The sequence below is a fragment of the Kitasatospora sp. NPDC088346 genome, assembly GCF_044740765.1.
Taxonomy (GTDB): Bacteria; Actinomycetota; Actinomycetes; order Streptomycetales; family Streptomycetaceae; genus Kitasatospora.
The window spans coordinates 1-184,167 of the sequence record NZ_JBIURH010000013.1 but is presented as its reverse complement, the minus strand read 5'-3'; the positions used below and the strand labels follow the sequence as shown (position 1 = coordinate 184,167).

Here is a 184,167-nt window from a genome sequence, read left to right as displayed (position 1 = left end):
GACGGGCAGATCGACTATCTGGGGCGTTCGGACAGTCAGGTGAAGGTGCGGGGGTTCCGGATCGAGCTCGGTGAGATCGAGGCCGTGCTGACCGGCCATCCGGGTGTGGTCCAGGCGGCGGTGCTGGTGCGTGAGGACCGGCCCGGCGACCAACGGATCACGGCGTACGCGGTCTGCGGGGAAACCGTCGACCCGGCCGAGTTGCGGGCGCACGTGGCCGCTGCTGTGCCGGAGTACATGGTGCCGTCGGCGTTCGTGCTGTTGGACGCGTTGCCGTTGAATCCGAACGGGAAGCTGGACCGGCGGGCTCTGCCCGCCCCGGAGTTCACGGCGTTGCCGCAGGGGCGTGCGCCGCGCACCGCCCGGGAGCGCACGCTCACCGCGCTGTTCGCCGAGATCCTGGGCCTGGACGGTGGCGTCGGTGTCGACGACAACTTCTTCTCCCTGGGCGGGCATTCGCTGCTGGTGACGCGGCTGGTCAGCCGGATCCGCGCCGAGCTCGGCGTGGAGGTTCCGATCCGGGCGCTGTTCGACGCCCCGACCGTCGCCGCCCTGGCCGAACGCCTCGGCGACGCCGGTGCGGAACGGGCGCTCGCCCCGCTGCTGCCGTTGCGTGCGGCCGGTACGGCGCTGCCGCTGTTCTGTGTCCACCCCGGCCTCGCCGTCGGCTGGAGCTACGCGAACCTGCTGCCGTACCTTCCGGCGCAGGTTCCGGTGTACGCTCTGCAGGCCCGGGGGCTCGACGGTACCGGCCAACTCCCTTCCAGCATCAGGGAGATGGCCTCGGACTACCTGGCCCTGATCCGCTCCGTGCAGCCTGCGGGCCCGTACCGGCTGCTGGGCTGGTCGTTCGGCGGTATGGTCGCCGCGGCGGTCGCTGCCGAGCTGCGGGCGCAGGGCGACGAGGTCGAGCTGCTGGCCGTGCTGGACGCCCACCCCGACTGGAGCGGCGCTCCGGCGGCGCCGGCCGATCGCACCGAGCGCGAGGCCCTGATCGAGGTGCTGGCAGGCCTGGGCATCCTCCCCGAGCCGGAGCCCGACACCGACAACGGCACCGAAGCCCAGCCCCGCACCCAGGCCCTGGCGGTCCTGCGCGCGGCCTACCCCGAGCTCGCCGACCTCGACGAGGCGTCCTCGGCGGCCCTGGTCGACGTCCTGCTCAACAACCAGCGGATCGGGGAGAGTCACCGCGCCGCTCCGCTGGGCCGCGAGGACGTGCTGCTGTTCGTCGCGGAACGTTCCGAGACGGCCCGGGCGCCGATGCCGCCCGCCTGGGAGCGGCTCACCTCCGGTGAGGTGCTGGTCCATCCGGTGGACTGCACGCACGCGGACATGACGACACGTCGGGCATCCGCCGAGATCGGGCACGTGCTGGCCGGGCGGCTCGGCGGCTGAGCCCGTCACCCCCACCGCGCCCCGCCGGGCCGCCCACCGCGCCCGGATCCCCCAACACCCATGGAACGGAAAGACGATGACGGCTCCCGTACGACACCTGATCTCGATAGCGGACCTGGAGGACGCCGACCTGCGGCACATCGTGGCCCGGGGGACGCAGTTCGCCGCCGGCGGCCGACCGTACCCGCAGACCCTGGACGGCGACGTCGTCGGCATCTACTTCAAGAAGTCCTCGACCCGCACCCGGACGGCGTTCTCCAGCGGGTCCCTGCGCCTGGGCGCCCGGATCCTCACCTACCAGAACGGTGACCTCCAGCTGGCAACCGGCGAGAGCCTGGAGGACACCGGCGACATCCTCTCCCGGATGCTGGACGTCCTGGTGGCCCGCACCGCCGAGCCCACCGCGGACCTGCGGGCGCTCGCCGCCCGCGGTCGGATGGCGGTGGTCAACGCGATGAGCGCCGAGGAGCACCCGACCCAGGCCCTGACCGATCTCACCGCGCTGGCCCGGCACTTCGGCCGGATCGAGCGGCTGCGGGTGCTGTACGTCGGTGAGGGCAACAACACCGCGTCCGCGCTGGCCCTGGCGCTGACCCGCTTCCCCGGCGCCGAGCTGCACCTGCGGACCCCGCCCGGGTACGGGCTGGACGCGGGCTACCTCGCCGAGGCGGCCAAGCAGGCCGAGGCGTACGGGTCCGTGATCACCGAGCGCCACGACATGGCCGACCTGCCGGCCAACGTCGACGTCATCTACACCACCCGCTGGCAGACCACCGGCACCACCAAGCCGGACCCGAACTGGCGCGAGGTGTTCGCGCCCTTCCAGGCGCGGGCCGAGCTGTGGGAGACCAGCCCGGGCGCGGTCTTCATGCACGACCTGCCCGCCCACCGCGGCGAGGAGGTGACGGCCGAGGTGCTGGACGGTCCGGCGAGCATCGCGTTCTGGCAGGCCGAGCACAAGCTGTACAGCGCGATGGCCGTCCTGGAGTGGTGCGCCCGCGGCCGGGTGCCGGCGGCCGAGGTGTCCGGTGGGCTGTCCGACGCGTCCGCGGAGCTGCCGGCATGAGCGCCACCGACAACCTGACCGCCGCGCCGGTGGGCGCCGCGGCCGAGCCGCTCCCGCTGCGGCGCAACCGGGACTTCCGGCTGCTGTGGACCGGGACGGCGTTCTCCTCGCTGGGCTCCCAGGTCAGTACCTTCGCCTATCCGCTGATCGTGCTCTGGTCCGGCGGCTCGGTCTCCGAGGCCGGTCTGACCGGCGCCGCCGCGAGCCTGCCGCAGCTGCTGCTGTCGCTGTTCGCGGGGGTGATGGTCGACCGGTTCGACCGTCGCCGGCTGATGATCGGCTGCAACCTCGGCCGGGCCGCCGCACTCGCCGTGCTGGTGGCGACCATGTTGTCCGGCCGGGTGATCCTCCCGCTGCTGCTGGCGGTGGCGTTCGTCGAGGCGAGCCTGACGGTGCTCTACAAGCTGGCCGAGCACTCGGCGGTCCGCAACGTCGTGGACCCGGAGCACCTCTCGCAGGCCATCTCGCAGAACGAGGCACGGGTCCAGGGGGCCGGGCTGCTCGGCCAGCCGCTGGCCGGCGCGCTGTCCTCGCTGGTCGCCTGGCTGCCGCTGCTGTTCACCGTGGTCTCGCACCTGGTGTCGCTGATCACCCTGTCGGGCATCAAGCGCAGGTTCCAGGCCGAGCGGACGCCGGCGGCGGAGCGCCCGAAGGTGCTCGCCGACATCTCCGCCGGCATCAAGTGGCTGTGGAACCACCGGCAGTTGAGGGCGGCAGCGGTACTGGTCGCGGTCAGCAACATGCTCTTCGAGGTGCTGGTCCTCGGGATGCTGACCACCCTGCGGGACGACGGCGCCCAGCAGGCCGTGGTCGGTCTGGTGATGGGTGCGGCCGGGATCGGCGGCGTGGCCGGCGCGCTCAGCACCAACTGGTGGATGGAGCGGCTGCGGCTGCCGGTGATCGTGATCGGCGCCAACGCGCTCTGGACGGTGCTCTTCCCGCTGGCCGTGTTCCTGAAGAACCCACTGCTGTTCGGCCTGGTGATCACGCCGATGTCGTTCATCGGTGCGATGTGGACCATCGCGGTGGTCTCCTTCCAGGTCGAGGTGACCCCGGACGAGATGCAGGGCCGGATCGCCAGTGTGATCGGCATCGTGGCCTTCGGCACCCTCCCGCTGGGCGCCCTGATCGGCGGCTACACCCTCCAGGCCTTCGGCTTCCGCGCCTCCGTGCTGGCCTGCAGCGCCGTGATGCTGCTGCTCACGCTGGCCGCCGTGGCCAGCCCCTCGCTCCGCCGGATCGGCTCCGAGCTGCGCGAACGCGCCGCGGCCACCACCGAAGCCGCGGCCGCCGAACCCGCGGCCGCCGAACCCGCGGCCGCCGAACCCGCGGCCGCGGCCGCCACCCCGCCGCAGACCCCCACCCCGACCGCCGCAGGGAAGTGATGGCGACCATGTCCGACCTGATCCAGTCGACGGCGCGGCACGCCCGCGAGATCCCCGGCAACGAGGCCGTCGTCTTCGTCACCGGTTACGGCAAGGACGCCGTCACCCGCACCCTCAGCTACGCCGAACTCGTCCAGGACGCCCAGTCGGTGGCCGCCGAACTGCGTGTGCACTGCGAGCCGGGGGACAGGGTGCTGCTGCTCTTCCCCACCGGCCTGGAGTTCGTCAAGGGCTTCCTCGGCTGCCTCTACGCCGGCCTCGTCCCGGTGCCGGTCCCGCTGCCGGGCCGCGGCTCCAGCCAGCGCCGCCGCACCACCGGCGTCCTTCAGGACTGCGGGGCGACGGCCGTCCTGACCGACGGCGCCACCCGGCCCGAGGTCGCCGAGTGGCTGGAGCAGGAGGAGCAGTCCCACGTCCGCTGCGTGGTCACCGAGACCGTGCCGCAGGTGGAGCCGGACCGCCACGTCTGGCCCGAGACCGCCCCCGAGCAGCTCGCCTTCCTCCAGTACACCTCCGGTTCGACCAGCGACCCCAAGGGCGTGATGGTCGGACACGGCAACCTCGCGCACAACTTCGGCGAGCTGCGCGCACTGCTCGGCATCCGCCACGGCGACACCGTCTGCAGCTGGCTGCCGCTCTTCCACGACATGGGGCTGATCGCCGCGCTGCTGCTGCCGCTGCACTTCGGGCTGCGCACCGTGCTGATGCCGCCGACCGACTTCGTGCGCCGCCCGTACGCCTGGCTGGAGCTGATCCACACCTACCGGGCGACCCACAGCTACGCGCCGAACTTCGGCTACAACCTGGCCGCCCGGTCCGTCACCGAGGACCACCTCGCCCGCCTCGACCTGTCCTCCTGGCGCTGCGCGGCGAACGGCGCCGAGCCGGTCCACGCCCTGACCATGGACCTGTTCGCCAAGCGGCTGGCCCCGGCCGGCTTCCGGGCGACCGCGATGCGGCCCTCGTACGGCCTGGCCGAGGCGACCCTCGGGGTGACCACCACCGCGCTCGACCGCGAACCCCCGGTCGCCCTGGTCGATGCGGCCGAGCTGGAGCGGAACCTGTTCCGGCCCCGCCCGGACGGCGCACCGCTGGTCAGCTGCGGCTCACCGGTGGGCATCGAGGTCCGGATCGTCGACCCGCACACCCGTCAGGTGCTGCCGGACGGCGAGGTCGGCGAGATCTGGCTGCGCGGCGGTTCGATCGCCCCCGGCTACTGGCGCAAGCCCGAGATCAACGAGCAGGTCTTCGACGTGGCGACGGCCGACGGCGACCGCGGCCACCTGCGCACCGGCGACCTGGGCGTGCTGCACGAGGGCGAGCTCTACGTCACCGGCCGGATCAAGGACCTCCTGATCGTCAACGGCCGCAACCTCTACCCGCACGACATCGAACGGGAGAGCGGCGAACTGCATCCGGCCTTCGGCGGGTTGTCCGCGAGCGTCTTCTCGGTCCCCGGCGGCGGCTCGGGCGAGGATCTGGTGGTGGTCCAGGAGGTCCGGCTCGCCAGGCTGGACGGCACCGACCTGGCCACCCTCGCGGGGGAGGTCAAGCTCGCGCTGAGCCGGAGCCTCGGCGTGCCCGTCGGCAACGTGGTGCTGCTCAAGCCCGGCAAGGTGCAGCGCACCACCAGCGGCAAGATCCAGCGTTCTCGGATGCGACAGCTGTTCGTCGCGGGCGAACTGGAGCCGCTGCACGAGGACCTGGGCCCGCGGACCCGCGCGCAGTACCGGCCGGCCGCCGTCACCGAGGGCGGGGCGGACGCGTGAAGTACCAGCCGCACGAGCTGATCGCGGACTTCGACCGCAGGCTCGGCGACCCGCACGATCCGCTCCAGGCGTTCTCCTTCGCCCGCTGCGCCGACCTGGACGAGCGCGAGGAGTTCCCCACCGAGATCTGCCGGGCGCTGGACGAACGCGGACTGGCCCGGCACTACGTACCCACCGACCACGGCGGCCTGCTGCACAGCTACGAGGAGCTCGCCGCCCTGCTGCGGACCGTCGCCCGCCGCGACCTGACGGTGGCGATCGCCCACGTCAGCACCTTCCTCGGGGCCGTCACGGTCTGGCTCGCGGGCGACCGCGAGCAGGCCGGCCGGCTCGCCGCGGAGATCCACGACGGCAGCGTGGTCTCGCTCGCCCTCACCGAGCAGCAGCACGGCAGCGACCTGCTGGCCAACGAGCTCGCCACCGCCGAGGGCGAGAGCTGGTACCGGGTCAACGGCGAGAAGTGGCTGATCGGCAACGCCTCGCGCGGCCAGTTCGTCTGCGTGCTCGCCCGGACCGACCCGGACGGCGGGCCGCGCGCCTTCAGCCTGCTGCTGGTCGACAAGCGCCGCCTGGCGCCGGGCAGTTACCGCTGCCTGCCGGCGGTGCGCACGGTCGGCATCCGCGGCGCCGACATCAGCGGCATCGCCTTCACCGACGCCGAGGTGCCCGCCGGCGCGCTGGTCGGGGCGGTCGGCACCGGCCTGGAGACGGTCCTCAAATGCCTCCAGCTGACCCGCAGCCTGTGCGGGCCGCTGTCGCTCGGCACCGGAGACCACGCGCTGCGGCTGGCCGTGCGGTACAGCCTGGACCACCTCGACCCGGCGGACGGCACCCCGACCGCGGCCCGGGCGCTCACCGAGTCCTACGCCGATCTGCTGGTCGCGGAGGCCGTCACCCTGGTCGGCGTCCGGTCGATCCACGCGCTCACCGGCGAGCTCTCCGTGGTGTCCGCCGCCGTCAAGTGCTTCGTTCCGCTCACCGTCGAGCAGCTGATCGCCACCCTCGGATCGGCGCTGGGGGCGGGGGTGTTCCTCAGCCGCTCGTACATGCACGGCGCGTTCCAGAAGCTGGAGCGCGACCACCACATCATGAGCATCTTCGACGGCAACAGCTTCGTGAACCTCAACGGGCTGATCAACCAGTTCCCCCAGCTCGCCCGCGGCCACCGGCGCCGCACGGCCGACACCGACGGCCTCACGGCCGCCGTCGACCTCCGGGCCGCGCTGCCGCCCGCCGACGGCGCCGCGCTCGAACTGCTCTCCCGCACCGGCAGCAGCCTGGTGCAGGGCCTGCCGGCCGCGCTCGCCGAACTGGCCGAGCTGGCCGCCCGGGGCGCCGTACCGGACGTGCTCGGCCGGTACGCCGAGGAGCTGCGCGGGATCACCGACGACCTGCACGGCGCGATGGCCGACCACCGCCCCTCCGCCCGGGACGTCCCGCCCGAGGCCTTCGACCTGGCCCGGCGGTGGACCCAGGTGTTCGCGGCCGCCGCCTGCGTCCACCTGTGGCTGCGCAACCGGGACGCGGCCGCCGACTCGCCCACCGCCGCGCTGTGGGCCGACGGACTCTGGCTGGAGGCCGGCCTGGCCCGGCTGCTCGGCCGGCTCCGGCCCGGCGCCGTACGGGACGGCTCGGTCTTCGACCGCCTCTCCGAGAGGCTCCACCAGCAGTACCGGGACGGCGAACTGTTCTCGCTGCTGCACTGCAGGACGGAGGAGACGGTATGACCGCGCCGCTGCCCGAGCGCCCCCGCACGGCCCGCCTGGACGCGCTGCTCGGCGACCCGCTCGCCCCCGGCAACCCGCTGGGCCTGGACGCCGTGGTGGACGCCGACGAGCGGGCCGAACTCCCCGCCGCCGGGGTCCGCGCCCTGGACGCCTACGGCTTCAACGCCGAACTCGTCCCCGCCGCCCTCGGCGGCACCCTCACCCGGGCCGACGAGCTCGCCGACGCCTTCCGCACGGTCGCCCGCCGGGACCTGGCGCTGGCCGCCGGGTACGGGCTCGGCAGCCTGACCGCGGGCCTGCACGTCTGGCAGGCCGGCGACCCGGCGCAGCAGGCCGAGCTCGCCGCGCTGCTGCTCGGGGACCGTCGGGTCGCCACGGCCTTCAGCACCCCGGACCCCGGCCTGCGGGCCACCCGGGACGGCACCGACCTCGTGCTGCGCGGCGCGGAGCACCTGGTCGGCGACCCGGCCGGGGCCGACGCGCTGTTCCTGCCCGCCGCGCTGGACGGCGGCCACGGCCACCTGCTGCTCGCCGCCGACGCCGGTCTGCGGCTGTCCCCGCCGCACAGCGGCACGGGACTGCGCGGGTGCCGGTTCGCCGCCGTCACCGCCGACGGCGTGCGCGTCCCCGCGGACCGGCTGGTCGGCCCGGTCGGCGACGGGCGGCCCCGGGCCGCCGCCGTCCGCCGGATCACCGGCACCGTCCTGGCCTCGGCCCTGGTCGGGGTCCTCGATACGCAGCTGCGCACCGCACTCGCCTTCGCCGACGAACGGATCCTCTACGGCCGGCCCGTCACCGGGCTGCCCAGTGCCCGGGGCCTGCTGGCCGACGCCTTCCTCGACCTGCTGATCGCCGACTGCGTCACGACCGTCGCCGCCCGCGCCCTGCACCTGCACCCCGAGCAGCCGGACGTGCAGCACACGGCGCAGCGGCTGGTGGCCCGTCTCGCCCGGGACGCCGGCCACCAGCTCTCGCTGCTGCTCGGTGCCCGCTCCTACCTGCGGGAGGGGCCGCACGCGGTGTTCCAGAAGCACCAGCGGGACCGCACCGCGCTCACCGCCCTGCTGACGGCACGCCCGGGCGCCGAAGCGGGCACCGACCACGACCACGACCACGATCGCGACCATGACCATGACCGCGGCCTGCCGCCGCTGCCCGCCGGCCTGTTCGCCGCCGACCCCCAGCTGCCCGCCCTCGACCTGGACCGGCTCGGGTCCCCCGGCGCCGCCGGCACCGGCCTGCCCGGCACCCTGGTCGACCTGCCCGCGGACCTGACCGGCGCACACCCCGAACTGGCCGCCCTGGCTGCCTCGTTCGCCACCACCGACGAGGACGACGACGCCTTCGCGGCGGCCGCCTGCCTCCGGCTCTGGTGGCACGGCCGCACCGACCGGGACGCCTTCCGCGACGCACCGCTGTGGATCCACGCCGCACTGCAGCGCCTGGCGGCCCGGACCGGCCGCCCCACCGGCCCCGCCGTGCCCGACCGCGACCCGGTGCTGCTGGCGGAGCTGCGTACCCGCCTCCGGCACCACCGCACCCTCGACCTGGCCGGCCGCCCGCCGGCCCGCTGACCCGCCACCCCCGGCGCGTCCGCCCCACTCACCGACCTCACCGACCTCACCGACCGAACGGCAGGGAACCCGCCATGTCCGACACCGCCATCGACACCTCCGCCGCGGCCATCGCCGACTGGCTCACCGGCCGCGTCGCCTACTACCTCGACCGGCCCGCGGCCGAGCTGAGGCCCGACGTCAAGCTGGTCGAGTACGGCCTCGACTCGGTCTACGGGATGAGCATCATCACCGAGATCGAGGACCGCTACGACCTGGAGCTGGAATCCACCCTCGCCTGGGACCACCCGACCATCGGCGCCATCACCGCGTACCTGCACGGCCTGGTGGGGCAGCGTTGACCGCCGAACGCACCGCGCAGGACGAACACCCCGCGCAGGACGGGCACGACGTCTCGCTCGGGCAGGAGGCGCTCTGGTTCCTCCAGAAGCTGGCGCCCGCCAGCCCGGCGTACAACGTCGCGATGGCCGTCCGGATCCGCCAGCGGCTCGACGACGCGGCCCTGCGCCGCGCCGCCGCCTCGGTCGCCGCCCGGCACGAACTGCTGCGCTCCGGCTTCACCGAGCGCGACGGGCGTCCGCGCCGGATCGTCGCCGACGCCCTGCCGCACCTGCTGGAGGTCCGCGAGCTGCCCGACGCGACCGACGAGCAGCTCGACGCCGCGGCGCGCGAGGCCGTCGCCCGCCCGTTCGACCTCGCCGAGCCGGGCCCGGTCCGGCTCCTGCTGCTGCGCCGGTCCGCCGAGGACGCGGTGCTGCTGCTGGCGGCCCACCACACGGTGACCGACGGCGCGTCCCAGGTGCTCGTCCTGGAGGACCTGCTGGCGACCTACCGGGCCGAGCTGGACGGCGCCGGCCAGGACGGCTCCGGTGCCGCCCGCCCGTACCGGGAGTACGTCGCCGCCGAACGCGAGCTGCTCGACTCGCCGCGCCGCGCCGTCCTGGCGGACCACTGGCGGGCGGTGTGCGACGGTGTGCCGTCCGCGCTGGAACTGCCCACCGACCGGCCCCGCCCCGCCCGCAAGCGGTTCACCGGCGCCAGCTGGGACTTCCGGCTGCCCGAGGAGCTCGCCGGGTCGCTGCGGCCGGCGGCCGCCGCGGCGGGGGTGACGCCGTTCGTCCTGCTGTTCGGCACCTTCCAGGCGCTGCTGCACCGCTGGACGGCGCAGCCGGAGTTCCTGGTCGGCTACGCCGTCAGCACCCGGCCGGAGCGGACCATGCGCAACACGGTCGGCTACTTCGTCAACACGCTGCCCTGCCGGGCCGCCTTCACCGACGGCGACCTGACCTTCCGTCGGCTGCTGGAGCGGACCGCGGACCAGCTGCGGCAGGGCCTCGCCCACCGCGACCTGCCGCTGCCGCTGCTGCCGGCCGAGCTGGGCCTGCCGCACGACCCGAGCCGTACGCCGGTGTTCCAGAGCATGTTCAGCCTGATCACCGCCACCCGGTTCCAGCCGCTGCTGGAACTACTGGCCCCCGAGGACGGCGCCAAGCCCGAACTGGTCCACCACGGCGTCCGGTTGACCGGATTCGACCTGCCGCAGCAGGAGGGCCAGTTCGACCTGAGCGCGGAGGTGCTGCAGAGCGGGGGCGCGGTGAAGGTGGCCTTCAAGTACGACACCGACCTGTTCGACGCGGCGACCGTCGGACGGATGGCCAACCACTACCGCCTGCTGCTCGCGGCCGCGGTGGCCGACCCGGACCTGTCCGTGCGCCGGGTCCCGCTGGTGGACGCGGCGGAGCGGGCGACCCTGCTCTCCTTCGCCACCGCCGCCTGGTAGCGGACCGGGCACCGCCCGCCGCTCCACGGCCGGGCGCCGCCCCGCCGCACCACGGGCCGGGCCGGACGGGCCGACGACGACCCGACGACCCGGCGAAGCGCACTCCGACGAAGCGCACCCCGACGAAGCGAACCGCCCGCCGCGCGACCGCCCGCTGCCCGGGGGGATCCCCCCCACACCGTCACACACGACTGGAGAAACGGCGTTATGCCAGCACAGAACGGTCACCAGGACTGCACCGTGTCGACGATGCCACGGCCTGCCGAGTGTGTGCCCGCAGTCCTCGACCCGGTGGCGGACCTCGCCCCCGGCCCGTCCCTGACCGGGGCCGACGGGCCGGCCGGGCCGCTGCGCAGCCGTCTCGCGATGCTGGCCGCGACCTTCTCCGAGACGCCGCTGGTGCGGATCGAGGACGAGAACGTGGACCTCTACGCCAAGCTGGAGTACTGCAACCCGAACGGCAGTTCCAAGGACCGGTCGGCGTTCTGGATCCTGAAGGGCGCCATCGAGCGCGGCGAGATCACCACCGGGACCACGGTGGTGGAGTCCTCCTCCGGCAACTTCGCCATATCGATGGCCGCGTTCTGCCGTTCGCTGGGCATCGGTTTCGTCCCGGTGATCGACCCCAACTGCAACCAGCTCACCGAGGCGTACCTCGGCATCATGTGCGACCGGGTGGAGAAGGTCACCGAGCGGGACGCCAGCGGCGGCTACCTGACCACCCGGCTGGACCGGGTGAAGGAGCTGCGGACCGAGTACCAGGACGTCTACTGGCCCAACCAGTACGCGAACGAGGACGCCCTGCTCGCGCACTACGAGATGACCGGCGGCGAGCTCTGCGCGGCGCTGCCCCGGATCGACTACGTCTTCCTCGGCGTCAGCACCGGCGGCACCATCGCCGGTGTCTCCCGCCGGATCAAGGAGGCGCATCCGGGGGCGGTCGTGGTCGCGGTCGACGCCGCCGGTTCGGCGATCTTCGGTCAGCCGCCGCAGGCCCGCCTGTTGCCGGGCCTGGGTTCCAGCCTGGTGCCGCCGCTCTGCGACCGGGCGCTGGTCGACGACGTGGTGATCGTCCCCGAGCCGGCCGCCGTGCAGGGCTGCCTCGACCTGGTCCGCAAGCACGGTCTGTACGCCGGCGGTTCCACCGGCAGCGTCTACGCCGCCATCGGCCACTACTTCGGCCGCCGCCCGGCCACCGGTCCGCGTCCGACCGTCGCGTTCCTCTGCGCCGACCGCGGCACCGCGTACGCCGAGACGGTGTACGACGCGGGCTGGGTCGCCCGGTCCTTCGCCGGCCGCCCCGCCCCCGCCGACTGGCCGGGCGCCACGCCCCTGCCGTCCGCCCTGTGACGCCCCGGCGCACCCGCCCACTCGCTCACCCGTCCTTCCCCGCACACCTCAGGAGCACCGAACGATGACCGACACCCAGGCCGCGCCCACCCCGCTCACCCTGCCGCAGCTGCGCGTACTGACCGGTGCGGACGTGCTGCGCCACGTCGACGCCGACCGGGCCACCTGCGTCGACGTGGTGCGCCGCGCCTACGTCACGCACGCCGCCGGGCACAGCGTGAACCCGGAGAGCGCCTTCCTGCGCTTCCCGCAGCGGCCGAACTCGCGGATCATCTCGCTCCCGGCCTACCTGGGCGGGGAGTTCGAGGTGGCGGGCATCAAGTGGATCGCGAGCTTCCCGGACAACCCCGCCCGCGGCATCCCGCGTGCCTCGGCCGTCCTGGTGCTCAACGACACCGAGACCGGCTACCCGATCGTCGCGATGGAGTCCTCGGTGGTCTCCGCCAGCCGTACCGCGGCCTCGGCCGTGCTCGGCGCCGAGGCCCTGGTGGGCGGGCGCCGGGTGAAGCGGATCGGCCTGGTCGGGGCCGGGCTGATCGGCGGCCACGTGTGGAGGTTCCTCCGGGACCTGAAGTGGGAGTTCGACGGATTCCGGATCTTCGACCTGTCCCGGGCGCACGCCGAGCGCTTCGCCGCCACCCTCGCCGCGGACGGCGTCGAGGACGTCCGGGTGGTCGACGAGGCGGCCGGCGCCTTCGCCGACTGCGACCTGGTGATCCTCACCACCGTCGCCGGCGAGCCGCACCTCACCGACCCCGGCCTGCTCGCCCACGCGCCGGTGGTGCTGCACCTCTCGCTGCGCGACCTGGCGCCCGAACTGGTCCTCGCCGCGCAGAACTTCACCGACGACATCGACCACGCGGTCCGCGAGCGGACTTCCCTGCACCTGGCCGAACAGCAGGTCGGGCACCGGGACTTCGTGCACGGGACGATCGCCGACCTGCTGGCCGGCACGGTGGTGCGCGATCCCGAACGGGCTGCGGTGTTCTCGCCGTTCGGCCTGGGCATCCTGGACCTCGCGGTCGGCAAGTGGGTGCACGACGCGGTGGTGGGCGCGGGCGGCGGGCAGGAGGTGCCCGACTTCTACGGCGAGGCCGTGCGCTGAGGTGCGGGCCCGGTGGAGGAGACTGGTGGCCATGCAGATCCGCATCGAGGCCACCGCTCTGCCGGGCCGCTCCTGTCCCACCGCCCCCGGCTTCGAGGGCCGGCTGGACGTCCACGTGGGCGTCCAGCGCAAGGACCGCCCCGGCGAGCTGCTCGACCTGGTGCCGGGCGACGCGCCGGCCGCCGCCTGGACCCTGGACTGCACCGCCGAGCAGGGCCCGGACGGCGTCGAACTCCGCGGTCCCTACCTGCAGAACCGCCTGGGCGGCCGGTTCGTCTACCTGTCCTGGGTCGCCGCCGAGCCGGACGGCGGGCACGCGATGTTCCGCCGGGCCAAGCTGATGCTCGACGCGGTCGACCCCGACACCCTGGCGGCGGCCGTCCGCACCGGCCGGCTCACCGGCCGCCTGCGGCTGACCGACGCGGCGGGCCTGCCGGTGTGCGCGGCGGTCCGCCCGCCGCGGATCGAGTGGACCGCCGAGGCCCCGGCCTGACCCACCGGCTCAGGACACCCCACGCGGCCGGAACTGGATGCTGATCCGCGGCCCCACCGGGCGCGCCGTCTTCGGGACGGCGTGCTCCCAGGTGCGCTGGCAGGTGCCGCCCATCACGATCAGGTCGCCGTGCCCCAGGGCCTGGCGCACCGTCGCCCCGCCGCCGAACCGGGGCCGCAGCAGCAGCGGGCGCGGTTCTCCGACCGAGACGATCGCCACCATGGTGTCCTCCCGGTCGCCCCGCCCGATCCGGTCGCCGTGCCAGGCGACACTGTCCCGCCCGTCGCGGTAGTAGCACAGCCCGGCGCTGACGAACGGCTCCCGCAGCTCCTGCGCGTAGTACGCGCCGAGCGCCGTCCGTGCCCGTTCCAGTACCGGGTGGGGGAGCGGTTCGCCGGCCCGGAAGTGCGCCAGCAGCCGCGGCACGGCCACCACCCGTTCGTACATCAGCCGGCGCTCCTCCTGCCAGCGCACGCCCGTGGCCAGCTCCTCGAACAGCGACTCGGAACCGGTCAGCCAGCCGGGAAGAAGGTCGATCCACGCGCCGTGCCCCAGCACCGTCCGGCGCACCCCGACCAGGCGCCGCAGCCCGATCTCCTCGGCCGCGTCGAACAGCGAGCCCTGCACGTGGACGGTCATGGCAGCCAGGATACGCCCTGACTCGAACATCTGACCGATTATGTTACGGGCGCGGCCGGGGCGGCGCGGCCGGGATGCGGCCGCGCCACCGGGGCCGGCTCAGCCCGCGACCACCGCCGGCAGGCCGGGCCCGAGGGCCGGTTCCCGGCCCGAGCCCTCGGCGGCCCGGAGCAGCAGCACCAGCTCGTCGCGGGCCCGGGCCAGCCGCGAGCGCACCGTGCCCACCGGGCAGCCGCACACCGCCGCGGCCTCCTGGTAGCTGTAGCCCAGGACCTGGGTCAGCACGAACACCTCGCGGCGGTCGACCGAGACCCGAGCCAGCAGGTCGGCGAGGGCGACGCCCTCCTCGAAGCCGCCGGGCGGGGCGGGGCGCCGGTCGACCGCCTCCTCCCAGTCCGGGATGCCGGCGTTCCTCGGCCGGACGGACGACCGGCGGTAGCGGTCCACCACGGTGCGGCGGGCGATCGAGAGCAGCCAGGTGCGGGCGGAGGCGCGGCCGCTGAAGCCGGGGAGGCTGCGCAGGGCGCGCAGGAAGGTCTCCTGGGCGAGGTCGTCGGCCGCGTCGGTGTCGGCGAGGTGGGCCACGAACCGCCAGACGTCGCGCTGGGTGGCGCGGACGAACTCCTCCAGGGCGGGCCGGTCGCCGCCGCCGGCCGCCAGGGCGAGCGCGGTGAGCTGGTCGTCGTTCATCCGCGTCCTCCCCGGGTGCGGGGGCGGAGTGATCGGCGGCCGCACGGGTGCGCGACGATGGACCTATGAGATGCCCGGACCATCGTTCCTCCGCCTCTTCCGAGCCCGACACCGCGGACGCCGCCGCCTGCGCGGAGTGCGCGCGGTGGCTGCGGGCGTCGCACCGGCTGGACGAGCTGGCCGGGCAGGCGCCGGGACCGTCCGAGAGCTGGACGCGGGGACTGATGGGGCGGCTGGACGCGGCACTCGGCGAGGAGTGACCCCCGCGCGGTGGACGGAGCGGGGGCCCGGCCGCCGGCCGGCGGTATCGCCGCGCCGGCCGGGCGCCGGGCAGCCGGAAGGCTGACAGACATGGTGGAGTCCTGAGGTCAGGGGGAGACAGCGGTTCCGCACCCCGCTGCCGTCGCCGACGCGTGGTCGGCCCGCCGGGTCCGGCCCTCGGGGGCCGGCCGGGACGGCGCGGTGCGGGCGTGCCCCCGGTGCCCGCGGCGAGGCCTGCGGGACAGGGGCGACCGGCCCACCACCCGGGCGCCGGCCGGCGGGTCCGGTCGGCGCGGCGGTGCGTCGACCACCGGTCGGGCGGTCGGCGGAGGGGATGGCGGGCGTGTCAGGGCACGGCGGGCCGCGGCGGGCCGCGCCGTACCACCACGTGCAGCAGGACGGGTTCGGCCGCGGGGCCCGGTGGCTCGTACGGCCGCCGCCGGAGCCGGGGTGCCCGGACGGCCGGCGGCCGCAGGACCAGCGGGGCGACGATGCCCGCGACGGCGAGCAGGATCCGGCCCACCCCCGCCACCGCCGCGTCGCCGCGGCAGAACAGCAGGGCGCAGGCCAGCGCCGTCAGGACGTGCGCGGCGACCATGCCGACGGACGCGGCGTGCGCGGCGGACAGCCCGCCGCTCAGCACCTGTCCCACCGAGTGCCCCATCCCCGCCATGCCGTCCATGCCGTCAGCACCGTTCATGCCGGTCATGTCGGGCACGGTCCGGACGGCCGTCGGGTCCAACCCGGCGGCGCGGGCCAGCTCCTGCGGATCGATCCGCCCCCGGACGGGGCCGGACTCGCAGAGCAGCAGGGCGACCCAGTCCGGGCCGCCGGCCCGGGGCGCGGGAGCCTCCTGGACCCGGTCGAACAGCTGGTGCAGCGCACCCTGCACGGCGAGCATCCAGCCGGTGACCGCGAGCGCTCCGCGGCGCCGTCCGGCGGCCAGCCAGGAGCAGGCCATGACACCCGCGAACGCCAGGGCGAGCCACCGCGAGGGCAGCGCGGCCGGCGTCATGCTGACGTGCGCACAGGCGGCCAGTGCCACGCACAGCGCGGCGAAGGCCCCCGAACGGATCACGCGAGGGAGTCGGGCAGTCACAGTGTCCGCCATCGTGCCACCACCGTCCGCTCCCGTCGAAACCCCCGGGGGGTACCCGTCCGCGGGTCACGCCGATTTCGAGCCGCCGCCGGGCCGGACGCGCCCGCGACCGCCGGGCCCGGGCTGTTGCATCGTCAACTGTTCGGGCCCGGGGGCCGACGGTCGCGACGAGGTGGCCGGGCCCGGACGCCGGACGGCCCGGACCACGCGCTCGCGCGAGCGGTCCGGGCCGTCCTCGGTCCGGCGGCGGTCAGCAGATCCTGGGCAGTTGCTCCCCGATCGGCAGGTCGACCACCCGGGTCCCGCCCAGACCGGTGCGGGCGACCACCATCCCGTGGTGCTCGTCCACGCACTCGCCCACGACGGCCGCGCCCGCGCCGAGCGGGTGCGCGCGCATCGCGGCCAGTACCGGTTCCGCGCTCTCCCGCGGTACGAACGCCACCAGCTTGCCCTCGTTGGCGACGTACAGCGGGTCGAGCCCCAGAATGGCGCAGGCGTTGGCGACCGGAGCCGGCACCGGGATGCCGCGCTCCTGGATCACCACCCCGACGCCCGCGGCCGAGGCGATCTCGTTGAGCGCCGCGGCCAGCCCGCCCCGGGTGGGGTCGCGCAGCACGTGCAGATCGGGGGTGACGTCCAGCATGGCCTGCACCAGGCCGCCGAGCGGCGCGCAGTCGCTGCGGATGTCGACGCCGAACTCCAGGCCCTCGCGCACGCTCATCACGGCCACGCCGTGCACCCCGATGTCGCCGCTGACGATCACCACGTCGCCGGGCCGGGCGCGCTGCGGCCGGATGTCGACCCCGTCCGGGATCAGCCCGATACCGGCGGTGTTCAGGTAGATGCCGTCGCCGTGGCCGGCCTCGACGACCTTGGTGTCGCCGGTGGCGATCTCGACCCCGGCGGCCCGGGCGGCGTCCCCGACGGCCTGCGCGACCCGCGCCACCACGGAGGTCCGCACGCCCTCCTCCAGGATGAACCCGCAGGACAGGTACGCCGCCCGGGCGCCCGACATGGCGAGGTCGTTGACCGTCCCGTTGACCGCCAGGTCCCCGATGCTCCCGCCGGGGAAGAACAGCGGCCGCACCACGAACGAGTCGGTGGAGAAGGCGAGTCGGGCGCCGCCGAGGGTCACCGTCGCCGCGTCGGCCATTCCGGCCAGCACCGGACCGCCGTACGCCGGCGCGAACACGTGCTTCACCAACTCGGCGGAGAGCACCCCGCCGCCGCCGTGCCCCAGGACGATCCGCGGCTGGTCGCGCAGCGGGAGCGGGCAGCTCCAGCCGTCGAAGTCCGGTGCCGCCGTGGTGCTTTCGGTATCGATCAGGTCAGCCAACGGGGCTCGCCTCCCGGGTCACGTCGGTGCTGCCGAGGCGGCGGTAGAGGTAGTACGCGGCGCAGGCGCCCTCACTGGAGACCATGGTCGCGCCCAGCGGGGTGCGCGGGGTGCAGACGGTGCCGAAGGCCGCGCACTCGTGCGGCTTCAGGAGGCCCTGGAGCACCTCGCCGCTGCGGCACTCGGCGGGTTCGACGGTGGTGATCCCGCTGACCGAGAAGCGCTCCTCGGCGTCGAACTCCCGGTATTTCCCGGCGAGTCGCCATCCGCTGCCGGGGATCACCCCGATCCCGCGCCAGGCCCGGTCGGTGACCTCGAAGACGTCCTCGATCATGGCCCGCGCGGCCCGGTTGCCCTCGTCCCGGACGGCCCTGCGGTAGGCGTTCTCGACCGTCGCCTCGCCTCGCTCCAACTGGTGCACGGCCCGCCGGACGCCCTCCAGGATGTCCAGCGGCTCGAAGCCGGTGACCACGATCGGCACCCGGTACCGTTCGGCCAGCTCCGGGTACTCCTCGGTGCCCATCACCGAGCAGACGTGGCCCGCGGCCAGGAAGGCCTGGACCCGGGAGGTCGGCGACTCCATCAGGGCGGTGATCGCGGGCGGCACCCGGACGTGCGACACCAGCAGGCTGAAGTTGCGGATCCCGAGCCGCCGCGCCTGGTGGACGGTCATCGCGTTCGGTGGAGCGGTGGTCTCGAAGCCGATGCCGAAGAACACCACCTCCCGGTCCGGGTTCTCCCGGGCGATCCGCAGCGCGTCCAGCGGCGAGTACACCACCCGGACGTCGCCGCCGGCGCTCCTCACCTGAAACAGGTCGCGGTCGCTGCCCGGCACCCGCAGCATGTCGCCGAAGGAGCAGAAGATCACCCCGGGCCGGGCGGCGATCTCCAACGCCTTGTCGATCACCTCCAGCGGGGTGACGCAGACCGGGCAGCCCGGTCCGTGGATCAACTCGATCTCGTCCGGCAGCAGTTGGTCCAGCCCGTGCCGGATGATGCTGTGCGTCTGCCCGCCGCAGACCTCCATCAGCGCCCACGGGCGGGTCACCGTGGCCCGGATGTCGGCCAGCAGCCGCCGGGCCAGCTCGGGATCCTGGAACTCCTCCAGATACTTCACCGCTGCTCCTCCCCGCCGGCCGCCTCGGCGGCCGACGCCCATGGGTCACCGAACTCCTCCTGGAGCGCGCCGATCTCGGCGAACAGCTCCAGGGTCCGCAGCGCCGACTCCTCGTCGAGGCGCTGCAGGGCGAAACCGACGTGCACGATGGCGTACTCGCCGACCTCCAGGTCCGGCAGGTACTCCAGGCAGACGTCCTTGACCACACCGCCGAAGTCGACCACCGCCATCCGGGTACCGTCGCGTTCCTCGATCTCCAACACCTTGCCGGGCACCGCCAGGCACATGAGCCTCTCCTCGCCTCTTCGTACGGTCGCGGTCGCGCCGTGCGGTCACGGTCTGCGCGCGCGGGCCGCCGCCACCACCAGCTGGCCGAGCGCCAGCCCGCCGTCGTTGGGCGGGACCAGCCGGTGGCGCAGCACCTCGAACCCGGCCGCCCGCAGTCCGACGGCGCAGCCGGTGGACAGCAGCGTGTTGGCGAACACCCCGCCGGTCAGGGCCACCGTCCCCAGCCCGTGCCGCTCCCGGGCGGCCTCGGCCAGGCGCAGCACCAGCCCGGCCACGCCGGCGTGGAACCGGGCCGCGACCACACCGGGCGGCGTGCCGTCCAGGACGTCCGCGGTCACGGCGGCGATCACCGGTCCGGGCTCGGCGACCAGCTCCCCGTCGACCCCGCCGGCGCCCGGCCGCACCTCGAACCGGTAGCTGCCGGCGCCGTCCGGCGCGGCGAGCGCGGCCGCCTCCAGCTCGACGGCGGCCTGGGCCTCGTACCCGGCCACCTGGCAGATCCCGGCGAGCGCGGACACGGCGTCGAACAGCCGGCCCATTCCGGAGCTCGCGACGCAGTTCAGCCCACGGGTCAACTGCACCCGGAGTGCGGCGAGTTCGTCGGGCTGGCAGGCCTGCACGCAGGGCAGCCCGGGTGCCCAGGGCAGGCCGGCCGCCCAGAGCTGGGCGAGCGCGGTCCGGTAGGGGCGGCGCACCGCGGCGTCCCCGCCCGGCAGCGGGACGTAGCCGAGCCGCCCGAAGCGTGCGAAGTCCGCGTACCCGGCGAGCAGTACCTCGCCGCCCCAGACGGCACCGTCCTCGCCGTAGCCGGTGCCGTCGAAGGCCACGCCGATCACCCGCGCCCGCGGGTCGATGCGGTGCTCGGCCATCGCGGACGCGACGTGCGCGTGGTGGTGCTGCACCCGTTCCACCGGCCGCCCGGCGGCCGACCGCCGGGCCCAGCCGCCCGACCGGTAGCCGGGGTGGCGGTCGGCGGCCAGCCGTTCGGGCCGCACGCCGGTGACGGCCTCCAGGTGCCGTTCGGCCCGGTCGAAGGCGCGCAGGGTGGAGAGGTCGTCCATGTCGCCGATGTGCGCGGACGGCCAGGCCCGGTCGCCCTCGCCCAGGCAGCAGGTGTTCTTGAGGTCGCCGCCCACGGCCAGGGTCGGCGGTACGGGCGCCGGCAGGGTGAGCGGCCGCGGGACGTACCCGCGCGAGCGGCGCAGCAGCAGCGGTTCGCCGTCGCAGATCCGGACGACCGAGTCGTCGCAGGGCACCTGGATCGGCCGGTCGTGGCTGAGCCAGGCATCGGCGAGCGGTGCGAGCCGTTCCCGGGCCTCGGCGTCGTCGGTGACGATGGACTCACCGGAGAGGTTGCCGCTGGTCAGCACGAGCAGCCCGGGGCCGGCCGGGTCGCCGGGCAGGCCGAGCAGCAGGTGGTGCAGCGGGGTGTAGGGGAGCATCACGCCGAGGTCGGGGCTGCGCGGTGCGACGGCGGCGGCGACGCCGGTGGCCCCCGGGCGCCGTCGGAGCAGGACGATCGGCCGCTCCCGCCCGGTGAGCAGGGCGAGTTCGGCGGGCCCGACGTGCACCAGGGGTTCGAGCTCGGCGACCGAACGGGCCATCAGCGCGAACGGCTTGTCGGCGCGGCCCTTGCGCCGGCGCAGCAGCCCGACGGCGTCCTGGTCGGCGGCGTCGCACGCCAGGTGGTAGCCGCCGATCCCCTTGACCGCCACGATCGCGCCGCCGGCGAGCAGCCTCCGGGCGGCGTCGACGGCCGGCCCGCCGACCGCCTCGGCGGCGCCGGCGAGCCGCAGGGTCGGCCCGCAGTCGTGGCAGGCGATCGGCTGGGCGTGGAAGCGCCGGTCCCCGGGGTCGGTGTACTCGGCGCGGCAGGCCCCGCACATCGGGAAGCCGGCCATGGTGGTGGTGGCGCGGTCGTACGGCAGGGCGGTGACGATGGTGAACCGCGGGCCGCAGTGGGTGCAGCTGATGAACGGGTGCCGGTGGCGCCGGTCGCGCGGGTCGGCGAGTTCGGCGAGGCACGCGTCGCAGGTCGCCACGTCCGGGGGGACGAGGGTGCGCTGCGGGCCGCCGGACACCGAGCCGAGGATCCGGAACCCGGCCCGCCCGGTGGCGGCGGTCGGCCGGTGCGCCACGGACTCGACCTCGGCGAGCGGCGGCGCGTCCCGGCCGATCCGCGCGCAGAACTCCTCGACGGCGCCGGCCGCGCCCTCGACCTCGGCGAGCACCCCGTCCCCGGTGTTGGTGACGTGCCCGGCGAGCCCGAGTCCGACGGCCAGCCCGTGGACGAACGGCCGGAAGCCGACGCCCTGGACCATGCCGCGTACCGTGACCGCCCGCCGTTCCACCGGCGGTGCGGGGGAGCGCAGTTCGCTCACCGGAGCGGTGCGGGGTGCTCGTGGTGCCGGTGCCCCGGACCGGCGTCGCCGTGCTCGTGATCGTGCTCGTGCCCGTTCTCGGGTCCGTGGTCCTGCCCGTGCTCGGGCCCGTGGCTGTGCGGGGCCTGGCGGGCCATCACCGGCCGGTGGACGGGCCCGCCGGCCAGCGCGTCCAGGGCCCGGTCGAGCAGCGCGCCGACGCCCCGCCCGTCCCGGGCCGAGGTCAGCAGGATCTCGACGCCCGGGTTGACCCGGACGACGTTGGCCCGGAAAGCGGCCTCGTCGAAGCCGACCGCCGCGGCGAGGTCGGTCTTGGTGACGACGACCAGGTTGGCCAGGCCGAATGCGGTCGGGTACTTGAGCGGCTTGTCCTCGCCCTCGGTGACGGAGGCCAGCACCACCCGCAGCGTCTCGCCGAGGTCGTAGCCGGCCGGGCAGACCAGGTTGCCGACGTTCTCCACGAACAGCAGCCGGGTGTCCTCCGGCAGCCACCCGTCGAGGTGCCCGTGGAGCATGTGCGCCTCCAGGTGGCACAGTCCGTCGGTGAGCACCTGCTTGACGGGGACGCCGGATCGGGCGAGCCGTACGGCGTCGTGCTCGGTGGCGAGGTCCGCGGTCAGGGCGGCCACCGGGACGCCGCGTTCGCGGGCCGCGGTCAGCTCGCGCTCCAGCAGCTCGGTCTTCCCGCTGCCTGGGCTGGAGAGCAGGTTGACGGCGACGGTGCCGCGGGCCGTCAGCTCCTCGCGCAGGACGAGGGCGCACGCGTCGTTGCGGGCCAGTACCGACTGCTTCAGCTCGACCACACGGCACACGGGCTCACAACTCCTCGGCTTCGGGGACGGGGGCGGCGTCGCCGGCCCAGTGCACAGCGGTGATCTGCAGCTCGCGGCCGGCGACCAGCTCGGTGCCGTCGCCACTGCCACAGGTCGGGCAGACCAGGTCGGGCGGCATGCCGGGGGACCAGCCGGTGCCGCAGGGGCCGCACTCGGCGAGCGCGGGGACGGGGTCGATCTGCAGCTCGGCGCCGGCCAGCGGCGTGCCCTCGCAGACCAGGTCGAAGCCGAACTGCAGTGCCTGGGGCACCACACCGGCGAGCTCTCCGACCCGCAGTCGGACGCGTTCGGCGGTGGAGCCCGCCCTGGCCTCGGCCCGGGCCGTGACCTGGTCGACGATCGCCAGCGCGATCGACATCTCGTGCATCGGCTCTCTCCGACCGCCGTCCCGTCACCGGGCAGGGTGCCCGGCGCCGTCGACCATTACAGGCCCGCACCCCGCCCCCACCCCCACGCCGCGCCGCGCACCACCCCCACCGTCCACCGTTTGCCCCACCCCCAACGCCTTCGGGGGCGCGGGAACCGCGCGGCCAACCACCCCCGCCCGCCACGCGGCAACCCCGCCCCCCGCCCCCCTCGCCTCACATCCGCCGCAACCGCAGGTACCGCTTGATGTCGGGCAGGGTCAGCTTCACCAGCGCGAGCACGGCGCACACCGCCGCACCCCGGATCAGGAACTTGCTCATCTCCGGGCAGTCCTCTCTGCTCGTCGGGTGGCCGCCCCTCGTCGGGCGACCGCCGCGTCTCATCGGGTTCCCAGCGCGGCCGGTGTCCGGCCGGCCTCCTCCAGCAGCCCCAGCACGACCTGGACGGCCTCGTCCACGGCCGCCTCGACGACGGGGCTGAGCCCGACGCCCTCGTCCAGGGTCTGCGGTTCGCACCCCACCACCAGCACCCGTTCCGGTCCGGCGCTGCCGAGCCCGGCGGTGAGCGTGCCGAGCACGGCGAGCACGGCGTCGGGGGTCATCCGGTGGCCGTCCAGGACGGCGGCGGGCTGCTCCTCGGGCTCGGGCAGCCGGGCCTCGATCAGGTACACCGTGCCGGGCTCGCAGCCCCGCGCGGTGGCGTCGACCAGGACCACCGTCCGGTAGTCGTCCAGGAGTTGGTAGGCGAGGTGGACGCCCCGCACCCCGGTGTCGACCAGCTCGGCGTGGGCCGGCATCGGCAGCGCGGACAGCCGCCGGACCACCTCCACGCCGAAGCCGTCGTCGCCGAGGAAGATGTTCCCGACCCCGGCGACCAGGACCCTGCCCGGCGGTACGGTGCCGCTCACCGGACCTCCTCGGGCGCGGGGGCGACCTCGTCGGGCTGGAAGTACAGGAAGCGGCCCTGCTCGCGCCAGAGGTCGGCGCCGGGGTCGCCCTCGACCGTCACGGCGAGGTGCACGGTGCCGTCGACGTCGTGCAGCACGGCCTCCACCAGCGCGGTGCGCCCTTGCAGGAAGAGGTCCTGGGCGTCGGTGCGCCGCCGGCCGGGCCGCAGCACCACCCGGCTGCCCGCACCGATCTGCCGGCCGTCGATCGGCACCCGGTCCCGTTCGGGGTCCACCGAGCGGTCGCCGCCGGGATCCCACCACGGGGTGTCCCCGTCGGGGGCGGCGGCCGTCGGCCCGGTGACGTCGCGCAGGGACCGGACGGCGCCGTGCAGACGTTCCATCACCTCGGCGGGCAGCGAGTCGGCCAGGTCGATCACGGCCCCGGCGCGTTCGTCCGTGCCGCGGGCCTCGCGCTTCTCGCGGTCGGTGAGGGCGGAGGTCCGCAGGGCGAGGATCTCGTCGATCTCGGTCGCGTCGTAGAAGCCGCCGGGGCTTTCGGGGGCGATCGCCGGGTGGTCCTCCAGGATGATCGGCGAGGAGAGCACCACGTCGGCACGCCCGTCCGCACCGGCCAGCACCGGCCAGGTCCGCAGGTTGCGGCATTCCGCGACGGCGCCGGCGGCCCACTGCGGCGGGTCGGTCATGGACAGGAACGACCCGCCGTCCAGACCGAGCAGCAGGTGCGCGGCGACCAGCGAGCGGGGCAGCGCCGCCTCCCGGTCGACCGGGCCGGACGCCGGCTCCCAGTCGCTGCTGTTGGCCACCTCGGCCGTCAGCCGCACCACCGGGTACGGGCCGGGCAGTTCGACGGCGGTGAGCCGGAGCGCGCCCTCCACCCGTTCCCGGCGCCGGATCAGCCGGCCGAGCGGCTGCCCGGCGGTCGACACCAGCTCGGTCTCGGTCGCGGCCGGCCGGTTGAACGGCACCGTCACCCCGTCGCCCAACAGCTCGGCCACCGGGAACGACAGCCGTACCCGCTCCTCGGCGCCCTCGTCCCACGGCACCAGGACCCGGTCCGGCAGTTCCAGCGAGGCGACGGTCGGCGTGGAGCCGTCCGGCCGCAGCTCCTGGACGGTGCGCCGGACCGCGTGCAGGAACCGCAGTTCGACGGTGAGCCGGGCCCCGGTGCGGGGTTCCATCAGCAGCTCGGTGCGCTGCCAGGAGTGCTCGCCGCCGATCTCCTCCCAGGCCGGCGGCACCAGCACCCCGAACTGCCAGCGCAGCCGGTTCTTCGCGGCCGAGGCCCGGTACGGGTACAGCACGTAGCCCTCGAACAGCACGGCGTCGGCGATCCGGCGCGCCACCTCGAACGGTGCGTCGTCCACCTCGGTGGTCGCGGTCACAGTGCACTCCTCTCGGCGACGGCGGCCGGCTCGGCGGCCAGCAGGGTCCGGACGGTCGCCTCCCAGGACGGCAGCGCGTGCCGGGAGCGGTACTCCAGCAGCGCCGCGAGGTCCTCGCGGGGCAGCCGGATCCAGCCGCAGCCCGGGAAGTGCTGGTCGATCATCTCCCGCCACACCGCGGCGGGCAGGCCGCAGGTGGCCTCGCGGTCCCACGGCACCGGCTCGACCCGGAAGCCGCCCTCACCGGTGAACGCGGTCCCGGAGAAGAGCAGCAGCAGGGGTGCGTCGCCGCCGTCCAGCGCGTCGAAGTAGCGGGTCGCGGCCAGGTCCAGGTCGTAGCTGCACGGCACCACCAGGTCCACCTCGGTCTCCCCGGTGAACCCCGGCACGGTCAGCGGGACGTGGGCGAACTGGACCGGGTGCAGCGTGCTGCCCCACCGGGCCGGCTCCCCGAACAGGTCCGCCAGCGCGGCCGCCTCCGGCGGCCCGTACCTGCGCTTCGCGGGCTCGATCCGCAGCTGGCAGCGCAGCGCCAGGGCGTGCACCCGTGCCCCGCCGGCGGCGGTGATCCGCAGCCGGAACACCAGGGTCGGCCCGGCGGCGTACGGATCGGCCCGTACCCCCGTGCAGCTGAAGCCCAGTTCGGTCACACCGGCTCCTCGGTCCGTACGGTCCGGGCGCGGGCCCGGACATTGTCGAAGAAGGCGGCGAGCTCGGCCCGCGCCTCGGCTCCGCCGTCGAATCCCTGCCAGGTCAGCCGCATCCGGCCGACCAGCTCGTAGCAGACGTCGATCGGCACCAGGAAGCACTCGCCGCGGCCGTGTTCGCGGCGCAGCAGCAGGGCCTCGACGTCGGGCTGCAGCAGTGCGGCGAGCGGGCTGCCGCCCAGCACGGCCTGCCAGCAGGCGGGGTCGAGCTCGCTCTCGGTGGCGCCGGCCGGGCTGGGGTAGAGCGCGACCAGCCGGTCCAGTGCGGCGTTGCGGAAGAAGAACGCGGTCCCGACCGGGATCTGCAACTGCTCCCAGGCACGGTCGTCGAGCTCGTGCGCGGGGTCGGACAGGAAACGGTCGGGGACGGTGCGGTACTGGCCCCGCCCTGCGCCCTGCTGTTCGAACAGCAGGGCGCAGGGGGTGCAGGCGCAGGCCAGGCTGCGGTTCTCCAGCCGGACGAGGTGGCGGTGACGGTCGGTCAGGGCGCATCCGCACAGCTCGCAGCGCTCCGGACGGGGCGGCGCGGGTGCCCGGAACCGGCGCAGCCCGGTGGCGGGCGCGGTCACCGGACCTCCGCCGGCGTCAGCCCCGGCCGGACCCCGATCTGCAGCAGCGCCGGCTCCCTGGGCAGGGGCGGTGCCGCCCGGACCTCGGTGATCTCGGGGGCGAACACCGCCACCACCTCGGCGACGGCCTCACGCGCCGGGTCCGTCCCGCCGGAACAGCCGCACCCGGAGCCCGAGCCGGAACCGGAGCCGTCCAGCCGCACCTCCAGCAGGCCCGCCCCGGTGTCCAGGGCGGTCACCGAGGCGCCGGGCACCTGCCGGACGGCCCGTTCGACCCGCACCGCGACGTCCTCCGGGTGCAGGTCGTGCAGGACAAGCAGCCCGGTCACCAGGTGGTCGTCCAGCAGCTCCGCGAGCGGTCCGGCGGCCGGCCGCTCGGGGTCGTGGGCCTGGGCCGACAGCAGTTCCACCGCCCGGGCCAGGCCCGCGCCGTAGAAGTCCATCAGCACCCGGACGAGCTCCTCGGCCGTGGCCAGCGCCCGGGCGTCACCGTCCGCGGCCAGCCGGTCGAGGATCTCCTCGACCCGCCGTCCGGCGGCCTCCCCGCTGGCCGGGCTCACCCGGACATCCCGCTGAGACCGCTGGGCACGTGCATCTTCTGCAGCGTCTTGCCGTCGCCGAGGTACATGTGGACGCCGCAGGGCAGACAGGGGTCGAAGCTGCGCACGGCCCGCATGATGTCGATGCCCTTGAAGTTCTCCGGGCTGTTCTCCTCGAAGATCGGGGTGTTCTGCACCGCGTCCTCGTACGGCCCGGGGGTGCCGTAGCTGTCCCGGACGCTGGCGTTCCACGGGGTCGGCGGGTACGGGTGGTAGTTGGCGATCTTGCCGTCCCGGATCACCATGTGGTGCGAGAGCACGCCGCGCACCGCCTCGGTGAAGCCCACGCCCAGGCCCTCGTCGGGGACCTCGAACCTCTCCCAGGTCTGGCTGCGCCCGGCGCGGACCTCGGCGAGCGCCTTCTCGGCGAAGTGCAGCGCGACGGCGGCGCTGTAGGCCTGGAAGTAGGTTCTGGCCCGGTTGCGCTCCAGCGCGTTGGACCACTGCGGGATCTTCCACTCGAAGCTGGTCTCGGGCTTGGTGAGGGTGCGCGGCAGGTTGATCACCACGCTGTGCCCGGTGGCCTTGACGTAGCCGATGTCGACCAGGCCGGACAGTGCGGTGGACCACAGCCGGGCGATCGGGCCGCCGCCGGTGTCCAGGGCGAGGTGGTCCTTGCCGTCGAACCAGCGCGGGGACATCACCCAGCTGTACTTGTCCTCGAAGTTGCGCTTCTGCGGCTGCGGGATGGTGTGCTGGTTCCACGGGTGCCGCGGGTCGACCGGGTTGCCGAGCGGGTCGTGGGTGACGAACTGCTCCTTGCCCTCCCAGTCCTGGTAGTACGAGGAGCCGAGCAGGATCCGGATGCCCAGGTTGATCTCGGTGAGGTCGTTGGTGACCAGCTTGCCGTCGACGATGACGCCGGGGGTGACGAACATCCGCCGGCCCCAGTCGGTCATGTTGCGGTAGGTGAAGTCGCAGTGGTCCGGGTCGTTGAGCGCGCCCCAGCAGCCGAGCAGGATCCGCCGCCGGCCGACCTCCTCGTAGCCGGGCAGCGCCTCGTAGAAGAAGTCGAACAGGTCGTCGTGGAGCGGTACGACGCGCTTCATGAACTCGACGTACCGCATCAGCCGGCTCAGGTAGTCGGTGAACAGCTGCACGGTGGCGACCGTGCCGACGCCGCCCGGGTAGAGCGTGGAGGGGTGCACGTGGCGGCCCTCCATCAGGCAGAACATCTCCCGGGTGTAGCGGCTGACCTGGAGCGCCTCGCGGTAGAACTCGCCCTCGATCGGGTTGAGCGAGCGCATGATGTCGGCGATGGTCTTGTAGCCGTGCTCCGCGGCGTGCGGCGCCTCGGTGCGTTCGGCCTTCTCCAGCACGCCCGGGTTGGTCTCGCGGACCATCTTCTCGCAGTAGTCGACCCCGACCAGGTTCTCCTGGAAGATGTTGTGGTCGAACATGTACTCGGCGGCCTCGCCGAGGTTGATGATCCACTCGCCCAGGTGCGGCGGCTTCACGCCGTACGCCATGTTCTGCGCGTACACCGAGCAGGTCGCGTGGTTGTCGCCGCAGATGCCGCAGATCCGGCTGGTGATGAAGTGGGCGTCGCGCGGGTCCTTGCCCCGCATGAAGACGCTGTAGCCGCGGAAGACCGACGACGTGCTGTAGCACTCGGCGACCTTCTTCTGCTTGAAGTCGATCTTGGTGTGGATGCCGAGGCTGCCCACGATCCGGGTGATCGGGTCCCAGCTCATCTCCACCAGGCCGTCGTTGCCGCCCGGCCGCGGGGCTGTTGTCGTCATGGCGTGTGTCGTGCCCTTCTGAAGGTCTGCGGGGGAGTTCGGTGCACCCGACCGGACCGGGGCCGCGGCCGCCGCAGCGGGCGGACGCGGCCCCGGACCGGGCGGCGGGTCGGTCACCAGGGCGGCTTGTAGCCCGTCGCCAGCTGCCGGCCGGTGTGCCGCCACTTCGGCTCCTGGTCCACGGTGTGCGTGGTGATCGCACGCAGCCGGCGGATCACCGAGCCGTAGGCGGTGCTCGCGGAGCTGGACACCTTGGCGCCGGGCGGCTCGTCCATGAACGGCATGAACTTGTCCGGGAAGCCCGGCATGGTGCAGGCGATGCAGATGCCGCCCACGTTCGGGCAGCCGCCGACGCCGTTGATCCAGCCGCGCTTGGGGACGTTGCACTTCACCACCGGGCCCCAGCACCCGATCCGCACCAGGCACTCCGGGGTGCCGTACTCGGAGGCGAACTGCCCCTGCTCGTAGTAGCCGGCCCGGTCGCAGCCCTCGTGCACGGTGGCGCCGAACAGCCAGGTCGGGCGCAGCTTGTCGTCCAGCGGGATCATCGGCGCGGCGCCGGTGAGCTGGTACAGCAGGTAGACCAGGGTCTCCGAGAAGTTGTCCGGCTGGATCGGGCAGCCCGGGACGCAGACCACCGGCAGGCCGGCCTTGGACTTCCAGTCCCAGCCCAGGTAGTCGGGCAGGCCCATCGCGCCGGTCGGGTTGCCGGCCATCGCGTGGATGCCGCCGTACGTGGCGCAGGTGCCGATCGCGATCACGGCGGTGGCCTTGGGCGCCAGACGGTCGACCCACTCGCTGGTGGTGATCGGCTGGCCGGTGGCCGGGTCGTCGCCGAAGCCGCACCAGTAGCCCTCGGCCTTGATCGCCTCGTTCGGGATGGAGCCCTCGATGACCAGCACGAAGGGTTCCAGCTCGCCGCGGTCGGCCTTGAAGAACCATTCGACGAAGTTGTCCGCGCCCTGGACCGGACCGCACTCGAAGTCGATCAGGGGCCAGTGCACGGCGATCTTCGGCAGGCCGGGCAGCACACCGAGGACGATCTCCTCGATGCTGGGCTGGGTCGCTGCGGTGAGCGAGACGGAGTCGCCGTCGCAGCTCAGACCCGCGTTGATCCAGAGAATGTGCACCACTGGTTCCTCGCCCTCGGTGGGCGGGCCGGTGGATCGGGATGTCGCCTCGGTGGTCGACGGTGTCGAAGCCATGGGACGCCTCCTCCTTGCGAAGGCACGACAAGACCGACAAATCGGTCCTCTGGCATCTTCCTACCAAGGCCCGTCCCCGCCGGGGAGGTCGGTACGGCCGAACCGGTGGACCTTGCCCCGCCGCTCCGCCGAGCGGGTGAGCACCGCTCGCGCGAGCGGCGCCCGGCACTTCGGCGGTCGGGCACACCGGCGTCCGGCGCGGCTCCGGCGGACGTCCGGCGCGGCGTCACCGCGCCCACGCCCGCGCCCGCGCCGGACCGGGCCGGGGCCCGGGATCCCTGGGAGGATCGGAGGATGGACATCCGCGGACGGGCCGAGGCGCTCCGCCGGCCCGGCGGCGCCGGGCGGGCGCTGCTGCTCATCCCGCTCGCCCTGATCGTCCTGGTCACGATCGGCGACGTCCTCGCCCCGCCGGAGGTCCACCTCGGACCGTTCCTGGTCGCCGCACCGGCCGTCACCGCGTCGTTCGCCGGCCCCCGCACCACCGGCCTGGTCGGCGCGCTCGCCGTGCTCGCCCAGATCGTCGTCGCCGCCACCCGCACCACGGTGATGGACCTCAACCACACCGTGCAGACCACGGCCCTGGTACTGATCTCCGCCCTGGTCACCCTCTTCGCCTACCTGCGCGAACAGCACGAACAGGAGATCACCCGGCTGCGCTCGGTGGCCGAGGCCGCCCAGGAGGTGGTGCTGCGGCCCATCCCGCACCGGCTGGGACCGCTGCGGATCGCCTCCGTCTACGTCGCCGCCGAGGCCGAGGCCCAGATCGGCGGGGACCTGTACGCCGCGGTGCGCTCCGGCCCGGGGACGCGCTTCATCGTCGGCGACGTCCGCGGCAAGGGCCTCGGCGCGATCGGTGACGCCGCCCTCGTCCTCGGCGCGTTCCGGGCCGCCGCCCACCGGCGGGTCGAACTGCCCGCCCTGGTCGACTTCCTGGACGGCACGGTGGCCGGCGACCCGGACGGGTCCGAGGACGGCCTGCCGGCCCTGTCCGACCTGTCGGACCGTCAGGAGTCCTTCACCACAGCGGTCGTGGTGGACATCCCCGACCGCAGCCCGGTCCTGCACCTGGTCGACTGCGGACACCCGCCGCCGCTGCTGCTGGACGACGGCCGGGTCGTCCCGCTGGAGGCCCGGGAGCCGGCCCCGCCGCTCGGCCTCGCCGGGCTGGCCGTGCCGGGCCTGGGCGGCGCCTCCTTCGACTTCCCGGTCGGCGGCACCCTGCTGCTCTACACCGACGGCGTGATCGAGGCCCGCAACGACGCCGGGGAGTTCTACCCGCTCGCCGAGCGCCTGCCGGCCTGGCCCGCCCACGACCCGGAGGAACTGCTGCGCCTGCTCTGCCAGGACCTCGCCCGCCACACCGGTGGGCGGCTGGGCGACGACGCGGCCATGGTCGCGATCGTGCGGCTGCCGGAGACCGGTCCGGGCACGGCTTCTTAACGGACTCTTACGACCCGGGCGGACGGGCACCGGGGCCGCCGGGCCCGGCGTTGACCCGTGAGCACCCGTCACCCGAAGCCGTACCCCGGAGGCCCCGATGTCCGACCGCGTCCCGCTGCTCCGCCGCCTTCCGCGCCGGACGTCCGCCGCCCTCCTGGCACTCGCGCTGGCGGCCGCCGGGCTCGGGCTCTACCTGTTCCAGCCGTGGCGGGCCCTGACCACCACGACCGTCGACGAGGCGCTGCCGACCGCGGCCGTGAGCGCGCCGGCGTCCGCCGCGAACGTGCCGCCGACCGCCGGGCCGGGCCCGGCCGCGCCGGGAACGCCGGTCGCCGTCCCGGTCGGCGGCAGCTTCGTGTCGGGAGAGCACCCCACCAGCGGAACGGCCCGGCTGGTGCGGCCGGGCGACGGCAGCACCGTGCTGCGCCTGGAGAACCTGCGCACCTCCGAGGGCCCCGACGTGCGGGTCTACCTCTCCACCCGGCCGGCCGCCGAGTCCCGGCTCGACACCCTCGGGGACGGCGCCCTGGAGCTCGGCCGGCTCAAGGGCAACGTCGGCAACCAGAACTACACCGTGCCGCCCGGCACCGACCTCGGCGGCTACCGCAGCGCGGTGATCTGGTGCCACCGCTTCTCGGTCGGCTTCGGCGCGGCCGACCTGGTCCCGCAGGCCGGCTGAGCCGCCCTCCGGGGACGGGGCACCAGAACCCGAACGGACGTGCGCCCGAGGCGGGCCCCGACGGCCCGTGCCTACGGTGGTCCGTCGGCTCTTCCCTCGGCCCTGGAGGTTCGGATGTCGTTGGCTCGCCGGGTGGTGCTCGCGGCCCTGGCCGGCAGTGCGGTGACGGGGTGCGGGATCTCGCGGCGTTCCTCGGCCGGCCCGTCGGTGCGGACCGAACCGGCCCCGGCGTCCGCCCCTCCGGCGTCCGCCGCACCGTCCTCCGCCGCACCGTCCTCCGCCGCATCGGATGCGCCGGGCCCGGCCGTCACCCCCGAGCCGGCGGCACGCGCCGTACCGGCGGCCGCACCCACCCGGGCGGACCTGGTCGCACGGCTGTCGGGCACGGCCCCGAGCAGCTGGGGCTTCGAACCGCCGGGCGCCGTCAGCAGCCTGCCCGCCGCGGAGCAGGCGATCGCGCTGACCTTCGACGCCTGCGGCGGACCGGGCGGCAGCGGCTACGACGAGGCGCTGATCGACGAGCTGCGCGCCCGCCGGGTGCCCGCCACGCTCTTCCTCAACTCCCGCTGGATCGGGGCGAATCCCGACACCTTCCAGGAGCTCGCGGCCGACCCGCTGTTCGAGATCGGCAACCACGGCACCCAGCACCGGCCGCTGTCGGTGGACGGCTGGTCCGCGTACGGGATCCGCGGCACCGGGGACATCGGGGAGGCCTTCGACGAGGTGGCGGGCAACCAGGAGGGGCTCACCCGGCTGCTCGGCCGCCCGCCGGCCTTCTTCCGCTCCGGCACCGCCTACTACGACGACGTCGCCGCGCAGGTGGTGACCGCGCTGGGCGCGCGGATCGCGGGCTTCACGGTCAACGGCGACGCGGGCGCCACCTTCACCGCCGACCAGGTCCGCCGCACCGTCGCGGCCGCCGAACCGGGGTCGATCGTCCTCGCCCACATGAACCACCCGGCCGGCGGGACGGCGCGCGGGGTGGCGGCCGCCCTGCCGGAGCTGCTCGGCGCCGGACAGCGGTTCGTCCGGCTCTCCGACGTCGCCTGGTGAGCGGTCGGGGCTGACGGGCCGTCCGGTGCTGACGGGCCGTCCGGTGCAGGGCACGCCCCGGCACTTACCGATGCCCGTCGTGCCCGGCCTCCTCGTCCGCGCGCAGCGACTCCTGTGCCGCGTCCTGCGCCGCGCGGACCTCGGCGTCCACCTCCTCCGCGGGGCGCCGGACCAGCCGGCCGCCGTGGCGGGCCGCGATCGCGTCGGCGGGCCCGGGAGAGGCCTCGGTCAGGTCGACGATCAGCATGCTGGTGCTGTCGTCGAGCTTGCGGCTGAAGACCATCAGGCCCTCGGCCGCGTCGTTGAACCGCTTGTACTCGGCGCCGCCGCCGAGCGCGGTGCCCGCGCCCCACCCGAGGAACACCCCGATCGGGCCGCCGATCAGCCCGACCAGCCCGCCGACCACCCCGCTGAGGACCGTCGCCGTACCGGCCCCGCGCACCCAGCTCTCCGGGACGTCCAGCAGGCCGTCGGCCGTCCGCTCCATCACCGCGGCCTGGCGCACGCCGTGCAGCTCGCGCATCTCCCGGTACGCCTGCCGGGCGTGGTCGGTGTCCTCGAAGGTCACGAACAACATGCTGTGGATCTCCTGCATCGTGCTGCCTCTCGACGGTGCGGCGCGGACTCTCCCGCCACCGTAGGCCCGCCCGGCCACCCGGCGGGGGAGGCCGGGGCAGAACGGGCCCCGCACCCCGTCCGGGGCCACCGGACCACCCGCCCGGACCAGCCGGCGCGATGGCCCACGACCCCCCGCCGTCCCCGGCCCCCGGGCCGCGCCGACCTGACCGACCGGCGCACGGCACCCTTGCGGCGCCCCGCGCCGAGGTGCTGGACTGCGCCCGGACGTTCACCGTGGAACTGGGCTCCGCCGACCGGCGCACCCTCCCCGCGGGCCCGCACCCCGTTTCCCCGCCTCCGGCCGACACCACGGCTGCACCACCCGGCACCACCCGAGCCGCACAAGGAGATCCACCATGATCCGCAAGGTCCTCGTGGCGAACCGGGGCGAGATCGCCATCCGGGCGTTCCGCGCGGCCAACGAACTGGGCATCCGCTCGGTGGCCGTCTACCCGCACGAGGACCGGCACTCGCTGCACCGGCAGAAGGCCGACGAGGGCTACCTGATCGGCACCCCCGGCCACCCGCTGCGCAGCTACCTCGACGTGGAGGGCATCGTCGCGACCGCGCTGCGCTGCGGCGCGGACGCCGTCTACCCCGGCTACGGCTTCCTCTCCGAGAACCCCGAACTCGCCCAGGCCTGCGCCCGGGAGGGCCTGACCTTCGTCGGCCCGCCCGCCGAGGTGCTCAGCCTGGCCGGCAACAAGGTCCGCGCGCTGGCGGCGGCCCGTGCGGCCGGGCTGCCGGTGCTGCGGACGGTCGCCCCGCAGGACGACCCCGCCGCGCTGGTCGCCGCCGCCGAGGAGATCGGCTTCCCGCTCTTCGTCAAGGCCGCCGCGGGCGGCGGCGGCCGGGGCCTGCGCCGGGTCGACGACCCCGCGGCGCTGCCCGCCGCCATCGACGCCGCCATGCGCGAGGCCGCCTCCGCCTTCGGTGACGCCACGGTCTTCCTGGAGGAGGCCGTCGTCCGGCCCCGCCACATCGAGGTGCAGCTGCTCGCCGACGCCACCGGGGAGGTCATCCACCTCTTCGAGCGGGACTGCTCGGTCCAGCGCCGCCACCAGAAGGTGGTCGAGATCGCCCCGGCGCCCGGCCTCGACCCCGGGCTGCGCGAGCGGATCTGCGCCGACGCCGTCCGCTTCGGCCGCGCGATCGGCTACCGGGGCGCCGGCACCGTGGAGTTCCTGCTGGACGAGCGCGGCCGCTACGTCTTCATCGAGATGAACCCGCGGATCCAGGTCGAACACACCGTCACCGAGGAGGTCACCTCGGTCGACCTGGTCCAGGCCCAGCTGCGGATCGCCGGCGGCGAGACCCTCGCCGGCCTCGGCCTCGCCCAGGAGAGCGTCCGGCTGAGCGGTGCGGCCCTGCAGTGCCGGATCACCACCGAGGACCCGGCCCACGACTTCCGCCCCGACACCGGCCGGATCACCGCCTACCGCTCGCCCGGCGGCGCCGGCGTCCGGCTCGACGGCGGCACCTACAACAGCGCCGAGATCACCCCGTACTTCGACTCGCTGCTGGTCAAACTCACCTGCCGGGGAGGGGACTTCGCCACCGCGGTGGCCCGCGCGCAGCGGGCCGTGGCGGAGTTCCGGATCCGCGGCGTCGCCACCAACATCCCGTTCCTGCAAGGCGTCCTCAAGGACCCGGACTTCCGGGCCGGCCGCGTCACCACCTCCTTCATCGAGGACCGGCCGCAGCTGCTCGACGCGCCGAGCGGAGCGGACCGCGGCACCCGGCTGCTGGCCTACCTCGCCGACGTCACGGTCAACCGGCCGTTCGGCGGCGCGCCCGCCGTCGCCGACCCGCGCACCGCCCTGCCCGCCACCGACCTGGAGCGCCCCGCCGAGCCCGGCAGCCGGCAACGGCTGCTCGCCCTCGGGCCCGGAGGGTTCGCCGCGCAGCTGCGCGCCGACGAGGCCCTCGCCGTCACCGACACCACCTTCCGGGACGCCCACCAGTCACTGCTCGCCACCCGGGTCCGGACCCGCGACCTCGTCGAGGTCGCACCCCATGTCGCCCGGCTGACACCGCAGTTGCTGTCAGTCGAGGCCTGGGGCGGCGCGACCTACGACGTCGCGCTGCGCTTCCTCAAGGAGGACCCCTGGCAGCGGCTCGCCGAACTGCGCGAGGCGATCCCGAACATCTGCCTGCAGATGCTGCTCCGCGGCCGCAACACCGTCGGCTACACCCCCTACCCGGACCGGGTCGCCCAGGCCTTCGTGCACGAGGCCGCCGCCACCGGAATCGACATCTTCCGGATCTTCGACGCGCTGAACGACGTCGACCGGATGCGCCCGGCCATCGACGCCGTCCTGGAGACCGGCGCCGTCGCCGAGGGCACCCTGTGCTACACCGGGAACCTGGCCGACCCCGCCGAGCGGCTCTACACCCTCGACCACTACCTGCGCACCGCCGAGCAGTTGGTCCACGCCGGGGTGCACGTCCTGTGCGTCAAGGACATGGCCGGCCTGCTGCGCCCGCCCGCCGCCCGGCGGCTCGTCCGGGCACTGCGGGAGAACTTCGACCTCCCCGTCCACCTGCACACCCACGACACCGGTGGCGGCCAGCTCGCCACCTACCTGGCCGCCGCCGAGGCCGGGGTGGACGCGGTGGACGGCGCCAGCGCCGCGCTCTCCGGCACCACCAGCCAGCCGGCGCTGTCCGCGGTGGTCGCCGCCACCGACCACACCGAGCGGGCCACCGGGCTCTCGCTGACGGCGCTCGGCGACCTCGAACCGTACTGGGCCGCCGTCCGCACCCTCTACCGGCCCTTCGAGAGCGGCCTGCCCGCGCCCACCGGCCGGGTCTACCAGCACGAGATCCCCGGCGGGCAGCTCTCCAACCTCCGCCAGCAGGCCGCCGCGCTCGGCCTCGCCGACCGCTTCGAGGACATCGAGCGCCTCTACGCCGCGGCCGACCGGATCCTCGGACGCATCATCAAGGTCACCCCCACCAGCAAGGTGGTCGGGGACCTCGCGCTGCACCTGGTCGCGGTCGGCACCGACCCGGACGCCTTCGAGGCCGACCCGGGCTCCTTCGACATCCCCGAGAGCGTGATCGGCTTCCTGTCCGGCGAGCTGGGCACCCCGCCCGGCGGCTGGCCCGAGCCGTTCCGCAGCAAGGCGCTCGCGGGCCGCGACGCGCCCGCCCCCACCGTGGTCCTGACGGCGGAGCAGGAGGCCGCGCTGGCCGGCAAGGACGTCCGGCGCACCCTGGACGACCTGCTCTTCCCCGGCCCGTCCCGGGAGTACCGCACCACCCTGCACGAGGACGGCGACCTCTCGGTGCTGCCCACCAGCGCCTTCCTCTACGGTCTGGAGCCGGAGACCGAGATCTGCGCCGAACTCTCCACCGGCGTCTCGCTCTACCTCGGCCTGGACGCCGTCGGGGAGGCCGACGAACGCGGCCACCGCACGGTGTTCTGCCGGCTGAACGGCCAGCCGCGCACCGTCTCGGTCCGCGACCGCTCGATCGAGGCCAGCCGGCCCGAACGCGAACGCGCCGACGCCACCAACCCGCGGCACGTCGCCGCCCCCTTCAGCGGGGTCGTCACCACCACCGTCCGGCCCGGGGACGAGGTCTCGGCCGGCCAGACGGTCGCGACCATCGAGGCGATGAAGATGGAGGCGTCCATCACCACGCCGGTGGCCGGCACGGTCGAGCGCCTCGCGGTGTCCGAGGTGGCCGGGGTCGACGGCGGCGACCTGCTGCTGGTGGTCCGCTGACGCAGGGCGCGGGGCCGGGCGCGGGGCCGGACGCCCCGGCCACGGCGGTCAGCGGGCCGGTCGGCTCGCGGGGAGCGTCTGCTCGGACCAGATGATCTTGCCGGTGGAGGTGTACCGGGTACCCCACCGGCGGGTCAGCTGCGCCACCAGGAACATGCCGCGGCCGCCCTCGTCGGTGGTCCGCGCATGGCGCAGCCGCGGCGACGTGCTGCTGCCGTCGGACACCTCGCAGATCAGCGCGGACTGCCGGATCAGGCGCAGCCGCACCGGGCCGACCGCGTGGCGGATCGCGTTGGTCACCAGCTCGCTGACGATCAGCTCGGTGGTGAACAGCAGCTCGTCCAGCCCCCATGCGGTGAGCGTCCCGGAGACCAGCGCGCGGGCCTCGGAGACCACCGCCGGATCCGCCCGCAGGTCCCAGGAGACCACCTGGCCCGGTCCCAGCGCATGGGTGCGGGCGACCAGCAGGGCCAGGTCGTCGGAGAGCGGGTTGGAGCCCAGCCGGCCCAGCACGGTGTCGCAGACCTGCTCGGGGGAGCGGTCGGGCCCTTCGAGCGCGTCGGCCAGCACCGCCAGGCTGGCGTCCAGGTCCCGGCCGCGGGACTCGAACAGGCCGTCCGTGAACAGCACCAGCAGGCTGCCCGGGGCGAGGTCCAGCTCGGCCGCCTCGAACGGCATCGAGCCCAGGCCGAGCGGCGGGCCGGCCGGCAGCACCGGGAAGGTGACCTCCCCCTGCGGCGTCACCACCGCGGGCGGCAGATGGCCCGCCCGGGCCACCGTGCAGCGCTGGGTGATCGGGTCGTGCACCGCGTAGAGGCAGGTCGCACCCAGCACCGAGGTCGCGGTGGCGCCGCCCTCCGGGGTCTCCTCCTCGATCAGCCGGATCACCAGGTCGTCCAGCCGGGCCAGCAGCTCGTCCGGCGGCAGGTCCATGTTGGCCAGCGTGTGCACCGCCGTCCGCAGCCGGCCCATGGTCGCGGCGGCGTTCATCCCGTGCCCCACCACGTCGCCCACCACCAGCGCCGTCCGCGCGCCGGACAGCGCGATCACGTCGAACCAGTCGCCGCCCACCCCGTCCTGGCCGCGGGCCGGCAGGTACCGCGAGGCCACCTCCAGCGTGGTGGTCACCGGCAGCTCGTGCGGGAGCAGGCTGTGCTGCAGGGCCAGCGTCGCCGACCGCTCCCGGGTGTAGCGGCGCGCGTTGTCCAGGCACACCGCCGCCCGGGAGACGAACTCCTCGGCCAGCCGCAGGTCCTCGTGGTGGAACGGCTCCTCGCGCTGCTGCCGGACGAAGACCGCCACCCCGAGCGACACCCCGCGCGCCCGCACCGGCACCACCATCAGCGACCGCAGCCCGAACGCCCGCACCGACTCCGCCCGCAGCACGTCGTTGCCCAGCCACGGCCGGCCGGCCGCGTTCAGCGACGGCTCCAGCATCGCCCGGCCCTCCACCAGGCCGCGGACGATCGGCGAGGACGGCAGGTACCCGGACAGCTCGCCGACCGACACCACCGCCTCCGGGCACCCCTCCCGCAGCGACCGCTGGGCCGCCCGCCGCAGCGGCGGACTCCCGAAGGCCGGCACCGGAGCCGGCTCCTCACCCGCCAGGACCGACTCCAGCAGGTCGACGAAGACGAAGTCCGCCAGCCGGGGCACCGCGACGTCGGCCAGCTCCTGGGCGGTGCGCCGGATGTCCAGCGTGCTGCCGATCCGCCCGCCCGACTCGCTCAGCAGCGCCAGCCGCTCCCGGGTCCGCCAGCGTTCGGTGACGTCCACGCCCATCGAGCAGACGCCCATCACCCGGCCCTCGGCGTCGTCCAGCCGGAAGAACGAGGTGGAGTAGGCGTGCTCCCGGCCCGGGTCGGCCGGCGTGTGCCCGTGGTACTCGAAGTCCAGCACCGGGAAGCCGGTGTCCAGCACCCGGCGCATCTGCGCCTCCACCGAGGCCGGGTCCAGCAGCGGCAGCACCTCGCCCATCCGCCGGCCCACCCGCTGCTCCCGGGGGATCCCGGCCATCCGCTCCAGCGTCTCGTTGATCCAGATGTACCGGAGGTCGGTGCCCACCACGGCCATGCCGAAGGGGGACCGGGTGAGGAACCGCTCCAGCACCGACCGGCTCACCCCCCACCACGGCGTGGTCCCCAGGTCGACGGCCGACACCAGCCAGCGCTGCTCCCCGGCCGGGACCGCCACCCGGGACGCCTGCACCCCCAGTGACAGTCGGTGTCCGTCCCGGTGCCTCACCGTGACCAGCCCCGCCTGCGCCCCGCCGGTCGGCCGGTCGGCCCCGCTCCCGGCGAGCGGCTCGGCCAGCAGGGCGGCGACCGGCGTGCCGAGCACCTCCGACGCCGGGTAGCCGAGCAGATCCTCGGCCCCCTCCGTCCAGCCCACGACGACACCCTCCGTGTCCAGCACGGCCGTTGCCGGCGGGGTCAGGTCGAAGGGGGCAGGTCGCGCGCCCGGGAGGTCCTCCTGGGGAGCAGACATCGTCGAACCTTCCCACCACCTGGCTCAGTGCCCTCCATTATCTTTTGCGCCGCTCCCCGTTGCGACCGGAGTCCCCGCCCGGCGGCCACCGAGAGTCACGGCCGGCCGCCGGCCCCGGGTCGGCCGGCGACCGACGGCACCTCGCTCAGCGGGCGGGCGCCGCGGAGACGACCCGGTAGGAGGGCAGCCCGCGCCGCCGTACGATCCGCTCCGCGACCACCAGGTTGGGCAGCCAGCACAGGAACGGCACGGCCGCGTACGCGGTGGCGAACCGGTCGCCCGCCGAACCGGTCAGCACCTGCACGGCCATCAGCGCCGGCACCCAGAGCCGGAGGGTCACCCCCGCGTACGTCAGCGCGAAGTTGCGGATCATCCACGCCTGGTGGCCCGGCACGTCGCGGCCGCGGATCGCCCGGTAGGCCCGCCACCCGGTGTACGCCCAGAGCACGGCGAGCGCGCCGAAGCCGAAGAAGCCCACCAGCGCCGCGGAGTTGAACGGTGCCAGGGCCAGCGCGGCGGCCGCGCCGACGCCCACGCAGACCAGGTACACGCGCCCGAGCACCCGGTGCAGAGCCGGCCGGCGGCCCCGGATCCGCGCCGAGAACTGCCACGGCCCGAGCACCAGCGCCAGCCCGGCGAACCCCAGGTGCGCGTAGAACGCCAGCCGTACGGGCAGCGGCTGCCCGCTGTACGCGCTCGCCAGGCCGGCGTCGTCCCGGGCCAGCTGCGCGAGGCTCGCCGTCAGGTACGGACCGACCGTGAAGGCGGCGATCGCCAGCGAGGAGAAGCCCACCCAGAGCCGGCCCGTCCGGCTGCCCCGGGGCGCGGAGCCGGATCCGTGCCCGGCTCGGTACCTGTTGGTGACTGACGTCATGATCCCCACTCCGGCTCGCCCGGGACGGTGCCCGGCGCTGGTCGCGCACCGCGCGACTGGACGCGGCGAGGGTAGGGGTGGGACGGCCGCCGGGTCGTCATACCGGGGAGCCAGGGTCCGGCTCGTACCGGAGTACGTGGCCCCGGCCCCGGCGCGGTCCTCAGCGGGCGGCCGACACCGGCCGCTCGGAGGCGAGGGCGGCGGCCATCCGGTCCAGTTCCGGGCGCCAGGCCCGCCGGACGTTCAGCCGGGTCGGGCCGGCGTCCCCGGGGAGGTGGAGCCGGAAGTGGCTCCACAGCGGGCGCCGGCGCAGGTCGGTGAAGCCGTCGGCGGCCTCGGCCCGCGGGATCCGGTGCAGCAGGGTGCGCGGCCGGTAGTTGAGGAAGCCGATGTCGTGCACCAGCACGGACCGCTCGGTGAGGGTGAGGAAGTACTGCTCGGCGTCGAAGCTGCCGGCGACCAGCGCGTGCGGCCAGGGGCTGCCGCCGGGGAGGGCGGTGAGGGTGACGAGCAGGCGGTCGGCCGGATCGTCCCGCCGGACGGCCTCGGCCGCCTGCTTCACGATGGTCGACTTGCGCAGGGCCATGCGGTCTCTCCTCGGTGCGTCCGTCCTCCGGCCGGGAACCGGCCGTCCACGGGACGCTATGCGCGGGAGGGCGCAGGACGGATGACGGTCCCCACCGAAGGGTTTCCGACCGGCTGCCCGCCCGCGGACCGGCCGACCTCCGTCCGCCGGCCGGCCGCATGCGCCGGCCGGCCGGGGGAGGCGGCGCGGGGTCAGCCGGCGGCCGTCCCCCCGAGCCCGGGGTGCACCACCCCGGGGAACACCCGGATCCGGACGGCCGGCTCGCCGCCGCGGGCCTGCGGCACCTGCTCGGCCACGCCCCACGGGCGGCCCGGCAGGACGACCGTCAGCCGGTACGAGGCCGAGCAGCCGAGGCAGTCGTAACGGTCCTCCCACACCTCGACCTCGACCGTGCTGCCGGGGTCGCGGGCCACGTGGCGGTGGAGCGCGTGGCAGCGGGTGCAGGTGTCCCCGGGCTCGCACGTCCCGCCGCAGGGGCACGGGACGTCCGGGCTGTCGGCCGGCCGCCAGCGCTGGACCGCCAGGGCGGCGGCGACCTCGGCCTTCGGGGTGGTCTGCTGCAGGCTGCGGGCGGCGACGTTGTAGGACTCGCCGGTCGCCGCCATCCGCTCGCGGATCACGTCCTTGCGGACGCGGTTGGTCGTCATGTGCTTCTTCCTCCGGTGCTTGGCCACGCAACCCGGCAGGAGGACGGGGAGACCGGTCTGCGGTGTTCGCGTGAGTCGACGGACCCTTGTCCGCGCCGCCCGCCGCCGCGGGTGCGGGCGGGCCTGGCTCGGAACGGGCAGACGCAGCTGCCGCCTCCCAACCTACCCGGCCCGGCGGGCCCGCCCCTCCGCGCGACGAACGAACTTGTTCGTTACGAACCCGTTCGTTACCCTCGGAGCATGACCACACCGACCCCCGGACCCCGCAGCCGCCGCGAGCGCCCCGCCAAACCGCCCCTCGGCCGGGCCGTGATCATCGCCACCGCGGTCGAGCTGATGCGCGCCGAAGGACTGGACCGGGTCACCATGCGCCGCCTGGCGCAGCAACTCGACACCGGCCCGGCCTCGCTCTACGTCTACGTCCGCAACACCGCCGAGCTGCACGCGGCCGTCCTCGACGACCTGCTCGGCACCGTCGACCTCGCCCCCGCCGGAGCCGCCGGCTGGCGCGACCGGCTCGTCCGCGTCCTCGGCTCCTACGTCGAGGTGCTGTTCGAACACCCCGCGCTGGCCCGCTCGGCGCTGGTCGCCCGACCGTCCGGGGAGCACTACCTCGACCTGGTCGAGACCGTGCTCGCCCTGCTGGCCGAGGGCGGAGTCCCGCCCGGCCGGGCGGCCTGGGCGCTCGACCTGCTGCTCCAGTACGCGACCGCCACCGCGGCCGAACAGGCCACCCGCGGCCGGGCCGCGGACGCCGGCGCCGAGTGGGACGCGCTCGCCGCCGCACTCCGCGACGCCACCGGCCCCCGCCACCCGCAGATCGCCGCCCTCGGCCCCCTGCTGCTGTCCGGCACCGGCCGGGCCCGCCTCGACTGGGGCTTCCAGGTGCTGATCAGCGGCGCGCTGGCCGCCCCCGACCCGGACGCCCCACCCGCACAGGCCGCACCGCCCACCCCTGAGGAGTGCCCGTGACCACCCACCACCCGATCGCCGTCGTCGGCGCAGGCCTCGGCGGCCTCACCCTCGCCCGGGTCCTGCACCTGCACGGGACCGAGGCCGCCGTCTTCGACCTCGACGCCTCACCGACCGCCCGCCACCAGGGCGGCATGCTCGACCTGCACACCGACTCCGGCCAGGCCGCGCTGCGCGCCGCGGGCCTCCACGACGCCTTCCTCGCGGCCGTCCGGCCCGGCGGCGAGGCCGTGCGGATCGTCGACCGGGACGGCACCTTCCGGCTCCGCGACGACACGCAGACCGGCGAACGGCCCGAGGTGAACCGCCACGACCTGCGCCGCATCCTGCTGGACTCGCTGCCCGCCGGCACGATCCGCTGGGGCGCCAGGGTCACCGCCGCGCACCCCCTCGGCGACGGCCGCCACCGGGTCACCCTCGCCGACGGCACCACCTTCACCACCGACCTGCTGGTCGGCGCCGACGGCGCCTGGTCGAGGATCCGCCCGCTGCTCTCCGCCGCCGTCCCCGCGTACTGCGGCATCTCGTTCGTCGAGTCCGACCTGCGCGACGCCGCCGCCCGCCACCCCGCCACCGCCGAACTCACCGGCCACGGCATGATGTTCGCGCTCGCCGACGGGAAGGGCTTCCTCACCCACCTCGAAGGCGACGGCACCGTGCACTCCTACGCCGCGCTCAGGGTCCCCGCGAACTGGGCCGACGGCACCGACTTCACCGACACCCGGGCCGCCGCGGCCTTCGTCCTGGAACGGTTCGAGGGCTGGGACGAGCGGCTGCGCGCGCTGCTCGCCGACGCGGACGGAACGCTGGTCGCCCGCCCGATCCACGCCCTGCCGGTCGGCCACCGCTGGGAGCGCAGGCCCGGCGTCACCCTGCTCGGCGACGCCGCCCACCTGATGTCCCCGTTCGCCGGTGAGGGCGCCAACCTGGCCATGCTCGACGGCGCCGAACTCGCCACCGCCCTCGCCGCCCACCCCGGCGACACCGAGGCCGCGCTCACCGCCTACGAGCGGGCGATGTTCCCGCGCAGCGAGCGGTCCGCCGCCGAGTCCGCCGACGGCCTCGACCTGTGCTTCGGCCCGGACGCGGCGCACCGGCTCGCCGAACTGATGACCGGCCACCGGCCGCAGCCCGCCGGGTAGTGGGGTGGGGGCGCCGTCGGTCGCGGCCGCCACCCTGCCGTCCGCCGCGGCCCGGGTCTCACGGCGTGGCGTCGTGCGCGGCGCTCCGTACCCGGCGATGGCTCCAGACGAGCAGCGCGAGCAGGACGATCCCGGAGAGGACCAGGCTGGCGCCGGTGCTCCACCCGGCGAACGGCAGTCCGGGCACCAGGCCCCACACCACCCCCGCGCCGATCAGCCCGAGGCCGGCCAGCACCGAACCGGCGATCCGCCACCGCGACGCGACACTGGCCTCGGCGCCCTGCATCGCCCGCGCCCGCACCGGCTCGACGTAGCGGGCCAGCGCCGGCACCGCACGGGAGAGCAGGATCAGACCCGCCAGGACCAGCAGCAGCCCCGGCCCCGGCAGCACCAGCAGGACCACACCGACCACGACCAGGACGCTCCCGCCGATGGCCAGCGCCACCCGCGCGACCGGGTGGTCCACCCGCGCCGGCGCCTCGGCACCCGCCTGCTGCTGCTCGCCCATCCGCCCAGCGTAGTGCGGCCCGCAACGCGAGCGGTTCGGCCTCCGGCGCGGGGAGCCGCCGGATCGAACCGGACCGGACCGGACCGGATGGAACCGGGTCGGCTCGCGCTGGTGGCTGCGGGCATCGACGAGCGGTGCGCGCGGATCGGGGCACGCTCCGCCGGTTCACACGGCCGCCCGGGCGCGGCAACCTCCCCGCGTGCTGCCCGGACACTAGTTTGCTGATCATGTTCGTACTTGAGCTGACCTACATCGCCCCCGTCGAGCGGATCGAGGCGGCCCAGCCGGAGCACGCCTCCTGGATGGACGCGCACTACGCGTCGGGCCTCTTCCTCGCCTCCGGCCGGAAGGTCCCGCTGGACGGAGTGGTCATCCTGGCGGTCGGGGACGACCGCGCGGCGATCGAGGAGATCACCCGGTCGGACCCGTTCAGCGTCGCCGGGGTGGCCGAGTACACGGTCACCGAGTTCGTCGCGACCAAGACCGCCACGGCACTGGAGCACTTCCGGCAGCCCGCCGAGTAGACACGTCCGGCGGACCCGGTCGGCCCGGGGGAGGCGGGGCGATGCCCGTCAGGCGCGCTGGGGCACCAGGGCGTGCATCGAGTCGTTCCCCTCCTCCACCACGCCGTAGGTGGACTCGGGGACCTCGTTCCAGGCGTCCGGCAGGTTGCCGATGGGTTCGGAGACGATCACCCGGGTGTCGTCCGAGGCCTGCCGCAGCGCGACGTTCTCCGGGTGCAGCGCCCGCAGCGAGTGGACGTCGCCGCTGAAGAACAGCGAGCGCGAGTGGTGTTCGGTGGAGTAGCGGAACGCCCAGAGCCGCTCGCCCTCGGAGACGGCCAGCGTCATCTGGACGGAGTCGGGCACCCCGTGCCGTTCCGCGGTGGCCTCGACCAGGCCGATCATGCGCGCGACCGCACCCGGGACGTCCTCGCGCAGGCCGAGGGTGAGCGCGAGGTGGAACATCATCTCGGAGTCGGTGGACCCCTCGATCGAGGGGTAGAGCGAGGGGTCCACCGCCAGGGCCAGATCCCGTTTGAGCTCGGTGAAACCGTGGATCGTGCCGTTGTGCATCCACAGCCAGTGGCCGTACCGGAACGGATGGCAGTTGGTCTGCTGCACGGCCGTGCCGGTCGAGGCTCGGATGTGGGCGAAGAACAGCGGGGAACGCACGCAGTGCGCCAGCTCGTGCAGGTTGCGGTCGCTCCAGGCGGGGCCGGTGTCGCGGAAGACCGCGGGCTCCACGACGCCGCGGAGCCCGTGTCGGTCCTCCGGGTACCAGCCGACGCCGAACCCGTCGCCGTTGGTCGTCTCCACCCCCATCCGCGCGTGCAGGCTCTGGTCGATCAGGGAGTGGGCGGGCTTGTAGAGCAGCTCCTCCAACATGATCGAGGATCCCGAGTAGGCCAGCCATCGGCACATGCGTCTCACCGTCCTCGCGAGCGGGCACCCGGCGTCCAGGATCTGTCGAACCGCTCCTCTCCACGGTAGGCCGGGCCGCGCCGTCGGTCCCGTTCGGCGACCGGCCGGTCCCGGTACGGCGCTGAGGCCCGGTCCGGACGGGAAGGACCTGGGGCCTAGGCTCCCCGACATGTCGACCCTGCCCCAGCCCGTCACCCTCCCCGCCACCGGCCCGGCCGGCCCGCTCGCCCCGCCCTCCCCGCTCGCCCCGCCCTCCCCGTCCTCCCCGTCCTTCCCGGTGGTCGTCGAGCGTGCCTGCCGGCCGGAGGACGGGGCCTGCCGCCACCTGCTGGTCTGGCGGGCCGGACCGGGCTGGCGGATGCTCAGCAGCGCGGTGCTCGGTGGCGGCCTCGGTGCGCGGGAGTGGGTGGTCAACGCCCAGGTCAGGCCCGGGTACGGTCGGATGGATCCGGATCGCCACCTGGCCGAGCTGGCCGGGGCGCAGGGCCTGACCGGCCCCGGTGCGGGGCTGATGACCGCAGCGCCGGTCGACGACTTCACCTGGGCCGCCGACGGCGGGGCGACGGCGCTGGTGACGACCGGGATCGGTGTACCGACCTGGGCGGCCGCACCGGCGGCGGCCGGGACCGCACCCGCGGTCGGCACCATCAACATCCTCGTGGTGGCGCCGGTGCCGGTCGCCGACGCGGGCCTGGTGAACCTCCTGGCCACGGCGACCGAGGCCAAGGTGCAGGCGCTGCTGGACGCCGGGTACGACTGCTCGGGGACGCCCTCGGACGCGGTGTGCGTGGCGGTCCGCCGGCCCGGTGCGGGCCCCGGCGGTGCGGACGGTGCGGTCGAACTCTTCGGCGGGCCGCGGTCGTCGTGGGGTGCCAGGGTCGCCCGCGCGGTGCACCTGGCGGTGCGGAAGGGCGCCGAGGGCGACCGTGCGCGCCGCGCGGCCGGGCCCGCGCCGGAGCATCCGGTGGCCACGCCGGAGTGCGCGGGGATCTTCGAGCTCGCCTGAGCGGCCCCGCGGGGACGGGTCCCGGGCATGGGCCGCGGCCGCCGACCGTTCACCCCGCGATCGGGGGGTTGAGGCGCGCGAAGCCCTCCTGCCGTCGGTAGGGGAAGTGCGGGTAGGGCGCGGTGCGCCCGCTCGCCGCGTCCAGCCGGGCGACCTGGTCGGGCGTCAGGCTCCAGCCGACGGCGCCGAGGTTCTGCCGCAGCTGTTCCTCGTTGCGGGCCCCGATGATGACGGAGGAGACGGTCGGGCGCCGCAGCAGCCAGTTGATCGCGATCTGGGGGACCGTCCGGCCGGTCTCCCCGGCGATCTCCGCCAGCGCGTCGAGGACCCGGAAGAGCTGCTCGTCCTCGACCGGCGGACCGTAGTCGGCGGTCCGGTGCAGGCGGCTGCCGGCCGGCAGCGGGGCACCGCGGCGGAGCTTCCCGGTCAGCCGTCCCCAGCCGAGCGGGCTCCAGACCAGGGCGCCGACACCCTGGTCGAGACCGAGCGGCATCAGGTCCCATTCGTAGTCCCGGCCGACCAGCGAGTAGTACACCTGGTGCGCCGCGTAGCGCGGTCGGCCGTACTTCTCGGCGGCCGCGAGGGACTTCATCAGCTGCCAGCCGGCGAAGTTGGAGACTCCGGTGTAGCGGATCTTCCCGGCCCGGACCAGGTCCTGGAGGGTCTCCAGCACCTCTTCCACCGGTGTCGAGGCGTCGAAGGCGTGCAGCTGGAAGAGGTCGATGTAGTCGGTGTCCAGGCGGCGCAGCGCGTCCTCGGTGGCCCTGATCAGACGCGCCCGCGAGGTGCCGGCCTCCTGGGGGCCGTCGCCGGTGGGCAGGCCGGCCTTGGTGGAGATCAGCACCTGGTCGCGGCGGCCCCTGACGGCGCTGCCCAGTACCTCCTCCGAGGCGCCGCCGGAGTAGACGTCGGCGGTGTCGAACAGGCTGACGCCGGCCTCCAGGCAGACGTCCACCAGGCGGCGGGCCTCCCGGGCGTCGGTGGCGCCCCAGGCGCCGAACAGCGGGCCGCTGCCGCCGAAGGTGCCCGCGCCGAAGCTCAGCGCGGGGACCTTGAGCCCGGACGTGCCCAGTTGACGGAATTCCATGGTGGTCCCCCTTGCCGCCGCCGACCACTAACGGGTCGGCAGTTCCGTTAAGATGTCCTCAACCTAACAGACGTCGACACCTAATGGAACGAGGATCCCGTTATGGCGGTGGAGAGTACGGAACCGGGAACGGTCCGTCCCGGCGGACGCACCGCGCGGGTCCGGGCGGCGGTGCTGCGGGCCGCGGGCGACGCGCTCGCCGAACACGGCTTCGCCGGCCTGGACCTCGGTGACGTCGCGCGCCGCGCGGAGGTCGGCCGGACCACCGTCTACCGCCGCTGGGGGACGGTCACCGCCCTGGTCGCCGACCTCCTCGACGACATGGCCGAGCAGTCCCAGCCGCGCACCGAGACCGGCTCGCTGCTGGAGGACCTGCGGGCCAACGCCCGCCTGGTGCAGCGGACGCTGACCGACGCCCGCCAGGGGCCGCTGTTCCGGGCGGTGATCGCCGCGGCGAGCTGCGACCCCGACACCGCCGAGGCCCTGCACCGCTTCTACCGGGCCCGGATCACCGAGTGGGCGCCGTGCGTGACGCAGGCCGTCGGGCGCGGCGAGCTGCCCGAGGGCACCGACCCCGACGAGGTGGTCCGCGCGGTCTCCGCCCCGCTCTACTACCGCCTGCTCGCCAGCGGCGACCCCCTCGACGAGTCCGCCGCCGACCGCGCGGCCGGGGCGGCCGTCGCCGCGGCCCGCGCCGGCGCGTACCTTCGCCGGGCCGGGCCGTCGGACCGGCCCGAGGGCGCCTGACGGCCCGCCCGAGCCCCGGGGCGGGGTGCGGTCAGCGCCCGGTGTCGAGGCCGCGGTGGTAGCGGACGCCGGGCCGGCCGGTCAGCGTGATGTCCTCGACGGCGGTGAAGCCGTTGCGGGCGAGCACGGCCATGGACGCCGCGTTGTCGCGGGTGGTGACCGCCCGCAGCGCGCGCAGCCGGTAGGCCGTGGACGCGAGCCGGCACACCTCGGCGACGGCGGACGTCGCGACGCCCCGGCCGGCGGCCCGTTCGCCGATCCGGTAGCCGAGCTCGGCGGCTCCCGCGTCGACGTCGACCAGGTTGACGCGGCCCAGCAGCGCCCCCTCCTGGTCGACCACGAGGTGGAAGTGGTGCAGCCCGGCGTCCTGTTCGGTGAGCAGCTCGTGGTGGCGGGCGGCGAAGCCGGTGAAGTACGCGTTGCCGCGGTCGGGCACGGACCGTGCGAAGTACGCGCGGTTCTCCGTCTCGAAGGCCAGCAGGGCGGCGGCGTGGCCGGCCCGGAGCCGCTCCAACCTGATCATGCGCGGGAGCGTACCGGACGGCGGCGGCGCCCCGCCCGTGGATTCCGGCGCGGCTCAGCGCCCGGCCGGGGTGCCCAACTCGTGGCGTCTGGACCAGTATCCGGCCGAGATCCGGGCCAGCAGCCGGGCGGCCGGGTCGTCCACCGCGTGGCCGGAGGCGAGCGGCCCCGAGTAGCAGACCACGATGCCGTAGGGCGGCGCGTCCGGCGGGTAGACGATCCCGCCGCTGTGCCGGACGCCGGGGAGCCAGCCGTTCTTGAAGGCGATCCTGGTCCCGGGCGGCAGGCCGGCGGCGAGGTCCACCCGGTGCGCGTTCGCGGCGAGCAGGTCGAGCAGTTCCTGCGGCAGCCGTCGCAGCAGCCGGGCCAGGTCGGCGGCCGTCACCAGGTTGACCACGCCGGCGGCGCGGGCGCCGAGGTCCTCGATGCCGCGGCCCGTGACGCTGTGCCGGGCCCGCGCCAGCCGCCAGACCTCCGCGACGGCGGCCGGACCGACGTGGGCGAGGCAGAGGTTGGTGGCGAGGTTCGAGGAGTGGACGATCATACGGCCGGCCAGCCACCGGAGCGTCCGCTCCGTCCCCAGCGCCTGCCATGGCTCGGGATCGCTGTCCTCCTCCCGGGAGACGCCGAAGCGCGGGCCGTAGACGGCGGAGACGAACGAGTTGTGCACCGGCACGGGGGCGTCGAGGTCCAGGCCGCTGCGGTGCAGGGCCGCGAGGACCGCCACCTTCATGGTGCTCGCGGCCAGGTGCGGCGCGTTGGGCCGCAGGGTCCGCGCCGGACCGCCGGCCAGCGGGCCGACGTGCACGGACAGCGTGCTGCGGCCCGCCGGGGCGGGCCGGGGCCCGTCCTGGACGGCCGCCATCTCGTTCGGCACCGCGTCGCCCCCGCTCCTTGATCGTGGCAGATGCCCAGTCAGCCACCGCCCGGGGCGGGACAGCAGGGCGCATGCGCAGCGCATGGCAGCATCATCCGGCCATCGGAGCGCGTACGCCGGGCTCCGCGCCGGTGAACACTTCCGTACGCCCCGGGCCGGCCGCTCCGGGTTCCCCGGCCCGTTCCGGGCGCGTCCCGGCCCCGCCCCGAGTCGGCCCCGGGGCCGGCCCGTGCCGCACGCCCAGGACCGGCGGCGGCGTATTCCGATGAGGGTATGAATGGATTCATACCTATTGCCTTCGTGTGAGAATATGTGCATATTGGCGGGGCACGCGCGGCCGTACCGTGTGGCGCCAGGCGCCCGGCCTGCGCCGACCCCGACGAGAAGGTGGCGATCATGCCCCTGACCACTCCGACGACAGCGTGGGCCTCGATCTACCGGGGCCCCGACTGGCCAGGCCAGATCAGCCCGTTCGGCACCCCGGGCTGGGAGCGCAGCGCCGCGCGCTGGCTGCGCGACCTCCTCCCGGCCCGCTACTCCTCGTACGGGACGATGACGGGCCAGTACACCGTCCTCGCCCGGCACGTGCAGCTCCAGCTCCAGCACGAGCAGCGCGCCCTGAAGGTGGGCCTGCACACCGCCCGCGTCGACCTCCGGGCGATGGGGATGTCCGACCAGGTCATCGAGCAGACCATCCGCCTGTACGCCACCGAGCTCGGCGTCCTGCACGACACCGCCCGCAGTGTCCGGCTGGTCACCCGCGCCCTGATGAACGGCTCGGGCCTGCCCCGCACGACCTGGTAGCTGCGCCCGCCCGCTGCACCGGCCCGCTGCGCCGACCGGTGGGCCCCGGCGCCAGATCCCCGCCCGGGGGCGGTCCGCGGTACCGGGCCCGCTTACCCTCGTACGCAGCGGCCCGCGAGGGGGCCCGACGGAGAGGTGGATCGTGGAGAACTGGCGGCGGACAGCCACCACGCCGACCCGGGCGCGCCAGGCGCAGCCCCCGGTGGAAGCGGCACCGACCGCACGCCTGCTCGCCATCTTCGACGGACACAGACTCTCGCCCGCCCAGCGGCGCATCGCCCAGTACCTGCTCGACCACATCACCGAGGCCGCGTTCCTGTCGATCACCGACCTCGCGGAACGCGTCGGGGTGAGCCAGCCGTCGGTGACGCGGTTCGCCGCCGCCCTCGGCTTCAGCGGCTTCCCCGCACTGCGGGAGGCCCTGCACCCGATCGCCCTGAGCGCGGTCGCCGCGATCCCGGACGACCCGCAGGAGATCCGCCGCAACGAGCTGCAGGCGGCCGTGGACGCGGAGATCGCCAACCTGGAGGGCCTGCGGCAGCTGCTCGGCGACCCGGCCCCGGTGATCGAGGTCGGCCGGAACCTGGCGCACTCGGTGCCCATGGCGGTGCTGGGCGTCCGGATCTCCGTCTCGATGGCCGAGTACTTCGCGTACGCGGCCAAGCGCATCCACCCCGACGTGCGGCTGATCACCAGCGGCGGCAGTGTCGCCTACGACGCGCTGCTCCAGGTCAAGGAGGCGGGCGGGACGTGGGCCATGGCCTTCGCGATGCCCCGTTACTCCAACGAGACCCTCTCCGCGCTCCGGGCGGCCAAGGAGACCGGCCTGAAGGTCGCCCTGATCACCGACCTGCCGCTCGGCCCGCTCGCCCACACCGCCGACATCGTCCTCAGTGCGGGCACCGGCTCCCGTCTGGTCTTCGACTCCTACGCCGCACCGAGCGTGCTCACCGCGACCATCCTGCAGTCGATGGCCGACGCCCTGCCCGAGCGCACCCAGGCGCGGTTGGAGGCGTACGAGCAGGTGGCCGACCGGCACGCCTTCTTCCTCCCCGACGAGTGACCGGGGCGGGCCGCGGACGGGCGGCCGCGGAGACCGGCGGACTCGGGCGGTGTGCTCCGCACCCCGGGAGCCTGCGATCATCGAGTTCATGGTGGAACGAGTGATCGCAGCATGTGACGGAGCGGCCAAGGGCAACCCGGGCCCGGCGGCCTGGGCCTTCGTGGTCGCGGACGGCGCCGGGGCGCCGCAGCGCTGGCAGGCCGGCCCGCTCGGGCACAGCACCAACAACATCGGTGAACTGACCGCCCTGGAGCAGCTGCTGGCGGCGACCGACCGGGACGTCCCGCTGGAGGTGCGGCTCGACAGCACCTACACCCGCGACGCCGTCACCACCTGGCTGGCCGGCTGGAAGCGCAACGGCTGGAAGACGGCCGGCGGCAAGCCGGTGGCCAACCGCGAGCTGATCCAGCGCATCGACGCCCTGCTGGAGGGCCGTGACGTCAGCTTCGTCTACGTGCCCGCGCACCAGGTGAACGGCGATCCGTTGAACGCCGTCGCGGACAAGGCCGCCAGCGACGCCGCCCGCACCCAGCAGGCCGCCGGCGGCACCGCGGCCGACCTCCCGGTGCCGGACCCGGTGAGCGCCACCGCCTCCCGCAGTACCCGGCCCTCCCGGACCGCCCGGAAGCCCGCGGCGGCCGCGGGTGCCACCGGCTCCGCCACGGCCGCCCGCTCCGGCGGTCGCCGGCCGCTGCTGTCGGCGCGGTTCCCCGGTACCTGCCCGTGCTCGCGCCCGTACGGCAAGGGCGACCGGATCACCAAGGTCGGCGAGGGCTGGGGACACCCGGAGTGCGCGGACACCGGGAGCTGACCCGCCCGTCGAGGGGACCGGACGCGCCGAGCCCGGACGTGCCGGGAGCCCGGACCGGGCGGTCCGGGCTCCCGGGGAGACCGTCGGCGCGTCGTGGGTCAGGGGGGTCAGGAGGTCGGGGGCAGGAGGTCGGGGGCCGGAGGTCGGGGGGTCAGGACACCGGGGTCCAGGACTGGCCCGGAGCGGCTCCGTTCGCGGTGTTGGTCACCGCCCGGGACCCGGCGGCCGGGCCGGCGGTGTCCAGCACCAGGCCGGTCGCGACGTTGGTGATGACCAGGGCGCCGGTCGCGGTGTTCTGGAGGACCCGCCACTCCTGCCACGGGTTGCCGGGCGAGTGGTCGAGCAGGTAGGCGCTGTCGCCCGGTGAGGTGCCGGCCGCGAGCACGGTGTGCGCATGGGTGCCGGTGGAGCAGTTGTCGCTGATCCGGACGGTGCCGTCCGGGTTGGTGGTGAAGGTCCACATCTCCGAGGTGTGGGTCGGCCACCAGGTGTTGACGTCCGCACCGGCGCCCACCGGGGAACTGCAGGTGCCCTCGACCTCCAGCACCTGGCCGCCGGTGCCGCCGGCCGCCAGGGCGTGGTAGCGGCCGTCGTCGACGACCGTGGCCGGGATGGTGGCGGGCAGCGGCGACAGCCGGTACAGGGCGACGCCGTGCGGGGGCAGCTGGGCGCTGATGGTGCCGCCGCCGGCGGCGGTGACGTTGGCGCTCGTGCCGGTCCACAGCTCCTTGGCCGAGTAGCCGGGGCCGCTCGCGCCGACCGCCGCCAGGCTGGTGCCGACCGTCCGGGCGGCGCCCCCGTCCTGGTTGACCAGCAGGACGGCGGTGTCGCCGCCTGCCAGCCGGCGCTTGAGGACGACCGGGGCGGTGGCGCTGTTCGGCGGGTTGCCGACCAGGGTGGCCGGCTGGGCGAGCGGGTCCTGGTCGATCGCGATGACGTCGCGGTTCTTGTACACGGCGAGGCTCGACGCGTCGATGCCGGTCGACCAGGTGTAGCCGTCCCGGTGCTGCACCGTCTGCGCGGCGGTGCGCAGGTCGGCGCCCGAGATGAGCGGTGAGGCCATCATCGACAGCACCGACATCTCGGTGCGGGACTCGTCGTCGGTGAACGGCTTGTGGCAGACGCAGGTGTCGGCGGGCGTGCCCCACAGCGCGTAGGCGTACTTCCAGCCGGTGAACATCATGTCCATGTCGTTCCAGCTGCCCGGGCGCACGTTGCCCGGGTACTCCAGCGCCGTCCGCAGCTGGCCGTTGTACAGGACGCCGTCGATCTCGCTGTCGCGGTCGCCACCGATCCGGCACAGGTTGGCGACCTGCCCGCACCACACACCGGTGGGGGCGTACCCCGGCGCCTGGAAGGCGGGGGTGTGGGCGGCCAGGATCACCGGGTCGGTGCGCGCCGGGTCGTCGGCCGCGAGCAGGTACGGCACACCGGAGTGGACCGGCTGCGCGGACACGCTCAGGGCCACCCGGGGCCGGCCCTGGGCGGCGGACGCGGCGTCCAGGGCCCGCTGGAAGGTCTGCACCCGCGCGTACATCGACCGGGTGAGCTCCTTGCCCTCGCCCTGGGTGTAGTAGTTGTGCCCGTCCGGGCCGATGATCTGCGGGCCGTAGGGGCAGTCGTCGTACTTGACGTAGTCGACGCCCCAGGCGACGAAGTCGGCGGCGTCCGTGCTCTCGTGGCCGAGGCTGCCGGGGTGGCCCTGGCAGGTGGTGTAGGTGTCGGTGCCGTAGAGGCCGAACTTCATGCCCTTGGCGTGGGCGTACCGGGCCAGGTACTCGATGCCGTTCACGGTCTGCCCGTCGACCGTGCGGGACGGGAAGTTGCGCGGGTCCGGGATGAGGTGGCCGGTGGTCGGGTCGAGGCCCGTGCCGTCCGTGCCGCTGACCGGGTTGCCGTTCGCGTCGTAGAGCTGCATCGAGCCGTCCGGGTGCCGCACCAGGTCGGTGCTCTGGCCGGTGCGGTGCATCAGGGACCAGCCGTCGTCGATGGTGACGGTGTCGTAGCCGGCCGCGACCAGGCCGTTGGCGGCCATGAAGTCGATGGTCTGCACGACCTGTTCCTGGTTGACCTGGGTGCCGAGGCTGTTCCAGGAGTTCCAGCCCATCGGGGGCGTCAGGGCGGTTCCGTTGCCGAGCGCGGCGGCCGGGGCGGCCGTGGCGAGGACGGCCGCGCCGGTGGTGACGGTGAGCCCGGAGGCGGCCAGCGCCAGCGTCAGCAGGGCGCTCGGCAGGCGGCGGATTCTTCGGTGCGGGGCGGTCATGGGGGCGACTCCGAAGGACGTGGGGGAAGACCGAGGTCCGAACAGAAACCAACAGGCGTCGACGGTGGGCCCGGGGCGGGGGACAGGCCGGTGGACCCGGGCGGGGACCGGCCTGGCGGGCGACCGTGCCGATGCTTGCCGGGGCCGAGTGTAATTGCACATGCGACATTGCAGTAGCCCCGCTGCGCAAGATTCTGTTGGATGTTGCCCGGTTGTGTTCGCTTGCCTCGTCGTGTGGAGTCGGATGGAAGCGCGTGGGGGTGGGAGCCGGTGGACCCTTCAGCCGAGCGGCAGGGTGAACCAGACGGTCTTCCCGGTGCCGGTCGGCCGGGTGCCCCAGCTGCGGGCGAGCGCCTCGACCAGGGACAGGCCCCGGCCGTCCTCGCTGGAGCAGTCGGCGATCCGGGGGGCCGGCAGGGCGGGGCTGGCGTCCGCGACCTCCACCGTGAGTTCCCCGGCCGTACGGTGCAGGCGCAGGCCGATCGGGCCCCGGGCGTGCCGGACCGCGTTGGCGATCAGCTCGGAGCTGAGCAGGCAGGCGGTGTCCTCGGCCCCGGCGCAGTCCCACGCCCGGAGGGCGGCCCGCAGGAAGCGGCGGCCCGAGGATGCCGAGGCGGGGACGGCGGGCAGTTCGGTGGCGACCGCCGCGAGCGGCGGCGAGGGAAGGTGGGCGAGCAGCAGCGTCACGTCGTCGGGGTACCGGTCGGTGCGGGGCAGCATCGCCTTGAGCACCCGGTCGGCGGCCTCCTCCAGGTCCGTAGTCCCGCTGAACGCGCACTCCAACTCATCTGCCAGCTCGCAGAGTTGGACCCCGAGGTCGCTGTGCGGGGTCTCCACCAGGCCGTCCGTGTACAGCACCAGGGTGGAGCCCGGCGGGAGGGGGAGGACCGCCTGTTGGTGCGGTACGTCGCCCACCCCGAGCGGGACGCTCACCGGCGCGAGGAGTTCGCGCACCGTGTTGTCGGGGGAGACCAGCAGGGCCGGCAGGTGGCCGGCCGAGCAGATCGCCACCTCGCCGGCGTCCGGGTCGACCACCAGGTAGCAGCAGGTGACCAGTTGGTCCGGCAGGTCGGCGACCACCGCGTCCAGCGCCTGCATCAGCTGGGACGGCGGCATGCCCGTCTTGGCCAGCGCGTGCGCGGCCGAGCGCAGCTGGCCCATCACCGCGGCGGCCTCCAGCCCCCGGCCCATGACGTCCCCGACGATGATCCCGATCCGTCCCCCGCCGAGCGGCACCAGGTCGAACCAGTCGCCGCCGACGCCGGCCCCCTCGGTGGATGCCAGGTACCGGCTGGCGGTGTGCATCCCCGGCACGTCCGGCGGCGAACCCATCAGGCTGCGCTGCAGGGTGAGCGCGATGTGGCGCTGCTGCTCGTACAGCCGGGTCAGCTCCAGTTCGGCCCGCTTGCGGTCCGCGACGTCGCGGACGATGGCGGACGCTCCGCAGATCGCGCCGTGCTGGTCCCGGGTCGGCCAGAGGGTGACGTCGACGTCGAGCAGCCGGCCGGTGGCGGAGACCCGGAGCGACTCGTGGTTCTCCACCCGCTCGCCGCGCGCGAGCCGCTCCAGCAGGGTGGTGACGTCCTCCGCGCGCTCCGGTGGGGCGAGCGTCCCGATGTGGCGGCCGACGGCCTCCTCAGGGCTGTAGCCGTACAGGCGGTGGGCGGCGGCGTTCCAGTAGGTGATCCGGCCGTCCAGGGTGTGGGTGATGATCGCGTCCTGCGAGGACTCCACCAGCGCCGCCAGCTCGCTGATCCTGGCCTCCGCCGCCTTGCGGTCGCTGACGTCCCGGATCGCGGCCGAGACCAGCAGCCCTTCGGCGGTCTCCAGCGGGCTCAGGCTGATCTCGACCGGGAACTCGGTGCCGTCCCGGCGCAGCCCGTACAGGTCGAGCCCGGAGCCCATCGGGCGGGTGCGCCGGGTGGCGGTGTAGCCGCCGCGGTGCTGCGGGTGGTGGGCGCGGAACCGGCCGGGCAGCAGGACCTCCACGGGCCGGCCGAGCAGCTCGTCCCTGCGGTGGCCGAACAGGGCCTCGGTCTGGGCGTTGACCAGCCTGATCACCCCCCGGTCGTCCACGATGACCATCGCGTCCGGCGCGGACTCCAGGAGGCCCCGGAAACGCTCCTCGGCGGCGCGCAGTTCGTCCATGTCCCGGTCGCAGGCGCGCTGCCGGGGCATCGCCGGCGGGCTTGCGGCCGGCTCTCGGTCGGACGGTCCGTCAACCGGTTTTCTGCGAGTGGTGACCATGGGAGGACGCTAGTGCGACGGCGCGGTACGGCGGATCGGTGTGCGGAAGCTGCGACAGGATGACCGGGTTCGGTCGGTGGATGTCCCCCGGTGACCGGTCGGTTGTGTCTGACGCCCCTTCCCCCGGTGGTGTCCCTGCCAGGGATCCGCGTTGCCCGGGCGGGGTGCACCGTCCGGCTCTCCCGGCCGGGCGGCGGGTGCGGGGCTCGCCTACGGTTCGTGTGAGGAGGAGGCGCCGGGGCCCCTCCCCGTTCGGTCGACGTCCCGGCTGCGGCCTCAGCGAGGTGCGATCCATGACTGTTGAACAGACCGGCCCCCGTGAACGGACCTGCCCGTCGCCCGCCGTCGGAGCGCGCCGGGCGCGGGAACTCGAAGCCCTGCTGATCGCGTCCGGCCAGGTCGGGGGCTGTTCCGAGCGCTACCGCCGCGGTGTCCTCGACGCCCTCGGCTGGGCGCACGGAGGGTTGGCCGCGGCCCCGATCACGGTGTCCGCCCTGCCCGGCGCGCTCGGCCCGAGCCGCGAAGGGGTACAGGCCGAGTGCCAGGCCGCCTGGGAGGAGCTCCTCGGCTCCACCCGGCGCACCGTGGCCCTGGACTACGCGCGAGGTGTCCACGAGGCCCTCACCCGGGTCTGCGCGGACGCCGGTCCGCCTCGCTGAGAGCCGTCACCGGCCCCTGCCCGCCGACCGCCCCTGCCCGCCGACCGGCCCTGCCCGCCCACCGGCTCTGCCCGCCGACCGGCCCCGCACGCCCACCCGCTCGGCGGGGCCTCACAGTTCCACGTCCGGGTGCAGCCTCGCCACCGTCCAGACCCGCTGCCGCCGCACCGTCAGCGCCGTCACGGCGAGGGCGGCCACGGTGAACCCGGCCAGCACCAGGACGTCCCGCACCAGGTGCGCGCAGAGCCCGCCCGAGATGGTCACCCGGAGGCCGTCCACCAGGTACGTCATCGGGAGCAGCGGGTTGAGCGCCTGGAAGAAGCCGGGCGTGGTCGGCACCGGGTAGAGCCCGCCCGAGGCGGTCAGTTGGAGGATCAGCAGGACCAGGGACAGCACGTCGCCCGGTGTGCCGAGCAGCGTCCGCAGGCAGTGGTCGACCGCCACGAAGCACCCGGCGGCGAGCAGGAGCAGCAGGACGGTCACCACGGGGTGCAGCGGGTCGAGCCCGAGCGCCACGTCCACCACGCCGTACAGGACCAGCGCGCCGGCGCCGCCGAGCACGGCGCCCGGCAGCCAGCCGGCGACCGCCACCGTGACCGCGCCCACCCGGCCGGCCAGGGCGCGCCGGTTGACCGGGCGCAGCAGCAGGTAGGCGAACAGGCCGAAGACCCAGAGCGCGATGCCGAAGAAGAACGGTGCCAGCCCGCGCCCGTACACGCCCGCCGGGTGCAGGTTGTCCCGGTCGATGTGCACGGGCGTGCCCAGCACCTCGGCGGCGCGGGCCACCTGGTCGGGGTCGGTGGGCGGGATCCGGCCGAGCGCGTCGTCCACCGTCCGGGAGAGCGCGCCGGCGCCGTCGTGCGCCTTGTCCGCCGCGGTGCGCAGGCTCCGGGCGCCGTCGGCGACGGCGCCCAGGGCGCCCGTGACGGTGCCCGCGCCGTCGGCCACCCCGCGGGCCCCCGAGTCGATCAGCCGGACGGGGGTGTGCGCGTCGACGAGCCGCTGCTGCAGCGTGCCGACCTTCGACTGGATCTCCTGGGCGCGGGCCAGCGTCTGCTGCCCGCCCCGGTCCGCGGCGGCGGCCTGCGCGTCCAGCGTGCGCGCGGTGTCGTCGGTCTGCCGGGCGGCCTGCACGGCCCGCTGGTACCCCGCGTCGTCCCGGAGTTCGGGGTGCCGGTCGCCGAGACCGGTCAGCTCGGCGACGGCACGGGCGGTGCCCTGCTGCACCGCGGCCGTACCGCCGTGCACCGCGTGCAGCCCCTTGGCGGCCAGGTCCGCCGTGGTGACCAGGGTGGCGGCGGCTCCCGGCAGTTGGCGGGCCAGGTCGCGGTCGAGGTCCGCGGTGATCCGGTCGAGCCGGGTGACGGCCTCCGATATCTGCGCGGCCCCGTCGGCCAGTTGGGCCGAACCCTGCTGCAGGGCGGTGGTGCCGGTGGCGAGCGCGGAGGTGCCCTGCTGGGCGGTGGCCGTCGCGTCCACCAGCCGGTGGGCGCCGTCCGCCGCGGTGCTCAGACGCTTCTGCACGTCGGACAGTTCGGTGTAGGCGCCGCGGACGTACGCGGCGTGCGCGGCCGAGTCGACCTGGGCCTGGAGCTTGGACTGCACCACCTCGGTCATGATGCCGGCGATGTAGTTGTTGGCGTCGTTCAGCCGGATCCGGATGCCGGCCCGTTCCGGCCGGTCGCTGCCCCCGCTGGCCAGCCGGGCGCTGAAGTCGGCCGGGATCTCCACGGTGAAGAAGTACCTGCCGTGCTCCAGCCCGTCGTGTGCCTGCGCGGCGTCCGTGAAGCTCCAGCCGAACGTCCGGGAGGCCTTCAGTTGCGCGACCAACTGGTCACCGGCGTCGACCGGTTGGCCGTCGACGCTGTGCGCCGGGCGGTCCTCGTTGACGACCGCCACCGGGATCCGCTCGGTCCTGCCGTACGGGTCCCAGTTCGCCCACAGGTACATGGCGCCGTACAGCAGCGGGATCAGGCACAGCAGCAGGGGCACCAGCCGCCGTACCGGGCCGCGGAAGCGGCGCAGCTCCAGCAGCGCGAGTCCGACCGCCCTCATGCGCCGACCTCCGGCAGGCGGTCCGAGCTGAGCTGCGGCAGGGCGACCAGGACCGGGCCGGGCGACTGGGACGGCGGAGGTGGTGGCGGCGGCGACGGCGAAGGCGGTGGCGGTTCGGTGGCGCTCGTCAGGAGGGTGCAGCCCGTGGCGCGGACCCGCTCCAACGCCGTCCAGACGGAGGTGAGTTCGCGGTCCGGGCAGCCGAGGCCCACGTCGTCGGCGACGATCGCCGCAGGGTGCTCCGCGAGCGAGAGCGAGACGGCGAAGAGCAGGGCGGTGGCCGGGTCGAGGTCCTCGGCCAGGGTGCGCCCGGGCGGGTCGATCCCGGTGATCTCGAAGGCCTCGGCCAGCCGCGCGGCGGTCACCGCCCCGGCCAGGAGGCGCCGTTCGGCGATCAGCTCGTCCACCCGCAGCCGGCCCTCCAGCCCGACGGCCGGTTCGGCCCGGGCGACGGCGACGGCCTCCCGCACCCGGCGCCCGTCGGACGGGAGCAGGTACCGCCCGACCCGTACCGCTCCGGTGGCCGGTCGCATCCGGCCGGCCAGGGTGAGCAGCAGCGAGGTGCGCCCCGAACCGCCCGGCCCGTGCACCACCAGCAGCCCGCCGGCCGGGACCCGCAGGTCGACGTTGTCGAACACCGGCCCGCGTGGGCCTCGCACGCTCGCGCCGCGAGCTGTCACCTCGACGCCGATCATCTCCATTACCCGCAGGTAACCCGGAATCGGTCCGCCAATCACACCGGAGCACACCGGAGGCCCGGCGACTCGCCGCGGCCGGTCCTCTCCGCCGGGAGCCCGCGCGCCGCTTCCGGTACGCCGGTGTGTGCCCGGGCCGATCGAGGGCAGTCGAGCCGTACCGGAGACCGGGCGGCGAGTGCCCGGTCCTCCGTCCACCGGGAGGTTCGGCGATGGCGATAGCAGGCGTTCTCGCGCTGGCAGTGATGCTCTTCGGGACGGGCCTCGGCCTCGCCGTGGCGGCGGTCGGGCTGGTGGACGGCTCCGCCCGCCGGGTCGGCCGCCGCCGCGCCCGCTGAGGCGGCGACCCGCGCCGGCCGGGCGGCCGGCCACCGCCCGCGGAGGGGTCCGCGGCGTGACGCACACCGTGGACGCACCGCCGGACGCCGGGCTGTTCGAGCATTCCGCGCTGTTCCACCGCACGCCGCAGGAGTACGTGTGCGCCGTCGGGGACTTCGTCCGCGCCGCCGTGCAGGCCGACGAGCCCGCCTTCGTGGCCGTCCCCGCCGACCGGCTGGAGCACCTGGGCGAGTGGCTCGGAACGGACGGGAATGGGGACGGGGCCGAGTTCGCCGACACGGCGGTGCCGGGCCGCAACCCCGGACGGATCCCGGCGGCCCTCCAGGGCTTCGCCGACCGGCACCCCGGGCGGGCCGCGCGCATCCTGGGCGAGCCGGTCCGGGCCGGCCGCTCGCGCGCGGAGGTTCTGGAGGTGATCCGGCACGAGGCGCTCGTCACCACCGCCTTCGCCGGCCGCGCCGCCACCGTCCGGTGCCCGTACGACGTCACGGCCCTGCCGGTGGAGGCGGTCGCCGGCGCCCGGCGTACCCGTCCCACGCCGGTCGAGGACGGGCGCGACCTCGCCTCCGGCCGCGGCGGCCGGGGCCTGTGGATGATCCACCAGCCGTGCGACCCGGTCGAGGTCCGGGCCGCCGAGGACGGTCTGACCCTGCGTCTGCGCCTCGGGCCCTGAACGGCCGGACGCCGGAACGCTCGAACGGGCTCCCCGGCGGCGCCGCAGTGGACCGGGTGGCGGTGTGCGGATGCGCCCGGCCCGGGTGGGGGCGACGGTGAGGGAATGAGCATTCTCGTTGTGCTGGAGCTGGATGTACCGACGAACGTACGGATCCTGGGGCCGGGCCATCGGCCTGCGGACCCGCAAGGACCGGTCCGCAGGGCGCACGCCGCCCGCGCGGACCCGGACGCGTCGGGTGCCTGCGGCCCGCTCACCCTGTGCGGCCTGGAGACCGGCGACATGACGCTCGGTCCCCACCGGAGCGCCGACCTCGACGAGCCGTGGTGGCCCTCCCGCTGGCACGCGTGCAGCGTCTGCGAGACCGCCCGGCGGGACATCGCACCCCCGCCTCCCCCCGCCGCGCGGAGGGCGGCGCCCGCGGCCGCCCCGGCGGACCCCGCAACCCCGGACGGCGCCGCGCAACCCGAGCCCGAGCCCGAGCCCGACGCGGTGTCCGGCTGACCGTTCCGCACCGGCCGTCACAACGGCAGGTGTGACTCCGGCGGGACGGGGCAGGCGAGCGGCCCGACCCCGACCGCGGAGGTTCCCGATGCTCGCGCTCCTCTCCGTCCCGCCGCCGTCCCGCCACGGCCGACCCGGTCCCGGGTGGGGCGCACGCCTCGGCGTGCGCCCCACCCTTCGCGCGTCCCGACGGTCCTGACCCTTCGTGCGCGTGCGAGGGGTGCGCCACCGGCGCGGAAGGGTGCTCCGACGGCTCCCGGCGCGCCGCTGACGCCCCCGCGGGGTGAGGTAGCCTCGCCAACGGCCCGTCCGTCTGTCGTACGACTCCGGGGGCGGGCTCCTTGCTGGCGGAGAGCCGCCCTGGGCGGGAATGGCGCCGGGTGCACGGCCCGGTGGTCGACGAGGGGACAGTGGGGTCGGGCATGGGCGACACGAGGACGGGCGGCGCACTGCCGCAGGCGCGCAAGGGTGCGGTCGGCGCGGTCGGCGAGCCCGAACTGCGACAGTTGCTGGCGGGCCTGACGGCCGTTCGGGACGGCGATTTCGGCACCCGGCTGCCGGACGACGCCGACGGGCTGCTCGGCGAGATCGCCACGGTGTTCAACGGCATGGTGGACCAGCTGTCGCTGTTCACCTCCGAGGTGACCCGGGTGGCGCGCGAGGTCGGCACCGAGGGGCGGCTCGGCGGTCAGGCGGACGTCCCGGGGGTCTCCGGCACCTGGAAGGACCTCACCGACTCCGTCAACGCGATGGCGGGCAACCTGACCAGCCAGGTCCGCGACATCGCCCAGGTGGCCACCGCGGTCGCCAAGGGCGATCTGTCGCAGAAGATCGACGTGGCCGCCCGGGGCGAGATCCTGGAGCTGAAGAACACCGTCAACACGATGGTCGACCAGCTGTCCTCGTTCGCGGACGAGGTGACCCGGGTGGCCCGTGAGGTCGGCAGCGAGGGGCGGCTCGGCGGTCAGGCCCAGGTCCCGGGGGTCGCCGGCACCTGGCGGGACCTCACCGACTCGGTGAACTTCATGGCCGGCAACCTCACCGACCAGGTCCGCAACATCGCGCAGGTGACGACGGCGGTCGCCAGGGGCGACCTGTCGCAGAAGATCACGGTCGACGCCCGGGGTGAGATCCTGGAGCTGAAGAACACCGTCAACACCATGGTCGACCAGCTGTCCTCGTTCGCCGGTGAGGTCACCCGGATGGCCCGTGAGGTCGGCACCGAGGGTCGGCTCGGTGGTCAGGCCGACGTCAAGGGCGTCTCCGGCACCTGGCGGGACCTCACCGACTCGGTGAACTTCATGGCCGGCAACCTCACCGCGCAGGTCCGCTCGATCGCCCAGGTGGCCACCGCGGTCGCCGAGGGCGACCTGTCGCAGAAGATCACGGTGGCGGCCCGCGGCGAGATCCTGGAGCTGAAGGAGACCATCAACACGATGGTCGACCAGCTGTCCTCGTTCGCCGGCGAGGTGACGAGGGTGGCGCGCGAGGTCGGCACCGAGGGTCGGCTCGGTGGTCAGGCCGACGTCCGGGACGTGTCCGGCACCTGGCGCGACCTCACCGAGTCCGTCAACGTGATGGCCGACAACCTCACCGCGCAGGTCCGCTCCATCGCCGAGGTGACGACGGCGGTCGCCAAGGGCGACCTGTCGCAGAAGATCCGGGTCGACGCCCGCGGCGAGATCCTGGAGCTGAAGGAGACCATCAACACGATGGTCGACCAGCTGAGCGCCTTCGCCGACGAGGTGACGAGGGTGGCGCGCGAGGTCGGTACCGAGGGCAACCTCGGTGGCCAGGCGACCGTGCGCGGGGTCTCCGGCACCTGGAAGGACCTGACCGACAACGTCAACGTGATGGCGTCCAACCTGACCGGACAGGTCCGCTCGATCGCCCAGGTCGCCACCGCGGTCGCCCGCGGCGACATGTCCCAGAAGATCACCGTCGAGGCGAAGGGCGAGGTCGCGGCGCTCGCCGGTGTCATCAACACCATGGTCGACACGCTCTCCGCGTTCGCGGACGAGGTGACCCGGGTGGCCCGCGAGGTCGGCACCGAGGGCACCCTCGGCGGGCAGGCCCGGGTGCCGAACGTCGCCGGGACCTGGAAGGACCTCACCGACAACGTCAACTTCATGGCGCACAACCTGACCAGCCAGGTCCGCAACATCGCGCAGGTCACCACCGCCGTCGCGCAGGGCGACCTCACCCGCAAGATCGACGTGGACGCCCGGGGCGAGATCCTGGAGCTCAAGACCACCATCAACACCATGGTCGACCAGCTGTCCTCGTTCGCCGCCGAGGTGACCCGGGTGGCCCGCGAGGTCGGCAGTGAGGGCCGGCTCGGCGGCCAGGCCGAGGTCGAGGGCGTCTCCGGCACCTGGAAGCGGCTCACCGAGAACGTCAACGAACTCGCCGGCAACCTCACCCGGCAGGTCCGCGCGATCGCCGAGGTCACCAGTGCCGTCGCCGCCGGCGACCTCACCCGATCGATCACCGTGGACGCCTCCGGCGAGGTGGCCGACCTCAAGGACAACATCAACTTCATGGTGGAGTCCCTGCGCGAGACCACCCGGGCCAACGAGGACCAGGACTGGCTGAAGTCCAACCTGGCCCGGATCTCCGGCCTGATGCAGGGCCGGCGCGACCTCCCCGTGGTCGCCGAACTCATCATGGACGAGCTCACCCCGCTGGTCTCGGCCCAGTACGGCGCGTTCTACCTCGCCGAGGACACCGCGGCCGGCACCGAGCTGAACCTGATCGGCTCCTACGCCTACCCCGACGACGCCAACCGGCCGACCCGCTTCCGCCTCGGCCGCTCCTTCGTCGGCCAGGCGGCCCGCAGCAAGCGCACCATCGCCGTCGACGACCTCCCCGCCGACTACGTCAGCGTCTCCTCCGGCCTCGGCAGCACCTCGCCGGTCGGCCTGATGGTGCTGCCGATCGTCGTCGAGGACCAGGTGCTCGGCGTCATCGAGCTCGCCACCGTGCACACCTTCACCCCGGTGCACCGCGACTTCCTCGAACAGCTGATGGAGACCGTCGGCGTCAACGTCAACACCATCGTCGCCAACGCCCGGACCGACGAACTGCTCGGCGAGTCCCAGCGCCTCACCTCCGAACTCCAGGTCCGCTCCGAGGAACTCCAGGCCCGCCAGGAGGAGTTGCAGTCCTCCAACGCGGATCTGGAGGAGAAGGCGGCGCTGCTCGCCGCCCAGAACCGCGACATCGAGACCAAGAACCTGGAGATCGAACAGGCCCGCCAGGAGCTGGAGGACCGGGCGCACCAGCTCTCACTGGCGTCCAAGTACAAGTCCGAGTTCCTCGCCAACATGAGCCACGAGCTGCGCACCCCGCTGAACAGCCTGCTCATCCTCGCCCAGCTGCTCGCGCAGAACCCGACCCGGAACCTGACGGCCAAGCAGGTCGAGTACGCCGGCATCATCCACTCCGCCGGCTCCGACCTGCTCCAGCTGATCAACGACATCCTGGACCTCTCGAAGGTCGAGGCCGGGAAGATGGACGTCAACCCCGAACACATCCCGCTGCGCCAGCTGCTGGAGTACGTGGACGCCACCTTCCGCCCGCTGACCAGCCAGAAGAACCTGGAGTTCGAGATCGTCACCGCGGCCGGGGTGCCCGCCGAGCTGCTGACCGACGACTACCGGCTGCGCCAGGTCCTGCGGAACCTGCTGTCCAACGCGGTGAAGTTCACCGAGCGCGGACGCGTCGAGCTGCGGATCGAGCCGGCGGTCGGACCGCAGGTGCCGGAGGCGGCCCGCCGGGGTGGACCGGCCGTCGCCTTCCACGTGGCCGACACCGGGATCGGCATCGCCCAGCAGCACCTGGAGTCCGTCTTCGGCGCGTTCCAGCAGGCCGACGGCACCACCAGCCGCAAGTACGGCGGCACCGGCCTCGGGCTGTCGATCAGCCGGGAGATCGCCTACCTGCTCGGCGGCGCCATCACCGCCGAGAGCACCCAGGGCCTGGGCAGCACCTTCACCTTCTACCTCCCGGTCGCCCACCCCGACCTCGACCAGACGCCCGCGCAGGCCGCCCGGCCCGCCCTGGAGGCCGCCGTCGAGGCGGACCCGGACGCCGGTCCGGGTGCCGAGGCCCACCGGGCCGCACCCGCCGCCGCACCGCAGCGCAAGCGGCTGCTGGTCATCGAGGAGCGTCCGCGCGGCCTGCTGTCGCTGGTCGCGGAGAGCGCCGTGGCCGACCTCGCGGACCACGTCGACTTCGGGGACCCGCGCGGCCCGGTCGAGCTGATCACCGCGGTCGGGGCACAGGAGGCCGCGGCCGCGCTGGCCGCCAAGGCCTGCCACTGCGTCGTCCTGGAGCTCGACCTGCCCGAGGGCGCCGCCCTGCGGTTCCTGGAGGCGATGGAACGCGACCCCGCCCTGCACGGCGTGCCGGTGCTCGCCCACAACAACCGCCGGCTGGGCTCGGAGCAGGAACGCCGGCTGCAGGCCCGCGACGGCGTCCCGCCACTGGAACTCCTCTCCAGCCTGGACGAGTTGCGCGAGCGGATCACCCTCCACTTGAGCGCCGAACAGCCCGGTGACGTGCTGCCCCTGGTCCGCCCGGAGGACGTCGCGCCGATCGTCGCCCACCACGTGGACGGCACCCTCGCCGGACGGACCGTCCTCGTGGTGGACGACGACGACCGCAACCTCTACGCCATCACCGGCATCCTCGAACTCCACGGGATGCGGGTGCTCCAGGCCGAGAACGGACGGGCCGGCATCGAGACCCTCACCACCCACCCGGGCATCGACCTGATCCTGATGGACGTCATGATGCCGGAGATGGACGGCTACACCGCCACCACCGCGATCCGGGCGATGCCCCGGTACGCCGACCTCCCGATCATCGCGGTGACCGCCAAGGCGATGCCGGGGGACCGGGAGAAGAGCCTGGCCTCGGGCGCCACCGACTACGTCACCAAGCCGGTCGACGCGGCGGACCTGATCGACTGCATCCAGCGCAGGCTGCCGGCGTGACGCCTCGACCGGCCCACCGCGTACCCGCCGACCCCCCGAGGAGCAGCCCGGTGCACACCTCCCACCCGTCCGGGGAGCAGCAGCCGCACCCGGCGTGGCCGGCCGGCGAGGCCCCCGCGGCGGACGGCCCGGCAACGGCCGATGCCGCGGCAGCGCCCGATGCCGCGGAAGGGGCCGACGCCTTCCCGGCCGGGGGAGTGGTCGGGCGGCTGGCGTCGACGGTCGAGCGGCTGCGCCGCGAGGTCCAAGAGGCGCACGCCCGGTCCGACGGCCGGGCGCTGATCGACCTGGCCCGGGGCATCCTGGTCGAGCGGCTGGGCTGCGGCCCGAGCGAGGCGGCCCGACAGCTCGACAGCCTGGCCACCCAGGCGGCCTCCTCGCCGCTGGAACTCGCCGCCGACATCGTCAACCAGGCATCCCGGGACCAACTCGCCGACCTGGTCAAGGACTTCGTCACCGCCAGGGCGACCGTCCGACCGCAACCCGACCTCGCGGTCCGGCTGCGCAGTGCGGAGAGCGGCGCGCTCGCCGACGGCGACGTGCAGCGGGCCGCGCAGTCGCTGCTCGAACACGCCCTGGCCCCGCTCGGCGCCTCGGCCGTCGCGATCTGGGCGGCCCACGCGGACGGCTCGCTGACCCTGGCCGGGGCGGCCGGCTTCACCGCCGAGGAGACCGCACGCTGGCACCACGTGCCGCCCGGCGTGCTGACCCCCGCCCGGGGGGCCCTCGCCGAACGCGGCACCGCCCGCTACCAGGACCTCTCCGAGGCCGGCCCGCCGTCGATCGGGCGCCACGAGGTGCCCGGCGGCCGGGTCGCCGTGGTCTCCGGGATCGGCGGCCGGGTGATCGGTGTCCTGGAGATCTGCTGGCCCGGCCCGCTCCCGCCGCAACCACCCCAGATCCAGCGCCAGTTGGAGGCGCTCGCGGAACTGTGCGCCCATCCGCTGGAGAGCCAGCCCGGGTTCGCCGACGCCGCCCCGTCCGGACCGGACCCGGACACCCGGCTGGCGGAACTGCGCGACCTGGTGGACGGCCTGCTCGACCCGGCGCTGCTCCTGCAGCCGCACCTGGCCGCCGACGGCACCGTCACCGACTACCTGATCAGCCACGCCAACCCGCACTTCGTGGACTTCGCCGGCCGGCCGCGCGGCACCGTGGTCGGCGCGCTGCTGCTGGAGGCGTACCCGCTCGCCGCCGCCCCGGGCGGCCTGTACGAGAAGGTCGAGCGCGTCCACGCGACGGGGGAGTCGTTCCGGACGGCGGGCATGCCGCTGACGGCCCTGGTGGACGACGTGCCGTTGACCGCCGTCGCCCAGGTCGGGATCAGCCGGCACGCCGACCGGGTCGTCCTGGTCTGGCGGATCCAGGACGAGGCGCAGCGGGTGGCCAGCCTGTTGCAGCACGCCCAACGCCTGGGCCGGATCGGCGGGTTCGAGGAGAATCTGCGCTCGGGCGAGATCACCTGGAACGACACCCTGTTCGACCTGCACGGCGTGCCCCGCACGGCCGCGCCCATCCCGCTCACCCAACTGGCCGACCACGCGCACCCGGACGACGAGACCGGCATCGGCCGGTTCCTGCGGGCACTGCTGCACCACCAGCGCCCGGCGTCCACCTCCTTCCGGCTCCAGCGGCCGGACGGCATCGCGCGGCACATCCGGGTGGTCGCCGAACCCGTCCTCGGCCACAACTCCGCCATCACCGCCGTCCGCGGCGCCTACCAGGACGTCTCCGCGCAGCACTGGACGGAGGTCGCGCTCGCCGCCACCCGCGACCAACTCGCCCACAGCGAGCAGCAGGCGGCCGAACGCAACCGGCTCACCCTCCAGCTCCAGCACGCCATCATGCCCCCGAGCCGCGGCCCGCTGGACCTCGGTGCGCTGCGCATCGCCGTCCGCTACCGGCCGGCCGAGAAGGACCACATGGTGGGCGGCGACTGGTACGACACCGTGGTGCTGCCCACCAAGCAGGTGCTGCTGTGCGTCGGCGACGTCGCGGGGCACGGCATCGACGCGGCCACCGGCATGGTCGCGCTGCGCAACGCGCTGCGCGGCCTCGCGGCCACCGGTGCGGGCCCCGCGCAGCTGCTGGCCTGGCTGAACGCGGTCGCCCACCACCTCACCGACAACGTGACCGCCACCGCGATCTGCGCCCTGTTCGACCCCGGCACCCGGATGCTGCGCTGGGCACGGGCCGGCCACCTGCCGCCCGTGCTGGTCCGCGGCGGGGAGGCGAGCACGGTGCCCACGGTGAGCGGCATCCTGCTCGGGGCCATCGCCGAGGCCGACTACGCGGAGGGGGAACTCCAGCTGGAGACCGGCGACACGCTGCTGCTGTACACCGACGGTCTGATCGAACGGAAGGACCGCTCGTTGCAGGACTCGCTGCACCAGCTGCTGACCACGGTCCGGCGGCCCGACCGGTCCGGCGACCCCGACGACCTGGAGAGCCGGCTCGACCACCTGCTGACGTACAGCAGCGCGGACACCGACGACGACACCTGCCTGATCGGCATCCACCTGCGCTGACCGGCGCGCGGGCCCGCCGTCGGCCGGGCCCGCCGCGCCGCCGCTACCGGGCCGGGATGATGGCGGTCAGCCACTTGAACGCCGGGGCGACCAGCGGCTTCCAGGTCGAGGTCAGGTGCGGGCCGGTGGTCTCGTACGGGGTGACGGTGGTCGGGCTCTTCGCCGCCTGCTGGAGCGCCGTCGCGTCCTCCAGACCGTCGCCCTTGCGGCCGCTCTCGAACAGTGCGACGTTCGGCGGGGCGGCGGCGTGGGCGAGGAGGTAGAGCGGGTTGGAGGTCTCCCGCAGCTTGGCGTCCTTGGCGGTCAGCGAGGCGGGCTCGCCCGCCGGGTCGTTGTAGCCGGAGAAGCTGATCGCGGCCCGGTAGCGGTTCGGGTGGGCGAGGGCGAGCCGGGTCGCGCAGTGGGCGCCGGCCGAGTACCCGGCCAGGGCCCAGCGCTCCGGGGTGGTGTCGACCCGGAAGTTGTCCACCATCATCTGCGGGACGTCCCGGGAGAGCCAGGTGTCGGCGTTGACCTTGCCCGGGACGTCGGCGCAGCCGGTGTCGGTCGCGCCGAGCAGGGTGACCCGGGGGGAGACCAGCACGAAGGGCGCCACCTGACCGGACTTCATCAGGGGTTCGAGCTGGTTGATCACGTCCATGGTGCCGAACCAGGTGCTGGAGGCGCCGGGGTAGCCGGCCAGCAGCTCGACGACGGGAAAGGTCCGGTCCTTGTACGCCGGCTCGTCGTACTGCGGCGGCGTCCAGACCAGCACCTCGCCGTCGACGCCGGAGAGCCGGCCCTTGAGGTCGGTCTGCTTGACGCTCCTGGGCACGGCGTCGGAGTCCGCGGGGTGGAACGACTGCGCCACCTTGGGGGCCTGGGCGCCCGACGCGCCGGCCCGGTCGCCGGCGAGGCCCTTGTCCTCCGGCGGGAGGGGCACGGCCCGGACGTGGTCCGAGGTGCCCAGCAGGTCGCCCCAGCTGTCGTAGATCAGGTTCTGGTTGTTGACGAGGACGAAGACCAGCATCACGGCCGTGCACTGGCAGAACAGGATGCTGGAGAGGTACCTGATCGTCGGCCGCGGCCGTCTCCGCCGCTCCACGGCCGGCACCCGACCGGTGAAGACCCTTCTGCCTCTCCACTGGGCCATCGCCAGCAGGAGGGAGGCCACGAACAGGACGATCGTGAGGATGAGGAAGGGCGTGCCGGTCAGATTCATCGCGTTGTGGTACCCAGCTCCTGTGCCGCCGGGCCCTGCGCCCGGCGAGAGGAGTGACGGGACGGAACTGCCGTTCGGTTGCCCGTTCCTGGGTAAAGTCTGGGAGATATCTGTGGCTCGCGGCCCGGCCCACCCGCCCGGCCCGCTCCGCCCCCGCGGGCGGGCGGCGGGCCGGGCGGGTCCGGACGCCGCTCAGCGCGGCGGTACCGGGCGGTCGTAGACGTTGTCCGGGGTCGCGATCTCGGTGATCGCCCGGGCCAGCAGTGAGGAGGGCTCCTGGCCCTGGACGCGGACGTCCGTGTTGAGCAGCAGCACCAGGGTGGCCCGCTGCGAGGGCAGGTACACCGTCACGCTCTCGTAGCCCGGCAGGGATCCGTTGTGGCCGATCCACCCGCCGGTCTCCATGATGCCGAGGCCGTAACCGGTGCCCGGGAAGCCGGTCGGCAGCACCTTGAGTCGCTCCCGCTGGGTCCGCGGGCTCAGCAGCTCACCGGTGGCGACCACCTCGGCCCAGCGCCGCAGGTCCGCCAGGTTCGAGATCATCGCACCGGCCGACCAGGCCCAACTCGGGTTCCAGTCCGTGGCGTCCGCGATCGCACCGCTCGGCGTCTCGTCGGAGTAGCCGTGCGCGTGCGGCGAGGGGAACTCGGCGCCGCGCGGGAACAGCGTGTGGTGCAGCCGGGCCGGGCGGAGCACCCGCTGCCGCAGGAAGTCGCCGAGGGCGCGGCCGCTGACCTTCTCGATCACCAGGCCGAGCAGGACGATGTTGGAGTTGGAGTACTGGAACGTCTCGCCCGGCCCGGCGGTGTTGTCGTGCCGGAAGCCGTACGCGAGCAACTCCCGCGGGGTGAAGGAGCGGTGCGGATCGCTCTCCAGGTCCCGCACGAAGTCCGGGTCCGAGCTGTACGGGAACAGCCCGCTGCGCATCTCGGCGAGCTGGCGGAGGGTGATCCGGTCGCCGCACGGCACGCCGTCGACGTACCGGGAGACCGGGTCGTCCAGCCCGATCCTGCCCTCGTCGACCAGTTCGAGCAGGGCGGTGACGGTGAACGTCTTGGTCTCGCTGCCGATCCGCGAGAAGAGGCCGGTGGTCATCGGCGTGCCGGTGGCGGTGTCGGCGACGCCGCTGGCGCGGACGTAGCTCCCCCGGCCCGGCAGCCACAGCCCGACCACGACGCCGGGGATGCCGGCCTGCCGGCGGACCTCCTCGACGGCCCGGTCCAGCCGGGAGGTCACCTCGGGCCCGAGGCCGCCCGGTGGGAAGCCGTCGGGGTGGGTGCGGTCGACGGCGGTGGCGGGGACGGCCGCGGCGGGGGAGGCGGTGGCGGGTGCCGCCGCGGTCGGTGCCAGCACGGAGACCGCGAGGAGGGCCGCGGCGAACAGCCGGCGGGAGGGGGTGCGTCGCATGGGGCAACGTCACCACCCGGACCCGGGCCGCAGGTCCGCGCCCGCGGACCGTGCTCCGGCGAGTCCACTCGTTCGGCGCCACCGGCGCGGCGGACGGCCGCCCCGGGGAGCGCAGCGGCGTGTCACGCGGCGCGGGTGGCGGCGCGCGGGGTGAGTGCGGCGTACTCCAGCGGGGCGGAGGGGTCGATGGCGAGGTTGCTCGGGGCGGGTTCGGCGCCGGAGCGCACGAGCAGGTCGCCGATCGCGGCGATCATGGCGCCGTTGTCGGTGCACAGCCGCAGGGCGGGGACGCGCAGGGTGATGCCGGCGGCGGCGCAGCGTTGTTCGGTGAGGGCGCGGATGCGGGAGTTGGCGGCGACGCCGCCGACCACGACGAGGGTGTCGATGCCGTGGTCGGTGCAGGCGCGGACGGCTTTGCGGGTGAGGGTGTCGGCGACGGCTTCCTGGAGGGCGGCCGCGGCGTCGGGGACGTGCGGTTCGGTTCCGGCGGCGCGCTGGGCCTCGATCCAGCGGGCGGCGGCGGTCTTGAGGCCGGAGAAGGAGAAGGCGTACGGGGGGTCGTCGGGGCCGCTGAGCGGGCGGGGGAGGCGGACGGTCTTCGGGTCCCCGTCGCGTGCGGCGCGGTCGATGGCGGGGCCGCCGGGGTAGGGCAGGTGCAGGATGCGGGCGACCTTGTCGAAGCACTCGCCGGCTGCGTCGTCCAGGGTGTCGCCGAGGTGGACGATCGGGTCGCGGGCGAGGTCGCGGACCAGCAGCAGTGAGGTGTGGCCGCCGGAGACGATCAGGACGACGCACGGGTCCGGGAGCGGACCGCCGTCGAGGGTGGCGGCGGCGACGTGCCCGGCGAGGTGGTGGACGCCGTACAGCGGCACGCCGAGCGAGAAGGCGTAGCCCTTGGCGGCGGCCACCCCGACCTGCAACGCGCCGGACAGGCCGGGGCCGGCGGTGACGGTGACGGCGCCGACGTCGGAGAGGGTGAGACCGGCCCGGTCCAGGGCCTGCTGGACGACGGGGGCCATCGCGTGGACGTGCGCCCGGGCGGCGATCTCGGGCACCACGCCGCCGAAGCGGGCGTGCTCGTCCATCGACGACGCCACCGCGTGTCCCAGCAGCACACCGTCGCGCACCAGACCGGCTCCGGTCTCGTCGCAGGACGACTCGATCCCCAGCACCACCGGCGAACCCGCCATCGTCACCCTCACCCCGCCTTGTCGCAGAAGACATGCATCTGCACATATTGTGCAACAAGGTGAGGGTGTCCCGCCCTCCGCGACGGAGGCCGGGACACCGGAGGGTCCGCGACCGCCTCAGGCCGTACGGTGGCGGTGGAAGCCGCGCCCGGTCTTGCGGCCGAGCAGCCCGGCCTCGACCATCCGGGAGAGCAGCGGCGGCGGGGCGTAGAGCGGCTCCTTGTACTCCTCGTACAGTGACTCGGCGATCGCCTGGACGGTGTCCAGGCCGATCAGGTCGGCGAGTTGGAGCGGGCCCATCGGGTGGGCGCAGCCGTGCACCATCCCGGCGTCGATGTCGGCGGCGGTGGCGTGGCCGGCCTCGGCCATCCGGATCGCCGACAGCAGGTACGGGACCAGCAGGGCGTTGACGACGAAGCCCGCCCGGTCGCGGGAGCGGATGACGTGCTTGCCGAGGGTGTCGACGGCGAACTCCTCGACGCGGTTCAGCACGGTCCGTTCGGTGTGCAGCGAGGAGACCAGCTCCACCAGCGGCATGACCGGCGCCGGGTTGAAGAAGTGCAGACCGAGCACGTACGGGGCGCGGCCGGTGGCGATGCCGAGCCGGGTGACCGGGATGGCCGAGGTGTTGGTGGCGAGCACGGCCTGCTCGTCGACCAGCACCTTGTCCAGGAGGGCGAGCACCTCGGTCTTGACGGGCTCGTCCTCGACGACGGCCTCGACGACCAGCTGACGGTCGGCCAGGGCCTCGATGTCGTCGGCGAACAGCAGGTGCGCCCAGGCGTCCTCGCGTCCGGCCGGACTCAGCCTGCCGCGGTCGACCGCGTGGTGCAGGGAGCGGTCGATCCGGGCGCGGGCGGTGCGCAGGGCGTCCGGGCCGCGCTCGCACACGACCGTGTCCAGTCCGGCCCGGGCGAAGACCTCGGCGATGCCGGAGCCCATCTGTCCGGCGCCGACCACGGCCACCCGTCGGATCTCGTTCATGGCGCTGTCTCCTTGCTCGGGCGGCTCAGGCCGCGGTGCGGACACGGACCAGGTGGCGGGCGTAGGCCTCGGTGGTGAGGAAGGCGGACAGCTCGGTGCCGAGCGCGGTCTCCGTCAGGATGCGGACGGCGTCGTCCACCGGAGCCGGGTCGGCGCCCTCGGCCAGCAGGGCGGCCCGTTCGGTGTCGATCAGCCGCCGCACCAGGTCCGCGGTGACCAGCGAGCCCCCGGTCAGCCGCGAGCAGTGGTGCTGCCACTGCCACAGCTGGCAGCGGGCGATCTCGGCGGTGGCGACGTCCTCCATCAGACCGAACACGGCGACCGCGCCGGAGCCGCCGAGCCACGCGGTCAGGTAGCGCAGCGCCACCGCCACGTTGGAGCGCACCCCCTCGTCGGTCGGCAGGCCGACGGACAGGCGCTGGACGGCGAGGAGGTCGGCGGCGGTCACCTCGACGTCCTCGCGGCTCCGGTCGATCTGGTGCGGCCGCTCGCCGAGGACGCCGTCGAACACCTCCCGGCAGGTCGCGACCAGGCCGGGATGGGCGACCCAGGAGCCGTCGAAGCCGTCGCCGGCCTCGCGTTCCTTGTCCAGCCGGACCTTGGCGAGGGCGGCCTCGTTGGCGGCCGGGTCGCGGCTGGGGATCGCGGCGGCCATCCCGCCGACGGCGTGCGCGCCGCGTCGGTGGCAGGTGCGCACCAGCAGGTCGGTGTAGGCCCGCAGGAAGGGCTGGGTCATGGTGAGGGTGGCGCGGTCCGGCAGCACGTAGCGGGGGCCGTGGCCGGCGAAGTTCTTGATCAGGCTGAACAGGTAGTCCCAGCGGCCCGCGTTGAGGCCGGCGGCGTGCTCGCGCAGCTCGTACAGGATCTCGTCCATCTCGAACGCCGCGGTGATGGTCTCGATCAGGACGGTGGCGCGGATCGTGCCGTGGGCGATGCCCAGCTCGGCCTGGGCGAAGGTGAAGACCTCGTTCCACAGCCGCGCTTCGAGGTGGTTCTCCAGCTTGGGGAGGTAGAAGTACGGGCCGCTGCCGTTCGCGATCTGACGCCGCCCGCAGTGGAACAGGTACAGGCCGAAGTCGGTGAGCGCGCCGACGGCCGGACGGCCGTCGATCAGCAGGTGGGCCTCGTCCAGGTGCCAGCCGCGCGGGCGGACCACGATGGTCGCCGGGCTGTCGCCGATCCGGTAGCGCCGGCCGTCGGCGGTGGTGTCGTCGATCCGCCGCTGCACGGCGTCCAGCAGGTTGAGCTGGCCGGACACGAGGTTGTGCCAGGTGGGCGCGGTGGCGTCCTCGAAGTCGGCGAGCCAGACCTCGGCGCCGGAGTTGAGGGCGTTGACGGTCATCCGGCGCTCCGGCGGGCCGGTGATCTCCACCCGGCGGTCGGCGAGGCCGGGCGCGATCGGTGCGACCCGCCAGGTGGGGTCCTCCCGGACGGCGCGGGTCTCCGGGAGGAAGTCCAGGGTGCCCGTCGCGGCCAGGACGGCGGCCCGGCGGCGGCGCTCGGCGAGCAGTTCGGTGCGCCGGTCGGCGAAGGCGTCGTGCAGGGCCGCCACGAAGTGCAGGGCTTCGGGGGTGAGGATCTCGTCGAACCGCTCCTCGGGCTCACCGAGGATCTCGATACGGCTGGTCAGGGTCATCCGGCTCTCCAGGAAGGTGGGGCCCGGGGCCGCGTCTCCCTACGCGGCCCCGGGCGGTGACGGCCACCGGGTCCCGTCCCTCAACGGGACCCCGGGCGGAGGTGTCGGGAGGCCGGCCGGACGTGGGGGATCCGGCCGGGCCTGATCAGTGGAACTGCTCGGTCTCGGTGGAGCCGGTCAGGGCGAGCGTCTCGGCGTTCGGGTTGAGCGCGGTGGAGATCCGGTCGAAGTAGCCCGTGCCGACCTCGCGCTGGTGCTTGACCGCGGTGTAGCCGTCCGCCACGGCCGCGAACTCCGCCTCCTGGAGGTCGACGTAGGCCGTCATGCCGCTCTCGGCGTAGCCGCGGGCCAGCTGGAACATCGAGTGGTTGAGCGCGTGGAAGCCGGCCAGCGTGATGAACTGGAAGCGGTAGCCCATCGCGCCCAGCTCGCGCTGGAACTTGGCGATCTGGTCGTCGTCCAGGGCGGCCTTCCAGTTGAAGGACGGCGAGCAGTTGTAGGCCAGCATCTGGTCCGGGTACTCGGCCTTGACGGCCTCGGCGAACTCGCGGGCCTGCGCCAGGTCCGGCGTGCCGGTCTCCACCCACAGCAGGTCCGCGTACGGGGCGAACGCCAGGCCGCGGGAGATCACCGGGGCCATGCCCGGCTCGACGCGGTAGAAGCCCTCGGCGGTGCGCTCGCCGGTGCAGAACCGGGCGTCGCGCTCGTCGACGTCGGTGGTCAGCAGGTTGGCGGCCAGCGCGTCGGTGCGGGCCACGATCACGGTCGGCACGTCCGCGATGTCGGCCGCCAGGCGGGCCGCGTTGAGCGTGCGCACGTGCTGGGCGGTGGGGACCAGGACCTTGCCGCCGAGGTGGCCGCACTTCTTCTCGGAGGCCAGCTGGTCCTCGTAGTGGATGCCCGCCGCCCCGGCCGCGATCATGCCCTTGGTGAGCTCGAACGCGTTCAGCGAACCGCCGAAGCCGGCCTCCGCGTCGGCGACGATCGGCACCAGCCAGTCCGGACCGGCGTCACCCTCGGCGGCGTCGATCTCATCCGCCCGCAGCAGCGCGTTGTTGATCCGGCGCACCACCTGGGGAACGGAGTTGGCGGGGTACAGGCTCTGGTCCGGGTAGGTCTGCCCGGCCTGGTTGGCGTCGGCGGCGACCTGCCAGCCCGACAGGTAGATCGCCTGCAGCCCGGCCCTCACCATCTGCACCGCCTGACCGCCGGTCAGCGCGCCGAGCGCGTGGATGTAGTCCCGCTCGTGCAGCTGCGACCACAGTCGCTCGGCGCCGCGCCGGGCCAGCGTGTGCTCCTCGCGGACCGTGCCGGACAGCCACACCACGTCGGCCGCGGTGTAGGTCCGCTCGACGCCCGCCCAGCGGGGGTCGGACGCCCACCGGGCGGCCAGCTCCGCCGTCTGCTGCTCCTGCTGCTGCCGAACCGACTGCGTCATGATCCGCTCCCGGGAATGCTCGTTGCGAAGGGTGTGAGGATGCTCACCCCGCGAGGTGGGGGTGCGGCCGGAGCGCCGGGCAGACGGCCTGGGCCGCCAAGACGTTGTTGCCCCCCAAGGCCCGCCGCCAGGTCGCACATATCTGGTGGAGCGGGCCTTTCGTGGTGCGCCTGCCGGCCGCAGCACCGACTCTGACACCCGCCGCGACGGCCGTCACCGGTGGCCGGATGCCATCTTCTGCGAACCGGATCCTGTGAATCCGCGAAGCATGCGAAGATCTTGCCCCGCTCCTCCCGGCTATGCTGCCCGGCACCCGAACAGTCGGCGACGAACGGAGACGGCTCGATGGGACGGACCTTTGCCGGAGCGCGGCTGCGCCGCCTGCGCGAGGACCGCGGGCTCAGCCAGGCGGCCCTGGCCCGGCTGCTCGAACTCTCGCCCAGCTACCTCAACCAGCTGGAGCACGACGCCCGCCCGCTCACCGTCCCGGTGCTGCTGCGGCTCACCGAGGCCTTCGGCGTCGACGCAGGCTACTTCGCCCCGCCGGACACCGCCCGGCTCACCGCCGACCTCCGCGACTGCCTAGGCGAGGAACTCGCCACCGGCCGCGTCACCCCCGGCGACCTGAACGACCTGGCCGCCCGACTGCCCGCCGTGGCCCGGCTGCTGACCGACCTGAGCCGCAGCCGCCGGGCCGTCGCCGAACAGCTCGCCGTCCTCGCCGGCGACCGCGGCCCGGCCCCCGACACCGCGCGCACCCCGCACGAGCAGGTCCGCGAGTACTTCTACCGCCGCAGGAACTACGTCCACGAACTCGACCTGGCCGCCGAGGAGTTGGCGTCCGGCATCGGGCTGCGGCGCGGCGGGGTCAGGGCGGTGCTCGCCGAACGCCTCGCGTCCGCGCACGGAGTCCGGCTGGCCACGGGGGGCGAGCGCCTGCACGCGTACGACCCGCAGGCCCGGGTGCTGCGGCTCTCGGACCGGCTGCGCCCCGGCCAGCAGGCCTTCCGGATGGCCACCCAACTGGCCTACCTGGAGCACGACCCGCTGCTGTCCGACCTCGCCGCGCAGGACAGCCCGACCGGCTCCACCGCCTGGTCGCTCACCCGGATCGGCCTCGCCAACCACTTCGCCGCCGCCCTCGTCCTGCCGTACGCCGCCTTCCACGCCGAGGCGGAGGCGGCCCGCTACGACATCGAACACCTCGCCGACCACTTCGGCGTCGGCTACGAGACCGTCTGCCACCGGCTCAGCACCCTCCAGCGGCCCCGGCTGCGCGGGGTGCCCTTCTCCTTCGTCCGGGTGGACCGGGCCGGCAACGTCTCCAAACGGCAGTCCGCCACCGACTTCCACTTCTCCCGCACCGGCGGCACCTGCCCGCTCTGGAACGTCTACGAGGCCTTCGCCGCGCCCGGCCGGGTGCACGTCCAGGTCGCCGCCATGCCGGACGGCCGGCGCTACCTGTGGACCGCCCGCGCGGTCACCCGCTCGCCGGGCGGCTGGGGGAAGCCCGGAAAGACCTTCGCCATCGGCCTCGGCTGCGAACTGCGGCACGCCGCACGCCTGGTGTACTCCACCGGCCTCGACCTCGGGGACCAGGGCGCGGCCACCCCGATCGGCCTCGGCTGCAAGGTCTGCGAACGCCCCGCCTGCCCGCAGCGCGCCGCACCCGCCCTCGGCCTGCCCCTGGCGGTGGACGAGCACGCCAGCACCTTCGTCCCGTACCCCGTCCGCACCGGGCCCGCGGAGTGAGGCCCGACGTGCCGGCGGGGACGACCCCGCCGGCGGCCCTGCGGGTGGCGGGACCGCAGGGCGTCCGGCAGCGGGGCGTCCGGCAGCGTCGCGGCCGACGCGGGGCCGCGCCGTCATCGTCGCGGTGACCACCCGGCCGACCGGCCACCCGGCCGACCTGGCGGCCGGCGAGCGCCCCGAAGGCCTCGCGGAAACCGCCCTGCGCCGCCGAGCGACACCGCACGGACGGCCGCGGACCGTCCCACGCCGCCATCCGCCATCCGGACGACCGCGGACCGGGCCGGCGCGATGGCCGTAGGCTGTGCCTCGCAGTCGGTTCGCCCCGCCAGCCAGGCGGGAGCGTCGTAAGAGGGAACCCGGTGGGAATCCGGGACTGCCCCGCAGCGGTGAGTGGGAACGACCGCCGTCACATGCACTGGGCCCGTCGGGGCCCGGGAAGCGACGGCCAGTAGGTGTCCGCCTTCGACAGGTGGACGTGCCCGCGAGTCCGAAGACCTGCCACTGCCCGCGTGCGACCGCACGCGGTGATCTCGGTGACCTCGTGGGCGGGTCGGCGGAGCGGGCGGGCACCCGGTGGTGCCGCGCCCCCACCCTCGTACCCCCGTGCCTCCGTGCTCTCCCGGGATCGCAACGCGACTCGCGAAGGAGAGTTCCGTGTCATCGAGCTCCACCACCCCGCAGGCAAGCCCGCAGGCCACCGTGTACGGCTACCCGAGGCAGGGCCCGAACCGGGAGCTGAAGAAGGCGGTCGAGGGCTACTGGGCCGGCCGCGTCACCGCCGCAGACCTGCGCTCCACCGCCGCCGGGCTGCGCCGCGACAACTGGCGGCGGCTGGCCGAGGCCGGCGTCACCGAGGTTCCCACCGGCGACTTCTCGCTCTACGACCACGTGCTGGACACCACCGTCGCCGTCGGCGCGATCCCGCCGCGCCACCGCGCCGCCGTGGACGCCGACCCGCTGGACGGCTACTTCGCCATGGCCCGCGGCACCCAGGACGTGGCGCCGCTGGAGATGACCAAGTGGTTCGACACCAACTACCACTACCTGGTGCCGGAGTTGGGCCCGGACACGGTCTTCGCCGCCAACTCCGCCAAGGCGGTGTCCGAGCTGCGCGAGGCGCTGCTCCTCGGCCACCGCGCCCGCCCGGTGCTGGTCGGCCCGCTGACCTACCTGCTGCTCGCCAAGCCCGCGCCCGGCACGGCCGCCGACTTCCAGCCGGTCACCCTGCTCGACCGGCTGCTGCCCGTCTACGCCGACCTGCTCGCGGACCTGCGCGCGGCCGGCGCCGAGTGGGTCCAGCTGGACGAGCCCGCCCTCGTCCAGGACCGCACCCCGGCCGAACTGGGCGCCGCCGCACGGGTCTACCGCGAACTCGGCGCGCTCACCGACCGGCCGAGCATCCTGGTGGCGACCTACTTCGACCGGGCCGGCGAGGCGCTGAAGGTCCTCGCCAGGGCCCCGATCGAGGGCGTCGGCCTGGACTTCACCGGCCCCGCCGCCGCGAACCTCGCCGACCTCGCCGCCGTCGGCGGGCTGCCCGGCAAGCGGCTGATCGCCGGCGTGGTGGACGGCCGCAACATCTGGATCAACGACCTGGAGAGGTCCCTCACCACCCTGGCCACGCTGCTCGGCCTCGCCGGCCGGGTCGACGTCGCCCCCTCCTGCTCGCTGCTGCACGTCCCGCTGGACGCCACCGCCGAACGCGACCTCGACCCGCAGGTGGCCCGGTGGCTCGCCTTCGCCCGGCAGAAGACGGCCGAGATCGCCACCCTCACCCGGGGCCTGCGCGAGGGCACCGACGTGATCGGCGCCGAACTCGCCGCCAACCGCGCCGACCTGGCCTCCCGGGCCGCCTCCGCGCTCACCCACGACCCGGCCGTCCGCGCGCGGGTCGCGGCCACCACCACCGCCGACGCCCGCCGCGCCCAGGCGTACCCCGAGCGCGCCTCGGCCCAACGGGCGCGCCTCCGACTGCCGTTGCTGCCCACCACCACCATCGGATCCTTCCCGCAGACCGCCGAGCTGCGGGTGGCCCGCGCCGACCTGCGAGCCGGCCGGATCGACCGGGAGGGCTACCGCGAGCGGATGCGCGCCGAGGTCCGCGAGGTGATCGCCTACCAGGAGAAGGCGGGCCTGGACGTCCTGGTGCACGGCGAGCCCGAACGCAACGACATGGTGCAGTACTTCGCCGAGCAGCTCACCGGTTACCTCGCCACGCAGCAGGGCTGGGTCCAGTCGTACGGGACCCGGTACGTGCGCCCGCCGGTGCTGGCCGGCGACATCTCCCGCCCGCACCCGATGACCGTCGACTGGTACCGCTACGCCCAGGACCTGACCGACCGTCCGGTCAAGGGCATGCTCACCGGCCCGGTCACCATGCTCGCCTGGTCCTTCGTCCGCGACGACCAGCCCCTCGGCGACACCGCACGGCAGGTCGCCCTCGCCCTGCGCGACGAGGTGGACGACCTGGAAGCCGCCGGCGCCGCCGTGATCCAGGTCGACGAACCCGCGCTGCGCGAGACCCTCCCGCTGCGGGCCGCCGACCGGGCGGCGTACCTGGACTGGGCCACCCGGGCGTTCCGGCTCTCCACCTCCGGGGTGCGCGCGGACACCCAGATCCACACGCACATGTGCTACGCCGAGTTCGGTGCGATCATGACCGCGATCGACGAGCTCGACGCCGACGTGATCTCGCTGGAGGCGGCCCGCTCGCACATGGAGGTCGCCCACGAACTGGCCGCGGCGGGCTACCCGCGCGAGGTCGGCCCCGGGGTCTACGACATCCACTCGCCGCGGGTGCCGAGCACCGCGGAGGCCGCCGCCCTGCTCCGCGCCGGCCTGGCGGCCATCCCGGCCGAGCGGCTGTGGGTCAACCCCGACTGCGGCCTGAAGACCCGCGGCTGGCCCGAGGCCCGCACCTCGCTGGAGAACCTGGTCGCCGCCGCCCGCACCCTCCGCGAGGAACTCGCGGGCTGACACCCCGTCGGGCCGGGTCGGGCGCGACGTGCCGATGCACCCGCCCCGGCCCGACGGCGTCACGCGTCGATCGCCGCCACCACCGTGCAGCTGCGACCAAGATCGGGTAATTTCCATGGCGGATGCGGGGGGACGACCGCCGCGAGGAGCGGAAGGGGGTGCACGACATGACGGCTGACGACTCCGGCCTGCGGGAGGCCCGGCGCGCCGAGGGGCTGGTGGCGGCGCAGCGGAAGGCGATCGCGCTGTTCGCCGAGGCCGAGGCGCGCGGCCTGGTCGCACCGGGCGTGGGCGAGCGCGAGGCGAGCGACCGGATCCGGGACCTGGCCAACGAGATGTTCGGCACCACCAAGCACTGGCACAAGCGGATCATCCGCTCCGGGCCCAACACCCTCGCCCCGTACAAGGACAACCCGCCGGACCGCGTCATCGGCCCGGACGACATCGCCTTCGCCGACTTCGGCCCGATCTTCGAGGAGTACGAGGCGGACTTCGGTCGCACCTACGTCTTCGGGGACGATCCCGACAAGCACCGCCTCCTCCGCGACCTCCCGCGGATCTTCGACGCCGGACGGGACGCCTTCGCCGCCGACCCGGAGATCACCGGCCGGCGGCTGTTCGGCGAGGTCGAGCGGCTCGCGGCGGAGGCCGGCTGGACCATCGGCATCTGGCACGCCGGCCACCTGGTCGGCGAGTTCCCCCACGAGACCAACGACGGGGCCAGGGCCGACTCCTACATCACCCCCGACAACGACACCCCGCTGCGCCGTACCGACCGGGCGGGCCGGGTCTGCCACTGGATCCTGGAACTGCACCTGGTCGACCGGCAGCGCGGGTTCGGCGGCTTCCACGAGCAACTGCTCGACCTGGCGTGAGTGCCCGGCCGCCGGTGGGCCCGGCGGCCCGGCTCAGGCGCTGAGGAAGCCGGCGTCCGTGAGGACCTTCTGCCCGTCGGGGGACTGCACCAGCGCGACGAACGCCTCGGCGCCGGCGGTGTTGGGCGCGTGGGTGAGGGTGGCGATGGGGTAGTCGTTGACGGCGGAGGAGGCCTCGGGGAAGGGGACCCCGTCGACCTTGCCCGCCGCGGACTTCACGTCGGTCCGGTAGACGAGCGAGGCGTCCGCCTCCCGGAGCTCGACCTTGGTCAGGGCGGCCTTGACGTCCTGTTCGTAACTGACCGGTGTCACCTGGACGTTGCCGGCCGCCAGGGCCTTCTGCGCCGCGGTCCCGCAGGGCACCTCCTGTGCGCACAGCACGACCTTCAGGCCGGGCGGGGCGAGGTCCTGGAGGGAGGCGATGTGCCGGGGGTTGCCCGGCACGGTGGCGATCTCCAGCTGGTTGCGGACGAAGGTCGCCGGGGTGCCCACCGCATCGCCCCCGTCCGTGACCGTCTTCATGGTGGCCGGGCTGGCGGCCGCGAAGACGTCGGCCGGGGCGCCGTTCACGATGCTCGCCGCGAGGGCGTCGCTGCCCGCGAAGTTGAAGACCACCTTCGTCCCGGGATGCGCCGCCTCGAACTGCGCGCCGATCGCCGTGAACGCCTCCTTGAGGGACGCGGCGGCGACGACCGTCACCGTCCCGCTGACGCTCGCGGTCGCGGCCGGGGCCGGGGCCGGGGCCGAGGTTCCGGACCCGCTCGGGCTGCCGGAACCGGAGGAACCGGAGGAGCCGGAGGAGCAGGCGCTGAGCGCCAGGACGGCGGCGGCGCAGCCGCTCACCAACTGCATCGTCCGGCGGTGGACGGTACGGGTCGGCACTGGGTTCTCCCCGGCGGTCACGGCACCGGTCGGTGCGCAGTGCGGCGAGCCTAGCCTTGCATCTGCCAGGGCGAACGCCGTGTTCGGCTGGCATTCGCCCGATGGTGTGAGCGATTGCTCCGCGCCGCCGACGCACCGGCGGCAGGGCCCCGCCGCCGTCGGGCCGCGGCCGCGACGGCCGGGCCCCGACGGCCGGGCCCCGCCGGGACCGTCGACCTGGGCCGCACCCGGTTCACCGGATCGAGCGGTTTGGCCGGGCTGCGGTCCCGGCCCGATCCGGCTGCGGGGATTCGCGGCGTTCGTGATCATGGATACTGGCCGACATGCGCGTTGACTTCGATCCCGAGACCGTGGGCCGTGACGAGTTCTACCGGCTGCTCACCGCCGTCGTGGTGCCCCGACCGATCGCCTGGGTCTCCACCGTGTCGGCGACGGGGGTGGACAACCTCGCGCCGCACTCCTTCTTCAGCATCTCCTGCGTGGCGCCGCCGATCGTCCAGTTCACCTCGGTCGGCCGCAAGGACACCCTGCGCAACGTCGAGGCGACCGGCGAGTTCGTGGTCAGCATGGCCCCCGAGGAGATGTTCGAGCAGATCAACGCGACCGGTACGGACTTCCCCTCCGACCAGGGAGAGTTCGACGCCGTGGGGATCGAGCGCGAGCCGTCCCTGCTGGTCAAGCCGGCCCGGGTGGCGGCCTCGCCGGTCGCACTGGAGTGCCGGCTGCACAGCACCGTCCGGCTCGGCGACTCGACGCTCGTCCTCGGCCGGGTGGTGCACGCGGCCGTCGACGCGTCGGTGCTGACGGACGGCCACCCCGAGATCACCAGGATGCGCCCGCTCTCCCGGCTCGGCCGGGACCAGTGGGGCACCACCGCCGGCATCCGCTCGATCGCCCGGGTCCCGTACCGGCCGTAGCCACGTCCGCGCACCGCCGGGCCCCCGGCCCGGCACCCACAGGCCGCCGCCCGGGGCCCGTGAAGGGGGTGACCCTAGGACTCCGGGCCGTTCGCGTGCTCGGCCCTGGGCGGTACGGTGTGGGAGCCGGCGGCGGCGTAGTGGGTGGCCGACGGCGGAGCGGGCGGGCGGATCCGCCCGACCAGGAGCGCCAGGGCGATGCCGAAGGCGCAGAACAGCGCGAGTCCGATGGCCGCTCGGGAGAACCCGATCGCCAGCGCGTCCGCCGATGCCGCCCCCGCACTCTGGTGGTGGACGCGGACCGAGCGATCCAGAACAGCCCCTGCCAACCGGTCACGTCGACGAGCACACCACCGAGCAGCGGCCCGGCCGCCGCGCCCGCGGCCGAGGCCGCGCCCCAGAGCGACACCGAGCGCATCTGTGCCTCACCGGAGACGCCCGCCGACAGCAGGCTGGGCCCGCACGCCAGGATCGTCGAACCGGCCGCGCCCTGGACCGCGCGGCCGGCGATCACCGCCCCGCCGCTGTTGGCCAGGGCGATCAGCACGCAGGACGCCACGAACAGCAGCAGCCCGCCGATGAAGAGCCGGCGCCGCCCGAAGATGTCGCCCAGGGCGCCGGAGGTGACGATGACGGCCGCACCGACCAGGGAGTAGCCGGTCACGGCCCGCTGCAGGGTGGCCAGGGAGGTGTCGGTGTCCTCGCTGATCGCGGGGAGCAGGATGCTGACCGCAGAGGTGTTGGCGTTCACGACGAAGGCGGAGACGCAGGTGGCGGCCAGCACTCCGGTGGCGGCTCGGGCCGGAACTGCTGCCGGGTCGGCGTCCGTTCCCATGCTCTCCCCTCCGCTCGCCCGGGTCGTGCGTCCGCCCGGGTCGTGCGGGCTCCCGAGCCGGTGCGGGCAGCCGGGCCCGTCCTGCACGGGCCCGGGGTCACTCGCTGTCGCCATCGTCGGGGGCGACCGGTCGTCCTGCCCAGCAGGGTTCGTCCATTCGGGGGAGACCTGCCGCGCGGAACTACAGCGGCAGCTCGACCACCAGCGGTCGGTGGTCCGAGATCGGCGTCCTGGGCGCCTGCTGCGCCTGCCGCAGGTGCCGGGCCTGCCGCGCCTGCGCCCGTACCGGCGTCGGCCGGTGCGGCCCGAGGCCGGCCGCGAGGACGTGGTCGAGCTGGACCCGCGGCCGGTGCGACGGGAAGGTCGGGACACGGACCAGGTCGCGCCAGTCGGGGCGGGATGCCCTCGCCCTCCCCGGGGAGAGCAGGTCGGCCGCGCCGAGGGTGGCCGCGGGAAGGGCGCCGACGAGGTTGAAGTCGCCCAGGAGGAGGTGCGGCCGGGGCAGGTCGGCGATCCAGCGGTGCACGGCGAGGAGCTGGCGGACGTTCCACCCCGGGACGAACGACAGGTGCAGCGCCACTGCCGTGAACGGGCCGCGCCGACCCTCCAGTACGGCGGCCAGCGCCGCGCGCGGATGGTCACGGATCACCGTGAGGCCCGTCCGTCCGGCCACCGGCAGCGGCAGGGCGAGCGGAGGTGCGGCGAACCGTCGGGCGCGCCAACTGCGTACCGGCAGTCGGGACAGCAGGGCGACGCCGTGCGAGGGGACCTCCCCGTCGTGTCCGGCGCCCTGCGGGCCGTACACCCGCAGCCCGGGTTCGGACCGGTCGCGGATCCAGGTCCGGCCCGGCGAGGACCGGGCGTGGAACGCCGAGGCGTAGCGCCAGTCCGCGGCACCGGTCGCCTCGGCGATCGCCCGGGCCTGGTCGACCCGTCCCGACCGCTCCTGGAAGCGGTCGAGTTCCTGCAGCGCCATCACGTCGGCGTCCAGGGCGGCGACGGCGTCGGTGAGCGGGGGGAGGGCGGCGGTGGCGGCGGCGGTCGGTGAAGGGCGGCCGTCGGCACCGATCTGCCGCCCGTGCAGGACGTTGAAGGTCGCCAGACGCACCGGGGCGGAGTCGGTCACGGTCTGACGGTACATGAGGTGGTGCGTCGGACGGGTGGGGTGGATCCGGTCCGGTCCACACCTCCCGCAATTGGTCCAGACCTATTGACGGGCCCGGTCGTCGCTCCTACGATCCGGTCTCGGTACATCCCCACATGTCCCCACCTCACCCAGAGCCGGGCGTCACGCCCCCACGCGTCGGTCATCTCCACGGCGCTCGGCGGGAAGGGAACGCAGCATGTTCCGTCGTAGGTCGCGCACCCCACGTCCGCCGGTCGACGTCCACCCGGGCGCGGGAACTCCACAGCCAGAGCGCGTAGTTCTGGAACGCGCAGGGCGGCGGAACCGGCCCGGCCACGCCTCGCACGGGCCGACCCCGGTACGGCGCGCCCTCGCCTGGGTGAGCGCCGCAGCCGTCATCGGTGCCGGCATCGCCGTCGCCGGCTCCGTCACGGCCGGGGCCGCCACCACCAACCTGGTGGTCAACTCCGGCTTCGAGGACGGACTTTCCGGCTGGTCCTGTTCCGGCGGCTCCGGAACGGCCGTCAGCAGCCCGGTCCGCTCCGGTGCCGCAGCGCTCAAGGCCACGCCGAGCGGCCAGGACAACGCGCAGTGCACCCAGACCGTCAGCGTGCAGCCCAACTCCCAGTACACGCTGAGCGCTTACGTCCAGGGCAGCTACGTCTACCTGGGCGCCACCGGCACCGGCATCACCACCGCCCCGTCCACCTGGACGCCGAACAGCGCGTCGTACAGCCAGCTCAGCGTCGGCTTCACCACCGGGTCGAACACCACCTCGGTGACCCTCTACCTGCACGGCTGGTACGGGCAGCCCGCCTACTACGCGGACGACGTGTCGCTCACCGGCCCCGGCGGTGGCAGCCCCTCGCCGACCGCCACCCCGCCGACGACCGCCCCGCCCACCAGCACCCCGCCGACGACCGCCCCGCCGACCAGCAACCCGCCCACCAGTACCCCGCCCACCACCACGCCGCCGGGCGACACCTGCCCCACGAAGCCGAGGCCTTCGGGCAAGGTCCTTCAGGGGTACTGGGAGAACTGGGACGGCGCCGCCAACGGCGTCCACCCCGGCATGGGCTGGGTCCCCATCACCGACAGCCGGATCGCCGCGCACGGCTACAACGTCATCAACGCAGCCTTTCCGGTGATCCTCTCGGACGGCACCGTCCTGTGGCAGGACGGCATGGACGCCGGCGTCAAGGTCTCGACCCCTGCCGAGATGTGCCGGGCCAAGGCGGCCGGGGCGACGCTCCTGATGTCGATCGGCGGCGCCGCCGCAGGCATCGACCTGAGCTCCAGCACCGTCGCCGACAGGTTCGTGGCGACCGTCGTGCCGATCCTCAGGAAGTACAACTTCGACGGCATCGACATCGACATCGAGACCGGCCTGTCCGGAAGCGGCACCATCACCACGCTGTCGGCCTCCCAGTCCAACCTGATCCGCATCATCGACGGCGTCCTCGCCCAGATGCCGGCCGGTTTCGGCCTCACCATGGCCCCCGAGACCGCGTACGTCACCGGCGGCAGCGTCACCTACGGGTCGATCTGGGGCGCCTACCTGCCGATCATCAAGAAGTACACCGACAACGGCCGCCTGTGGTGGCTGAACATGCAGTACTACAACGGCAGCATGTACGGCTGCTCCGGTGACTCCTACCAGGCCGGCACCGTCCAGGGCTTCACCGCGCAGACCACCTGCCTGAACAACGGCCTGACCGTCCAGGGCACCACCGTCAAGGTCCCGTACGACAAGCAGGTGCCCGGCCTCCCGGCCCAGCCCGGTGCCGGTGGCGGCTACCTGGCGCCGAGCCTGGTCGGTGAGTCGTGGAACGCCTTCGGCGGCTCGCTGAAGGGCCTCATGACCTGGTCGGTCAACTGGGACGGCTCCAAGGGCTGGACCTTCGGTGACAACGTCAAGTCCCTCCAGGGCCGCTGACCGCCCCTGACGCCCCGCGCCCCGCCGCACGGCCCCGCATCCGCAACCGGTCCCCCCGACCGGACCTGCCCCGGGCCGAGCCGGGGCGCGGGTCGTCGGGACCGGAACCCGCTGCACCGGGCGAGTGCGCTCACGGACTCCGGTGATGGCCGGGCCCGGGCCCGGTGGCGGTGGCGGTGCCGGTCCAGCGGTGACCGGCGAAGTGGGTGAGGGCCGCGTCGAGCGCGGGCGGCGGCGTGTCGGTGGAGCCGAGATCCCACAGACGCACCCAGCCGTCGCACCGGCTGAGCGACCTCGGCGCGTCGCGGCCGGGCCCCGGCAGCAGCTCCAGGTGGAACCGGGTCGGCAGGAGGGCGCTCTCGACCGCGTGGATCCGCACCTCGACGACCTCGTCCCAGCGGAACCGCAGCGGGCGGCCCCTGACGAGTTCGATCGCGTCGGCATCGACCCTCAGCTTCGTCGCCACCGCCCGAAGGGCCACCGAGCCGAGGCCGAGGACGATCACCAGTGCGCCGAGTTGCCGACGCGAGCGGACCAGCAGATCCCAACTCTGCTGCCAGTCGGCGCGGTAGGTGCCCCGGGTGATGAGCGGTGACACGATCACGAGGAACGCGACCACGGGAATCATCAGGCCGAGCATGCCCCGCCCCAGCGCCGGGAGGGTGTGGGCACTGCTGCGCAGAACGACCGCGGGCGGCGGCCCGGCGGCCGCGACCCGCCCGCGGCCCGCACCGCCGAGTCGCCACCGCAGTGCCGCGTGCCGGAACTGGTGGACGCCGCCGACCTGGCGGAGCAGGCCCAGCCGGTGGGCGTCCTCCAGAAAGGTCATCACGTCCCACGGAAGGCGTCCGCGTGCCGCCAGTTCGAGCCGGGTGGCGGTCCAGCGCCCCCATCGGCCCATGGCGACCAGGACCAGGGCCGAACACGACCAGGCGATGGCGAAGGCCCCGGCGGCGAGCAGCGGCCGGCTGTGGGTCCAGGGGAAGAACAGCACCAGGGTTCCGGCGACGAGCGGTGCGACGAGCGTCGCCTCGGTCAGGGCGATCCGCCGCTCGTCGGCGAGCAGCAGCCGGGGGTTGGTGGCCGTGTCGTGCTCCGCCTGCCGCGTCAGGAGGACGCCCGAGAACGCGGGCAGGGCGATCCCGACCACGACGGCCGGGACGCCGCTCGCGACGACCGCTGCGGTGCCGGCCAGGACGGTGGCCAATGCGGTCATGAGGATCCGGACCCGGAGGTCGGCCGGTCTCCGGGGACGGTCGTCGAGGCCGATGAACAGATGGTGGGCGGCGGACCGTTCGAGGACCGTGGCGACGGTCGCCAGTGCGGCCACGAGGTTGATCGCCTCGACGGCCGGCCCGAACGCCGGCTGGTCCCAGAAGCGCCCGGCGAGGGCGACCAGCGCGGCCGCCGCGTAACTCCCCACGGTCCCCCAGAGCCCCACGGCCGTCAGGACGATCCCGCCCCAGACGACGGACCCGGTCAGTGCGGCGCGCAGGTGCCACCAGGCGATGTCCTGGGTCCGGTTGCGGATCGACCGGTCGGCCAGGTGGCGGTGGTACGCCCGGGCTCGCTCCACGCCCCACCGGCGGACGGGGTTCGGTACGGAGGTCGGAGCCGGGCCCTGCGCGTAGAGGGCCGGGAGCAGCTCGTCGAGGAGGTGACCCTCGATGTCCTCGCGGGCCGGGAACCTGGCGGAGTCCAGCAGTTCGTGAGGGCTGCCGGCCCCGTGCGCGTACACCTTCGACGCGAGCCACAGCATCAGGGGTGAGGACAGCGCAGTGGCCAGGTGACCGCCGGGATCTCGGGCCGTCTCCTCGAAGACCGCTTCCCAGGCCGGGTGTCCGGCGTGATCGCACCTCGCGGCGAGGTAGTCCAGGCCCGCGTCCGGCGACACCGGGCAGGCTCGGAGTACCGGGATGTTCCGCAGTTCCGAGGTCGGGGAGAGGGCGGCGTCGACGGCTTCCGGCCGGGACAGCAGCACCAGGGGCACCTCGGGATCCGCGCGCCACCGGTCGATCTCGTCCGCGACCGTGGGGCCGGGGACGGACATGAGTTCGTCGAGGCCGTCCAGGAGGGGGACGATTCCCCCGCCGGTCACCAGCGACTCCACCCTGCTCTCGCCGGCGCGGGTCGCGAGTTCCCCGTAGTCCTCCCTGATGCGTCTGACGATCCAGGACTCCAGGCTCTCCGTCCTGCCGGGATTCCAGTCGGAGAGGGAGAGCAGCACGGGAACGGGCTCCCCGGAGCGCCGGTGCTTCAGCAGCTCGCGCACCAGGAGCACCGCCAGCGACGACTTTCCGGCTCCGCCCGGACCGGTGACGACGAGCCGGATCGGCGTGAGCGCCCTGATCCCGGCGAGCACGTCGTCCAGTCCGACCCGTTCGCCCGAGGCCCGGGACGGAACGCCGGCGGGGAGCTGCCGCGTGTCCCACTGCACGGCCATCGGCGCGGAGCCGGTGAGGCCCCGGACGTTGGCCTCGTCGTCCCACTGCCGGCGGACCATGTCGGCCAGCTCGTCCTCGGCGGGCGGGTCGGGAGCGGGAGGGGCAGCCGTCACGAGCGTGACGTTCTGCGCCTGCACCACGGTCCCCGCCTGCCCGCCGTTGACGTTGTTGTGCACCGAGTCGGTCATCCCGACATGATGTCAACGCCGTCGGCCGGCCGTGGCCGGACCCGGTCGAGCGGGTCGCGGCCGCGGCGGCGGGGTGGGGGTCAGCGCAGGCCGGCGAAGAGGTCGTTCTCGGGGACGGGGGCGTCGGTGGTGTCCTGCACACGGACGAAGGTCTCCACGCCCATCAGTTCGGTGAAGCGCGCCTTGCCCATCTTTAGGAAGAAGATGTTCTCGCCCTGGCTGGCGTGCGCGGCGAGCGCGTCGAACTTCTGGCCACCGAACTCGGTGGTGTCCACCCAGGTGGTGATCTCCTCGTCGGGGAGGCCGATCTCGGCCATCGCGGCGGCCTCCGCGGGATCCGGCTCCTCCCAGTCGGCGCCGAACTCCCGCATGACCTCGCCGAAGCGCTGCATCATCGAGCGCGGTGCGGTGGTCCAGTACACCTTGGGCGTGTGTCCGGTGATCTCCAGGGCCGCCATGGTGATGCGGTTCGCCTGGATGTGGTCGGGGTGGCCGTAGAAGCCGTTCTCGTCGTAGGTCACGACGACGTCGGGCCGGTAGCGGTGCATCAGTTCGGCGAGGCGGGCGGCGCCCTCCTCGACCGGGGTCCGCCAGAAGGACCCGGGTGCGTCGTTGGCCGGCCAGCCCATCATCCCGGAGTCGGCGTACTCCAGCAGCTCCAGGTGGCTGATCCCCAGCACGTCGCAGCTGGCCTGCAGTTCCTGACGGCGCATCACGGAGACGGCCGCCGGGTCGTGCCCGGGATCGCCCGGCTTGACGCCGTCGGGTCCGTCGCCGCAGCCGCCGTCGGTACAGGTGACGAGGACCGTGCGGATGCCCTCCGCGGCGTAACGGGCCAGCACACCGCCCGTTCCGGTGGCTTCGTCGTCGGGGTGGGCGTGCACCGCCATCAGGGTCAAGGGCCGGTCAAGCATGAAGAACCATCCTCCGGTCGGAAACGTGCTCGGTCCGAGTCTGCGGTACGCGGGCGGGCGAAGGTCCGTATTATTGTCGCTTCCTGATCTGCGCTCAGGGCCGGGCCGCGACGCGGAGCAGGTCGGCGACCGCCCGCAGGCGGGACTCCGGCGGCCGGGTGATCACCGTCGTCACGTGCGGGGCGTCCGGCACCGGTACGGCCGCGAGGTCCCGGCGCACGTCCTCGGCGTGATCAGGGTCACCAACGCGATGCTGCCGCCGCTGCTGCTGTGGCGATCGCGATCAGGCCGGCGACCCTGCCGGACGACGGCCCGAGCGGTCGGCTCCTCGACGACACCGGCACCGTCCCCCTGGTGACCCGACCCGACCCGACCCGAGCCGACCCTACCCGGCCCGGCCCGGCCGACCTCAGGCGCCGGGAGCGCCCGGCCCGACGGTGCGCCGGACGGTCTCGAAGCCGACCACCTCGATGCGGGGGGTGCCGTCGACGTCCCGGGTGAGGCGGACTCCGTTCCCGACCAGCAGTCCGCCGGTCACCACGTGGTCGCCGTCGGGCAGGACGCCGAGCGGCATGGTCCTGGGGCCGAGGCGGAGGTTCAGGTCGCGGCCGTCCCGGGTGAGTCGGTATCCGCCCTCGTAGTGGCCCAGGTACGGCGCGGTGGCGCCCGGGTCGGTCGGCGCCGTCCGGCGCCCGAGGGCGCGCAGGTCCTCGACGGCCGCGAGGTATCCGGCGTGGACCTTCGCGGGGACGCCCCGGTTGAGGCCGAACCGTTCGCCGAGCAGCAGGTTGAGGACGTAGAGGTAGAAGAACGACCCGGTCGGGGTCGGGTTCATGGCGTTCAGCACGACCAGCCCGAGGTCGTGTTCGGGCAGGAAGCCGATGTACGAGGTGAAGCCGTCGATTCCGCCGTTGTGCCAGACCAGCGAGGTGCCGTCGCAGAACCGGTTCCGGATCCAGCCCATTCCGTATCCGGATGCGGTGACGTCCGGATCGAGATCGGGGGAGACGGGGACCGGGATGTGCGGCTTCCAGCATTCGGCGAGGTTCTCGGCCGACACCACCCGGCGGCCGTCCACGCAGACGCCGCGCCGCAGTTGCAGGCGGACGTAGGCGGACGTAGGCGGCCATGTCGTCGAGGGAGGCGAGGGTGCCGCCGGCCGGGGCGTAGCTGCCCACCGGCCCGTAGGCGAGCGGCCTGTTGGCGGCGGTGAGGTCGGGGCCGGAACCGCGCATGAAGTCGGTGACCAGCCCGCGGGGGTCGTCCGCCACGCGGGCGCCGGTCATGCCGGCCGGCCCGTACACCCGGCTCCGCATTTCGTCGGCGAACGTGCCGGTCAGGGCGTCGCCGGAGACGCCGGTGGCGAGCAGCGGGAGGTAGCCGCCGACGGAGTACACGGTGTTGTTGTAGAGGTAGGCGCTGTTCGGGGGCGCCGCCACCGGAAGGGTGACCAGGGAGCGGAGCAACTGGGGGGCGGTCGGGTCTCCCTCGTGGAGGCCGGACAGGGCCGGCGGCTCGTCGATGCCGGTCGCCATGCCCAGCAGGTCGCGGACCCGGAGGGACCGGGTCAGTTCGTCGGTGGGGGCGCGGAAGCCCGGCCAGGCCTCGACCGCCCGCTGGTCCCAGGCCAGCTGTCGCCGGTCGACGTAGGTCGCGGCGAGCAGCGAGGTCATCGACTTGGTCGTCGAGGCGACCAGGAACCGGGTCGACGGTGTGACCGGCGCGTGGCTCTCCAGGTCGCGCACGCCGAGCGGCAGGGTCAGGAGCACCCGGTCGCTGCTGACCACGGCCACCGCCGCGCCGACCAGGCCCATGGCGGCGAACTCGTCCCGTACCCGGGCGGCGAACCCGTCCCACTCGTCCGGCGTGTCCGCCGCCCGTGCCGGGGACGGCCGGATGCCCAGTCCGGCGGCCAGGCCGGTCGCCGTCAGCCCCCGGATCACCGTCCGGCGGGTCGTACCGGCCGGCGGGACGGTGTGCGTGCTGTCGAGCTCCACCGGCGTTCCCCTCACCTGCTGTCGGGTGGAGAAGCCACCGGAACGAGCCGGGCCGGCACCCACCGCCTGGGTCACGGCCGACGCCGCCCCGACACGCTATCCACGTGCCCACGGTGACCCGCCGAACACTCCGCCTCCCGGCCCGAACCTCATCCGATCAGCGGCACGGCCGCGCCCACGGCGACCCGCCACCTCCAGGCGCCGGTGCGGGCGCGGGCACGGGCGCGCGGCACGGCGGCCGCGGTGACCGGCGCCGCCGGTCCCGTGACGGTCAGTCGAGCAGGCCGATCCGCGGGCCGCCCCGCCGGTGCAGCCGCCGGAGGAAGGACAGCACGCCGGCGGAGCCGCCGGCCCAGGTGGCGCTCGACCCGGTCAGGCCGGCGTCGGGGAAGGCCGGACGGGACGGGGTGCCGCCGCTGCGGCTGAGGATGATCGCGGCGACGGTCCCGGCGGCGTCCCAGAACTCCTCGGCGCCGGACGCCGTGGCGACGTCCACCATCAGGTCGCCGACCCCGGACAGACCGCAGCACTGGTTGGTGAGCGGCATCCGCGGCGCCAGTACGGCGCAGGCGCGCGCGGTGTGCCGGGCGAGGGCGAGGTGGCCGGGTTCGCCGAGGCGGTCGGCGGCGCGGACGAGCACCGCGCCGATCCCGGCGAGGCCCCGGCACCACGAGCCGTAGCGGCGGGTCGCTCCCGGGCGGGTCGCCGCGGCGACGATGCCCGGGGTGACGGCGGCGAGGCGCGCGCAGGCCCGCTCGGCGCGGCGGACGGCGGCCGGGTCCCCGGTCGCGTGCCCGTACTCCAGGAGGAAGTAGGCGACACCGGCCTCGCCGTGCGCGAGTCCTTCGTGCAGGGCTGCGCTGCCGGCGGTGTCGGCGCCCGCGGGCGTGAGGCGGGCCCGGCCGGAGGCCAGCATCCGGGCGCACTCGGCGGCGACGGCGAGGTGCCGGTCGGCGCGTGGGCGGTCGCCGTCCGCCAGGGCGTGCCGGGCCAGCAGCAGGTGCCCGGTGCCGATCCCGGCGACGCCTTCGATCTGGTCCGCCTCCGGTGCGCCGCCGTCCGGTCCCCGGTCGGGCAGGACCGCCGCTGCGGCGGCGGCTGCGGCCGTGCCCGTGCCCGTGCCGTTGGCGTCCGGAGCGGCCGCGGCCCGGGTGAGGAAGAGGTCGACGCCGGTGCGGCCCGAGTAGAAGCCGGGTGACAGCCTGCTCGGCCGGGCGGCCGTCCACTGCGCCAGGGCGTCGACGGCTTCCCGCACCCCGGGGCGGTGGAGGTGGTGCAGGAGTTCCAGCCCGAGCCCGGAGCTCCCGCCGTAGAGATCGACCGGTGTCGGGACGGCGGCGCGGGCGGCGAGCGCGGGGTCGGCGATCCGGTAGGCCTCGTCGACGCAGTACGCCGTCGTGTGGTCGACGATCTCCGCGAGCAGGCCGTCGTCGACGCGGGGCCGGCCAGCCGCGGGGGTCGCCCGGCCGGGCGTGCGGGTCGCCGGGCCGGGCGCCGGCGGCCCGGTCGGCGCCGTACGGAGCCGGTGCGCGCCGGCGGTCCGTACGGCCGGGTCGAAGCTCATCAGCTCGGCGATCGCCGCCCGGATCCGCCGGTGGCCGTCGTCGGGCAGTGCCCAGGCCAGGCCGGCGAGGGTGCGGTCGCGGTTGACGGCGGTGTCGGGGTCGACGACCACCGGGTCCATGCCGGTGGCGGCGAAGCACAGGGTGGCGCCGAGGGCGTAGTAGTCGTCGGCGGGTTCGGCCGGGCCGGTCGTGCGGCGGACCGGGTCGCTGTAGCCGGGGGTCGAGCCGTCCGGCCCGGCGCCGTCCAGCGCGCTGATCCCGAAGTCGATCACGTGGCACCGGTCCGAGGCGTCGAGCACGACGTTGTTCGGCTTGAGGTCGCGGACGACCACGCCCCGGCGGTGGATGCCGTCCAGGACGGCGAGGAGCCGGGCGGCCAGGGCGGCCAGCGTGCGCGACGGCCGGGCCGGGTCGTCCTGGTAGTCGTCCTGGTAGGGGCCGTTCTCGTGGACGTCGCGCCGCAGGTCCCGGTCGCCGCAGCCGGTCATCACCAGGTACTCGTCCGCGCGGTGCCGGAAGTAGTCGAGGGCGCGCGGCACCCCGTCGACGGCGGCGAGTGCGGTCAGGACCGTCCGCTCGTTGCGCAGCCTGTCGCGGGCGTCCGCGCCGGACTCGTCCTCGGCCACGAAGGCCCGCGCCTGCTTGACGACCACCGGCAGCCCGGTGGCCCGGTCGACGGCGCGGTAGACGTTGCCCTGCGGTTTGCGCGCGATGCCGCCGGTCACCCGGTAGCGTCCGCCGCCGAGGCCGGGGGAGGGGTGCGGTGGGCCGCCGTGCCGGGGGCGGCTCTCGAACGGGTCCTCGGCCCAGGGCGGGCGCCGGTACGATCCGCCGGCCAGCCCGTCGAAGGCCCGGCCGTCCGGGCCGACCATGACCGACTCGATCCGCCCGCTGCGGCCGGTCCGGTAGTCGCCGGTGAAGGGCCCGTAGCGGTAGTAGACGGGGGCGTCGGGATCGACCTGCCGGTCGCTGACGATCCGCGGGCCCTCCCGGCCGCGCAGTACGGCGACGAGTTCGTGGGCGAGCCCGACGACGGTGCCGGGCGCCGGGTAGACCGTGACGGCCTTCCCGACGGCGCCCGCGCTCGACGCGCCGGAGTTGATCGCCCGTAGGACGTCCGGGCTGCCGGCCCACTTCGCGTGGCAGACGTGCCGCTCCAGGACCGGCAGGACGAGGGCGGTCACGGCGGCGAGGTCACCGGGCCGGGCGGAGACGTGCAGCTTCCAGCCGTGGTCCGTCGCCGGCATCCGCGGATCGTTCAGGTACGACCAGGTGTCGTCGGACCATCCGCTGCGGCCGGCGACGGACCCCGTCACCGCTAGGAGTTGAGGTCGCAGGCGAAGCGCGTGGTCGCGGTCACCCACGGGTCGGCGAGACACGCCGTGGCGTCGTGGTCGCTGCGGTCGTCGTCCTCGAAAGCGATGGTCTCGTCGTCGACCACCAGCGGACCCGCGTCGCGGATCTCGTCCATCAGGGCTACGGGCATGTGACGCCTCCAGGTCGTGTCGTGCTCCGGCGATGGCACGGGTTGCGGCCGCCGCGAACCGCCGGGCCCGGTGGGGCCGGGGGGTCCTGAACCCCGAAGGTAGGTTCGAATGATTGGCCTGACAAGGGGTCAGAACGCGCGAGTTGCACAGGATGGACACATCTGTGGAGGGGTGGCGGGTGTGGCCTGGATCCCCGCCCGCCGGCCCCCGGGTGGCGGGTGTCCCGCCGGTCGGTGTCGGGGCGGCGGCGCTCTTCCGCCCGTCGTGGCAGGTGGAGTTGAATGGGCGTCAGGTGCACGAGGGGTCTCGGGGCCCGGCCGGCGAGCCTGTCCGGCGAGCCCGTGGGCCCCACCGGTCGACAGGGGGGTCCGAGGTGCTGGTGGAGGCGCTGAGCGCGTTGGCGGGGGCGGGCGGGGCCGGTATCGTCCAGGCCGCCGGTACGGACGTCTGGCTGGGCGTGCGGGAGCGGGTCGCCCGGCTGCTCGGCCGCGGGCGGCCCGAGGCCGAACGGGCCGTCCTCGAACGCCTCGACCGGACCGGCCGGGCCCTGGAGGAGGCGTCCCCCGAGGAGCGGGCGGCCGTGGCCGGCCGGCAGGAGGTGTCCTGGCAGACCAGGCTGGAGGACTTCCTCGACACCCTGGACGGTACCGAACAGGCCGCGGCCGCCGAGCAGTTGCGCGCCCTGGTGGAGTCGCTGGGCCCGACGCCACTGCCGGGCGCGACGGTCCGCGCGGAGAACAGCGGCGTCACCGCGGGCGGCGGCATCGCCAACCACGGCGGCGTGATCGGCCGCGACTTCGACGGCCCGGTGACGATCGGAGCGGGCGACCACCCTACCGGGCCGGGAGCGGACCCGCGCTGACCGCTCCCGGGGACACCCCCGGACCGGCCGCCGCCCCCGGTGGCGGCCTCCGCAGCGGGCACGGCCTCGTCAACACCGGCGGCGTGGTCGCCGCCAGCATCCGCGACATCCACTTCCACGCGGGTACGGCGCCGTCCGCGGGACCGGCCGTCGACGCCACCCCCGTCGTGCGGCGGCCCGTCCACTTCAAGGCCCCGCCGCGGCACCCGTCCTTCACCGGTCGGCAGCAGGTCCTGGAGGAGGTGCGCCGGCGGCTGGGCTCCGGGTTCGCGGCCGTCCTGCCGAGCTCGCGGACGCTGTACGGGCTCGGCGGCATCGGCAAGACCCAGATCGCGCTGGAGTACGCGCACCGCTTCAGGGCCGAGTACGACCTGGTCTGGTGGATCGACGCCGAGCAGCCCGAGGCGATCGCCGCCACCCTCGCGGACCTGGCCCGTGACCTGGGCCTCCCGGTCGGCGACGGCGTGGGACAGGCCGTGGACGCCGCCCTCGCCGCGCTGCGCCGGGGTGAGCCGGTCGCCCGGTGGCTGCTGGTCTTCGACAACGCCGACGACCCCGCCGACCTCCTGCCCTACCTGCCTGGCGGCGCCGGACACGTCCTGGTGACCTCGCGCAACCCCGGCTGGGGCCGGGTGGCCGAGGCGCTGCCCGTCACCGTGTTCTCGCGCGCGGAGAGCGTCGCGCACCTGTGCCGCCGGGTCGGCGGCCTGACCGGCGCGGACGCGGACGCGGTCGCCGAGGCGGTCGGCGACCTGCCGCTCGCCGTCGAGGTGGCCGCGGCCTGGCTGGCCGCCACCGGCATGCCCGTCGGGTCGTACCTGGACCAGCTCCGCGGGGCGACCGCCCGGGTGCTCTCGCTGGACCGCCCGGTGGACTACCCCGCCTCGGTCGCCGCGACCTGGAGCGTCTCGATCGCCCGGCTGCGGCAGCAGTCGCCCGCCGCCGTGCGGCTGCTGCACCTGTGCGCGCTGATGGCCCCGGAACCCATCGCGATGCGCCTGCTCTACGGCGAGGCGACGGCCGCGGCACTGGCCCGCCACCACCCGGCCGCGGGCGACCCGCTGGCCGTGGCCGACGCGATCCGGCTGATCGGCCGCTACTCGCTCGCCCGGGTGGACGCCGTCCGCCGCACCGTCCAACTGCACCGCCTGGTCCAGGCCGTCATCCGCTCCGCACTCACCGAGGAGGAGCACCGGGCGGCCGCCCACGACGTCCATCTCGTGCTGGCCGGCGCACGCCCCGCCGGCGCCGACGTCGACGATCCCGCCAACTGGCCGGCGTTCATCGAGATCTGGCCCCATCTGAGTGCCTGCGACCCCAGGGCGTGCCACGCGCCCGAGGCCCGCCACCTGCTCCTCGACCGCGTCCGCTACCTGTGGAAGCGCGGCGCGCTCGCCGCCGCCGAGACCCTGTCCGGCGACCTCGCCCCGCTGTGGACACGGGAGTTGGGGGCGGACCACCCGCAGACCCTGCACCTGCTCTTCCGGCGCGCGAACGTGCTGCGCTCGTTCGGCCGCCACCACGACGCACTCGCCCTGGACGAGGACGTGCTGGAGCGCCGGCGCGCAACCCTCGGCCCCCACCACCCCGACACCCTGACGACCGCCGGTTCGGTCGGCGCCGACCACCGGGTGCTCGGCGCGTTCCGGACGGCCCTCGCGCTCGACCTCGACACCCACCGCCACCTGCGCGACACCCTCGGCCCCGACGACCCGCGGACCCTGTCGATGGCCCACAACCTGGCGATCGACCACCGGCTGGCCGGTGACAGCCGGACCGCCCTCGACCTCGACCGTGACACCCTCCGGCGACGCACCCGGGTCCTCGGCCCCCGCCACCCGTACACCCTCTCCTCGCAGTACTGCCTCGCCCGGGACCTCCGCGACCTCGGCGACGTCGCCGGCTCGCTCGTCCTGCTCGCCGAGACCACCGCCCACTTCGACGCGCTCCCGTTCCCCGACCTGCCGGATCACCTGCGCACCGCGGCGTCGACGGCCGTCTCGCTGCGCCGGGCCGGACGTCCGGCCGAGGCCCTCGCCACGGCGGCCGGCGCCCACGACCGCTATCTGGAACGGTTCGGCGCGGACGACCTGGAGACGCTGGTCTGCGCGGCCGCACTGGCCGCGGCGCACGGCGCCGTGGGGGACCACACCGCCGCCCGCGCGCTCACCGCGGACATCCACCGGCGCTACCGCCGCCGGCTCGGCGAGGACCACCCGTTCACCCTGGCCGCGGCGGCGAACCTGGCGCTCCACCTGCGGGCCGGGGGCGACCCGGTCGGCGCGGTCGGGCACGGGGAGCCCGTCCTGGCCGCCCTCGGCGGCGCGCTCGGCGACCGCCACCCGTTCACCGTCAAGGCGCGGCTCAACCTCGCCAACGCCCGGGCCGGCGCGGGACGCCACCACGACGCCCTGCCCCTGCACCTGAGCGCCCTCGCGGACCTGACCGAGCTGTCCGGCCCGGACCACCCCGACACCCTGACCGCCGCCGCGAACCTGGCGGCGACCCTGCGCGCGCTCGGCCGGACCGACGAGGCCACCGCCCGGCACGCGCGCGCCCTGGCCGCGCTCGCCGACCGGCTGGGCGAGCACCACCCGTGCACGGACGCCGTCCGCCGCTGGGAGGCGGTCGACCAGGACCTCGAACCCCAGCCGTTCTGACCCGGCCGTCCCGGGCCCGGCCGGTGCGGGACCCGCCGTTCGCCCGCCCCCGGCCGCCGTCCGGGCGTACCGTGAAGACATGGCCAAGGACTTCTTCCAGGTCGGGCGGGTGTACGAGCACTACGTCGCCGGACATCGCTCCGGGGAGGGGATCCTCTGGGTGCAGTGGGCCGGGAGCCCGCCGCCCGGCTTCGAGGGGCCGGGGCAGCGCGACGGGGTGGCGGCCGGCTGGCACCGGGGCTTCAACCCGCACGGGGTGCCGGTCTGCGGCTGGTACAGCACCACGGACTTCACCGGCTGGCGGGAGGTCCCGGACGGCGACCGGGCCGACGCCCTCGCCGGACACCCGCCGTACGACTACGCCCGCGTCGAGGAGTACCGGCACACCCTCGGGCACCCCTCACCGCCGGCCCTGGAGCCCTGCCCCGACTGAGGTCCGCGGCCCGAGGTCCGCGGCCCGAGGTCCGCGGCCCGAGGGCGCGGGCCGACCGGTCAGCGCGCGGCGGCGGGCGGCGTCATGGCCCAGCGGATCGTCCGGGTCAGCCCGTCGGTGGCCAGGCGGACACCGGTGGCCTCGACGAGGGGGAACCAGGGCAGCCGCAGCGGCATGCGCGCCCACCAGGGCAGCAGCGCGACGGCCCCGGCCGCCAGCACCGCGTACGGCGGCCGCGCGATCCACGGCACGGGGGGCCGGTAGAGGAGGAAGCGTGCCGCCTCCCGGGCCTGCGGGGTGCTGCGGAGCTCGGGCCGGTAGGCGGCCAGCCGGGCGGCCAGCGAGGCCTGGTCGCGCGGCGGGTCCGGGATGCCGAGGGCCGTCGCCACCCGGGCGGTGTCCGCGACGTACCCGTCGTAGCCGTCCTCGTCCAACGGCCGTGCGCCGTACCGCCGGTGGGCGCGCAGGAAGCTGTCGACCTCGGTCACGTGGACCCAGGTCAGCAGGTGCGGGTCGCTCGCCCGGTACGGTTCGCCGGCCGCGGTCGTGCCGTGCACCCGCCGGTGCACGGCCCGGACCCGGTCGACCGCGCGCCGCGCGTCCCCGGAGGTGCCGAAGGTGGTCACGGCGAGGAAGGTGCTGGTGCGCTGCAACCGGCCCCAGGGATCGCCCCGGTAGTCGGAGTGTGCCGCGACCGCCGCCATGGCCAGCGGGTGCAGCGACTGCAGCAGCAGCGCCCGCAGGCCGCCCACGAACATCGACGCGTCGCCGTGCACCTGCCGGACCGGCCGCTCCGGTCCGAACCAGCGCGGCCCCGGGGTGTCGTGGATGCGGCGCCGTACGGCATCGCCGTCCGGCCCGGCGATCCGGGCGAACAGCGCGGCGCCCGCGCGCGCCCGTACGGTCTCGTACGCGCGTACGGCGTCGCGGCCGTCGGGCAGGAGCCGGTCAGCCGCCATGGGGTCCATGCTACGGGCGCCCGCCCCCGGCCGGACCGGCGCGAACGGGCACCGGCGCCCCGGCCCCGCGCCCCGGCCGGGCGGGCGGTCTCAGCGCAGCCGGCGGGCGCGCAGCACCAGGTCGTCGGTGTGGTGGGCGCCCGCGCCGCCGTCGGGGGCCACCCGCGGACGCTGCTCGTCCACCTCGACCACCCAGTCCTCGTCGAGCAGCGCCGTCACCATCGACGGCCACACGTAGTCGGCCGGGTCGAAGCCGCTGTCGTCGGCCTCCCGGGTCTCCATCCCGGCGTGGTGCACGAGCAGCAGGACGCCACCGGGGGCGACGGCCGCCAGCAGCGCCCGCTCGGCCGCCGCGTCGGGGGTGCGCAGCAGCGCCGGGTACTGCGCGGAGACCAGGTCGAAGGAGCCCGGCGCGAGGCCCGCCCCGGTCAGTTCGGCGTGCACCCAGTGGACGGCGAGGCCCGCGTCCTCGGCGTGGCGGGCCGCGCGCTCCAGGGCCACACCCGAGACCTCCAGCCCGGTCACGTCCCAGCCGCCGCGGGCCAGCCAGACGGCGTCGGCGCCCTCGCCGCAGCCGACGTCCAGGACCCGGCCCGGAGCCAGCCCGGCCGTCTCGGCGACGAGGGCGCCGTTGGGCCGGCCGCTCCAGAGCTGCTGCCGGTCGGCGTACCGGTCGTCCCACACGGCCCGTACGGCGGGGTCGCCGAGGTACCCGGCTGCGAGGGGACCGGTGTCGGGGCGCCCGTCCGCGGCCGGGGGAGTGTCGGAGGGGCGCGATGCCGCTGCTGCGTTCTCGATGTCGTGGGTCACGGGCTCACCGTCGCCCACCGACTCCCGGTCACGCCAGTCCTGTTGCCGTTCCGGCAACGCGGGGACCGCACGGGTGCCACGGTGGCCGCTCACCCGGCGAAGGCGTCGAAGACCTCGGTCATCGCCGCGAGCGTGTGGCCGCTCACGAAGGCGTCGCAGTGCGGCAGGGCCGCGGCGATGCCGCCCGCGAGCGGGGCGTACCCGGGGGCCGCCTTGCGCGGGTTGACCCAGACCACGCGGTGGGCCAGGCGCCGGAGGCGGGCCGTCTCGCGGCCCACCGCGGCGGGGTCCTCGCCCTCCCACCCGTCGGAGAAGATCACCACCACCGCTCCGCGGGCCGTCCCGCGCCGCCCGAACCGGTTGGTGAACTCCGCCAGCGACCGGCCGATCAGCGTGCCGCCGGACCAGTCGGGCGCGGCGAGCCCGGCCCGCCGCAGGGCGGCGTCCGGCGTGGTGTGCCGCAACGCCGGGGTGAGCCGGGTCAGCCGGGTCGCGAAGACGAAGATCTCGACGGCCAGTCCGCCGCCCGCCGGCGAGCAGAGCCGGGAGAAGATCTGCAGGTAGACCCGGGTGTACGGCTCCATCGACCCGGAGATGTCGCACAGCAGCACCAGCGGCCGGCGCCGGAGCCGGCCGTGCGAGCGGGCCAGCCGGACGGCCTCCCCGCCGGTCCGCAGACTGCGCCGCAGGCTCCGCCGCAGATCGATGCGGCGGCCGCCCGGATCGGCCTCCCGGCGCCGGGTACGGCGCAGCGGCACCCTGATCGTGAGGCCGGCGAGCAGGCGGTCCAGCTCCGCCAGCTCGCCGGGGCCGAACCGGCCGAAGTCCTGGTGCGCGAGCGACTCGGCGGCGCTGCCGGTCAACCGCTGGGTGCCGGTAGCGGCCGGGCGCTCGGAACCGCCGCCGGTGGCCTCCGGACGCAGGTCGCCGCCGGGCAGCCGGGCGGCGGAGGGCCGCGCCGGCGACGGTGCCGCGCCGGCCGGGGCGGGCGGGCCGGGTTCCAGGCCGGGCAGCGGCGGGTTGCCGGGGGAGCCCCGGTGGTCGGCCGGGTCGCCCGCCCCGCCGAAGACCAGGCCGAAGACCCGGTCGAAGGTCTCCAGCTGCGCCCGCCCGGTGACGAACACCAGCCGGGCCGTCCAGTACAGCGTCGGCCGGTCCACCGGCGGCAGCAGGCGCAGCGCGTCGAGGAACCGCGCCGAGCGTTCCGGGGTGACCGGCAGGCCCGCCCGGTGCAGCGCCGCGCCGAAGCGGGCGGCGAACGCGGCCTGGTCGAGCGGTTCACCCATCGGGCGCACCGGCCAGCCAGGCCAGGCCGCGGTCCCTGACCAGGTCGTGGTCCTCCCGGTACTTGAGCAGCACGCCGAGGGTGCGCCCGGCCGAGTCCGGGTCCAGCCGCTCGACGCCGAGCAGGGTGAGCGCGGAGACCCAGTCGATGCTCTCGGCGATCCCGGGCGGCTTCTGGACCTCCAGGGTGCGCAGGCGCCGTACGGCCGCCGCCACCTCGGCCGCGAGCGAGGGCGCGGTGCCGGGGACACGGCGGCGGACGATCTCGATCACCCGCTCGGTGCCGGGGTAGTCGATCCAGTGGTAGAGGCAGCGGCGTTTGAGGGCGTCGTGCAGGTCGCGGGTCCGGTTGGAGGTGAGGATGACCAGTGGCGTGACGGCGGCGCGGACGGTGCCCAGTTCGGGGATGGTGACGCCGGCCTCCGCGAGCACCTCCAGCAGGAAGGCCTCGAAGTCGTCGTCGGCCCGGTCGATCTCGTCGATCAGCAGGACGGCGGGGGTCGGCCCGGGGTGGGTCAGCGCGGCGAGCACCGGGCGGCGCAGCAGGAAGGCGTCGGTGAACAGGTCGGCCTCCTCCAGCGCCGTCCCCCGGCTCTCCGCGAGCCGGATGCTGAGCAGCTGGCGCGGGTAGTTCCACTCGTAGAGCGCCTCCGCGGCGTCCAGACCGTCGTAGCACTGCAACCGGATCAGCGGGCTGCCCAGCACGGTGGCGAGGGCCCGGGCGGCCTCGGTCTTGCCGACGCCGGGCTCACCTTCCAGCAGCAGCGGCTGGGGCAGCCGCAGGGCGAGGTAGAGCGCGGTGCTCAGGCCGGTGTCGGTGAGGTAGCCGGTGGCGTCCAGGGCTGCGCGCAGGGTCGGCGGGTCGGGCGCGGCGAGCGCGACGGCCCGGCGGGCGGCCTCGTCCGGTGACGGCGGGATGCCTTGGCTCACGACGGCTCCTCGCTCACGACGGCTCCCCGGTCACGGTGCCTCCCCGGTCACGGCGCCGGTTGGCCGGGACCGACCCGGGCGGCGGACTCGAAGCGGTCCCGGCAGCCGTCGGAGCAGAACCAGTGGCGGTGCCCGCCGACGTCCGAGGACACGGTGTCCGGGACGACGGCCACCGTCATCCCGCAGACCGGGTCGACGGCGGTACGCGGTCCGGCCTCCGGCTCGCCGGCCCCGGCCCCAACCCCGGCCGCAGCCGCGTCGGACGCGCTGTCCGGTACCACCGGCACGGCTTCGCTGTGCACCGCGACGGCGTGCCGCGAGGCCACCAGCTCGGCCAGGATCGACACCGCGATCTCCCCGGGCGTCCGGGCGCCGATCCACAGGCCCGCCGGGGTGTGGATCCGCTCGCGCTCCTCGGTGTCGAGCTCCAGTCCGGCCAGCACCGCCGTCCCGCGCCGCCCGCTGGCGACCAGCGCGACGTACGGGACCCCGGCGCGGGCGGCGGCGGTCAGCAGCGCCTCCTCGTCGCGGCCGTGCGAGGCGACCACCACGGCCGCGACCCCGGCGAGTGCCTGCCGCCAGGACCCGGGCGAGGGATCCCGCGGGGCCGTCGGGACCTCTTCGGGCCGGACGGCCCGCAGCTCGTACCCCAGGCCCTCGCCCAGGGGCCAGCAGGCTGCGACCGATGGGGGTGTCACCGAGCACCAGGACCACCGGTGCCGGGCGGTGCGGCTCCAGGAAGACTTCCAACTCCCCGCCGGACAGGCAGGGGTTGGCCACCAGCAGGGTCCCCTCCCGGGCGTCCGCCCCCGGCCCGGCGGCGGTCTCGGCCGGAGCGGCCCCGCCGTCGCCCTGCGGCACGATCCGCAGCACCAGCGACTCCCCGCTGCGCAGCACCCGCAGCGCCTGCACCCGCACGGTGGACTCGGCGCAGACGCCGCCGACGAAGCCCTCGATCCGGCCGTCCTCCAGCACCAGCGCGGTGTCCCCGGGGTGTGCGCTGGTGGGGTGCAGCGCGCGCACCACGGTCGCCTTGACGAAAGGTGTCTGACGTTCCGTCAGCTCGGCGATCCGCTGTTCCAGGGCGGTGCCCGTACTCACCGGGGGGCCTCCACGCCGCCGTGCATGGCCTGCCAGACCCGCCCGGGGGTGAGCGGCATGTCGGCGTGCCGGACCCCGATGGCGTCCAGCACCGCGTTGACCACGGCGGGGGGTGAGCCGACCGTCGCGGACTCGCCGATGCCCTTGGCGCCGATCGGGTGGTGCGGCGAGGGTGTGACGGTGTGGTCCAGCTCCCAGGCCGGGGTCTCCAGCGCGGTCGGCAGCAGGTAGTCCATGAAGGACCCGGAGAGGCAGTTGCCGTCCTCGTCGAAGCTGATGATCTCCATCAGCGCCATGCCGACCCCGTCGGCGAGGCCGCCGTGCACCTGCCCCTCGATGATCATCGGGTTGATCCGGGTGCCGCAGTCGTCGACCGCGACGAACCGCCGCACCGTGACCTCGCCGGTGCCGGCGTCGACGTCCACCACGCACACGTACGCGCCGTACGGGTACGTCAGGTTGGGCGGGTTGTAGACCGTGGTGGCCTCCAGGTGGCCCTCCACGCCCTCGGGCAGGGACCCGTGGGCGGCGAGCGCGATCTCCTGGATCGTCCTGGTCGCGGTGGGGTCGCCCTTCACGAACCAGCGGCCCTTCTCCCACTCCAGGTCGTCGGGGGCCACCTCCAGCATCGCGCCGGCGATGATCCGCGCCTTGTCGCGCACCTTGCGCGCGACCACCGCCGCCGCCGCGCCGGAGACCGGCGTCGAGCGGCTGCCGTAGGTGCCGAGCCCGAACGGGGTCTGGTCGGTGTCGCCGTGCACCACCTCGATGTCCTCCGGCGGGATGCCCAGCTCCTCGGCGACGATCTGGGCGAACGTCGTCTCGTGGCCCTGCCCCTGGCTCTGCACGCTCAGGCGCACGACCGCCTTCCCGGTCGGGTGGACCCGCAGCTCGCAGCCGTCGGCCATGCCGAGGCCGAGGATGTCCATGTCCTTGCGGGGGCCGGCGCCGACCGTCTCGGTGAAGAACGCCAGCCCGATGCCCATCAGTTCGCCGCGGGCCCGCCGCTGCGCCTGCTCGCGGCGCAGCTCCTGGTAGCCGGCCAGGTCCAGCGCCTTGCGCAGGCAGGCCGGGTAGTCGCCCGAGTCGTACTCCCAGCCGGTCTTGTTCCGGTACGGGAACTGTTCCGGGCGCAGCAGGTTCTGCATCCTCAACTCGGCCGGGTCGGCCCCGAGTTCGTCGGCCAGGCAGTCGACCATCCGCTCGATCAGGTAGACCGCCTCGGTGACCCGGAACGAGCAGGCGTACGCCACCCCGCCGGGCGCCTTGTTGGTGTAGACGCCGGTGACCGCGCAGTGCGCCGCCTCGATGTCGTACGAGCCGGTGAAGATCTGGAAGAACCCGGCCGGGTACTTGGTCGGCTGGGCGGTCGCGTTGAACGCGCCGTGGTCGGCGAGGACCTTGACGCGCACGCCGAGGATCCGGCCGTCGCGGGTCGCGGCGATCTCACCGTGCATGTGGTAGTCGCGGGCGAACGAGGTGCTCGTCAGGTTCTCCGAGCGGTCCTCCACCCACTTCACCGGCCTGCGGGTGAGGATCGAACCCACCACCGCGCACACGTACCCCGGGTAGATGCCGACCTTGTTGCCGAACCCGCCGCCGATGTCCGGGGAGATCACCCGGATCTTGTGCTCCGGCAGGCCCGCCACCATCGCGTACAGCGTGCGGTGGGCGTGCGGCGCCTGGGTGGTGGCCCAGAGCGTCAGCTTGCCGTCGACCGGGTCCATGTCGGCCACGCAGCCGCAGGTCTCCAGCGGCGCGGGGTGCACCCGCGGGTACAGCATGTCCTGGGCGACCACCACCTCGGCGCGGGCGAACACCTCGTCGGTGGCGGCACGGTCGCCCGCCTCCCAGTCGAAGATGTGGTTGTCGGTCCGGCCCTCCTGGTCGTCGCGGATCACCGGGGCGCCGGCGTCCAGCGCGCGCCGGGCGTCGATCACCGGCGGCAGCGGCTCGTACTCGACGTCGATCAGCTCGATCGCGTCCCGGGCCGCGTAGTGGTCCTCGGCCACCACGAACGCCACCTCCTGCCCCTGGAAGCGCACCTTGTCGGTGGCCAGCACCGCCTGGGTGTCCATCGACAGGGTGGGCATCCAGGCCAGGCCGAGGCCCTCCAGCGTCGCGCCCGTCACCACCGCCCGGACCCTGGGATGCGACTCGGCGGCCGAGGTGTCGATCGAGACGATCCGCGCGTGCGCGAACGGGCTGCGCAGCACCGCGCCGTGCAACATGCCGGGCAACTGCACGTCGTCGACGTAGTGGCCCCGGCCGCGCACGAACCGCGGGTCCTCCTTGCGGTGCAGCCGCCCGTACCCGATCGGCCGCTCGGCCGGACGCTCCTCGGGCTCCCGGCCGGTCTGCGGTGCGGTCTCCTGGGTGGTGCTCACGGTGTGCTCCCCGCGGTCGGGGCGGCCTCGGCCGCCGGATGCCGCGCCGCCCACCGGACGGCGCGCACGATGTTCAGGTAGCCGGTGCAGCGGCAGAGCTGGCCGGAGATCGCCTCGCGGATCTCCTGCTCGGACGGGTCGGGGTTGCGGTCCAGCAGCGCCCGCGCGGTGAGCATCATGCCCGGCGTGCAGAATCCGCACTGCAGGCCGTGCTCCTCGATGAACCCCTGCTGGACCGGGTCGAGCCCGTCGGCCCCCTCCAGGTCCTCCACCGTGCGGACCCGGTGCCCGGCGGCCATCGCGGTCAGCACGGTGCAGCTCTTGACCGGCTCGCCGTCGAACAGCACCACGCAGGTGCCGCAGTTGCTGGTGTCGCAGCCCCAGTGCGTGCCGGTGAGGCCGAGGTCGTCCCGCAGGAAGCGCACCAGCAGGTGCCGGGCCTCCACCTCGGCGGTCCGGTCCTCGCCGTTGACGTTGACGGTGACCTCCATCGTCACCCCTCCTCCGTGTCGGACCGGGCCGCCCGCGGCGCCCGGTCGGCCCGTTCGGCGGCCACCAGCAGGGCCCGCCGGGTGAGTTCGCCGGCCAGGTGGCGCTTGTACTCGGCGCTGCCCCGGCCGTCGGTCTGCGGATCGCAGTCCTCGGCCGCGATCCGCCCGGCCTCGCGGAAGACCTGCTCGGTCGGCTCCCGGCCCACCAGCGCCTGTTCGGCCCGCCGGTAGCCGACCAGCGACGTCCCGACCGCGGCCAGCCCGATCCCGGCCCAGCCGATCCGCCCGCCCGTCAGCGACAGCGCGGCGCCCGCCGCCGCGACCGCCCAGTCCCCGGACTTGCGCTCGACCTTCCGGTAGGCGCTGCCCGCGCCCGGCCGCACCGGCACCCGGATCTCCACCAGCATCTCGCCGGCACCGACGGCCGTCTCGTACGGGCCGAGGTAGAAGTCCTCGATCGGCACCGTGCGCCGCCCGCCCGGCCCGAGCACCACGGCCACCGCCCGCACGGCGGCGCACACCGCGGAGAGGTCCTCCGCCGGATCGGCCTGGCAGAGCGAGCCGCCGATGGTGCCGCGGTTGCGCACCGGCGGGTCGGCGATCACCCGCTCGGCATCGTGGAAGATCGGGAAGTGTCGGCCGAGCAGGTCCGACTCCAGCAGGCTGCGGTGCCGGGTCAGCGCGCCGATCCGCACCTCGCCGTCCTCCAGCCGCAGGTAGTCCAGCTCGTGCAGGTCGTTGATGTCGACCAGGAACTCCGGACGGGCCAGCCGCAGCTTCATCATCGGCAGCAGGCTGTGGCCGCCGGCGATGACCCGGGCCTCCTCCCCGAACCGCTCCAGCAGCGCGAGCGCGTCGTCCACGCTCCGCGCGCGCCGGTACTCGAATGACGCGGGAACCTGCACGGCAGCCTCCTGACCGGTCACGGGCCGCAGCCGGGGTGACGGCCAAGGCCCTGCCGCCGACCGGCCGGCGGTACGCCCGCGAACCGGCGGTACGCCGAGCGTCACCCCGCCGGCCGAGCGGGTCAACGGCGACTGAAGGGAATGGTTAAGACGCCCCCGCCGCTGACCCCTGTGGAACCCGCGACGGCGCGGCCGGCGGGCGACCGCAGGAGGCGGCGATGACCCTCACGCAGCTCAGAGCCTTCGTCGCGGTGGCGCGGCTGGGATCGGTCAAGGCCGCGGCGCTCTCCCTGCGGGTCAGCGAGCCCGCGGTGTCCGGAGCGGTGGCGGCCCTGCGGCGCGAACTCGGCGACCAGCTGTTCGTCCGGGCCGCCGGCGGGATCGCCCTCACCCCGGGCGGGCGACGGCTGGCCGCGGGCGCGGCGGAGATCGTGGGACTGGCCGAGGAGACCCGCCGGAGGGTCCGCGAGGCGGCCACGCAGACCTCCTTCCTGCGGGTCGCGGCCACCGAACCGAGCGCGGAGCTGATCGTGCCGCCGCTGCTGGAGGCCTTCGTCCGCCGGCAGCCGGAGGTGGACCCCAGCACCCTCGCCGTCCCCGCCGAGGTCCTCACGGAACTGCTGCTGGACCGCCGGGCGGACGTCGCGATCGGCCCGGCCCCCGCGCCCGCCGACACCCCCGCACCCGCCGACACCCCCGCACCCGCCGACACCGCCGCGCCCGCGGCGGGCCCGGACCCCGCAGGCCGTCCGGACCTCGCGGCCGACGCCGTCGAACACATCCCGTTCCTGCGGTTCCGGCTGGTCGTCGTCGCCTCGCCCCGGCACGCCGGAGCCGGCCTCGACCGGGCCGGCGACGGCCCGCTGCGCCTGCCGGTCAGCCGGCTGCCGCGCGAACACTGGCTGCTCGGCCCGGGGCAGCTGGACCCGGACACACCGGGTGGCGCCTTCCTGGCCCGGCACGGTGTCGGCGACGGCTGCGCCTCGTTCTTCCCCAGCACCGCGGCGGCGCTCAACGCGGTCGCGGCGGGCGACGGGATCTCGCTGGCCCTGCTCCACCTGGTCCGCGACGAGCTGCGGCGCGGCGCCCTCACCGTGCTGGAGATCCCCGGCACCCCGGTCGACGGCGTCCTGCGGGTCAGCGCGCTGCGTGGCGACCGGCGCTCGCCGACCGCCTCCGCGCTCTGCCGCTTCGTGACCACGCCCGCCGCGCTGCGGAGCCTGCTGAGCCGGACCACCGGGGTGCCGGGCGCCCACTTCCACCCCACCGTGCACGTGAGCCTGTGGAGCTGACCCGCGAGCGCGTGCGCCGCTCCTGAGCGATCCTGGAAGGACACGTCGACGATCACCACCGCCGTGCCGACGGCGGGATCGCCGGCGGTCCGTGCGAGGAGGCCCGGCCGCATGGAGTTCACCCACGAGTTCCGCGTGAGCCTGCCGATCGGGGCGGCCTGGGAGCTGTTCACCGACATCCCGCGGCTGGCGCCCTGCATGCCGGGCGCGCAGCTCACCTCCGTCGAGGAGGAGCGCTACCGCGGGACGGTCAAGGTCAAGGTCGGGCCGGTCACCATCGTCTACAGGGGCGTGGCCGTGTTCGAGGAGCGCGACGACGCCGCGCACACCGTCCGGCTGAAGGCCTCCGGCCAGGACACCCGGGGCCAGGGCAACGCCGAGGCGCACATCACCGCCCGCCTCGCACCGGACGGCGACGGCACCCGGGTGACGGCGCACACCCGGCTCAGCATCACCGGCAAGGCGGCCCAGTTCGGCCAGGGGGTGATCGAGGAGATCAGCAGGAAGCTGCTCGGGAGGTTCGTGGACTGCCTGGAGCAGCACTCGGCCGCGGACCACCCGCCCGAGGAACCCCGGCAGGCCGAGCAGCCCCGGCAGACCGGGCAGCCCCAGCCACCCCGGCAGCCCGAGCGGCCCGGACCGACGCGGGAAGCTGCCGCCGTCGACGACGAGCCGCTCGACCTGCTCGACGCCGCCCGCGGCCCGCTGCTCAGACGGCTGCTCCCGGCCGCCGTCGGGACGCTGGCCGTCATCGCGCTGGTGCTGGGGCTGCGAAGGGCCCGGCACACCGCCCCGCACCCCTGCCGGTGCTGCTGCCGCCGCTGCGGGTGACACCGTGCGCGACGTCCTGGACGAGGTCTACCCGTGGTACCTGGCCGGTGAGGGCTTCGGGCTCGCCACCGTGGTCAGCACCTTCCGCAGCGCCCCGCGCCCGACCGGCGCCGCGATGGCGGTGTCCGACTCCGGCACGGTGGTCGGCAGCGTGTCCGGCGGCTGCGTCGAGGCCGACGTCTACGAGGAGGCCCGCGAGGCCCGCGCCACCGGCCGCCCGGTGCTGCGCCGGTACGGGGTGAGCGACCAGAACGCCTTCGAGGTCGGGCTGAGCTGCGGCGGCACCATCGAGGTCTTCGTCGAACCGGTGTCCCGCCGGACCTTCCCCGAACTCCCCGCCGTGGTGGCCTCGGTGACCGCCGGCGAGCCGGTCGCGACCGCCACCGTCGTCGCCGGCCCGGAATCCGGGGCGGGCTCGCTCGGCCGCCGGCTGGTGGTCTGGCCGGACCGCACCGCCGGCACGCTCGGCTCCGCCGCCCTGGACGGCACGGTGACCGTGGACGCCCGCGGCCTGCTCGACCACGGGACGAGCGCGCTCACCCACTACGCCCGGACGGGCCGGCGCGAGGGCGCGGACCTCTCGGTGTTCGTCGGCTCGTACGTCCCGGCGCCCCGGCTGCTGGTCTGCGGCGCCCTCGACTTCGCCGCCGCCGTCGCCGAGCTGGGCGGCTACCTCGGCTACCGGGTCACGGTCTGCGACGCCCGTCCGGTGTTCGCCACCGCGGCCCGCTTCCCGCACGCCGACGAGGTCCTGGTGCGCTGGCCGCACGAGTACCTGGCCGAGGAGGCGGCGGCGGGCCGGCTCGACGACCGGACGGTGGTGGCCGTGCTGACCCACGACCCCAAGTTCGACGTCCCGCTGCTGGCCACCGCGCTGCGCCTGCCCCGGCTCGCCTACGTCGGCGCGCTCGGCTCCCGCCGCACTCACCTGGACCGGCTCGTACGGCTGCGCGAAGCCGGCCTGGACGACGAGGAGTTGGCCCGCCTCGCGGCCCCGGCCGGACTCGACCTCGGCGCCCGCACCCCGCAGGAGACCGCCGTCTCCATCCTCGCCGAGGTCATCGCCGCCCGCTGGGGCGGCACCGGCCGCCGGCTGACCGCCACCGAGGGCCCGATCCACACCGCCGGATCGCCCGACGAACGCTCCGGCGCCGGGAGCCCGGCCGCCCCCGCGACCTGAGCACCCCCCGCGACCCGCCCGCCGCCGACGGCCCGGCCGCGGCCCGTCAGCGGTGCAGGCGGGCGTTGAGCCGGGCGGCCCGGCGGGTCAGGTGGTCGCGCTCGGCGAGGTCGGACGCGGCGAGGGCCGCCTCGGCGTACAGCCGGGCCGCCGTCACCGGGTCGCCGTCGCGCTCGTGCAGGTGCGCCGCCACCGCCGTGTGCCGGGGCAGGCCGGCGTCCAGCGCCGCGAGCGCCGCCAGCCCGGCCCGCGGCCCGTCCGCCTCGCCGACGGCCACCGCGCGGTTGAGCCGGACGACCGGGCTGCCGGTCAGCCGCACCAGTTCGTCGTACCACTCGACGATCTGCACCCAGTCGGTCTCCTCGGCGGTCGGTGCGTCGGCGTGCAGCGCCGCGATGGCTGCCTGGGCCTGGAACTCGCCCAGCCGGTCGCGGGCGAGGGCGGCCTGGAGGATCGCGACGCCCTCGGTGATCGCCGCGGTGTCCCACCGGCCGCGGTCCTGCTCGGCGAGCGGCACCAGGCTGCCGTCCGGTGCGGTCCGTCCGGCACGGCGGGAGTGGTGCAGCAGCATGAGCGCGAGCAGTCCCGCCACCTCCGGGTGGTCGACCCGGGCCGCCAGCTGCCGGGTCAGCCGGATCGCCTCGGCGACCAGGTCGACGTTACCCGAGTAGCCCTCGTTGAACACCAGGTAGAGCACCCGCAGTACGGTCGCGACGTCACCGGGCCGGTCGAACCGCACACCGGAGACGGTGCGCTTGGCCCGGCTGATCCGCTGCGCCATGGTCGCCTCGGGCACCAGGTAGGCCTGGGCGATCTGGCGGGTGGTCAGCCCGCCGACGGCGCGCAGCGTCAGCGCCACCGCCGAGGACGGCGTCAACGACGGGTGGGCGCACAGGAAGTAGAGCTGGAGCGTGTCGTCCACGGCGGGCGCCGGGCCGGGCTCGGGCTGCTCGTCGAGGAGGTCCTCGCGGCGGCGGCGGGCGGCGTCCGCCCGGGCCGCGTCGAGGAACCGGCGCCAGGCCACCGTGACCAGCCAGCCCTTCGGGTCCCGTGGCGGGTCGGCGGGCCAGACCCGGAGCGCCTCGACGAGTGCCTCCTGCACGGCGTCCTCGGCCGCCGCGAAGTCGGCTCCGCGGCGGACGAGGATCCCGAGCACGCCCGGGGTGAGGCTCCGGAGCCGGGCCTCGTTCACCGGGGAGGTCACTCCGTGACGGTGGGCGGCGTGCCCAGGAACGGGCGCAGCTCCAGCCACTCGTGGATCGGCTTCCCGCCCGCCCCGGGGGCGGCCGACAGCTCCCCGGCCAGCTCGACGGCGCGCTGGTAGCTGTCGACGTCGATCACCATCCAGCCGGCGATGAGGTCCTTGGTCTCGGCGAACGGGCCGTCGGTGACGGGCGGGCGCCCCTCGCCGTCGTACCGGACGAAGGTCCCCTCGGGGGCGAGCGCCTGACCGTCGACGAACTCGCCACTCCCTTCGAGCCGGGCCGCGAAGTCGTTCATGTACTGCATGTGCGCCGAGATCTCCTCGGGCGTCCAGCGGTCCATGGGCACGTCGTTGACCGCCGCCGGGGCGCCGCGGTAGTGCTTGAGAAGCAGGTACTTGGCCATCGTGTCTCTCCTCGGTGCCGGTGCGACCCGTGGTGGCCGCTGCCACCCCGGGGACGGAGCCGGCCACGGGTTCTCGACATCGGCGCCGAGCTCTTTCCGTTCTTCTTCGTGGGTCGTGCCCGCAGCGGCCGGGATCAGCGGGCGTGCTCGATGATCCACTCGGCCTGCCGGGTGGCACCCGTGCAGCGGCAGTGGATCCGCTCCGCGCGGCCGTGCGGCTCGTCCAGGTGTTCCTGCTCGGCCTCCGCGTGCAGCTCGCGGAGGTGGTGCCGGAGGTCGACCAGCCGGTCGGGGTCCGGACGTTCGGCCGCCATCAGCCGGTCGTACGCGGCCTGCCCCTCCGCGAGCGCACCGCGCAGCTCACCCGGGGACGTGTGCACGTGCAGTTGTTCCGCCATGACTCCTCCTGCTCGCCAGGCCGGACCGGACACCCTCCAGCGTCCCACCAGGGCGGGCCGACGGCGAGGAGGAGCCGCCCGAGCGGGCCGCGCCGGTGGCTCAGCGGTCCGGGCGGAGGTTCCAGACGGTCAGGTCGCCTTCGACCAGGCCGTACGAGCCCTGGTCGTAGAAGGTCCCGGTGACCGTCAGCGCGGCGATCGGGGAGTGCTCGTCGAGCAGGCACACCCGGTCGCCCTTCCCCACGATCACCGACCGGCGCGACTGGGTGGCGAGCAGGTCCTTGCAGCCCTGCGCGGTGGGCGCCTCCGCCGCCGTCCACTGGGCGACGGTGCCCTTGACCTCCATCGAGCTGGACCCGTTGCGCCCGACGTTGGGCGAGAAGCCGAGGCCGGAGGTGGAGCCCTTGCGCGGCGGCGTCTGCTCCAGGTCGATGCCCTCCAGCCCGATCAGCATCCGGCCGGCCCACCGGACGGACACCGCGCCCGTCCCGGCGCTCGGGCTCGCCGCCCCGGCGCCTCCCGGGCCCTGGCCCGACGGCGCGGTCGCCTCGGGCAGCCCCTGCGGCCGGGCCGTGACGGTCACCGAGGAGGACGGCGGGACGGGTGCCGGCGACGAGCCGCCCGAGAAGGCGGCGAAGGCGGTCGCCACGCCGGCGGCCGCGCTCACCACGGCGGCCCCCGTCGCCCAGAGCTTGGCGTGGGAGGTGCCGGCACCGGCCGGTGCCGGGGAGCCCGCCGGCGGGACGGCGGGTGGCGGTGCCGGCTGCTGCGACGGATCCTGCACGGTGGTCCTCTCGTTCCCCGACCGGGCCGCCGGAGGAGCGGCGGACCGGATGATCTCCGGCCCGAGGCCAACTCCCCTGCGCCGTCCGCACCATGGTAGTGCTCCGGACGACGGGCGCGAGGGCGCCGGGCCGGGCGCCGGACGCCCGCGTCTCCCGTCCGGGTCCTCACGTCCGGGTCCTCACACCTGGGCCATGCCGCCGTCCGCGAAGAGCTCGACGCCGGTGATGAAGCTGGAGGCGTCGCTGCACAGGAAGACCGCGGCCCGGCCCATCTCACGGGGATCGGCGATCCGTCCGGTCGGGTTGCCCTCGCCCATGGTCCGGACGGCGGCGTCGACCTGGTCGGCGCCCTGCGCCATCGCGAGGGCGCTGCGCAGGGAGGCGGTGTCGACCGCGCCGGGGCTGAGGATGTTCATCCGGACGCCCGACCCCTTGACGTCCTGGATCCAGGCCCGCACGAAGTTGCGCACGGCGGCCTTCGAGCCGCCGTACAGGCTCATCCCGCGCGGCGGCTGGATGGACGCGGTGGAGCCGATGACCACGACCGTTCCGCCGGGCGGCAGTAGCGCCAGCGCGGGCTGGACGGTGAACAGGACGCCCTTGGCGTTGACGTCGAAGGTGCGGTCGAACTGCTCCTCGGTGATCGCGTCGAGCGGGGCGTGCGCGCCGATCCCGGCGTTGGCCACGACCGCGTCGAGCCGCCCGTGGCGCTCCTGGACCTGCCGGTAGGCGGACTGCATGTCGGCGAGCCTGGTGACGTCGGCGACGATCCCCGAGCAGTTCGGCCCGATCGCCTCGACCGCCGTGTCCAGTGCCTCCTGCGACAGGTCGGTGATGACGACGTGGGCGCCGTGGGCGACGAACTCCTGGGCGATGCCCAGGCCGACGCCGGATGCGCCGCCGGTGATGACGGCGACCTTGCCTTCGAGCTGACGGTTCATGGTTCTCCTCCTGGGGAGCGGGACGCTTCCCGGCGCCGCCGGCCGTGGCCGAACGACGTGGGGGCGTGCGCGGGTACGAGGGGGTGCGCGGGCATGCGGACGCGCCGGATGCGGGCGCCATGCCCTACAGTGGTAAGTGGAGGCGCCTCCAGTTCCTGAACTGTAAGTGGGGGCGTCTCCACTTAGCAACCCGGGACGACAGGAGACCGCCGATGACCCGTGAGACGGGGCGTCCGCTGAGGGCCGACGCGCAGCGCAACCGGGACAAGATCCTCTCCGCGGCCGTGCGGGTGTTCGCCGAGGACGGGCTGGACGCACACCTCGAACGCATCGCCAAGGAGGCCGGCGTCGGCTCCGGCACGCTCTACCGCAACTTCCCCACCCGGGAGGTGCTCATCGAGGCCGCCTACCGCAACGAGCTGAGCCGGCTGTGCGACGCCGCCCCCGATCTGATGGCCGCCCTCGCCCCGCGGGAGGCCCTGCGCGCCTGGATGGGCCGCTTCATCGACTACGCGACCGCCAAACTCGGCATGGCCGACGCCCTGCGCGCCCTCGTCGAGTCCGGCGTCAACCCCTACGCGCAGAGCCACGAGATGATGCTGGCCGCCCTGACCGCCCTGCTGGCCGCCGGAGTCGAGGCCGGCACCGTGCGTTCCGACATCACCGCCACCGACATGTTCGCCGCCCTCACCGGCATCGCCCTCGCCTCCGGCCGGCCGGACCAGCGCGAGCAGGCCGAACGCCTTCTCGACCTCACCCTCGACGGTCTGAGCACCGGCCGGTCCTGACGGTCCGTCCGCGGCGCCGCCCGGCGTGGTGTGGGAGGATCGTTCGGGTCCGATGCGAACGACCGCAAGGGGGAACGATGACGGGCCTGGTGCTGATCGGTGTCCTGGCGCTCGCCGTGGGCGGGTGCGTGTGCGTGGTGTGGGCGGACCGCGGCGGGCCCCGCTGGGTCCGCGTCGTGGCAGCCGTGACCCTCGCCGCCGGCGAGCTGGTGCGCGGTTCGGACCGGCGCCGCCGCCGGCGGCTGAACCGGAACGACGGCGGCGGCGACTGAGGGCGCCGACGGGCCGTGCCGGCGCCGGCCCCCGTCGGTCAGCAGTCGCAGGGGCAGCAGCAGTCGCAGTCGCACCCGTCGCAGCCGCTGCATCCGTCGCACGCGCAGTTGCAACTGTCGCCTATGCAGTCGCAGTTGCGCTGACACCAGCCGTCCCGTCGCTCCCTGCTGAACGGGTCGTCGTGCTCGCAGCAGGCCAGTTGGCACGTGCAGGCCATCAGTCCCCACACCGCGCAGCCGGCCAGCGCGCCGCGCGGGCTCTTGCGGGGTGGTTCCTCGGTCGGCGGCCGGTCGACGACCGAGCCCTGCGCCGCGGGTACGGACTGCGCGCAGCCGGCGCCGTGGCCGAAGACCCGGTCGACGGCGTTGCCGGTCTCGTGGGCGAGCAGCAGGTGGGCCAGCGCGCGGTCGGTGAACTCCACGTCCTGGAGGGCCAGTCGGATCCCCTGTACGGCGTCCCGGCACAGCCGTTCCGCCTCGGCCCGGTCGGTGCCGGTCGCGGTGAGCGGGTTCCAGGCGCCGTCGGCGGCGTCCCGTTCCTGGTCCTCGGCGGCGTCCAGCAGATGGGCGAGGCGCCCGAACAGCCGGCCCGCCTCGGCCAGCGCGGCGGCGTTGGCCGGCCGCCCGGCCAGCACGGCGGTGTGCGCGAACGCCGCGGCGGTCGCACTCTCGGTCGGTTCGGTGACCCGCAGCACCGAGCTGCCCGCGACGGCGTCCCGTTCCAACCGCCCCTGCCGGGCCGCCGCAGTGAGCAGGACGCCGGTGTCGAAGCCGACCACCGAGCCGCTGCCCGCGCTCTGTCGGTCCCACCGGCGGGCGACCGCCCGCGCCCCGGCCGCGACCGGCCGTCGGGCGAACGCGCCGTCGCCGTCCTGGACGTGGTCGCGCATCTTCACCGAGGCCAGGGCCAGCGACACGGCGGCGGCGAGCCGGGCCCCCTCGCCGTCGGCGACCTCCGCGCCGCGCATCCCGCGCAGCGGGCACGGGCCGGCCTTGCGGCGGCCGGCGGCGGACCCGTCCGGGCCGGGGACGCTCTCGCGCTGGGCCTCGACCAGGACCGAGATGATCAGGCCGTCGTAGTTGGTCGCGGTGCGGGCTAGCTGCCCGTGGTCGTCGCGCAGGGCCAGACACAGACCGCAGAGGTGGGCGAGCCAGTCGACCCGCAGCCGTTCCGACAGCCGGTGCCGGCAGGGCCTGATGATTCCGAACACGGTTCCCCCCATGGGCCGCGGCCGCCCGGCCGCAGTCGATCACTCATCGTAGGGGGCGCCGGGCGTGGCCGGTACCGCTGCGGCACGGCCGCCCGCGCCGCGTACGGCGGGGGCCGGGGGGTCATGGCCGGGACGGCTGGCCATGACCCCTTCCAACGGCCCGTCGGCAGGCCGGAGATGACTCAGGACGGCGGCCGGGCCCGGCGTTCGGCCGGCCCGGCGGGCCGTACGGTCAGGAGGCGCACTCCTTGCAGATGGGGCGGCCGTTCTTGTCCTTGCCCGCGAGCTGGCTGCGATGGTGGACCATGAAGCAGCTCGAGCAGGTGAACTCGTCCTGCTGCTCCGGCAGCACCTGGACGGTCAGCTCCTCGCCGGAGAGGTCGGCGCCGGGGAGTTCGAGGCCTTCCACGGCCTCGAAGTCGGCGTCGACCGAGCCGGTCGACTTGTCGTTGCGCCGGCTCTTGAGTTCTTCGATGCTTTCGTCCGATTCGTCGCTGTTGTGGCGCGGCGCGTCGTAGTCGGTTGCCAAAACGGGGACCTTCCCGTCGAGTACTGCACAGTGGTGGGTTTGTCGTCGCACATCCTGTCCTGTCCGGGCCGCGCGGGTGGCCCACGACAGGCTTCTCGCACCTTTTCGGATGACACCGCGCGGGGACGGCCGTCCGGCGCGCTGCCGGCCGCCGAGCCCGGGCGTCCCCGCCACGGCACCCCGAAGCTCCCGCTCCGCATGCCTGACCTGCGGCGTTGTCCGCGCAGGAGCCGGCGGCGGGCCGCTGCGCCGGTCACCGGGACCGGTCGCGGAGCCGGGGAGGATGTCGTCATGCCGTGCATTGTCCGTCGTCGGGACGGTTTCGGCACCATTTACCCGGGACCGGGTGCCCGGCACCCGCGGTCCGGGGACGCCCGGAGGACTCAGTCGGTCAGGTATCCGCCCGGGACGGAGGTGAACAGCGGCCCGTCCGGACCGCTCACCCGCCAGGCCTCGGCCGGCCCGTCCGGGCCGAGCTCCGGCGGGACGGCGATGGTGCGCCCGGTGTCGAAGTCGAGTTCCAGCCCGCCGCCCGTACTGACCCGCACGGCCGTGACCCGGGCGCCGACCAGGGCGCGCAGACCGTCCTCCGGCGCCATCGTCAGGCCGGGGTAGAAGTGCCGCACGTCGCCGGGGGAGGTCAGCCGGAAGTCGTTCTCCACGGTGACGGCGAGCCCGCCGGTGAGCCCGACCCGCAACCGGTGGCCGCCGTCGACGCTCTCCACCAGGTGCCCGCACAGCACGGTCTCGATCTGTCCCGCCACGCTCGCCTCCCGCCGTCCCACCGTCCCACCGTCCCGGCACCCGGACCCGGCGCCCCGACCGACCCCGCGCCCTGACCGTTCCCGCACCGGGGCCGATCCGAGTCTGCCCGCCCGCCCGGGCCCCCGCACCCGGGCCCCGCCCGTGCCCCCGCACCCGGGCCCGCACCCCGTCAGACCGGGAGGCCCCGGACCAGCTCGGCCGGCCCGCCGTCACCGTCGCGCACCGCGAGCGCCGCGCCGGTCCGCGACCAGGAGCTCGCCGAGAGCACCGCGCGGGCCTCGTCCGCCGTGAACAGCCGGGCCTCCACCACCTCGCCCTCCGGCAGCCGCGCGGTGGCGAGCTGCCCGGGCGTCACCGTGCCGCCGTCGAAGACGTGCACCAGCCGGGGCCGGTCGCCCGGCCGCCGGGGGTCCGGTGCCTCCCAGTCGAGCGCCAGCAGCCGCCCGGGTTCGCGCTCCCAGCCGAGTTCCTCGTGGATCTCCCGGCGGGCCGCCTCCCGCGGCAGCTCCCGGTCGGCCTCGACCCCGCCGCCGGGCAGGACCCAGTACGGCCGCTCGCCGGGGCGCGGCTGCAGCCGGACCAGCAGGATCCGGCCCTGCTCGTCGGTGAACAGCATCCGTGCCTTCGCCCGGATCCGCGGCCGGGTGGCGAGGTAGGTCGCGCGGTCCATCGGCGGGGGCGGCGCCGGCCGCTCGGTGTGCAGGGGCGGCAGGCCGGCCGGCCCGGTGTACGGCGCCGGCGGCACGGCCGTGTACCGGGCCGCGGTGTGCCCGACCGGACGGCCGACCGCAAGCTCCAGCGGCCCGGCCGAACGCGGCGCCCGGAGACAGGCCGTGACCCGCCGGGACAGCAGCGGCGGCAGGGCGGAGGCGGCCTGCTCGGGCGTCAGGTAGCCGTACCAGCCGAGTTCCCCCTCCTCCAGCCGCAGGACGTCGAGCTCGGCATCGGTGAGCGGCTCCGCCCAGTAGAGGAAGGCCGCGATCGGCGGGCGGTCGCGGTCGAGCGACCAGTCCAGGCAGGCCAGCGCGCCCAGCCGGGGGGTGATCCCGAGCTCCTCCTCGATCTCGCGGACGGCGGTGCGCCGCGGCGAGTCGTCCTGGTCCTCCCAGCCGCCGCCCGGCACCTCGACGGGGTGCTCGGCCGCGTACGAGACCCGCACCACCAGCACCCGCCCCTGCCGGTCGGTGAACAGCACCCCGGCCGCGGCGAGCAGTTCGCGCCCCTCGCCACCGGCCTCCGGATACCCCGTCATCGCGCCCCCCGTGCCTCGCCGTCGTGAACAGCATGCAGGACACCGCGCCGGATGCCCACGGTTGCGGCCCGGCCGCGCGAGGATGTCGGCACGCGCGTCCGAGGGAGTGCCGATGACCGTCCAACTGCGCAGGATCTACCAGGAACCGGCACCCGGTGAAGGCCGCCGGGTGCTGGCCGACCGGCTCTGGCCGCGCGGGCTGCGCAAGGACGCGGCCGCCTTCGACGAGTGGCTGCGCGAGGTCGCCCCGAGCAGCGAGCTGCGGCGCTGGTACGGCCACGAGCCGGCCAGGTACGAGGAGTTCCGCGCCCGCTACCTGGCCGAACTGGCCGAGCCGGCAGGGGCCCGGGCGCTGGAGCGGCTGCGCGCGCTGGCCGCCGCCGGGCCGCTCACCCTGCTGACGGCCACCCGGGACGTCGCGCTGAGCCACCTGACCGTCCTGGCCGAACTGCTCGAACGCCCGGGGCCCGGTCCCGGTTCCGCTGCGAGCTCGCCGTGAGGCCGGCGGGGCGCACGCCTCAGGTGCACCAGAACAGGAACGGCTTGCAGGTCGGCGAGGGCGACGGCGCCGGGCTGGACGGCCCCGGGCTGGGCCTGCTGCCGGTCGGCGCCGGGGTCACGGGCGCGGGGGCCTCGCTCGAACGGGTGGCGGAGACGGGCGCCGAGGACGCGCCGGACGCGGAACCACCGGGCTTGGGGCTGCGCCCGGCCCTGGACGGACCGGTCGGGCTCGGCGCCGCCGAGGTCGGGGCCACCGACATCGAGGGGATCACCACCACCGGGTGTTCGTCGGCCCCCGGGGTGCTCGCGGGCCGGGCGGCCGGCCCGCCGTCCTGCGGTGCGGCCAGCGCCACCACCCCGGCACCGCCGATCACCAGGCCGGCGGCCGTGATCAGGACCATCCGGCGCCCTCGCCCGGTGCGCCGCCTGGCCCGGCCGGCCGCCCGCGGCGCGCTGGCCGGCTCGGCCTGCGGCAGCGGTACGGCGGCGCTCGCGGCCGCTCCACAGCCGGGGCAGGAGTAGGCGCCGTTCAGGTGCCGTCGGCACGGGACGCAGTAGTTCAGCGGGATGCCGTGGTCCATATGAGCTTTCCGGATCGCCTCTGGTGTCCCGTGCTTCTCACGCGACGTGTCATGGACCCTACGCACGGCACTGTGGCGGTCGACAGGTGCCCGCTGTGAGGCTTTCGCGGAGATCCCATGCAAGGTTCCCGGTCGTTCGGGGACGCCTGCGGGCCGGCCCCGCGAGGGTGGCCGGCCCGTCGTGGTCACGCTGGGCGTGTGGGGTGCTCAGGCCATCGCCTGGGCCTCCGGGACCTCCTGGACCTGCGCGTACGGCGCCAGCTTCCGGATCGACTCGATGCTCTTCATGCACTGCTCGAGCGACTCCTCGGGGTCGCTGGTCACCACCACGGAGCCATTGCTCGCCTTGAGCCGGAACCGGTGGTTGCCCGCGGCGTCCTGGTAGATCTCGAACTTCCCTGCCATAGGGATCTCACACCTCTCGGTCGGTCGGTCCCCCTCCTGACGCACGGTAGGGCGGCACTCCCCGTGCGGCATGCCGGACCGGTCGTCCGAGTGACGGGCGCGCCCCGGTCCCGCCGCTGTCAGTGCCACCGCCTACCGTTCCCGGCCATGAGCATGATGGGCGAGTACGTGCGTCTGACCCCTGCCGAGTTCGACCGCGCGGTCGCCGACCCGGCCTGGGCCGAGGAGTACGTCGAGGAGTTGGCCGACGCCGAGCCGGAGCACCGCACCGACACCGCCCGGTGCCGCTTCCTGAGCATCGACCGGGCCTGGGACACGCTGGCGTTCCTGCTGCGCCGGACCGGCTTCCCGCTGGACGTCGTGCACGGCGGGGCGGACCTCCCCGAGGCCGAGGACTGGGGGTACGGCCCGCCCCGCCACCTGACCCCGGCGCAGGTCCGCACCGCGGCCGACGCGATGGCGGCCCTGTCCGGCGTCGACCTGGTCCGCGACGTCACCATGGCGGAGCTGGCGGGGGCCGGGCTGTACCCGCGGATCTCCGAGGAGGAGACGGAGTGGCTGGGCTACGTCGTCGACCACTACCGGGCCCTGGTGCCGTTCTTCCGGGCGGCGGCCCGCGACGGTGACACGGTCGTCACGTGGATCGCCTGACCGGTCTCACTCCCGTACGACCTCGCCGGCCGGCCGGTCCGTGCGCAGCCCGAGGTACCGGGGCTGGCGCAGCCGCCCGTCCCTGGTCCACTCGGTGAAGCCGACCTGCACCACCAGGTGGGGCGTCACCCAGTGCGGTCGCCGCTCCGGGACGGGCTCGCCGAACGGGCTGTCGGGCCGGGCCAGCCCGTCCAGGGCGGACCGCAGGGCCAGCAGGGTGCGCGTGTCGAAGCCCGTGCCGACCTTCCCGGCGTACCGCAGCAGTCCGCCCTCGTGGTAGCCGAGCAGCAGCGCACCGAAGCCGACCCGACTGCCCGCCGGGTCGGTCCAGCCGCCGACGACCAGTTCCTGCCCGGTCTCGCACTTGAGCTTCAGCCAGTCGGCCGCGCGCCCCGGCCGGTAGCGGCTGTCGGCCCGTTTGGCGATCAGGCCCTCCCAGCCCTGGGCACAGGCCTCGGCGAGCGGGACCGGGCCGTCCGCGCGGCGGTGCTCGGTGAACCGCAGCCGGTCGCCGTAGACCACCGACTCGCGCAGCAGCGCCTTGCGGTCGGTCAGCGGCAGGCCGGTGGTGTCGTGACCGAGCAGGTGGAGCAGGTCGAAGAGGAAGTACGTCACCTCGACCCCGGCGGCGACGGCGGCCCGTGGGTCGCGCAGCTGCATCCGCTGCTGGAGCCGGGCGAAGCTGGTGGCCCCGCCGGCGAGCGCGACGATCTCGCCGTCCACGGTGAACTCCGGGACGGGCTGCGCGGCGAGCGCCGCCACCAGCTCCGGGTAGCGCTCGCCCAGCGGTTTGCCGGTGCGGGAGTACAGCCGTACCCCGGACGCGTCCCGCCGGGCGAGCGCCCGGATGCCGTCGAGCTTGCGCTCCAGCAGCCAGCCGCCGTCGAACTCGCGCCGGCCGCTCGCGGTGGCCAGCATCGGGTGGATCTCCACCGCGCAGACGTACCCGACCGGCCGCGCGGGCAACCGGGTCAGCCGCCCAGCGGCCCCCGGTGGACCAGCCGGACCTCGCTGCCGGGCCGGCTCTGCGCCCAGTCGACCTGCCAGCCGCGCCGCGCGGCGACGGCGGCGAGACCGGTGGCGCCGATGCCCCGGTAGTCCCGCTTCTTGACCGTGACGACCGGGTCGGTCTCCGGGTGCTTGTAGCGGCTCCTGCCCTCGGCGTTGCGGGCGCGGTGTTCGAGCTCCCGGGCCACGGCCGGCGGGCCCACCCGCTGCAGCTCGGCGTCGGCCCAGGCCTCCCACTCCTGCGGGGTGCCGTGGCGTTCGAGCCGGTAGCGGCGCGGGGTGAGCGTCGAGCGGACGATGTTCGGTCCGACCGAGTCGCCGCCGGCGCCGAGCAGCGCGCCGACGAAGTAGACCGCGATCAGCACCGCCCAGGGCAGCAGCCACAGCCACTGCAGCCAGAACTGCAGGGCCAGCCCGACGGCGGAGCGCCGGGGCAGCGGACCGGCGGCGAGGCCGGCCGGGGGCGGGTTGTGGACGGTGCTCACCCGAAGGCCTCCGTGATCCTGGTCTGCTGCGGCAGGGTGACCCCGGCGGCCGCTTCCCCGGCCCCGGCGCCGCCCTCGGGCTCGGGCGCCCCGGGACGGCGGTAGCGCACGCTGTCCGCGGTGGTGGCCAGCATGGTCACGTAGTCGGGGAACTCCGGCAGCGAGGGGGTGCTGATCCGCATGACCACCAGGGTGCCGGTGCCCGGGACGGGGATGTAGACCTCGGCCTGGGCCAGTTCCAGCGTGGCCGGGCCCGCGTCGTCGGTCTGGCTCGACAGGTCGAGCACCATGCCGGACAGCACCAGGACGGCGGGGCCGCAGCTGACCTCGGTGCGGATCACCTCGTGCGCCGGGTCCAGGGACAGCAGCTCGACCAGGGCGGCGGCGGCCACCTCCGGGTCCGAGGTGTCCGCCTCCTCGGCCAGGATCACCAGCGTCGCCGTGGTGATCCGGTCGTCCTCGGTGCCCATCAGGCTGAGGCCGCAGTACACCGCGCCGTCCTCGGCGGCGTCGGCGGCGATCTCGCCGTACCACTGGGCCACGGTGTCCCGCTGGTACGCGGTGCCGCCGGACCAGATCTCCGCGGAGACCTCGGCGAGGTGCGCCGCGCGCTCCTCCTCCGGCATGGCGACGCCCAACGAGTGGAAGATGTACGGCACCTCCCAGTGGATGTCGTCCGGTTCGTCGACCAGGACGGGGGAGGGCTGCTCGGCGGTGGTCATCAGGCGGCTCCGGGGGCGAACTCGTGGTACAGCTTGGGCGCGTTGATGCCGAGGCCGGCGCCCTTGATGCCGATCTGGATGCCGCGCGACCACCAGGACTGGGCGCTCAGCTTGCCGGCCGCGTCGAGGCTGTCGGCGATGCCGGGCAGGCTGCGCAGCGGGGTCTTGGTGAGCAGCGGGCCGATGCCGAACTTGTGCATCAGGGTGCCGCCCTCGGCGGCCTTGCTGATGGCGCTGCCGGCCTCGGCGAGCTTGGGGACGGCGGCGGCGATCCTGCCTTCGGTGGCGATCGCCTTGACGCCCATGCTGACGCCCTTGATGCCCTTCGCGGCGGTGCCGACGAACGGCAGCGCGCCCACGCCGTCCAGCGCGATGGTGGTCCAACTGACGTTGGCGCCACCGAGCTTGGCGAGGCCGTGGGCGCCGGCGGCGATCACCGAGGCGCCGGCCGCACCGGCGCCGAGCGCGGCGGACAGCGGCGGGCACCACATGGTCGCGAGCGCGGCGATGCCGAGCACGGCGGAGGCGGCGCCGGCGATGTCGCCGATCTTCTTCAGGGTGTCGGCGTGCTTGGTGGCCCACTCCTTGATGGAGTTGCCGAGCTTCTTGAAGCCGTCGCCGATCTTGCTCCAGACGCTGGTGTGCGGCGCGTTCTGGTTGGCCTTGCGCAGGGCCTTGGCGGTCTTCTCGGCGTCGTCCTGGTGGTGCTCCAGCAGTTCCTTCGCCTGCTTCACGATGTCCTGCAGCTCGTCCTCGATCTGCGAGAGCTCACGTGAGGCGGTCTCCAACTGGCTGCTGGCGCTGTCCAGTTGCTGCTTGGCGGCGTTGATCTTCGTCTGCGCGTCGGCCAGCGAGCGGTCGTCCGTGAAGAACTGCCCGGCCAGCGAGAAGGCCGGGTCGTCCGCGGCCTGGTTGTACCGGGAGGTCGCGTCCGACTTGCGCGCCTCGGCGGCCTCCATCCGCTGCTTGGCCTCCTGGGCGGCCGCCTCGTAGCGCTTGGCGGTGTCCTGGTAGCCGGAGAGCTGCCGGCCCCAGCCGTCCAGCTGCCCGGACGCCGACTTCACCGCGTCCAGGGAGTCCTGCATGATCTGGGGCAGCTCGCCGACCTTGCCGGCGAACGCCGACGCGGCCTCGCCCTGCCAGCTGCCGCCGGCCTGCCCGACCGACACCAGGGTGCGGTGCGCGCTCTCCAGCGATCCGGCGGTCGCGTTCAGCTGGGAGACCAGCGCGTTGACGCTGTCCACCCGGCCGGGCGCCGGGTTGAAGCCCAGCGCGGGGAACTCCGAGTCCTCGCTCATGCCGACGCCCCCTTGAAGGCGTCGCGGATGGCGTCCTCGGTCTCCGCGTAGCCCTTGCGGGTCGCCTTGAGCCCCTCCTCCAGCTGCGCGGTGCCGTCGGCGATCTTCTTGATCGCGTCGTCCCAGCTGTCGTGGAACTCGTCGCACGCGTGGTCGAGCGTCTTGCTGCCGGTGGTCTTCGGTCCGGTGTCCCGCATCGAGTTCAGCGCCGATCGCAGATCGTCCTGACTCTGCTTCAGCTGCTGAAGGAGCCGGTCCAGATCGTCCACCTCCACCCGGAAGTAGTCCCCCATGTCGTACCTTCCCCGTCTGTCGTGAGCGAGCCAGGCACAGACTATTGGCCCCACGGGCCGGCACTCCGAGGGGCCCCCGGAGGCCTCCATGGGATTTTCACAACCGGAGCGCGCCGTGGAGGGGCCCCGGCCTCGCCACGCCGCGTCACCCGAAGGGACCTATGGTGGTCAAAGGGACGAACCGGAACCCTGGAGGTGGGCGAGATGACCGTTGCGGAGAACACCGGCCGGCCCCGGAGCCCGGCCCACAAGAGGCCCGGACCGATGAAACGCTTCACCACCGCCCTGCGCCACACCCCGGTGCTGGCCGTGGTCTTCTGGCTGGGCCTGGCCATCGGCATGACCGCCGTGGTCGTCCAGCTGGACAACCCGGTGGCCCTGGCCGTGACCAGCGCCATCTGGCTGGTGACGGTGGTGCTGACGGTCGGCTGGATGGTCGGCCACCCGCGACTCAGCCAGCAGCACCGCTCCGCGTGAACCCGGCGCTCAGCGCCCCAGCCAGACGGTGGTCAGGTTGCAGAACTCCCGGATGCCGTGCGCCGACAGCTCCCGCCCGTACCCGGAACGCTTGACGCCGCCGAACGGGAAGGCGGGGTGGGAGGCGGTCATGCCGTTGAAGAACACCCCGCCCGCCCGCAGGTCCCGGACGCAGCGCTCCTGCTCGGCCGCGTCGGTGGTCCACACGTTGGAGCTCAGCCCGAACGGCGTGTCGTTGGCCAGCGCCAGCGCCTCGTCCAGGTCCTCCGCCCGGTACAGCGTGGCGACCGGGCCGAACGCCTCCTCGTGGTGGATCCGCATCTCGGGCGTCACCCCGCTCAGGACGGTCGGCCGGTAGTACCAGCCGCCGTCCGAACCCTCGGGCCGCTGCCCGCCGCACTCCACCACCGCGCCCCGATCGACCGCGTCCTGCACCAGCTCCTCCAGGTCCGCACGGCCCTGACGGGTGGCCAGCGGGCCGACCTCCGTCTCCTCCAGCAGTGGATCACCGACCCGCAACTGCCGCATCCGGTCGGTGAAGGCCGCCGCGAACGCGGGGTACACCTCCGCGTGCGCGATGAAGCGCTTGGCCGCGATGCAGGACTGCCCGTTGTTCTGCACCCGCGCGGTCACCGCCCACTTCGCCGCCGACGGGAGGTCCGCCGAGGGCAGCACCACGAACGGGTCGCTGCCGCCCAGCTCCAGCACGGTCTTCTTCACCTCGTCCCCGGCCGCCGTCGCCACCGCCCGCCCGGCGCCCTCGCTGCCGGTCAGCGTCACCGCGGCCACCCGCCGGTCCCGGACCACCCCCTCCACCGCCGACGACTCGATCAGCAGCGTCTGGAAGCACCCGGCCGGGAAGCCCGCCCGGGCGAACAGTTCCTCCAGGAACAGCGCGGTCCGCGGCACGTTCGAGGCGTGCTTGAGCAACCCGACGTTGCCGGCCATCAGGGCCGGCGCGGCGAACCTGACCACCTGCCAGAGCGGGAAGTTCCACGGCATCACCGCCAGCACCACCCCCAGCGGGCGGTACCGCACGTACACGGCCGAGGCACCCGAATCCTCGACGTCCGCCTGCTCCGGGTGCTCGTCGGCCAGCAGGCCCTGCGCCCGGTCCGCGTACCAGCGCATCGCCTTCGCGCACTTCGCCGCCTCGGCACGGGCAGCCCCGATCGGCTTGCCCATCTCGGTGGTCATCGTCCGCGCGACGGCCTCCCGCTCCTCGTCCAGCACGTCCGCGGCACGGTGCAGCAGCGCGGCCCGCTCGGCGAAGCCGGTGGTCCGGTACTCCTCGAACGCCGCCTCGGCGCGGGCCAGCCGGGCCTCCAGCTCCGCGTGCTCCAGCGGCCGGAACGTCTCCAGGGTCTCCCCGGTGGCCGGGTTGACGGTGGCGATGGGCATGGGGTCACTCCTCGGTCCTGGCGCGGTCCGCGGACCGGCGCCGGTGGCGGGGCCGGCGGCCGGCCGGCTGGGTGGGGGCGGTCTGCTCCGTCAGCGGCGGCACCGGCCGGCGCTCGAGTGCGTCCCGGGCCACGGTGAACGGTTCCCCGTGGTGCCAGAGGTCCAGGTCCGGACCGTCCAGCAGGGTGTAGACGGCCTCCGCGGCGGTGGTCTCCACCCGCAGCGTGCGGCGCTGGAACTGCACGGTGAAGGCCAGCGAGGCCAGCCGCTCGGGCAGCCGCGGCGCGAACGCCAGGGTGTCCCCCCGGTGCCGAAGCCCGCCGAACCCGGCCACCAGGGCCAGCCACGTCCCCGCCAGCGCCGCCAGCCGCAGGCCGTCCCGCAGGTCGTGCACGGTGCCCTCCAGGTCCAGCAGCGCCGTCTCGTCCAGGTAGTCGTACGCGAGACCCGGGTGCCCGGTCTCGGCCGCCAGCACCGCCTGGACACCGGCCGCGATCGGCGAGTCCCGGACGGTCAGCGCCTCGTAGTAGGCGAAGTCCCGGGCCTTCTGGGCCGGCCCGAACGCCTCGCCCCGCCGGTACAGCGCCAGCACCAGGTCCGGCTGCTGCACCACCTGGCGGCGCTGCACCTGGAAGAACGGGTGGTGCGGCAGCAGCGGGTACTCTCCCGGCCCGGTGGCGGCGAAGTCCCAGCGCTGGTGGCGGGTGAAACCGGCCGCCTGCTCGTGCACGCCGAGCCGCTCGTCGAACGGCACGGCCAGGTGCAGGGCCGCGTCCCGCCAGACGGCGGTCTCCTCGTCGCTGACCCCGAGGGCCACCGCCAGGTCCGCGTTGCGCTCGGCCGCGTCGGCCGCCGCCCGCAGGTTCTGCTGCGCCATCAGGTTGGTGTACAGGTTGTCGTCCGCACCGCCGCTGTACTCGTCCGGCCCGGTCACCCCGTCCAGGTGGAACGTCCCCTCCGGGTCGTGGTGGCCCAGCGAACGCCACAACCGGGCGGTGTGGACGAGCAGTTCGAGCCCGGCCTCGCGGTCCAGGACCAGATCGTCGGTGGCCGCCGTGTAGTGCACCACCGCATCGGCGATCCCGGCGTTCACGTGGAACGCGGAGGCCCCGGTCGGCCAGTGCGCCGGGCACCCCTCGCCGTCGATCGTCCGGCACGGGAAGGCCGCGCCCTCCAGCCCCAGCCGCCGGGCCCGCCGGCGCGCCGCCGGCAGCGTGCTGTGCCGCCAGCGCAGCGCCTGCGCCACCAACTGCGGGGCGGTGTACGTGAGCACCGGCAGCACGTGCGTCTCGGTGTCCCACAGGCAGTGCCCGTCGAGCCCCGGGCCGGTCAGGCCCTTCGCCGGGATCGCCCGCTGCTCGGCCCGCGCCCCCGCCTGGAAGAGCTGGAACAGCGCGAACCGCACGGCCTGCTGGACCTCCGGATCGCCGCCCACCTCCACGTCGGCCCGCGCCCAGAACGCCGCCAGCACGGCCCGCTGCTCCTCGGCCAGGGCCGCCCACCCGGTCGCGGTCGCCCGGGCCAGCGCCGCGTCCACCTGGCTGCGGACGGCGTGCCGGGAGCGGACCGCGGACCAGCCGTGCGCGACCAGCTTCTCCAGCCGCAGCGCCTGGCCGGCCCGCAGCGACGCCGTCACGGTGAAACGGGCCAGGTCGGGGCCCAGGTCGACGGCGGTGGCGGTGCCCTCCGGCCCGGTCACGGTGTGGTCCGCTGCCAGCGCGATCAGCCGGCCGCCCCGCCGGGTGCGGTGCAGCAGCTGCAGCCGGCTGCCCCGGGCGGCGGCGTCCTCGGGCTCCAGGGCGTCCGAGGAGGCGAGGAGTTCGGACTGCAGCACGATCCGGGCCGGCCCGTCGACCGGCTCCACCCGGTAGGCGAGCGCGCCGATCGCCCGCTGGCTGAGCGAGACCAGCCGTGAGGAGCCGATCCGGACCGTCCGGCCGGAGGGTGCGGTCCACTCGACCGTTCGGTCCAGGACGCCGGTGCGCAGGTCGAGCGTGCGGTGGTGGCCGTGCAGCCGGCCGTAGCGCAGGTCGAACGGCTCGTCGTCGACCAGCAGCCGCACCAGCCGACCGTCCGGGACGTCCACCACCCGCTGCCCCGGCTCGCCGGCCGGCCCGGTCACCGGCTCGAAGACGCCGTTGAGGTAGCTGCCCGGCAGCCCGACCGGCTCGCCCTCGTCCAGCGTGCCCCGCCAGCCGAGGTGGCCGTTGGAGAGCGCGAACAGCGACTCGCTCTGGGCCAGCACGTCGAGGGCGAGCGCGGTCTCGCGCAGGCACCAGTCATCGACGGGGTACGCGGGGTGCATGATCACTCCGCCGCACCTCCCGCGGTCGTCGGCGGACAGGCCATACGACCACCCTCCCCCGGATCGGCCCCGGGCGCCTCCACGACGCGCCGCCCGGGGCCCCGGCCGGCGCGGCGTCAGCCGGCGATCACCGGGTAGTGGTCCGAGAGGTCGCTGTAGGTGTAGCTGGTGCCCCAGCTGCTGACCGTCCACGGCGCGCTGTGGAACCGGTGCACCCGGTTGGTGTACTCCTGCGGGCGGGCGTGGTCGGCGCGGTAGAGCACGTAGTCCAGGTCCTCCTTCGGCTCGCCCGGGTAGCGGTAGGCGGCGATCGAGTTGTCGACGGTGTCGAAGGAGTTCGTCCAGCCGGTCCGCTGGGTGGCGGGGGCCAGGTTGCCGTTGGCCAGCAGCGCCGGGTACTCGGAGTCGTGCGAGTTGACGTTCAGGTCGCCCGCCAGCACGATCGGCTCGTTCGCCGGGATCTGCTTGGCGTCCAGGAAAGCCCGCATGGCGGTCAGCTGCGCCGCCCGGACGGTGGCCGGCTGGCCGCTGGAGCAGCCCGAGTCGGTGGACTGCAGGTGGGTGCCGACCACGTGGGTGCGCAGCCCGTTCACGTTCAGCACCGCGTACACGAAGCCCTTGTTGGACCACCAGTCGGCGCCGCACGCGTCCTTGAACACGTACTGCTCCTTGCGCAGGATCGGCCACTTGCTGAACAGCGTCACGCCGCCGTCCTCGGGGGTGGTCGAGCTGTAGCTGCCGCCGGTGGCGTCCCAGCCGCTCTTCGACCGGCCGACCACCGGGGTCTGGTACGGGTAGGCGGCGGACGCTCCGGCGGCGAGCGCGTCGGAGGCCGCGTTGTCGAAGTCCTCCTGGAGCACCACCACGTCGTGGCCCTGGAAGAAGTCCGCCGACGCGATCGCCTGGGCGCGGTGGTCCTGGCCCCAGTTCGGGTAGAGGCTCTTGCTCATCAGGAAGACGTTGTACGTCAGCACGTCGAGCGGCGGGGCGCTCAGCGGCGCGCTCTCGGTGGTCGCCGCGGCCGCGGCCGCCGGGGTGGCGGCCAGCGGGGCCAGCAGCGCCGCCGCGGTGCAGACGGCGGCGGCCAGGCGGTGGGTGCGACGGCCGGTGGACTGGGGCATCAAGGCTCCGCGAGGTGAGGGTGGGGCTCGTCGGTCGACGAGGTGTTGTGTAGTCAACTCGCGTTGTTCCACGTCCTTCAAGACACCGGTCGAGCATCAGGTGAACTCGGCCGAAACAGAGCTACCCGGCAGTAGCGCCCGCGGTGGCGGTCACCGGCGCGGCCCCGAACCGGTCGGTCACCAACCGTTCCGCCCACCGCCCGAGCGCCTCGGCGACCGGCGGCCGCACCAGCCCGGCCGCGGCGGCCAGCCGGTCCGCGGAGGCGGTGTCGTAGCGGTCCTCCGAGAGGAACGAGAGCGACTCCCGGTCCGCGCCGGTCAGCGCCCTCGGCAGCCGCCGCACCAGCGCCACCGGCACCGTCAGCCGGGGCGCGTCGAGGCCCAGCGCACCGGCGACCAGCGCGATCAGCTCCGGCAGCGGCGGGGTGTCCGGGTCCAGCAGGGTGTGCCGCGCGAGCGGCTCCTCGTCGTACCGCGGCACCGCCGCCAGGAACGCGGCGAGGTGGTCGACCGTCACCACCGGTACGAAGGTACGACGACTGCCCGGTACGGCGGGCAGGTTCCCCGACCACAGCTGCTCCACCATCGGTGCCAGGCCGATGTACTGGCCGGACTCCCCGGTGCGCGAATGCCCGATCACCACCGCCGGGTTGACCACCGTGAGCGGTACGCCGAGCCCGGGTGCCAGCGCGCGCACCGCCCGGTCGCCCTCCGCCTTCGAGGCCTCGTACGCGCCGAGCGTGCGGTAGGGGTCGCGCGGGAGCGGCCGGCCGGGCTCCTGGCCGCGGCCGACACGGTACCCGGAGACGTGCACCAGCCGGCGCAGCCCGCGGCGGTCGGCGGCCCAGCGCAGGGCGTGCACCGCGCCGTCGACGTTGGCCGCCCTGGCCTCCTCCCGGCCGAGGCCGAAACGGTAGACGGCGGCCAGGTTGTGGACGTCGCGGACGTCGGTGAGCAGCGCGTCGTCGGCGGGGGAGAGGCCGAGGCCGGGACGGGTGATGTCGGTGGCCACGGTGGTCAGGGCGGAGTCCGGGGCGCCGTGCTCGCGCAGCCAGCGGCGCAGCTCGCCGTCCCGGCCCGAGGCGCCGCCCCGGACGCCGGCCGCCACCTCCTCGCCGCTGAGCAGCAGTTCCAGGACGAGCCAGCGCCCGATGAAGCCGGTGGCGCCGAGGACGAGCGTGCGGGGCGTGGGCATGGCTTACTCCTTGAGGGTGGACCGGTCTACATATTCTTGGACTGGAGGGGGCCGGCGAAGGCCCGGGCGGCCGGGGCCGCGGGGTCAGCGCAGGACGAGTTCGGCGGTGCGGGCGGCGCGGTCCAGCGGGATCCGGCTGCGCTGCACCCGGGCGAGCAGCAGGGCGCCCTCGATCAGGGCCAGCGCGGCCTCCGCCGAGGCCTCCGCCGCGGCCCGGTCGCGGCCCTCGTGGGCCAGCCGGTCGGCGAGCGCCCGCTGCCAGCCGCCGTAGGCGTCCGCGCAGATCCGGCGCAGCGCCTCGTTGCCCGCGGCGACCTCCAGGGCGACGGTGGCGAGCGGGCAGCCCTGGCTGTACCCCGACCGCTCCATCCGCTCGCCGAACAGCTCCAGCAGGCCGCGGACCACCTCGACGGCCGTCAGCTCGCCGCCGCACATGCTGTCGATCAGCACCCCGACCTCCCGGCCGGCCTCGGCCAGCGCCTGGCCGACCAGCTGGTCCTTGCCGGCCGGGAAGTGGAAGTACAGCGAGCCGCGCGGGGCGCCGCTCTCGGCCAGGATCTGGTTCAGCCCGGTGCCGGCGTACCCCTGGGCCTCGATCAGCACCCGGGTCGCCCGGACCAGCCGGGCCCTGGTCTCCTCGCCTTTTGCTCCCATGTCGGAAACACTAGACCGGTCGGCATATTCTGTGCAAGGGGCCGCTGCGCGCGTCACCCCGGCCCGGAGACCCTCAGGTCGCCGCCGGCTCGAACGACCAGCGGGCCGGTTCGTTGCCGCGGACGGTGACCCAGCTGCCGTCACCGCCGGAGGCGACCCCCGCGTACGGGGCACCGTCGGGGTACGCGATCTCGCCGAGCGGCTCCAGCGAAGGGGAGCGGAGCAGCGTCGTGGAGACGGCCGGGCCGTCCTCGTGGAAGGTGGCGAGGACGGTCGACGCGTCGTAGTAGGCGAAGCCGTAGCGCCAGGCCGGCCCCTCCGGGAGGATCCCGTCGATGGGCCGCTCGGCCACCAGCTCCGCCGTCGGGAAGGCGTGCGAGGACAGCGTCGTCCAGCTCTGGTTCAGGTAGTGCCGGCCGTCGGGGGCGATGGCCGCCAGTGACCGGTCGCGGAGACCCAGCAGGTCCGTGGGTGTCCTGACGATGCGGCGGCCCTCGCGGCGCACCCAGTGCCCGAACGAGCCGTCCTGCCCTTCGCCCACCAGGACGCCCATGTGACGGCCGTCGGGGTGGGGCAGGAGGCTGGAGAAGGACAGTTCACTGATCAGCTCGGTGCGGCCGAGCCGCTCGCCCGTGACCGCGTCCAGCACCCAGCACTCGTCGCCCCCGCCGAAGCCGCCGCCGTCGTCCTCGTCGTCGTCGTCGTCGTAGAGATCCTCGCGCGGCCGGACGGTGGCCCACAGCTCGGTGCCGTCCAGCGAGAACACGCAGGCGCCGGCGCCCACCGGGAACCGGTCCCAGGAGCCGTGCTCCACCCGCCAGTCCACCGCGTCGGCGGAGCCCCCGTCGTTCACCTGGACGCACTCCGCGCGGGAGACGGCCACCCGGCGGCCGGTGGGATCCACCGCGCGTCCGGTGATGCCGGGGACGTCGGGCATCCGCAGCCGTCGGACCGTCCGCAGCCCGGAGTCGAGGACGGTCACCTGTCGCGGATCGTCCCGCGAGGTCACCAGCCAGCCGCCGCCCGGCCGCGGACGGGGGTCCGTCGGCTCGTCCGGCAGGATGACCTTGTCGATCAGGTGCGCGCGCATGGCGGGGACGCTACCGCGGCCGCGGGCCGCCGGTGTGAGTGGCGACTACTCTCCCCGGGCACCGGACCCCGGGTCCGCCTCCAGTCGCCGTCCCGGGTCGGGCGCCTGGTCCGGTGCGGGTTCCGGTGCGGGTTCCGGTGCGGGTTCCGGTGCGATCAGCGTCCGGGCCGCCGTCGAGCGGCTCAGCAGCACGATCCCCGCCAGCACCAGCAGGCCCCCGGCGACCTCCGGCACCAGCCACCACCCGCCCCGCAGCCGCTCCTCGAAGAGGGCCACGCCGAGCGCCACGCCCGTACAGGCGTCGCCCAGCGTGAGGGCGGGCTGGGAGAACGTCAGCGGCCCCGACTGGAGCGCGTTCTCCAGCAGGAACAGGGCGCCGACGCCGACCGCCGCGAAACCGTAGGTCTGCCAGACCGAGAAGAACGCGGCGATCCCGTCGGACTTCCAGGTCTGGGCCGCCGACTTCAGCAGCGCGGCCGTCAGGGCGTAGCAGAGCGCCGCGGCCAGGGCCAGGCAGGCCGCCCGGGCGGCCCCGGGCCGGCGCCGCACCGCGGTGGCGGTGAGGGCCGCCGCCGCGCCGAGGCAGCAGGCGAGCGCCACCAGCCAGCGGGTCGTCGACGCCTCGGTCCCGCCGGGGGTGGGGGCCGCCGCGAACAGGGCCACCGCCAGACCGACCGTGACCAGGCCGGCCGCCCTGCGGGCGTCCGCCGGGAGTCGGCGGTGCAGGATCGCCGCCGCGAGCAGCAGCGCGATGGGCAGTTCGAGGACGAAGACCGGTTGCACCACCGACAGTGGCCCGTTCGCCAGCGCCAGCGCCTGGAAGCAGGCCGCCGCGCCGACCGCCGCCATGCCGCCGAGCCACACCCGCTGGCGCACCAGCCCGGCCATAAGTCCGCGCCCGAGCCTCCCGCGCATCGGCACCCGCTGCGCGGCCTTGCGCTGCAGCACGGTGGCGAGCGCGTTGCTGACCGTGGTGAGCAGTGCGAACAGCACGGCGAGGGGGGTGTGCACGGGCGCCTCCTGCGGCGGACGGCTCCGGCCTGCGCGGCCGCTCACCCCATCCTGAGGTCGGTCGCGCCCGGGCGCGCGCAGCAGTGCGACGACACCTCGGCGGATCCCGGTGGCGGGTCCGGCTCCCGTGAGCGCTTCCGAGGCGGCCATTTAAGTGATATCACTATGCTAGTTTCGTGCTCGCACACCGGATCGAAGGAGCAGACCCGCCATGGCCGTACAGCCCGCCGACGCCGTCATCCCGTCAGCAGCCCCGGACGGCCTCGCCGTCGCGATGCCCGCGCCCAAGGTCACCGAGCGGGTGATCGTCGGTGCGCCGGGCCTGCCGATGCTGGCCCTCACCCTGCTCCTGATCTTCGGTGGCGTCGGCCTCACCATCGGGGGCGGCGTGATCCAGGCCGACCAGGCCTCCGCCCTCGGCGTCACCTTCCTCGTCGCCGGCCCGCTCGCCTTCCTGACCGGCCTGGTGAGCGCCTGCGGCCTCACCGCGGTCGCCCCCGGCCAGGCGCGGGTGGTGCAGCTGCTCGGCCGCTACCGCGGCACCGTCCGCGCCGACGGCCTGACCTGGCTCAACCCGTTCACCAGCCGCCGGCTGATCTCCACCCGGATCCGCAACCACGAGACCGAGACCGCCAAGGTCAACGACGCGGACGGCAACCCGATCCAGATAGCCGCCGTCGTGGTCTGGCAGGTCGAGGACACCGCCAAGGCCGTCTACGAGGTCGACGACTACGTCGAGTTCGTCGCCATCCAGACCGAGACCGCCGTCCGGCACATCGCCAACAGCTACCCGTACGACGCGCACGCCGAGGGCCAGATGTCGCTGCGCGACAGCGCCGACGAGATCACCCGGACGCTGTCCGCCGAGATCGACGCCCGGGTCGCGTCCGCCGGCGTGCGGGTGGTCGAGTCGCGGATCACCCGCCTCGCCTACGCGCCCGAGGTCGCCCAGGTCATGCTGCAGCGTCAGCAGGCCGGTGCGGTCGTCGCGGCCCGCCGCCTGATCGTCGAGGGCGCGGTCGGCATGGTGAACCTCGCCCTGGAACGCCTCGCCGAGGAGAACGTCGTCGAACTCGACGAGGAGCGCAAGGCCGCGATGGTCAGCAACCTGCTGGTCGTCCTCTGCGGCGATCGGGGCACCCAGCCCGTGGTCAACACCGGTTCGCTGTACCAGTAGGAGAGGTAGCCAGGTGGCGACGGAGCGCAAGAAGATCCTGCTGCGGCTCGACCCGGCCGTCCACGACGCCCTCGCCCGCTGGGCGGCGGACGAGCTGCGGAGCACCAACGCCCAGATCGAGTTCCTGCTCCGCCGGGCCCTCACCGAGGGCGGCCGGATGCCGGGCGGTGTCACCCGCATCCCCGGCCGCGGCCGCCCGCCCAGGAACCCCGAGCCCGGGCCGCCCCCGGACGAGTAGGACCGTCCGACGAGCCCCGGCGCTCCGCATGGAGAGGAACGACCGTGGACGTGCCCGACACCCTGGCCGGCAGGCCGTGCCTGCTCGCCTGCGACCCCCGCCGCGCACGCCCCGTCGGACGGGGCGAGCTGGACGTCCTGCGGCGGGCGGCGGCCCTCGCCGAGCTGCTGCGCAGTGGCCTGCCGACCGACCGGGACGGCCGCGCGGTACGACCCGACGGCCCCCGATCCGCGGCCGGACCCGATGGCCCCCGATCCGCGGCCGGACCCGCCGACCCGGTGGCGGCCGGGCTGCCGAAGGCGGTGACCGGCGCCCGGCCGCGCCCTGGGCGGCCTGGCTCCGCCACCGGGCACGTACAGAGCAGGCCGTCCGCGAGCAGCTCGCCGCCGACGGGTGGATCACGGTGGAGGAGCGCCGCGTCCTCGGCCTCCTCCCGGTCCGATGGGTCACCGTCCGCGAACCGCGCGTGCGCACCGCCCCGGAGCGGGACTTCTCCCGGGCCTTGAGCGGCCCGGCCTCCTCGGTCGGCGACACCGACGCGCGGGTGGTGGCCCTGGCCGACGCCGCCCGGCTCCCCACCGTCCCGCCGATGCGCGTGCGCCACCAGCACCGGGCCCGGATCGCCGAGCTCGCCCGACGCTCCGGACTACTGCCCCGGGTGCTGCCCGGGTGATCGTCGCGCGCGACTCCGCGGGCTGACGCGTCGGCCGGGCCGCCCCCGGGCAGGCGTGGGCCTGGAGAGCCCCGCAGGTACGAGGCCCACGCCGTCCCGCGCGAGGCCCGACCGGTCGACGGCGGGCGGATCGCCCCCGCCTGCGGCACGCTGTTGGACAGGGGCACCGCAAGCCCGGGGCCCGCCGAGGCCCGCGAGGAGAGAGTCGCCATGGAGCCGGCCCGACCGCAGGCGCAGACGGCCGAACCGAGCCCGTCCCGGCGTCCGCTGGCGGTCCTGGACGAGCTCGGGGTGGCGGCCGTGATGCTCGACGAGAACGGGCGGATCGCGCTGTGGAGCCCGCAGGCGGAGCGGCTGTTCGGCTACCGCGCCGAGGACGTGCTCGGCCGCAGCGCGATCAAGCTGCTGGCGGAGGACCGTGACACCGCCGAGGTGGCCCGGCTGTTCGACGGGGTGATGCGGGGAGAGGGCTACTGGGCGGGCGGGTTCCCGATCCGGCACCGGGACGGCGGCAGCACGCTCGCGGAGGTCCGCGCGATGCGGCTGCACGACGAGACCGGCCGCGCGTTCGCCCTCGGGCTGGTCACCGACCGGGCGGCGGCCGTCCGGCTGGAGCGGGACCTGGCGCTGTCCGGCCGCCTGGTCTCGCAGACGCCGGTCGGCCTCGCGGCGCTGGACACCGACCTGCGCTGCGTGGCCGTCAACCCCGCCCTCGCCGCGATGAACCAGAGCTCCGCCGACCGCCACCTCGGGCGCAGCGGCGCCGACGCGCTGCCGTTCCTCGACCCGGAGGACTTCCGGGCCACCGCGACCGCGGTCCTCGCCACCGGGCAGCCGGTCGTCGACCGGAAGGCGACCTCGCGCACCAGCGCCTGGTCCGTCTCGTTCTACCGCCTCGACGACGCCCAGGGCACCGTTCTCGGCCTGGCCGTGTCGGTCGTCGACGCCAGCGAACGCCACCGCGAGCACCTCGAACTGGAACGCAGCCGCCGCCGGCTCGCCCTGGTCGCGGACGCCTCGCTGCACATCGGTACCACCCTCAACCTGGACCGCACCGCCGAGGAGCTGGCCCGCCTGTGCGTCCCGGTCGTCGCGGACGTCGCCGCGGTGGACGTCATCGACGCGCTGCTCCCCGGGCACCGCCGCTCCGAGGTCGCGGCCGGCGCGACCTGCTTCCGCGCGCTCGCCGTGGCCTCCGACGCGGCCGGCCCCGCGACGGCGGCCGCCGACCGCCCCGGCGAGGCCGCCGAGTACGGGGAGGACCGCCTGGTGACGCAGTGCGCCCGCACCGGCCGGCCGGTCCACCTACCGACGGTCGGCCCCGAGGACCTGCCCAGGATCGCCCGCAGCGCGGAGGCCGCCGCGCTGCTCGCCGAGGCGGGGGTGCACTCCTACCTCGCGGTGCCGCTGATCGCCCGGGGCGAGGTGCTCGGCGTGCTGGACCTCAAGCGGGCCGGGAACCCGGAACCGATCGGCGAGGACGACGTGCTGCTCGCGACCGAACTGGCCGCCCGTGCGGCGGTGTCCATCGACAACGCGCGGTGGTACCAGCGGGCCCGCAACACCGCCGTCGCCCTGCAGCGCGGCCTGCTGCCCAGCCCCGCCGACGCCCGCCCGGGCCTGGAGATCGCCTACCGCTACCGGCCGGCGGACGAGGTGGACGAGGTGGGCGGCGACTGGTTCGACGTCATCCCGCTGCCCGGGGACCGGACGGCCCTCGCCGTGGGCGACGTCATGGGCAGCGGCATCGAGGCGGCCACCACCATGGGGAGGCTGCGGACCGCCGCCTCCACCCTGGCCGGGCTCGGACTGCCGCCCGCCCGGCTGCTGCACCACCTCGACCGGATCACCGCGGGGCTAGGCCCGCAGATCGCCACCTCGCTCTACGCGATCTTCGACCCGGGCGCCGGCGAACTGCGGCTGGCCGGTGCGGGCCATCCCCCGCCGGTCCTGGTCGGGGTCGGCCGCGGCCCCGAGCTGCTGAGGGTCGACCCCGGGGTCCCGCTCGGCGTGGGCGGCGGCGACTACCGGACGCTCACCACCCCGATGCGGCCGGGCGACACGCTGGTGATGTACACCGACGGGCTGGTGGAGAGCCGGGTGGAGGACATCGACCAGGGGCTGCGCTCCCTGCTCGACCTGCTCGGCGACCTCGGCGCCGCGCCGCTGCCCGAGCTCTGCGACCGGCTGATGGACCGGCTGCGCAACCGCCGTCACTCGGACGACGTGACCGTCCTCGCGGTCCGCGTGGCGCCCCCGGGCGCCTGACCGCCCCCGCCCCCGCCTCCGCCCCGCCTCCGCCCCGCCTCCGCCGGTGCCGGGCCGGTCCCGGGCCGGGGGCCTCACGTCAGCGGGCCGGGGACGTCGTCAGGCGGCGAGCAGGTCGCTCAGGTCGTCCGCGTGCTCTTCCTCCTCCTCCAGGATCGACTCGATCAGCCGCCGGGTGGTCGGGTCGTGGTCCCCGATCCAGCGGGCGATCTCCTGGTAGGTCGAGATGACGATCCGCTCGGCCAGCAGGTTGTGCTCCAGCATGGCCTTGAGGTCCTTCTCGTCCGGCGTGGTGTAGTCGGTGTGGGAGCGCCGGGCGAGCGTCGCCGGGTCGAAGTCGGGCTGTCCGCCGAGCTGCGAGATGCGTTCGGCGGCGCGCAGGGCGTGCTGCATCTCGGCGGCCGCGTGCTCGGTGAACTCGGCCGCGACCTGCGAGCGGTCGATGCCCGTGGCGGAGATCGCGTGCCGGGTGTAGCGAAGCCAGCACACCACCTCGGTCGCCACGACGTCGTTCAGGACGGCGATCACCTTCTCGGTGTCCAGGCCGTAGGTCTCGGTGACCGGGCCCCGGGACATCTTCTGCAAGGCCTCCTCGCGGATCCTGCTGACATCGAGGACGAAGTCGTCGGTGGTCATGCGTACTCCCAAGCGTGGTTCGGCCGGTTTGCTCCGGCACGTCTTCCACGCCGGACCGCCCCGCATGCGTGGCGCCGCCCGGCGACACCGGTTCGCAGTACGGGGCGGGCCGGCCGCGGGAGGCGTCAGCCCACGCCCTGCGAGGCCCAGAAGTCGCCGCGGGCCAGCACGGTGGTGTCGCTGTTGTCGGTGAAGAAGCCGTCCACGCCCAGCTCGTACAGCCGCCTGGCCCACCCGATCGCGTCGCCGTAGGCGGCCGGGTCGGTGCCGCGGCGGAAGTCGGCGGGCAGGAAGCTGTTCTCGTTGCGGACGGTGTACGGGTGCAGCAGCAGGCCGGCCCGGTGGGCGTCGGCGACCAGCGTGGTGGGGCGGGTGAGCCGGCCGGTGGCCGGGTCGGTCGGGATGATCAGCTCGGTGGTGGGGCCGAGGCCGTGCGCGAAGCCGGCCATCCAGCGCAGCCCGTCGGGCTTCACCAGGTCGGCGACGGTCCGGGGGTCGCCCGCGAGCACGAAGTCGTACGGGCGGGTGGTGGCGCCGCCCAGCAGCTGGATCCGGGGGTTGCCGACCAGAGCGGCCAGCCGCTGGAGGCTGCTGGGCTCGAAGGACTGCAGGATCGCCCGTCCCTGACGGCCCGCCAGGCCGGCCCGCCGCAGCTCGTCGGCCAGCCGTTCCTCCAGGGGCAGCCCGATCGAGCGGAAGTAGCTGGGGTGCTTGGTCTCGACGTACAGCCAGACGTCGCGGCCCAGGGTGCGGGAGCGGCGCGCGGCGAAGTCGGTCACCTCGCGGAAGGTCGGGATCGGCCAGCGGCCGTCGTACAGGGTGTTGCGCTGACGCTGCTGCGGCAGCCGCTCCTTGGCCCGCAGGGTGCACAGCTCGGCGAGGGTGAAGTCCTCGGTGAACCAGCCGGTCAGCGCCACGCCGTCGACCGTCTTGGTGGCCTTGCGGGCCGCGAACTCCGGGTGGTCGGCGACGTCGGTGGTCTCCGCGATGTTGTTCTCGTGCCGGACCACCAGGTGGCCGTCCCGAGTGGGGACGAGGTCCTGCTCGATCACGTCGGCGCCCAGTTCCAGAGCGAGCTCGTACGATCCCAGGGTGTGCTCGGGGCGGTAGCCGCTGGCACCACGGTGACCGACGACCAGCGGGTGCGGCAGCCGGTCGAGCCCGGTGCCGGTACGGACCGGCGGGCGGGTGCCGGTGGCCGGCCGGGCGTCGGCGGGTGCGCCGCCGAGGTCGTCGGCGGAGGCCTCCGTGACACCGGTGGCGCCCAGCGCGGCGACCCCGAGGCCGACGGCCCCGGTGGCCCGCAGGAACGAGCGGCGGGAGGAGTTCTCCTCGGTCGGGCGGTTCGTCATGTGCTGCTCTCCCTGCTGGCGGGCCGGCGCATTCCGCCCCGCACCCTAGGGCGTATGGCCCCACCGGGCGGTGAACCGCGGGCGAACCGGTCACCAACCGGTGTCGAATGCATGACAACTCGTCAACTCGATAGCCCTATGGATCGTTCCGAACATTCCAGTCGTTCCAACCAGTCCGGTGGTCCACCCGATCCGCCCCATCCTGTTCAAGCCCGGTCCGCGCCCCCGGTGTACGTTGGGCAGCCATGAGCGATCTTCATGCCCCGCCCAGCGTCCCGCCCGCCACCCCGCTCACCGTGGCGGCGGGCCAGGCCGGCTGCGCCGCGCTGGACATCCCCGCGAACGTGGCCACCGCCGCCGACCTGCTGCGCCGCGCCGCCGACCGGGGCGCCGACCTGCTCGTGCTGCCCGAACTCTTCCTCACCGGCTACGAACTCGCCGGCATCGTCGCCGACCCCGACCACCGGACGGTGAGACCGGAGGACCCACGGCTCGACCCGCTCGCCGCCGCGTGCGCGGAGACCCGTACCGCCGTGGTCGCCGGAGCCCCCACCCGCGACCCCGGGACGGGCGAACTGCACATCTCCGTCCTGGTCCTGGGACGTGACGGCCGCTTCGCCGCCCAGTACGACAAGCAGCACGCCACCCCCAACGAGCGCGCCGCCGGATTCACCCCCGGCACCCGCGGCTGCACGCTGGCCCTGGACGGCTGGCGGCTCGGCCTCGGCATCTGCTGGGACATGGGCTACCCCGAGCACGCCCGCGCCGCCGCCCTCGACGGCGCCCACGCCTACCTCGTCGGCGCGATGCTCGGCCGCGGCAGCGGCGAGCACCAGCGCGCCACGGTCTTCCCCGCCCGCGCCCTCGACAACACCAGCTACGCCGTGCTGGCCAACCACAGCGGTCCCAGCGGCGCCTACCACGGCTGCGGCGGCAGCGCGGTCTGGAACCCGGACGGCACCCTGCTCGCCGACGCGGGCACCGAGGACCCGGGCCTCGCCGTCGCCACGCTCGACCCCGGGGTGCTGGCGCGCGCCCGCGTCGAGGACCCGGTGCTGGTCGACCCGTCGCTCAGCGCCCCCGTCCACCCACGCGCCGCCGCCGTCCTCGCCTGAACCCTGCCCGCCCCGCTGCTGGCCTGCTGCCCGCCCTGCCGCCCGCTCGCCCCGCCGTCTGCCCCGGCCCCGACGGGCCGTCAGCGTGCCGGGGCGGGCCGGCGGACGGCCGGCGCCACCAACGCCGGCCCTCCCGCCATCACGCAGCTCACCGCGCCCGAGGTCTCCCACCACCTCACGGTGCTTCGAAGGGCCGGCCTACTCACCACCCTCCGCCGTGGCCGGTACCTGCTCCACCAGCTCGACCTGACCGCCGGCGCCGGACTCGGCGCGGGGCACCTGGCCCGTCCACTACGGCGGCGTCGCCCTCACGCCCGCCGAGCAGCCCCCTCACTGTCCGAGGTATCTGGCGATGTCGAGCACGGTCGCGCCGATGACCAACGGTCTGCCCTTGGGGGTGTTGGTCTCGAGTGTGAGCTTTCCCTGCCCGTCGAAGCCGACGTTGTTGGTGACGCCGTCACCCGTAGGTACGAAGAACGGCCACACGCCGGCCGCCGCCTTGGCCTTCAGCGCCTGCTGGTCGTCGGCGGAGAAGACGGCGTCCGAGGTGACATTGCAGGTGACGTTGTCTGCCACCAGCAGGGACGCAACCGCTCGCAGGAGCCGCCCACTCCCTGCGGCGAACATGTCGTGCCAGTTCGGGTGACAGTTCTGCACCCATGGCGGACCGACGTGATTCGTGTAGGCGGAATGAAGCAGGCCCGAGTCGTACCAATTACCGTCAGGAATGGCCGTCCATGCCGTGTACTCGCTCAGGGAGACACTGGCGGTCACCGCACTCGTGGCGAACTTGACGGTGGTGGCGTCGAAGCACTGGGCGCCCGTCCACAATCCGGAGAGGTGCGTGTTCACGCCTCTTGCCCAGGTGTCGGAGACGTCGGAGGCCGCCGTTGTGCTGCTGAACGAGAGATTGACGGGTTGCGACCCGGCGAGCCTGGCCTGTAGTTCTTTGATGCCGCCCATGTATTGGGCAGGCATCGCAGGGGGCCCTTGGTAGGTGCGGAGCAGCTTCTGCAGATCGATCAGCTGTGCGATGCTCGTCAGGTCCGAGGCGCCGATGCTTGCTACGTCAGGGTGGTGCTGCATGGCCCACTGCTGGAACAGATCGGGCAGTTCATCGTCGGTCGGCGGCGGGATCACCGTGTTGAGATAGGCGATCCATTCCTTGTAGACGTCCGGGCCGATGTCCTCTTCGAAGGTACTCTGCCTGGACAGCACTTCGATCACGGACGTGTACTCGCCGAAGAAGGAAGCGCAGTCCACGATCTGCCAGTTGTAGGTGAGGGATGCGGGCGGGACCGTGTTCTCGTACGCCCACAGCGCGTCGGAGAGTTCGAGCAGTGGTGCGGGTTGGAGAAGCTGGGCAGTCGACCTATCGGCGGCCAGGCCCTTCAGTATGGTGTTGTACCAGCGATTTTGGAGCCCGGTCATGGGATTCGGTGGTGGCGGCGGCACCACTGGCATGGTGCTGTCCTTTCTTCGAGGCTCGCTGTTCGGGGCCGGACAGGCCTGTCGGCCGGTGGTCAGCTGATCACCGGCCGACAGGTCCACCTGGTTACTGGAGTCATGCCTGGTACATGGCTCGCTTCTCGAGCGCTGACACGGCGAAGCCGACGAAGGAACTGATCGGCAGGACATTGACCCCGATCACCACGGGAACGGTGGGAGCCGATGTGGTGGTGATCATGATCGCGCCGGTGTCGTCGAACTCCACCTTCGACTCCATGCCGGAGGTGCTGGAGGAGGTGTAGAACGGCCACAGCCCGTTCTTCTTGTTCTCGATGATGGTCTGCTGCTGCAGCTCGCTGTACGTGGTGTTCGCCTTCACCACGATATTCATGGTGTCGGCCACCAGCAGGTTGATCGCGAAGCGCTGCATGTTGCCCTGGATGCCGAACGTGTTCTCCCAGGTGATCGCGCTACCCGTGCGCCACGGCGGGTCCCCCTGGTTGTGATAGGCCAGACCGAGCGCGGCGGATTCGTACCACGCGCCGGCGTTGGTCTGGAAGAGGAGCAGGTGCTCGAACGATGCTTCGACCCTGAACGAGCTGCTCGCGAACTGCTGGCTCACCTGATCGTCGGTCGAGCTGCCCTCCCACAGGCCGAAAAGACCGGAGTGCTGCCCGGAGGCCCAGGTGTGCGACACGTTCGAACTCGTGGTCGAGCTGTCCACCTTGAAGGTGCGGGTGGGTGCGTCTGCGAGCTCTCTCACCATGTCCTTGTAGCCCCGAGCCCAGTCCGGCTGAAGCTTGCCGGCCTTGTAGGTCAGCAGCGAGAACTGGGCGGAGAGGATGGGATCGAGGACGATCGCGGCGTAGTCCGCCGCCCCGATCTGGGCGACATCGGGCGCATACTGCATCGCCCACGAGAAGAAGATCTCCGAGTACTTGGCCACCGGGGGCGTCGGCTTGAGTCCCCCCAGGTAGGCGGTGAAAGCGATGAAGTTGTCCTCGCCGATGTCCTTCTTGACGTCGATGGAGCTCGCCGGCTTCAGTGCGCCCATCAGCGCGCTGAAGTCGGAGAAAAGCTGGTTTCCGCCGCTGGCAACGTAGTTCTGATTCAGCGACAGGGGAGGGATGTTGTTGAACAGGGTCCACAGCGGTGTGTCTCCCTCGCCCTTGGAGAGGGGAGGGGCCGGCTGGAGAATCTGGAAGCGGTCGGGCGATTGCTGCAGCCCATCGCACATCGCGTTGTACAGCTGGTTCTGAACGTCGACAAAGGACATGAGTGTCTTCCTCTCGGGGTGCCGTGGCACCGCTGGTGCGCCGTGTGCTGTGCCCACCGTGTGGACGAAAACGAGTCAGGTCGGCTGTGGCCGAGATCAGAATTGGTACCGACCTGAACTGCCGCGACATACTCGCCCCTTGAGGGCGAAGAATGAACAGAGCGGCCCCGGCCGGGCGTCCTGGCCGCCACAGCAGTGGCCAGGAAGCGGCCGGGTGCCGAAAATAGACGCGCGACTGTGTTCGCACCGACGCTTCTAGTGGTAACGATCGCATACGTACGGAATGCGGGCAGGAAGACCTGGGCCGGGTGGGTGAGGCTCGGCCTGGACGTCCTGGCAGGTTTGGGTGATCAGGCTGTGCCGGCTGCGGCCCGGGCCGTTGGGCGTCATCGGGGCAGCGATGATCACCCGGCTGAGCTTGGCGACCACGTCGGACAGGGTCGGGTCGGACGGTGGGGTTCACCGTGGGGGACGCGATGACTTCTCGGCCGGTCGGTGACCGACCTCTGACGTCCGGTCAGGACTCCGGGCCGTTCGGGCGCAGACCCGTGCGAAGACGGTCGCTCACTCTGTCGCGATGTCCGTCAGCACCAGCTCCACCGCCCGCGCGAGGCTCCCGTCGGCCCGGGCGAGGAGGGGGCCGACCGACCAGTGCAGGGGCCCGTCGGCGGTGGTGACGGTCAGGTCGAGGCCGGGTTCGAAGCGTTCGGCGGAGAGTGCGGCGGTGGCCTCGGGGAGTCGTCGCTGGACGTCCTCCAGGAGGGCCCAGGCCCGGTCGTCGAGGTGGCGTCGGGCTACCGGGTCGCAGGCGGCCAGGGCTTCGTCGAGTCCGGGCGTGCGGGGGTCGAGGGCCCGTAGCCGGGGGAGCAGTGCGGGCGCGCCGAGGACGGCGGCGGCGCGCAGCGAGAGCGGGTCGCCCTCGGACCACTCCAGCAGGTCGGCGAGGAGCGGGACGGCGCGGGGGTCGTGCCGGACGGCCAGGCCGCGGATGCCCTCGCCGCGGGCTTCGGGGTGGTCGTCGGTGGTCCGGGCCCAGAGCGCCGCCCGTACGGCCGGCGTGTCGACGGGCAGTTGGAATCCCAGCGCGAAGGCGGCCCAGTTGCGCACCTCGGGCTCGGGGTCGGTGGTGAGCCGGATCAGGGCGGCCACCTCCGGCTCGTTCGGCAGGTCGGGCGCCACGTGGGCGAGGGACTCGGCCACGGCCTGGCGGATTCCGGGGTCGGGATCCTCGGCGAGGGCGACCAGGAGCGGTACCGCCCGTTCGTCCTGGGTCGCGGCGAGCGCGTGGACCGCGAGGTCCCGTACCGTCCGGTCGCGCTCCGCGGGGAAGAGGGCGAGCAGCCCGGTGGCGGCCCCGGCCCGGACCTCCGCGTGCCGGTTGCCCGCCCGCCGCAGCAGCCGGCAGCCCACCGTGCGGGCGGCGGGGTCGTCGTCGCCGTGCAGTACGAAGTCGACGTCGATCTCGCCGCGGGCCGGGCGGCGCGCGCGGACGGTGAAGCCGCGCATCCAGGGGCGTTCGTCCTCGGGGATGGCCAGGAAGGCCTGGTACCAGCGCAGCACGTCGCCGTCCGGGTCGGCGGCGGGCAGTCGGGGCTCGGCCTGTCCGGGGCGGGGGAAGCAGAGTTTGACCTGCTGGTCGGGCCAGTGGCCGGGCAGGGCGTCCGGGCCGAGGCCGCCGAAGGTGACGCGCAGCATGCGCGGGGTGATCCGCTCGGCGGCGGTGACGCGGACCAGGGCGACGCCCGCCGCTCGATGGACCTGCTCTGGGGCGGGCACGCCCCGTCCACCACCGCCCGCCGTCCGGGGCCGGGTCCCCGCCCGGGGCTCACGGTGGACGCGGTCGTCGACGCCGCCGTGGCCGTGGCGGACGCCGACGGCATGCCGGCCCTGTCGATGCGCGCCGTCGGAGAGCGGCTCGGCCGCACCGCCACGGCGCTCTACACCTACGTGCCGGGCAAGAGCGAACTCGTCGACCTGATGTACGACCGGGTGCTCGCCGAACTGCCCGCCGGGTACCCGAAGGAGGCCGGCTGGCGCGCCGCCGTCACCGCCTGGGCCGACGACAACTGGGAGTTCCACCTGCGCCACCCCTGGGTCCTCCAGGTCTCCCAGGCCCGCCCGGTGCTCGGCCCCAACGAGTACCGGGCGATGGAGGCCCTGATCGGGGCCCTGCGCGGCACCGGCCTGCCGGGCGGTGTGCTGCGCCGGATCGTCGGCGCGCTGGTCGGTTACGTCCGTGGCTGCGTGCGGACGGCCACCGAGGCCCGGCAGGCCGCCGCCGCGACCGGGGTCGGCGACGACGAGTGGTGGTTCGGCCGGGCCTCGCTGCTCGCCGAGGTCGCCCCGGACTTCACCGAGCGCTTCCCGCTGCTCGCCGCCCTGGAGCAGGACCGCACGGCAGCCTTCGACCCGGATGACGACGTGCCGTACCAGGAGCGCGAGGCCCGGGCGACCTTCACGGCCGGCCTGGCCGTCCTGCTCGACGGGATCGAGGCGGCGATCGTCCGGGCCGCGCCGCCGGCGGCCTGAATGTTTCGTTCTCCGACGCGCCGCACCGGCCCGTGGCAATTCTGGGTAAATTCCCCGCCGGTGAGCCGCTCCGCCCCTGGGGCACGGAAGTCCGTCGGCTACCGTAACCGCGAGATCCACCCTCCCGTTGTGCAGGCCCGGGGGCGGTCCCGCCAAGCGGTGCCGCCCGGGTGCCGCCGCCCACCCGGCCGCTGCTGCGCACCCGAGGCCTCCCGGGGCACAACGCCGTGTCCGCACCATCTGACTTCCCACCCGAGGTCCGCAGATGAAGCTCACCCCGCATGAGCAGGAACGCCTGCTCATCCACGTGGCCGCCGACGTGGCCCGCGGCCGCCAGGCCCGTGGCCTGCGCCTGAACCACCCCGAGGCGGTCGCCCTGATCACCTCGCACGTGCTGGAGGGCGCCCGCGACGGCCGTACCGTCGCGGAGCTGATGGAGTCCGGCCGGACCGTGCTGCGCCGCGAGGACGTGATGGAGGGCATCCCCGAGATGATCCCCGACGTCCAGGTGGAGGCCACCTTCCCGGACGGCACCAAGCTGGTCACCGTCCACGGGCCGATCCTGTGACGCCCGGCGAGCTCCTGTACGGGGAGGGCGAGGTCGCCCTCAACGTCGGCCGCCCGGTCACCCGGCTGACCGCCGTCAACGCCGCCGACCGGCCCGTGCAGGTCGGCTCGCACTACCACTTCGCCGAGGCCAACCCCGGCCTGGAGTTCGACCGCCGGGCCGCGTTCGGCCTGCGGCTCAACGTCCCGGCCGGCACCGCCGTCCGCTTCGAGCCCGGCATCCCGGTCGAGGTCGAACTGGTCCCGATCGGCGGCCGCCGCGAGGTGTACGGGCTGCGCGGCGAGGTCGGGGGAGCGCTCGATGGCTGACCGTCCCACGCCGCCCCGCGCGGCCCTGCACCTCACCCGCGAGCGCTACGCCGACCTGTACGGGCCCACCACCGGCGACCGGATCCGGCTGGCCGACACCGACCTGTTCATCGAGGTGGAGGAGGACCGCAGCGCCGGCGGCGACGAGGCGGTGTTCGGCGGCGGCAAGGTGATCCGCGAGTCGATGGGCCAGTCCCGGGCGGGCCGGGCCGACGGCGCCCCCGACACCGTGATCACCGGCGCGGTGGTGCTCGACCACTGGGGCGTGGTCAAGGCCGACGTCGGCATCCGGGACGGCCGGATCACGGCGCTCGGCAAGGCCGGCAACCCGGAGACCATGGACGGCGTCCACCCCGAGCTGGTGATCGGCCCGGAGACCGAGGTGATCTCCGGCAACGGCCGGATCCTCACCGCCGGCGCGATCGACGCCCACGTCCACTTCATCTGCCCCCAACTGGCCGACGAGGCGCTCGCCTCCGGCATCACCACCCTGATCGGCGGCGGCACCGGCCCGGCGGAGGGCTCCAAGGCCACCACCGTCACCCCGGGCAGCTGGCACCTGGCCCGGATGTTCGCCGCGATGGACGACCTGCCGGTCAACGTCGGCCTGCTGGGCCGCGGCAACACCGTCAACACCGCCGCCATGCACGACCAGTTGCGCGGCGGAGCGCTCGGATTCAAGATCCACGAGGACTGGGGCGCAACCCCCGCCGCGATCGACGCCTGCCTGCGGGTCTGCGAGGAGAGCGGCGCCCAACTCGCCATCCACACCGACACCCTGAACGAGGCCGGCTTCGTCGCCGACACCCTGGCCGCGATCGCCGGGCGCGGCATCCACGCCTACCACACCGAGGGCGCGGGCGGCGGCCACGCACCCGACATCATCACCGTCGTCTCGCAGCTCAACGTGCTGCCCAGCTCCACCAACCCGACCCGGCCGCACACCGTCAACACCGTCGACGAGCACCTCGACATGCTGATGGTCTGCCACCACCTCAGCCCGCACGTCCCCGAGGACCTGGCCTTCGCCGAGTCCCGGATCCGCCCGTCCACCATCGCGGCCGAGGACATCCTGCACGACCTGGGCGCGATCTCCGTCATCAGCTCCGACTCGCAGGCGATGGGCCGGATCGGCGAGGTGGTCATGCGGACCTGGCAGACCGCCCACGTGATGAAGCGGCGCCGCGGTGCGCTGCCGGGCGACGGCCGGGCGGACAACCTCCGGGCCCGGCGCTACGTCGCCAAGTACACCGTCAACCCCGCGGTGGCCCAGGGCCTGGGCCACGAGATCGGCTCGGTCGAACCGGGCCGGCTCGCCGACCTGGTGCTCTGGTCACCCGCCTTCTTCGGGGTCAAACCCGACCTCGTCCTCAAGGGCGGCCAGATCGCCTGGGCCCAGATGGGCGACGCCAACGCCTCCATCCCCACCCCCCAACCCGTGCTGCCGCGGCCGATGTTCGGCGCGACGGGCCGCGCACCGGCCCGCAACTCCTTCAACTTCACCGCCCCCGCCGCGATCGAGGACGGCCTGCCCGACCGGCTCGGCCTCGGCAAGGCCTTCCGGCCGATCACCAGCACCCGCGGCGTCACCAAGGACCACATGGTCAACAACACCGCCCGCCCGGACGTCCGGGTCGACCCCGACACCTTCACCGTCACCATCGACGGCGAGACCGTCGTCCCCGCCCCGGCCACCGAACTGCCGCTCGCGCAGCGGTACTTCCTCTTCTAGATGTCCGCGTTCCTGCTGCTCGCCGACGGGCGCTTCCCGGCCGGCGGCCACGCCCACTCCGGTGGCGCCGAGGCCGCCGTCAAGGCCGGCCGGATCCACGACACCGAGAGCATGACGGCCTTCCTCACCGGGCGGCTGCACACCACCGGTCTGGTCACGGCGGCCCTCGCCGCCGCGGCCGCCCAGGGCGACGACCCGGCCGAGCTGGACGCCGCCGCCGACGCCCGCACGCCCTCATCCGCGCAACGGGCCACCAGCCGCCGCCTCGGCCGCCAGCTCCTGCGGGCCGCCCGGGCCGTCTGGCCGCACCCGGCCCTCGACGACCTGCACGCCCGGTACCCGCGCGGTGCCCACCAGCCCGTCGCCCTCGGCCTCACCGCCCACGCCGCCGGCCTGACCCCCGCGCAGGCCGCCGCCCTCGCCGCGTACGAGAGCGTCAACGGGCCGGCCACCGCCTGCGTCCGGCTGCTCGGCCTCGACCCGTACGGCGTCGCGGCCGCCCTCGCACGGCTCGGCCCGCAGCTGGACGACGTCGCCGCGCGGGCCGTCCGGGCCGCCGCCGCGGGTGACCTGCCGGCCGCCTCAGCCCCCCTGCTCGACGTCCACGCCGAGCAGCACGCCTCCTGGAAGGTCCGCCTCTTTGCATCGTGACCACGTCGACCCCCACGACGCCCCCGCCCACCACGGTTACACCGACCACCGCACCGGCCACCCGCGCCGGCGGGCCCTGCGGATCGGCCTCGGCGGGCCGGTCGGCTCCGGCAAGACCGCCACCGTCGCCGCACTCTGCCGGGCCCTGCGCGACGAGCTCGCGCTCGGCGTCGTCACCAACGACATCTACACCACCGAGGACGCCGAGTTCCTGCTGCGGCACGCCGTCCTGCCGCCCGAGCGGATCATCGCCGTGGAGACCGGCTGCTGCCCGCACACCGCCATCCGGGACGACATCTCCGCCAACCTGGAGGCCGTCGAGGAACTGGAGGAGGCCCTCGGCCCGCTCGACCTCATCCTGGTCGAGTCCGGCGGCGACAACCTCACCGCCACCTTCAGCCGGGGCCTGGTGGACCACCAGATCTTCGTCATCGACGTCTCCGGCGGCGACAAGATCCCCCGCAAGGGCGGACCCGGCGTCTCCACCTCCGACCTGCTGGTCGTCAACAAGACCGACCTCGCCCCGCTGGTCGGCGCCGACCTCGACGTGATGGCCCGCGACGCCGCCGCCCAGCGCGGCGACCTGCCGACCCTGTTCACCTCCCTCGCCGCCCCCGACGGCATCCGGCCGATCGCCGCCTGGGTCCGGGCCCGCCTCGACGCCTGGACCGCCGTTGACCAGCTCGCTTGAGGCGACCGCCCGGATCGTCGCCGAACCCGACGGGCGGGGCGGCACCGCCCTGCCCGTCCTGGCCGGCGCCGGGCCGATCGCCCTGCGCCGCACCCGCGGCCACCGGGTCACCCTGATCGGATCGATGGCCGCCCCGCTCGGCGGCGACCGGCTCGCCCTGCGGATCGACGTCCGGCCCGGCGCCACCCTCGAACTCACCAGCGCCGCCGCCACCATCAGCCTCCCCGGCCGCGACGGCGCACCCGCTCACTACACCCTCGACCTCACCGTCGGCGAGGACGCCCGGCTCGACTGGCTGCCCGAACCCGTGGTCGCCGCCAGCGGCAGCACGCTGCACCTCACCACCCGGATCAGCCTCGCCCCCGGCGCCCGGCTGCGGTACCGCGAGGAACAGGTGCTCGGCCGGCACCACGACCGGTCCCGCGGCGCCCCACCCGGCCGTCTCACCTCCCGCCTCACCGTCCACCGGGCCGGCCGGCCGGTCCTCGACCAGCAGACCGACCTCGGCCCCGGCGCCCCCGGCTGGGACGGCCCCGCCTGCCTCGGCGGCCACCCGACCGCGGGCCAGCTGCTCACCGTCGGCCTCCCCGCACCCCCGCCACCCCCGCCGGACGCCGACGCCGCCCTGCTCGCCCTCCCCGGCGAGGACGCCACCCTGCTCACCGCCATCGCCCCGGACGCGCTGGCGCTGCGGCGACTGTTGGCGTGCAGCCAACAACACTGAAAATCACCGATGTTGACCTTCCGGTCGTCACTCGTGCGGGTGCCGCGGCAGGCGTCCACCTACTCCGCGGTCGCCCGCGACGCCGCCGTACCGTCCGCTCCGGCGACCCGGCGGGTGCAGACCGACACCGAGGCCGCGCCGACGGCCGTCGACGGCACGGTCTCGTACGCCGCCCCGGCCGTCTGTGCGCTCCTGCGACGAGGACGACGAAGGCCCCGTCCGGTGGACGGGGCCTCGTACGGGTCGTGCGGGTCAGCCGGCCTCGGTCGCCTGGCGGCCGCGTTTGTCGAGGGAGGCGAGGTAGGCGTTGTACGCGACCAGCTCGGCGTCCCCGTCGCGGTCGGCGGCGCGGTCGCGGCGGCGGGCCTGCCGTTCCTCGGACTTGGCCCACTGGAGGGTGAGGGCGATCAGCACGATCGCGGTGGGGATCTCGCCGAAGGCCCAGGTGATGCCGCCGGCGATCTTCTGGTCGTTCAGCAGGTCGGTGCCGGGCGGGGCGGTCCCGGTATTGAAGGTGGTGACCAGCGGGTGGGTGGCCATCATCACGGCGACACCGAAGAACGCGTGGAACGGCATCCCCATGAAGAGCTCGATGATCCGCATCACGAAGCCGGGCCGGTGCGGGCCCGGGTCCACGCCCATGATCGGCCAGAAGAACAGCAGGCCGACCGCCAGGAAGTGCCCCATCATGCCGAAGTGCCCGAGCCGGTACTGCATCAGGTAGTCGAACAGCGGGCTGAAGTACAGCGCGTACAGGCTGGCGATGAACATCGGGATGGTGAAGGCGGGGTGCGAGACGATCCGCAGGTACCGGCTGTGCAGCAGGAGCACCAGCAGCTCGCGCGGGCCCCGGCCGCTGCCCCGGCCGGCCGGCCGCAGGGCGCGCAGGGACAGGGTGATCGGGGCGCCGAGCAGCAGCAGGATGGGGGCCAGCATGCTCAGCACCATGTGCTGGATCATGTGGGCGCTGAACAGCACCATGCCGTAGTCGTTGAGGCCGGTGCAGGTCACCAGCAGGATCGTGCCGATGCCGGCGGTCCAGGCGATCGCCCGGCCGATCGGCCAGCGGTCGCCGCGGCGCCACAGCCGGACGGCGCCGGCCAGGTACAGGCCGAGCGCGAGCAGGCCGGCGATCAGGAACGGCCAGTCGGGTGACCAGCTGAGGCTGGAGGAGAGGGTGAACGGACCGAGCGTCCCCCCTCCGTGGTGGTGCATGCCTGCCATGCCGTCGCCCATCGGCGCGTCCTGCTTTCCTCGTGGTGCGTCGGCCGGGCCGGGCCCGCCGGGTCCGGTTTCGTCCGTTTTGCTTCGGGGTCAGCCTAGGCGGGGCTTACGCGGGGCCCGTAGCCGCCCCCGGGAGCGGACGGGTTCCGGCTGGTCCGGGCCCCGGCCCGGGCACGGCGGGCCGTCCCGGTCGGGCTCGGCGGGAGTTCTGGTCGGGCCCGGCGGGAGTGCAGGTCGGGCTCGGACCGGCGCGTCCCGTGGAGCGGGCCGCCGGGCTCGTGGTGGACTCCCTGGCTGGGGTGGAATCGTGGGTCCGATATTGTTCTTGCTCGAAACAAATCTCACCTGGAGGCCTGATGACCACCGCCCCGTACCGGGCCGCAGAGGAACGCTACGACGGCTCGATGCGCTACCGCCGCACCGGCCGCAGCGGCCTCCAGCTGCCGGAGATCTCGCTCGGCCTGTGGCACAACTTCGGCGACGACCGCACCCTCGACTCGCAGCGGGCGATCCTGCGGCGCGCGTTCGACCTCGGCATCACCCACTTCGACCTGGCCAACAACTACGGCCCGCCGTACGGCTCCGCCGAGGCCAACTTCGGCCGGCACCTGGCGGCCGACTTCCGCCCGTACCGCGACGAGATGGTCGTCTCGACCAAGGCGGGCTACGACATGTGGCCCGGCCCGTACGGCGAGTGGGGCTCGCGCAAGTACCTGACGGCCAGCCTCGACCAGTCGCTGCGGCGGATGGGCCTGGAGTACGTCGACATCTTCTACTCGCACCGCTTCGACCCGCAGACCCCGCTGGAGGAGACGATGGGGGCGCTGGCCTCCGCCGTCCGGCAGGGCAAGGCCCTGTACGCCGGCATCTCCTCCTACAACGCGGAGAAGACCCGGGAGGCCGCCGCGATCCTGCGCGACCTCGGTGTCCCGCTGCTCATCCACCAGCCGTCGTACTCGATGCTCAACCGCTGGATCGAGGACGACGGCCTGCTCGACGTGCTCGCCGACGAGGGCGCGGGCTGCATCGGCTTCGCGCCGCTCGCGCAGGGCATCCTCACCGACCGCTACCTCAAGGGCGTCCCGGCCGGCTCCCGGGCCGCGCAGGGCAAGTCGCTCGACCCGGCCGCCCTCACCGAGGAGACCCTGGGCAAGCTCAACGGGCTCAACGGGATCGCCGCCCGCCGCGGCCAGAGCCTCGCCCAGCTCGCCCTGACCTGGCTGCTGCGCGACTCCCGGATGACCTCCGCCCTGATCGGCGCGTCCTCGGTCGCCCAGCTGGAGGCCAACGTCGCCGCCCTGCGGGGTGCTCCGCTCGACGACGAGGAGCTCGCCGAGATCGACCGGTACGCGACCGACGCGGGTCTCAACCTCTGGGCCCGGTCGACCGAGGGCTGACCGGGGGCCACCGGGCACCGGGTGCCGCCCCAGGCCGCGTCCCGGTGCCCTACCCTGCGGTGTGGGCGGTCATCGTCATCCCCTAGCATCTACAAGCCTGTAGACGCTCGCGTGGCCGACCGGCCGGCTCTGCGATGCCGTTCGTGGCGCGCAGCACTCCCGACCGTCCAGACCACCGCGAGGACACAGCAGAATGAGCGCAATCGGTGTCGGCCAGGCCGTCATCCTCGGCATCGTCGAAGGGGTCACGGAGTTCCTCCCGATCTCCTCGACCGGCCACCTGAAGATCACCGAAGGGCTGATGGGGATCCCCGTCGACGACAAGGCGGTGGTCGGCTTCACCGCCGTCATCCAGGTCGGCGCGATCGCCGCCGTCCTGCTGTACTTCTTCAAGGACATCCTCCGCTTCGTCACCGCCTGGGGCCGAGGGCTGGTCAACCCGGCGGAACGCGCCAACCACGACTACAAGTTCGCCTGGTGGGTGATCTACGCCACGATCCCGATCGTGGTCGTCGGCCTGGCCGCCAAGCCCCTGATCGACGGCCCGCTCGCCTCCCTGTGGGTGGTCGCGGGCTCCCTGATCGTCGGCAGCATCGTGATGTGGGTGGCCGACCAGATGGGACGCCACCGCCGCAGCGAGGCGGAGATCACCCTCGCCGACGCCATGATCGTCGGCTCCTCGCAGATCCTCGCGCTGCTGTTCCCCGGCTTCTCCCGCTCCGGCGCCACCATGTCCACCGGTCTGATCCGCGACCTGGACCGGCTGGCCGCCACCCGGCTGTCCTTCTTCCTCTCCATCCCCGCGCTGACCGGCGCGGGCGTCTACGAGCTCAAGGACGCGACCGGCGGGGGCGTCGGCATCGTGCCGCTGGCCGTCGGCACCCTGGTCTCCTTCGTCGTGGCCTACGCCTCGATCGCCTGGCTGCTCAAGTACGTCGCCAAGCACTCCTTCAACGCCTTCGTGATCTACCGCCTGGTGATCGGCTTCCTGCTCTTCGGCCTCCTGGGTGCGAACGTCATCAGCGCCTGACCTCCCCCCACGCCGCCACCCCGAAGGCCGCCCCGCGCACCCCGCGCAGGGCGGCCTTCGCGCTGCGCCGCGACTGCCCCTCGGGCCGCCATCGGTCCGGCTGCCCCGCCAAGTTGTTCAGATTCGAACATTCGGGGTACGGTCGAGCCGGGTCGGTTCAAATTTGAACAACAGGACCGGCCCGGACCCATTCCCCGACGTCGGAGACGCGCATGCCGAGCACGAGCCCGAGCACGACCGCCCCCACCACCGCCACCCAGGAGGCCCCCGCCCCGGCCGGGGCCTCCCCGCACGCCTACGGCGCCGGCCTGTTGCTGCTGCGCCTCGCGCTCGGCCTGACCATGGCCGCGCACGGCAGCCAGAAGCTGTTCGGCTGGTTCGGCGGCGGCGGCATCGACGGCACCGGCCAGTTCTTCACCGCGAGCGGCTACCCGGCCGGCGACGCCATGGCGGTGGTGGCGGGACTGTCCGAGATCCTCGGCGGACTGGCCCTGGCCGTCGGCCTGTTCACCCCGCTGGCCGCCGCCGCGATCGTCGGTGTCATGGTCAACGCCCTCGCCGTGACCCGGGGCGGCGGCTTCTTCGCGCCCGAGGGCAGCGAGTACGAACTGCTGCTCACCGCCGGTGCCGTCGCCCTCGCCCTGACCGGCCCCGGCGGCTACGCCGTGGACCGCTACCTGCCCGTGCTGCGGGCGCACCGCCTGGCGTACGGCGCGGCCGCCGTCGTGGCCGGCCTGCTGACCGCCGGGGTCGTCCTGCTGCTGCGCAAGTGACGCCTGCGCCCCAGCGCCCGCGCGCTGAGCGCTGAACACCCGCGCCCTGAACGCCTGAGCGCTGAACACCTGCGCCCGTCCTGCCGGCCGCGGCCCGTGCCGCGGCCGGTGGCGGCGGTCCAACCCTGGCAAGCCGCACCGAAGTTGACGATCCGACAGTCGGCACGAGGGTGCTCTCGTCGGTGCGGCCGCGGCGTGGTCGTCGACGTTGCGGACGGTGGCCGCGACGATGCGGCCGACGGCGGTACGGGTGAGGCAGGTCTGGTGGGCTGCGTGGTGCGTGGCGGCCGGCGAAGGCGTTCTCCGGCGGCGGTCGCTCGTCGAGCCGGACGCCGTGGGCGGGGATCTCCGCCCGTTCATCCCGGGCAGCGCCGCCCCGGGGGTCGGACCCGCCGCGCCGGTCGCGCGCTCGCCCCGCACCCGGGACGGCCCGGGCGGGCACCCCGTACGGCTCCGCACGGCCCCGGACCGACCGCGCGCCGCCGATGGGGGGAGCCGCCGTCGGGCAATGGTGTGAAATCCGGTGATGGGGATGTCCATGCCATGCCTTTACCGGTATTTTCCCTCCAGCGCTTCCCCTGCCTTCGCGTCACCTCTCGCACCGTCACGGACCGCCGGAAGGACACGCCTTGAACGTACGGAACCGCCGCGCCGCCGCAGCCGCCCTTGCCGCCGCACTGACCGCACCGCTGCTGCTGGTGGGCGCCGGGCAGGCCTCCGCCGCCGACGAGTACGGCCGCCACGACCCCGCCGCGAAGCGGGCCGAGCTGCTGGCCCGGGACCTCGTCCGGCACAGCAGCGCCGACGACGCCTACCGCACGCTGAGGGCGCTCCAGCGGATCGCGGACCGCAACGGCGGCACCCGGGTCGCCGGCTCGCCGGGCCACCGGCAGTCGGCCGAGTACGTCGCCGACCGGGCCCGCCGGGCCGGACTCAAGGTGTCCAAGCACGAGTTCGACTACGTCTTCACCCAGACGCTGGCACAGACCCTGAAGGTGGTCACGCCCGAGGCCGAGGACCTGCCGGTGCTCGCGATGACGTACTCGGCCTCCACCCCGGTCGGCGGCGTCACGGCCCCGCTGGCGGTGGTCCCGCCGGACGCCACCACCGGGTGCGAGGACACCGACTACGCGGCCGGGGCCTTCGCCGGCAAGGTCGCCCTGATCAAGCGGGGCGGCTGCAGCTTCGCGGTCAAGCAGGCGACCGCCGCGGCAGCGGGCGCGGTCGGCGCCCTCGTCTACAACAACGCGGCCGGCGACGTGAACGGCACCCTGGGCGACCCGGAGGCGGCGAGGATCCCGACCGGCGGGATCACCCAGGCCCGCGGCGAGGCGCTGGCCGCGAAGGCGGCGGCCGGGCCGGTCACCGTGGCGCTGGAGATCCGCACCTCCCACGAGACCCGGCGGACCTGGAACGTCATCGCGGAGACCCGTGGCGGCGACGAGCGCAACACCGTCTTCGTCGGCGCCCACCTCGACTCCGTGCTGGCCGGCCCCGGCATCAACGACAACGGCTCCGGCTCGGCGGGCATCCTGGAGGTGGCCGAGGAGCTGGCGGGGCACCAGGTGAAGAACAAGGTGCGGTTCGCCTGGTGGTCGGCCGAGGAGTTCGGCCTGGTGGGTTCCGAGAAGTACGTGGCGTCGCTGTCCGAGGAGGAGCGCAAGAAGATCAGGCTCTACCTCAACTTCGACATGATCGCCTCGCCGAACCCGGTGCGCTTCGTCTACGACGGCGACGACTCCGACCACGTCGGTTCCGGCCCGGGCCCGGAGGGCTCCGCCCAGCTGGAGCGCCGGATCAACGGGTACCTGGACCGCCGCGGACTGGCCCACGAGGGCACCGACTTCAACGGCCGGTCCGACTACGGCCCGTTCATCACGGCCGGGATCCCGGCCGGCGGCACCTTCACCGGCGCGGAGGGCATCAAGTCCGAGGCCCAGGCGGCCCGGTACGGCGGCCGGGCCGGGGTGGCCTACGACCCGTGCTACCACCAGGCCTGCGACACCCTGAAGAACCTCGACCTCAAGGTCTTCGACGTCAACATCGACGTGATCGCGGACTCCGTCGGCACCTACGCCTGGGACCTCTCCTCGCTGTCGGCGCCGGTCGCGCCCGAGGACACCACCGGTCAGCCGGGCAGCGGCGGTGGCCTGCACGACGGGCACCAGGAGGCCACCGAGTAGCCCGCTCGGGCACTCGCACACACGGGCACCCGGGCGTTCGGCCGAGGAACGAGCGCGAGAACGGGCCCCCGGCCGCCGGGGCGGTCGGGGGCCCGTCCTGTCGGTGCCGACCGGGTCAGATGACGGTCTCGGCCTCGACGTAGCGCTCGGTGGGCACGGTCTTCAGCTCGGCCACGGCCTCGCCCAGCGGGACGAGCTTGATCTCGGTGCCCTGCAGCGCCGTGATGTGCCCGAAGGCGCCCTTGTGGGCGGCCTCCACCGCGTGCCAGCCGAAGCGGGTGGCCAGCACCCGGTCGTACGCGGTGGGGGTGCCGCCGCGCTGGGTGTGGCCGAGGATCACCGGGCGGGCCTCCTTGCCGAGGCGGTGCTCCAGCTCGCCGGAGAGCTGGGTGGCGATGCCGGTGAACCGCTCGTGGCCGTAGATGTCCCGGGTGCCCTCCTCCCAGTGCATGGTGCCGGGCTCGGGCTTGGCGCCCTCGGCGCACACCACGATGGCGAACTTCTTGCCGCGTTCGAAGCGCTCGCGGACGACCTCGGTGAGCTTGTCGATGTGGAACGGGCGCTCGGGCACCACGATCGCGTGGGCGCCGGCGGCCATGCCCGCGTTGAGCGCGATCCAGCCGGTGTGCCGGCCCATCACCTCGACGACCATGACCCGCTGGTGGGACTCGGCGGTGGTCTTCAGGCGGTCCAGCGCGTCGGTGGCCACCGAGACGGCCGTGTCGAAGCCGAAGGTGACGTCGGTGCACGCGATGTCGTTGTCGATGGTCTTCGGCACGCCGACGACCGGCAGTCCGCCGTCGCTCATCAGCTTGGCGGCCTTGAGGGTGCCCTCGCCGCCGATCGGGATGACCGCGTCGATGCCGAGGTCATGGCAGTGCTTCTTGGCCCGCTCGACGCCGTCGCGCAGGTGGCTCGGCTGGACCCGCGAGGAGCCCAGGATCGTGCCGCCCTGGGCGAGGATGCCGCTCACCGAGTCGAGGGTCAGCGGCCGGTGGACACCTTCGAGGAGGCCGCGCCAGCCGTCCTGGAACCCGATGATCTCGTCGCCGTGGTCGACCACCCCCCGGTGGACCACGGAACGGATCACGGCGTTCAGGCCGGGGCAGTCACCGCCGCTGGTCAGGACACCAATACGCATTCTTTGCAACTCCCCTGGGGGCACCCCCAGCCGTCGGGCTGGGGGGAGTACCGGACGGCCGGACGACCACCTCGGTGTCGCCACCGCGGTCGGTCGATTTCGGACATCAAGCCCGAAACCGACCATGATGCACAGCATACGGTTCCTGCGTCCGGCCGAGCAGGCACCGGCGCGGGAGCGGCATCGTCGACGCCTCCGCGCGCAACTGCGGCTGGACGCCGAGGAGGGTGTGCGTCCAGCGCTTCCTATTCTGTTATGCCGACGGCCACTAGAGCACGGGTCGACCGGATGCTGGTCTTTCCGCGGTGGCGCGGCGGGGGAGCGGGGGCCGCGGTGGCCCGGTGTCCCGGCCGGCTGCCGGGACCCGGGACGGGGTGCGGCCCGGTGTCACGCGGGGCGGCTGGTGGCGGCGATCCGCTCGGCCCGCAGCGCGTCGTACCAGGTGGTGTCGGCCGGCGGGAGGGCGTTCACGTCCAGCGCCAGCTTGATCAGCATGTCCGCGACGGCGGGGTTGCGGGCCAGCACCGGGCCGTGCAGGTAGGTGCCGAAGACGGTGTCCCGCCAGGCGCCCTCGGTGCCGTCGCCGGTGCCGTTGCCGCGGCCGACCTGGACCGAGGCGAACGGCTTGACGCCCTGGCCGAGGTGGGTGATGCCCTGGTGGTTCTCGAAGCCGGTCAGCTGCGGCAGGCCGAGCTGCGGGTCGACGCTCGCCAGCACGTCGCCGACGCAGCGGGCGCCCTCGCCGCGGGTGGTCCAGACGTCGAGCAGGTCCAGGCCGGGCTCGCGCTCGCCGAGGTCGTTGATGAACTCGCGGCCGAGGATCTGGTAGCCGGCGCAGACCGAGAAGATGATCGCGCCGTTCTCGGCGGCGCGCTGCAGACCGCCGTCGTTGCGCAGTCGCTCGGCGGCGAGCCGCTGCGGGCGGTCCTCGCCGCCGCCGATCAGGTAGATGTCCCCGCTGGTGGGGACCGCCTGGTCGGAGCGGACGTCGATCCGGGTCACCCCGAGCCCGCGCTGGCGGGCCCGGCGCTCGACGACCAGCGCGTTGCCGCGGTCGCCGTAGGTGCTCAGGAGGTCGGGGTAGACCCAGACCACCCGCAGGCTGCTCTCGCTCATCCTGGAAGGCCTTCCCTGCTGCTGCGACCCGTACTGCTGCGGGTCCGGACCGAAACCGGGGCTCTGGTGGGGCGGCATCGACATCAGCTCACCACCGCCTTGCGCAGCTGCTGGAACGCGGTGTAGTTGGCGATGGCCTCGATGCGGCCCGCCGGGGCGACCCGGACGGCCTCCTCCAGGCTGTCCACGACCTGGAAGTGCAGGCCCGCGACCTCCAGCCGGACGGCCAGGTCCAGCTTGCGCTGGCCCATCACGAAGATCGGGTGGCCGGACAGCCGCTCGTAGTCGACGTCCCACAGCCAGGAGGTGTCGGTGCCGTCGGCGTCCAGCGCGTTCACGGAGAGCACCACCGGCGCCGGCGGGCCGTCGATCAGCGAGAACGTCTCCAGCCAGCCGGCCGGGTTCTTGGCCAGCAGCAGCCGGACCTCGCGGCCCAGGTAGGAGACCACGTCGTAGCGGCCGGCCACGGCGGCCACGGACTGCATCCGCTGCAGCGCGACCTGCGGGGCGACGCCGAAGACGGCGGCCACCGCGGCCGAGCTGGTGGCGTTGGCCAGGTTGGCGCGGCCGGGCAGCTGGAGCTGGATCGGCCAGGCACCGCGGTGCGGGTCGATCACGTGGGTGCCCTGGAGCGCCCAGTGCGGGTTGGGACGGCGGAAGCCGCACTCCTGGCAGAACCAGTCGTCGCCCGGGCGCTGCATCACGCCGCCGCAGGACGGGCAGGACCAGGCGTCCTCCTTCCAGGCCTGTCCGGCGGCCACCCAGACCACCTTCTTGCAGGAGGAGGCGGCCCAGGTCACCAGCGGGTCGTCCGCGTTCGCGATGATCACCGCGTCGGTGTCCTTGAGGCCCTCGCGCCACTTCTCGGCCATCATCCGCGTCTCGGCGGCGCGGTCGAGCTGGTCGCGGGAGAGGTTGAGCAGCGCTATGGCCTTGGGGCGGGTGTCCCGGGCGACCATCGGCAGGTACTTCTCGTCGACCTCGATGACACCGAACCGCGCGTCGGAGCCACCGGCCAGGGCGGCGGTGATGCCGGCCGGCATGTTGGCGCCCAGCGCGTTGGAGACGACCGGGCCGGCGGCGCGCAGCGCCTCGGCGATCAGCCGGGTCGTGGTGGTCTTGCCGTTGGTCGCGCTGACCAGGACCACGTCGAGGTGGTCGGCGAGGGTCGCGAGCAGGTCGGGGTCGAGCTTGAGAGCTACCTTGCCGCCGATCACCGAGCCACTGCCGCGGCCCGCCTTCTGGGAGAGGGCAGCGGCCATCCGGCCGGCCGTCACGGCGATCTTGGCGCGGGCGGGCAGCGAGGCGTCGCGCGCGCCCGTGGCTTCCGAATCGGTGCCTGGCATGCTCAGTGGTTCCTCCTTGCTGCGGCACCACCCAGGTCGAGCAGTGACCGTCGGGCGGCGGGGACGGGGCCAGCCTACCCACTCCGCGCCCGGCCGTTGATCCCCGGACCCACCGAGGCGCCCTGACGGGGGTTCGGGGCAGGGCCGCGCGGACCTGCCCCGAACCCCCCCGGACGGGCGTCCGGGGCTCCTCCCGGGCGGCTGCCCGCGGGCCCGTCCGGGCGTACCGGAACGGCCCCGGCGGCCCCGGCGGTCCCCCGACCGGACGGGCCCGCCGGGGCCGGTGGACGTCAGCGGCCGGGGCGGCTCGGCCACGGGGTGGGCAGCTGCTCGGTGGCCTCCGCGAGGTGTGCGGTGATCACCAGCGTGCCGTCCTCCACCTGGTAGTCCAGCGGCGCGGACAGCCGCCGCATGGTGGTGATCAGGCCGTTGTTGGAGGCGTGGGTGACGGCGTGGACCGTCGGCACCCCGGCCTCCAGGGCGAGGGCGGCCATCCGGCGCAGCAGGTCCACCCCGAGGCCGCGCCGCTGCCAGGCGTCCTCGACCAGCAGGGCCACCTCGGCGCCGTCGTCGTCCCACAGCAGGTGGGCCAGCGCGACGATCCGGCCGTCCGCGGCCTCGACCGCGAGGGTCTGGCCGTGCCGGGGGTCGAGCAGGTGGTCCAGGTAGCGGTCGGCGTCCCGGACGGGGCCGTGGTAGCGCTTGCGCAGGGTGTCGGGGGAGCAGCGCCGGTGCATCTCCAGCGCCGCGGCCCGGTCGGCGGGCTCGGCCCGGCGGACCGTCAGGTCGGCCCCCGCGGGCAGGGTGAGCCGGGCCTCCACCTTGGGCACCCGGGGGCCGAGCAGGCTGTCCAGCTCGACCAGGGCCTGGGCCCGGGCGAACTCGGTCGGGGTGAACGGCAGGTGCGGCCGGCTGAGCTCGATCAGGTCGCCGGACGGCACCGGCAGCCGCATCAGGTGCCCGTCGACCCCGGCGGGGGTGGCCGCGCCGGCGGCCGGGTACTGCCGGATCGTGCACCGGCCGAACAGCTGGCGCAGGGCGACCGGCAGCTCGGCGGCGTCCAGGGCGGTCCGGGTGGCCAGGGCGAGTACGTGGGTCGGCGGGTCGACCAGGTCGTGCGCGTCGGCTCCGTCGGTCCAGATGTCGTGCCCGCCGGCGGCGGCCACGACGGCGGTCAGCTCGGCCCGGCCGAGGGAGTGCGGGGCGCGGACGAAGAACTCGTCGACCGTCCCGGCGGGCAGGGGGTGCGCCTGCATCGAGACGATGTTCACGCCCTGCCCGGCCAGGGCGGTGCAGATCCGGCCCAGGCTGCCGGGGGAGTCCTCGACGGTGGTGCGGATCCGCCACAGTGCGGCGGCCTCGAAGGCGTCCAGCGGTCCGGTCACCGGGTCCTGCCCGGGTGGCGCGGGGGTGTCGGGCGACGGGGGCCCGTGCGGGTGCCGGTGTGCCCACCAGCTGTGGAACAGCGCCGTGGCGAGCAGTGCGGCGGCCGAGGCGGCCAGCAGCACCGGCCCGTCGTGGCCGTGCACCACGACGTTGGCGACCAGGTCCGCGGAGGCGACGGCGAGGAAGACCGCGGCCAGTTCGACGGTGTCTCTGCGCCAGCGGTGGTGCCGGGTGCCGCGGCGCTGGGAGGGGGCGGAGGGCAGGGTGCGCGTCGAATCGTCCATGTGAGTATGGTGTCGCGCGGGTGTTTCACGATCACGAATCCCCCGTGACCTTGCGGTTAATGTCCTCGGATCCGGCCGGCGGCGCCGCGGGCGGTCAGCCGGAGGTCCGGCGGGCCGTCAGTTCGGCTCCGGCGGCGCGGACTTCGGCCAGCAGCAGGCGCAGGTCGTCCCCGGTGGTGGCGGGGTTGAGCAGGCAGGCCCGGAGCATCTCGTGGCCCCGCAGCAGGGCTCCGGTGACGAAGACCCGACCGCGCTGCTGGACGGCGACCGGGAGCCGGCCGTTGAGGGCGTCGAGCTCCGCCTCGGTGAGGCCGGCCGGACGGTACCGGAAGGCGACGATCGAGGTCTCCACCGGCGCCAGCAGCTCCAGCTCCGGGTCGGCCTTCACCAGCTCGCCGAGCCGCCGGGCCAGCGCGGTGCAGCGGGCGATGTCGGCGGAGATGCCGGACCGGCCGCGGTGCGCGACGGTGGCCCAGACCTTGAGCGAGCGGAACGGGCGGGTCTGCTCCATGCCGTACTCGGAGAACCAGCCGAGCTCGCCGGCCTCCTCGTCGCGCAGGTAGGAGGGGACCAGGCTGAAGGTGGAGCGCAGCGCCTCGGGGTCGCGGACCAGCGCGCAGCCGCAGTCCACCGGGACGCCGAGCCACTTGTGCGGGTCGAGGGCGAGCGAGTCGGCGCGGTCCATTCCGGCGTAGCGGTGCGCGATGGTCTCGTCCAGCACGCCGAACGCGCCGTACGCGCCGTCGACGTGCATCCACAGGCCCTCCTGCTCGCACAGGTCGGCTATCGGGTGGAAGGCGTCGACGGCGCCGGTGCCGACGGTGCCGGCGGAGGCGACGACGAGGAACGGCAGCCGGCCGGCCGCCCGGTCTTCGGCGACGGCCGTGCGCAGCGCGTCGGTGTCCAGCCGGCCGTCGGCGTCGGTGGCGAGGGTGCGCAGGTGGCGGCTGCCGAGCCCGAGCAGTTCGGCGGCCTTGCGGACGCAGGAGTGGGTCTCGCCGGTGACGTAGCCGACCAGCGGGGGCAGGCCGCTCAGGCCGTCTTCGCGCAGGTCGTGGCCGGCCCGGTGGGCGGCGCGGTTCCGGGCGGCGGCCAGGCAGAGGATGGTGGCCATCGAGGTGCCGGAGGTGAGGATGCCGCCGCCGGCCGGGTGCGGGAAGCCGACCAGCTCGGCGATCCAGCGGACCACGGCCCGCTCCAGGTGCACGTCGGCGTGGTCGCCGCCGGCCGAGCTGGGGTTCATCGCGGACGCCGCCAGGGTGGCCAGCACCCCGGCGGGCTGCGGGGCGGAGTTGACCCAGCCGAAGAAGCGGGGGCTGCCGTTGCCCATCGGCGCGGGCATCACCCGGTCGCCGATCACCGCCAGCAGGTCCTCCAGGGAGGTGCCGTGCTCGGGCAGCTCCAGCTCCAGCAGGTCCTTCCGGTCGGCCGGGTCCATCGGCTGCCAGACCGGGCGGCCGGGCAGCCCGTCGAGGTAGTCGGAGACCAGCTCGGCGGCCGACTGGGCCGCGCTCCGGAAGTCGTCGCTCATGGTGGTGCTCCATCGGGGTGCAACGGGGCGCGACTCCCTCGGCGCACCTGGCTGGCCACGATCGTACGCCCCGGTCGCCCGGCCCCCGTGCCCGGTTCCCCACCCGCCTCGGGTCGGCCGGACGGGTGGGGAAGCGGCTCAGTCGAGGGTGCCGGAGAGCCCGCCCGCGGTGCGGCAGTACCCGGCGATCTCCTTGTTGGTGATCTTCGCGCAGAGCCGGCCGGCCGCCCCGGCGTCGGTGTAGTTGACGGTGTAGTAGCTGACCAGACCCTGTGCGCAGGCCTGGCGTTGCCAGGTGTCCGCGGCCGTGGCGCACTGGTTGGCGGCCCAGTCCTCGCGGTCCAGGTTGTACTTCATCGTCCGGGAGCCGACCCCGCGGCTGCAGTCGTTGGCGCCGCCGCTCGCCTTGCCGTTGAGGCACCACTTGAGGGCGTCGGCGAACGCCTCGGGGTGGTTGGCGTAGTCGTGCGAGCTGAGGTAGAAGGTCGGCGCGTAGAAGAAGCAGGCGGACTGGAACAGGGCCGGCTGCTCGGGGCACGGGTAGAGCGGGTCCTTGGCGATCTTGTCCGCGGGGAGGTTGGCCTTGGCCTTCTCGTCCTCCTCGTCCGGGGCGAAGAGCTGCATGAACAGGCCCTCGGAGCAGGTGATCCGGCGGCTGTCGGTGGGGAACTTGTTGCACAGCGCCCGGGCCGCCGGGATGTCCTGCTTGGTGACGAACATGATGCCGTGGCCGATGCCGTGGATGCACGGGCCGGTGTTCTTGGGCGCGCAGAGGGTGAGGATGTCCTGCTCCGGCGTCTTGGAGTTGGCCAGCATCTCCTCGACGGCCCCGTGCAGGTAGCCCGCCGCGCAGGTCTCGTGCGGGAAGGAGATCACCTTCTGGAAGTCCTGCTGGTAACGCACCACCGCCGCGTGGCCGAGCTCGTGCGCGATCGGGTGGCAGAACCGGACGGTGTAGGGCTTGTCCTTGCTGATCTTGTCCAGGTCGGCCAGCGCCACCCCCGGGTCGGTCGCCTGCATCTCCGCCATCAGCTTGTTCCGCAGCGTGCTGCGGGTCCACACCGCCGGGTCGCCGGTGGGCGTCGCCGGTGCGGCTGCGGTGCCCTCGCCCGGTGCGCCGCCGCCCGGCTGCCCGGCGGGCCCGACCGCGGCCACGGGCCGGCTGCCCGGCGTCCAGTCGGTCAGCGCGACCGCGCCCAGGCCCAGGACTCCGAGCAGGACGGCGGTGATGATCGCGAATGCTCGCGGGTGCATGGCAGAGATCCCCCGGTGGTCGGACGCGGACGGCGGGCGTTCACCATCCTGGCCGCCCCGGGCCGGAAAGCGCGGATCGGAGGCAGCCATTCGGGACGGGTTCGGCCCAACGGCCCAACGGCCTCGCGGCCGGCCGGAGCGTCACGGTCCCGTCCCCCGGGTGCCGGACCCACACCGTCTCACAACATCAGCGCCACATGGTACTTCGTCAGCCAGGCGTCCAACTCCAGTGCCAGTTCGGTCCCCTGCCGGACGGCCTGCGGGTCGGTGTCGGCCCGCAGCGCGGTGACCACGCCCTTGGGGTCCAGCAGCTCGAACCCGGGCGCGCCGGGGTCGGCGGCCAGCTCGGCCAGTCCGGCGCGCAGGGCCAGCGGGTACCCAGGGTCCTGGGTGGTCGGGTAGGGGCTCTTCACCCGGTCGGCCACCGCGGCGGGCAGCAGGTCCCGGACGGCGGCGCGCAGCAGGCTCTTCTCCCGGCCGTCGAAGGTCTTCATCCGCCAGGGCGCGTTGAACACGTACTCCACCAGGCGGTGGTCGCAGAACGGTACCCGCACCTCCAGGCCGCTCGCCATCGACAGTCGGTCCTTGCGGTCCAGCAGGATCCGCACGAACCGGCTGAGGTGCAGGTACGAGAGTTCCCGCATCCGCCGTTCCAGCGGGTCGGCGCCCTCCTGGTGCGGCACCTCCGCGAGCGCCTCGTGGTAGCGGTCGGCCCGGTAGGCGTCCAGGTCGAGGGCGGTGAGCAGGTCGGGGGAGAGCAGGGCGGTCGGGCCGAGGCTGCCGGGCCCGGCCAGCTGGGAGAGCGCGGCCAGCCAGGGGAAGGCGTCCGCGGCCACCGCCTCCGGCTGGTGGAACCACCGGTAGCCGCCGAACAGCTCGTCCGCGGACTCGCCCGACAGCGCGACCGTGGACCGCTCCCGGACGGCGCGGAAGAGCAGCAGCATCGAGGTGTCCAGCGCGCCGAAGCCCATCGGGTAGTCCCAGGCGCGCAGCACGCCGGCCCTGGTCCCGGCCGCGGCCAGCGCGGCGCTGTCCAGCTCGACCGCCCGGTGGTCGGCGCCGACGTGCTCGGCCACCAGCCGCGCGTACGGCCCGTCCGGGGTGTCGCGCAGCGCGTCGGCCCGGAAGCGGTCGCCGGTGTAGTCGACCGCGAAGGTCCGGACGGGCCCCCGGCCGGCCTCCCGCAGTGCGAGGGCGGCCAGCGCGGTCACGGCGCTGGAGTCCAGTCCGCCGGAGAGCAGCGAGCACAGCGGCACGTCGGAGATCAGCTGGCGCCGGACGGTGTCGGAGAGCAGCTCCCGGACCGTCGCCACGGTGTCCGGCAGGTCCTCGGTGTGCTCGCCGGCCTCCAGCGCCCAGTACCGGCGAACCGTCAGGCCCTCCCGGCGGACGTGCACCACCCGGCCGGGCGGCACCTCGTGCAGGCCGCGATAGACGGCGTGCCCGGGGGTCTTGGCGAAGGAGAGCAGCTCGCGCAGCCCGTCCAGGTCGACCTCGGGCCGCACCAGGGGGTGGGCGAAGAGCGCCTTGGGCTCGGAACCGAACAGCACGCCGTCCGGGGTGCGGTGGTAGAAGAGCGGTTTGACGCCCATCCGGTCCCTGACCAGCAGCAGCTCCTCGGCGCGCGGGTCCCACAGGGCGAAGGCGAACATGCCGTTGAGCCGCTCGGCGAGGTGCTCGCCCCACTGGAGGTAGGCCCGCAGCACCACCTCGGTGTCGCTGCGGGTGCGGAAGCGGTGGCCGGCCAGCTCCAGTTCGGCGCGCAGTTCCCGGTGGTTGTAGACCTCGCCGCTGTAGCTGAGGACGGCGAGGGTGCGGCCGTCCTGCTCGGCGGTCATCGGCTGCGTCCCGCCCTCGATGTCGATCACCGCCAGCCGGCGGTGGCCGAGTGCGGCGTGGCGTTCCCGGTGGATCCCTCCCGCGTCGGGGCCGCGGCAGGCCATGGTCGCCGTCATCGCGTCGAGCACCGCGTGCTCGGAGGTCGTCAGGTCGCGGTCGAAGCTCACCCAGCCGGCTATCCCGCACATCAGCACTTACCCCCACAGTAGTGTGACGAATACGGAAAGTGACGCTACTGCCTGCCGTCGGGGAGATCAATGGGTGTGCGGCGGCCGAATGTCTGAAGATCTGCCCGATTTCGGGCAGGATTCTTGGTGAACGGTGAGGCGGCGCCTAGGCTCCTTGCTCGTGCCCGCCTCGCCCCATCCCCACGACGACCTCCTCGCGCACCTCACCCGGATCACCCCGCTGGGGCCCGGCGAGGCGGCGCGCGTGGTCGCCGAGGTGCTGGCGTACTTCTCCGAGTCCACCGAGGAGTACGTCCGCCGCCGCCACGGGGAGCTGCAGGCGCGAGGCCTGACCAACGAGAAGATCTTCACCCGGCTCGGCGCCGAACTCGCCGCCCGCCGGGTCGCGGCGCCCGAGCTGTCCACCCGGCAGCTGCGCCGCATCGTCTACGGCTGAGCCCACCGGCCGCCACCGCCCGACCCGTTGCCCGAACCACCGCTCGACCCCTGCCGGACCGAGCCGAACCCCTGGAGTCCCGAATGTGCGGAATTGTGGCCTACATCGGTCCGAAGGACGCCACCGCCTTCCTGCTGGAGGGCCTGCAGCGCCTGGAGTACCGCGGCTACGACTCGGCCGGCGTGGCCGTCGCGGCCAAGGGCGGGCTGAAGGTCTGCAAGGTCAAGGGCCGGGTCGCCGACCTCGCCGCCGCCGTCCCCGCGCGCTTCAAGGGCACCACCGGCATCGGCCACACCCGCTGGGCCACCCACGGCGTGCCCAGTGACGCCAACGCGCACCCGCACACCGACGTCAGCGAGCGGATCGCGGTCGTGCACAACGGCATCATCGAGAACGCCGACCAGCTGCGCGCCCTGCTCACCGCCGAGGGCGTCGTCTTCACCTCGGAGACCGACACCGAGGTCCTCGCCCACCTGGTCGCCGCGCACAGCGGCGAGGGCGTCGAGCTGGAGGACGCGGTGCGCACCGCGCTCGGCCAGGTCGTCGGCACCTACGGCATCGCCGTCCTCGACGCCCGGCAGCCCGACCGGATCGTGGTCGCCCGCAACGGCAGCCCGATCGTGCTCGGCCTCGGCGAGAAGGAGATGTTCGTCGCCTCCGACGTCGCCGCCCTCGTCCGCTACACCCGCCAGGTCGTCCACCTGGAGGACGGCGAGCTCGCCACCGTCCGCGCCGACGGCTTCCGCACCTTCACCGAGGACGACGCCCGCACGGTCACCCGCCAGCCGTCCACCGTGGACTGGGAGGTCGCCTCGTACGACACCGCGGGCTACCAGCACTACCTGCTCAAGGAGATCCACGAGCAGCCCGCCGCCGTGGAGCGCACCCTGAGCGGCCGGCTCGACGAGCGGTTCGCCACCGCCCACCTCGGCGGCCTGAACCTGGACGCCCGCGAGCTGCGCGAGATCCGCCGGGTGAAGATCCTCGGCTGCGGCTCCGCCTACTACGCCGGTGAGATGGGCGCCCAGCTGATCGAGGAGCTGGCCCGGATCCCCGCCCACAGCGAGCCCGCCTCCGAGTTCCGCTACCGCAACCCGGTGATCGAGGCCGACACCCTGTACGTCGCGGTCAGCCAGTCCGGCGAGACCTACGACACCCTCGCCGCCGTCCAGGAGATCAAGCGCAAGGGCGGCCGCGTCCTCGGGGTGGTCAACACCGTCGGCAGCGCCATCGCCCGCGAGTGCGACGGCGGCATCTACCTGCACGCCGGCCCGGAGATCTCGGTCGCCTCGACCAAGGCCTTCACCTCCACCGTGATCGCCTTCGCGCTGCTCGCCCTGCACTTCGGCCGGATCCACGACCTCTCCCCGGCCGACGGCCGGCGGATCGTCGCCGGGCTCAAGGCCCTGCCGGACCACATCCGCGAGATCCTCAAGCAGGAGGAGCGGATCGCCGAGCTGGCCGCCGAGTACGCGGACAACGCCGGGATGATGTTCATCGGCCGCACCCGAGGCTTCCCGGTCGCCCGCGAGGGCGCGCAGAAGCTCAAGGAGATCTCCTACGTCCACGCCGAGGCCTACCCCGCCAGCGAGCTCAAGCACGGCCCGCTCGCACTGATCAGCCCCGAGCTGCCCACCGTCGCCCTCGTCCCCGACGACGAGCTGCTCGACAAGAACCTCACCACCCTCGGCGAGATCAAGGCCCGCTCCGGCCGCATCCTCGCCGTCGCCCACCGCACCCCCGACGCCAAGCTGATCGACCACTGCCTGGTGGTGCCCAAGAGCGAGCCGGAGCTCGACCCGCTGCTGCTCAACATCCCGCTGCAGCTGCTCGCCTACTACGCGGCGGTCGCCCTGGGCCGTGACGTCGACAAGCCGCGCAACCTGGCCAAGAGCGTCACCGTCGAGTAGCCGGGCCCGCCGGCCCGAGCCGCCCCGGTGCGCTCCCGCGCCGGGGCGGCTCACGGGCTGACGGCGAGCACCAGGTAGGCGGCCAGGATCGCCAGGTGGACGCCGCCCTGCAGCGGGGTGGCGCGCTTCGGGATGACCGTGAGGGTGCCGACGGCGACGGTCAGCGCGAGCAGGACCAGGTGGGTCGGGCCGAGACCCAGCAGCAGCGGACCCTTCAGCCAGGCGGAGGCGACGGCCACCGCCGGGATGGTGAGACCGATGCTGGCCAGCGCCGAGCCCAGGGCCAGGTTGAGGCTGGTCTGCACGTGGTTGCGGACGGCCGCGCGGACGGCCGCGATGGTCTCGGGCAGCAGCACGAGCAGCGCGATCACCACGCCGACCACGGCCGCCGGCAGGCCCGCGGCGGCCACCCCCCGCTCGATGGTGGGGGAGACCTTCTTGGCCAGGCCGACGACGGCGGTCAGCCCGAGCGCGAGCAGGGCGGCGCTCTGCAGGGTCTCCCGCCCGCCGGGCACCTGAGCGTGGTCGTCCGGGTCGAGCAGGTCGCCGGCCGGGGTCACCGGCAGGAAGTACTCGCGGTGGCGGACCGTCAGGGTCGCCACGAACAGGCCGTAGAGGACGATCGAGGCGGTCGCCGCGTAGACCAGCTGGGTCGGGTTGAACTGCGGGCCCGGGGTGCTGGTGGTGAAGGTCGGCAGCACCAGGCTCATGGTGGCCAGGGTCGCGATGGTGGCGAAGGCGGCGCCGGTGCCCTCCGCGTTGAAGACCGCGACCCGGTGCTTCAGGGCGCCGACCAGGATGGACAGCCCGAGAATCCCGTTGCAGGTGATCATCACCGCGGCGAAGACGGTGTCCCGTGCCAGCCCGGCGCTCTTGTCCCCGCCGTCGGCCATCAGCGTGACGATCAGGGCCACCTCGATGATCGTCACCGCGACCGCCAGCACCAGCGAGCCGAACGGCTCGCCCACCCGGTGCGCGATCACCTCGGCGTGGTGCACGGCCGCCAGCACCGCCCCGGCCAGGAAACAGGCCACCACCGCGACTACCGGCCCGGGCAGCGAACGGGGCCAGGTGAGCACGAGCAGGACGACGGCCAGCACGGGCACGACGGTGGTCCACTGGGCGGCTGCCGGACGGAACCGAGTGATCATGCCGTCGAGCTTGGCAGGTCCTGGAACCCTTGCCCGGAAGTGACACCCGGCGCCGCCCCGCCCGCGCGGCCGTCCGGTGCGGCCGGCCGACGGGCCGTCAGCCGGCCGGCCCGGGCCGGTGCGGAGGGCCGAACCGGACCGGGACGCCGGGGGAGTACAGCACGCTGCACGGTGCCCCCGACACCTCGGGCAGGCCGGCGGCGGCGACCAGGTCCTCGTCCAGATCGAGCAGCCGGGCGCGGTGCAGCGGCCAGATCGGGTGGTGGTTGGGCAGGTACGTCAGCCGGCCGCCGCGGGCCGCGTGCAGCCCCCAGCGGGCGGTCAGGAAGTGCTCCAGCGCCGTCGGCTCGACCACCCGCCCGCCCACCTCGACGGTGATCCTGCTGTGCGCGCCGCGAGGGCCGGGCCAGCGCCGGGAGCTGGTGTACGTCACGGTCGCGCCCCGCCGGCGGATCGCCATCCGGGACCAGACGTACGGCAGCCCGAACCCGGCCCGGGCGGCCAGCACCGGCAGCAGCCGGGAGGCCTCCAGCGAGCGGAACACCACCCCGCGGCGGCCGTGGCCGTCCACCGAGTACAGGCGGACGTTGGTCTCGGGGAACGTCCCGAGGTAGGGCAGCCCGGGCAGGCCGAGCCAGCCGATCCGGTGCATCCGGAAGGGCACCAGCCCGACGTACGTGAGCCCGTCCAGCGTGTCGGGCCGGGTGCCCGCGGGAAGCAGCGGGGCAACCCTCGCCGGGTCCACCGCCCAGTGCAGGAAGGTCAGTTCCAGCCAGGACTGGGTGAGCAGGGTGCGGCGCAGCCCGCGGGCCGGTCCGGGGGTGACGGGCTCGGGCGGCGGGGACACGGTCGCGATCCTACGCCCGGGCCGCCGGGTGGGCGGGACACCGCCGCCACCGGCCTCGCCGATCGACATCGCGGCACCGGCGGAACGGATGTGACCACGCCTCAGCACCGGCCGACGCTAAGGTTCGCACTGGGCCCGGCAGGTGCCCGGGAGTGTCGGACGACCGCAGCAGGAGAACAGCGATGCGATTCGGAATCATCGGGACCGGCACCGTCGGCCGGACCCTCGCGGGCAAGCTGACCTCGCTCGGCCACGAGGTCACCATCGGCTCGCGGACCAAGGACAACACGGCCGCCAACGAGTGGGCCGACCGCTCCGGACCGTACGGGCACGCCGGCACCTTCGCGGAGGCCGCCGGATTCGGCGAGGTGGTCATCAACGCGACCGCCGGGACGGTCTCCCTGCAGGCGCTGCGGCTGGCCGGCGCGGAGCCGCTGGCGGGGAAGGTGCTGATCGACGTCTCCAACCCGCTGGTCTTCTCGCCGACCGGCGAGGCCACCCTCGACCCGGTCAACACCGACAGCGTCGCCGAGCGGATCCAGCGCGAGTTCCCCGCGGCCCGGGTGGTCAAGGCGCTGAACACGGTCAACGCCGACGTGATGGTCGACCCGGCCAGGCTGCCCGGCACCCACAACCTCTTCCTGGCCGGCGAGGACCCGGAGGCCAAGGCGGTCGTCCGCGGCGTGCTGGTCGAGTTCGGCTGGCCCTCCGCCGCCGTGCTGGACCTCGGCGGTATCTCGGCCGCCCGCGGCCTGGAGATGCTGATGCCCTTCTGGCTCGACCTGATGCGGCACTTCGGGCACGTCGACTTCAACTACTCGATCACCACCGCCGACTGACCCGGACCACGGGCCACGGACCACGGACCACGACCGATTCGCACCAGCACGGGGAGCACCATGGACGACCTCGCAGCACCGCCCTTCGAACCGCTCGACGAGGACTGGCGGACCGCCCTCGCCGTCGTCGCCCACCCCGACGACATGGAGTACGGCGCGGCGGCCGCCGTCGCCCGCTGGACCTCCCAGGGCAAACGGGTGGTCTACCTGATGGTGACCAGTGGCGAGGCCGGGATCGACACCATGGACCCGGACGAGTGCCGGACCGTCCGGGAGGCCGAGCAGATCGCCTCCGCCGCCCTGGTCGGGGTCGACACCGTCGAGTTCCTCGGGCACCCCGACGGGGTGCTGGAGTACGGGCTGCCGCTGCGCCGGGACATCGCCCGCGCGGTCCGCCGCCACCGGCCGGAGATCGTGATCACCACCAACTTCCGGGACACCTACTTCGGCACCTTCCCCAACCAGGCCGACCACATCGCGACCGGCCGGGCCACCCTGGACGCCGTCCGCGACGCCGGCAACCGCTGGGTCTTCCGCGAGCTGACGGCCGAGGGCCACCAGCCCTGGGACGGCGTGCGCCAGGTCTGGGCGGCGGGATCGCCGCAGGCCGGGCACGCGGTGGACACCAGCGAGCACTTCGACCTCGGGGTGGCCTCGCTCAAGGCGCACCGGGCCTACCTGGACGGCCTGGGCGGCGACATGGCCGACGCCCGGGGCTTCCTGGAGCGGATCGGCCGGGCCACCGGCGAGCGGTTCGGGGTGCGCTACGCCTCGTCCTTCGAGGTCGTCCCGCTGCGCGGCTGACCGCCGCCGCGCGGTCCGGGGGTGCTCGGCCCGCCGGGCGCCTTCCGGTCGGCCCGGTGCGGGTCGCCGGCGGCGCCGTCCCGGGGGCCGCCGCGGCGCCGCAGCAGCAGGCGGACGAGCAGGGCGAGCAGCAGCAGGCCGAACGCCGCCAGCAGGTAGAACTGGTAGCGCACGGCCCGCTCGTACAGGGTGCCGACGTTGTTCCCGGCCAGGTAGCCGGCGCTCGCCCAGACGCCGACCCACAGCAGCGCGCCGGCGACGTTGGCGACCGTGAAGCGGGGCAGCGGCATCCGGGTGGCGCCCGCGACGATGCCGTTGGTCTGGCGCAGCCCGTCCACGAAGCGGGCGACGGTGACGACCTTGCCGCCGTGCCGGGCGAAGAAGCCCTCCGCGCGGCCCATCCGGGCCGGGGTGAGCCGCAGGTAGCGGCCCCAGCGCTGGACGAAGGGCGGCCCGCCGCGGCGGCCGATGAGGTAGCCGGTGCTGTTGCCCGCGACGGCGGCCACGACGGCGATCGTGGCGACCGCCGCGATGCTCATCCGGCCGGTGCCGGCGTAGACGGCGGCGAGCACCAGGATGGTCTGACCCGGGACGGGTACGCCGCAGTTGTCCAGGAACACCAGGAGGCCCACCGCCGGATAGCCGTAGTCGTCCAGCAGTGGGGCCAGGTGGGACAGCGGACCGGGCAGTGGTGGGGTCACGGTCGACAGCTCCCGGCCGGTGCCGACCGCGCGGGGGTTACCGGGCTTCCCGGTGCGGCTCGATGGAGGTGTCGGGCCCGGGGTAGATCAGGCCCTCGTGGCCGTCCTCGAACTGGACCAGGTACGGGGGTGCGCCGTCCGCGCCCCGGACTTCGATGATCTCGCCTTGCCGGTCCTCCATGCCCACGGACCTGCTGTGGATGTGGAGCCGGTCGCCAACGATGGCCTGCATGCTCTGCTCCTGCTCTGCTCCTGGGAGATGCAAGGACTGGTGTCTTCCACTGTGCGGCGCGGGCCGGACCGGCGCAATGCCGTGGGGGGTGCGGCGTGTCGAGTCTCGGGGCTGCGGATGCGCATCGGATCTTGCGCGACTCGGTCGATAATTTGCGCACACATATGGACTTCCTGCAACTGCGGCTCGTAGTCTCGGCACGCCCGGGCCGATCGGTCCGCCGGTTCCGCCGGGCAGCCCCCACCCCGAGCTCCTCCCCCGAGCCGCAAGGATGTGCAGCCGCAGATGCAGCCACCACCCCGAACCCGCGGATCCCGTACCGTCGCGGCCCTCACCGCGGCCGTGCTGGGTGCCGCCGGCCTGCTGACCGCCGTACTGGCCGACGCCGGTGCGGCCCACGCCGCCGGCGTCCCCGCGCTGTCGCCGCTCGCCGTGCCCGGACGCGGCGCCACCGTGCCGTTCCTGGAGCAGGAGGCCGAGTACGCGGCCACCAACGGCACCGTCATTGGACCGGACCGGCTCTACGGACACCTGCCCTCGGAGGCCTCCGGCCGGCAGGCCGTCACGCTCGACGCGGTGGGCGAGTACGTGGAGTTCACGCTCACCGCGCCGGCCAACTCGATCGACTTCCGCTACAGCCTGCCCGACTCGGCCGACGGCCGGGGCCGCGACGCCGCGCTCGACCTGCTGGTCAACGGCAGCAGGCTGAAGAGCGTCGACGTCACCTCGAAGTACAGCTGGTACTACGGCGGTTACCCGTTCAACAACAACCCCGGCGACAGCAACCCCCACCACTTCTACGACGAGACGCGCACGCTGCTCGGCTCGACCCTGCCGGCCGGCACGAAGATCCGACTGCAGGTCACCTCGACCGCGCAGTCACCGGCCTTCACCATCGACCTGGCCGACTTCGAGAACGTGTCCGCGCCGATCGCCCGGCCCGCCGGGGCCCTGGACGTGGTGGCCGACTTCGGCGCCGACCCCACCGGCGCGACCGACTCCACGGCGAGGTTCCAGGCGGCCGTCGACGCGGGCCACGCGCAGGGCCGCACGGTCTACATCCCGCAGGGCACCTTCACCCTCCACGACCACGTCGTGGTGGACGGCGTCAGCCTGGTCGGCGCCGGGCCCTGGTACAGCGTGCTCGGCGGCCGCGACCCGAACAACCGGGCCAAGGCGGCCGGCGTCTACGGCAAGTGGGTGGCCGACGGAGGCGCCCGCAACGTCACGCTCAAGGACTTCGCGATCATCGGTGACATCCGCGAGCGGGTCGACGAGGACCAGGTCAACGCCGTCGGCGGCGCGCTCTCCGACTCGGTGATCGACAACCTCTGGCTCCAGCACACCAAGGTCGGCGCCTGGATGGACGGCCCGATGGACCGGCTCACCATCAGGAACAGCCGGATCCTCGACCAGACCGCCGACGGCGTCAACTTCCACACCGGGGTGACCGACTCGACCGTCACCAACACCTTCGTCCGCAACACCGGCGACGACGGTCTGGCCTCCTGGCCGCAGGACAAGCCGAACGTCAACGACAGTTTCACGCACAACACCGTCGTGCTGCCGATCCTCGCCAACAACGTCGTCACGTACGGCGGCAGGGACTTCACCATCTCCGACAACGTCATGTCGGACACCATCAGCAACGGCGGCGGCCTGCACATCGCGAACCGGTACCCCGGGGTCAACTCCGGCAGCGGGACGGCCGTGGCGGGAACCGTCACCGCGGCCCGCAACACCCTGATCCGCACCGGCAACAGCGACTTCAACTGGAACTTCGGCGTCGGCGCCATCTGGTTCAGCGGCCTCAACGAACCGATCTCCGGCGCCACCGTCAACATCACCGACACCGACGTCCTGGACAGCTCCTACGAGGCGATCCAGACCATCGAGGGCGCCGTCAACGGCATCAACCTCACCAACGTCAACATCAACGGCGCCGGCACCTACGCCGTCCAGGCCCAGGCCAACGCCACCATGAGGTTCACCAACGTGACGGCGAGGAACATCGCCCAGGCCGCCACCCCGGTCCACAACTGCGTCGGCACCGGCTTCGCGGTGACCGACGGCGGTGGCAACTCCGGCTGGAACACCGGATCCACCTGCACCGGCACCTGGCCGGCGCCGGTCTGGACGTACGACGGGGTGCCGGCCGGCGGCGGTACCTCCCCGCCCAGTCCCTCGCCGTCCTCGTCCCCCTCGCCCAGTCCCTCGCCGTCCTCCTCGCCCTCCACCCCGCCGGCCTGCCCGACCGGCGGCAACCTCGCCCAGGGCCGGCCCGTCACCGCCTCCGGCAGCACCCAGGCCTACGGCGCGGGCAACGCGGTGGACGGTGACGCCGCCACCTACTGGGAGAGCCCCAACAACGCCTTCCCGCAGTGGCTGCAGGTCGACCTCGGCTGCCGGCAGAACCTCGCGAGGCTGACGCTCAGGCTCCCGCCGTCGACCGCGTGGAACGCCCGCACCCAGACCATCGCCGTCCAGGGCTCGGACGACGGGTCGAGCTTCTCGACCGTGCTCGGCGCCGCGTCGTACGCCTTCGACCCGGCGAGCGGGAACACGGTGACGGTGAACCTGCCGGCCACCACCACCCGCCACCTGCGGCTGACCTTCACCGCCAACAGCGGCTGGCCTGCCGGGCAGCTCTCCGAGCTCCAGGTCTACGCCGGGTAACCGCTGGACGGCGTGGGACGGGACGGGCGGGCGCCGTGCCGTCCCACGTTCGCGGGACCGCCTCCCCCTGCCCGCCTCCGCTCGCCCCGGAACGTCCGGGGACGTGGAGGTATCGTGCACCGTGGAGGAGGTCACCATGATTGCTGGCCCGGGCTTCTGGGATCTGGAGATCGCACGAGCGGGCTGGTCGCGCGTCCTGTCGCCGGGGCTCGCCGACTTCCCGGAGATCGCGGGGCGCGGCACGGCGTGGGGCCGCAACTGCTACGTGCGCGGCGGCGAGCGGCTGGTCATCGAGTGGTCGGACCAGGTGACGATGTCCGCGGCGCTGCTCAACGGCCGGCTCTGCCCGGTCCTGTCCGCCGACACCCTGTCGGCCGCCATAGGGGCGGACGGCCCCGGCCGGCCACGCTGGCCGTAGGGCCGCCCCCGGCGGCTACGACCCGGGGACCCAGCCCGGGATCGCCGGCAGGACCGCCTGGGCGACCCGCACCAGGGCCGTGCCGTCCGCGGAGGTGAACGCGGCGCCGCCGGACTGCGCGACCACGACCCCGGTCAGCAGCGCTGCCGCCGCCACCTGGACACCGGCACTCCTGCCACCGTCGCCGGTCCGCCGCACGGCGGCACCTTCAAGATCGTTCGCCGGAGGTCCGTACCCCACACCGCGGCCTGCCCACAGATCATTTCAACCCGGCCGGAACCCGCCGGTCGTCGGGGCGAGCGTCAGGAGGACGGGGCCGGGGAGGTGGCCGGTGTCGGATCGGAGAGGTAACAGCGCAGCAGCCGCTTGCACTCGGCGATCAGCGCGGGGTCGCCGTCCGGATCGGTGCGGAAGGCCAGTTTGAGCACCGCGTCCGCGCACTCCAGACCGACCCGGACGGCCAGCGGGAAGGCCGTCGGGTCGAGCAGCCCGCCGCCGATCTCCTGGATCCGCAGCGCGACCTCCGCGTTGTTGTCGAGGTCGGCGCTGAGCAGGTGCTGGTCGTCGGCGAGGTCGGCGAGGTCGGCGGGGTCGGCGGGGACGCGGTCCACCAGGCCGAAGTCCAGGTGCCCGAAACCCGGTACGGCCCGCTTCATCGCGACGAACTCCTCGACCGCGAGGTCCACGAAGCCGGCCACCCCCGCCGGTGCCTCGGTGTCGATCCGGCGGCCGAGGCGCTCCAGGTAGCGGTCGAGGTTCCGCTCGGCGAGCGCCGCCAGCAGGCTCACCTTGCCGGAGAAGAACTGGTACAGCGTGCCGATCGGCACATGGGCGCGCTGGGCCACCTCCTTGGTGGTCAGCGCGGTCGGGCCGACCTCGTCGAGCAGCCCGGCGCAGGCGTCCAGCAGCCGCTCGTACCGTTCCAGGCTCCGCTGCTGCACCGGTCGCCGCCGGAGCGCGCCCGCCGCCCGGTCCCGCTGCTCCCGCCCGCCCGTGTGCGCCGTCATGCGGCCACTCTGCCCCATCCGGCGCTCCGGGGGCCAATCACCAACACCATGGCTCCTCGGTGGTTTTCGCCGGACCGTCCGCCGCGCTGCCTGCGGACTTCCGCCCACGGGCCGCGCGGCGGCCGTTCGCTCCGCCCCGCTCAGCCGGCCGGGACCGGCCTGCCGAACATGGTGCAGATCACCGCGGACTGGAGCGCCCGGTCGGCCTCGGCGAGCCGGGGGTCGGCCTCGAACTCGAACAGGAACTCCGTCGGGACGAGCACGGTGGCGGTGCGGCCGCCGGTGACGTCGGTGTAGTTGGTGCTGGAGTACCCCGTGACACCGCCCTCGTGCGCCCACACCGTGCCGCACGGGGTGGGGGCCGTCTGGATGCCCAGTCCGGAGCCGGGACCGTCCGGGTCCCGCGGATCGGCCGGGACGGTGGTGCGCATCTGCTCCAACTGGGCCGCCGGCAGCAGAGCGCCGGACATCAGGGCGGTGTAGAACCGGGCCCAGTCCCGCGCCGTGGACACCACCGCCCCGGCCGCCCCGCCCCACCCGGGATCGTTGCCGGAGACGTCCACCCAGCCGTCGCGGCGCGACCCGGCCACCGACCGGAACGCGGCCGGCACGCCCGGCGGCATGTGGGCGGGATCCGGCTCGTACCCGCGGGCGTACCGGCCGCGCCACGACGCGTCGGTGGCGAAGTAGGTGTGCTCCAGGTGAAGCGGCCGGGCGATCCGGTCACGGACCAGGTCGGCCAGGCTCGCCCCGGTGGCCCGCTCCAGGACGGCGCCCACCGCCGCGTAGTCGGTGTTGCTGTACGACCACCGGGTGCCCGGCGGGAACAGCGGCCCGTGCTGCGCGCCCACGGCGAGCAGGTCGGTGGAGGTCCACCGCCGCCGGTCCCGGCCGAGGATCGACCTCACCAGGGCCGGATCCCGGGTGTAGTCGTACAGGCCGCTGGTGTGGTTCAGCAGCATCCGGAGCGTGATCGCCCGGCCGTTCGGGACCTCGCCCGGCAGCCAGCGCTCCACCGGCTCGTCCAGGTCGAGCCCGCCCTCGGCGACCAGCGTCAGGACGACCACCGCCAGCACCGTCTTGGTGTTGGAACCCATCCGGAACTCGTCCCCCACCGCGAGGCGTTGGTCCCGCGCGGCCCAGGACGCCTGCTCCGCGATCTCGACCGGCCGTCCCCGGCCGTCGTCCACCCGCACGACCACGCCCGGCGCCCCGGCGTCCACCAGCTGCCGGGCCAACTGGGCCAGGCGGGCCCGCTGCGCCTCGGCCAGGACGGGGACGGGGGTGGGGGCCGGCGCCGGCCGGGCGGACGGGGTGCGGACGAAGCCGGTCACGGCCAGGGACAGCAGGACGGCCGCCACGGCGAGGCGGGTACCGCGTCGAGGCCGGGGCGTGGTCGCCGGTGCCGGGGGGCGCGCAGTGGGGTGTGTCGTGGGAGTCATGCCGACCACCGTCGCGCACCGGAAGCGCCCGGTCACCGGAGCGGGCCGGACACCCGGAGGTGGGGTCTGCCCCACCCAGGGCTTGTCTGACAATCCCTAGAAGGCTCGTGAAGATCTTGGGTTCTGGCCCCGCCGCGTGAGCGGCGGGGCCAGACTGCTTCTTGTGGCAATGGGGGAATGGGCCGGGGAGA

The 184,167-nt window shown here is 74.4% G+C and carries 165 protein-coding genes, 4 pseudogenes and 1 riboswitch; of the genes and pseudogenes, 71 read left to right on the top strand and 98 right to left on the bottom strand.

What is annotated here, in order from left to right; genetic code table 11:
- The 11 genes from ACIOFR_RS19760 to ACIOFR_RS19710 form a co-directional block, all read left to right on the top strand.
- Positions 1 to 1,395 (top strand): alpha/beta fold hydrolase (locus ACIOFR_RS19760; protein ID WP_400998879.1); only part of this gene is annotated, 1,395 nt, incomplete at its 5' end.
- Between the two features lie 76 nt (positions 1,396 to 1,471).
- Complete coding sequence (locus ACIOFR_RS19755) at positions 1,472 to 2,461, top strand: ornithine carbamoyltransferase (protein ID WP_400998876.1); 990 nt, start codon at positions 1,472 to 1,474, stop codon at positions 2,459 to 2,461.
- Complete coding sequence (locus ACIOFR_RS19750; RefSeq protein WP_400998873.1) at positions 2,458 to 3,846, top strand: MFS transporter; 1,389 nt, start codon at positions 2,458 to 2,460, stop codon at positions 3,844 to 3,846. Before ACIOFR_RS19755 ends, ACIOFR_RS19750 begins: the two co-directional genes overlap by 4 nt.
- A gap of 8 nt (positions 3,847 to 3,854) precedes the next feature.
- Positions 3,855 to 5,615 (top strand): fatty acyl-AMP ligase, encoded by a 1,761-nt coding sequence (locus ACIOFR_RS19745; protein ID WP_400998871.1) that lies wholly within the window; start codon positions 3,855 to 3,857, stop codon positions 5,613 to 5,615.
- Positions 5,612 to 7,342 carry an acyl-CoA dehydrogenase family protein gene (locus ACIOFR_RS19740; protein WP_400998869.1) on the top strand — a complete coding sequence of 577 codons (1,731 nt, stop codon included), beginning with the start codon at positions 5,612 to 5,614 and terminating at the stop codon, positions 7,340 to 7,342. Before ACIOFR_RS19745 ends, ACIOFR_RS19740 begins: the two co-directional genes overlap by 4 nt.
- Positions 7,339 to 8,916 (top strand): acyl-CoA dehydrogenase family protein, encoded by a 1,578-nt coding sequence (locus ACIOFR_RS19735; protein ID WP_400998867.1) that lies wholly within the window; start codon positions 7,339 to 7,341, stop codon positions 8,914 to 8,916. The genes ACIOFR_RS19740 and ACIOFR_RS19735 overlap by 4 nt, the downstream gene beginning before the upstream one ends.
- Before the next feature lie 74 nt (positions 8,917 to 8,990).
- A complete protein-coding gene (locus ACIOFR_RS19730; RefSeq protein WP_400998864.1) occupies positions 8,991 to 9,257 on the top strand; it encodes an acyl carrier protein in 267 nt (88 codons plus the stop codon).
- Positions 9,254 to 10,696, top strand: coding sequence for a condensation domain-containing protein (locus tag ACIOFR_RS19725; protein ID WP_400998861.1), 1,443 nt, complete (start codon positions 9,254 to 9,256; stop codon positions 10,694 to 10,696). The genes ACIOFR_RS19730 and ACIOFR_RS19725 overlap by 4 nt, the downstream gene beginning before the upstream one ends.
- 249 nt (positions 10,697 to 10,945) lie before the next feature.
- Positions 10,946 to 12,046: a 2,3-diaminopropionate biosynthesis protein SbnA gene (gene sbnA / locus ACIOFR_RS19720; protein WP_400998858.1), complete on the top strand. Its 1,101-nt coding sequence runs from the start codon at positions 10,946 to 10,948 to the stop codon at positions 12,044 to 12,046.
- A gap of 64 nt (positions 12,047 to 12,110) precedes the next feature.
- Complete coding sequence (gene sbnB / locus ACIOFR_RS19715) at positions 12,111 to 13,151, top strand: 2,3-diaminopropionate biosynthesis protein SbnB (RefSeq protein ID WP_400998855.1); 1,041 nt, start codon at positions 12,111 to 12,113, stop codon at positions 13,149 to 13,151.
- Positions 13,152 to 13,182: 31 nt separating this feature from the next.
- The gene (locus ACIOFR_RS19710; protein ID WP_400998853.1) at positions 13,183 to 13,644 is read left to right on the top strand and encodes a DUF5990 family protein; all 462 of its coding nucleotides are present in this window, start codon (positions 13,183 to 13,185) and stop codon (positions 13,642 to 13,644) included.
- 9 nt (positions 13,645 to 13,653) lie between these two features.
- Here the strand turns inward: ACIOFR_RS19710 and ACIOFR_RS19705 are convergent, their stop codons facing one another.
- Both ACIOFR_RS19705 and ACIOFR_RS19700 read right to left on the bottom strand, forming a co-directional pair.
- On the bottom strand, positions 13,654 to 14,283 hold the full coding sequence (locus tag ACIOFR_RS19705; RefSeq protein WP_400998850.1) for an alpha-ketoglutarate-dependent dioxygenase AlkB: 630 nt from the start codon (positions 14,281 to 14,283) through the stop codon (positions 13,654 to 13,656).
- A 99-nt stretch (positions 14,284 to 14,382) separates the two neighbouring features.
- The gene (locus tag ACIOFR_RS19700) at positions 14,383 to 14,973 is read right to left on the bottom strand and encodes a sigma-70 family RNA polymerase sigma factor (protein ID WP_400998847.1); all 591 of its coding nucleotides are present in this window, start codon (positions 14,971 to 14,973) and stop codon (positions 14,383 to 14,385) included.
- Positions 14,974 to 15,038: 65 nt separating this feature from the next.
- Between ACIOFR_RS19700 and ACIOFR_RS19695 the strand changes: the two genes are divergently transcribed.
- Positions 15,039 to 15,233, top strand: coding sequence for a hypothetical protein (locus tag ACIOFR_RS19695; protein WP_400998844.1), 195 nt, complete (start codon positions 15,039 to 15,041; stop codon positions 15,231 to 15,233).
- Positions 15,234 to 15,580: 347 nt separating this feature from the next.
- Here ACIOFR_RS19695 and ACIOFR_RS19690 read toward each other — a convergent pair whose 3' ends face one another.
- The 15 genes from ACIOFR_RS19690 to ACIOFR_RS19620 all read right to left on the bottom strand — a co-directional run bounded on the left by ACIOFR_RS19690 (position 15,581) and on the right by ACIOFR_RS19620 (position 29,768).
- Positions 15,581 to 16,312, bottom strand: a complete 732-nt coding sequence (locus tag ACIOFR_RS19690) for a hypothetical protein (RefSeq protein WP_400998841.1) — start codon at positions 16,310 to 16,312, stop codon at positions 15,581 to 15,583.
- A 271-nt stretch (positions 16,313 to 16,583) separates the two neighbouring features.
- Positions 16,584 to 17,669 carry a hydrogenase expression/formation protein HypE gene (hypE, locus tag ACIOFR_RS19685; RefSeq protein WP_400998838.1) on the bottom strand — a complete coding sequence of 362 codons (1,086 nt, stop codon included), beginning with the start codon at positions 17,667 to 17,669 and terminating at the stop codon, positions 16,584 to 16,586.
- Positions 17,662 to 18,786 carry a hydrogenase formation protein HypD gene (gene hypD / locus ACIOFR_RS19680; RefSeq protein ID WP_400998835.1) on the bottom strand — a complete coding sequence of 375 codons (1,125 nt, stop codon included), beginning with the start codon at positions 18,784 to 18,786 and terminating at the stop codon, positions 17,662 to 17,664. The genes hypE and hypD overlap by 8 nt, the downstream gene beginning before the upstream one ends.
- Positions 18,783 to 19,073: a HypC/HybG/HupF family hydrogenase formation chaperone gene (locus ACIOFR_RS19675; protein ID WP_400998832.1), complete on the bottom strand. Its 291-nt coding sequence runs from the start codon at positions 19,071 to 19,073 to the stop codon at positions 18,783 to 18,785. Before ACIOFR_RS19675 ends, hypD begins: the two co-directional genes overlap by 4 nt.
- 45 nt (positions 19,074 to 19,118) lie before the next feature.
- Entirely contained in the window at positions 19,119 to 21,395 is a 2,277-nt protein-coding gene (gene hypF, locus ACIOFR_RS19670) for a carbamoyltransferase HypF (RefSeq protein ID WP_400998892.1), read from the bottom strand.
- 56 nt (positions 21,396 to 21,451) lie between these two features.
- Positions 21,452 to 22,267, bottom strand: coding sequence for a hydrogenase nickel incorporation protein HypB (gene hypB, locus ACIOFR_RS19665; protein ID WP_400998830.1), 816 nt, complete (start codon positions 22,265 to 22,267; stop codon positions 21,452 to 21,454).
- Between the two features lie 4 nt (positions 22,268 to 22,271).
- On the bottom strand, positions 22,272 to 22,655 hold the full coding sequence (locus tag ACIOFR_RS19660; RefSeq protein WP_400998828.1) for a hydrogenase maturation nickel metallochaperone HypA: 384 nt from the start codon (positions 22,653 to 22,655) through the stop codon (positions 22,272 to 22,274).
- A gap of 214 nt (positions 22,656 to 22,869) precedes the next feature.
- Complete coding sequence (locus ACIOFR_RS19655) at positions 22,870 to 22,974, bottom strand: DUF6893 family small protein (RefSeq protein WP_371495184.1); 105 nt, start codon at positions 22,972 to 22,974, stop codon at positions 22,870 to 22,872.
- A gap of 59 nt (positions 22,975 to 23,033) precedes the next feature.
- Entirely contained in the window at positions 23,034 to 23,561 is a 528-nt protein-coding gene (locus ACIOFR_RS19650) for a hydrogenase maturation protease (RefSeq protein WP_400998825.1), read from the bottom strand.
- Positions 23,558 to 24,946: a hypothetical protein gene (locus tag ACIOFR_RS19645; protein ID WP_400998822.1), complete on the bottom strand. Its 1,389-nt coding sequence runs from the start codon at positions 24,944 to 24,946 to the stop codon at positions 23,558 to 23,560. Before ACIOFR_RS19645 ends, ACIOFR_RS19650 begins: the two co-directional genes overlap by 4 nt.
- Positions 24,943 to 25,596: a DUF6084 family protein gene (locus ACIOFR_RS19640; protein ID WP_400998819.1), complete on the bottom strand. Its 654-nt coding sequence runs from the start codon at positions 25,594 to 25,596 to the stop codon at positions 24,943 to 24,945. The genes ACIOFR_RS19645 and ACIOFR_RS19640 overlap by 4 nt, the downstream gene beginning before the upstream one ends.
- Positions 25,593 to 26,222: a DUF5947 family protein gene (locus ACIOFR_RS19635; protein WP_400998816.1), complete on the bottom strand. Its 630-nt coding sequence runs from the start codon at positions 26,220 to 26,222 to the stop codon at positions 25,593 to 25,595. The genes ACIOFR_RS19640 and ACIOFR_RS19635 overlap by 4 nt, the downstream gene beginning before the upstream one ends.
- Complete coding sequence (locus ACIOFR_RS19630; RefSeq protein WP_400998814.1) at positions 26,219 to 26,782, bottom strand: hypothetical protein; 564 nt, start codon at positions 26,780 to 26,782, stop codon at positions 26,219 to 26,221. The genes ACIOFR_RS19635 and ACIOFR_RS19630 overlap by 4 nt, the downstream gene beginning before the upstream one ends.
- Positions 26,779 to 28,563, bottom strand: a complete 1,785-nt coding sequence (locus tag ACIOFR_RS19625; protein ID WP_400998812.1) for a nickel-dependent hydrogenase large subunit — start codon at positions 28,561 to 28,563, stop codon at positions 26,779 to 26,781. The genes ACIOFR_RS19630 and ACIOFR_RS19625 overlap by 4 nt, the downstream gene beginning before the upstream one ends.
- A gap of 113 nt (positions 28,564 to 28,676) precedes the next feature.
- Positions 28,677 to 29,768 carry a hydrogenase expression protein HypE gene (locus ACIOFR_RS19620; RefSeq protein WP_400998809.1) on the bottom strand — a complete coding sequence of 364 codons (1,092 nt, stop codon included), beginning with the start codon at positions 29,766 to 29,768 and terminating at the stop codon, positions 28,677 to 28,679.
- A gap of 294 nt (positions 29,769 to 30,062) precedes the next feature.
- Here ACIOFR_RS19620 and ACIOFR_RS19615 point away from each other — a divergent pair, with 294 nt between their 5' ends.
- From ACIOFR_RS19615 to ACIOFR_RS19605, 3 genes are all read left to right on the top strand, one after another.
- Entirely contained in the window at positions 30,063 to 31,211 is a 1,149-nt protein-coding gene (locus ACIOFR_RS19615; RefSeq protein WP_400998807.1) for a PP2C family protein-serine/threonine phosphatase, read from the top strand.
- Positions 31,212 to 31,308: 97 nt separating this feature from the next.
- Positions 31,309 to 31,890: a DM13 domain-containing protein gene (locus tag ACIOFR_RS19610; RefSeq protein WP_400998805.1), complete on the top strand. Its 582-nt coding sequence runs from the start codon at positions 31,309 to 31,311 to the stop codon at positions 31,888 to 31,890.
- A 114-nt stretch (positions 31,891 to 32,004) separates the two neighbouring features.
- Positions 32,005 to 32,943 carry a polysaccharide deacetylase family protein gene (locus ACIOFR_RS19605; protein ID WP_400998802.1) on the top strand — a complete coding sequence of 313 codons (939 nt, stop codon included), beginning with the start codon at positions 32,005 to 32,007 and terminating at the stop codon, positions 32,941 to 32,943.
- Positions 32,944 to 33,007: 64 nt separating this feature from the next.
- Here ACIOFR_RS19605 and ACIOFR_RS19600 read toward each other — a convergent pair whose 3' ends face one another.
- The gene (locus tag ACIOFR_RS19600; protein WP_400998800.1) at positions 33,008 to 33,520 is read right to left on the bottom strand and encodes a histidine kinase; all 513 of its coding nucleotides are present in this window, start codon (positions 33,518 to 33,520) and stop codon (positions 33,008 to 33,010) included.
- Positions 33,521 to 33,917: 397 nt separating this feature from the next.
- Between ACIOFR_RS19600 and ACIOFR_RS19595 the strand changes: the two genes are divergently transcribed.
- The gene (locus ACIOFR_RS19595) at positions 33,918 to 37,292 is read left to right on the top strand and encodes a pyruvate carboxylase (protein ID WP_400998798.1); all 3,375 of its coding nucleotides are present in this window, start codon (positions 33,918 to 33,920) and stop codon (positions 37,290 to 37,292) included.
- Positions 37,293 to 37,340: 48 nt separating this feature from the next.
- On the opposite strand, the gene ACIOFR_RS19590 is transcribed toward ACIOFR_RS19595, so the two are convergent.
- The 4 genes from ACIOFR_RS19590 to ACIOFR_RS19575 form a co-directional block, all read right to left on the bottom strand.
- On the bottom strand, positions 37,341 to 39,779 hold the full coding sequence (locus ACIOFR_RS19590) for a SpoIIE family protein phosphatase (RefSeq protein WP_400998796.1): 2,439 nt from the start codon (positions 39,777 to 39,779) through the stop codon (positions 37,341 to 37,343).
- A gap of 145 nt (positions 39,780 to 39,924) precedes the next feature.
- The gene (locus ACIOFR_RS19585) at positions 39,925 to 40,653 is read right to left on the bottom strand and encodes a DUF2306 domain-containing protein (RefSeq protein ID WP_400998793.1); all 729 of its coding nucleotides are present in this window, start codon (positions 40,651 to 40,653) and stop codon (positions 39,925 to 39,927) included.
- Positions 40,654 to 40,813: 160 nt separating this feature from the next.
- Entirely contained in the window at positions 40,814 to 41,239 is a 426-nt protein-coding gene (locus ACIOFR_RS19580) for a hypothetical protein (protein WP_400998791.1), read from the bottom strand.
- Positions 41,240 to 41,430: 191 nt separating this feature from the next.
- Entirely contained in the window at positions 41,431 to 41,886 is a 456-nt protein-coding gene (locus ACIOFR_RS19575; protein ID WP_400998789.1) for a hypothetical protein, read from the bottom strand.
- A 240-nt stretch (positions 41,887 to 42,126) separates the two neighbouring features.
- Here ACIOFR_RS19575 and ACIOFR_RS19570 point away from each other — a divergent pair, with 240 nt between their 5' ends.
- Both ACIOFR_RS19570 and ACIOFR_RS19565 read left to right on the top strand, forming a co-directional pair.
- Positions 42,127 to 42,858 (top strand): TetR/AcrR family transcriptional regulator, encoded by a 732-nt coding sequence (locus ACIOFR_RS19570; RefSeq protein WP_400998786.1) that lies wholly within the window; start codon positions 42,127 to 42,129, stop codon positions 42,856 to 42,858.
- Positions 42,855 to 44,000 carry an FAD-dependent oxidoreductase gene (locus ACIOFR_RS19565; protein WP_400998784.1) on the top strand — a complete coding sequence of 382 codons (1,146 nt, stop codon included), beginning with the start codon at positions 42,855 to 42,857 and terminating at the stop codon, positions 43,998 to 44,000. Before ACIOFR_RS19570 ends, ACIOFR_RS19565 begins: the two co-directional genes overlap by 4 nt.
- A gap of 58 nt (positions 44,001 to 44,058) precedes the next feature.
- Here ACIOFR_RS19565 and ACIOFR_RS19560 read toward each other — a convergent pair whose 3' ends face one another.
- Positions 44,059 to 44,508 (bottom strand): PGPGW domain-containing protein, encoded by a 450-nt coding sequence (locus ACIOFR_RS19560; RefSeq protein ID WP_400998781.1) that lies wholly within the window; start codon positions 44,506 to 44,508, stop codon positions 44,059 to 44,061.
- Positions 44,509 to 44,735: 227 nt separating this feature from the next.
- On the opposite strand from ACIOFR_RS19560, the gene ACIOFR_RS19555 reads away from it, so the two are divergent.
- On the top strand, positions 44,736 to 45,032 hold the full coding sequence (locus ACIOFR_RS19555; RefSeq protein ID WP_400998778.1) for a YciI family protein: 297 nt from the start codon (positions 44,736 to 44,738) through the stop codon (positions 45,030 to 45,032).
- Between the two features lie 48 nt (positions 45,033 to 45,080).
- Here the strand turns inward: ACIOFR_RS19555 and ACIOFR_RS19550 are convergent, their stop codons facing one another.
- Positions 45,081 to 45,932 (bottom strand): class II glutamine amidotransferase, encoded by an 852-nt coding sequence (locus ACIOFR_RS19550; RefSeq protein ID WP_400998776.1) that lies wholly within the window; start codon positions 45,930 to 45,932, stop codon positions 45,081 to 45,083.
- Between the two features lie 169 nt (positions 45,933 to 46,101).
- On the opposite strand from ACIOFR_RS19550, the gene ACIOFR_RS19545 reads away from it, so the two are divergent.
- On the top strand, positions 46,102 to 46,938 hold the full coding sequence (locus ACIOFR_RS19545) for an adenosylcobinamide amidohydrolase (RefSeq protein ID WP_400998773.1): 837 nt from the start codon (positions 46,102 to 46,104) through the stop codon (positions 46,936 to 46,938).
- Between the two features lie 49 nt (positions 46,939 to 46,987).
- Here ACIOFR_RS19545 and ACIOFR_RS19540 read toward each other — a convergent pair whose 3' ends face one another.
- Entirely contained in the window at positions 46,988 to 48,025 is a 1,038-nt protein-coding gene (locus ACIOFR_RS19540; protein WP_400998770.1) for an aldo/keto reductase, read from the bottom strand.
- Between the two features lie 102 nt (positions 48,026 to 48,127).
- Here ACIOFR_RS19540 and ACIOFR_RS19535 point away from each other — a divergent pair, with 102 nt between their 5' ends.
- Complete coding sequence (locus ACIOFR_RS19535; protein ID WP_400998767.1) at positions 48,128 to 48,772, top strand: TetR/AcrR family transcriptional regulator; 645 nt, start codon at positions 48,128 to 48,130, stop codon at positions 48,770 to 48,772.
- Between the two features lie 31 nt (positions 48,773 to 48,803).
- On the opposite strand, the gene ACIOFR_RS19530 is transcribed toward ACIOFR_RS19535, so the two are convergent.
- Together ACIOFR_RS19530 and ACIOFR_RS19525 are read right to left on the bottom strand one after the other, a co-directional pair.
- Positions 48,804 to 49,295, bottom strand: a complete 492-nt coding sequence (locus tag ACIOFR_RS19530) for a GNAT family N-acetyltransferase (protein WP_400998764.1) — start codon at positions 49,293 to 49,295, stop codon at positions 48,804 to 48,806.
- Positions 49,296 to 49,349: 54 nt separating this feature from the next.
- Positions 49,350 to 50,171, bottom strand: a complete 822-nt coding sequence (locus ACIOFR_RS19525) for a serine hydrolase (RefSeq protein WP_400998761.1) — start codon at positions 50,169 to 50,171, stop codon at positions 49,350 to 49,352.
- 396 nt (positions 50,172 to 50,567) lie between these two features.
- Here ACIOFR_RS19525 and ACIOFR_RS19520 point away from each other — a divergent pair, with 396 nt between their 5' ends.
- From ACIOFR_RS19520 to ACIOFR_RS19510, 3 genes are all read left to right on the top strand, one after another.
- Complete coding sequence (locus ACIOFR_RS19520) at positions 50,568 to 50,975, top strand: hypothetical protein (RefSeq protein ID WP_400998758.1); 408 nt, start codon at positions 50,568 to 50,570, stop codon at positions 50,973 to 50,975.
- A gap of 142 nt (positions 50,976 to 51,117) precedes the next feature.
- Positions 51,118 to 52,038 carry a MurR/RpiR family transcriptional regulator gene (locus tag ACIOFR_RS19515; RefSeq protein WP_400998756.1) on the top strand — a complete coding sequence of 307 codons (921 nt, stop codon included), beginning with the start codon at positions 51,118 to 51,120 and terminating at the stop codon, positions 52,036 to 52,038.
- 88 nt (positions 52,039 to 52,126) lie between these two features.
- The gene (locus ACIOFR_RS19510) at positions 52,127 to 52,849 is read left to right on the top strand and encodes a ribonuclease H (protein WP_400998753.1); all 723 of its coding nucleotides are present in this window, start codon (positions 52,127 to 52,129) and stop codon (positions 52,847 to 52,849) included.
- 151 nt (positions 52,850 to 53,000) lie between these two features.
- Here ACIOFR_RS19510 and ACIOFR_RS19505 read toward each other — a convergent pair whose 3' ends face one another.
- Positions 53,001 to 55,112 carry an alpha-galactosidase gene (locus tag ACIOFR_RS19505; RefSeq protein WP_400998751.1) on the bottom strand — a complete coding sequence of 704 codons (2,112 nt, stop codon included), beginning with the start codon at positions 55,110 to 55,112 and terminating at the stop codon, positions 53,001 to 53,003.
- Positions 55,113 to 55,391: 279 nt separating this feature from the next.
- Positions 55,392 to 57,290 (bottom strand): PAS domain S-box protein, encoded by a 1,899-nt coding sequence (locus tag ACIOFR_RS19500; RefSeq protein WP_400998749.1) that lies wholly within the window; start codon positions 57,288 to 57,290, stop codon positions 55,392 to 55,394.
- Between the two features lie 362 nt (positions 57,291 to 57,652).
- On the opposite strand from ACIOFR_RS19500, the gene ACIOFR_RS19495 reads away from it, so the two are divergent.
- Complete coding sequence (locus ACIOFR_RS19495) at positions 57,653 to 58,018, top strand: hypothetical protein (protein ID WP_400998747.1); 366 nt, start codon at positions 57,653 to 57,655, stop codon at positions 58,016 to 58,018.
- A gap of 111 nt (positions 58,019 to 58,129) precedes the next feature.
- Here ACIOFR_RS19495 and ACIOFR_RS19490 read toward each other — a convergent pair whose 3' ends face one another.
- Complete coding sequence (locus ACIOFR_RS19490; RefSeq protein WP_400998745.1) at positions 58,130 to 60,073, bottom strand: YhgE/Pip family protein; 1,944 nt, start codon at positions 60,071 to 60,073, stop codon at positions 58,130 to 58,132.
- On the bottom strand, positions 60,070 to 60,774 hold the full coding sequence (locus ACIOFR_RS19485) for an ATP-binding cassette domain-containing protein (protein WP_400998742.1): 705 nt from the start codon (positions 60,772 to 60,774) through the stop codon (positions 60,070 to 60,072). Before ACIOFR_RS19485 ends, ACIOFR_RS19490 begins: the two co-directional genes overlap by 4 nt.
- Before the next feature lie 206 nt (positions 60,775 to 60,980).
- Between ACIOFR_RS19485 and ACIOFR_RS19480 the strand changes: the two genes are divergently transcribed.
- The 5 genes from ACIOFR_RS19480 to ACIOFR_RS19460 all read left to right on the top strand — a co-directional run bounded on the left by ACIOFR_RS19480 (position 60,981) and on the right by ACIOFR_RS19460 (position 69,812).
- Positions 60,981 to 61,106: a hypothetical protein gene (locus ACIOFR_RS19480; protein ID WP_400998739.1), complete on the top strand. Its 126-nt coding sequence runs from the start codon at positions 60,981 to 60,983 to the stop codon at positions 61,104 to 61,106.
- Positions 61,107 to 61,162: 56 nt separating this feature from the next.
- The gene (locus ACIOFR_RS19475) at positions 61,163 to 61,780 is read left to right on the top strand and encodes an MEDS domain-containing protein (protein ID WP_400998736.1); all 618 of its coding nucleotides are present in this window, start codon (positions 61,163 to 61,165) and stop codon (positions 61,778 to 61,780) included.
- A gap of 105 nt (positions 61,781 to 61,885) precedes the next feature.
- The gene (locus tag ACIOFR_RS19470) at positions 61,886 to 62,284 is read left to right on the top strand and encodes a hypothetical protein (protein ID WP_400998733.1); all 399 of its coding nucleotides are present in this window, start codon (positions 61,886 to 61,888) and stop codon (positions 62,282 to 62,284) included.
- Positions 62,285 to 62,706: 422 nt separating this feature from the next.
- Positions 62,707 to 67,284 carry a HAMP domain-containing protein gene (locus tag ACIOFR_RS19465; RefSeq protein WP_400998730.1) on the top strand — a complete coding sequence of 1,526 codons (4,578 nt, stop codon included), beginning with the start codon at positions 62,707 to 62,709 and terminating at the stop codon, positions 67,282 to 67,284.
- 50 nt (positions 67,285 to 67,334) lie between these two features.
- On the top strand, positions 67,335 to 69,812 hold the full coding sequence (locus ACIOFR_RS19460) for a SpoIIE family protein phosphatase (RefSeq protein ID WP_400998727.1): 2,478 nt from the start codon (positions 67,335 to 67,337) through the stop codon (positions 69,810 to 69,812).
- A gap of 43 nt (positions 69,813 to 69,855) precedes the next feature.
- On the opposite strand, the gene ACIOFR_RS19455 is transcribed toward ACIOFR_RS19460, so the two are convergent.
- From ACIOFR_RS19455 to aceA, 6 genes are all read right to left on the bottom strand, one after another.
- Positions 69,856 to 71,013: an alpha/beta hydrolase gene (locus ACIOFR_RS19455; protein WP_400998724.1), complete on the bottom strand. Its 1,158-nt coding sequence runs from the start codon at positions 71,011 to 71,013 to the stop codon at positions 69,856 to 69,858.
- Between the two features lie 192 nt (positions 71,014 to 71,205).
- Entirely contained in the window at positions 71,206 to 72,420 is a 1,215-nt protein-coding gene (locus ACIOFR_RS19450; RefSeq protein ID WP_400998721.1) for a serine hydrolase domain-containing protein, read from the bottom strand.
- 122 nt (positions 72,421 to 72,542) lie between these two features.
- Positions 72,543 to 73,610, bottom strand: a complete 1,068-nt coding sequence (gene tsaD, locus ACIOFR_RS19445; protein WP_400998719.1) for a tRNA (adenosine(37)-N6)-threonylcarbamoyltransferase complex transferase subunit TsaD — start codon at positions 73,608 to 73,610, stop codon at positions 72,543 to 72,545.
- A 117-nt stretch (positions 73,611 to 73,727) separates the two neighbouring features.
- Positions 73,728 to 74,594, bottom strand: a complete 867-nt coding sequence (locus tag ACIOFR_RS19440) for a 3-hydroxybutyryl-CoA dehydrogenase (RefSeq protein ID WP_400998716.1) — start codon at positions 74,592 to 74,594, stop codon at positions 73,728 to 73,730.
- Positions 74,595 to 74,619: 25 nt separating this feature from the next.
- Positions 74,620 to 76,230 carry a malate synthase A gene (aceB, locus tag ACIOFR_RS19435; RefSeq protein ID WP_400998713.1) on the bottom strand — a complete coding sequence of 537 codons (1,611 nt, stop codon included), beginning with the start codon at positions 76,228 to 76,230 and terminating at the stop codon, positions 74,620 to 74,622.
- A gap of 145 nt (positions 76,231 to 76,375) precedes the next feature.
- Positions 76,376 to 77,668: an isocitrate lyase gene (gene aceA / locus ACIOFR_RS19430; protein ID WP_400998710.1), complete on the bottom strand. Its 1,293-nt coding sequence runs from the start codon at positions 77,666 to 77,668 to the stop codon at positions 76,376 to 76,378.
- A 345-nt stretch (positions 77,669 to 78,013) separates the two neighbouring features.
- On the opposite strand from aceA, the gene ACIOFR_RS19425 reads away from it, so the two are divergent.
- The 3 genes from ACIOFR_RS19425 (at position 78,014) to ACIOFR_RS19415 (ending at position 83,271) form a co-directional block, all read left to right on the top strand.
- Complete coding sequence (locus tag ACIOFR_RS19425; protein WP_400998708.1) at positions 78,014 to 79,420, top strand: short-chain fatty acyl-CoA regulator family protein; 1,407 nt, start codon at positions 78,014 to 78,016, stop codon at positions 79,418 to 79,420.
- A 345-nt stretch (positions 79,421 to 79,765) separates the two neighbouring features.
- Positions 79,766 to 79,917, top strand: a riboswitch (cobalamin riboswitch).
- Between the two features lie 157 nt (positions 79,918 to 80,074).
- Positions 80,075 to 82,396: a 5-methyltetrahydropteroyltriglutamate--homocysteine S-methyltransferase gene (metE, locus tag ACIOFR_RS19420; RefSeq protein ID WP_400998705.1), complete on the top strand. Its 2,322-nt coding sequence runs from the start codon at positions 80,075 to 80,077 to the stop codon at positions 82,394 to 82,396.
- A 167-nt stretch (positions 82,397 to 82,563) separates the two neighbouring features.
- Complete coding sequence (locus ACIOFR_RS19415) at positions 82,564 to 83,271, top strand: M24 family metallopeptidase (protein ID WP_400998702.1); 708 nt, start codon at positions 82,564 to 82,566, stop codon at positions 83,269 to 83,271.
- A 33-nt stretch (positions 83,272 to 83,304) separates the two neighbouring features.
- Here the strand turns inward: ACIOFR_RS19415 and modA are convergent, their stop codons facing one another.
- Entirely contained in the window at positions 83,305 to 84,153 is an 849-nt protein-coding gene (gene modA, locus ACIOFR_RS19410; RefSeq protein ID WP_400998699.1) for a molybdate ABC transporter substrate-binding protein, read from the bottom strand.
- Between the two features lie 323 nt (positions 84,154 to 84,476).
- Here modA and ACIOFR_RS19405 point away from each other — a divergent pair, with 323 nt between their 5' ends.
- Positions 84,477 to 85,070 carry a flavin reductase family protein gene (locus ACIOFR_RS19405; RefSeq protein ID WP_400998696.1) on the top strand — a complete coding sequence of 198 codons (594 nt, stop codon included), beginning with the start codon at positions 84,477 to 84,479 and terminating at the stop codon, positions 85,068 to 85,070.
- On the opposite strand, the gene ACIOFR_RS19400 is transcribed toward ACIOFR_RS19405, so the two are convergent.
- Together ACIOFR_RS19400 and ACIOFR_RS19395 are read right to left on the bottom strand one after the other, a co-directional pair.
- Positions 84,976 to 85,905 (bottom strand): MFS transporter, encoded by a 930-nt coding sequence (locus tag ACIOFR_RS19400; protein WP_400998693.1) that lies wholly within the window; start codon positions 85,903 to 85,905, stop codon positions 84,976 to 84,978. The two genes, ACIOFR_RS19405 and ACIOFR_RS19400, sit on opposite strands and share 95 nt — an antisense overlap.
- A gap of 181 nt (positions 85,906 to 86,086) precedes the next feature.
- A complete protein-coding gene (locus ACIOFR_RS19395; RefSeq protein WP_400998690.1) occupies positions 86,087 to 87,031 on the bottom strand; it encodes an endonuclease/exonuclease/phosphatase family protein in 945 nt (314 codons plus the stop codon).
- Positions 87,032 to 87,248: 217 nt separating this feature from the next.
- Here ACIOFR_RS19395 and ACIOFR_RS19390 point away from each other — a divergent pair.
- Together ACIOFR_RS19390 and ACIOFR_RS19385 are read left to right on the top strand one after the other, a co-directional pair.
- Positions 87,249 to 87,821, top strand: a pseudogene (locus ACIOFR_RS19390) (carbohydrate binding domain-containing protein); the annotation flags it as partial.
- A gap of 42 nt (positions 87,822 to 87,863) precedes the next feature.
- Positions 87,864 to 88,967, top strand: a complete 1,104-nt coding sequence (locus tag ACIOFR_RS19385) for a chitinase (RefSeq protein ID WP_400998890.1) — start codon at positions 87,864 to 87,866, stop codon at positions 88,965 to 88,967.
- A 130-nt stretch (positions 88,968 to 89,097) separates the two neighbouring features.
- Here ACIOFR_RS19385 and ACIOFR_RS19380 read toward each other — a convergent pair whose 3' ends face one another.
- From ACIOFR_RS19380 to ACIOFR_RS19350, 7 genes and pseudogenes are all read right to left on the bottom strand, one after another.
- Positions 89,098 to 91,599 carry an NACHT domain-containing protein gene (locus tag ACIOFR_RS19380; protein WP_400998687.1) on the bottom strand — a complete coding sequence of 834 codons (2,502 nt, stop codon included), beginning with the start codon at positions 91,597 to 91,599 and terminating at the stop codon, positions 89,098 to 89,100.
- A gap of 80 nt (positions 91,600 to 91,679) precedes the next feature.
- Entirely contained in the window at positions 91,680 to 92,513 is an 834-nt protein-coding gene (locus ACIOFR_RS19375; RefSeq protein ID WP_400998684.1) for a PIG-L family deacetylase, read from the bottom strand.
- A 94-nt stretch (positions 92,514 to 92,607) separates the two neighbouring features.
- Positions 92,608 to 92,733: a hypothetical protein gene (locus ACIOFR_RS19370; RefSeq protein ID WP_400998682.1), complete on the bottom strand. Its 126-nt coding sequence runs from the start codon at positions 92,731 to 92,733 to the stop codon at positions 92,608 to 92,610.
- A gap of 189 nt (positions 92,734 to 92,922) precedes the next feature.
- On the bottom strand, positions 92,923 to 93,477 hold the full coding sequence (locus ACIOFR_RS19365) for a hypothetical protein (protein WP_400998679.1): 555 nt from the start codon (positions 93,475 to 93,477) through the stop codon (positions 92,923 to 92,925).
- Between the two features lie 136 nt (positions 93,478 to 93,613).
- Positions 93,614 to 94,456: pseudogene (locus ACIOFR_RS19360) on the bottom strand (serine hydrolase domain-containing protein); the annotation flags it as partial.
- A gap of 325 nt (positions 94,457 to 94,781) precedes the next feature.
- Positions 94,782 to 97,391 (bottom strand): class IV lanthionine synthetase LanL, encoded by a 2,610-nt coding sequence (gene lanL, locus ACIOFR_RS19355; RefSeq protein ID WP_400998676.1) that lies wholly within the window; start codon positions 97,389 to 97,391, stop codon positions 94,782 to 94,784.
- A gap of 2 nt (positions 97,392 to 97,393) precedes the next feature.
- Positions 97,394 to 97,561 (bottom strand): SflA family class IV lanthipeptide, encoded by a 168-nt coding sequence (locus tag ACIOFR_RS19350; RefSeq protein ID WP_400998673.1) that lies wholly within the window; start codon positions 97,559 to 97,561, stop codon positions 97,394 to 97,396.
- A 374-nt stretch (positions 97,562 to 97,935) separates the two neighbouring features.
- Between ACIOFR_RS19350 and ACIOFR_RS19345 the strand changes: the two genes are divergently transcribed.
- The 3 genes from ACIOFR_RS19345 to ACIOFR_RS19335 all read left to right on the top strand — a co-directional run bounded on the left by ACIOFR_RS19345 (position 97,936) and on the right by ACIOFR_RS19335 (position 101,517).
- The gene (locus ACIOFR_RS19345; RefSeq protein WP_400998670.1) at positions 97,936 to 98,424 is read left to right on the top strand and encodes a hypothetical protein; all 489 of its coding nucleotides are present in this window, start codon (positions 97,936 to 97,938) and stop codon (positions 98,422 to 98,424) included.
- Between the two features lie 83 nt (positions 98,425 to 98,507).
- Entirely contained in the window at positions 98,508 to 101,084 is a 2,577-nt protein-coding gene (fxsT, locus tag ACIOFR_RS19340; protein ID WP_400998667.1) for an FxSxx-COOH system tetratricopeptide repeat protein, read from the top strand.
- A 79-nt stretch (positions 101,085 to 101,163) separates the two neighbouring features.
- Complete coding sequence (locus tag ACIOFR_RS19335) at positions 101,164 to 101,517, top strand: hypothetical protein (protein ID WP_400998664.1); 354 nt, start codon at positions 101,164 to 101,166, stop codon at positions 101,515 to 101,517.
- 59 nt (positions 101,518 to 101,576) lie between these two features.
- Here ACIOFR_RS19335 and ACIOFR_RS19330 read toward each other — a convergent pair whose 3' ends face one another.
- The 9 genes and pseudogenes from ACIOFR_RS19330 to ACIOFR_RS19290 all read right to left on the bottom strand — a co-directional run bounded on the left by ACIOFR_RS19330 (position 101,577) and on the right by ACIOFR_RS19290 (position 110,384).
- Positions 101,577 to 102,476, bottom strand: a complete 900-nt coding sequence (locus ACIOFR_RS19330; protein WP_400998661.1) for an oxygenase MpaB family protein — start codon at positions 102,474 to 102,476, stop codon at positions 101,577 to 101,579.
- Between the two features lie 90 nt (positions 102,477 to 102,566).
- On the bottom strand, positions 102,567 to 103,160 hold the full coding sequence (locus ACIOFR_RS19325) for a class I SAM-dependent methyltransferase (RefSeq protein ID WP_400998888.1): 594 nt from the start codon (positions 103,158 to 103,160) through the stop codon (positions 102,567 to 102,569).
- A gap of 215 nt (positions 103,161 to 103,375) precedes the next feature.
- Entirely contained in the window at positions 103,376 to 104,572 is a 1,197-nt protein-coding gene (locus ACIOFR_RS19320; protein ID WP_400998658.1) for a VWA domain-containing protein, read from the bottom strand.
- Entirely contained in the window at positions 104,565 to 105,500 is a 936-nt protein-coding gene (locus ACIOFR_RS19315; protein WP_400998655.1) for an AAA family ATPase, read from the bottom strand. Before ACIOFR_RS19315 ends, ACIOFR_RS19320 begins: the two co-directional genes overlap by 8 nt.
- Positions 105,501 to 105,547: 47 nt before the next feature.
- Positions 105,548 to 106,198: an XdhC family protein gene (locus ACIOFR_RS19310; RefSeq protein WP_400998652.1), complete on the bottom strand. Its 651-nt coding sequence runs from the start codon at positions 106,196 to 106,198 to the stop codon at positions 105,548 to 105,550.
- A 226-nt stretch (positions 106,199 to 106,424) separates the two neighbouring features.
- Positions 106,425 to 106,523, bottom strand: a pseudogene (locus ACIOFR_RS19305) (XdhC family protein); the annotation flags it as partial.
- 74 nt (positions 106,524 to 106,597) lie between these two features.
- Positions 106,598 to 108,988: an aerobic carbon-monoxide dehydrogenase large subunit gene (locus ACIOFR_RS19300; RefSeq protein WP_400998649.1), complete on the bottom strand. Its 2,391-nt coding sequence runs from the start codon at positions 108,986 to 108,988 to the stop codon at positions 106,598 to 106,600.
- Positions 108,985 to 109,479 (bottom strand): (2Fe-2S)-binding protein, encoded by a 495-nt coding sequence (locus tag ACIOFR_RS19295; protein ID WP_400998646.1) that lies wholly within the window; start codon positions 109,477 to 109,479, stop codon positions 108,985 to 108,987. Before ACIOFR_RS19295 ends, ACIOFR_RS19300 begins: the two co-directional genes overlap by 4 nt.
- 2 nt (positions 109,480 to 109,481) lie before the next feature.
- Positions 109,482 to 110,384 (bottom strand): FAD binding domain-containing protein, encoded by a 903-nt coding sequence (locus ACIOFR_RS19290; RefSeq protein ID WP_400998644.1) that lies wholly within the window; start codon positions 110,382 to 110,384, stop codon positions 109,482 to 109,484.
- A gap of 218 nt (positions 110,385 to 110,602) precedes the next feature.
- On the opposite strand from ACIOFR_RS19290, the gene ACIOFR_RS19285 reads away from it, so the two are divergent.
- The 3 genes from ACIOFR_RS19285 to ACIOFR_RS19275 all read left to right on the top strand — a co-directional run bounded on the left by ACIOFR_RS19285 (position 110,603) and on the right by ACIOFR_RS19275 (position 113,687).
- A complete protein-coding gene (locus tag ACIOFR_RS19285; protein ID WP_400998642.1) occupies positions 110,603 to 111,676 on the top strand; it encodes a LysR family transcriptional regulator in 1,074 nt (357 codons plus the stop codon).
- A gap of 111 nt (positions 111,677 to 111,787) precedes the next feature.
- Entirely contained in the window at positions 111,788 to 112,507 is a 720-nt protein-coding gene (locus tag ACIOFR_RS19280; RefSeq protein WP_400998640.1) for an SRPBCC family protein, read from the top strand.
- A 4-nt stretch (positions 112,508 to 112,511) separates the two neighbouring features.
- Positions 112,512 to 113,687, top strand: a complete 1,176-nt coding sequence (locus ACIOFR_RS19275; RefSeq protein WP_400998638.1) for an XdhC family protein — start codon at positions 112,512 to 112,514, stop codon at positions 113,685 to 113,687.
- 46 nt (positions 113,688 to 113,733) lie between these two features.
- On the opposite strand, the gene ACIOFR_RS19270 is transcribed toward ACIOFR_RS19275, so the two are convergent.
- From ACIOFR_RS19270 to ACIOFR_RS19250, 5 genes are all read right to left on the bottom strand, one after another.
- Positions 113,734 to 114,879: an RNA polymerase sigma factor gene (locus ACIOFR_RS19270; protein WP_400998885.1), complete on the bottom strand. Its 1,146-nt coding sequence runs from the start codon at positions 114,877 to 114,879 to the stop codon at positions 113,734 to 113,736.
- An 8-nt stretch (positions 114,880 to 114,887) separates the two neighbouring features.
- Positions 114,888 to 115,295: a YciI family protein gene (locus ACIOFR_RS19265; RefSeq protein ID WP_400998637.1), complete on the bottom strand. Its 408-nt coding sequence runs from the start codon at positions 115,293 to 115,295 to the stop codon at positions 114,888 to 114,890.
- A gap of 134 nt (positions 115,296 to 115,429) precedes the next feature.
- On the bottom strand, positions 115,430 to 115,693 hold the full coding sequence (locus tag ACIOFR_RS19260) for a hypothetical protein (protein ID WP_400998634.1): 264 nt from the start codon (positions 115,691 to 115,693) through the stop codon (positions 115,430 to 115,432).
- A 100-nt stretch (positions 115,694 to 115,793) separates the two neighbouring features.
- Positions 115,794 to 116,477 (bottom strand): hypothetical protein, encoded by a 684-nt coding sequence (locus ACIOFR_RS19255; protein ID WP_400998631.1) that lies wholly within the window; start codon positions 116,475 to 116,477, stop codon positions 115,794 to 115,796.
- 180 nt (positions 116,478 to 116,657) lie between these two features.
- On the bottom strand, positions 116,658 to 117,419 hold the full coding sequence (locus ACIOFR_RS19250; protein WP_400998629.1) for an SDR family NAD(P)-dependent oxidoreductase: 762 nt from the start codon (positions 117,417 to 117,419) through the stop codon (positions 116,658 to 116,660).
- Between the two features lie 212 nt (positions 117,420 to 117,631).
- Between ACIOFR_RS19250 and ACIOFR_RS19245 the strand changes: the two genes are divergently transcribed.
- Entirely contained in the window at positions 117,632 to 118,207 is a 576-nt protein-coding gene (locus ACIOFR_RS19245) for a TetR/AcrR family transcriptional regulator (RefSeq protein WP_400998627.1), read from the top strand.
- A gap of 77 nt (positions 118,208 to 118,284) precedes the next feature.
- Entirely contained in the window at positions 118,285 to 118,479 is a 195-nt protein-coding gene (locus tag ACIOFR_RS19240) for a hypothetical protein (RefSeq protein ID WP_400998624.1), read from the top strand.
- Between the two features lie 38 nt (positions 118,480 to 118,517).
- On the opposite strand, the gene ACIOFR_RS19235 is transcribed toward ACIOFR_RS19240, so the two are convergent.
- The 4 genes from ACIOFR_RS19235 to ACIOFR_RS19220 all read right to left on the bottom strand — a co-directional run bounded on the left by ACIOFR_RS19235 (position 118,518) and on the right by ACIOFR_RS19220 (position 122,236).
- Complete coding sequence (locus tag ACIOFR_RS19235) at positions 118,518 to 119,690, bottom strand: DUF5685 family protein (protein ID WP_400998622.1); 1,173 nt, start codon at positions 119,688 to 119,690, stop codon at positions 118,518 to 118,520.
- Positions 119,691 to 119,922: 232 nt separating this feature from the next.
- Positions 119,923 to 120,219 (bottom strand): DUF4193 domain-containing protein, encoded by a 297-nt coding sequence (locus tag ACIOFR_RS19230; RefSeq protein WP_371494842.1) that lies wholly within the window; start codon positions 120,217 to 120,219, stop codon positions 119,923 to 119,925.
- 383 nt (positions 120,220 to 120,602) lie between these two features.
- Positions 120,603 to 120,983, bottom strand: a complete 381-nt coding sequence (locus tag ACIOFR_RS19225) for a DUF6188 family protein (protein ID WP_400998619.1) — start codon at positions 120,981 to 120,983, stop codon at positions 120,603 to 120,605.
- A gap of 170 nt (positions 120,984 to 121,153) precedes the next feature.
- Positions 121,154 to 122,236, bottom strand: coding sequence for an NUDIX hydrolase (locus ACIOFR_RS19220; RefSeq protein ID WP_400998616.1), 1,083 nt, complete (start codon positions 122,234 to 122,236; stop codon positions 121,154 to 121,156).
- A 112-nt stretch (positions 122,237 to 122,348) separates the two neighbouring features.
- On the opposite strand from ACIOFR_RS19220, the gene ACIOFR_RS19215 reads away from it, so the two are divergent.
- Positions 122,349 to 122,735 (top strand): DUF488 domain-containing protein, encoded by a 387-nt coding sequence (locus ACIOFR_RS19215; RefSeq protein ID WP_400998614.1) that lies wholly within the window; start codon positions 122,349 to 122,351, stop codon positions 122,733 to 122,735.
- 44 nt (positions 122,736 to 122,779) lie between these two features.
- Positions 122,780 to 123,259, top strand: coding sequence for a hypothetical protein (locus tag ACIOFR_RS19210; RefSeq protein ID WP_400998613.1), 480 nt, complete (start codon positions 122,780 to 122,782; stop codon positions 123,257 to 123,259).
- 266 nt (positions 123,260 to 123,525) lie between these two features.
- Here the strand turns inward: ACIOFR_RS19210 and ACIOFR_RS19205 are convergent, their stop codons facing one another.
- The gene (locus ACIOFR_RS19205) at positions 123,526 to 123,723 is read right to left on the bottom strand and encodes a YegP family protein (RefSeq protein ID WP_400998610.1); all 198 of its coding nucleotides are present in this window, start codon (positions 123,721 to 123,723) and stop codon (positions 123,526 to 123,528) included.
- Positions 123,724 to 123,870: 147 nt separating this feature from the next.
- On the opposite strand from ACIOFR_RS19205, the gene ACIOFR_RS19200 reads away from it, so the two are divergent.
- Positions 123,871 to 124,374, top strand: a complete 504-nt coding sequence (locus ACIOFR_RS19200) for a YfbM family protein (protein WP_400998607.1) — start codon at positions 123,871 to 123,873, stop codon at positions 124,372 to 124,374.
- A gap of 6 nt (positions 124,375 to 124,380) precedes the next feature.
- On the opposite strand, the gene ligD is transcribed toward ACIOFR_RS19200, so the two are convergent.
- Genes ligD through ACIOFR_RS19175 form a run of 5 tightly spaced genes read right to left on the bottom strand, consistent with a single transcriptional unit; the run spans position 124,381 to position 128,180 of the window.
- Positions 124,381 to 125,292: a non-homologous end-joining DNA ligase gene (gene ligD, locus ACIOFR_RS19195; protein ID WP_400998883.1), complete on the bottom strand. Its 912-nt coding sequence runs from the start codon at positions 125,290 to 125,292 to the stop codon at positions 124,381 to 124,383.
- A gap of 53 nt (positions 125,293 to 125,345) precedes the next feature.
- Positions 125,346 to 125,867 (bottom strand): hypothetical protein, encoded by a 522-nt coding sequence (locus tag ACIOFR_RS19190; protein WP_400998606.1) that lies wholly within the window; start codon positions 125,865 to 125,867, stop codon positions 125,346 to 125,348.
- Positions 125,864 to 126,589 carry a hypothetical protein gene (locus ACIOFR_RS19185; protein WP_400998604.1) on the bottom strand — a complete coding sequence of 242 codons (726 nt, stop codon included), beginning with the start codon at positions 126,587 to 126,589 and terminating at the stop codon, positions 125,864 to 125,866. Before ACIOFR_RS19185 ends, ACIOFR_RS19190 begins: the two co-directional genes overlap by 4 nt.
- A complete protein-coding gene (locus tag ACIOFR_RS19180; protein WP_400998602.1) occupies positions 126,589 to 127,887 on the bottom strand; it encodes a putative T7SS-secreted protein in 1,299 nt (432 codons plus the stop codon). The genes ACIOFR_RS19185 and ACIOFR_RS19180 overlap by 1 nt, the downstream gene beginning before the upstream one ends.
- A complete protein-coding gene (locus ACIOFR_RS19175; protein WP_400998600.1) occupies positions 127,884 to 128,180 on the bottom strand; it encodes a WXG100 family type VII secretion target in 297 nt (98 codons plus the stop codon). Before ACIOFR_RS19175 ends, ACIOFR_RS19180 begins: the two co-directional genes overlap by 4 nt.
- A 204-nt stretch (positions 128,181 to 128,384) precedes the next feature.
- Between ACIOFR_RS19175 and ACIOFR_RS19170 the strand changes: the two genes are divergently transcribed.
- Entirely contained in the window at positions 128,385 to 128,657 is a 273-nt protein-coding gene (locus tag ACIOFR_RS19170) for a hypothetical protein (RefSeq protein WP_400998598.1), read from the top strand.
- A 9-nt stretch (positions 128,658 to 128,666) separates the two neighbouring features.
- Here the strand turns inward: ACIOFR_RS19170 and ACIOFR_RS19165 are convergent, their stop codons facing one another.
- The 7 genes from ACIOFR_RS19165 to ACIOFR_RS19135 all read right to left on the bottom strand — a co-directional run bounded on the left by ACIOFR_RS19165 (position 128,667) and on the right by ACIOFR_RS19135 (position 137,434).
- Positions 128,667 to 130,058, bottom strand: a complete 1,392-nt coding sequence (locus tag ACIOFR_RS19165; RefSeq protein ID WP_400998595.1) for an NADP-dependent succinic semialdehyde dehydrogenase — start codon at positions 130,056 to 130,058, stop codon at positions 128,667 to 128,669.
- A 4-nt stretch (positions 130,059 to 130,062) separates the two neighbouring features.
- Complete coding sequence (locus tag ACIOFR_RS19160) at positions 130,063 to 132,369, bottom strand: glycoside hydrolase family 65 protein (protein ID WP_400998592.1); 2,307 nt, start codon at positions 132,367 to 132,369, stop codon at positions 130,063 to 130,065.
- A gap of 110 nt (positions 132,370 to 132,479) precedes the next feature.
- Positions 132,480 to 133,484 carry a sphingomyelin phosphodiesterase gene (gene sph, locus ACIOFR_RS19155; RefSeq protein ID WP_400998589.1) on the bottom strand — a complete coding sequence of 335 codons (1,005 nt, stop codon included), beginning with the start codon at positions 133,482 to 133,484 and terminating at the stop codon, positions 132,480 to 132,482.
- A gap of 121 nt (positions 133,485 to 133,605) precedes the next feature.
- On the bottom strand, positions 133,606 to 134,679 hold the full coding sequence (locus ACIOFR_RS19150; RefSeq protein ID WP_400998586.1) for an SDR family oxidoreductase: 1,074 nt from the start codon (positions 134,677 to 134,679) through the stop codon (positions 133,606 to 133,608).
- Positions 134,680 to 134,763: 84 nt separating this feature from the next.
- The gene (locus ACIOFR_RS19145; protein WP_400998585.1) at positions 134,764 to 135,333 is read right to left on the bottom strand and encodes a TetR/AcrR family transcriptional regulator; all 570 of its coding nucleotides are present in this window, start codon (positions 135,331 to 135,333) and stop codon (positions 134,764 to 134,766) included.
- A 73-nt stretch (positions 135,334 to 135,406) separates the two neighbouring features.
- Positions 135,407 to 136,423, bottom strand: coding sequence for a hypothetical protein (locus ACIOFR_RS19140; RefSeq protein ID WP_400998584.1), 1,017 nt, complete (start codon positions 136,421 to 136,423; stop codon positions 135,407 to 135,409).
- Positions 136,424 to 136,468: 45 nt separating this feature from the next.
- The gene (locus tag ACIOFR_RS19135; protein WP_400998582.1) at positions 136,469 to 137,434 is read right to left on the bottom strand and encodes a DMT family transporter; all 966 of its coding nucleotides are present in this window, start codon (positions 137,432 to 137,434) and stop codon (positions 136,469 to 136,471) included.
- A gap of 211 nt (positions 137,435 to 137,645) precedes the next feature.
- Between ACIOFR_RS19135 and ACIOFR_RS19130 the strand changes: the two genes are divergently transcribed.
- The 4 genes from ACIOFR_RS19130 to ACIOFR_RS19115 all read left to right on the top strand — a co-directional run bounded on the left by ACIOFR_RS19130 (position 137,646) and on the right by ACIOFR_RS19115 (position 141,790).
- On the top strand, positions 137,646 to 138,611 hold the full coding sequence (locus ACIOFR_RS19130; protein ID WP_400998580.1) for an SPFH domain-containing protein: 966 nt from the start codon (positions 137,646 to 137,648) through the stop codon (positions 138,609 to 138,611).
- A 13-nt stretch (positions 138,612 to 138,624) separates the two neighbouring features.
- Positions 138,625 to 138,849 carry a hypothetical protein gene (locus ACIOFR_RS19125; protein WP_400998578.1) on the top strand — a complete coding sequence of 75 codons (225 nt, stop codon included), beginning with the start codon at positions 138,625 to 138,627 and terminating at the stop codon, positions 138,847 to 138,849.
- Positions 138,850 to 138,877: 28 nt separating this feature from the next.
- Positions 138,878 to 139,522, top strand: a complete 645-nt coding sequence (locus ACIOFR_RS19120) for a GPP34 family phosphoprotein (RefSeq protein ID WP_400998576.1) — start codon at positions 138,878 to 138,880, stop codon at positions 139,520 to 139,522.
- 210 nt (positions 139,523 to 139,732) lie between these two features.
- Complete coding sequence (locus ACIOFR_RS19115; protein ID WP_400998574.1) at positions 139,733 to 141,790, top strand: SpoIIE family protein phosphatase; 2,058 nt, start codon at positions 139,733 to 139,735, stop codon at positions 141,788 to 141,790.
- A gap of 99 nt (positions 141,791 to 141,889) precedes the next feature.
- Here the strand turns inward: ACIOFR_RS19115 and ACIOFR_RS19110 are convergent, their stop codons facing one another.
- Positions 141,890 to 142,426, bottom strand: coding sequence for a ferritin-like domain-containing protein (locus tag ACIOFR_RS19110; protein ID WP_400998571.1), 537 nt, complete (start codon positions 142,424 to 142,426; stop codon positions 141,890 to 141,892).
- A 125-nt stretch (positions 142,427 to 142,551) separates the two neighbouring features.
- Positions 142,552 to 143,778 carry a glycerophosphodiester phosphodiesterase gene (locus ACIOFR_RS19105; RefSeq protein ID WP_400998568.1) on the bottom strand — a complete coding sequence of 409 codons (1,227 nt, stop codon included), beginning with the start codon at positions 143,776 to 143,778 and terminating at the stop codon, positions 142,552 to 142,554.
- A 245-nt stretch (positions 143,779 to 144,023) separates the two neighbouring features.
- Here ACIOFR_RS19105 and ACIOFR_RS19100 point away from each other — a divergent pair, with 245 nt between their 5' ends.
- Entirely contained in the window at positions 144,024 to 144,893 is an 870-nt protein-coding gene (locus tag ACIOFR_RS19100) for a carbon-nitrogen hydrolase family protein (protein ID WP_400998566.1), read from the top strand.
- Positions 144,894 to 145,040: 147 nt separating this feature from the next.
- Positions 145,041 to 145,190, top strand: a pseudogene (locus ACIOFR_RS19095) (transcriptional regulator); the annotation flags it as partial.
- Positions 145,191 to 145,223: 33 nt separating this feature from the next.
- On the opposite strand, the gene ACIOFR_RS19090 reads toward ACIOFR_RS19095, so the two are convergent.
- From ACIOFR_RS19090 to ACIOFR_RS19080, 3 genes are all read right to left on the bottom strand, one after another.
- On the bottom strand, positions 145,224 to 146,444 hold the full coding sequence (locus ACIOFR_RS19090; RefSeq protein ID WP_400998563.1) for a hypothetical protein: 1,221 nt from the start codon (positions 146,442 to 146,444) through the stop codon (positions 145,224 to 145,226).
- A gap of 13 nt (positions 146,445 to 146,457) precedes the next feature.
- Positions 146,458 to 147,618, bottom strand: a complete 1,161-nt coding sequence (locus ACIOFR_RS19085; protein WP_400998560.1) for a hypothetical protein — start codon at positions 147,616 to 147,618, stop codon at positions 146,458 to 146,460.
- Between the two features lie 564 nt (positions 147,619 to 148,182).
- Positions 148,183 to 149,394 carry a HEAT repeat domain-containing protein gene (locus ACIOFR_RS19080; protein WP_400998557.1) on the bottom strand — a complete coding sequence of 404 codons (1,212 nt, stop codon included), beginning with the start codon at positions 149,392 to 149,394 and terminating at the stop codon, positions 148,183 to 148,185.
- On the opposite strand from ACIOFR_RS19080, the gene ACIOFR_RS19075 reads away from it, so the two are divergent.
- The 7 genes from ACIOFR_RS19075 (at position 149,371) to ACIOFR_RS19045 (ending at position 154,821) form a co-directional block, all read left to right on the top strand.
- Complete coding sequence (locus tag ACIOFR_RS19075) at positions 149,371 to 150,147, top strand: TetR/AcrR family transcriptional regulator C-terminal domain-containing protein (protein WP_400998554.1); 777 nt, start codon at positions 149,371 to 149,373, stop codon at positions 150,145 to 150,147. The genes ACIOFR_RS19080 and ACIOFR_RS19075 overlap by 24 nt on opposite strands.
- A gap of 265 nt (positions 150,148 to 150,412) precedes the next feature.
- Positions 150,413 to 150,715: an urease subunit gamma gene (locus ACIOFR_RS19070; RefSeq protein WP_400998552.1), complete on the top strand. Its 303-nt coding sequence runs from the start codon at positions 150,413 to 150,415 to the stop codon at positions 150,713 to 150,715.
- On the top strand, positions 150,712 to 151,023 hold the full coding sequence (locus ACIOFR_RS19065) for an urease subunit beta (protein ID WP_400998549.1): 312 nt from the start codon (positions 150,712 to 150,714) through the stop codon (positions 151,021 to 151,023). The genes ACIOFR_RS19070 and ACIOFR_RS19065 overlap by 4 nt, the downstream gene beginning before the upstream one ends.
- The gene (locus ACIOFR_RS19060) at positions 151,016 to 152,755 is read left to right on the top strand and encodes an urease subunit alpha (RefSeq protein ID WP_400998546.1); all 1,740 of its coding nucleotides are present in this window, start codon (positions 151,016 to 151,018) and stop codon (positions 152,753 to 152,755) included. Before ACIOFR_RS19065 ends, ACIOFR_RS19060 begins: the two co-directional genes overlap by 8 nt.
- A complete protein-coding gene (locus tag ACIOFR_RS19055; RefSeq protein ID WP_400998544.1) occupies positions 152,756 to 153,406 on the top strand; it encodes an urease accessory protein UreF in 651 nt (216 codons plus the stop codon). It begins immediately after the preceding gene.
- Entirely contained in the window at positions 153,396 to 154,097 is a 702-nt protein-coding gene (gene ureG / locus ACIOFR_RS19050) for an urease accessory protein UreG (protein WP_400998541.1), read from the top strand. Before ACIOFR_RS19055 ends, ureG begins: the two co-directional genes overlap by 11 nt.
- On the top strand, positions 154,081 to 154,821 hold the full coding sequence (locus ACIOFR_RS19045; protein WP_400998538.1) for an urease accessory protein UreD: 741 nt from the start codon (positions 154,081 to 154,083) through the stop codon (positions 154,819 to 154,821). Before ureG ends, ACIOFR_RS19045 begins: the two co-directional genes overlap by 17 nt.
- A 252-nt stretch (positions 154,822 to 155,073) precedes the next feature.
- On the opposite strand, the gene ACIOFR_RS19040 is transcribed toward ACIOFR_RS19045, so the two are convergent.
- The gene (locus ACIOFR_RS19040; protein ID WP_400998881.1) at positions 155,074 to 156,036 is read right to left on the bottom strand and encodes a cytochrome c oxidase assembly protein; all 963 of its coding nucleotides are present in this window, start codon (positions 156,034 to 156,036) and stop codon (positions 155,074 to 155,076) included.
- Positions 156,037 to 156,401: 365 nt separating this feature from the next.
- On the opposite strand from ACIOFR_RS19040, the gene mgrA reads away from it, so the two are divergent.
- From mgrA to ACIOFR_RS19020, 4 genes are all read left to right on the top strand, one after another.
- Entirely contained in the window at positions 156,402 to 157,442 is a 1,041-nt protein-coding gene (gene mgrA / locus ACIOFR_RS19035; RefSeq protein WP_400998535.1) for an L-glyceraldehyde 3-phosphate reductase, read from the top strand.
- Positions 157,443 to 157,635: 193 nt separating this feature from the next.
- Complete coding sequence (locus ACIOFR_RS19030; RefSeq protein ID WP_400998532.1) at positions 157,636 to 158,472, top strand: undecaprenyl-diphosphate phosphatase; 837 nt, start codon at positions 157,636 to 157,638, stop codon at positions 158,470 to 158,472.
- 212 nt (positions 158,473 to 158,684) lie between these two features.
- A complete protein-coding gene (locus ACIOFR_RS19025; protein WP_400998529.1) occupies positions 158,685 to 159,245 on the top strand; it encodes a DoxX family protein in 561 nt (186 codons plus the stop codon).
- A 629-nt stretch (positions 159,246 to 159,874) separates the two neighbouring features.
- Positions 159,875 to 161,428 (top strand): M20/M25/M40 family metallo-hydrolase, encoded by a 1,554-nt coding sequence (locus tag ACIOFR_RS19020; RefSeq protein WP_400998526.1) that lies wholly within the window; start codon positions 159,875 to 159,877, stop codon positions 161,426 to 161,428.
- A gap of 115 nt (positions 161,429 to 161,543) precedes the next feature.
- Here the strand turns inward: ACIOFR_RS19020 and ACIOFR_RS19015 are convergent, their stop codons facing one another.
- From ACIOFR_RS19015 to asnB, 7 genes are all read right to left on the bottom strand, one after another.
- Positions 161,544 to 162,569 carry a 6-phosphofructokinase gene (locus ACIOFR_RS19015; protein ID WP_400998523.1) on the bottom strand — a complete coding sequence of 342 codons (1,026 nt, stop codon included), beginning with the start codon at positions 162,567 to 162,569 and terminating at the stop codon, positions 161,544 to 161,546.
- 387 nt (positions 162,570 to 162,956) lie between these two features.
- Positions 162,957 to 163,685: a type 1 glutamine amidotransferase gene (locus ACIOFR_RS19010; RefSeq protein WP_371494738.1), complete on the bottom strand. Its 729-nt coding sequence runs from the start codon at positions 163,683 to 163,685 to the stop codon at positions 162,957 to 162,959.
- 83 nt (positions 163,686 to 163,768) lie between these two features.
- Entirely contained in the window at positions 163,769 to 165,031 is a 1,263-nt protein-coding gene (locus ACIOFR_RS19005) for a MurT ligase domain-containing protein (protein ID WP_400998520.1), read from the bottom strand.
- Between the two features lie 290 nt (positions 165,032 to 165,321).
- The gene (locus ACIOFR_RS19000) at positions 165,322 to 166,701 is read right to left on the bottom strand and encodes a GNAT family N-acetyltransferase (protein WP_400998518.1); all 1,380 of its coding nucleotides are present in this window, start codon (positions 166,699 to 166,701) and stop codon (positions 165,322 to 165,324) included.
- 94 nt (positions 166,702 to 166,795) lie between these two features.
- Positions 166,796 to 168,232: a pyridoxal phosphate-dependent decarboxylase family protein gene (locus ACIOFR_RS18995; protein ID WP_400998515.1), complete on the bottom strand. Its 1,437-nt coding sequence runs from the start codon at positions 168,230 to 168,232 to the stop codon at positions 166,796 to 166,798.
- Between the two features lie 138 nt (positions 168,233 to 168,370).
- On the bottom strand, positions 168,371 to 169,486 hold the full coding sequence (locus ACIOFR_RS18990; RefSeq protein ID WP_400998513.1) for a hypothetical protein: 1,116 nt from the start codon (positions 169,484 to 169,486) through the stop codon (positions 168,371 to 168,373).
- Between the two features lie 179 nt (positions 169,487 to 169,665).
- Positions 169,666 to 171,513, bottom strand: a complete 1,848-nt coding sequence (gene asnB / locus ACIOFR_RS18985; protein ID WP_400998510.1) for an asparagine synthase (glutamine-hydrolyzing) — start codon at positions 171,511 to 171,513, stop codon at positions 169,666 to 169,668.
- A gap of 160 nt (positions 171,514 to 171,673) precedes the next feature.
- Here asnB and ACIOFR_RS18980 point away from each other — a divergent pair, with 160 nt between their 5' ends.
- Positions 171,674 to 171,949: a hypothetical protein gene (locus ACIOFR_RS18980; protein WP_371494727.1), complete on the top strand. Its 276-nt coding sequence runs from the start codon at positions 171,674 to 171,676 to the stop codon at positions 171,947 to 171,949.
- 83 nt (positions 171,950 to 172,032) lie between these two features.
- A complete protein-coding gene (glmS, locus tag ACIOFR_RS18975) occupies positions 172,033 to 173,859 on the top strand; it encodes a glutamine--fructose-6-phosphate transaminase (isomerizing) (protein ID WP_400998506.1) in 1,827 nt (608 codons plus the stop codon).
- A 50-nt stretch (positions 173,860 to 173,909) separates the two neighbouring features.
- Here the strand turns inward: glmS and ACIOFR_RS18970 are convergent, their stop codons facing one another.
- Positions 173,910 to 175,010 (bottom strand): calcium:proton antiporter, encoded by a 1,101-nt coding sequence (locus tag ACIOFR_RS18970; RefSeq protein WP_400998504.1) that lies wholly within the window; start codon positions 175,008 to 175,010, stop codon positions 173,910 to 173,912.
- Between the two features lie 97 nt (positions 175,011 to 175,107).
- Positions 175,108 to 175,857 carry a YqjF family protein gene (locus tag ACIOFR_RS18965; protein ID WP_400998502.1) on the bottom strand — a complete coding sequence of 250 codons (750 nt, stop codon included), beginning with the start codon at positions 175,855 to 175,857 and terminating at the stop codon, positions 175,108 to 175,110.
- A gap of 182 nt (positions 175,858 to 176,039) precedes the next feature.
- On the opposite strand from ACIOFR_RS18965, the gene ACIOFR_RS18960 reads away from it, so the two are divergent.
- The gene (locus ACIOFR_RS18960) at positions 176,040 to 176,696 is read left to right on the top strand and encodes an NADPH-dependent F420 reductase (RefSeq protein WP_400998500.1); all 657 of its coding nucleotides are present in this window, start codon (positions 176,040 to 176,042) and stop codon (positions 176,694 to 176,696) included.
- 60 nt (positions 176,697 to 176,756) lie between these two features.
- Positions 176,757 to 177,500, top strand: coding sequence for a PIG-L deacetylase family protein (locus ACIOFR_RS18955; RefSeq protein WP_400998497.1), 744 nt, complete (start codon positions 176,757 to 176,759; stop codon positions 177,498 to 177,500).
- Here the strand turns inward: ACIOFR_RS18955 and ACIOFR_RS18950 are convergent.
- Together ACIOFR_RS18950 and ACIOFR_RS18945 are read right to left on the bottom strand one after the other, a co-directional pair.
- Positions 177,461 to 178,201, bottom strand: coding sequence for a DedA family protein (locus tag ACIOFR_RS18950; protein WP_400998494.1), 741 nt, complete (start codon positions 178,199 to 178,201; stop codon positions 177,461 to 177,463). The genes ACIOFR_RS18955 and ACIOFR_RS18950 overlap by 40 nt on opposite strands.
- 37 nt (positions 178,202 to 178,238) lie before the next feature.
- Positions 178,239 to 178,433, bottom strand: a complete 195-nt coding sequence (locus tag ACIOFR_RS18945; protein ID WP_400998492.1) for a DUF1918 domain-containing protein — start codon at positions 178,431 to 178,433, stop codon at positions 178,239 to 178,241.
- A 285-nt stretch (positions 178,434 to 178,718) separates the two neighbouring features.
- On the opposite strand from ACIOFR_RS18945, the gene ACIOFR_RS18940 reads away from it, so the two are divergent.
- Both ACIOFR_RS18940 and ACIOFR_RS18935 read left to right on the top strand, forming a co-directional pair.
- The gene (locus ACIOFR_RS18940; RefSeq protein WP_400998489.1) at positions 178,719 to 181,109 is read left to right on the top strand and encodes a discoidin domain-containing protein; all 2,391 of its coding nucleotides are present in this window, start codon (positions 178,719 to 178,721) and stop codon (positions 181,107 to 181,109) included.
- A gap of 136 nt (positions 181,110 to 181,245) precedes the next feature.
- Entirely contained in the window at positions 181,246 to 181,527 is a 282-nt protein-coding gene (locus ACIOFR_RS18935; RefSeq protein ID WP_400998486.1) for a hypothetical protein, read from the top strand.
- A 15-nt stretch (positions 181,528 to 181,542) separates the two neighbouring features.
- Here ACIOFR_RS18935 and ACIOFR_RS18930 read toward each other — a convergent pair whose 3' ends face one another.
- From ACIOFR_RS18930 to ACIOFR_RS18920, 3 genes are all read right to left on the bottom strand, one after another.
- Entirely contained in the window at positions 181,543 to 181,725 is a 183-nt protein-coding gene (locus ACIOFR_RS18930) for a hypothetical protein (protein ID WP_400998484.1), read from the bottom strand.
- Between the two features lie 104 nt (positions 181,726 to 181,829).
- Positions 181,830 to 182,534: a TetR family transcriptional regulator gene (locus tag ACIOFR_RS18925; protein WP_400998482.1), complete on the bottom strand. Its 705-nt coding sequence runs from the start codon at positions 182,532 to 182,534 to the stop codon at positions 181,830 to 181,832.
- A 140-nt stretch (positions 182,535 to 182,674) separates the two neighbouring features.
- Positions 182,675 to 183,895: a serine hydrolase domain-containing protein gene (locus ACIOFR_RS18920; RefSeq protein WP_400998480.1), complete on the bottom strand. Its 1,221-nt coding sequence runs from the start codon at positions 183,893 to 183,895 to the stop codon at positions 182,675 to 182,677.
- Positions 183,896 to 184,167: the final 272 nt, after the last annotated feature.

Coding starts and splice junctions, on each gene's coding strand:
- ACIOFR_RS19755 (WP_400998876.1), top strand. CDS start 1,472: ATGACGGCTCCCGTACGACACCTGATCTCGATAGCGGACCTGGAGGAC.
- ACIOFR_RS19750 (WP_400998873.1), top strand. CDS start 2,458: ATGAGCGCCACCGACAACCTGACCGCCGCGCCGGTGGGCGCCGCGGCC.
- ACIOFR_RS19745 (WP_400998871.1), top strand. CDS start 3,855: ATGTCCGACCTGATCCAGTCGACGGCGCGGCACGCCCGCGAGATCCCC.
- ACIOFR_RS19735 (WP_400998867.1), top strand. CDS start 7,339: ATGACCGCGCCGCTGCCCGAGCGCCCCCGCACGGCCCGCCTGGACGCG.
- ACIOFR_RS19730 (WP_400998864.1), top strand. CDS start 8,991: ATGTCCGACACCGCCATCGACACCTCCGCCGCGGCCATCGCCGACTGG.
- sbnA (WP_400998858.1), top strand. CDS start 10,946: ATGCCACGGCCTGCCGAGTGTGTGCCCGCAGTCCTCGACCCGGTGGCG.
- sbnB (WP_400998855.1), top strand. CDS start 12,111: ATGACCGACACCCAGGCCGCGCCCACCCCGCTCACCCTGCCGCAGCTG.
- ACIOFR_RS19710 (WP_400998853.1), top strand. CDS start 13,183: ATGCAGATCCGCATCGAGGCCACCGCTCTGCCGGGCCGCTCCTGTCCC.
- ACIOFR_RS19705 (WP_400998850.1), bottom strand. CDS start 14,283: ATGACCGTCCACGTGCAGGGCTCGCTGTTCGACGCGGCCGAGGAGATC.
- ACIOFR_RS19700 (WP_400998847.1), bottom strand. CDS start 14,973: ATGAACGACGACCAGCTCACCGCGCTCGCCCTGGCGGCCGGCGGCGGC.
- ACIOFR_RS19695 (WP_400998844.1), top strand. CDS start 15,039: ATGAGATGCCCGGACCATCGTTCCTCCGCCTCTTCCGAGCCCGACACC.
- ACIOFR_RS19675 (WP_400998832.1), bottom strand. CDS start 19,073: ATGTGCCTGGCGGTGCCCGGCAAGGTGTTGGAGATCGAGGAACGCGAC.
- hypF (WP_400998892.1), bottom strand. CDS start 21,395: ATGGTCCAGGGCGTCGGCTTCCGGCCGTTCGTCCACGGGCTGGCCGTC.
- ACIOFR_RS19660 (WP_400998828.1), bottom strand. CDS start 22,655: ATGCACGAGATGTCGATCGCGCTGGCGATCGTCGACCAGGTCACGGCC.
- ACIOFR_RS19655 (WP_371495184.1), bottom strand. CDS start 22,974: ATGAGCAAGTTCCTGATCCGGGGTGCGGCGGTGTGCGCCGTGCTCGCG.
- ACIOFR_RS19625 (WP_400998812.1), bottom strand. CDS start 28,563: ATGACGACAACAGCCCCGCGGCCGGGCGGCAACGACGGCCTGGTGGAG.
- ACIOFR_RS19620 (WP_400998809.1), bottom strand. CDS start 29,768: ATGGCTTCGACACCGTCGACCACCGAGGCGACATCCCGATCCACCGGC.
- ACIOFR_RS19615 (WP_400998807.1), top strand. CDS start 30,063: ATGGACATCCGCGGACGGGCCGAGGCGCTCCGCCGGCCCGGCGGCGCC.
- ACIOFR_RS19610 (WP_400998805.1), top strand. CDS start 31,309: ATGTCCGACCGCGTCCCGCTGCTCCGCCGCCTTCCGCGCCGGACGTCC.
- ACIOFR_RS19605 (WP_400998802.1), top strand. CDS start 32,005: ATGTCGTTGGCTCGCCGGGTGGTGCTCGCGGCCCTGGCCGGCAGTGCG.
- ACIOFR_RS19600 (WP_400998800.1), bottom strand. CDS start 33,520: ATGTTGTTCGTGACCTTCGAGGACACCGACCACGCCCGGCAGGCGTAC.
- ACIOFR_RS19595 (WP_400998798.1), top strand. CDS start 33,918: ATGATCCGCAAGGTCCTCGTGGCGAACCGGGGCGAGATCGCCATCCGG.
- ACIOFR_RS19590 (WP_400998796.1), bottom strand. CDS start 39,779: ATGTCTGCTCCCCAGGAGGACCTCCCGGGCGCGCGACCTGCCCCCTTC.
- ACIOFR_RS19585 (WP_400998793.1), bottom strand. CDS start 40,653: ATGACGTCAGTCACCAACAGGTACCGAGCCGGGCACGGATCCGGCTCC.
- ACIOFR_RS19580 (WP_400998791.1), bottom strand. CDS start 41,239: ATGGCCCTGCGCAAGTCGACCATCGTGAAGCAGGCGGCCGAGGCCGTC.
- ACIOFR_RS19575 (WP_400998789.1), bottom strand. CDS start 41,886: ATGACGACCAACCGCGTCCGCAAGGACGTGATCCGCGAGCGGATGGCG.
- ACIOFR_RS19570 (WP_400998786.1), top strand. CDS start 42,127: ATGACCACACCGACCCCCGGACCCCGCAGCCGCCGCGAGCGCCCCGCC.
- ACIOFR_RS19560 (WP_400998781.1), bottom strand. CDS start 44,508: ATGGGCGAGCAGCAGCAGGCGGGTGCCGAGGCGCCGGCGCGGGTGGAC.
- ACIOFR_RS19555 (WP_400998778.1), top strand. CDS start 44,736: ATGTTCGTACTTGAGCTGACCTACATCGCCCCCGTCGAGCGGATCGAG.
- ACIOFR_RS19550 (WP_400998776.1), bottom strand. CDS start 45,932: ATGTGCCGATGGCTGGCCTACTCGGGATCCTCGATCATGTTGGAGGAG.
- ACIOFR_RS19545 (WP_400998773.1), top strand. CDS start 46,102: ATGTCGACCCTGCCCCAGCCCGTCACCCTCCCCGCCACCGGCCCGGCC.
- ACIOFR_RS19540 (WP_400998770.1), bottom strand. CDS start 48,025: ATGGAATTCCGTCAACTGGGCACGTCCGGGCTCAAGGTCCCCGCGCTG.
- ACIOFR_RS19535 (WP_400998767.1), top strand. CDS start 48,128: ATGGCGGTGGAGAGTACGGAACCGGGAACGGTCCGTCCCGGCGGACGC.
- ACIOFR_RS19530 (WP_400998764.1), bottom strand. CDS start 49,295: ATGATCAGGTTGGAGCGGCTCCGGGCCGGCCACGCCGCCGCCCTGCTG.
- ACIOFR_RS19520 (WP_400998758.1), top strand. CDS start 50,568: ATGCCCCTGACCACTCCGACGACAGCGTGGGCCTCGATCTACCGGGGC.
- ACIOFR_RS19510 (WP_400998753.1), top strand. CDS start 52,127: ATGGTGGAACGAGTGATCGCAGCATGTGACGGAGCGGCCAAGGGCAAC.
- ACIOFR_RS19505 (WP_400998751.1), bottom strand. CDS start 55,112: ATGACCGCCCCGCACCGAAGAATCCGCCGCCTGCCGAGCGCCCTGCTG.
- ACIOFR_RS19500 (WP_400998749.1), bottom strand. CDS start 57,290: ATGCCCCGGCAGCGCGCCTGCGACCGGGACATGGACGAACTGCGCGCC.
- ACIOFR_RS19495 (WP_400998747.1), top strand. CDS start 57,653: ATGACTGTTGAACAGACCGGCCCCCGTGAACGGACCTGCCCGTCGCCC.
- ACIOFR_RS19490 (WP_400998745.1), bottom strand. CDS start 60,073: ATGAGGGCGGTCGGACTCGCGCTGCTGGAGCTGCGCCGCTTCCGCGGC.
- ACIOFR_RS19485 (WP_400998742.1), bottom strand. CDS start 60,774: ATGGAGATGATCGGCGTCGAGGTGACAGCTCGCGGCGCGAGCGTGCGA.
- ACIOFR_RS19480 (WP_400998739.1), top strand. CDS start 60,981: ATGGCGATAGCAGGCGTTCTCGCGCTGGCAGTGATGCTCTTCGGGACG.
- ACIOFR_RS19470 (WP_400998733.1), top strand. CDS start 61,886: ATGAGCATTCTCGTTGTGCTGGAGCTGGATGTACCGACGAACGTACGG.
- ACIOFR_RS19465 (WP_400998730.1), top strand. CDS start 62,707: ATGGGCGACACGAGGACGGGCGGCGCACTGCCGCAGGCGCGCAAGGGT.
- ACIOFR_RS19455 (WP_400998724.1), bottom strand. CDS start 71,013: ATGAATCTGACCGGCACGCCCTTCCTCATCCTCACGATCGTCCTGTTC.
- ACIOFR_RS19450 (WP_400998721.1), bottom strand. CDS start 72,420: ATGCGACGCACCCCCTCCCGCCGGCTGTTCGCCGCGGCCCTCCTCGCG.
- tsaD (WP_400998719.1), bottom strand. CDS start 73,610: ATGGCGGGTTCGCCGGTGGTGCTGGGGATCGAGTCGTCCTGCGACGAG.
- ACIOFR_RS19440 (WP_400998716.1), bottom strand. CDS start 74,594: ATGAACGAGATCCGACGGGTGGCCGTGGTCGGCGCCGGACAGATGGGC.
- aceB (WP_400998713.1), bottom strand. CDS start 76,230: ATGACCCTGACCAGCCGTATCGAGATCCTCGGTGAGCCCGAGGAGCGG.
- aceA (WP_400998710.1), bottom strand. CDS start 77,668: ATGACGCAGTCGGTTCGGCAGCAGCAGGAGCAGCAGACGGCGGAGCTG.
- ACIOFR_RS19425 (WP_400998708.1), top strand. CDS start 78,014: ATGGGACGGACCTTTGCCGGAGCGCGGCTGCGCCGCCTGCGCGAGGAC.
- ACIOFR_RS19415 (WP_400998702.1), top strand. CDS start 82,564: ATGACGGCTGACGACTCCGGCCTGCGGGAGGCCCGGCGCGCCGAGGGG.
- ACIOFR_RS19405 (WP_400998696.1), top strand. CDS start 84,477: ATGCGCGTTGACTTCGATCCCGAGACCGTGGGCCGTGACGAGTTCTAC.
- ACIOFR_RS19400 (WP_400998693.1), bottom strand. CDS start 85,905: ATGGGAACGGACGCCGACCCGGCAGCAGTTCCGGCCCGAGCCGCCACC.
- ACIOFR_RS19380 (WP_400998687.1), bottom strand. CDS start 91,599: ATGACCGACTCGGTGCACAACAACGTCAACGGCGGGCAGGCGGGGACC.
- ACIOFR_RS19375 (WP_400998684.1), bottom strand. CDS start 92,513: ATGCTTGACCGGCCCTTGACCCTGATGGCGGTGCACGCCCACCCCGAC.
- ACIOFR_RS19365 (WP_400998679.1), bottom strand. CDS start 93,477: ATGGGCTGGATCCGGAACCGGTTCTGCGACGGCACCTCGCTGGTCTGG.
- ACIOFR_RS19350 (WP_400998673.1), bottom strand. CDS start 97,561: ATGCCCGTAGCCCTGATGGACGAGATCCGCGACGCGGGTCCGCTGGTG.
- ACIOFR_RS19335 (WP_400998664.1), top strand. CDS start 101,164: ATGGCCAAGGACTTCTTCCAGGTCGGGCGGGTGTACGAGCACTACGTC.
- ACIOFR_RS19330 (WP_400998661.1), bottom strand. CDS start 102,476: ATGGCGGCTGACCGGCTCCTGCCCGACGGCCGCGACGCCGTACGCGCG.
- ACIOFR_RS19320 (WP_400998658.1), bottom strand. CDS start 104,572: ATGGGTGAACCGCTCGACCAGGCCGCGTTCGCCGCCCGCTTCGGCGCG.
- ACIOFR_RS19295 (WP_400998646.1), bottom strand. CDS start 109,479: ATGGAGGTCACCGTCAACGTCAACGGCGAGGACCGGACCGCCGAGGTG.
- ACIOFR_RS19285 (WP_400998642.1), top strand. CDS start 110,603: ATGACCCTCACGCAGCTCAGAGCCTTCGTCGCGGTGGCGCGGCTGGGA.
- ACIOFR_RS19280 (WP_400998640.1), top strand. CDS start 111,788: ATGGAGTTCACCCACGAGTTCCGCGTGAGCCTGCCGATCGGGGCGGCC.
- ACIOFR_RS19265 (WP_400998637.1), bottom strand. CDS start 115,295: ATGGCCAAGTACCTGCTTCTCAAGCACTACCGCGGCGCCCCGGCGGCG.
- ACIOFR_RS19260 (WP_400998634.1), bottom strand. CDS start 115,693: ATGGCGGAACAACTGCACGTGCACACGTCCCCGGGTGAGCTGCGCGGT.
- ACIOFR_RS19250 (WP_400998629.1), bottom strand. CDS start 117,419: ATGAACCGTCAGCTCGAAGGCAAGGTCGCCGTCATCACCGGCGGCGCA.
- ACIOFR_RS19245 (WP_400998627.1), top strand. CDS start 117,632: ATGACCCGTGAGACGGGGCGTCCGCTGAGGGCCGACGCGCAGCGCAAC.
- ACIOFR_RS19240 (WP_400998624.1), top strand. CDS start 118,285: ATGACGGGCCTGGTGCTGATCGGTGTCCTGGCGCTCGCCGTGGGCGGG.
- ACIOFR_RS19220 (WP_400998616.1), bottom strand. CDS start 122,236: ATGACGGGGTATCCGGAGGCCGGTGGCGAGGGGCGCGAACTGCTCGCC.
- ACIOFR_RS19215 (WP_400998614.1), top strand. CDS start 122,349: ATGACCGTCCAACTGCGCAGGATCTACCAGGAACCGGCACCCGGTGAA.
- ACIOFR_RS19205 (WP_400998610.1), bottom strand. CDS start 123,723: ATGGCAGGGAAGTTCGAGATCTACCAGGACGCCGCGGGCAACCACCGG.
- ACIOFR_RS19200 (WP_400998607.1), top strand. CDS start 123,871: ATGAGCATGATGGGCGAGTACGTGCGTCTGACCCCTGCCGAGTTCGAC.
- ligD (WP_400998883.1), bottom strand. CDS start 125,292: ATGCTGGCCACCGCGAGCGGCCGGCGCGAGTTCGACGGCGGCTGGCTG.
- ACIOFR_RS19185 (WP_400998604.1), bottom strand. CDS start 126,589: ATGACCACCGCCGAGCAGCCCTCCCCCGTCCTGGTCGACGAACCGGAC.
- ACIOFR_RS19180 (WP_400998602.1), bottom strand. CDS start 127,887: ATGAGCGAGGACTCGGAGTTCCCCGCGCTGGGCTTCAACCCGGCGCCC.
- ACIOFR_RS19175 (WP_400998600.1), bottom strand. CDS start 128,180: ATGGGGGACTACTTCCGGGTGGAGGTGGACGATCTGGACCGGCTCCTT.
- ACIOFR_RS19170 (WP_400998598.1), top strand. CDS start 128,385: ATGACCGTTGCGGAGAACACCGGCCGGCCCCGGAGCCCGGCCCACAAG.
- ACIOFR_RS19165 (WP_400998595.1), bottom strand. CDS start 130,058: ATGCCCATCGCCACCGTCAACCCGGCCACCGGGGAGACCCTGGAGACG.
- sph (WP_400998589.1), bottom strand. CDS start 133,484: ATGCCCCAGTCCACCGGCCGTCGCACCCACCGCCTGGCCGCCGCCGTC.
- ACIOFR_RS19150 (WP_400998586.1), bottom strand. CDS start 134,679: ATGCCCACGCCCCGCACGCTCGTCCTCGGCGCCACCGGCTTCATCGGG.
- ACIOFR_RS19145 (WP_400998585.1), bottom strand. CDS start 135,333: ATGGGAGCAAAAGGCGAGGAGACCAGGGCCCGGCTGGTCCGGGCGACC.
- ACIOFR_RS19140 (WP_400998584.1), bottom strand. CDS start 136,423: ATGCGCGCGCACCTGATCGACAAGGTCATCCTGCCGGACGAGCCGACG.
- ACIOFR_RS19130 (WP_400998580.1), top strand. CDS start 137,646: ATGGCCGTACAGCCCGCCGACGCCGTCATCCCGTCAGCAGCCCCGGAC.
- ACIOFR_RS19120 (WP_400998576.1), top strand. CDS start 138,878: ATGGAGAGGAACGACCGTGGACGTGCCCGACACCCTGGCCGGCAGGCC.
- ACIOFR_RS19115 (WP_400998574.1), top strand. CDS start 139,733: ATGGAGCCGGCCCGACCGCAGGCGCAGACGGCCGAACCGAGCCCGTCC.
- ACIOFR_RS19110 (WP_400998571.1), bottom strand. CDS start 142,426: ATGACCACCGACGACTTCGTCCTCGATGTCAGCAGGATCCGCGAGGAG.
- ACIOFR_RS19105 (WP_400998568.1), bottom strand. CDS start 143,778: ATGACGAACCGCCCGACCGAGGAGAACTCCTCCCGCCGCTCGTTCCTG.
- ACIOFR_RS19100 (WP_400998566.1), top strand. CDS start 144,024: ATGAGCGATCTTCATGCCCCGCCCAGCGTCCCGCCCGCCACCCCGCTC.
- ACIOFR_RS19085 (WP_400998560.1), bottom strand. CDS start 147,618: ATGTCCTTTGTCGACGTTCAGAACCAGCTGTACAACGCGATGTGCGAT.
- ACIOFR_RS19075 (WP_400998554.1), top strand. CDS start 149,371: ATGGACCTGCTCTGGGGCGGGCACGCCCCGTCCACCACCGCCCGCCGT.
- ACIOFR_RS19070 (WP_400998552.1), top strand. CDS start 150,413: ATGAAGCTCACCCCGCATGAGCAGGAACGCCTGCTCATCCACGTGGCC.
- ACIOFR_RS19060 (WP_400998546.1), top strand. CDS start 151,016: ATGGCTGACCGTCCCACGCCGCCCCGCGCGGCCCTGCACCTCACCCGC.
- ACIOFR_RS19055 (WP_400998544.1), top strand. CDS start 152,756: ATGTCCGCGTTCCTGCTGCTCGCCGACGGGCGCTTCCCGGCCGGCGGC.
- ACIOFR_RS19040 (WP_400998881.1), bottom strand. CDS start 156,036: ATGCACCACCACGGAGGGGGGACGCTCGGTCCGTTCACCCTCTCCTCC.
- mgrA (WP_400998535.1), top strand. CDS start 156,402: ATGACCACCGCCCCGTACCGGGCCGCAGAGGAACGCTACGACGGCTCG.
- ACIOFR_RS19030 (WP_400998532.1), top strand. CDS start 157,636: ATGAGCGCAATCGGTGTCGGCCAGGCCGTCATCCTCGGCATCGTCGAA.
- ACIOFR_RS19025 (WP_400998529.1), top strand. CDS start 158,685: ATGCCGAGCACGAGCCCGAGCACGACCGCCCCCACCACCGCCACCCAG.
- ACIOFR_RS19015 (WP_400998523.1), bottom strand. CDS start 162,569: ATGCGTATTGGTGTCCTGACCAGCGGCGGTGACTGCCCCGGCCTGAAC.
- ACIOFR_RS19010 (WP_371494738.1), bottom strand. CDS start 163,685: ATGAGCGAGAGCAGCCTGCGGGTGGTCTGGGTCTACCCCGACCTCCTG.
- ACIOFR_RS19005 (WP_400998520.1), bottom strand. CDS start 165,031: ATGCCAGGCACCGATTCGGAAGCCACGGGCGCGCGCGACGCCTCGCTG.
- ACIOFR_RS19000 (WP_400998518.1), bottom strand. CDS start 166,701: ATGGACGATTCGACGCGCACCCTGCCCTCCGCCCCCTCCCAGCGCCGC.
- ACIOFR_RS18995 (WP_400998515.1), bottom strand. CDS start 168,232: ATGAGCGACGACTTCCGGAGCGCGGCCCAGTCGGCCGCCGAGCTGGTC.
- ACIOFR_RS18990 (WP_400998513.1), bottom strand. CDS start 169,486: ATGCACCCGCGAGCATTCGCGATCATCACCGCCGTCCTGCTCGGAGTC.
- asnB (WP_400998510.1), bottom strand. CDS start 171,513: ATGTGCGGGATAGCCGGCTGGGTGAGCTTCGACCGCGACCTGACGACC.
- glmS (WP_400998506.1), top strand. CDS start 172,033: ATGTGCGGAATTGTGGCCTACATCGGTCCGAAGGACGCCACCGCCTTC.
- ACIOFR_RS18970 (WP_400998504.1), bottom strand. CDS start 175,010: ATGATCACTCGGTTCCGTCCGGCAGCCGCCCAGTGGACCACCGTCGTG.
- ACIOFR_RS18960 (WP_400998500.1), top strand. CDS start 176,040: ATGCGATTCGGAATCATCGGGACCGGCACCGTCGGCCGGACCCTCGCG.
- ACIOFR_RS18955 (WP_400998497.1), top strand. CDS start 176,757: ATGGACGACCTCGCAGCACCGCCCTTCGAACCGCTCGACGAGGACTGG.
- ACIOFR_RS18945 (WP_400998492.1), bottom strand. CDS start 178,433: ATGCAGGCCATCGTTGGCGACCGGCTCCACATCCACAGCAGGTCCGTG.
- ACIOFR_RS18940 (WP_400998489.1), top strand. CDS start 178,719: ATGCAGCCACCACCCCGAACCCGCGGATCCCGTACCGTCGCGGCCCTC.
- ACIOFR_RS18935 (WP_400998486.1), top strand. CDS start 181,246: ATGATTGCTGGCCCGGGCTTCTGGGATCTGGAGATCGCACGAGCGGGC.
- ACIOFR_RS18925 (WP_400998482.1), bottom strand. CDS start 182,534: ATGACGGCGCACACGGGCGGGCGGGAGCAGCGGGACCGGGCGGCGGGC.